At 72.8% G+C, this 170,046-nt stretch carries 157 protein-coding genes; 72 read left to right on the forward strand and 85 right to left on the reverse strand.

What is annotated here, in order from left to right; all coding sequences use genetic code 11:
• Positions 1-222 precede the first annotated feature (222 nt).
• From CRP30_RS20445 to CRP30_RS20465, 5 genes are all read left to right on the forward strand, one after another.
• The gene (locus CRP30_RS20445; protein ID WP_097185877.1) at positions 223-1,122 is read left to right on the forward strand and encodes an SMP-30/gluconolactonase/LRE family protein; all 900 of its coding nucleotides are present in this window, start codon (positions 223-225) and stop codon (positions 1,120-1,122) included.
• Between the two features lie 174 nt (positions 1,123-1,296).
• Entirely contained in the window at positions 1,297-2,586 is a 1,290-nt protein-coding gene (locus CRP30_RS20450) for an alpha/beta hydrolase family protein (RefSeq protein WP_097185878.1), read from the forward strand.
• Positions 2,586-3,974, forward strand: coding sequence for a hypothetical protein (locus tag CRP30_RS20455; RefSeq protein ID WP_097185879.1), 1,389 nt, complete (start codon positions 2,586-2,588; stop codon positions 3,972-3,974). Before CRP30_RS20450 ends, CRP30_RS20455 begins: the two co-directional genes overlap by 1 nt.
• On the forward strand, positions 3,971-5,335 hold the full coding sequence (locus tag CRP30_RS20460) for a CHAT domain-containing protein (RefSeq protein WP_097185880.1): 1,365 nt from the start codon (positions 3,971-3,973) through the stop codon (positions 5,333-5,335). Before CRP30_RS20455 ends, CRP30_RS20460 begins: the two co-directional genes overlap by 4 nt.
• Complete coding sequence (locus CRP30_RS20465; protein ID WP_097185881.1) at positions 5,332-6,762, forward strand: hypothetical protein; 1,431 nt, start codon at positions 5,332-5,334, stop codon at positions 6,760-6,762. Before CRP30_RS20460 ends, CRP30_RS20465 begins: the two co-directional genes overlap by 4 nt.
• Before the next feature lie 90 nt (positions 6,763-6,852).
• Here the strand turns inward: CRP30_RS20465 and CRP30_RS20470 are convergent, their stop codons facing one another.
• Positions 6,853-8,508 (reverse strand): NAD(P)/FAD-dependent oxidoreductase, encoded by a 1,656-nt coding sequence (locus CRP30_RS20470; RefSeq protein WP_097185882.1) that lies wholly within the window; start codon positions 8,506-8,508, stop codon positions 6,853-6,855.
• Between the two features lie 123 nt (positions 8,509-8,631).
• Here CRP30_RS20470 and CRP30_RS20475 point away from each other — a divergent pair, with 123 nt between their 5' ends.
• Together CRP30_RS20475 and CRP30_RS20480 are read left to right on the forward strand one after the other, a co-directional pair.
• A complete protein-coding gene (locus CRP30_RS20475; protein ID WP_097185883.1) occupies positions 8,632-9,156 on the forward strand; it encodes an HAD domain-containing protein in 525 nt (174 codons plus the stop codon).
• A gap of 65 nt (positions 9,157-9,221) precedes the next feature.
• Complete coding sequence (locus CRP30_RS20480) at positions 9,222-10,382, forward strand: transglycosylase domain-containing protein (protein WP_097185884.1); 1,161 nt, start codon at positions 9,222-9,224, stop codon at positions 10,380-10,382.
• A gap of 94 nt (positions 10,383-10,476) precedes the next feature.
• Here the strand turns inward: CRP30_RS20480 and CRP30_RS22595 are convergent, their stop codons facing one another.
• The 4 genes from CRP30_RS22595 to CRP30_RS20495 all read right to left on the reverse strand — a co-directional run bounded on the left by CRP30_RS22595 (position 10,477) and on the right by CRP30_RS20495 (position 12,356).
• Positions 10,477-10,647 carry a hypothetical protein gene (locus tag CRP30_RS22595; protein WP_159961824.1) on the reverse strand — a complete coding sequence of 57 codons (171 nt, stop codon included), beginning with the start codon at positions 10,645-10,647 and terminating at the stop codon, positions 10,477-10,479.
• A 119-nt stretch (positions 10,648-10,766) separates the two neighbouring features.
• Complete coding sequence (locus CRP30_RS20485) at positions 10,767-11,657, reverse strand: DUF4253 domain-containing protein (RefSeq protein WP_159961826.1); 891 nt, start codon at positions 11,655-11,657, stop codon at positions 10,767-10,769.
• 55 nt (positions 11,658-11,712) lie between these two features.
• A complete protein-coding gene (locus CRP30_RS20490; RefSeq protein WP_097185886.1) occupies positions 11,713-12,123 on the reverse strand; it encodes a type II toxin-antitoxin system VapC family toxin in 411 nt (136 codons plus the stop codon).
• The gene (locus CRP30_RS20495) at positions 12,120-12,356 is read right to left on the reverse strand and encodes a FitA-like ribbon-helix-helix domain-containing protein (protein WP_097185887.1); all 237 of its coding nucleotides are present in this window, start codon (positions 12,354-12,356) and stop codon (positions 12,120-12,122) included. Before CRP30_RS20495 ends, CRP30_RS20490 begins: the two co-directional genes overlap by 4 nt.
• A 117-nt stretch (positions 12,357-12,473) precedes the next feature.
• On the opposite strand from CRP30_RS20495, the gene CRP30_RS20500 reads away from it, so the two are divergent.
• Positions 12,474-13,583 (forward strand): hypothetical protein, encoded by a 1,110-nt coding sequence (locus CRP30_RS20500; protein WP_143278514.1) that lies wholly within the window; start codon positions 12,474-12,476, stop codon positions 13,581-13,583.
• Positions 13,584-13,643: 60 nt separating this feature from the next.
• Here CRP30_RS20500 and CRP30_RS20505 read toward each other — a convergent pair whose 3' ends face one another.
• Positions 13,644-15,335, reverse strand: coding sequence for a CocE/NonD family hydrolase (locus CRP30_RS20505; protein WP_097185889.1), 1,692 nt, complete (start codon positions 15,333-15,335; stop codon positions 13,644-13,646).
• A gap of 111 nt (positions 15,336-15,446) precedes the next feature.
• Between CRP30_RS20505 and CRP30_RS20510 the strand changes: the two genes are divergently transcribed.
• Complete coding sequence (locus tag CRP30_RS20510; RefSeq protein ID WP_097185890.1) at positions 15,447-16,091, forward strand: dihydrofolate reductase family protein; 645 nt, start codon at positions 15,447-15,449, stop codon at positions 16,089-16,091.
• A 78-nt stretch (positions 16,092-16,169) separates the two neighbouring features.
• On the forward strand, positions 16,170-17,549 hold the full coding sequence (locus CRP30_RS20515; protein WP_097185891.1) for an ADP-ribosylglycohydrolase family protein: 1,380 nt from the start codon (positions 16,170-16,172) through the stop codon (positions 17,547-17,549).
• 183 nt (positions 17,550-17,732) lie between these two features.
• On the opposite strand, the gene CRP30_RS20520 is transcribed toward CRP30_RS20515, so the two are convergent.
• The 4 genes from CRP30_RS20520 to CRP30_RS20535 all read right to left on the reverse strand — a co-directional run bounded on the left by CRP30_RS20520 (position 17,733) and on the right by CRP30_RS20535 (position 21,165).
• Entirely contained in the window at positions 17,733-18,656 is a 924-nt protein-coding gene (locus CRP30_RS20520) for an O-methyltransferase (RefSeq protein ID WP_369406770.1), read from the reverse strand.
• Entirely contained in the window at positions 18,653-19,996 is a 1,344-nt protein-coding gene (locus tag CRP30_RS20525) for an ATP-binding protein (protein WP_097185893.1), read from the reverse strand. Before CRP30_RS20525 ends, CRP30_RS20520 begins: the two co-directional genes overlap by 4 nt.
• A gap of 543 nt (positions 19,997-20,539) precedes the next feature.
• Positions 20,540-20,728 (reverse strand): type II toxin-antitoxin system Phd/YefM family antitoxin, encoded by a 189-nt coding sequence (locus CRP30_RS23385; protein WP_369406771.1) that lies wholly within the window; start codon positions 20,726-20,728, stop codon positions 20,540-20,542.
• Positions 20,728-21,165, reverse strand: a complete 438-nt coding sequence (locus tag CRP30_RS20535) for a very short patch repair endonuclease (protein WP_097185895.1) — start codon at positions 21,163-21,165, stop codon at positions 20,728-20,730. The genes CRP30_RS23385 and CRP30_RS20535 overlap by 1 nt, the downstream gene beginning before the upstream one ends.
• A gap of 51 nt (positions 21,166-21,216) precedes the next feature.
• Here CRP30_RS20535 and CRP30_RS20540 point away from each other — a divergent pair, with 51 nt between their 5' ends.
• Positions 21,217-22,731: a DNA cytosine methyltransferase gene (locus CRP30_RS20540; protein ID WP_200814886.1), complete on the forward strand. Its 1,515-nt coding sequence runs from the start codon at positions 21,217-21,219 to the stop codon at positions 22,729-22,731.
• Positions 22,732-22,867: 136 nt separating this feature from the next.
• Here CRP30_RS20540 and CRP30_RS20545 read toward each other — a convergent pair whose 3' ends face one another.
• The 6 genes from CRP30_RS20545 to CRP30_RS20570 all read right to left on the reverse strand — a co-directional run bounded on the left by CRP30_RS20545 (position 22,868) and on the right by CRP30_RS20570 (position 30,782).
• Positions 22,868-23,710 carry a hypothetical protein gene (locus tag CRP30_RS20545; protein ID WP_143278516.1) on the reverse strand — a complete coding sequence of 281 codons (843 nt, stop codon included), beginning with the start codon at positions 23,708-23,710 and terminating at the stop codon, positions 22,868-22,870.
• A gap of 157 nt (positions 23,711-23,867) precedes the next feature.
• Entirely contained in the window at positions 23,868-24,614 is a 747-nt protein-coding gene (locus CRP30_RS20550) for an enoyl-CoA hydratase/isomerase family protein (RefSeq protein ID WP_097185897.1), read from the reverse strand.
• A 95-nt stretch (positions 24,615-24,709) separates the two neighbouring features.
• Complete coding sequence (locus CRP30_RS20555; RefSeq protein ID WP_097185898.1) at positions 24,710-28,000, reverse strand: TM0106 family RecB-like putative nuclease; 3,291 nt, start codon at positions 27,998-28,000, stop codon at positions 24,710-24,712.
• Between the two features lie 168 nt (positions 28,001-28,168).
• Complete coding sequence (locus CRP30_RS22365; protein WP_143278517.1) at positions 28,169-29,635, reverse strand: hypothetical protein; 1,467 nt, start codon at positions 29,633-29,635, stop codon at positions 28,169-28,171.
• Positions 29,636-29,726: 91 nt separating this feature from the next.
• Positions 29,727-29,918 carry a hypothetical protein gene (locus CRP30_RS20565; protein WP_097185900.1) on the reverse strand — a complete coding sequence of 64 codons (192 nt, stop codon included), beginning with the start codon at positions 29,916-29,918 and terminating at the stop codon, positions 29,727-29,729.
• A 165-nt stretch (positions 29,919-30,083) separates the two neighbouring features.
• Positions 30,084-30,782 (reverse strand): excalibur calcium-binding domain-containing protein, encoded by a 699-nt coding sequence (locus CRP30_RS20570; RefSeq protein WP_235003593.1) that lies wholly within the window; start codon positions 30,780-30,782, stop codon positions 30,084-30,086.
• A gap of 236 nt (positions 30,783-31,018) precedes the next feature.
• Here CRP30_RS20570 and CRP30_RS20575 point away from each other — a divergent pair, with 236 nt between their 5' ends.
• From CRP30_RS20575 to CRP30_RS20590, 4 genes are all read left to right on the forward strand, one after another.
• Positions 31,019-32,263, forward strand: a complete 1,245-nt coding sequence (locus CRP30_RS20575) for an MFS transporter (RefSeq protein ID WP_097185901.1) — start codon at positions 31,019-31,021, stop codon at positions 32,261-32,263.
• Positions 32,264-32,371: 108 nt separating this feature from the next.
• The gene (locus CRP30_RS20580; protein ID WP_097185902.1) at positions 32,372-32,992 is read left to right on the forward strand and encodes a hypothetical protein; all 621 of its coding nucleotides are present in this window, start codon (positions 32,372-32,374) and stop codon (positions 32,990-32,992) included.
• Positions 32,993-33,106: 114 nt separating this feature from the next.
• The gene (locus CRP30_RS20585; RefSeq protein ID WP_097185903.1) at positions 33,107-37,582 is read left to right on the forward strand and encodes a cation-translocating P-type ATPase; all 4,476 of its coding nucleotides are present in this window, start codon (positions 33,107-33,109) and stop codon (positions 37,580-37,582) included.
• 79 nt (positions 37,583-37,661) lie between these two features.
• Entirely contained in the window at positions 37,662-38,282 is a 621-nt protein-coding gene (locus tag CRP30_RS20590) for a hypothetical protein (protein WP_099459169.1), read from the forward strand.
• Positions 38,283-38,376: 94 nt separating this feature from the next.
• On the opposite strand, the gene CRP30_RS20595 is transcribed toward CRP30_RS20590, so the two are convergent.
• From CRP30_RS20595 to CRP30_RS20620, 6 genes are all read right to left on the reverse strand, one after another.
• Positions 38,377-38,859: a hypothetical protein gene (locus CRP30_RS20595; protein WP_143278518.1), complete on the reverse strand. Its 483-nt coding sequence runs from the start codon at positions 38,857-38,859 to the stop codon at positions 38,377-38,379.
• A 350-nt stretch (positions 38,860-39,209) separates the two neighbouring features.
• A complete protein-coding gene (locus CRP30_RS20600) occupies positions 39,210-39,743 on the reverse strand; it encodes a DUF4916 domain-containing protein (RefSeq protein ID WP_097185905.1) in 534 nt (177 codons plus the stop codon).
• 116 nt (positions 39,744-39,859) lie between these two features.
• Entirely contained in the window at positions 39,860-40,780 is a 921-nt protein-coding gene (locus CRP30_RS20605; RefSeq protein WP_097185906.1) for a hypothetical protein, read from the reverse strand.
• Positions 40,781-40,866: 86 nt separating this feature from the next.
• Positions 40,867-41,598, reverse strand: a complete 732-nt coding sequence (locus CRP30_RS20610; protein WP_097185907.1) for a hypothetical protein — start codon at positions 41,596-41,598, stop codon at positions 40,867-40,869.
• A gap of 126 nt (positions 41,599-41,724) precedes the next feature.
• Positions 41,725-43,473: a putative bifunctional diguanylate cyclase/phosphodiesterase gene (locus tag CRP30_RS20615; RefSeq protein WP_097185908.1), complete on the reverse strand. Its 1,749-nt coding sequence runs from the start codon at positions 43,471-43,473 to the stop codon at positions 41,725-41,727.
• 68 nt (positions 43,474-43,541) lie between these two features.
• Positions 43,542-44,936 (reverse strand): DUF4407 domain-containing protein, encoded by a 1,395-nt coding sequence (locus CRP30_RS20620; RefSeq protein WP_097185909.1) that lies wholly within the window; start codon positions 44,934-44,936, stop codon positions 43,542-43,544.
• A gap of 257 nt (positions 44,937-45,193) precedes the next feature.
• On the opposite strand from CRP30_RS20620, the gene CRP30_RS20625 reads away from it, so the two are divergent.
• From CRP30_RS20625 to CRP30_RS20660, 8 genes are all read left to right on the forward strand, one after another.
• Complete coding sequence (locus CRP30_RS20625) at positions 45,194-46,027, forward strand: hypothetical protein (protein ID WP_097185910.1); 834 nt, start codon at positions 45,194-45,196, stop codon at positions 46,025-46,027.
• Positions 46,028-46,083: 56 nt separating this feature from the next.
• On the forward strand, positions 46,084-46,824 hold the full coding sequence (locus CRP30_RS20630; protein ID WP_097185911.1) for a DUF6308 family protein: 741 nt from the start codon (positions 46,084-46,086) through the stop codon (positions 46,822-46,824).
• Between the two features lie 109 nt (positions 46,825-46,933).
• The gene (locus tag CRP30_RS20635; RefSeq protein WP_097185912.1) at positions 46,934-47,320 is read left to right on the forward strand and encodes a hypothetical protein; all 387 of its coding nucleotides are present in this window, start codon (positions 46,934-46,936) and stop codon (positions 47,318-47,320) included.
• 110 nt (positions 47,321-47,430) lie between these two features.
• Positions 47,431-48,627, forward strand: a complete 1,197-nt coding sequence (locus CRP30_RS20640; protein WP_097185913.1) for an ABC transporter permease — start codon at positions 47,431-47,433, stop codon at positions 48,625-48,627.
• Positions 48,624-49,196 (forward strand): FtsX-like permease family protein, encoded by a 573-nt coding sequence (locus CRP30_RS20645; protein WP_097185914.1) that lies wholly within the window; start codon positions 48,624-48,626, stop codon positions 49,194-49,196. The genes CRP30_RS20640 and CRP30_RS20645 overlap by 4 nt, the downstream gene beginning before the upstream one ends.
• 2 nt (positions 49,197-49,198) lie before the next feature.
• Positions 49,199-49,912 carry an ABC transporter ATP-binding protein gene (locus CRP30_RS20650; protein WP_097185915.1) on the forward strand — a complete coding sequence of 238 codons (714 nt, stop codon included), beginning with the start codon at positions 49,199-49,201 and terminating at the stop codon, positions 49,910-49,912.
• Between the two features lie 72 nt (positions 49,913-49,984).
• Complete coding sequence (locus tag CRP30_RS20655) at positions 49,985-51,520, forward strand: APC family permease (RefSeq protein ID WP_200814887.1); 1,536 nt, start codon at positions 49,985-49,987, stop codon at positions 51,518-51,520.
• A gap of 35 nt (positions 51,521-51,555) precedes the next feature.
• The gene (locus tag CRP30_RS20660; RefSeq protein ID WP_097185916.1) at positions 51,556-53,613 is read left to right on the forward strand and encodes a primary-amine oxidase; all 2,058 of its coding nucleotides are present in this window, start codon (positions 51,556-51,558) and stop codon (positions 53,611-53,613) included.
• Between the two features lie 40 nt (positions 53,614-53,653).
• On the opposite strand, the gene CRP30_RS20665 is transcribed toward CRP30_RS20660, so the two are convergent.
• Complete coding sequence (locus CRP30_RS20665; protein WP_097185917.1) at positions 53,654-54,238, reverse strand: TIGR03086 family metal-binding protein; 585 nt, start codon at positions 54,236-54,238, stop codon at positions 53,654-53,656.
• A 50-nt stretch (positions 54,239-54,288) separates the two neighbouring features.
• On the opposite strand from CRP30_RS20665, the gene CRP30_RS20670 reads away from it, so the two are divergent.
• Positions 54,289-54,708, forward strand: a complete 420-nt coding sequence (locus CRP30_RS20670; protein WP_097185918.1) for a DUF1810 domain-containing protein — start codon at positions 54,289-54,291, stop codon at positions 54,706-54,708.
• Between the two features lie 16 nt (positions 54,709-54,724).
• Here the strand turns inward: CRP30_RS20670 and CRP30_RS20675 are convergent, their stop codons facing one another.
• Positions 54,725-56,545, reverse strand: coding sequence for a putative bifunctional diguanylate cyclase/phosphodiesterase (locus tag CRP30_RS20675; protein WP_097185919.1), 1,821 nt, complete (start codon positions 56,543-56,545; stop codon positions 54,725-54,727).
• Positions 56,546-56,718: 173 nt separating this feature from the next.
• On the opposite strand from CRP30_RS20675, the gene CRP30_RS20680 reads away from it, so the two are divergent.
• Together CRP30_RS20680 and CRP30_RS20685 are read left to right on the forward strand one after the other, a co-directional pair.
• On the forward strand, positions 56,719-57,441 hold the full coding sequence (locus tag CRP30_RS20680; RefSeq protein ID WP_097185920.1) for a hemerythrin domain-containing protein: 723 nt from the start codon (positions 56,719-56,721) through the stop codon (positions 57,439-57,441).
• A gap of 19 nt (positions 57,442-57,460) precedes the next feature.
• Entirely contained in the window at positions 57,461-59,746 is a 2,286-nt protein-coding gene (locus CRP30_RS20685; protein WP_159961828.1) for an ATP-binding protein, read from the forward strand.
• On the opposite strand, the gene CRP30_RS20690 is transcribed toward CRP30_RS20685, so the two are convergent.
• From CRP30_RS20690 to CRP30_RS20705, 4 genes are all read right to left on the reverse strand, one after another.
• Positions 59,721-60,398: a hemerythrin domain-containing protein gene (locus CRP30_RS20690; RefSeq protein ID WP_097185922.1), complete on the reverse strand. Its 678-nt coding sequence runs from the start codon at positions 60,396-60,398 to the stop codon at positions 59,721-59,723. The genes CRP30_RS20685 and CRP30_RS20690 overlap by 26 nt on opposite strands.
• A gap of 153 nt (positions 60,399-60,551) precedes the next feature.
• Positions 60,552-61,517, reverse strand: coding sequence for an NAD(P)-dependent alcohol dehydrogenase (locus tag CRP30_RS20695; protein WP_097185923.1), 966 nt, complete (start codon positions 61,515-61,517; stop codon positions 60,552-60,554).
• Positions 61,517-61,798: a hypothetical protein gene (locus CRP30_RS20700; protein ID WP_097185924.1), complete on the reverse strand. Its 282-nt coding sequence runs from the start codon at positions 61,796-61,798 to the stop codon at positions 61,517-61,519. Before CRP30_RS20700 ends, CRP30_RS20695 begins: the two co-directional genes overlap by 1 nt.
• A complete protein-coding gene (locus CRP30_RS20705) occupies positions 61,795-62,148 on the reverse strand; it encodes an ArsR/SmtB family transcription factor (RefSeq protein ID WP_097185925.1) in 354 nt (117 codons plus the stop codon). The genes CRP30_RS20700 and CRP30_RS20705 overlap by 4 nt, the downstream gene beginning before the upstream one ends.
• 112 nt (positions 62,149-62,260) lie before the next feature.
• Here CRP30_RS20705 and CRP30_RS20710 point away from each other — a divergent pair, with 112 nt between their 5' ends.
• The 4 genes from CRP30_RS20710 to CRP30_RS23165 all read left to right on the forward strand — a co-directional run bounded on the left by CRP30_RS20710 (position 62,261) and on the right by CRP30_RS23165 (position 65,394).
• A complete protein-coding gene (locus CRP30_RS20710) occupies positions 62,261-63,295 on the forward strand; it encodes a glutathione S-transferase family protein (RefSeq protein WP_097185926.1) in 1,035 nt (344 codons plus the stop codon).
• Positions 63,296-63,349: 54 nt separating this feature from the next.
• Positions 63,350-63,790, forward strand: coding sequence for a hypothetical protein (locus tag CRP30_RS20715; RefSeq protein WP_097185927.1), 441 nt, complete (start codon positions 63,350-63,352; stop codon positions 63,788-63,790).
• A 99-nt stretch (positions 63,791-63,889) separates the two neighbouring features.
• The gene (locus CRP30_RS20720; protein WP_143278519.1) at positions 63,890-64,471 is read left to right on the forward strand and encodes a hypothetical protein; all 582 of its coding nucleotides are present in this window, start codon (positions 63,890-63,892) and stop codon (positions 64,469-64,471) included.
• Positions 64,472-64,938: 467 nt separating this feature from the next.
• Positions 64,939-65,394 carry a hypothetical protein gene (locus CRP30_RS23165; protein WP_235003594.1) on the forward strand — a complete coding sequence of 152 codons (456 nt, stop codon included), beginning with the start codon at positions 64,939-64,941 and terminating at the stop codon, positions 65,392-65,394.
• Positions 65,395-65,539: 145 nt separating this feature from the next.
• Here CRP30_RS23165 and CRP30_RS20730 read toward each other — a convergent pair whose 3' ends face one another.
• Entirely contained in the window at positions 65,540-66,430 is an 891-nt protein-coding gene (locus CRP30_RS20730) for an SGNH/GDSL hydrolase family protein (RefSeq protein WP_097185930.1), read from the reverse strand.
• A gap of 92 nt (positions 66,431-66,522) precedes the next feature.
• Positions 66,523-67,263 (reverse strand): alanyl-tRNA editing protein, encoded by a 741-nt coding sequence (locus CRP30_RS20735; RefSeq protein ID WP_097185931.1) that lies wholly within the window; start codon positions 67,261-67,263, stop codon positions 66,523-66,525.
• Between the two features lie 164 nt (positions 67,264-67,427).
• On the opposite strand from CRP30_RS20735, the gene CRP30_RS20740 reads away from it, so the two are divergent.
• Positions 67,428-68,048, forward strand: a complete 621-nt coding sequence (locus CRP30_RS20740; protein ID WP_097185932.1) for a hypothetical protein — start codon at positions 67,428-67,430, stop codon at positions 68,046-68,048.
• A 52-nt stretch (positions 68,049-68,100) separates the two neighbouring features.
• On the opposite strand, the gene CRP30_RS22600 is transcribed toward CRP30_RS20740, so the two are convergent.
• Entirely contained in the window at positions 68,101-68,259 is a 159-nt protein-coding gene (locus CRP30_RS22600) for a hypothetical protein (protein ID WP_159961830.1), read from the reverse strand.
• Positions 68,260-68,409: 150 nt separating this feature from the next.
• Here CRP30_RS22600 and CRP30_RS20745 point away from each other — a divergent pair, with 150 nt between their 5' ends.
• The gene (locus CRP30_RS20745) at positions 68,410-69,564 is read left to right on the forward strand and encodes a hypothetical protein (RefSeq protein ID WP_097185933.1); all 1,155 of its coding nucleotides are present in this window, start codon (positions 68,410-68,412) and stop codon (positions 69,562-69,564) included.
• Here CRP30_RS20745 and CRP30_RS20750 read toward each other — a convergent pair whose 3' ends face one another.
• The 5 genes from CRP30_RS20750 to CRP30_RS20770 form a co-directional block, all read right to left on the reverse strand.
• Entirely contained in the window at positions 69,565-70,635 is a 1,071-nt protein-coding gene (locus CRP30_RS20750) for an acyl-CoA dehydrogenase family protein (RefSeq protein ID WP_097185934.1), read from the reverse strand. It abuts the gene before it with no gap.
• On the reverse strand, positions 70,632-71,795 hold the full coding sequence (locus CRP30_RS20755; RefSeq protein ID WP_097185935.1) for an acyl-CoA dehydrogenase family protein: 1,164 nt from the start codon (positions 71,793-71,795) through the stop codon (positions 70,632-70,634). The genes CRP30_RS20750 and CRP30_RS20755 overlap by 4 nt, the downstream gene beginning before the upstream one ends.
• A gap of 686 nt (positions 71,796-72,481) precedes the next feature.
• Positions 72,482-72,820 carry a hypothetical protein gene (locus CRP30_RS20760; RefSeq protein WP_097185936.1) on the reverse strand — a complete coding sequence of 113 codons (339 nt, stop codon included), beginning with the start codon at positions 72,818-72,820 and terminating at the stop codon, positions 72,482-72,484.
• Positions 72,821-72,887: 67 nt separating this feature from the next.
• Positions 72,888-75,161: a SpoIIE family protein phosphatase gene (locus tag CRP30_RS20765; RefSeq protein ID WP_235003595.1), complete on the reverse strand. Its 2,274-nt coding sequence runs from the start codon at positions 75,159-75,161 to the stop codon at positions 72,888-72,890.
• Positions 75,158-75,958: an alpha/beta fold hydrolase gene (locus tag CRP30_RS20770; protein ID WP_097185937.1), complete on the reverse strand. Its 801-nt coding sequence runs from the start codon at positions 75,956-75,958 to the stop codon at positions 75,158-75,160. The genes CRP30_RS20765 and CRP30_RS20770 overlap by 4 nt, the downstream gene beginning before the upstream one ends.
• Before the next feature lie 261 nt (positions 75,959-76,219).
• Between CRP30_RS20770 and CRP30_RS20775 the strand changes: the two genes are divergently transcribed.
• Together CRP30_RS20775 and CRP30_RS20780 are read left to right on the forward strand one after the other, a co-directional pair.
• Positions 76,220-76,972, forward strand: coding sequence for a hemerythrin domain-containing protein (locus CRP30_RS20775; RefSeq protein WP_097185938.1), 753 nt, complete (start codon positions 76,220-76,222; stop codon positions 76,970-76,972).
• Positions 76,973-77,255: 283 nt separating this feature from the next.
• Positions 77,256-77,939: an alpha/beta fold hydrolase gene (locus tag CRP30_RS20780; RefSeq protein ID WP_097185939.1), complete on the forward strand. Its 684-nt coding sequence runs from the start codon at positions 77,256-77,258 to the stop codon at positions 77,937-77,939.
• Here the strand turns inward: CRP30_RS20780 and CRP30_RS20785 are convergent.
• Positions 77,921-78,217: a DUF6191 domain-containing protein gene (locus CRP30_RS20785; RefSeq protein ID WP_097185940.1), complete on the reverse strand. Its 297-nt coding sequence runs from the start codon at positions 78,215-78,217 to the stop codon at positions 77,921-77,923. The two genes, CRP30_RS20780 and CRP30_RS20785, sit on opposite strands and share 19 nt — an antisense overlap.
• Positions 78,218-78,334: 117 nt before the next feature.
• Here CRP30_RS20785 and CRP30_RS20790 point away from each other — a divergent pair, with 117 nt between their 5' ends.
• Complete coding sequence (locus CRP30_RS20790; protein ID WP_235003596.1) at positions 78,335-80,644, forward strand: ATP-binding domain-containing protein; 2,310 nt, start codon at positions 78,335-78,337, stop codon at positions 80,642-80,644.
• Here CRP30_RS20790 and arr read toward each other — a convergent pair.
• The 3 genes from arr to CRP30_RS20805 all read right to left on the reverse strand — a co-directional run bounded on the left by arr (position 80,641) and on the right by CRP30_RS20805 (position 82,787).
• A complete protein-coding gene (arr, locus tag CRP30_RS20795; RefSeq protein ID WP_097185941.1) occupies positions 80,641-81,102 on the reverse strand; it encodes an NAD(+)--rifampin ADP-ribosyltransferase in 462 nt (153 codons plus the stop codon). The genes CRP30_RS20790 and arr overlap by 4 nt on opposite strands.
• A 77-nt stretch (positions 81,103-81,179) precedes the next feature.
• Positions 81,180-81,890: a hypothetical protein gene (locus tag CRP30_RS20800; RefSeq protein WP_097185942.1), complete on the reverse strand. Its 711-nt coding sequence runs from the start codon at positions 81,888-81,890 to the stop codon at positions 81,180-81,182.
• Positions 81,891-82,058: 168 nt separating this feature from the next.
• Complete coding sequence (locus tag CRP30_RS20805) at positions 82,059-82,787, reverse strand: hemerythrin domain-containing protein (RefSeq protein WP_097185943.1); 729 nt, start codon at positions 82,785-82,787, stop codon at positions 82,059-82,061.
• 140 nt (positions 82,788-82,927) lie between these two features.
• Here CRP30_RS20805 and CRP30_RS20810 point away from each other — a divergent pair, with 140 nt between their 5' ends.
• Together CRP30_RS20810 and CRP30_RS20815 are read left to right on the forward strand one after the other, a co-directional pair.
• Positions 82,928-84,955, forward strand: a complete 2,028-nt coding sequence (locus CRP30_RS20810; RefSeq protein ID WP_159961832.1) for a sensor histidine kinase — start codon at positions 82,928-82,930, stop codon at positions 84,953-84,955.
• On the forward strand, positions 84,952-85,608 hold the full coding sequence (locus CRP30_RS20815) for a response regulator (RefSeq protein WP_097185945.1): 657 nt from the start codon (positions 84,952-84,954) through the stop codon (positions 85,606-85,608). The genes CRP30_RS20810 and CRP30_RS20815 overlap by 4 nt, the downstream gene beginning before the upstream one ends.
• Here CRP30_RS20815 and CRP30_RS20820 read toward each other — a convergent pair.
• Positions 85,595-86,848: a cytochrome P450 gene (locus CRP30_RS20820; RefSeq protein ID WP_097186016.1), complete on the reverse strand. Its 1,254-nt coding sequence runs from the start codon at positions 86,846-86,848 to the stop codon at positions 85,595-85,597. The two genes, CRP30_RS20815 and CRP30_RS20820, sit on opposite strands and share 14 nt — an antisense overlap.
• A gap of 42 nt (positions 86,849-86,890) precedes the next feature.
• The gene (locus CRP30_RS20825; RefSeq protein ID WP_097185946.1) at positions 86,891-87,562 is read right to left on the reverse strand and encodes a hypothetical protein; all 672 of its coding nucleotides are present in this window, start codon (positions 87,560-87,562) and stop codon (positions 86,891-86,893) included.
• Positions 87,563-87,664: 102 nt separating this feature from the next.
• Here CRP30_RS20825 and CRP30_RS20830 point away from each other — a divergent pair, with 102 nt between their 5' ends.
• Together CRP30_RS20830 and CRP30_RS20835 are read left to right on the forward strand one after the other, a co-directional pair.
• Positions 87,665-88,513, forward strand: coding sequence for a DUF1206 domain-containing protein (locus tag CRP30_RS20830; RefSeq protein ID WP_097185947.1), 849 nt, complete (start codon positions 87,665-87,667; stop codon positions 88,511-88,513).
• 100 nt (positions 88,514-88,613) lie between these two features.
• Positions 88,614-89,480, forward strand: coding sequence for a DUF1206 domain-containing protein (locus tag CRP30_RS20835; protein ID WP_097185948.1), 867 nt, complete (start codon positions 88,614-88,616; stop codon positions 89,478-89,480).
• A 3-nt stretch (positions 89,481-89,483) separates the two neighbouring features.
• On the opposite strand, the gene fabG is transcribed toward CRP30_RS20835, so the two are convergent.
• The 3 genes from fabG to CRP30_RS20850 all read right to left on the reverse strand — a co-directional run bounded on the left by fabG (position 89,484) and on the right by CRP30_RS20850 (position 92,006).
• Positions 89,484-90,233: a 3-oxoacyl-ACP reductase FabG gene (gene fabG / locus CRP30_RS20840; RefSeq protein WP_097185949.1), complete on the reverse strand. Its 750-nt coding sequence runs from the start codon at positions 90,231-90,233 to the stop codon at positions 89,484-89,486.
• The gene (locus CRP30_RS20845; protein ID WP_097185950.1) at positions 90,230-91,447 is read right to left on the reverse strand and encodes an acetyl-CoA C-acetyltransferase; all 1,218 of its coding nucleotides are present in this window, start codon (positions 91,445-91,447) and stop codon (positions 90,230-90,232) included. The genes fabG and CRP30_RS20845 overlap by 4 nt, the downstream gene beginning before the upstream one ends.
• A gap of 172 nt (positions 91,448-91,619) precedes the next feature.
• Positions 91,620-92,006: an STAS domain-containing protein gene (locus CRP30_RS20850; protein ID WP_159961834.1), complete on the reverse strand. Its 387-nt coding sequence runs from the start codon at positions 92,004-92,006 to the stop codon at positions 91,620-91,622.
• 207 nt (positions 92,007-92,213) lie between these two features.
• Here CRP30_RS20850 and CRP30_RS20855 point away from each other — a divergent pair, with 207 nt between their 5' ends.
• Positions 92,214-92,516: a hypothetical protein gene (locus CRP30_RS20855; RefSeq protein WP_097185952.1), complete on the forward strand. Its 303-nt coding sequence runs from the start codon at positions 92,214-92,216 to the stop codon at positions 92,514-92,516.
• A gap of 271 nt (positions 92,517-92,787) precedes the next feature.
• Positions 92,788-93,153, forward strand: coding sequence for a hypothetical protein (locus CRP30_RS20860; protein ID WP_097185953.1), 366 nt, complete (start codon positions 92,788-92,790; stop codon positions 93,151-93,153).
• 55 nt (positions 93,154-93,208) lie between these two features.
• Here the strand turns inward: CRP30_RS20860 and CRP30_RS20865 are convergent, their stop codons facing one another.
• Positions 93,209-96,196, reverse strand: coding sequence for a sacsin N-terminal ATP-binding-like domain-containing protein (locus CRP30_RS20865; protein ID WP_097185954.1), 2,988 nt, complete (start codon positions 96,194-96,196; stop codon positions 93,209-93,211).
• A gap of 199 nt (positions 96,197-96,395) precedes the next feature.
• Here CRP30_RS20865 and CRP30_RS20870 point away from each other — a divergent pair, with 199 nt between their 5' ends.
• The 3 genes from CRP30_RS20870 (at position 96,396) to CRP30_RS20880 (ending at position 100,065) form a co-directional block, all read left to right on the forward strand.
• A complete protein-coding gene (locus CRP30_RS20870) occupies positions 96,396-96,827 on the forward strand; it encodes an ATP-binding protein (RefSeq protein WP_097185955.1) in 432 nt (143 codons plus the stop codon).
• A 68-nt stretch (positions 96,828-96,895) separates the two neighbouring features.
• The gene (locus CRP30_RS20875; protein WP_097185956.1) at positions 96,896-98,449 is read left to right on the forward strand and encodes an aldehyde dehydrogenase family protein; all 1,554 of its coding nucleotides are present in this window, start codon (positions 96,896-96,898) and stop codon (positions 98,447-98,449) included.
• Entirely contained in the window at positions 98,446-100,065 is a 1,620-nt protein-coding gene (locus CRP30_RS20880) for a GMC family oxidoreductase (RefSeq protein WP_097185957.1), read from the forward strand. The genes CRP30_RS20875 and CRP30_RS20880 overlap by 4 nt, the downstream gene beginning before the upstream one ends.
• A 43-nt stretch (positions 100,066-100,108) precedes the next feature.
• Here CRP30_RS20880 and CRP30_RS20885 read toward each other — a convergent pair whose 3' ends face one another.
• On the reverse strand, positions 100,109-101,428 hold the full coding sequence (locus CRP30_RS20885) for an MFS transporter (RefSeq protein WP_235003597.1): 1,320 nt from the start codon (positions 101,426-101,428) through the stop codon (positions 100,109-100,111).
• A 72-nt stretch (positions 101,429-101,500) separates the two neighbouring features.
• On the opposite strand from CRP30_RS20885, the gene CRP30_RS20890 reads away from it, so the two are divergent.
• Together CRP30_RS20890 and CRP30_RS20895 are read left to right on the forward strand one after the other, a co-directional pair.
• The gene (locus tag CRP30_RS20890) at positions 101,501-102,496 is read left to right on the forward strand and encodes a GlxA family transcriptional regulator (protein ID WP_097185958.1); all 996 of its coding nucleotides are present in this window, start codon (positions 101,501-101,503) and stop codon (positions 102,494-102,496) included.
• Positions 102,497-102,738: 242 nt separating this feature from the next.
• A complete protein-coding gene (locus tag CRP30_RS20895; protein ID WP_235003598.1) occupies positions 102,739-104,379 on the forward strand; it encodes a DEAD/DEAH box helicase in 1,641 nt (546 codons plus the stop codon).
• Between the two features lie 63 nt (positions 104,380-104,442).
• Here CRP30_RS20895 and CRP30_RS20900 read toward each other — a convergent pair whose 3' ends face one another.
• From CRP30_RS20900 to CRP30_RS20930, 7 genes are all read right to left on the reverse strand, one after another.
• Positions 104,443-104,865: a YybH family protein gene (locus tag CRP30_RS20900; RefSeq protein WP_159961836.1), complete on the reverse strand. Its 423-nt coding sequence runs from the start codon at positions 104,863-104,865 to the stop codon at positions 104,443-104,445.
• Between the two features lie 157 nt (positions 104,866-105,022).
• Positions 105,023-106,030 carry a sugar phosphate isomerase/epimerase family protein gene (locus tag CRP30_RS20905; RefSeq protein ID WP_097185960.1) on the reverse strand — a complete coding sequence of 336 codons (1,008 nt, stop codon included), beginning with the start codon at positions 106,028-106,030 and terminating at the stop codon, positions 105,023-105,025.
• Positions 106,030-107,307, reverse strand: coding sequence for a Gfo/Idh/MocA family protein (locus tag CRP30_RS20910; RefSeq protein WP_097185961.1), 1,278 nt, complete (start codon positions 107,305-107,307; stop codon positions 106,030-106,032). Before CRP30_RS20910 ends, CRP30_RS20905 begins: the two co-directional genes overlap by 1 nt.
• Before the next feature lie 70 nt (positions 107,308-107,377).
• Positions 107,378-108,436 carry a substrate-binding domain-containing protein gene (locus CRP30_RS20915; protein ID WP_097185962.1) on the reverse strand — a complete coding sequence of 353 codons (1,059 nt, stop codon included), beginning with the start codon at positions 108,434-108,436 and terminating at the stop codon, positions 107,378-107,380.
• A gap of 116 nt (positions 108,437-108,552) precedes the next feature.
• Positions 108,553-109,713 (reverse strand): ABC transporter permease, encoded by a 1,161-nt coding sequence (locus CRP30_RS20920; protein WP_097185963.1) that lies wholly within the window; start codon positions 109,711-109,713, stop codon positions 108,553-108,555.
• Entirely contained in the window at positions 109,710-111,308 is a 1,599-nt protein-coding gene (locus CRP30_RS20925) for a sugar ABC transporter ATP-binding protein (RefSeq protein ID WP_235003599.1), read from the reverse strand. The genes CRP30_RS20920 and CRP30_RS20925 overlap by 4 nt, the downstream gene beginning before the upstream one ends.
• A 149-nt stretch (positions 111,309-111,457) precedes the next feature.
• Positions 111,458-112,621 carry an ROK family protein gene (locus CRP30_RS20930; RefSeq protein ID WP_097185964.1) on the reverse strand — a complete coding sequence of 388 codons (1,164 nt, stop codon included), beginning with the start codon at positions 112,619-112,621 and terminating at the stop codon, positions 111,458-111,460.
• A 164-nt stretch (positions 112,622-112,785) separates the two neighbouring features.
• Between CRP30_RS20930 and CRP30_RS20935 the strand changes: the two genes are divergently transcribed.
• Positions 112,786-113,292: a hypothetical protein gene (locus CRP30_RS20935; protein ID WP_097185965.1), complete on the forward strand. Its 507-nt coding sequence runs from the start codon at positions 112,786-112,788 to the stop codon at positions 113,290-113,292.
• Positions 113,293-113,382: 90 nt separating this feature from the next.
• On the opposite strand, the gene xylA is transcribed toward CRP30_RS20935, so the two are convergent.
• Together xylA and CRP30_RS20945 are read right to left on the reverse strand one after the other, a co-directional pair.
• On the reverse strand, positions 113,383-114,543 hold the full coding sequence (gene xylA, locus CRP30_RS20940) for a xylose isomerase (RefSeq protein WP_097185966.1): 1,161 nt from the start codon (positions 114,541-114,543) through the stop codon (positions 113,383-113,385).
• Positions 114,544-114,596: 53 nt separating this feature from the next.
• Positions 114,597-115,943, reverse strand: coding sequence for an ROK family transcriptional regulator (locus tag CRP30_RS20945; protein ID WP_097185967.1), 1,347 nt, complete (start codon positions 115,941-115,943; stop codon positions 114,597-114,599).
• A gap of 161 nt (positions 115,944-116,104) precedes the next feature.
• Here CRP30_RS20945 and CRP30_RS20950 point away from each other — a divergent pair, with 161 nt between their 5' ends.
• Complete coding sequence (locus CRP30_RS20950) at positions 116,105-117,544, forward strand: xylulokinase (protein ID WP_097185968.1); 1,440 nt, start codon at positions 116,105-116,107, stop codon at positions 117,542-117,544.
• Positions 117,545-117,629: 85 nt separating this feature from the next.
• Here CRP30_RS20950 and CRP30_RS20955 read toward each other — a convergent pair whose 3' ends face one another.
• On the reverse strand, positions 117,630-118,262 hold the full coding sequence (locus CRP30_RS20955) for an alpha/beta fold hydrolase (protein WP_159961838.1): 633 nt from the start codon (positions 118,260-118,262) through the stop codon (positions 117,630-117,632).
• Positions 118,263-118,395: 133 nt separating this feature from the next.
• On the opposite strand from CRP30_RS20955, the gene CRP30_RS20960 reads away from it, so the two are divergent.
• A complete protein-coding gene (locus tag CRP30_RS20960; protein ID WP_097185969.1) occupies positions 118,396-119,820 on the forward strand; it encodes an NAD(P)/FAD-dependent oxidoreductase in 1,425 nt (474 codons plus the stop codon).
• A gap of 82 nt (positions 119,821-119,902) precedes the next feature.
• Complete coding sequence (locus CRP30_RS20965) at positions 119,903-121,228, forward strand: DUF2254 domain-containing protein (RefSeq protein ID WP_097185970.1); 1,326 nt, start codon at positions 119,903-119,905, stop codon at positions 121,226-121,228.
• 25 nt (positions 121,229-121,253) lie between these two features.
• Here CRP30_RS20965 and CRP30_RS20970 read toward each other — a convergent pair whose 3' ends face one another.
• Entirely contained in the window at positions 121,254-122,405 is a 1,152-nt protein-coding gene (locus tag CRP30_RS20970; RefSeq protein ID WP_159961840.1) for a carboxylate-amine ligase, read from the reverse strand.
• 207 nt (positions 122,406-122,612) lie between these two features.
• On the opposite strand from CRP30_RS20970, the gene CRP30_RS20975 reads away from it, so the two are divergent.
• Both CRP30_RS20975 and CRP30_RS20980 read left to right on the forward strand, forming a co-directional pair.
• On the forward strand, positions 122,613-123,566 hold the full coding sequence (locus tag CRP30_RS20975; RefSeq protein ID WP_097185972.1) for a S1C family serine protease: 954 nt from the start codon (positions 122,613-122,615) through the stop codon (positions 123,564-123,566).
• Positions 123,567-123,635: 69 nt separating this feature from the next.
• The gene (locus CRP30_RS20980) at positions 123,636-124,565 is read left to right on the forward strand and encodes a GGDEF domain-containing protein (RefSeq protein ID WP_159961842.1); all 930 of its coding nucleotides are present in this window, start codon (positions 123,636-123,638) and stop codon (positions 124,563-124,565) included.
• Positions 124,566-124,608: 43 nt separating this feature from the next.
• On the opposite strand, the gene CRP30_RS20985 is transcribed toward CRP30_RS20980, so the two are convergent.
• From CRP30_RS20985 to CRP30_RS21005, 5 genes are all read right to left on the reverse strand, one after another.
• A complete protein-coding gene (locus CRP30_RS20985; RefSeq protein WP_097185974.1) occupies positions 124,609-125,538 on the reverse strand; it encodes an ABC transporter permease in 930 nt (309 codons plus the stop codon).
• Positions 125,535-126,620: an ABC transporter permease gene (locus tag CRP30_RS20990; RefSeq protein WP_097185975.1), complete on the reverse strand. Its 1,086-nt coding sequence runs from the start codon at positions 126,618-126,620 to the stop codon at positions 125,535-125,537. The genes CRP30_RS20985 and CRP30_RS20990 overlap by 4 nt, the downstream gene beginning before the upstream one ends.
• Complete coding sequence (locus tag CRP30_RS20995; protein ID WP_097185976.1) at positions 126,617-128,248, reverse strand: ABC transporter ATP-binding protein; 1,632 nt, start codon at positions 128,246-128,248, stop codon at positions 126,617-126,619. The genes CRP30_RS20990 and CRP30_RS20995 overlap by 4 nt, the downstream gene beginning before the upstream one ends.
• On the reverse strand, positions 128,245-129,273 hold the full coding sequence (locus tag CRP30_RS21000) for a BMP family protein (protein ID WP_097185977.1): 1,029 nt from the start codon (positions 129,271-129,273) through the stop codon (positions 128,245-128,247). Before CRP30_RS21000 ends, CRP30_RS20995 begins: the two co-directional genes overlap by 4 nt.
• Positions 129,274-129,403: 130 nt before the next feature.
• Positions 129,404-130,372, reverse strand: a complete 969-nt coding sequence (locus CRP30_RS21005; RefSeq protein ID WP_097185978.1) for a helix-turn-helix transcriptional regulator — start codon at positions 130,370-130,372, stop codon at positions 129,404-129,406.
• A 94-nt stretch (positions 130,373-130,466) separates the two neighbouring features.
• Here CRP30_RS21005 and CRP30_RS21010 point away from each other — a divergent pair, with 94 nt between their 5' ends.
• A complete protein-coding gene (locus CRP30_RS21010) occupies positions 130,467-130,988 on the forward strand; it encodes a DinB family protein (protein ID WP_097185979.1) in 522 nt (173 codons plus the stop codon).
• A gap of 69 nt (positions 130,989-131,057) precedes the next feature.
• On the opposite strand, the gene CRP30_RS21015 is transcribed toward CRP30_RS21010, so the two are convergent.
• From CRP30_RS21015 to CRP30_RS21035, 4 genes are all read right to left on the reverse strand, one after another.
• Complete coding sequence (locus tag CRP30_RS21015; protein ID WP_097185980.1) at positions 131,058-131,240, reverse strand: hypothetical protein; 183 nt, start codon at positions 131,238-131,240, stop codon at positions 131,058-131,060.
• Between the two features lie 145 nt (positions 131,241-131,385).
• On the reverse strand, positions 131,386-132,324 hold the full coding sequence (locus CRP30_RS21020; RefSeq protein ID WP_097185981.1) for a hypothetical protein: 939 nt from the start codon (positions 132,322-132,324) through the stop codon (positions 131,386-131,388).
• Positions 132,325-132,396: 72 nt separating this feature from the next.
• Complete coding sequence (locus CRP30_RS21030; RefSeq protein ID WP_097185982.1) at positions 132,397-132,597, reverse strand: hypothetical protein; 201 nt, start codon at positions 132,595-132,597, stop codon at positions 132,397-132,399.
• Positions 132,598-132,608: 11 nt separating this feature from the next.
• Positions 132,609-133,091 (reverse strand): ArsI/CadI family heavy metal resistance metalloenzyme, encoded by a 483-nt coding sequence (locus tag CRP30_RS21035; RefSeq protein ID WP_097185983.1) that lies wholly within the window; start codon positions 133,089-133,091, stop codon positions 132,609-132,611.
• 132 nt (positions 133,092-133,223) lie between these two features.
• Between CRP30_RS21035 and CRP30_RS21040 the strand changes: the two genes are divergently transcribed.
• From CRP30_RS21040 to CRP30_RS21050, 3 genes are read left to right on the forward strand one after another with little or no spacing between them, the layout of a single operon-like run.
• Positions 133,224-133,583, forward strand: coding sequence for an ArsR/SmtB family transcription factor (locus CRP30_RS21040; protein ID WP_097185984.1), 360 nt, complete (start codon positions 133,224-133,226; stop codon positions 133,581-133,583).
• The gene (gene arsB / locus CRP30_RS21045; protein WP_097185985.1) at positions 133,580-134,704 is read left to right on the forward strand and encodes an ACR3 family arsenite efflux transporter; all 1,125 of its coding nucleotides are present in this window, start codon (positions 133,580-133,582) and stop codon (positions 134,702-134,704) included. The genes CRP30_RS21040 and arsB overlap by 4 nt, the downstream gene beginning before the upstream one ends.
• On the forward strand, positions 134,701-135,105 hold the full coding sequence (locus CRP30_RS21050; RefSeq protein WP_097185986.1) for an arsenate reductase ArsC: 405 nt from the start codon (positions 134,701-134,703) through the stop codon (positions 135,103-135,105). Before arsB ends, CRP30_RS21050 begins: the two co-directional genes overlap by 4 nt.
• Here the strand turns inward: CRP30_RS21050 and CRP30_RS21055 are convergent.
• The 5 genes from CRP30_RS21055 to mgrA form a co-directional block, all read right to left on the reverse strand.
• Positions 135,102-135,671 carry a DUF4334 domain-containing protein gene (locus CRP30_RS21055; RefSeq protein ID WP_097185987.1) on the reverse strand — a complete coding sequence of 190 codons (570 nt, stop codon included), beginning with the start codon at positions 135,669-135,671 and terminating at the stop codon, positions 135,102-135,104. The two genes, CRP30_RS21050 and CRP30_RS21055, sit on opposite strands and share 4 nt — an antisense overlap.
• A complete protein-coding gene (locus CRP30_RS21060) occupies positions 135,668-135,877 on the reverse strand; it encodes a DUF4177 domain-containing protein (RefSeq protein ID WP_097185988.1) in 210 nt (69 codons plus the stop codon). The genes CRP30_RS21055 and CRP30_RS21060 overlap by 4 nt, the downstream gene beginning before the upstream one ends.
• Before the next feature lie 89 nt (positions 135,878-135,966).
• The gene (locus CRP30_RS21065; protein WP_200814888.1) at positions 135,967-136,845 is read right to left on the reverse strand and encodes a lysophospholipid acyltransferase family protein; all 879 of its coding nucleotides are present in this window, start codon (positions 136,843-136,845) and stop codon (positions 135,967-135,969) included.
• A 76-nt stretch (positions 136,846-136,921) separates the two neighbouring features.
• The gene (locus tag CRP30_RS21070) at positions 136,922-138,199 is read right to left on the reverse strand and encodes a lipase family alpha/beta hydrolase (protein ID WP_097185989.1); all 1,278 of its coding nucleotides are present in this window, start codon (positions 138,197-138,199) and stop codon (positions 136,922-136,924) included.
• Positions 138,200-138,533: 334 nt separating this feature from the next.
• Positions 138,534-139,565, reverse strand: a complete 1,032-nt coding sequence (mgrA, locus tag CRP30_RS21075; RefSeq protein ID WP_097185990.1) for an L-glyceraldehyde 3-phosphate reductase — start codon at positions 139,563-139,565, stop codon at positions 138,534-138,536.
• A gap of 108 nt (positions 139,566-139,673) precedes the next feature.
• Here mgrA and CRP30_RS21080 point away from each other — a divergent pair, with 108 nt between their 5' ends.
• A complete protein-coding gene (locus CRP30_RS21080) occupies positions 139,674-141,233 on the forward strand; it encodes an alpha/beta hydrolase family protein (protein ID WP_200814889.1) in 1,560 nt (519 codons plus the stop codon).
• A 45-nt stretch (positions 141,234-141,278) separates the two neighbouring features.
• A complete protein-coding gene (locus CRP30_RS22605; protein ID WP_159961844.1) occupies positions 141,279-141,449 on the forward strand; it encodes a hypothetical protein in 171 nt (56 codons plus the stop codon).
• Between the two features lie 10 nt (positions 141,450-141,459).
• Here CRP30_RS22605 and CRP30_RS22610 read toward each other — a convergent pair whose 3' ends face one another.
• Positions 141,460-141,630 carry a hypothetical protein gene (locus CRP30_RS22610; protein WP_159961846.1) on the reverse strand — a complete coding sequence of 57 codons (171 nt, stop codon included), beginning with the start codon at positions 141,628-141,630 and terminating at the stop codon, positions 141,460-141,462.
• A gap of 71 nt (positions 141,631-141,701) precedes the next feature.
• On the opposite strand from CRP30_RS22610, the gene CRP30_RS21085 reads away from it, so the two are divergent.
• The gene (locus CRP30_RS21085; protein WP_097185991.1) at positions 141,702-143,111 is read left to right on the forward strand and encodes a serine hydrolase domain-containing protein; all 1,410 of its coding nucleotides are present in this window, start codon (positions 141,702-141,704) and stop codon (positions 143,109-143,111) included.
• A 13-nt stretch (positions 143,112-143,124) separates the two neighbouring features.
• Here CRP30_RS21085 and CRP30_RS21090 read toward each other — a convergent pair whose 3' ends face one another.
• The gene (locus CRP30_RS21090) at positions 143,125-144,039 is read right to left on the reverse strand and encodes an EamA family transporter (protein ID WP_200814890.1); all 915 of its coding nucleotides are present in this window, start codon (positions 144,037-144,039) and stop codon (positions 143,125-143,127) included.
• Positions 144,040-144,101: 62 nt separating this feature from the next.
• On the opposite strand from CRP30_RS21090, the gene CRP30_RS21095 reads away from it, so the two are divergent.
• From CRP30_RS21095 to CRP30_RS21110, 4 genes are all read left to right on the forward strand, one after another.
• Entirely contained in the window at positions 144,102-144,602 is a 501-nt protein-coding gene (locus CRP30_RS21095; RefSeq protein ID WP_097185992.1) for an Lrp/AsnC family transcriptional regulator, read from the forward strand.
• A 297-nt stretch (positions 144,603-144,899) separates the two neighbouring features.
• The gene (locus CRP30_RS21100; RefSeq protein ID WP_097185993.1) at positions 144,900-147,401 is read left to right on the forward strand and encodes a heavy metal translocating P-type ATPase; all 2,502 of its coding nucleotides are present in this window, start codon (positions 144,900-144,902) and stop codon (positions 147,399-147,401) included.
• Positions 147,402-147,478: 77 nt separating this feature from the next.
• Complete coding sequence (locus CRP30_RS21105) at positions 147,479-147,934, forward strand: hypothetical protein (RefSeq protein WP_143278521.1); 456 nt, start codon at positions 147,479-147,481, stop codon at positions 147,932-147,934.
• 94 nt (positions 147,935-148,028) lie between these two features.
• Positions 148,029-148,670: a DUF305 domain-containing protein gene (locus tag CRP30_RS21110; RefSeq protein ID WP_097185995.1), complete on the forward strand. Its 642-nt coding sequence runs from the start codon at positions 148,029-148,031 to the stop codon at positions 148,668-148,670.
• Between the two features lie 480 nt (positions 148,671-149,150).
• Here the strand turns inward: CRP30_RS21110 and CRP30_RS21115 are convergent, their stop codons facing one another.
• The 4 genes from CRP30_RS21115 to CRP30_RS21130 form a co-directional block, all read right to left on the reverse strand.
• Positions 149,151-152,030 (reverse strand): vitamin B12-dependent ribonucleotide reductase, encoded by a 2,880-nt coding sequence (locus CRP30_RS21115; protein WP_097185996.1) that lies wholly within the window; start codon positions 152,028-152,030, stop codon positions 149,151-149,153.
• 139 nt (positions 152,031-152,169) lie between these two features.
• Complete coding sequence (gene nrdR / locus CRP30_RS21120; protein WP_097185997.1) at positions 152,170-152,661, reverse strand: transcriptional regulator NrdR; 492 nt, start codon at positions 152,659-152,661, stop codon at positions 152,170-152,172.
• Between the two features lie 540 nt (positions 152,662-153,201).
• Entirely contained in the window at positions 153,202-154,152 is a 951-nt protein-coding gene (locus CRP30_RS21125) for a hypothetical protein (RefSeq protein WP_143278522.1), read from the reverse strand.
• 206 nt (positions 154,153-154,358) lie between these two features.
• Positions 154,359-154,928: a LysM peptidoglycan-binding domain-containing protein gene (locus CRP30_RS21130; protein WP_097185999.1), complete on the reverse strand. Its 570-nt coding sequence runs from the start codon at positions 154,926-154,928 to the stop codon at positions 154,359-154,361.
• Positions 154,929-155,134: 206 nt separating this feature from the next.
• Here CRP30_RS21130 and lexA point away from each other — a divergent pair, with 206 nt between their 5' ends.
• Positions 155,135-155,893, forward strand: coding sequence for a transcriptional repressor LexA (gene lexA / locus CRP30_RS21135; RefSeq protein ID WP_097186000.1), 759 nt, complete (start codon positions 155,135-155,137; stop codon positions 155,891-155,893).
• Positions 155,894-155,997: 104 nt separating this feature from the next.
• Here the strand turns inward: lexA and CRP30_RS21140 are convergent, their stop codons facing one another.
• Genes CRP30_RS21140 through hflX form a run of 3 tightly spaced genes read right to left on the reverse strand, consistent with a single transcriptional unit; the run spans position 155,998 to position 159,250 of the window.
• Positions 155,998-157,014 (reverse strand): NHL repeat-containing protein, encoded by a 1,017-nt coding sequence (locus tag CRP30_RS21140; RefSeq protein ID WP_235003600.1) that lies wholly within the window; start codon positions 157,012-157,014, stop codon positions 155,998-156,000.
• Positions 157,015-157,018: 4 nt separating this feature from the next.
• Positions 157,019-157,738, reverse strand: coding sequence for a phosphatase PAP2 family protein (locus CRP30_RS21145; RefSeq protein ID WP_235003601.1), 720 nt, complete (start codon positions 157,736-157,738; stop codon positions 157,019-157,021).
• A gap of 60 nt (positions 157,739-157,798) precedes the next feature.
• Positions 157,799-159,250, reverse strand: a complete 1,452-nt coding sequence (hflX, locus tag CRP30_RS21150; protein WP_097186002.1) for a GTPase HflX — start codon at positions 159,248-159,250, stop codon at positions 157,799-157,801.
• 152 nt (positions 159,251-159,402) lie between these two features.
• On the opposite strand from hflX, the gene CRP30_RS21155 reads away from it, so the two are divergent.
• The gene (locus CRP30_RS21155) at positions 159,403-159,612 is read left to right on the forward strand and encodes a hypothetical protein (protein ID WP_097186003.1); all 210 of its coding nucleotides are present in this window, start codon (positions 159,403-159,405) and stop codon (positions 159,610-159,612) included.
• Positions 159,613-159,622: 10 nt separating this feature from the next.
• On the opposite strand, the gene dapF is transcribed toward CRP30_RS21155, so the two are convergent.
• From dapF to CRP30_RS21170, 3 genes are read right to left on the reverse strand one after another with little or no spacing between them, the layout of a single operon-like run.
• Entirely contained in the window at positions 159,623-160,501 is an 879-nt protein-coding gene (gene dapF / locus CRP30_RS21160; protein ID WP_235003602.1) for a diaminopimelate epimerase, read from the reverse strand.
• Positions 160,498-161,418, reverse strand: a complete 921-nt coding sequence (gene miaA, locus CRP30_RS21165; RefSeq protein WP_097186025.1) for a tRNA (adenosine(37)-N6)-dimethylallyltransferase MiaA — start codon at positions 161,416-161,418, stop codon at positions 160,498-160,500. Before miaA ends, dapF begins: the two co-directional genes overlap by 4 nt.
• Positions 161,415-162,140 carry a class III extradiol ring-cleavage dioxygenase family protein gene (locus CRP30_RS21170; RefSeq protein WP_097186005.1) on the reverse strand — a complete coding sequence of 242 codons (726 nt, stop codon included), beginning with the start codon at positions 162,138-162,140 and terminating at the stop codon, positions 161,415-161,417. Before CRP30_RS21170 ends, miaA begins: the two co-directional genes overlap by 4 nt.
• A gap of 41 nt (positions 162,141-162,181) precedes the next feature.
• On the opposite strand from CRP30_RS21170, the gene CRP30_RS21175 reads away from it, so the two are divergent.
• Positions 162,182-163,849, forward strand: a complete 1,668-nt coding sequence (locus CRP30_RS21175; protein WP_097186006.1) for a DUF349 domain-containing protein — start codon at positions 162,182-162,184, stop codon at positions 163,847-163,849.
• A 34-nt stretch (positions 163,850-163,883) separates the two neighbouring features.
• Here the strand turns inward: CRP30_RS21175 and miaB are convergent, their stop codons facing one another.
• The gene (miaB, locus tag CRP30_RS21180; RefSeq protein ID WP_097186026.1) at positions 163,884-165,371 is read right to left on the reverse strand and encodes a tRNA (N6-isopentenyl adenosine(37)-C2)-methylthiotransferase MiaB; all 1,488 of its coding nucleotides are present in this window, start codon (positions 165,369-165,371) and stop codon (positions 163,884-163,886) included.
• A 133-nt stretch (positions 165,372-165,504) separates the two neighbouring features.
• Between miaB and CRP30_RS21185 the strand changes: the two genes are divergently transcribed.
• The 6 genes from CRP30_RS21185 to CRP30_RS21210 form a co-directional block, all read left to right on the forward strand.
• Positions 165,505-166,260 (forward strand): amino acid ABC transporter ATP-binding protein, encoded by a 756-nt coding sequence (locus CRP30_RS21185; RefSeq protein ID WP_439647028.1) that lies wholly within the window; start codon positions 165,505-165,507, stop codon positions 166,258-166,260.
• A 23-nt stretch (positions 166,261-166,283) separates the two neighbouring features.
• A complete protein-coding gene (locus CRP30_RS21190; RefSeq protein ID WP_097186027.1) occupies positions 166,284-167,180 on the forward strand; it encodes a glutamate ABC transporter substrate-binding protein in 897 nt (298 codons plus the stop codon).
• Positions 167,181-167,250: 70 nt separating this feature from the next.
• Positions 167,251-167,898: an amino acid ABC transporter permease gene (locus CRP30_RS21195; protein ID WP_097186008.1), complete on the forward strand. Its 648-nt coding sequence runs from the start codon at positions 167,251-167,253 to the stop codon at positions 167,896-167,898.
• Positions 167,895-168,794: an amino acid ABC transporter permease gene (locus CRP30_RS21200; RefSeq protein ID WP_097186009.1), complete on the forward strand. Its 900-nt coding sequence runs from the start codon at positions 167,895-167,897 to the stop codon at positions 168,792-168,794. Before CRP30_RS21195 ends, CRP30_RS21200 begins: the two co-directional genes overlap by 4 nt.
• A gap of 52 nt (positions 168,795-168,846) precedes the next feature.
• Positions 168,847-169,470, forward strand: a complete 624-nt coding sequence (locus CRP30_RS21205) for a hypothetical protein (protein ID WP_097186010.1) — start codon at positions 168,847-168,849, stop codon at positions 169,468-169,470.
• 243 nt (positions 169,471-169,713) lie between these two features.
• Positions 169,714-170,046 (forward strand): cbb3-type cytochrome c oxidase subunit I (locus CRP30_RS21210; RefSeq protein ID WP_200814891.1); only part of this gene is annotated, 333 nt, incomplete at its 3' end.

A 170,046-nucleotide genomic window follows, 5' to 3' on the forward strand; every position in this document is an offset into this window, starting at 1 on the left:
ATCCCGCCGAGCTGCTCCCGCGGCGAGAGACCCCGCACGTCCTCGGCGGCCAGGGCATCCAGCGCCGATTGCAACTCGCCCATGACCACCCTCCCACCTGTTCGAACGCGTGTACGAAGCTTAGCGGCTTCTGCCGACACAAACGGCGCGAATACGCAGGTCAGCGGCCTGTCCACAGATCTCCGTCTCGCCTTGACGCGAGCCGACCCGTACGGTCCCGGCATGGCAGAGCGGGAGTTCCGGACGGTGCTCGAGGGTGGCTCCTACTTCGAGGGCCCGCGATGGCACGACGGCGCGTGGTGGGTGTCGGACTTCTACCGGCACACCGTCAGCCGCGTCGCTCCGGGCGGCGGCGAGACCGTCGTGCTCGAGGTGGAGAACCAGCCATCCGGGCTGGGCTGGCTTCCGGACGGCGAACTGCTCGTCGTCTCGATGAAGGACCACCGACTGCTCCGCGTCACCGACGGCGAGGCCACCACGCACGCCGACCTGTCCGACGTCTGCACCGGACTCCTCAACGACATGGTGGTCGACAGCCAGGGCCGGGCGTTCGTCGGGGACTTCGGCTTCGACCTCATGGGCGGCGGCGCACCGCGCTCGGCCTCGGTGAAGCGGGTCGACCCCGACGGCACCGTCACCGTCGTCGCCGAGGACCTGCTGTTCCCGAACGGCTCGGTCATCACCCCGGACGGCGGCACGCTGGTCGTGGGCGAGACGTGGGGCAACCGCTTCACCGCCTTCGACATCACCCCCACCGGCGACCTGACCAACCGGCGCGCGTGGGCGGAGCTCGGCCCCGTCCCGAAGGGCGGCTCGGTCGCTGAGCTCATCGAGCAGGTCGTCGTCGCGCCCGACGGCTGCACGTTGGACGCCGAGGGTCACGTCTGGGTGGCCGACGGGCTGAACTCCCGCGTCGTCCGGGTGGCCGAGAACGGCGGCATCGTCGAGGAGATCGCCGCGCCGGACGGCATGGGCGTCTACGCCTGCGCGCTCGGTGGGGACGACGGCCGGACGCTGCTGATGTGCTGCGCGCCCGACTTCTACGAGCACACGCGGGCGCCGGTCCGCGAGGCAGTTCTCGTCAGCACGAGCGTCGCCGTCCCGCACGCCGGACTCCCCTGAGACCGCATCGGCGGCCATCACACACAGTCATCGACCACTGCCACGCGGTGGCTGACTCGTCCGTCCAGCAGCGGCCGGGATCAGGCGTGTTGACCGGTACTCGCGAGGGGCGGTACCCCAGCGTTCCCAGCAGAGGGCGCCCACTTCTCCACGCACCCGTGCGGGAGGCCCCCCATGACGACGTCGACCCTCAAGCCGTTCCGGACCGTCGGGCACGACAACCCGTTCTGGTTGCTCCAGTACGACAAGCGCGGGGCCAGCCGCTCGCCGGAGACGCTCGACGAGGCGCGCCGGGCCGTGCGGTCGGCCGACTTCACCGACGTCGTCGTCTTCTCGCACGGCTGGAACAACGACTGGGACGCGGCCACCACGCGGTACGACGAGTTCGTCGACGGCCTGGTCGGGCAGCTCCCTGACGACCCCGATCGGCGGGTGCTGCTCCTCGGCATCTTCTGGCCCAGCGCGCTCCTGGTGATGCCGGGCGAGCGGGCGCCGGTGATGGCCGCCGCGGTCGGCGACGACCCGTACACCGAGGCGCTGGACGCCGTCACCGACGAGCTGGACCCGGCCGACGCCGACCGGGTGCGCACCCTGTCCGCGAAGTCGCAGCTCGACGACGACGAGTCCACCGAGCTCGCCCAGCTGCTGGCTCCCGTCTACCGCGCGGAGGGTCCCGAGCTCGGTGACGAAGCCGAGCCGCCGGCGCCCGAGGAGCTGACGAAGGTCTGGCGGTCGGGCCCGCCACCCGGAGCGGCCCGGGCGTCGAGCAGCACCTGGGGCACCGTGGACGACCGCCGGAACGGCGTCCAGGCGGCCGGCCTCCTGCAGTACCTCGATCCGCGCAACGCCATCCGCGGCGCGTCCGTGTGGCTGATGAAGGATCGCGCGGGGCGGGTGGGCAGCGCAGCGGTCGGGCCGCTGGTGCGGGAGGCGCTCGCCGAGAGCGAGGCCCGCGTCCACCTCGTCGGCCACTCCTTCGGCGGCAAGGTGGTGCTGTCGGCCCTCTGCGCGGAACCGGTGGCCCGCCCCGTCCACTCGGTCCTGCTGCTGCAGCCGGCGGTCAACCACCTCTGCTTCGCCTCGGCGGGACCCGACGGCCCGGCGGGCGGCTACCGGACGGCGCTCGAGCGGACCGTCCGGCCGGTGTTCAGCACGTACAGCCGGCACGACGCCCCGCTGACGAAGTTCTTCCACTGGGCGCTGCGGCGCGACAGCGACCTCCGCGAGCCGATGCCGGCGGGCTGGCCGGAACCACCGAGCAGGTTCGCGGCACTCGGCGGCTTCGGACCGCACGGCGCCGACGACGACACCGCGCGGATCGAGCTCCGTTCGGTGGGCGACCCGTACGTCTTCCCGGACGGCCGCCGGCTGGTCGGCGTCGACTCCTCGGCGAGCATCCGGTCGCACGGCGGGATCAGCGTGCCGGAGACCTGGTGGGCCATGCGCGAGCTGATGAGGCCGTGATGGTCGGCCTCCTCAACCAGGCGTACCCGCTGACGACGATCGGCGTCTCCCTCCACCTGGACCCGGACGACGGCCCGTCCGCACCGCCCCGGATCGACGTGGAGGTGGACCTGCCGGAAGGGGTGACGCTGCAGCGCACGATCAGCGCTGAGGAGCTGGGCATCCCGCTGACCCTGGCCGGGATCGACGAGGCGCTCAGCAGCGGACCTCCGCTGCGGCTGCCCTCCGGCATGCACGAGCAGCTGCGTGAGGCACTCGAGCTCTCGCCGAGCGCCGAGCCGGTCTGGCTGGAGTTCCAGCGGCCCTTCGGGCACCTGCCCGCGGTGCCGTGGGAGCGCCTGCTCCAGCCGGATCTGGGCCGACCGCTCCTGAGGCTGCCGTTCTCGGCCATACCCGCGCCCCCCTCGGCGGACCCGGTGCGCATCGCGGTGTGCTCGCCGTGGCCGGGGACGGCGCCGCTGCGGGAGTTCCTGCAGGTCGTCGTCCCCCGCCTGCCAGGGGTGCAGGTGGACGTCTTCTGCCGCGACCCGTCGGCGGTCTCCTGGGCGCCGCCCGGCGCCCAGGTCACCGTCCACGAGCTGCCCGAGGAAGAGGACGTCGACCCGGAGCCGGTGGGCCTGAGCGGCCGGCCGGTCGACGAGGCGGAGCTGGAGAGCCCGTGGCTGCGCTGGATGGCCCAGACCATCGCGCCCGACAGCGTGGACGTCGTCCACCTCGTCTGCCCGGCCCGGCTGTCGCAGAACTTCGGGCTGCTCGACTTCGGCGCCTCGCCGTCCGGCGTCGACAGCCCGCGCGCCATCCGGCTGGTCAGCACCGGGCAGCTGCTCGCGGGGCTCACGCGCCTGGGCGCCTGGAGCCTCAGCCTGGCGATGGCCGACGTGCGTTCCTCCGGCCGCGGTGAGGCAGGGCTGCGCATCTTCGGCCACCGGATGACCGGCCTCCTCTCCGGCCCGGTGACGCTGCACCTGCCGAGCGCCGCCCACGCCGAGGAGCTGGTGGCGGCCTACCGCTTCCTCTACGACCCCGTTCCGGCGCCCCCGCCGATCAGCCCGCGGCTGACCATCGCCTGCCACCCCGGCCTGGTGCGCGCCCGGGCCGTCGGTGCACCAGCGGGGTCGCCGGGCCTCGCGCGTGCGATCGAGGCGACGCTCGACGACTGCACGCCGGACCCGCACCTCCTGCGGCAGGCCCGTCACGACCCGGCCGAGGCCTATGCCTGGGTCGCGTCGTCCCAGCGGCTGCTCGAACGGTGGACGTCAGGCCTCGTGGGCACCGAGACCGATCCCGACGCGTCGCGCACCGAGCGCGACGGCGTCACCAGCGCACTGCGGTTCATCAGCTCGGTGATCGAGGACGCCGTGCGCGACAACAAGGGGGCTTCGCGATGAGCCGGGTCGTGGTTCGTGTGGCCGGTGTCCCGAACGAGGACGACGCCGGCGAGCAGATCTTCCTGTCCCTGGAGGATCCGCCGTTCGACATCAAGGACTTCGAGAAGCTGCATCCGTTCGAGTGCCCGTCCGGCAGCCTGATGAAGCTGTTCTACGAGGAGCCGCCCTCCGGCGAGAACATGCGTGCCATCGGCGAGGCGCTGCTCGGCAAGCTGGGCGACCACCCCGCCGTCGCCACGGCCGTGCAGTACGCCTTCCAGCAGAACGACTGCTGCCCGCTGTACCTGCGGCTGATCGGGTCGGAGACCGCCGCCGCCTATCCCTGGGAGACGCTGTTCGACGCCGGCAACGGCTTCCTCGCCCTCGAGGACCGGTGGCCGATCGCCCGCATCGCCGCACAGATCCCGCGGGAGAAGGACGTCCGCACGTTCACGTCGCCGCTGAAGGTCATGGCGGTCATGTCGGCGATCGGGGTGCCGGCCGACGACGAGTGGACGGCGCTGCGCCAGGCCCTGGTCGGCGCGCAGCTGAAGCAGGAGCTGGAGGTCGACGTCTGGGTGGGCGAGAAGACGCTGGCCGAGCGGATCCGCAGCGATCTCGCCACCGACGGCCTGCCCGGCACCGTGAACCTGCTGACCGAGGGGCCGGAGCTGCTGCGCGACCTCCAGCGCTTCGACCCGCACCTGCTCCACCTGTTCTGCCACGGGCAGGGCGGCACCTCTCCATTGCTCAAACTGGCCACCCGGCGCGACCACTACCTCCGGGAGGGCAACAGCTCGGTGGTGCTGGAGCCACTGCAGCTGCGCAACCGCGGTCGGTCGACCTGGCTGGTGACGCTCAACTCGTGCGAGGGCGGCAGCGACTCCGACGGCGCCCGGTCGATCGCGTACCTGCTCATCGGCGCCGGCTATCCGGCCGTCATCGGCATGCGCGACCCGGTCTCCAGCGCGGACGCGGCACTGTTCACCCGCTCCTTCTACGGGTCGCTGCTCGACCACCTCGACTCCCACCTGGTGAACGGCGAAGAGGTGGAGATCGAGCTGGCCGCCTCCCTGGTCACCCCACGGCGGCAGCTGCGCGACAAGTACATCAACGCCCATCACACCCCGCGGGAGGCGGCGGCCCTGCACCGCGACTGGACGCTGCCGGTGCTCTACGTGCGCCCCGATCCGCTGCGCATCGAGCGCGTGGCCGCCGATCCGAAGCACTCCACCATCGACCGGCGGAACAGCACCGACTACCTGAACACGCTGATGAAGTACCGGCTGGAGGCGCCGCCGGACACTCCGCCCGACGCCTTGCGGAGGGTCGACGCGGAGATCCGGCGCGCACTGACCGTGCTCGAGGGAGGCGACGGATGACCGACGTCCTGGCACCCGACCTGCCGGCGACCGTCCAGGCGAACGCCTGGACCGGGGAGACGCCGGCCGCCGGCCCGCTCGGCCGGGAATCGGTGCGCTGGGCGCTGCAGCGGCACGGCGAGTCGCTGCCGCGACTGCTCGCCCCGGAGGCACCGGCCGATCCGCGCGACTGGCGTGATCCCCGGGTGGGCTGGGGGCTGGTGCTGCCCGACGACGACGCACTGGCCGACGACGTCAAGGCCCGGGGCGAGGACGCGCCCGAGCCGCTGCGTGCGCTGCTCGCCAGCCGCCCCGGATCACCCGTGCTGCGCTACCGCCCGAGCCCGAGCACCCGGTTCACGCACCTGCGGCGCTACTACGAGACGCACGGGGCCCAGGACATCGCGCTCAGCGCCTCGGCCCGCGGGATCCGGGAAGGGGCGCTCCCGCGCTACCTGCTGATCCACGGCGGGCCGGACGTGATCCCGTGGGAGTTCCAGTACCTGCTCAACCAGGCGTGCGCGGTGGGGCGGCTGACCCTCACCGGTGCCGCCCTGGAGCGGTACGTGGAGGCACTGATCGGCGGCTGGCCGAACTCGACGGCGCGGTCGACGAGCAGCGTGGTCTGGGCGGTGGACCACGGACCCGAGGACATCTCGCACCTGATGCGCGAGACGATCGCCGCGCGCATCCAGGCCGGGCTGGCGGGCGACGGCGAGATCGGCGCCCGGTACCTCGACGGCTCGGCCGGGGACGCCACGCGCATCCGCCTCTGCGAGGCACTCGCCGACGGCCACCCCGGCCTGGTGGTGACGACGAGCCACGGGAAGACCGGCCCGCTGAGCGACCCGCAGGAGATGCTGCGCGACCTCGGCCTGCCGGTGGACGGCGAGTACGGCACCGTCGACCCGGTCACCGTGCTCGACGCCTGGGAGCCGGACGGCGCGATCTGGTACGCGCACGCCTGCTGCTCGGCCGGGAGCGACGGGAGCTCGATCTTCTCCGGTCTGATGGACCCCGGCTCGCAGGTCGAGCGGCTGCTCACGGGCATCGCCGCCCTCGGCGCCCATGTCGCACCCCTGCCGGAGGCGCTGCTGGGCGCGCCGAAGCCACTGCGTGCGTTCGTCGGCCACGTCGAGCCGACGTTCGACTGGACGATCAGCCATCCCGACACTGGACAGCCGCTGACCATGAGCATCAAGGAGGCGTTCTACGACCACCTGTTCCAGCCGGAGCCGCTCGGGCTCGCCCTGCGGGAGCCCTACCGGCACGTCGGCGAGTTCTACGGCCAGCGGGACGCCGCCTACCGCGCCTTCGACAGGGGCGAGGACGTCGAGGCCGTGGCGATGGTGACCCAGCTGGCCGCGCGCGACCGGCAGAGCATGGTGATCCTGGGCGATCCGACGGTCGTGCTGCCACCGCTCCCCTCCACGGCCACCGGCGGGTGAGTCGGCGTACGTGCTGGGGCGCCGGTCGATGACGATCGAGGCCTGCTCGCGGGGACCGGCCTCGCGGAGACCGGCCCAGCGCAGCAGCGGTCAGACGGCCAGCAAGCGGTGGACGAACTGGATGGCGACCGACCCCTCGCCGACGGCGGACGCGACGCGCTTCACCGACCCGTGCCGGACGTCCCCCGCTGCGAGCACTCCCGGCACGCTGGTCTCCAGCGCCATCGGGCGCCGGCCGAGCGCATGCAGGGCGCCGTCGCCGAGGTCGGACCCGGTGACGACGAAGCCGGCGTCATCGCGCTCGACCGTCGGCGGCAGCCAGTCGGTGTGCGGCTGGGCTCCGATCATGAGGAAGAGCGCGTAGGCGTCGACCCTCTCCTCCTCACCGCTCCGCCGGTCCCGCAGGACGAGGTGGTCGAGCCGGCCGTTCCCCCCGCCGTCGACGACCTCGGTGCCCGTCCGGACCTCGATGTTCGGCGTCTCCTCCACCTGGCGGACGAGGTAGTGCGACATCCCGGCTCCGAGGGCCGCCGCGCGCACCACCAGCGTCACGCGCTCGGCGTAGCCGGCCAGGTGGATGGCGGCCTGCCCGGCGGAGTTGGCGCCGCCGACGATGAACACCTCCTCGCCGCTGACCAGCGGCGCCTCCGATGCGGCAGCGCCGTAGAAGACCCCGGCGCCGTGCAGTGCCTCGAGGGACTCGACGCCGAGCCGCCGGTAGCTGGCGCCGGTCGCCAGGACGACGGCCCGGGCCGTCACCATCCCGCCGGTGTGCAGGCGCAGGACGAGCCCCCCGTCCTCCTGGGACAGGTCCACGGCCTGCTGCATGAAGGCGAAGCGCGCACCGAAGACCCACGCCTGCTGGTACGCGCGGCGGGCCAGGTCGGCGCCGGTGACCCCGCGCGGGAAGCCGAGGTAGTTGCGGATTGAGGAGCTCGACGTCGCCTGGCCGCCAATGCTGCCCGCGTCGACGACCGCCGTCCGCAGCCCCTCGGAGGCGCCGTACACGGCAGCGGACAGCCCGGCCGGCCCGCAGCCGACGATCACCAGGTCGTAGCTCTCTCCCGAGGGCTCGATGGGCGCTCCGGAGAAGCGGGCGATGTCGGCGTCGGTGGGGTCCTCCATGACGTGTCCGGTGGGCATCACGAGGATCGGGAACCGGCGCTCGCCGACGTCGGCGAGGATCGCCTGCCCCTCCTCCGACTGCGCCAGGCAGAAGCGATGCGGCATGGCGCAGCGGCCGAGCACCTCGCGCAGTTCGTACCCCCGGCCGGACCAGGTCTCGCTGACGACGTCGATGGTGTGCGGGGCCCGGCCCCGGGTCTCGGCCCACGCGAGGAGGAACGTCGACATCGCCTGGTGGAACTGCTCGTCCGGCGGGACCGAGGGCCGCACGATGTAGTGGTCGATGCGGCCGCGGGCGATCGCCTCGAAGATCGCGTCGCCGACCGCCGGTGCGCCGAGGAGTCCCCAGCCGAGGAGCAGCGCGCGCTGGGCGTGCGGGAAGTAGCGCGCCACCTCGCCGAGGAACTCCGTCCCCGGAGCGCCCGCGAGCTCCTCGGCGGCGAGCACCAGGGCGACGTCGCCACCTGCGGCGCTCTGCTGCTGCAGCGTGGCGCGACCCTCGTCCATCGAGGGCAGGCAGCAGATTTGGTAGTCGGGCGAGTACCGGTTGCGCAGTTCCCGCTCGACGGCCGCGAGCAGGTCAGGGTCGTCGTCGACCGCGACGATCAGGGGCTGGGTCATGTCAGCTCCGGTCCGGCGGACCCCGTGCCCGGCGATCCTAGAAACGGGTGCTGCGCCGTGCCAGGGGTCCGCGCGTGACGGGTGACTCGTTGCCTGCCAGGCGCCTCGGGTAGGACGGTCGTCGTGCCTCTTCCCCCGCCGGTTCTCCTGCTCGACGTCGACGGCGTGCTGAACGCCGTCCGCCCCGACCTGCCGGAGGGCTGGCGGCGCGGGACCTTCAACGGCTACGTGCTGTCGTGGGACCCGACCGTCGTCGCCCGGCTGCGCGAGTGGCACGAGTCGGGCCGGGTGGAGCTGCAGTGGCTGACGACGTGGACGCGGCTGGCCGACCGGCTGCTCGCCGAGCCGATGGGCCTGCCCCGCGGGCTGCGGACGCACGACCGGGAGGAGGTGCTGCCGACCGGCTACGGCGAGGACCGGCGGGGGCTCTCCGGGTGGTGGAAGCTGGCCGCTGCGCGGGCGGTCGCGGAGGCCGAGCCGGACCGGCGGATCGTGTGGATCGACGACGACCTGGCCGAGCAGGCGGCGGACACGAGTGAGTGGCTGGCCGCCCACGGGCACGTGCTCGTGGTGGCGCCGGCGTTCGTGCGGGGGCTGACGCACGCCGAGCTGGACCGGGTGGAGGCCTGGCTCGACGAGACGGGCTGAGCGGGACTCACAGGAAGTCGACCTACCCTGGTCGTTCCGACCCCGACCCGAGGAGGACCAGCCGCATGCCCTCCTCCGATCCGGACTCGCAGGGCACGCGCCCGCTCCGCCGGCGGGTGGACACCCAGCCCCAGCCGGTGCAGCCGCGGGCCGACCGTCCGCGGTTCGACCGTCCGCCGCCGGCCGGCAACGACTGGTACGGCGCCCCGCCGGGGCACTCCGGCCCGCAGGGATACACGCCCCCGCAGGGGTACTCGGCGCCGCCGGGGTACGCGGCTCCGCCACCGGTGCAGCAGCCGCCGTACCAGCCGTGGGCCCCGCCGCCGCCTCCTCGGGGTCCCCATCCGCCTCCGCAGGGACCGGTTCCGTCGGGTCGCCGCGGCCGCCGTGGGCGGCGGGAGCGTCCTGGGCGGCGGCCGCGTCGTCGGCTGCTGGTCCGGGTCGCCCGTGTGGTGGCTGTGCTCGCGGTCGTCCAGGTGCTGACGGTGCTGTCGCTGCGCTGGATCGACCCGCCGACGACGGCGTTCATGGCGGCGAACCCGGGCGGCTCCATCCAGCAGTCGGTGCCGGTCGAGCACATCTCCCGCAACTTCCTGGCCGCGGTGATCGCGCACGAGGACGCCGCGCTCCCCTACCGCGAGGGCGCCTTCGAATGGGGCGAACTGTGGGTGCGGGCGCAGGCGCACCTGATGGGCGAGGAGGACCCGGCAGGGTCGACGATCCCGCAGCAGGTTGCGAAGAACATGTTCCTCAACCAGGAGCTGAGCGCCTGGCGCAAGGCGATCGAAGCGCCGCTCTCCATGGAGATGGCGGCGCTGATCGACGACCGCCGAATGCTCGAGCTGTACGTCAACTACGCGCAGTTCGGTCCGACGATCTACGGCGTCTGCGCGGCCGGCTGGTACTACTTCGACTCCCCGCCTGCGGAGCTGTCCGCTGCGCAGGCCGTGCAGTTGGTCGGGCTGCTCCCCTCCCCCGGGCACGTCCAGCGCGCGCCCGGCGGCGGCCTGGACTTCGAGGTGGACGACGGCATGGGCTGGCTGTCCCGCTCGCACGTGATCAACGCGCAGAACCGGGTGCCCGCCTGGCTCGACCGGCTCGGCTTCCAGCCGGTCGAGGACGTCGGCATCACCGGGCTCGCCTCCGAACAGCCACCCTCGGACGACGACTGCTCGAGCGCGCCCGAGGAGATCACCGAGCTGATCGAGGCCGAGGGCACCGGCTGACGCGCGGCCGAGTGGCGATAGCTCGGACGGAAGCGACGACGTCCATGGCGGGGAATTGTGCCGGTCGGCCAGGAGCTGCCATGGCCTACCGAGGTCAGCGGCTCTCGTCGTCCCGCGCAGGAACGGCCGGCGCGGCGGGCCGCGGCCGGGAGAAGCCGGCGTCGAACCGCTGGGTCACGTCCAGCTCGCCGGTGTCGGCAGCAGCGTGCCGCCCGAGGACGGGCATCTTGAATTCAGCGGTCTCGTCGTGCAGGTGCTTGGCCACGGGATCAGCGTAGGAACGGATCGGGCTCGGTGCGGACCGAGTGAGGCGTGGCGGCGCACGGGATGCGAACGGGACAGATGAGGTCGAGAAGTCGACTTCTCGACACATCACGCCGTCGCTCAGTCGAACCAGAGCGGCCAGACGTGCTCCCGAGCCACCGCCTGACCAAGCGCGCGCAGAGTCGCCTCCCGTTCCCGGTACGGCGACAGCTCCTGCGGCTGCCACAGGGAGTCGGGGCAGAGCGCGGCGATTTCGGCTGCGAGGTGGACAGCGTGGTCGTCGTCGATGGGCGGCCGGCTCACCAGCAGCGTGATCGTGGCAAACCCGAGGCCGACGAGGTACGCGCCGAAGCGGTCCTCCCAGGAGCGCAGCACCGCGGAGACGTCGGCCGGTGTGCGGACGTTGATGGCTCCCGACCAGCCGACGAGTGCGATTGCATCGGCGGGACGGCGGCAGCTCACGAGTCCGATCCGCGACGGGTCGCCGGCGGGCAGGGCGACCGCGAGCTCGTCCACCGCGGGCCCGCCCGGAGCCAGGCCGGGAAACGCCGGACCGAACGGCGCCAACGGTCCGGTCCCTGGCGCCCACGGGTTGTCGATCGGGACGACACTGCCGCGCCAGCCGTCAGCGAGGACGTCGTGCGGGTCCAGGAGGTCGACGTCGATTTCGGTCGACGGGTCGAACTCGCCGTTCCAGGGTCGACCGGACCCGTCGTAGAGCCCCTGGAGCAGGACGGGCCCCAAGCCGGTGTCCGGGAACTGCTCGACCAGCCGCCACCACACCGAGACCGGCGCGGGCACCGGCTGGTCGGTCACCCACAGCACGACCGGTGCATCGCCCCGCGGTTCCTTCGCTGCGACCGGGCGGCCCGGGCCGAGACGCACGGAGCCGAGGCGCAGCGGCCCTGGAACCGGCAGCACACCCGACCGTGGGGCACGCGGAGCTGCCGCCGGGACGACGGTCACCAGGTCGGGCGAGAGACCGCCGAGCGTGTGGGTGTGGAGATGCATGGCGCGAGCGTTGCAGGCGGACCGGTCGCCCGGAGCTGTTCTCCACAGGGCCCGGTCAGGGGCGTTCCGCGTCGGGCAGCCGGAAGGAACAGCGTGGCCCCGAGGCCGCGGCGAGGCGCCGGTCGAGGGTGACCAACGGCGCATCGAGCGCCTCGGCGAGCGCAACGTAGGCAGCGTCGTAAGCGGTGACGGTCGCGTGCAGCAGCTCCCACACCCGGTCGGCCAGCGGCTCGAACGGGAAGGTAGTCACCGACAGATCGACGAGGTCGCGGTGGGCCAGCGCGCCGGCGTTCGAGCCCAGCCGGCCGGCGAGTACGGCGCGGCGGAGCACGTTGGACACCTCGACATACAAGTGCGACGGGGCGACGAGGTCCTCGCCGCGGAGGCCGGCGCGTGCCCACACGCCGTCCAGGCCCCCATCGACCAGCGCAGCGACGACGGCAGACGCATCGACCACGACGGTCACCTGCGGTCGGCGTCGCGCATCTCGACGATCCCGTCAGCAGGCAGCCGGCTGCCGGTGGCCAGCACCCGATGCTGGACGCGATCCCACAACGCGTCCGGGCTCGGCCGCCGCGCCAGCTCCACCAGCTGTGCGCGCAGGTACTCCTGCAGGGACTGCCCGGCCCTGGCCGCACGCGCGGCCAATTCATCCCGGGTGGCATCCGGGACGTCCCGGATGGTGACCGATACCGTCATGCAAGCATATTAGCAGCATCCGCAGCACATCATCAGCAGATGGTTCGAGCCTTGCCACCTGTCCACCGGCCGCGGCAGCCGCGACGTCCCGGCAGCTGGTCGCAGTAGCGTCCGGTGATGCCGAAGAGCAGAAAGAGGCGCCCGCACCGGCGCCACCAGGGCCGCCCTCCCAGGTCGGCCGAGGACGACTTCACCGCCGCTCTCGTCTCGGCTGCCGAGAGCTCGACGCCCGGTCCACTGCTGGGCGTCGCGGCTGTGATGCTGGACGTCACGGCAGGCGCCGACGACCCGGGCGCGCACCGCCAGGAATTGGTCCTCGGAATGGCCGGGAGCGGACGGCCGGAGACCGCAGCAGCCGCCGCCGCGGTCGCCACGCTCCTCGGCGACGACGAGCTGCGCCGGCGGGTGCGCCGGGAGGTCGCCGAGAGCGGCCTGGTGCTGCCGCGCTGGCTCGCCGAGCTGCACCGCACCGAGGCCCTCGGGCGGGCGGTCGAGATCAGCACGGTGTATCGAGACGCCGACCAGCTGCTCGTCGGCGCCACGGTGCCAGGTGGGTACCCGCTCACCGCCGTCGTCCTCGTCGACAACGAGCTCGGCGCCTTCGCCGCAGACGGTTTCGTGGTCGAAGCACGTCTGGACGACGTGGCCGCGATCGCGCTCGCGGACGTCGGCGAGGATGCGTGCCTTCGCGACATCCCTCCCGCCGATGCGCGGGCCCGCATCGAAGCTGCCGTCCGGGAACTGGACCTGGGGCCGGGGACGGGAGGCTACGAGAGCTGGGCGCAGTCCCGCCCGCTGGTGACGTGGGTCGTGGGCCTGCAGCCGGCCGGTGGCTCGGCCGATGCGCTGCAGGAGCTCTCTGAGGACGAGTTGGACGACATCACCGACAGCTTCCTCGCCAGCCCGTTCGGACCGGCCTGGGCCGGGGCGGACCTCCGACCCCTCGTCGACGAGGTCGTGACGGCGGGCAGCGCCAACGGGATCGGCGATCCGCTGGTCTGGAGCCCGGACAACGTGCGCAAGCTCCTCACCCCCGAGTTCCGGATGCTGGACGACTCGACGCCGTTCCTCCATCGCGTACCGGAGCTGCTCCGCGATCTGATCCGCTACGGGCACGCCGAGCGTGGGCTACGACCCGGGCTCACGGCTGCAGCGCTCTCCGCCCTCGACGCCGCGGCTGGGTCCTTCCTCGCTGCGGTGCAGGACCTGGACGCGAACGAGAGCTGAGCACAGGCGCGGCGAGGACCGGCGCCGCCCGCTGCTATGGATGGCGGAGAACCGGATCCTTCAGCCGGCCGGCAGGGTCACCGACGACGGCGACGGCCCGCCGGAGCAGATCCGGTGCTTCACCGGTACGCCGTGGGTCGCCTCGCCGGGCGGCTCTCCCGTGCCGAGGTTCCGGGCGTAGCGAGGGTGCGCGCCGCCGGACACCTGCAGCCGAATGCGATGACCGGCCCGGAAGCGGTGCGCGGTGTCGGGCAGCGTCGCCTCGACCGTCCGCTCCCCCGTCACCGGCTCCTCACCGGGCGCGGGGTCGAGCCGGACCAGCCGGTCGGTGACGTTGATCGACTTCCCGTTCGGCTCGACGTCGCAGAGCCGCATGAAAACGTCGGAGTACGGGTTGTCCGACTCGACGGACAGCCGGACGCGCGCCCCGCCGAGCAGCTCGACCGGCTTCCGGAGCGGACCGGTGGTAAAGGTGACGACGTCGTCGCGCGCCTCGAGGTCGCGGTTGTCGCGCTGGCCCGCGCTGCCGGCGAGCACGCGGCCGCCGACCGAGGGCGTCGGGTCCATCGGGTCGTAGTGGACGGTCGTGACCCCGGGCTCGGCCGGTGCGTCGTCGTCCAGCCGTCCGTCCGGGGCCAGGTACCAGGTGCGGTCGGTGGTGCGCGGGGGCCAGTCGGGCAGGGTGCGCCAGGTGCCCGCGCCGGTGACGTGCACTCGCACGCGGCCGGGTCGCGGCGCGGCGGGCTCGGCGCCGGCCACGGGCAGGTGGACGTTCAGCCAGGCGAGGCTCTCCGGCGTCGTCACCGCCGGGTCGATGCCCAGGTGCGCCCACGGGCCGACGGTGAGGCCGACGTCGACGCCGCGGTCGCGCAGGGCGGCGTACTGGTAGAGCGTCTGCTCGAGGAACCAGTCCTGCCAGCCGCCGATGAGCAGCGTCGGGACCGTGGATGAGTGGACGGCGGGCGTGGCGCGGTAGCGGTCCCAGTAGGGGTCGGACAGGTCGGGGTGGGCCAGCCACTCGTCGAACCACGGGGCCGGGTTCCCGCCGAAGCGCTCGGCCAGCCCCTGCAGCGGGAGCTCGCCGAGGTAGGGGGCCAGCCGCCGCTCCGCCGTCGCCAGCCGGACGAGCCCGCGCAGGAAGCCGACCCGCTCCTGGTGGGCGACGAGGTCGGTCCAGATGGAGAGGTTGGTGAGCTGGAAGGCGCCGTCGATCATCCCGGCCTGGGCGAGGTCGTGCGGGCCGATGTGCAGCACCATCGCCTTCAGCTCGGGCGGCGGGTCGAGGGCCAGCGCCCACTGCGTGTAGCCGAGGTAGCTGGGCCCGAGGGTGGCGAGCCGGCCGTCGAACCACTCCTGGTCGCGGAGCCAGGCGACGGTGTCCTGCCCGTCGTGCTCCTCGTTCACGACGGGGGTGAAGTCACCGCCGGAGCCGAACGTGCCGCGAACGCTCTGCAGCACCACCGCGTAGCCGCGCTCGGCGTACGGCACCGTCATCGGGAAGGCGAACCCGGCGCCGCGGCCGTACGGGGAGCGCAGCAGCACGGTGGGGTGCGGGCCTGTGCTGGTCGGCAGGTAGACGTCGGCCCGCAGGGTGGTGCCGTCGCGCATGGGGACGTCGACGCCGCGCAGCACGCGGACCTCGTTCGTGGCCGCGGGCAGACCCCACCGCCGGGTCAGCGCGGACGCGGCGATCCGGGCGGCGCGGGACAGGGGCGCGCCCCCTGCCGGAGGACGGCGGTCGAGCAGGGGCACGGGCGCTCCTGGGCTGGTCGGGCCGGGGATCGGCCTGGACACTAGTTCGCCGATGAGTCCGCCTCCCCAAAGTGGTCGAACCCTCGTCGGCCACCGCGAGCGAGGAGCACCGTGACGCAGCTGCTGAAGGTCCAGAACCTGTTCCTGTCGAGCGACGGGTTCGGAGCCGGCGAGGGCCAGAGCCTGGAGCGGCCGTTCGGCCACGCGAACCCCGCGGAGCTGGCCTCCTGGGCCGGCGCGACGGCGAGCTGGCCCAACCGCACCGAGCCGGGCGGGAGCCGCGGCCTCGACGACTACTTCACCCGCGACTTCGCGAACAACATCGGCGCGGAGATCATGGGTCGCAACAAGTTCAGCCCGTACCGGGGGCCGCACGACCTCGAGTGGCAGGGCTGGTGGGGCGACGAGCCGCCGTTCCACACCCCGGTGTTCGTGCTGACGCACTTCGATCGCACGTCGTTCACGCTGTCGGACACGACGTTCCACTTCGTGTCCGGCGAACCGGCCGCGGTTCTCGAGCAGGCCCGGGCGGCCGCCGAGGGCAGGGACGTCCGACTCGGCGGCGGGGTCACCACCATCCGCGAGTTCCTCGAGGCTGACCTCGTCGACACAATGCACGTGGCGGTCTCGCGGGGCGTGACGCTCGGCTCGGGGGTGCGGCTCTGGGAGTCGCCCGACGAGCTGCTCGACCGCTTCCACCTCGAGGTCGTCCCCAGTCCGAGCGGCGTGGTCCACCACATCTTCTGGCGGAGGTGAGGGCACAGCTGTGAGCCCCTCTGCAGTCTGGGCGGAGCCGATTTCGGCCCACCCGGAGCACCTGGCACTGTGAGAGGCATGCACCGCTCCCACCGTGTGGCCGGCGCGCTGGTCGGCTCGGCCGTCGGCGACGCACTCGGGGCGCCGTTCGAGTTCGGCCCTGCTGGTCGGTTCACCGCCCGCTTCCCCGTGCCCGCCCGCGGCGCGAAGACGGAGATGTGCGGCGGCGGCTCGCTAGGATGGGAGCCGGGCGAGTTCACCGACGACACGCAGCTGGCGCTGATCGTGGCGTCCTCGTTGCTGGACCGGGGCGGCCTCGACGAGGCCGACCTCTTCGGCCGATTCGTGCGCTGGGCGAAGGCGGAGCCGCCGGACATCGGCAACCAGACCCGTGCGGTGCTGCGGTCGGGCCGGCCGTGGAACGTCGCCTCGGCCGAGCACTTCGCCCGGTCCGGCCACGCCGCAGGCAACGGCTCGCTGATGCGGACGACGCCGGCGGCGATTTTCTTCTCCCGCGCCGGCACCGAGACGACGACGGACGCGGCGTGCCGGATCTCGGCGCTGACGCACGGTGACCCGGCGGCCGGCGAGGGCTGCGCGATCTTCCACGAGCTGATGCGGGTGGCGCTGGACGGCGGCGACCCGCTGGCGGCGGTTCCTACGGCGCTGACTCTGGTCGCTGACGAGCACCGGGAGCGGTGGGCGACGGTGCTGGCGCCTTCGTGGACGCCGGCCGAGGCAACCGAGTCGAACGGCGCGGTCTGGCCGACGCTCGGCCAGGCGATGTGGGCGCTGCGGAACGGGCGCGACTTCGCCGAGGTGATGCGGCTGGTGATCGACCTCGGCGGGGACACCGACACGGTGGCGTGCGTCGCCGGCGGGCTGGCCGGTGCCATGTTCGGCATGGGCGGGATCCCGAGCCGGTGGGCGTCGGTGGTGCACGGCCGGGTGCCCGGTCACGGCGACAAGGTCTGGCGGGTGGCCGACCTGCAGCAGCTCGCGGCAGCGCTGGACGGCGGGGCGCAGCAGAACTACGACCCGGGCGTCATCCCGCGGATCGGCCCGAAGGAGGTGCTGCCGGGCATCTGGGCGGCCAACCTCGACGGCGCCCGGTACAGCGACACTGACTTCGCGGTGATCTCGCTGTGTCGCCTGGGCGAGCCGTTCCCGCACGAGCTGCAGCGGATGGCCTACATCGCCGACAACGAGCACAACAGCGACCTGGACGTCGTGCTGGCCGATGTCCTCGACGACATGGCGGCCCTGCGGGCGGAAGGCCACCGCTTGCTGGTGCACTGCCACGGCGGCGCTTCGCGGACCGGCCTGGTGTTCCGCGCTTGGCTCATGCGGACGGAAGGGATGTCGGCCGACGAGGCGACCGCGCACATCGCCGACCGCTGGCCGCACCTCGGCCTGTGGAATGCCAGTTTCACAGCTGCGCTCGCGCAATTGCGCTAATCGACGCTTTACCGCTGTGCGAGTCGCTCACGCGCGCGACGGACGCTGTAAGCAGTGCGTCGAGGGATTCGCTGGCCCGTATGTGCGCCCATCAGAGTCGTGCTCCCAGGACTGGCAATCCGCCACGGCGCTCGCTCGCTAGGCAGGCAGATGTGCGCCGCTACAGGAACAGGACGGTCCACGCTAGTACTCAACGAGCGCATACCGCGGATAATAGCGATAGAACCGTCGATAGGTCTCAACCTCGTCCGCAGTCAGCCCTGGTGGCCGGCTCCTCGCTGTGCCGTTTGGCAATTCAGCGTCGAGGAACGCCAACTCCCTAGCCGTAAGCACTGGCAGCTCGATACGGATGGCGTCAACAGTCGGACTGAAGCAAGAAGAAGCCTCCCATTTGCACGCATCGACAGCGTCGGCAAGATCGGAGGAGAAGAGAAGCCCGCCGACTGTGAGCATGCGCGCACCGTCACGATACTCGAAATTGAAGAGCTGACGATAGCGCAAATCATCGCCTCGCCCGGCTACAGTGGCTTTGATGCGCTCATCCACGATCCGCCGAGCAACTGCAGCATTCGACCACCCCGTTAGATCGGCTTCGCGAGTACCGATCGGCACAGCTTCGGGTCCGATCCGTTCGGCCAGGGCCTTGAGGCGACCGGTAGCGGTTGCACCAGTCTCGTCCTGCTGAGCGTTCACGGTAACAATCAGGACAGTTGGGGATGACGCCCTGAGGGCCACGTCATCGATGTCCCCAAGCATTTTTCGATCCAACTTATGGGTATAGTCCAGCCAAACGATACTGGGAATTTTCAGATCTACATCGTTCAGTCGCTCCCACGACTGCCCGCGCAACAATTCGATAGAGTTGAATGGTTTGTTGAACTCACTGCGCTTGAAGATGCTCGCGCTCGACTCGATACTCACCATCTTGTCAACGCCGAGAGCTCTGTGGATCAAAGTAAAGTCGACGAAGTGATGGGCGCCGAACCCGACGTACTGCACCTCCGAAAGGGGGTGTAGGCGATCAAACCGCCGTAACGCCTCCGTTAACATCAGACGTTCCACGTGCTTTGCAGGGCGCACTCGGTAGTCCGGAGAATCCGAGGTCATTCGACTTCGGCCTCGTAAAAGTAGTCGAACGTCGCGAGTCCCACTTGGCTGGCGCTGGTCAAGTTCAGCGCGACCTGGGCCTCGTCCATTCGTGCGCGCAGCACTCGATACTGAACACTTATCGTCTCAGCTCTAGCTCCCGCGGATCGAGCCACCGATACGTCGAACTTGTCCCTAAGTGGGATGCTAGATAGTGCCACTGATTTGGCTTCGCGGATAGCTTTATTGAGCGGGCCGGCCCCCCGAGGAAAGGCCTCGAGCTCCTTGTCCGCCTCGTCAATGAGGCTTATGACCTGCCGCATCAAAGGGATCATTCTCTGTAGCAGTGTTCGGTAGACGAGAGTGTTGGGATCAACGCTGGTTTTGGTGGTATTCCAAGGCAGCAGCCCGGGCGTGTCGGTGCTCAGAAAAGCGTAGCCTCTAAATCGACGATACTGTGGATGGTAGAGGGGAATGGTTCCGCCGGCTGCTCGGCCCCAACCTGTTAGCTCACTCTTGTCGGCATTGACGACCAGGCGGTCGTTACAGTAGACGTACCATCCTGAAGTTGACTGCTCGCCACTATCGGAAAGTCCCACGAAGATCGACGCCGAAACGGTGCCTTTCGGCAGGTCGATGGCGAATTTCTCGTGGGCAGGCGAGACGAGCGAGGAACGCAGGAGCAGTGGGCGGCGACGGGTAACGTTCTTTCCGTTTATGAGGATGGACAATCCGAGATCAAGCGACGCCTGATGCTGGTCGCCGATCATCACGGCGAGCTGGTTGTGCAGGGATCCTAGAGCGAACTGTTCCGCAACCCCGGGGTAAAGTTGCTCCACTCGAACCCGCGTGAACCTGTCCGTCTCGGGCACCTCGCGGTCCAAGTCTTCTTCATACTCGGTAAACTCGAACTGCCAGGGACTCTCTTGACTGTGCTCCCAGGCATCGACGTCCACGGTCATGGAGAAATAGGACTTGCTCGACCGCGACTCTACGGTGAATCTGCGCCCCATCTTGAAGAGGGCTCTTTTCATCCCGACCCCGAATTCGCCAACGGAGCCCTCGACGCCAGGGTGGTCTTCCTTACGCCCGAAGTTGAAGACATACTTCTGAGCGTGCTTCGCGTCGATGCCACCGCAGTTGTCATGGACCTCGAAGAAGTCCCTTGACATGCTCAGGTCGACGACCAGGTCGCCGTAGGCATCAGGCCCTTGATCGTGTCGCAACTCTCGCGCGCCATCAACGGAGTTGTCGATCAAGTCCACGATCGCATCAACCAACTGGATGTCACGAACCAGCATCGATATGAAGAAGCGCTTGGTTGGATTAGCGTCGATCTTCGGGAGCGATCGCGTAGCCACGTATGTCCCTTCCTGGATGACGCTAACTAAGCTCGCTTCCTACACTAGCCCTTCAGGGCCCGCACATGCCGCACCACACGCAGGGTGTCAAGCCTTGCCGGTCGGCAACCTAGTGCAGCAGTCGGCGCCGAGGGATTACGAGATGTGGTCAGGTCGAGCGCAGCGAAAGCGAGGGCTATGGCGCTTCAGTGATCGCGAGGGGACGGCGCAGGAGCTAAACTCCGCATGTTGTAGACGACCTCGGACCGGGACTCGGGTCTCGTGATGCGAGGTCGTCTACTTCAGGCGTACTTGTCGAAGCCCGACCTCGGCCCGGTCCTGGCCAGTTCCCCTCGCCGCCACATCCAGAGCTGGTGGCATCTTTGACACTTGAACCACTTCGCATACTCGACAATACGTTCGCCCAAGCCCACGAGAGCAAGGACTCCTTTACAGTCTGGACAGGGCTCAGGCCGCAGTTCGGCATGCGCCTCGTCTTCACGCCAGAGAAGGCCGCACTCGGGGCAATCGAACCTAACGCCCGAGCGCAAGAGGCGCTTGGCTCTAGGACCCGGGGGCGGGATGCTCATCGGCACTCTCATCCTCTTGTGCGGGCAGAGGAGCAAGCATGGCCACCGGCCTTCCGCGCTTAGTCAGGTACACAGGCACGCCCGTCGCGCAGACCCTTTGAATCAGCTCTCCAAGCCCCTGTCGCGCCTCGAAAAGTGGCACCTCGACAGGCCGGTCACGCATCACGCCGGTTTCCTCCTCGTTCGCACCAGCTGCTCAACGCGGGAGGCAGCAAGGGCTGGGGGCTCATGTTCCCAGACTCGGAGGGGAACCCACCCCGCGTCCCTCAGCAGCCGGTCAGTCTCCTCGTCACGCTCGCGGTTCCGATCGATCTTGATCGCCCACCACTGTGCTCTCGTCTTCGACGGTACGTAGTGCTGCTCACAGCCGTGCCAGAAGCAACCATCAACGAAGACAGCAACCTTCTCGGAAGGAAAGACCAGGTCAGCCGTGCGCCTCACCCTGCTCAGCGGACGCGCCGAGACCCGGTAACGAAGCCCTCTGGCATGAACGGCCCGCCTCACCGCCAGTTCGGGCTTGGTGTCGCGGCTGCGATTGCCGACCATGACCGACCGGGCTCGGGGACTCGATGCTCGCTCGGACCCTTGGCTTGTCCACATCCTTCATCGCCTCCCGCGTTGTGTCACAGCGAGCCGCTACGGTCGACACCGATGAGCATGACCGATGCACCAGCCCCGCGTCCCCTCGCCATCGATCTCTTTGCTGGAGCCGGCGGGCTCTCGCTCGGCCTCGAGCAGGCCGGTTTCGATGTTGTCACCGCCGTCGAGTACGACCCAGTTCACGCAGCAACCCATGAGTTCAACTTCCCGCAAACCAAGGTGCTGTGCGCGGACGTCTCAGCTCCTCTCACAGCCGAGCGCCTCCGCGCCGCCGTACGCGAGGGTCTCGCTCGCCATGGGCGAGACGCCTCCGACTGGAACGGGGAGCTCGATCTCTTGGCTGGCGGGCCGCCCTGCCAAGGGTTCTCCCTAATCGGTAAACGCCTCATCGACGACAAGCGAAATCAGCTCGTCTTCCACTTCTACCGCCTTGTCGTAGAGCTAAGGCCCCGATACTTCATCATGGAGAACGTTCCAGGCATGGCAAAGGGGGGGCACGCCAGCGTACTGTCCGAGCTCATTTCGGAGCTCGAGGATGCTGGCTACCACTTTTCCGATCACGCGAAGTTCCGAGTCCTGAATGCCGCCGACTTTGGGGTACCCCAGGAGCGGCATAGACTATTCCTGATCGGGACTAGGAACGATCAAACACGTACGGCGGAGCCACCCACCGCAATAGTCAAGCCCGTACCAAAGCGGGCAGGAACACCCGGACGAAAGCGCCTTGAGCTCGCGACCCCGTCGAGTGTGATGCTACCGACCGGTCCCACGGTTGGCGATGCGATACTCGACTTGCCTGATCTTGACACTTTCGATGAGCTAAAGAGCTGCGACGCGGTCACGCTCACTCCAGACGAGATCGCCGCCATGAACGGCACAGCTAGCAGCTACGCCCGCAGGCTGCGAGGCTTAGATTGGGACTTGCAAGACTTTAGCTATGCCCGAGTTTGGGACCCCACATTGCTCACGAGCTCCATGCGTACAGTTCACACGGAAAAGTCGATACTGAGGTTCCACAAGACCGACCCCGGCAACACCGAGCCGGTTAGCCGCTTCTACAAGCTCGACCCAGAGGGGCTCTGTAACACCCTTAGAGCAGGGAGCGGCAGCGAAAGGGGAGCCTTTACTTCTCCCCGGCCGCTTCATCCGCTACTTCCTCGCGTGCTGTCTAACCGCGAGGCAGCGCGACTGCACTCATTCCCCGACTGGTTCCGAGTGCATACCACGAAGTGGCATGGATTCCGGCAGATCGGGAATGCCGTAGCACCGCTCGTTGGACGGGCTGTCGGCGCCGCTGTAATGCGGGCACTTGATGTGTCCCCATACAAGCCGGAGCAGGCCTTGGAGCTTGGTGACTCAAAGCTGCTGACGATGTCGATGTCCCGAGCGACGGAACACCTGGGAGCGGATACGGCATTCATCCCCGCTAAGCGGAAGCGAGGCGCTCTGCCGGGTGAGTCGAACTTGGAAGCGCAGACCGCTGCCTCACTCGGCGTCGCGACCGATGGCGATGCAGCACCCCCGTCAGAACCGAACGCTCAGCGGAAGGTGGCCGCGCGCATATAGGTTCGCGTGTGGATTGGTCGCAATGCTGGTTTCGTGTGCAGCCGCAGGGCGTCACCTCGATCACCCATGCAAGCAAAAGTCTCGCTCGAGCCGGACGGCGGTCCTGCCGCCATCAGAGCTTTAGTGCCCTGCTCGTTTATACTCCCGGCACAGATGGCTTCAGCTCGATAATGCCTTCCGATGCCACTTCCAACTGCTCCTCTTCGGTCTCGGCGGGCTCGAATTCGACGGTCCAAATTTTGGATGTGTCGACAATTTTTACGCCGAAAGGGATCACCCTTGCTCCCATCTCGGTAGCCGCACTAGTAGCCTGGAGTGCCAGTGCGGCCCGCCGCACCTGCGCAGGCCAAAGCTGCTCGGATCGGCTCTTAACTTCGACGGAGACCAGCCATAGGGCACCGTCGAAATCAGTTAGTGAGTATGCCGCGTCAACCTCGCCGCCGCGCAGTTTGATTCCCGTTTGTAGAAAGTTGACCTCCACTACGCTTCTCGCGCTGAAGACGGCGAAGTGGGTCTCAACAACTGCCAGTCTCTGAGCCACCTGCGCCACCCAGTTCTCGTCTGAGCGCCCTAGCGCTTTCGTCGCGACTGGAATGGATAGCGACTGCACCGTAACGGCGCGCTCGAGGGCGGAGTCTGAGGGCTCCATGGCCTTTTTGAAGGCGGTGGTCTGACCAGGGGGCAGAGGCACGAACCTGAACGAGGCCTTGTTCCCAGCGCCGATTGCGTCCTCGCCCGTCCAGCCAATGGCGAGAACGAAGCTAGGCCAACTCAATTCTGGATTCTTCCTTGTGAGATCTTTCCAGAAGTTGGCGGGATTGTTCTTGCTCAGATCAGCCCCAGTCTCGTCGATAGCCACGGTGATGTCGTCGAAGAACACGACGGCTTTATCGGCATCTATTGTGCCCGTTTCCGTGTTGTACCTTTGTCGAAACAGATACTCGATCACTTGGGTTTTTTCGCTCGCCATACGCGCCACCGTCGCAAGGGTTCTCACTGTGCGTCGCGCGACGCGCCGGGGGGCTGTCCGCGCAGCAAACGACATGGCTAGCCAGCCCCAGCAGTCCCACCCGCCACCGCACGGCAGCACGCAGATCTGCAAACGAGCCACGGTAGGCCGGATGGCCGCCCGGGCTCTACGTCACCGAACGCCGCATGGACCACATCTGGGAAGGTCGCTCAAACTGCATGGCGACGTCCCAGGCCACCGCCCCGTTGACGACCTCCTTGCGAAAGTTGCCGACCGCTACCCGCGCCAGCTCCGGGTCCGCCGCCACCCGCTGAGCTAGCTCGATCGCACGGTCCTCGACTGCCACGTCGTCCACGGACTCCCAAGCCAGACCGAGCTCGACGGCCTTGTCGCCGTTGATCTCCTCGCCGAACAGGGCCATCGCGGCCGCGGCCTCGCGGCCGATCAGGCGCGACAGGATGACGAAGTGGCCGCCGCCCGGGTGCATGCCGCGCTTGAGGAAGCCGGCCAGCAGGCGGGCGTCCTTCGCGACGATCCGCAGGTCGGTCGCCAGCAGCATGTTCATGCCGGCGCCCACGGCCGACCCACGCACGGCGGCCACAGTCGGCACCTTGACCTGGCCCAGCCGGTAGAAGGAGTCGTAAATCCTGCCCATGCCCTCGTAGGCCTCGGGCGCCGCCGGATCCTTCCCTGCGGACGTCAGGGTCGCGATGTCCCCACCGGCGCAGAACGACTTCCCCTCCGCCCGCACGACCAGCGCGCCGACCTCGGGCTTGGCGTCGACCTCGTCGAACGTGGCGATCAGCTCGTCGGCCATCGCCGGCGTCAGCGCGTTGCGGCGGTCCGGGGCGTTCAGCGTCACGATCGCGACACCGCCGTCCACCTCGAGCAGCACTTCACCGGATCTGGCCACGAGGCCACCTTCCTGCCCAGGGGACCGGCCCCGACGCCGGCACCACCTTCCTGACAGGCATCAGACCACGCGACCGCACCGACCCGCGCAGGCGGTCAGCCCTGCGCGACCACCGTCGCCGACTCCACCAGCCGGCACAGCGCGTTCACCTTCCGCAGCTGGTCCGGCGTCCGCACCGGCGCGTCGAGCAGCAGTGGGCTCAGCACCACGCATGCCAGCGCCTGCGCCCGCGACACCGCAACGTTCAACCGGTTCGGGTCGTACAGGAACGACACACCCCGCGGCGCCTCGTCGGCGCTGGTGCTGGTCATCGAGTAGATGACCACCGGCGCCTCCTGGCCCTGGAACTTGTCCACCGTCCCGACCCGCGCACCGGCCGGCAGCGCCGCCTTGATCAGCGCCACCTGCGCGTTGTACGGCGCCACCACGAGCACGTCCGACGGCCCGATCCGCGCCTCCTTGCCCAGGTGGTTCCGCCAGATCGAGCCCTGCACCGACCGCCACAGCCGCGCGACGGCGTCCGCCTCCTGTTGGCTCTTGTCCGCGCACGTCATCACGTGGTCAACCGGCACCACCCGTAGCCCGCTGCCCGACAGCGGCCCCTCCCCCAGCACCGCCACCCGCTCGCGACCGTGCGCCGACTCCAGCCGGCCCTCGTAGGCCAACTCGGAGACAAACCGCCGGACGTCCGGGTGCATCCGGTACGACCGATTGAGAAACACCCCGCGCTCCGGCGGGATGGTCGCGTGTCCCTCCAGCAGGTGCTCCAGCGCCGAGGCGCCCGACTCCCCCGGGTGCACCGCCTGGCTCGGCTGGGCCAGCTGCTGCGGGTCGCCAAGCAGCACCATCGACCGCGCACCCCGTGCCACTGCGACCGCATTCGCCAGCGAGAACTGCCCCGCCTCATCGACCACCAGCACGTCGACAGCCTGCGCCACGTCCGCCCGCGTCCAGAACCACGCCGTCCCGCCGACCAGGTTCACGTCGCCGGCCAGAAGCCGGTCGGTCACGACACCGTTGTCCGACGACCAGGCCACGTCGTCCGAGCCGCAGTGCTGGCTCTCGTCGCACTTCTGCAGCGCCGGCCGCCCGACCGCCTTCAGCAAATTGCCGATGACGGCGTGCGAGGTGGCCGTGACGCCGACCTTCTTCCCGGCGTCCAGCAGCTCCCGGATCAGCGCCGCGGCCGCCGTCGTCTTGCCGCTCCCCGGCGGCCCCTGGATTGCCAGCACCTCGCCATCGAGCGCCAGCCCGAGCCGCACGATCGCCTGGGTCGTCGACTCCCCTTCGCGCAGCTGCGTTCCCGCGGGAACGCGCCGCTCGACGAGCGCCCGGCCGAGGCAGTCGCGGCCGGCCAGCACGTCCTCCCCCGTCGCCTGGATCGCCTCGCGCAGGCTCTTGGTGTTGAGCGGCCCGCCCGGCCCGAGCCCGCGCGGCAACGGCGGCTCACCAGCGGTCGTCTTGAGCACCAGCCGCCCGGCGGTGGCGTCGAACTCGAAGACCTCGCCGACCTTCTTCGCGGTGTCCACGTCCAGCGCCTCACCGGTGGAGACCTTCGTGTCCTGCACCGGGAACGAGTACTCGTACAGGTGGCTCTTCTTTTCCGGCCGCAGGTACTGGACGAAGGTCAGCCCGCCAAGCGCCGTCCCGTCGCGCTCGAGCTCCTCCGCGTCCAGGTCCTGCAGCCGGTAGACCTCCCACCACGCGGGACGGTCCTCGCGGCGGTGCCAGCCGACGAGGTCCCCGAGAAGCTCATGGCCGGCGTCGTGCAGCCGTTCGGTCAGCTCCTGCTCGACGGCCTGCACCGCGGTGACCTTCGCGTCCGGCGCCTTCAGCTCAACCGTGGGCCGGGGCAGCGAACCGTGCTGCGACTCCAGCTCGGCGCGCTGCTGCTCCAGCCAGTCGTGCAGCTCGCGGGTCGAGTCGACGTCCTCCTTGTTGTACGACTCGATCGCCGCCAGCTTCGCGGCGTCGCCGTCCTGCAGCCACTGCTCGTAGACGAGCACGCTGCCGAGCCCGCTGGCCACCTCGCCCTCGTGCGACCGGCCGTAGAACGCCTCGACCTTCTTGATCGAGTACGACTCCTTGCTGATCCGCATCGACTGCCGGACGACGGGATAGAGGTCGACGAACCGCTCCTCGCGCAGCAGCTGGTCGAGCTCCGCCTCGCGGACGCCGTAGCCGCCGGTCAGCTTTTTGAGCGCGCTCACCTCGTACGGCGCGTAGTGGTAGACGTGCATCGCCGGATCGGCCTGCGCGGCGGCCACGATCCGGTCGATCAGGTCGGCGACCATCTGCTTCTCCGCTAGGCGGTCGTGCGCCCACAGCGGCGTGAAGCCACCCGCCCGATCGCCCAGCCCGGCGAGGTACTCGATGCCCGCGCCGTCCTCGAACCAGGGGTCGCCCTCGAAGTCGAGGTACAGGTCGCCCAGCGACGGAGGCGGCAGCCGGAGCAACCCCAGGCCGGCGACCGGAGGAAGCAGCGTCCGCGACGACTCCCCCGTCCGCCGCTCCTTGAGCTGCTCGGCCGCCTGCTGCTGCAGCCGGGTGCGCGCGTCGGCACCGATGCCCGACGTCTTCAGTAGTTCCGGCGACGCCGTTGCCAGCGCCTCGAGCATTGGGATACCCGCCGCCCGCAGCAAGTCGCGGTGGTCGCCGCGCATCCCGGCGACCAGGCCGAGGTCGTCGGCCTGCCGCAGCTCGCCGTTGCACCGCTCGGCCCAGCGGCACTGCTCGCAGTAGCCGATCGACGAGGGGCCGGTGAAAGGCGGCGCCTCGACGAAGGTCTCCAGCCGGGCCCGCGCCCGCCGGGCATACGCGGCGACGTCGATCAGGCGCCACGGCCGCGACTCGCCGTCCCCGGTGACGACGTGGATGAACTCCGGCGCCACACCCTGCAGCTCCGTCAGCCGCTCGGCGTAGGTGGCCATCTGCAGCAGGGCGCCGACCTTCAGCTTCCGCGCCAGCTTGGTGTCGGCGATCTCGTACGACCACGCGCCGAACACCGGAGACGGCCGATCAACGCGGAGCAGGAAGTCGGACTGCCCGCCCCAGGCGCCATCGAAGAAGGTCCCCTGGTAGACGACGTCGAACCCGCGGCGCATCGCCTCGACGGTGTCGGCCTCCGCTCGGCGGCGGCCGTCGGCGTCGAAGACGGTCTCGATCCGTGCGATCGACTTCCCCGAAGCCGCCAGCGACGCGAGGTACCGCTCCTCGTGCGCCATCCCCCGGTCGAAGACGAACTGCAGCTCCTCCGTGGTCTCGACGTCCGGTGCCGCCCACTCCCCCGCGGCCACCCCGAGGTCGAGGCGGGACAGATGGGCGCACTCCTGGTGGGCGGTCAGGTCGGTCGGGCTCAGGACCAGCCGCCCATCGAGTCTCTGCATTGCCCCTACCTCCCGATAACCGTCGTCGCCGACTTGCCGGACGTTCCTCGGACGAGCCCGCCTCAGCGAAGGCCTACTGGAGGGGACTGACACGACGAGGGGTCGCGATGCCCTGCCGTCACCCGGCCGATTCGATCGCGAGCGACTTAGGCGCTCCCCGGACCGGCCCTAGGCCGTGTCGCTCTCCCGGCCGTTACCTTCGTCCTCTACGAGGTGCCGCAATTCCTCGACCAGGCTCGAGTCGTACACGACGTGTCCTCGATCGAAGGTCTTGAACGCCACGCCTTTGCGATCGTCGAGGCCCTCTGCATAAGCGACCTCCTGTTGGTGGCAAGCGGGGCATGGACGAAAGACGACCAGCGGCGTCATGTCCATAGGGCCATCTGGAGTTAGCAGATAGAACGTGTCTTCAGCCAGCGCCGTCGGGCTCGTGAACGTCATGACGTCAAAGTCCGGGTGATCTCCCATCCCCTTCGCTGCCCGGATTTGGAAGTCTCTTTCCCGTCGCTGCAGCTTCGAGTCATTGACCAAGATCCAAGTCACCCCGCCGAGGAAGCCAGCGTTCGATAGTGCTCGTTCGAAGAGCGGGTAGACCTCCTCGAGTCGCTGGGAAGCCTCCAGTTGGTTGCGCGGGCCCCTGCCGTGTGCCCAGCGGTTGCGCTCCTTGGCGAGATCCTGCAAGTCAGAGACCAGTGGGGTGCCGACCTTTCCCGACCGCAGCGCCTCGGCCATCCCGGGGAGTGCGTGCGGATGTCCTGCCATGGGACCCTGAACAGAGCGAGCCGCGTCCGTCCAGACGCCCCACGAGACATTGCGCTGGAAGGCTCTCTGGAGCTTGCGTAGTTCGGTTGTCGTCACGCCATACCGCCGAGCCCAGAGAGTCGCGGAGATGCCCAAGACCGTCGAGATCGCCTCCGCCGCCCGAAGAACCGCTTCGTACGTTTCCTTCATGGTTGGTGCCTGCTGCACGATGCGAGCCGCACGCGCAATCGGATAGGGCAAGTCGTGACGCGCCTGCGACAGGATTCCCGAGTTCCGGACTCTGGTGAGGTCAAGGGCGCCGATCGTCACCGGTCCGACCGCAGGGCGTCCCTCTTCGACATGAGGCGATACCCCCGGGGGTTCTGCCGATAGGGCGTTGCCCCTCTCGATCAGGTCCGCGGGGCGCGCAGAACTGGGTGGAGGGACTTGTTGTTCCTGCGGTGCCGCCGGCGCTGAGCGTCCCGGCGCGGACTGCTGAGCGGGTCCCCGACCACCGGAAACCTTCTTGGATGGCGAGTACCGGCGACTCCCGGAGACACTCCCCCCGCCGCCGTCAGGCACCTGCTGTTCCTGCGTGGTCGCTGCCGATCTACGGAAGCGCACGCGCCTGACAAGAAGGCGCAGGTAAGCGGGAAAGAATCCGAACAAGACTCCGAAGACGACGGTAGCGAGCAGCGCGTCGGCCCAGCGGGGCAGTGACGTAGTGCGCGCAGTTTCCTCTGCGGGAAAAGCGATGGAAAGCCCCGCAATGACCATCAAACCCACGGTCCACCAGACCAGCCAATCTCGCTGCGGCGGCTTATCGAACAGGCCAAGCAGTGCGTTGACCTGCTTGGGCGGCCGCCCGCGATCGGGGTCCTGCGCGAAGCTCATCTCGGCACAGTAGGACAGGGCGGGGCGTGCATCTGGTCGAATGGGCTACTCACTGCACGAGGTCCCGAGGTTGTCTGACGTCCTCCTGCGGCTACCACCGACGGTCGGCCCCCCCGCATCCGGCCCGGGCGGCGACGTAGTTCAACGCACCGGTCGCCTGGACGTCGGGTGCCGCCCTCTCCCCCGCGGCCACCCCGAGGTCGAGCCGCGTCAGGTGGGCGCACTCCTGGTGGGCGGTCAGGTCGGTCGGGCTCAGCACCAGCCGCCCGTCGAGTCGCTGCATCGCCCAGTACCTCCCAATCGCCGCCGTCCGGCTGCCCTGGACGACTGTGCCTCCCCGAAGGGATAGCGGACGCCACTGACGCGAAAAGGTGGCGCCAGGCTGATTTGGCCCGGCACCACTTGTTCGATGCCCTACTGAGCCGGCGACGGCGGCCTCACGTGTGGGCTACTCGCAGCCGACGCCGTCCCCCTCGCGGTCCAAGTGGCGGCCGTAGCCGGGATCTCCGATCCGAACCGGAGCAGCCCCTGCAGCCCGGGCGGCGTCGCAGTTTTTGAAGTGCGTGCTGGCCGGCGGGTTCGCCACCGGGGGCGCCACCACCTGGGGCGCAGGCGCGGGCGCCGGGGCCGGGGCCTTCGGCACCACGGGCGCAGGGGCCGGCGGCTTCGGCGCAACAGGCTGCGGCTTCGGCGCTTCAGGTGCGAGAGCCGCGGTCGTCGGTGCCGGCAGCGGAGTCGTCGGAACCGCCGACGTGGTTGCTGCCGGCGCTCGGACAGCAGCCTCGGACGGCTTCTCACTCGGCTCGGCGTCAGTTGCGGCCTCCGTGGCCGACGCGGCCAGCGTGGGAGTGTCGCCCCCGGCCTGGATCCCGGCGACGACACCGCCGCCGATCACGCAGAGGACCAGCACACCCGCCCCGGCCATCACGCTCAACTGCGCCTTCGGCTGCAGACGGCCGAAGGCCATTCGGGCTCGGGAAGCGAGCGTCGTCGGCTTGACGCGGCGGAAGGTCAGCTCCGTCCGCAGCAGTCCTTGGTCTCGGCTGTCGAGTTCCCAGCCGTCCGTCCTCCACTTCGCGATCGCCTTGGCCTCGCTGCCGCGAAGGGTGTGCACGGAGGTGAATTCGTACTGCACGTCGTCGACCACGGCCGGGACCGTAAGCACGGTGAACGGCGAACCGGGGATGCCGCTCGGCCGGCTCCGAACCATCTACCTCCCTCGAGACCCGGCAGGCGCACCGAGCCCCTGACGCCCCACCGGTGCCAGGGCCGCCGCGCCTCCGGCCCCGTTAGAATCGACGCCGTTCAGAACGTGTAACTACCTGCTGTCGGCCTCGCTGACGGATCAAGGCGGCACGCCCGATCCGCAGAAGCACCGAGGTCATGACGCTCCCCCGACTCACCGAGTCCCCGCTCGTCCGCTCCGCCGGGCCTGCCTACTTCCCGCTCGCGTTCGTCGCGCGGCTGCCTTTCGCGATGATGGTGGTCGGCGTGCTGACGCTCGTCGTCGCCGAGCGCGGATCGGTCACCCTGGGCGGCCTCAACTCCGCCGCCGCCGGCCTGGGCACCGCCTTCGCCGGCCCGCTCCTCGGCGCCGCCGTCGACCGGTTCGGCCAGCGGCGGGTGCTCGTCCCCGTGGGGCTGCTCAACGCCACCCTGCTGGGCGCCTTCCCGTTGGTCGTCGCGGGCACCGCTCCGGACGCTGCCGTCCTCGCGCTGTCGGTGCTGATCGGTGCCAGCGCGCCGCAGGTCGCCCCGCTGTCGCGCACCCGGCTGGTCGCCCTCATCGGGCGCACCATCGCACCCTCCCGCCGCGAGAAGGTCCTCAGCGGCACCATGGCCTACGAGTCCGCGGCCGACGAGACGGTGTTCATCGTCGGCCCGTTCCTCGTCGGGCTGCTGGCCAGCGCGATCGCCCCCTGGGTCGCCATCGCCGGCGCCTCAGCTCTGACGTTCGTGTTCGTCACGGCGTTCGCCCTGCACCCCACCGGCCGCGTCCACCTCGACCCCAAACGGGCCCCCGAGACTCCGGCGCCCGTCCGCGAGCTGGTCCGGTTCCCGCTGCTCACCGTCGTGGTGGGCACGCTCGGCGTCGGCATCTTCTTCGGCGCCACCCTCACGAGCCTCACCGGCTTCCTCGCGCAAGACGGCAGCGGCGACCGCGCCGGGCTGCTCTACGGCGTCATGGGCATCGGGTCGGCCGTCCTCGCCCTGGGCGCGGCCGCACTCCCCGCGCGGTTCCCGCTCCGGGCCCGCTGGCGGACCTTCGGCTCGGTGCTCCTCGCCGCCGCGATCGGCTACGCCTGCGCGCGGTCGGTCGGTGCCCTCGCCCTCGCCCTCGCCGTCCTCGGGCTCGGCATCGGCCCGACGCTCGTCACCCTCTACAGCCTGGCCGCGCAGCTGAGCCCGGCCGGCCGCTCGGCGACCACCATGACGATGCTCGGCTCCGCCGTCGTCGTCGGACAGGCGCTCGCCTCGGCCGCGACCGGCATCGTCGTCGACTCCCTCGGCCCCACCACCGCGCTCGCGCTGCCCGCCCTCGCCGCCGCGCTCGTCGTCGGCGCCGGCATCGCGCACCGGGCGCCGACCTCGGAACCCGTCGAGCACCCGGAGCTCGTCCCCGCCTGAGCCGAGCCGGACGCGTCGGCACCCATTGACAGCCCCCCGGCGCCGAGAAGCATGACCCTCGCGGCGACGCCGCCGGGGCGCCGCCCGCCATCCCGAGAGGAGGGCGGCATGTACGCCCGATCGAACACCGTCCACGCCGACCCGCAGCGCATCGACGACGGCATCGCCTTCGCACGCGACGAGGTCATGCCCGCGGTGCAGAGCATGCCCGGTTGTATGGGCCTGTCGATGCTCTGCGACCGCCAGTCGGGCCGCTGCATCGTCACGACCAGCTGGGACTCCGAGGAGTCGATGAGCGCCAGCAGAGAGGCGGTCCGAGCGATGCGCGCGCGGGCCGTCGAGGTCATGGGTGCCGAGTTCGAGGTTCAGGAGTGGGAGATCACCGTCCTGCACCGGGCCCACCAGGCACCCGAGGGCGCGTGCTGCCGGGTCACCTGGACCCGCGGCGACCCCGCCCGCATGGACGAGATGGTCGAGACCTTCCGCACCAGCCTGATCCCGCGGCTCGACGACATCCCGGGCTTCTGCAGCGTCAGCGAGATGGGCGACCGGCAGACCGGCATGAGCGTCCTCACCGCCACCTACGACGACCGCGCGTCCCTCGAGCGCTCGGCCGAGGCGGTACGGGGCATGCGCGAGCAGTTCACCGGGCAGATGGGCCTGGAGGTCATGGACATGGCCGAGTTCGAGCTGGCGATCCACCACCTGCGCGTCCCCGAGATGGCCTGACGGACGGCGGCCGGCGCGGGCGCCCACCGCCCGCGCCGGGCCGCGGCCACGAGAGGCTGCCGACGACCGGCCGACGACGTACCGTGGGAGTGACCGTCGTCACACGGGGGCGCCATGGCACTGCTCCGCCGGGCCACTGACGCCGCGCGTGACGTGACCCGCCTGGCCGCCGGCACCGCCGCGCTGGCCGCCGTCCCGGCAGTGGTGGGCGTCAGCCTGCTGGCGGAGTCCGCGTCGATGACGAAGCGGATCGCCCGGGCCGGGGTGACCGGCTCCCTCCACCTGGCTAAAGGCGCGGCCGTGTCCACGACGCGAGCCGTGGGCACCCTCGTCACCGGCGCCGACCCGCTGCCCGGCGGCCACCTGCACGACCTGACCGACGCCGTCAAGGGCATGGTCGAGCCGCCGAGCGCCCGCACCACGCGGCGCGTCTGGGGCGACCGCGACCGGCTGCAGATCGAGCTGGCCGCCGACGACGGGACGCCCGAGGCCAAGCACTCGCTCCGCCGGCACCTGGAGCGGCTCGAGGGCGTCGAGTGGGCCACGGTCAACGACGTCGTCGGCCGGGTGCTCGTCGCCGTCGACTCCCGCCGCGTCGGCATCGAGGACGTCGTCGGCGTGGTCACCGAGATCGAGCAGGCCCGGGGCGCCACGGGCGTCTTCCCGCACCGCCCCGACCACCCGGCCGACCTCGAGCCGCTGCTCGCCGCCGTCGCCGCCGCGGCCGTGGACACCGCCGCCGTCGGGGTGGCCTTCGCCGGCAAGGTGCTGCCGATCCCCGCGCTCACCCGGCACGCCACCCTGCTCATGGCCCTGCTCGACACGCAGCGGTGGCTCAAGCAGGCCGTCACCGAACGCATCGGCCCGGTCGGCACCGAGCTGGTGTTCGAGGGCACCAGCGCACTGCTGCACTCCCTCACCCAGAGCCCCACCGTGCCGGCGCTCAACGCCGCCGCCGCGATCCAGCGGGCCCTCGAGATCCGCGCCCGGCGCCAGGTGTGGCGCCGCCGGGAACGCGAGCTGTGCCTGCCCGAGCCGGACGACGGCGCCGAGCCGCTGTCGCCCCCCGGACCCCGGCCCACTCCGCTCCCGGCCGGTCCCGTGGAGACCTACCGCGGCCGCCTCGAGCCGACCGAGCTCGCCGCCTCCCTCGGGCTGCTCGCCCTCACCCGCCGCCCCGGCCGATCCGCGGACCTGCTCAAGGCGCTCACCCCCAAGGCCGCCGTCATGGGCCGGGAGTCGTTCGCCGCCTCGCTCGACCTCCTGCTGTCCCGCCAGGGCGTCCTGCCGTTGGAAGGCTCGGCCTACCGCCGGCTCGACCGCATCGACACCGTCGTCGTCGACGGCGCCGCGCTGTGCACCGGCCCACCGGTCGTCGTCGAGGCCACCGGCGAGGCCGACGGGTGGGACGACGCCGCGGTGTGGACGGCGGCCACCCGGCTACTGGCCGGCAGCGAGCAGCACGGCACCCGTCTCGGTCCCGTCAGGACGGCGGCCGACGCCCCCGGCGGCGAGATCCGCTCCCTGCTGCAGGGCCGGCGGCGGGTGGGCACCGTGACCGTCGCACCCGAGCTCGACCCGCACGCCGAGGCGCTGCTCGCCGCGGCACCCGACGCCGGCCTGCGGCTGGTCCTCACGCGACACGTCGGCGCCGGCGAGATCGCCGGGCTCGCGGACGACGTCGTCGACGACGCCCTCGTCGAGACCGTCCGCCGGCAGCAGGCAGACGGCCACGGCGTCCTGCTGGTGTCCGCAACCGACGGGCCGGCCCTCACCGCCGCCGACGTCGCGGTGGCGCCCGTCCTCGACGGCCGGGCTCCGGCGTGGGGCGCCGACCTGGTCACCGGACCCGGGCTCGCCCAGGCCTGCCGCATCGTCACCGCGACGGCGGACGCGAAGGCCGTCAGCCGGCGGGCGGCCGGGGCCGCGCTCACCGGCAACGTCCTCGGCGGTCTGCTCGCCGCCGTGGGCAGCGCCCGCTACGGCCAGGCCAAGGCCACCACGCCGGGCAAGTGGGCGACCGTCACGACCATGACCACCGGCACCTGGGCCGCCACGAAGGCCGCCCGCCGTCCGGTGCCGACCCCCACCGTGCACACCCCGTGGCACGCGCTGGAACCCGACGACGTCCTGCGCCGGCTGGCCGACCTCCCCGGCGACGACGAGCACCCGCCCACCCGCATCGCCGCCGCGGCGCAACGAGCCACGCAGCATCCCGTCGTCCACGGGCCCGTACGGTTCGCCCGCACGGTCGGGGCCGAGCTCGCCGACCCGCTCACCCCGGTCCTCGCGACCGGTGCCGCCGCGACCGCCGTCCTCGGCGACGCCACCGACGCGATCCTGGTCGGCAGCGTCACGGTCATCAACGCGCTGGTCAGCGGTCTGCAGCGGCTGCGCGCCGAGACGGTGCTCGAGCAGCTGCTGCTGGAGCAGGACAGCTGCGTCCGCCGCGAGACCGACGGCGGGTCCGAGGAGGTACCCGCGACCGCGATCCGGCTCGGCGACGTCGTCCTCGTCGAGGCCGGGGACGTCGTGGCCGCCGACGCCCGCCTGCTCGACGCCGAGGACCTGGAGGTCGACGAGTCCGGCCTCACCGGGGAGTCGCTCTCGGTGGCGAAGTCGCTGCCCGCGACGCCGGGAGCCGAGGTCGGCGACCGCACCTGCATGCTCTTCGACGGCACCACCGTCGTCGCCGGTCGCGGCCGGGCCGTCGTGGTCGCGGTCGGGCAGGCGACGCAGGCCGGGCGCGCCGCGCGGGCCGCCGGGGGCGCTGCTCCGCCGGCCGGCGTGCAGGCCCGGCTGGGCGAGCTCACCCGGTCGGTCCTCCCGATCACCCTCGCCGGCGGGGCGGCCGTCACCGCGCTGAGCGTGCTGTGGCGCCGCCCGCTGCGCGAGTCGGTGGCCGCCGGGGTGGCGATCGCGGTCGCCGCCGTCCCCGAGGGACTGCCGCTGGTCGCGACCGTCGCCCAGCAGGCCGCCGCCCGCCGGCTCTCCCGCCGGGGCGCGGTGGTGCGCAGCGCCCGGGTGCTCGAGGCGCTCGGCCGGGTCGACACCGTCTGCTTCGACAAGACCGGCACGCTCACCGAGAACCGGCTGCGGGTCGCCCGGCTCCTCCCCGACGGCGACACCGGGCACGACGAGCTGCTGAAGCTCGCCGCCGCAGGGATGGGCAACGGCGACGACCGTGCGCACGAGACCGACCGCGCCGTCCTCGACGCGGCCGGCGACGCCTGGGACGGCCCACCCGACGCGAGCCTGGCCTTCGCCGCCGGCCGCGGGTTCTCCGTCGCCGTCCGCGCCGGCCGCCTGGTGGTCAAGGGTGCCCCCGAGGTCGTCCTCCGCCGCTGCGCCGGCGCCCCGGACGTGCGCGACCGCGTGAAGGAGCTGGCCGGCACCGGGCTGCGGGTGCTCGCCGTCGCCGACCGCGGGGTCGACAGCGTGCCCGACGACCTCGACGAGGCCGCCGCCGACCTCACCTTCCGCGGCCTCGTCGGGCTGGCCGACACCCTGCGCGAGTCGTCAGTGCGCGCCGTCGAGCAGCTCCGGGCCGCCGGCGTCCGGGTCGTCGTCGCCACCGGCGACCACCCCGAGACGGCGAGCGCGATCGCCGCCGAGGCCGGCATCCCGGACGCCGACCGGGTGGTCACCGGCGCGAAACTGGCCAAGGCGTCTGACGCCGAGCGGGCCCGGATGGTCGCCGACACCGCCGTCTTCGCCCGGCTGTCGCCCGAGCAGAAGGTGCTGCTGGTCTCCGCCTTGCGCAAGGCCGGCGCGACGCTCGCCATGACCGGCGACGGGGTCAACGACGCCGCGGCGATCCGGCTGGCCGACGTCGGCGTCGGCGTGGAGGGGGCCGAGTCACCGGCCGCCCGCACCGCGGCCGATCTCGTGCTCACCGACCTCGACCTCACCCGCCTGGTCGACGCGATCGCCGAGGGCCGGGCCATGTGGTCGCGCGTCCGCGACGCGGTGTCCATCCTCGTCGGCGGCAACGCCGGCGAGGTGGCCTTCACCGTGCTCGGAACCGCTATCGGCGGCCGGGCACCACTGGGCACCCGGCAGCTGCTGCTGGTCAACCTGCTCACCGACATGTTCCCGGCGCTGGCCGTCGCGGTGGCCGCACCCCGGCGCGCCGCGGACACCGACGACGACGGTCCGCTGGCCGGGCACCCGCTCGCGGCGGTGCTGCGCGCCGGCCCGCACCGCGGGTTCACCGACGCGGTCCGGCGCAGGGTGGTGATCCGGGGCGCGGCGACGACGGCCGGCGCGACGGGTGCCTGGGCGGTCGGCAAGGTCACCCCGGTCTTCCCCGGCCGGGCGAGCACGATGGGGCTGGCCGCGCTGATCGCCACCCAGCTGGCGCAGACCGCGTGGATGGGCCGGCGCAGCCCGCTCGTGCTGGTCACGGTGGCCGGCTCGCTCGCCGTCCTCGTCGCGATCGTGCAGACCCCCGGCCTGAGCCGCTTCTTCGGCTGCACGCCGCTGGACCCGCTGTCGTGGTCGGTGGTGCTGGGCTCGGCCGGCGTCTCCGCCGCCGGTGCAGAGCTCGTGCCAGGCGTCGTCACCCGGTGGCGCGAGCGCACCCATTGACAGCCCCCCGGCGCCGAGAAGCATGACCCTCGCGACGACGCCGCCGGGGCGCCGCCCGCCATCCCGAGGGGGAGGCGGTATGTACGCCCGATCCACCACCGTCCACGCCGACCCGCATCGCATCGACGACGGCGTCGCCCACGTCCGCGACGAGGTCATGCCCGCGGTGCAGCGCATCCCCGGTTGCATGGGCCTCTCGATGCTCTGCGACCGCGAGTCCGGCCGCTGCATCGTCACGACCAGCTGGGACTCCGCGGGATCGATGAGCGTCAGCAGGGACGCCGTCCTCCCGATGCGCGAGCGGGCCACCGACGTGATGGGCGGCTCGTCCGACGTCCAGGAGTGGGAGATCACCGTCCTGCACCGGGCCCACCAGGCACCGGAGGGCGCCTGGTGCCGGGTCACCTGGGCCCGCGGCTACCCCGCCCGCATGGACGACATGACCGAGACCCTCCGCACGACCGTCCTGCCGCGCCTCGACGAGATCCCGGGCTTCTGCAGCATCAGCGTGATGGTCGACCGGCGGACCGGCCGGAGCATCCTCACGGCCACCTACGACGACCGCGCCTCCCTCGAGGCGGCCGCCGGAGCCGTGCGCAGCATGGGCCAGGACTTCGCGCAGCAGATCGTCCTGGCGGTCACGGACATGGCCCAGTTCGAGCTGGCGATCCACCACCTGCGCGTCCCCGAGCTGGTCTGACGGGACGGCGATCAGCGCGTACCCCTGGGGCGTCGTGCGTTCTACCCCCCGTCGGCGTGCCCCGGCCACGAGCCATGCGCCGTACCGCCCGCCCTCAGGGCGTGACGGCACCGGAGTAGGTGCCACCGGCGCCGGCCCTCGCCTCGACCCTCAGCAGCCCGTGAGAGTCGCCGTGCAGGGCGATCAGGCCGCGCACCTGCCCACCGGGCCGGGTGACGCCGCTGTAGACCAGCGTCGCGCTGGTCCGCTGCCCGGCCACGGTGCCGGTGAACGTGCCCGTGACGACGAAGACGTCGGCGAACGTGCCGGGCGGGGACGCGAAGGCCTGGTCGCACGGCGCATCGAACACGATCCGGATGGTGCCGGGGGCCGCACCGGAGAGCGTGCCCTCGAAGGTGAGGAGGACCGGGGCGGTCGCCAGGCACCGGCTCCCCGGCAGCGGCTGGGTGGCCGGAGCCCCGGTGACGACCACCGTGAACGCGCCGTCGGCGGACACCCGGGTGGCAGCCGACGCCGGGGCGACCCCGACTCCGACCAGCGCGGCACATCCGACCAGGGCGAGCAGCAACCTGCGCATGGCCCGGACGGTAGGACCGGCTCCAGGTCCGTCGAAGGGCCGTTGGGCCCTCCGTTGGGCGGTCCGCCGCGTGTTCCCGCCGCCACGCCGCAACATTCCGGCGCCGTCAGACTCCGAGCTGCGCCGGAGAGAGTTCGGCCACGAGCTCGTCCACGGGGCGAGGCCGGCCGTAGAGGAAGCCCTGCGCCAGCGGCGCAGCCCAGCTCCTGCAGCGCCCGCGCCTGCTCCGGCGTCTCCACGCCCTCCGGCCACCTCGGCGGCCATCCGGCAGCCCGATATTCGGGTGCCGTCACCGGAACTGAAGCGGCCGCTTCGCGACTCTCCGCCGATCACCCCCAAGAGGGGCGCCGTCACACGCCGAGGTGCGCCAGTGCCTGCAACAGCAACGTCGACTGCCCGTTCATCAGCTCGGCCAGCACCGCGGGATCGCGTGCCTCGAGCGGTGAGAACCAGGTCAGCTCCAGGGCGTCCTGCTGCGGCGCGCAGTCGCCCTCGACCGGCACGACGTAGGCCAGCGACACCGCGTGCTGCCGCGGGTCGTGGAACGGCGTCACCCCCGGCGTCGGGAAGTACTCGGCGATCGTGAACGGCTGCGGCGCCGGCGGAACCCGCGGCAGCGCCAGCGGACCGAGGTCCTTCTCCATGTGCCGGAGCAGCGCCGCCCGGATCCGCTCGTGGTACAGCACGCGACCGGACACGAGGGCCCGCTTGATCTGCCCGTCCTCGCCGGCCCGCAGCAGCAGCCCGACCGCGATCACGGTGCCCTGGTCGTCCACCCGCACCGGCACCACGTCGACGTACACGATGGGCAGCCGTTCGCGCGCCGAGTCCATCTCCTCACGGGAGAGAAGGCCGCCACCGGTCGCCGTCGTCACGTCGGTCATGACACCTGTCTAACCGATGCCGCCGCTCCCCCGCGCGCCCGGCCGCCGTGCGACACGTCTCAGTCGCAGCGCGACGGGCCCGGCCCTCCCAGGGACCGGACCCGTCGCCCAGCGGATCAGCCGCGCCGGACCACTCCGGACCGGGCGGTCCGACGGCGGCCGAACGCGATCGTCCCGAGCCCGAAGGCCAGCGCCAGCAGACCCGCCAGAGCCGGCGCCAGGGTTGCACCGGTGTAGGCCAGCTCCGCACCGCCGGCGCTCCCCCGGTCGGCCGCGACCACCGGCACGATGCCGAGGGCAGCACCGGACGCCGGGACAACCGGACCCACCGGAGCCACCGGGGTCGCGGCGACACCACAGGTCGTGTCGGCACCGCCCAGCACACCGACGCCGACACCGCACACGCCGACCGCCGCGTCCACGTCGACCGCGCCCCCGTCGACCGCGCCCCCGTCGGGGGAGGCACCGGCCGGCGGAGCGCACGTGGCACCGGCATCACCGAGGACGCCGACGGCCACGCCGCAGACCGTCACCGGCGCATCGGCGTCGACCACCGCTGCCTCCGATCCGCCGGCAGCCTCCGCCGGGGCGGTGCAGGTCGCGTCGGCGTCCCCGAGGACGCCGATCCCCGTGCCGCACACCAGGACCGGCACGTCGGCGTCGACCAGGCTCGCGCCGTCGTCGTCCACCGAGGCGGGAGGGGTGCCCTCGGCGTTGGCGTCGCCGAGCAGCCCGACGGCGTTGCCGGTCACGGTCACCGGCACGTCGGCGTCCACCACCGAGCCCGTCGAGCCGGCGTCGGCCGAGGAACTGCCACCGATGGTGATCGGCACGGTGACCGAGAGGCCGCCGATGTCGGCACCCGCGAGGGCGTCGAGGTCCGGCAGGTCGATGCCCGCCACGGCGTTGTCGGTGACGGTGACCGGGACGGTCACGTCGACGGTGTCGTCGTCTGCGGCCGCGATGCCCGTGCCGGCGGCCAGCAGACCGCCGGTCAGCAGGGCCGTGCGCAGCCCGCGCTTCATCCACACGTTCATGAGGGGTGTCCTTGTCTCTGACTGAGGGACCGGTCCGGTCGGACCGGCGAGGGGCCGTGGTCAGCGCGGGGCTGACCGTGGCCTGCTCAGTCGGGAGCGAAGGAGGGGTCGAACGCGCGGTCGGCCGCGGCGTCCTGAGCGCCGTCGGGCGCCGCGATCGAGGCGGCGGATCCGACGGAGAGCACGGCAGCCGGCACGACGGCCGACGGCTGATCGGGGGACGACGGTCCGCCGGACGTCGCCGGAGCCGGCGCGGCCGGAACCGCGGGCAGGGGCGACGGCAGGGGCGACGGCAGGCGCTCGCCGCCGGGCACCGGAGCCGGCGCCTCGATGACGACGTCCAACCGCTCGACCGGAGCCCGAGCCGGGACAGCGGCAGGAACAGCGGGGGCAGCGGGCGCGACATCCGCCGTCTCGAGGACGGGAAGCACGACGGCCTCGGCCGACGGCACGGAAACGACGGTCACCGACTCGACCGGCTGCACCGCAGGCACCACGGGGACGACGACCGTCTCGACCACCGGCGCGACCGCCGCCTCGACGACTGCCTCGACGACGGGATCGACCACCGGCCGGACGACGTCGACGACCGGGGACAGCACCTGCTCGGCGACCCCCTGCACCGGGGCGACGAGGGCGGTCACGGACAGCGGCGAGCTCTCCACGGCGGCGGCCACGGGCAACGGCGAGCTCTCCGCCGCCGCGGCCGACGAGCCGGCCGTCGCGGCCAGCCAGAACCCGGCGCCGAGCCCGGCGAGCAGCAGCGCGCGCTTCGACAGGCGGGACAGGCGGGAGGCAGCGAGGGCGTGGGAATCCATCTCGCCTCCTCACCATCGGTCACTGGTCGCGTGCAGTCAGTGAACCCAGGTGCCCAGGCGGTCGCCAGTCGAAAGCCGTCGCCCGATGGGGTGGAGCGGGGCGAATCCGGTGACGGTGCGTGAACGTCAGTCGGCGACGGCGGCGTGTGCGCGGCCCCACGGTGCGGCCAGCTCGCGGGCCGGAGCGGGCCTCCCGTACAGGTAGCCCTGCGCGTACGTGCAGCCGACGCGCTTGAGCACCTCGTCCTGCGCCGACGTCTCCACGCCCTCCGCCACGACCGACAGGCCGAGCGCCCGGGCCATGCCCACGATGCTCTCCAGCATCTGCGCCCGCCGCGGCGACTCGGCGACCGTCGCGATGAACGAGCTGTCGAACTTGAGGATGTCGACCGGCAGCGTGTCCAGCCGGCTCAGCGACGAGTAGCCGGTGCCGAAGTCGTCGATCGCGACCCGCAGGCCGGCGGCGCGCAGCACCTGCAGCGCGGCCACGGCCGCCGACGACTGCGCCTCCAGCAGGCTCTCGGTCACCTCCAGGACGACGTCGCTCGCCGGCCATCCGCTCTCCGCGAGCACCGCCGTCACCCGCTGCGGGTAGGCGGGGTCGCAGAGCTCGCGGCCGGAGACGTTGATGCCCAGCCCGAGCGATCCCCCCACGGCGAGGCGCAGCGGGGTCAGTTGGGTGACGGCGGTGCGCAGCACGTGCTCGCCCAGTGCGGCGATGAGGCCGTTCTGCTCGGCAAGGGCGACGAAGCGCTCCGGCGACACCGGCCCGAGCACGGGGTGCGTCCAGCGGGCCAGCGCCTCGACCCCGATCATCCGGCCCGACGCCACGTCGACGACGGGCTGGACGTGGACGAACACCTCGCCGGCGGCCAGCGCCGCGGCCAGGTCGCGGACCAGTTCCGACGACTCCCCGGCGTCGAGCTCGGCGCGCCCCCGGCCGGCGGCCTTCGCCGTGTAGAGCGCGGAGTCGGCCCGGCGCATGAGCTGCGCCGCCGAGTCACCGATCTGGTGCTCGGCCACGCCGCAGGACATGCCGATGTCGGCGTGCTCCGCGGTCACCCGGCGCACCATGTCGAGCGCCTGGTCCCCCGTCGTCCCGGGCAGCAGCAGGGCGAACTCGTCGCCGCCGTGCCGCGCGAACACCGCGTCCGCCGGGAGCGCCTGCCGCCAGACATCGGCGACCCGGCGCAGCACCCGGTCGCCGGCCTGGTGGCCGTCGGTGTCGTTGATCTGCTTGAAGTGGTCGAGGTCCAGCAGCACCGCGGTCAGCGGCAGGCCCGTCCGGGTCGCCGCCGCCATCAGCTCCTCGAGCGCGCTGTCGAAGCCGCGCCGGTTGGTCAGCCCGGTGAGCGGGTCACGGGTGGCCCGCGACGCCAGGAGCACGAGGCCCCGGGTCGCGACACCGAGCGCCACGATGACGGCGTCGACGGCCAATGCGGTGAACACGGGGACGTCGCCGCGGATCTGCAGCGCGGCCGAGATCGCCGAGACCGCACCCGCCATGTGCAGGAAGGCCGCCGTGGTCCGGAAGAAGAAGAACGCGTCGACGGCGATGAACGACATCATCGCCCCGTACACCATGGCGGTCGCGGTGTCGGGACTGAGCACCGCCGCCGAGGCGATGAGCGTGGTCCCCGCCGCGACCACCACGTGGAAGGCGGGCCGGGGCCAGCGCGCCCCCCATCGGCTCATCACGGCCGCGGCGACGAACGCGGCCAGCACCAGGCCGGCCAGCGCCTCGCGGCCGCGGCCGGCCGACGAGGCACCGATGATCGCGAGGATGCCGGTGAGCCCGCCGAAGGCGTAGAAGACCGTGAGGGTGGCCGCCATCGTGCGCGGCGTCGCCACCTCCGACGACTGGGACCGGCTCACCTGAACCGCATCGACCCGGAATGCCCCTCGCTTGAGGGATCCGGCCCGCGCTCACCCGCCGTGGTGAGTCAGACCGACGTCGGAACCCGGTCCTCCGGACGACGGAGCACCGAACGCACCGTCCGCGTCGCCGCGTTGCGGGCCAGTTCGCGGATCGGGCCGGTGTCCCACATCGCCCGCGACGGCTCGACGGGCTCCGCTGCCGGCACCGCCGGCTGCTCCCGCCGGGCGGCGACCTCCGCCAGCGCTGCCCGCCGGCGCGTCAGGATCGCCTCCTTCTGCCGGTCGACCCGCTCCTTCTCGGCCATCACCAGCAGCTCTTCCTTCGCCTGGGCCACCGTCCTGCGCGACTCCTGCGCCATCTCCTCGATGTCGACGTCACCGCTGTCGCGGAGCATCGCGAGCTTGTCGTAGGCCGTGGGCGGGCTGAAGTTCAGCAGCAGCTTCATGAGCACCGGCAGGATCTCCACGCTCATGAACAGCAGCGAGAGCATGAACTGCGCGGCGGCGAGGGTCCCGTTCCGGTCGCCCAGCCGGTCCAGCGCCTCGAGCCGCATCAGCAGCCCGCCGGCGTTCTCGTTCGTGGCGTCGAAGTTGGCCTGCAGCCGGTCCTGCTCGGCGGTCAGCCGGGTCAGCTCGGCGCGGTCGGTCTCCAGGGACGAGGCGGCCAGCGACGCACTCCGCGACTCGGCGGACGACGCGGCGTCCACGGCGTCGTCGAGGTCGGACCGGGCGGCGAGCACCACGGCCTGCTGGGCGTCGGCGGCGGCCCGGGCCTCGATGTAGGCCTGGCCGGTGCCGGCGTCGCCGGTGCCGCACGAGCCGTCCAGCTCGCACTGCGCCTTGGCCTCCAGCTCGCGGGACACCGCGATCGCCGCGTCCAGTGCGGCCTGGCTGGCCGTCACCTCGGCGCGCACGACGGCGAGCCCGGTGTCGGCCACTCCCCCACTGGCGACGACGGCCTCCGACGTCGCGATCCGCTCCTCGAGCTCGGGCAGGTGCGCGAAGCGGGCGTCGTCGGTGAGCGAGGCCCGGTAGGCGTCCGCGTCCTCGGCCTGCATCGTGACGATCTCGGTGTCGATCTCCTTGGCGAAGATCTGCAGCGTCAGGGGCGTCGCGATGACGACGCCGAGCACCAGGGCCAGCCCGACCCGCGGGACGGCGAGCACCATGTTCCGCTTCACCGACGAGTCGTGGCTCATCCCGACCATCAGCATCCGGTCGAGGTTGACGACGACGAGGCCCCAGCCGAGACCAGCGAGCAGGGCGAACGGCCACCAGACGCCGAGGGCCATGTGCACCGCGAAGGCCATCGACACCAGCGCCAGCCCACCGGTGCTGAGCAGCACGCCACCCAGCGCCACGAACTTCGAGCGGGCGCCGGGCGCCGCCGCCAGCACGTCCGGCCGGGCACCGGCCAGCACGGCCAGTCCGTTGCCGATGCGCCCTCGTCGGAACCTCACTATCAGTGCACCCCCGAGGCGGCGGGGTAGCGGGAACCGTCGCCTCACGTGCACTCATCGGCAGTCGGAGGGCCCGGGACGACCGTGACCGATCTCGCGTGACCGACTACGGGCTGCGGCATGGGAGGCTGGTGACAGCTGACCGACGGCGACGCCCCCCTCCGAGGGCTCGCCGGCCATCCCGGTGTCCTCGACGAGCGAGGCACGGCTGGGCAGGCCGGTGCACGTGCACGGACCCACCGAACGAACGGGAACCCATGGCTCTGATCGCTTGTCCGAAGTGCAACAGCGAGGACATCAACGGCACGCCGCAGGCCGACAGCCGGCTGCTCATCCACTGCGAGGACTGCGGCCACGAGTGGCTGCGCGGCGAGGCCCGCCGCGACCCGGGCCGGCCGGCCGTCCGCACCATCGACTCCCTGCACGCCGCGTTCCCGACCCCGCTCGACGTCCGCCTCGACGTCCGGGAGCGGGTGGCCGCCCTGGCGCAGGACTTCCAGCTCGACCACCGGGAGCCCGACACCACGGCCGCCGAGTTCCGGGCGAAGTACCAGGCGCTGTTCACCCGGGACGGTCTGCGCGACGCGAGCCCCGACGACCTGCTCCAGTTCGCGCTCACCGACACCGTGGCCAGTGCCGGCAACATGTCCGGCCTCAACCGGGCCTGGAAGACGCAGGGGCCGGAGCGGGCCGCCGAGAAGGTCCGCGAGTCGATCGAGTACCTGCTGCACGGTCCCGAGAGCCTGCGTCTGGAGGACCGGCTCACGCACCTCGTCGACGGCAAGAAGGTCGGCTTCCCCTCGTTCAACAAGGAGCCGCTGCTCACCAAGGTGCTCTGCGTCGTCGAGCCCGAGCGGTTCCTGCCGATCCTGAAGTACTCCGCCCCGACCGACGGCAAGAAGGAGATCGTCAAGCTCGTCTTCGAGCTCGACCTCCCGGCCGCGGAGAAGGTGGCCTGGACGATCGGCCGCCTGGCGGTGTGGAGCAACGACCTGCTCCGCTCGCTCGTCGGCAACGACATCCCCGACCTGCAGCAGGCCGCGAAGTTCCTCGCCTGGGCGAAGACCCGGCCGGCCCTGTCCCGCAGCTAGCCCGCCGCCGCCTCCCGGGCCTGGGACGATGGCCGCAGGACCGGGAGGAGGCGACCGTGGACGACGACGTGCTGGTCCTGCCGAGCGCCGGTCCGGATCCGCTCCCGCTCGACACCGCGTTGGCCGCCGTCCTCGGCTACGCCCGGGGGCGGCGGCCGCTGCACTACCGCGCTCCCAACGCGCGCACCGGGCGGTGGGTGGAGATCCCGGCCTTCGCCTACGAGCGGTTCGACCGCCGGCCCGGCGCCGTCGACCCGCTGGGCGAGCACGACATCCTCACCGCCGAGGGCCTGCACGGGCGCCTCGACCCGGTGTCCTGGTCGGCGATGAAGGCGGTCCTGCCCTCGATCGACCCGCTCGCCGGCGCCGTCACCGACCGGGCCGGCGGCCGCACCTTCGGCGAGCTCCCGGACGACGAGTTCTCGGTGCTCGCCGAGCCGGGCACCGTCGGCGCCGGGCTGCGCCGGATCCGCGAGCGCTGCGAGGGCGCGGCCGGCGTGTCAGCGGAGCACGTGGTCGCGGCACTGCACCACCGGCGCCCGTCGCTGTTCCCGCTGCTGCACCGCGCGACCCGGTGGCAGCTGCTCCCCCACGTCCGGGAGGGCGACAGCGGCGTCGAGGCGGTGATCCACCGGGAGCTGCGCACGAACCGGGCCGCGTTCGACGTCCTCCACGAGCGCGCGGCGAAACTCCTGGAGAGCCCGCTGACCGTCCTCCGCCTGCACGACATCCTGCTGTGGCTCAGCGGCACCCTGCGGCTCACCCACGCGGTCGCGCTGGGACGCGTCCACGCGTAGCGCAGGAGTCGCCGGATCGACCCGCCCCCGAGACGCCGTCGAAACCCTCGGCGGCCAGGGTCCTGCACGGACGGCGCCGACCGGGCGCCCTGCTGCACCGGGAGAACCCATGACCACGGTCTCGTCGCGATCCGACGGGTTGATCGCGCCGCACGCCGCGGTCCTCGGCCGGGCCGCCGCCGTCCTCGCCGTCGGATCGGCCCTCGTCCACCTGCTCCTGGTCGACCTCACCGCGCTCGGCTCGCTGGCCATGGTCGGCATGGCCCTCGTCTGCCTCCCCTGCGCGTGGCACCTCTGGCGGCATCCGACCGGCAGCGTGTGGGCGCTCACCGCCGCCGCCGACGCGGCGATGCTCGTGCTGCACGCCCAGATGCTGAGCGCGCCGGCGGAGCACGTGCACCCCGGCGCTGCCGGACCCGGGACGCTGATGTGGTCCGGACTGGCGCTGGTCGCCGCGCAACTCCTCCTCGCCGCACTGGCGGCCGTGCGCCGCTGAGCACGCGGTGCGCTTCCGGTCATGGGCCGTTCACCTGACACGCCGTTCGTTCACCAGCACGGAAAATGGCGGCCTGAACAGGGGAAACACAGCGGCCGCACAGTTCCCCCATGGCAGCCACCACCCTCGAGGAGACCAGCAGCGGCACCCTCGAGCGCCCGGCGCAGATCGAGGCGGCCGCCGCGACCCTGCGCAACAGCACGATCGTCCGGCTCCTCCGCTTCGCCCTCGCGAACGTGCGCCGCCGCCCGGAGCGCTTCGCCCTCGCGGTGTTCGGGATCGCCCTGGCCATCCTCTCGGTGACCGTCGTCCGCACGATCTCCTCGAGCTTCGCCATCACCGGCAGCGACTCGGTGACCCGCGTCCTGGACGGCGCCTCGCTGTGGGCGGTGCCCGCCGCGGGCGTCCACTACGACAGCGAGGTCGGGGCCATCGTCGCCGACGGACCGGCTCCCGGGCTCGCCGTCCCGGACGGCTGGACCGCCACCCGCACCATCGCCGGCGTGTGGAGCTCCGGCGCCGGCGACCTCGCGCTCTACGGCAGCGACGCGATCGACGACGGCACCGCCGTCGTCGGCTCGCAGGCCGCCGAGACGCTCGGCGTGCGTTCGGGCGACACCCTCGCCGTCGGCAGCGCCGACCTGGCGGTCACCGTGGGCGACGGCGACGCCGTGGTGGCCGTGCCGGAGGACGTCGCGGGCGACGTGGTCGGCGGCAACGGCTGGTGGACGCTCACCGAGCCGGCCGACCTGGCAGGCCGCAACGACCTCGGCTCGATGATGTCGGCCGAGACCGGGCTGCCCTCCACCACCGACCCCGCGGTACAGCCCGAGGCCGACGGCGAGGGGCTGATCTACGACGCGGTCGGTGGCAGCGGCGCGACGACGTTCGAGCAGAAGTTCTCCGCGCTCTTCTCCGGCCAGGTGACGAGCTCGGCGTTCGGCCTCATCTCGGTGATCGGCCTGGTCCTCGGCTTCGTCATCGCCATCTCCTCCTTCCTCGCCGCGGTGCAGGAGCGGCGCCGGGAGTTCGGGATCATGGCCAGCATCGGCCTGGCCGACGAGGTCCTCTACTTCTTCCTCGTCGAGTCCGCGCTCGTCTTCCTCTCCGCGTACCTGCTCGGCATCACCTTCGCCGGCGTCGCCGTCTGGCTCGTGGTGCCGCAGATAGCCACGCCGGTGGCCTGGCTCGCCGCCGCCGGCACCGTGGCCGCCTACCTCCCTGCGATGGCGATCGTCGGCGCCCTCGTGCCCGTCCACCGGCTGCTCCAGCAGCGGCCGGTCCAGCTCCTCGGGGACTCCGCATGACCCAGCTCAAGCTCGGCCTCGCCTACGGGCTGCTCTCCACCCGCCGCCGCGCCGGCGCGCTGGTGCTGCCGATCGTGACCACGGCGACCGGCGCGTTCCTCCTCGTCCTCGTGCTCGGCATGGCCTCGGGGATCAGCGCCCAGGCCGCAGCGCTCGGGCACGCCGACGAGATCCAGCGGGCCGTCGTCCTCATCGCGGTCACGGTGCTGCTGGTCGGTGTGGTGGAGGTGGCCGTGTCGACCACCCGGACCGTCGTCCACCGCACGCGGGAGCTCGGCGTGCTGAGCGCGACCGGCGTGCCCCGCCCGCCCGTCGTCGCGGCGCTGCTCGTCGAGCCGGTCATCGCCTCGGTCGCCGGCGCCGTCGTCGGCTCGGTCGCCGCCGTCGGCACCGCCGCGGTGCTCGGGGCCACCGGCGCCGCCGCCTCCGGCGTGTCCCCCACCGGCATCGCCGTCGGTGTCCTGGTGGCCGTCGTCGTCAGCGCCGTCGCGGCCCTGGCCGCCAGCATCCTGCCGACCTGGCGAGCCGCCTCCCGCCCGCCCGTCCGATCCCTCTCGTCTGGAGCCTGACCATGACCCTCGCCGCGGAGAGCCCCACCGGAACAAACGTCACCGACGCACCCGTCGTCCAGGTGAGCGGCGCGTGGAAGCTGCACAAGCTGGGCGACGAGGTCGTCAAGGCGCTGGTCGAGGCCGACCTGACCGTGCTGCCCGGGGAGTTCGTCTGCCTGATGGGTCCCAGCGGCAGCGGGAAGTCGACGCTGCTGAACATCATCGGCGGGCTGGACCGGCCCACCAAGGGCACCGTCGTCATCAACGGCACCGACACCGCGACGCTGACCGAGAGTCAGTTCGCCGCGCTCCGGCACGACACGGTCGGGTTCATCTTCCAGAGCTACAACCTGATCCCGTTCCTGTCGGCCGTGGAGAACGTCGAGCTCCCGCTCATGTTCGAGCCCTACGACCGCCAGGCACTGCGGCGTCGTGCGCTGAAGCTGCTGGAGCTGGTCGGGCTCGGCCACCGGGTCGACCACTCGCCCACGAAGATGTCCGGCGGCGAGCAGCAGCGCACGGCCATCGCCCGCTCGCTGATCAGCAACCCGAAGCTGATCCTCGCCGACGAGCCGACGGCCAACCTCGACCACCGCACCGGCGCGACCGTCGTCCGCCTGCTGCGCGACCTGTGCTCGAACCTCGGCGTCACCGTCGTCGCGAGCACGCACGACCCGACGGTCGCCGAGGAGGCCAGCCGCGTCGTCCGCATGAAGGACGGCGCCATCGAGTAGCTGGAGCCCGCGCTCTTCCCGCTCCGCCCCCGCCACCCGCCGAGTTCCGCCATGCCCTTCTCCAGGAGTGACATGTCCACCGAAGCTGAAGCACCGACGACCACGACCACCCCACCGCGCGACAAGCTGATGACCACGGAGCTGGTCCCCGAGCAGGTCCTGCCCAAGGTCATGAGCACGTTCGGGCTGACCGCCACCTACGTGTTCATCATCTGCTGGATCACCGGCTCCTCGGTGATGGCCACCGGCGGGTGGAACGCCATCCCCATGTGGGTGCTCGGGATCGTGGTCTTCCTGGTCCCGGCGGGCCTCGCCGTCGCCGAGCTGGGCAACCTCTGGCCCGGCCAGGGCGGCGTCTACATCTGGGCCTACCGGACGCTCAACGAGCCGCTGGCCTTCCTCGGCGGCTACCTGTCCTGGATGCCGGTCATCCTCAACGGCGCGGCCTCCCCCGCCATCGTCGTCCAGCTGCTGCTGCTCGCGTTCCACGCCGAGATCGGGCTGACCCTCAGCATCATCCTGCAGTTGCTGATCCTCTGGATCGTGATCGGTCTCGCGCTGGCGAAGCTGGCCGCGAACCAGCGGATCATGAACGCGTCGTTCATCGCCTACGGCGTGCTGACGGCGGTCATCTTCGTCGCCGGCGCCCTGTATGCCGTCAACAACGGTGGGCCGGCCACCGAGTTCGTGGCCCGCGACGCGCTGATCCCGAACTTCGCCGTGGGCGGCTTCCTCTTCGGCACCGTGCTGCTCTACCTGGTCGGCGTCGAGACGCCGTTCAACATGGGCGCGGAGTTCCTCTCGGTGAAGCGCAGCGCGACCCGCATGATCGGCTGGGGCTCGCTGGCCCTCATCGCCATCTACCTGCTGACCACCCTCGGCACGATGATGGCGCTGCCCTCGGCGCAGATCGACCCTGTCACCGGCGTGATCGGGATGCTCGACGTCGCGGGCTTCCCCGGCCTGATGGAGGTCGCCGCCGTCGTCCTCGCGCTCATCGTGTTCGTGGCACTGGTGACCTACCAGATCGCCTACTCCCGGCTGATCTTCGTGTCCGGGCTGGAGCGCCACCTGCCGCGCATCTTCACCCACCTGAACCCGCGCACCCGCAATCCGGTGACGGCGCTCCTGGTCCAGGGCGCCCTGTCGTCGACGATCATGGTGGCGCTGTTCTCCCAGTCCAGCCTGGCCAACGTGACCGTCTACCTGACCGGTGCGCTGAGCGTCGTGTGGCTGGTGTCCGGCTTCTTCTTCTTCGTGCCCCTGGTGCGGGCCCGCCAGAAGTACGCCGACCGCTACGCCACCGAGGACTTCTGGCGCATCCCCGGTGGCATGCCGGCCGTCTGGGCGGTCGCGATCATCGGCTCCCTCAGCACCCTCGGCGGCATCTACTACTCCTTCGCCACGCCCTGGATCGACGTCCCCGCCTCCACCTGGATGACCTGGCTGGGCTCGATCACCGCCGTCACGCTGCTGGCCGGCCTGCTGATCTACGTCTTCGGACGGCGCTCGGCCGGGAAGCTCAGCGAGCCCGACGCCCTCGCCCACCTCGCCGTCCTCGAGCTGCCCGCGCAGCGCGACAAGGCCACCACCGGCGACCCCGCCTGACCGGCATCCCTCCACACCCCAGGAGCACCCATCCCATGGCAGTCGACACCGCGATCACCGAGCTCTTCGACGCAGCACCCGCCGGTCCCGCCCACCCGCTCGACCCGCTGAGTGGCGCGGAGATCGAGCGCGCCGGCTCGATCGTGCTGGCCAGCGAGTACAGCACCAGCACGCTGCGATTCGTGATGATCTCCCTCGCCGAGCCGGCCAAGCCGGCGAGCCTGACCTTCGACCCTGCTGACGCACCACCCCGGCAGGCCTTCGTCGTCGCCTACGACGGCGCCGAGAAGATGATCTACGAGGGCGTCGTCGACCTCGGCGTCGGCGAGATCGTCGGCTGGACGCCGGTGCCCGGCCGCTTCCCCTCCTACCTCGCCGAGCACATGGAGGGCGTGGAGAAGGTGGTGGTGGAGGACCCGCGCTGGCAGGAGGCGATGCGCCGGCGAGGCATCACCGACTTCGACCTGGCGATGGTCGACCCGTGGCCCACCGGCTACTACGGAGCGCAGGACCACTACGACAACGCCCCGCTGCTCTGCCGCCCGCTCACCTTCATGCGGTCGGCCCCGGGCGAGCACGGGTACGCGCGCCCGGTCGAAGGCGTCATCGTCACCTTCGACCTCGACGCCATGCAGGTCGTCGACGTCGAGGACCACGGCGTCGTCCCGCTGCCCCGCTACGCCGGGAACTACGAGGAACGGTTCATGTTCGCCGAGGGCAACCGGCCGGCGTTCACCCAGTTCCGCGACGACCTCAAGCCGATCGAGATCACCCAGCCCGAGGGGGCCAGCTTCACCGTCGACGGCCACGGAGTGAGCTGGCAGAAGTGGTCGCTGCGGGTGGGCTTCAACCCGCGCGAGGGCCTCGTGCTGCACCAGCTCAGCTACACCGACCGCGGCGTCGAGCGGCCGATCATGTACCGGGCGGCCCTGTCGGAGATGGTCGTCCCCTACGGCGACACCGCTCCCACCCACTGGAACAAGAACGTGTTCGACATGGGCGAGGTCGGGATGGGGCTGATGGCCAACCCGCTCACCCTCGGCTGCGACTGCCTCGGCGAGATCTTCTACTTCGACGGCGTCGTGAACGACTCGATGGGCAACGCCGTCACCATCCCCAACGCGGTCTGCATGCACGAGGAGGACTACGGCATCGCCTGGAAGCACACCGACTTCCGGACCGGCGTCGTCGAGGTCCGCCGCTCGCGCCGGCTGGTCATCTCCTTCATCGCCACCGTCGGCAACTACGAGTACGGCTTCTTCTGGTACCTCTACACCGACGGCAACATCGAGTACGAGGTGAAGCTGACCGGTGTCCTCACCACCGGCGCCATCGCCGAGGGCGAGAAGCCCCGGTACGGCAACCTCGTCGCGCCCGGGCTCTACGGGCCGCACCACCAGCACCACTTCAACGTGCGCATGGACATGTGCATCGACGGTCCGGACAACAGCGTCTACGAGATCGACTCCGTCCCGGAGCCCGACCCCGCCCTCAACCCCCACTCGAACGCGTGGATCACCCGCGAGACGCTGGTCGAGTCCGAGGCCTCGGGGGGTCGCGACTGGGAGTTCTCGACGGCGCGGTACTGGAAGGTCGTCAACCCGTCGAAGCTCAACGAGCTGGGCAGCCCGGTCGGCTACAAGCTCATGCCGCGCGACGTGGTCCCCTCGATGCTGCAGGAGGGTTCGGCCATCTTCGACCGGGCCCGGTTCGTGCAGCACAACCTGTGGGTGACGAGGTACGACCCGGCAGAGCTCTACGCCGCCGGCAACTACCCGTACCAGAGCCCGGACGCGCAGGGGCTGCCGGAGTACGTCGCGGACGACGCTCCGCTGGAGGACACCGACGTCGTCCTCTGGTACACCGTCGGCGCGCACCACGTCGTCCGGCCCGAGGACTGGCCGGTCATGCCGTGCGCCTACATCGGCTTCATGCTCAAGCCCGTCGGCTTCTTCGACGGCAACCCGGCGCTCGACCTGCCGCCGAGCGCCGCCGCGTGCCACTGCGCGCCCGGTAGCTGCTCCTGCGCGGGTCACGGGCACGGTGGGCACGGGATGCCGGCGGTGGAGCACGCCGACGCCGAGCTGAACTGAACGACCGTCCGGCGCCGCTCGCGGGGCGGCGCCGGACGGGTCAGCCGGTGGCCCAGTCCGGGTCGCGGCCGGTCTGACCGAGCACCCGGTCGAACGCCGGGGCGTCGTCGGGCACCGGCACGACCGGCCCGTAGATCTGGTCGCGCATCTCCGGTGCGCCGGCCGCGAACCCCAGGTTGTAGGCCAGGCACGCCTGCGCGGTCGCCGGGTCGGCGCGGTACTCCTTCCCGGTCGCGACGGCGAGGTCCCACCCGTGCACCAGCACCTCGTTGATGCCGACCAGACCGACGTCGGCGGCCGGCATCTCCATCCCGGCGATGGTCGTCATCCCGTCCCACGCGTCCGCGTCCCGCCAGGCGGTGGCGAGGGCCTCGAGCTGGGCCGGCAACCGGGTGCGCCAGTCCGGGACGAGGTTCGCGGCGTCCGGCTCCTGCCCGCCGGTCCCCTCGGCCTTCTCCGCTGCCCGGCGGAACGCGACCGTGAGGCCGACCAGGTGGTCGAGCAGGGCGGCCACGTTCATGCCGGTGCACGGCGTCGGGTGGCACAACTGGTCCTCGCGGACACCCGCCACGATGCGGGTGACCTCGGCGGTCTGCGGGCCGAGGTCGAGGGTCGTCGTCTGCATGCCTGCTACGACCGGGTGGCGCTCGCGAACTCATCGGGCAAGCTGCCGGGGTGAGCGATGCCTTCGACCTCCAGCGGTTCCTCGACGCGCAGGCCCAGACCTACGACCAGGCGCTCGCCGAGCTGCGCGCTGGCCAGAAGCGCACGCACTGGATGTGGTTCGTCTTCCCCCAGGTCGCCGGACTCGCCCGCAGCGGGATGGCCCAGCGGTTCGCGATCTCGGGCCTGGCGGAGGCCCGCGCCTACCTGGCCCACCCGACGCTGGGGCGGCGGCTGGTCGAGTGCGCCCGTGCCCTCACCGCCCTGGACACCACCGACGCCGACAGGGTCTTCGGGCCGGTCGACGCCCAGAAGCTCCGCTCGTCGATGACGCTCTTCGCCCATGCCGGACCGGACGTGCCGGTGTTCCGCGAGGTCCTCGACCACTGGTTCGGCGGCGCCGAGGACGACGCCACGACCAGCCGCCTCTGATCGAAGGCGCCGCTGATCAGACGGGAAGGAGAGCCGAGGGAGCCCGCGCCTCGGACAGCGGTGCGGCCCGCGAGAACAACCAGCCCTGGGCGTACTGGCACCCCATGGCCAGCAGCGCGTCCCGCTGCTCCAGGGTCTCCACGCCCTCGGCGGTGACGGCGATGCCGGTGCTGGCCGCGAAGTCGACGAGCATCTGCACCAGGGCCCGGTCGCGGTCGTCGGTGAGGATCCGCTGCACGTAGGAGCGGTCGATCTTGAGCCCGTCGGCGTGCACCTCGCGCAGGTGCCGGAGCGACGTGCCGCCCGCGCCGACGTCGTCCAGGGTGACCTTGAAGCCGGCCTCGCTGAGCCGGTCGAGGGCCTCGGTGGCCGCACCCAGCTGGTCCACCAGGAGCTGCTCGGGCACCTCGACGCGGACCAGGCCGGGCTCGAGGTTCGCCGCGGCCGCGGCGGCCCGCAGGACGTCGTCCAGCCCGGCCGAGAGCAGCCGGTCGGTGCTCACGTTGACGTTCAGCGCCACCGGCCGGTCGCGGCCGGCCGCCGCCTCGGCATGCATCCAGGCGGCGAAGTCGGAGGTCGCCGTGCGCAGGACCCAGTCGTCGAGGGCGACCAGCTGGCCGGCCCGCTGCGCGGCGGGGAGGAAGGCGTCGGGGGTGAGCAGCCCGAGCCGCGGGTGCTGCCACCGGACGAGCGCTTCGAGGCTGGCCAGCCGGCCGTCCCGCAGCGCCACGATCGGCTGGTAGAGGAGCCGGAACTCGCCCCGGGCGATGGCGGCCTCGATGGAGGTGTCCAGCAGCGGGTCGGCGTGGGCGGAGGTGGCGACGACGACCGGTCCGACCACGACGTCGCCACCGTCCCGCTTGCCCCGGTACATCGCGAGGTCGGCGGCACGGACGAGCGCCCGCGCGTCGATGGGGCCGCCGGCCGTGACGGCCACGCCCACGCTGACCCGCACCCGCTGCTGCACCGCGTCGTCGCGCCGGAGACCGGCGACGGCCTCGTGCATCCGGGTCGCGACCCGCTCGGCGAGGGTGGTGTCGACCTCCGCGCCCGGACCGGTCTCCACGTCCAGGCAGACGGCGAACTCGTCGCCGCCGAGGCGGGCGACCAGGTCGACCGGCCGGGCGGCGTCGATGAGCGCCGCGGCCACCTCGTTCAGGAGAGCGTCACCGCGGTCGTGTCCCAGGGTGTCGTTGACGCTCTTGAAGCCGTCGACGTCCAGGTAGAGGACGGCGGTCTGGTGGCCGGGCTGCGTGGCGCTGCGGCGGCAGGACTCCTCGACCCGGCCGAAGAACGCCTCACGGTTGGCCAGCCCGGTCAGCGGGTCGCGCAGGGCCTGGTTGGCGAGGTCGCGCGCGACCGCCGACAGGAGCACCGGCATCGGGACGGCGCGCACGCTGCCCGCCGCTTGCACGAGCACGTGGTCCTGGACGTGCTCGGGCGATCGGGTGATGGCCCGGCTCGACGCCTCGACGACCGTCGTCTCCGGCGTCAGCGTCAGCGCGTCCCACTGGGCCACGTCGGCCAGCAGCCGGCGACCGTAGAGCGAGCGGCCGTAGCCGTAGGGGCCGCTCATCAGCGCCTCGAACCGGCCGCGCTCGACGAGCCCGACGACGCCGTCCAGATGCGGGTGCCGGACAACGGCGCAGGAGCCCCCGGCGGTCCGGCCGAACAGCCGGTCGAGGTCCTCGCACGTGCTCGTGCCCGGCAGGATCGGCACCTCGACGGCGAGGTCGCCCACCGTCAGCTGCGCCTCGTTCGCGTCCCGGAGCGAGCGCAGCCCGCCGTCCAGCATCGCCATGACCATGATCGTGTCGTCGTCGTCCGTGGCGGACATCCGTAGCTCTGACCTGGACGTTCACCCCGAGGAGGGGGCTCGGCCGTGGCCCACGCCACACCCCGACGTTCCGGCCGGGTCCCCCGAGTTCCGGGACAGCTGTACCTGTCGGCCGGGACGCGCCTCTCCCTAGCGTCGAACGCGTCCGCACACACCGAAGCCAGAGGTGCCCGATGACCGCCGCCACCCTCACCCGCCCCCGCCCGTCGACGGAGGAGGCGCCGCGCCACTCCCCCGCCGTCGCCTACCAGCGGGTGCTGCACCAGGCGGTGCGTCGGGAGTTCCGGCTGCTGGCCGAGCTGGCGAGCTGGGCGCCGGCCGACGACGCGTGCCGCACCGCCGACCTCACCGGGCACGCGGACCTCCTGGCCCGGATCCTCCTGCAGCACCACGCGACCGAGCGGGAGCTCCTCTGGCCGGCCCTGTTCCGCGGCCTGCCGGCACGGGAGCAGGACGGCGCCCGGGACACCCTCGCCTACTGGACCAGCCGGGCGGCGCTGCTGGACCACATGCTGCGCGACCTCTCCACCACCGCCCGGCAGTGGGCGGTCGCCGAGACCATCGGCGCGCGCAACGCCTTCGCCCGTGCCTGCACCCGGCTCGCGTCGACGATCGACGCCCACCTCGCCGAGGAGGAGCGGGAGCTGCACCCGCTGCTGGCGCGCTACCTCACCGACACCGAGTGGACGGCGGTCAGCCGGGCGGCGACGACGGATCTCACCGGGCGCGAGCAGCTGCTCCTCGTCGGCCTGGCGCTCGAGGACGCCTGCGCCATCGACCGGGCCCGCCTCATGGCCGGCCTCGCCCCGGCCACCCGGACCGCCTGGCGCATCGTCGGCCGGCGCAACTACCGCGCGTTCGTCGTGCGCCTGCGGGGAGCCCCGCCGGCGGCCTGAGCCCGCTACGTTGCTGCCGGTGAGCGAGGGTCCCGGCGAGTTCGCGGAGCTGCTGCGGCGCGTCCGCGAGCGCGCGGCGCTCACCCAGGAGGAGCTCGCCGCCCGCGCCGGCCTCACCGGCAAGGCGGTCGGAGCGCTGGAGCGGGGCGAGCGCCGACGCCCCTATCCGCACACCCTGCGCGCCCTGGCCGACGCCCTCGGGCTGGACGACGACGAGCGGGCGGCGTTGTCGGCCGCCGCCCGTCCTGCTCCCGGGCCCGCCGTCGCGCCACCGCGGCTGCCCGCGCCGGCCACCCCGCTCATCGGCCGCGACGCCGAGCGCGCGGAGATCGTGGGGCTGCTCCGGTCGGGCGCCGGCCGGCTGGTCACCCTCACCGGACCCGGCGGGGTCGGCAAGACCAGCCTCGCCATGGACGTCGCGCGCAGCCTCGCCGCCGACTTCCCCGACGGCGTCGCGGTCGTCGAGCTGGCCCCGGTGCGGGAGGCCCGCCTGGCGCTGCCCGCCGTCGCCCGCGCGCTCGGGGCACCGGCGCTCGCCGCTCCCCTGCTCGACGCACTGACGATGTTCGTCGGCACCCGCCGGCAGCTCGTCGTCCTCGACAACGTGGAGCACGTGCTCGACGCCGCCCCCGACGTGGCGGAACTGCTGGCCCGCTGCCCCGGGCTCGTCGTACTGGCCACCAGCCGGGCGGCGCTGCGGGTGCGCGCCGAGCTGGAGCGGCCGCTCGACCCGCTCCCACTGCCCCGCAGCAGTGCCGCCGCGGCCGTCTCGGCCTCGCCCGCTGTCCAGGTCTTCCTCGACCGGGCACGCGCGGCGGGCCGGCCGATCGCCGTCACCGACGCCACCGCGGCCGACGTCGCGGCCATCTGCCGCCGGCTCGACGGGTTGCCGCTCGCGCTGGAGCTCGCCGCCGCGCACGCCCGCTTCCTCACCCCCGCCGCGCTGCTCGGCCGGCTGGACTCCGCCGTCAGCTCACCGCTCAGCCGCGACCTCCCGCCGCGCCAGCGCACGATGCGGTCGACCCTCGACTGGAGCCACGACCTGCTGACCGCCGACGAGCAACGCCTGCTGCGGCGGTTGTCCGTGTTCGCCGGCAGCTTCTCGCTGGACGCCGCCCAGCACGTGGCCGGGGCCGATGACGTCGTCCCCGTGCTGGTCGGCCTGGCCGAGCAGTCGCTGGTCCTGCCGCAGGACGACCCGGAGCCCCGCTTCCGGATGCTGGAGCCGATCCGCCAGTACGCCGCCGGCCGGCTCGCGGAGTCGGGCGAGGCCGATGCCGTGGCCGATGCGGCGGCCGCGTTCTTCGCCGGCCTGGCCGCGGACGCCCGGAGCCCGTTGCGCACCGCCGACCAGGCCGAGTGGCTGGACCGGCTCGACCGCGACCACGACAACCTCACCGCCACCATGCGCCGGCTCGCCGGGCACGACCCCGCAGCGGCGGCCCGGATCGGCGCCGACACCTGGTTGTACTGGGCGCTGCGCGGCCACGCGGTGGAGGCCATCGGCTCGGTGGCGGGCATCGCCGCCGAACCGTCGGACGACGGCACGCGCGCCGCGCTCCACCTGACGCTGGCCGGTCTCCGGTTCGCCTCGGGCGACGTCCCCGGGACGGCGTCCGCGGCGCGGGCCGCCGCCGACGCAGCGCGCCGGGTGGCTGCCGCTGACCACCTCGCCGAGGCCCTGGTCCTCGCCGCCTCGGCGTCGGCGTTCCTGGGCGAGCTGGCCCGGGCGGAGCGTGACCTCGCCGAGGTCCGCGAGCTCGCCGGGACCGAGTCGTGGGCCGGCGCGCACACGGCGCTGGCCGAGAGCCAGCTGCGGTTCCAGGCCGGCGACGGCGAGGGCGCGGTCGCCGCGCTCGGCGAGGCGGAGCGGCTCGCCCGCGAGCTGGGCAACCCGTTCAGCCTCGCCACCGTGCTCAACGTGCGGGCGAGCTTCGCCCTGGCGGCCGACGACGACCGGACGGCGCTGGACACGTGGACGGAGTCCGCGGTGCTCGCGGCCGAGGTACGGACCACGTGGACCCTCGTCTACACGGTGCCGGGGCTCGCCGTCGTCGCTGCCCGCCGGGGCCTTCCCGAGCTCGCCGCGGAGCTGTTCGCGGCCGGGTCGGCCACCGCGGAGGCGGGGTCGGTGGCGGTCACCTTCCCGCCCGACCTGGCGGTGGCCGCGCACTGGCTGGCGGTGGTGCGCGAGGAGCTGGGCGAGGACGCCTTCCGGCGAGCCTGGGAACGCGGGCGCGGGGTGCGCCCGGAGGACGTCCCCGGGCTCGCCGCGCGGATCAGCGACCGTTCCGGACCCGGCTGATGTAGCGCTCGTACCGGCGGGCCAGGACGGTCCGCAGCAGGAACCGCACCGGGGGCGGGACGACGGACAGCATGTGCGCCCTCTCCTCCGGGGTCGCCTCCTCGGTGACGGCACCGAAGAGGATCGGCATCTCGCTCAGCCGCGTCTCCTTCATGCCGTGCTCGCCGAGCTGGTTCCACTCGTCCTGGGTGACGTGCCGGGCGGCCAGCGGGAGGATCTCGCGCTCCTCGTCGGCCAGGTGCTCGAGCAGTGCCTCGCGCAACTCGTCGAACGCCGTCGCCACCTCCTCGGTGACCGCCGGACGCGCCTCTGCCTCCCACCGCTGCAGGGCCGGGCCGATGCGCTCGATGGCGTCGTGCACCCGCTCGTGCTGGGCCTCCATGCGGTGGACCAGCTCGGCGTCGGGGGCGCACCGGTCGAGCAGCTTGGGCCAGAGGAGCAGGTCCTCGCTGGTGTGGTGGCCGTGCAGGCCCCGGAGGAGGAGCCGGCCGTGCCCGGCGAGGACGGCGGCCCGGGCGGTGTCGCCGGCGGGGACAGCGCGCACGAGCTCGGGCAGCATCCGGAACTCGCGGCGGAAGACGCGGTGGACGACGACCATGTCGTGGACGTCGGTGAGGGTGGCGGTGGGGGTCGTGCTCGGGGTCTCGGTCATGGCATCGAGCCTGGTGGGGGCGGCCGAGGCAGCACACCCACACGGCACCCACACCGCCCCCACGGTTGCTCCCGGTGCTGGCGCGCGAGTGTGCGGCTGCCGGGCGCTCGAGACGGCTGAGGCCTCGGTTTCCGCACACTCGCGCGTGGAGCCTCAGACGGTGAGCACGACCTTGCCCGCGGCCCGGCCGTCGCGCAGGTACCGGATCGCCGCGCCGGCATCGGCCAGCGGGAAGGTCCGGTCGAGCGGCGCCTGCAGGGTGCCGGCGGCGAGCTGGTCGGCCAGGCTCTGCAGGTCGGCCTCGTTCGGCATGGAGACGTAGCTGCGCAGCTTCTGCCGGATGAACGGGGACAGCAGCATCCCGAGCAGCTGCCGCTCGATGCCCTGCCGCCAGTCGCCGACCTCGGCCCCGACGATGACGAGGGTGCCCGTGGGCGTCAGCGCCCGACGCAGCTCGCGCAGCTTCCGGTTGCCGCCGGTGTCGAGGATGAGGTCGTAGCGGCGTCCGCCGTCGGTGATGCCCTCGCGGGTGTAGTCGAGGACGTCGTCGGCACCGAGGGACCGGACGAAGTCGATCTTCCCGGGGCTGCAGATGCCGGTGACGTCGGCGCCGGCCGCGACCGCGAGCTGCACCGCGTACGAGCCCACTCCCCCGCCGGCGCCGATGACCAGCACCCGCTGCCCGGGCTGGACCTCGCCCTTCCGCAATCCCTGCAGCGCGGCGAGCGCCGAGATCGGGACGGCGGCCGCCTCCTCGAACGACACGGTCGCCGGCTTGGGCACCAGGTTCTTCGCCGGCGCCGTCGCGTACTCGGCGTACGTGCTCGTGCCGCTGCCGAACACCTCGTCGCCCGGCCGGAAGCGGGTCACGTTCGCGCCGACCGCCGTCACCACCCCGGCGACGTCCATGCCGGGCACGGGGTTCTTCGGCTTCCGGAGCCCGAAGCCGGCGAGCCGGATCGCCCTCGGCAGGCCGGTGATCAGGTGCCACTGCCCCTGGTCGACACCGGCGGCGACCACGCGCACCAGCACGTCGTCGTCCCCGACGACCGGCTCGTCGACGGTGTCGAAGCGCAGGTCCTCCGGCGGTCCGTACGTCTCCCGCACGATCGCCTTCATCAGTCGACCGTGCGCAGGATCTGCTCGATGGACGCCGTCCGCGAGCGCAGCTCGGAGACGTCGGCGGCGGTGCGCTGCTGGGCGTCGAGGGTCTTCTCGGCGAGCTGCTCGTAGCGGCCGATCAGCTGGCGCAGGTCCGCGTCCTGCTGAGCGGCGACCTTCATCTTGCGGGACTCCAGGACGGTGGCTGCCGCGCCGCCGATCAGGAGCAGGACCGCGAGGACGATGCCGAGGATCAGGATCGCCTCCGGCCACGTGGTGCCGGTGTCGACGGTGTTCAACGGGGCTTCTCCTTGTCTGCGGGACCCGGGGCGGGGTCCGGTCGGGTGAGCGTCGCGGCGGCCTGCGCGACGGACTCTGCGGTGAGGTGCAGGTCGAAGTCGGCGACCTCGAAGTACTTCATGGCCTTGCCGTCGTCGGACAGCTCGAGGGTGCCGACGACGAGGCCCGCGGCCTCGAGCCGTTGCAGGTGCATGTGCAGCAGCGGCCGGCTGATGCCGATCTCGCGGGCCAGGTGGCTGACGTAGTCGCGGCCGTGGGCGAGCGTGGCGAGGATGCGCAGCCGGATGGGGTTGGCCAGGGCAGCCAGCACCTCGACCAGATGGTCGCCGCTCGGCCGGTCCGGCGTCATGCCGCTCCTTCACGTGTAAGAACTTTCTGACATGTGAAACGTAGAGGTGTTCCGTGCGTTCGCGCAAGGGGGTGCGCGGTTGAGCCACCCCGGCATCGGGAAGGCTGGAACGGTGAGTGACGACAACAGCGGGTCCGGGTACGTCGAGTCCGAGTACACGCGCGACTCCAAGTACCTCTCCGACCGGATCACCGCGGACGGGTCCAGCGGGTGGCAGGTCGAGCCGGGTCGCTACCGGTTGGTCGTGGCGCGGGCCTGCCCGTGGGCGAACCGGTCGGTCATCGTCCGCCGCCTGCTCGGGCTGGAGCCGGTCATCTCGATGGGCATGTGCGGGCCCACGCACGACGAGCGCAGCTGGACCTTCGACCTCGACCCCGACGGCCGGGACCCGGTGCTCGGGTACGAGCGCCTGCAGGAGGCCTTCCTCGCCCGCGACCCGCAGTACTCACGGGGCATCACGGTGCCGGCGATGGTCGACGTCCCCTCCGGCGCCGTCGTCACCAACGACTTCCCGCAGATGACGCTCGACTTCTCCACGCAGTGGACGGCGTACCACCGCGACGGCGCCCCGGATCTCTACCCGGAGCACCTGCGCGACGAGATGGACGACGTCATGCAGCGCGTCTACAACGAGGTCAACAACGGCGTCTACCGGTGCGGCTTCTCCGGGTCGCAGCGCGCGTACGACAAGGCCTACCAGCGGCTGTTCGACGCGCTCGACTGGCTCAGCGAGCGGCTGGAGAGCCAGCGGTTCCTGATGGGCGGGCAGATCACCGAGGCCGACGTGCGGCTGTTCACCACCCTGGCCCGGTTCGACACCGTCTACCACGGCCACTTCAAGTGCAACCGGCAGAAGCTCACCGAGATGCCGGTGCTGTGGGCCTACGCGCGCGACCTGTTCCAGACGCCCGGGTTCGGCGACACGACCGACTTCCCGCAGATCAAGGAGCACTACTACGTCGTCCACGCCGACATCAATCCGACGCAGATCATCCCGTCGGGGCCGGACACGTCGAACTGGCTGATCCCGCACGACCGGGAGCAGCTCGGCGACGCGCCCTTCGGCGACGGCACCCCTCCCGGCCCGGTGTTCGAGGGCGAAGAGGTGCCGGCCGACCACGGTCCCGGAGGCATCCCGCACCGCTGACCGCGCCTGTGGACAACGCCTGACCGGGCCGCCACCGGCTGCCACGGTGGCGGCATGACGACGACACCACCGCTGGCCGACGTGCCGATCCGCTCCGCCGACGAACTGACCCGTCGCTGGACGATGCTGCTGCACCCGCCGGTGTTCGGCGCCCGCAGTCTCTGGCTGTCCTGGTTCGGCACCGACGGCCGCATGCTGCCGGTCGTCGTGCCGGTCGACGACATCCCGCTCGTCCCCGAGCCGGCGATGCTCATGAATCTGCGCCAGGTGCACGACTCGATCGCCGAGGAGCACCTGGACGGCGAGGGGCACCTCGCGATGGCGCTCTGCCGGCCCGGTGACCCCCGCATCACCGAGGACGACGACGAGTGGGCGGAGGCACTGCGGTCGACTCTGGACGACGGCCGGATCGACGGCTCGTGGAGCCTGCACCTGGCTGCGGGCGGGAGCGTGGTGCCGCTCGTGCCGGCGCCGCGTCGGGTGTGGTCGCGGTGAGTCCTGACTGACGGGGTCGTTCACCCGATCGCGCGGAGACGGCCCGCTCTGTCCACAGCGAGCGGGAGAACCGCGTCTCCGAGTGATTACTCTCCGGCTGTGCGTGATCTTCGGGGACTGAATCGCGTGGTCATCAGCGTCCTGGTCGGGACGGCGGTGCTCACCGGTTGCTCGGAGAAGCAGCCGGCGAACGACACGCTGCCTTCGTCGAGCGCCGCGGAGACGAGCGAGTCCCTGCCGGAGATCGGTCCTGCCGACTTCCCGGTGCCCGACGAAGCCCGCACCAAGGACGCCGCGGGCGCCGAGGCCTTCATGCGCTACTACATAGACCTACTCGGGCGGCAGCAGTCTGTGCCGTCGGGTGAGCCCCTCCGTGACTTGGCGCCCGACTGTCAGGAGTGTCTTCGGATTGCTCAGGACATGGACGAGGCTGCCGCAGCCCAACGGCGCTTTGAGGGCGGCAAGCTCACCCTTGCCGGCGAGTTCGGAACAGCTCTCGCCGATGACAGCGCCAACCTCTCATTCCTCACGCGCATCGAGGCCGGGGCGCTCGTCGAGCCGTCGGGCGAGCCCGTTCCCGGGACGGAATCCCCCGCCGTGGAGCAACTCCCCTCGGCTGCGTCCTTGGTCTGGTTGCCGGAGGCTCGGTGCTGGCAGCTCGAGGCGCTGAACTTCGGATGAGCTGGTCTCGGTTGCGGGTCGGCCTTCTCGCTGTTCTCACTGCGGCGATGGTGCTCATTCCGGTCGGATCTGCGTCGGCCGAATGCCCCCTCTACCTGCGCCCGTGTCCTCAATCCGGGCTCGAGTCGGGGGCGGCGACCGTTTCTCTGACGACCGACATGGCCGGCAAGATCCTCACGGGCCGCCCGGAGAACATCCCGGAACATGAGTGGCGATTCAGGCACCTATGTGTCATCCGCGACGAGGCCATCGGCGCTTGCGCCGCATCCGACTTCCGTCAGTGCGACCAGGTGCCCGGCCGTGTAATCCAGTACCTCGTCCTGGAGCGACGACCGCTCGTAAGGACTGACGGCACCGCCGCCGACGATGCGCAGGGCAGGCCGACCGTGGTGGCCCCCGGCCTCCTGCCCGGCCAGCCGGCGGCTCCATGGGGCAGGGCGGATCAAGGTTGTTTCGACATCACGCCGTTGAACCCTCCGCCGTCGCCCGCTGAGGTGTTCAGCTACTTCGAGCGGCTACCACTCCCCCAGCTGACGACCCAGCACCAGCCGCCCGGAAACGGACTGACCGGGCTGCCGGTCATCTTCTACACCGACTCCCCCACGACGCAGACCTTCACCGTCGACATCCGAGGCTTCAGCGTCGTCATCGAAGCGACCGCCGAGCAGTTCACCTGGCACACCGGCGACGCCACCGGCCAGATCGTCACCACCGACCCCGGCCGGCCCTACCCCGACCAGACCATCGAGCACGCCTACCGGTCGGGCACCTACACCGCCTACCTCACCGTCACCTGGGGCGCGACCTTCTCCGTCGACGGCAGCGCCGAAGCCGACGTCCCCGGCACGACCACCACTGACGGCCCACCGGTGACCTTCGACGTCCTGCAGGCCCGGCCCGTCCTCACCAACCCCTACGACTGAGCGGCGACGCCAAGCTCTGAGCTCGATCGGTGCGTCGATCCCGACCGCTGGTCAGCGAGTGCGCCGTCCTCACCTCCGGGTCGCCGACCTCGTGCCCCGACGCGAGGACGGCGACCCGAAGGTGAGGCCGGCGGGAGGGACGCGGTCAGTCCTCGACGACCGCCAGAACCGCCTCGGCCAGCAGCTGCTGGCCCTCCTCGGTCGGGTGCACGTCGTTCGGCAGCACCAGGCCGGCCGCGACGGAGTCGCCCCCGGCCTCGGCGGCGGGCGCCCGGAAGGCCTCGTAGCCATCGGCGACGTCGGCACCGTTGGCCTCCGCCACCTGCGCGATGCCACCGCCGAGAGCACCGGTCGCCACCCCGAACTCGTCGGAGTAGTTCAGCGCGTAGTAGGTGACCACGACGATCTGGCCGTCGTACCCGCCCTCACCACGCAGCGTCGACAGGATCGTGCCGAGATTGGTCTGCACGTTCTGCGCGAGCGCGCGCAGGTCGGCGGGGTCCGAGCATCTGGTGGCGGTGGTCTGCTGGCAGATGAAGGCGTCGTTGGCGCCGATCTGCACCGTGACCAGTTCGATGCCGTCGTCCTCCTGCAGCGCGCTCACCGCGAACGCCAGCTGCGACTGGTCGAACGAGTCGTACTGCACGTGCACGGGGAAGGCCTTGCGGTACCCGAAGTCCGACTGCAGCGTGTTCTGGCACCCGTTGCTCTGCGCCGTCGCGTCGAGGAAGCTCGCCGTCGTCTCGCCGGGGCACGACGCGTTGACCACCTCGAGGCCGAGCTCCTCGCCGACCAGCTCCGGGTAGCCGACGAAGTTGTCCTCGTCGGAGAACTCGGCCGTGGCGCCGCCGCGGTAGCCGAAGGGAACGGAGTCGCCGAGGGCCAGGTAGCCGGCCGGTTCCGACTCGGCGCTCGCCTCCGCCGACGAGGTCGCGGCGGACGAGGACCCCGCCGAGCCGTCGTCGGACGAGCACGCGGTCGTAAGAACGGCGCAGGCGCCGACAGCCACCGCGATCCGACCCAGCCGGCTTCTCATCTGCGCGCCTCCCGTCGCCACCGACCGGTGCGGTCGGGCGGCGCGCGTCACAGTAGGTGCACGCCCCGACAGCACCCGCAGCGACCCCGTGCTCAGACGATCCGGATCCGGAGCCGCCGGAACCCGCGGCCCTTGTTCTCCATCTTCACGACCTCCACGCGGCCCACCATCGCCGTCGACGCGACATGGGTGCCCCCGTCGGCCTGGGTGTCCAACCCGACGATGTCGACGATCCGCACCTCCTCGATGTCCGGCGGGAGCAGGTTGGTCGCCGTCCGGATGATGTCGGGGATCGCGAACGCCTCGTCGCGCGGCAGCGTCTTCACCTCGATCGGCCGGTCGGCGGCGATCTCGGCGTTCACCGACTCGGCGATGCGGTCCTTGAAGTCCGCCGGCACCTCGGCGAGGTCGAAGTCCATCCGCGCGGTCAGCGGCTCCATGTTCCCGCCCGTGACCAGCGCTCCGAAGTCCCGGAAGACGACCCCGGTCAGTACGTGCAGCCCGGAGTGGGTGCGCATCAGGGACGTCCGCCGCTCGTCGTCGAGTGCACCCCGGACCGCCGTCCCCACCGGCGGCACCGGGTCCCCCTCGGCGGGGATCAGGTAGAGCTCGTCGCCCTTGCGGGTGCCGGCGATCCGGGTGCGGACGCCTCCCCAGAGCAGCACGCCCTCGTCCGGCGGCTGGCCACCGCCGCCCGGGTAGAACGCCGACCGGTCGAGCACGATGCCCTGCTCCGGATCGACGGCGAGGACGGTCGCGTCCCACTCCCGGACGGTGGAGTCGGCGAGGTCGAGACGGTGGGTGTGCCCGTGGTGGTGGGTCGCGCTGGTCACGCCCGCATGCTGCCGTGCCGGAGGCCGTGGGCGACAGGGCCTCTGCCCCCGAGTGGACCGAAGCGACCCGCCGCTGAGCGTTGACCCCGCGGACCCGCGGCGAGGACAGTCGGGGGTGCGGCGGTGCCGTAGGGGCGCCGCCCCCTCCGGAGAGGAGGAGTGGCATGAACGCGCGCTCCACCACCATTCGCGGGAACCCCGAGGCCATCGACGCCGGGATCTCCTACATCCGCGACAGGGTCATGCCGGCCGTCCAGGGGATGGACGGCTTCGTCGGCCTGTCGATGCTGGTAGACCGCGAGAGCGGCCGGTCCATCGTCACCACCGCCTGGTCCGAGGCCGATGCCATGAGCCGGAGCGCCGCCGGGGTGAAGGCCATGCGCCGGCGCGCCGCCGAGATCATGACCGGCGAGATCGAGGTCATGGAGTGGGACATCGCCGTCCTGCACCGCAAGCACGCGACCCACAACGGCGCCTGCGCCCGGGTCATCTGGACCCAGGGCGACCCCACCGAGATGGACCGGCTGGTCGACACCTTCCGGATGGCGTTGCTGCCGCGGATCGAGGAGCTGCCGGGCTTCGTCAGCGTCAGCCTCATGGTCGACCGGGCGGCCGGCCGGACGGCGACGTCGGTCAGCTACGACAGCCGGCAGTCGATGGCCGAGGCGGAACAGCCCGGCATGGCGCTGCGGCAGGAGTTCGCGCGGGACATGGGCCTGGACGTCACCGACGTCGCGGCGTTCGACGTGGCCCTCGCCCACCTGCGGGTGCCCGAGACGGTCTGAGCGCGTCGGGCCCGGTGCAGGGCCGGCGCCCCCGAGGTGCCGGCCCGCCCCGTCAGGCCGCCCGCGCCGAAGGCTTCCGGGACGTCTGGTGCTGCGCCGCAGCGGCGGCCAGGACGTCCCGGTCCAGCCACTCGAGCAGGAACTTCGAGCCGTACACCTCGACGACGCTGACCTCGTCGGGGACGTGCCGAGTTGCGGGTGTCGCGGTCATGCGCCCATCTGAGCACCGCCCCGTGACGGGTTCGTGGACTGCAGGAGTCGGCCATGTGTCCGTTGTCGAGGTGTCCGTTATCGAGCGGCACAGCCAGACCGGGAGCATCCTCGTCCTGCGAGATCCTCCGATCACGACAGGACGGGCACCGTGACGACGTCTGACCCGAACGCGACGACCGGGGAGCGCGGCCGCCACGTCCGCTCTGCCACCTCCCCGGAGCGGGAGCCGCACGAGAACAAGGCTCCCGACGACGCCGCCCCCGAGCCGGCGCAGGACGACCGAGCGGCAGAGGCCACCGCGGCGCCGGGTGACGCTCCGCAGGACCCGCAACAGCAGCCGACGGTCCCGGGCCCGGGCGACGGCGACCAGCCGCAGAAAGCGGACAAGCGCGCCTGGTTCCGGCCGGGCGCCGCGACGCACCCGCTCGGCCACCACCCGGCCGGCAACTCCCTGCTCATGAGCTCCGGCCTGCTCACCGGCCTCGCGCTGGCCCCCATGGTGTTCGACCAGCTCGACTTCGACATCGCCACCCGTGCCGCCCGCACCGCGCGCAGCGCGGCGGCGTCGTGGCCCGGCGGCGGCGAGCCGTGGTTCTGGCCGGCGTGGGTGGCGCTGCTGGCCGGGGCGGTGGCGCTGCTGCTGCTCGCGGTGGCCCTCGCCGGCGTCCGGCTGCCCGACCTCGTCGTCCTCGTGCTGGGCGCCGTCCTCGCCGTGACGACGGCGCGGGCGGCCTGGGCGACGCTCGCCGTCGTCAACGCCCGGCTGTGGGACCTGATCCCGGTCGCGCTGATCTGCCTGCTCGCCTTCGGGCTCGCGGTGTCCGGAGCGGCGCACTGGCGCTCGCCGGACGGCGACAGCCCGGGGAGCGGAGCCGGCGGAGCAGCGGGCGTGGCGATCGCCGGGGTGGCCCTCGCACTGCTGCTGCTCGCCGGCGGGGCCACCGTCGCCAGCGTGCAGGCGAAGGGCCTCGGGCCCGGCGGACCTCCGCAGGCCCTCGCCGGACTGCTGAGCACCCGGGCCGCCGACGCCGCCGCGGTCGACGACCTCGCCGGCCCGTGGGTCCCTCAGGTCGCGGCCGCGCAGGTGGCCGACGACCCGGCCGCCACCGCCTACTCGACGGTCCACCGCGACTGGACGGCGCGGACCCCGGCACTCCTGGTGCGCGGCGACGACGTCACCGGTCTCGACGACAGCTGGTGGCTCACCGTGGCCGCCCAGGGGTTCGCGTCCGAGGCCGAGGTGCAGGCGTGGTGCACCGCCAACGCCCTCCCCGGGTGCACGCCGGTGCAGGTCAGCGGCTGATCAGACCACCCGGGTCAGCGCCGGCCACAGGGCGTCGGGTCCGCCGGCGAGCACGCCCGCACCGAGCACCCGCGACCAGGCGAGGTCGCTGCCGGCCTCGTCCCGCCACGACCAGAGCCGCCGCGTCAGGTGGTGCAGCTTGTGCTCCTGGGTGAACCCGATCGCACCGTGCACCTGGTGCGCCAGCCGGGCGACGACCTCGACGGCGGCACCCGCCCGCACCTTGGCCGCAGCGGCGGCCAGGACGACGTTCTCACCCCGGTCCAGCGCCTGCACCGCGGCATCGGTCAGCGCCGTCACCGCGGTCACCTCGCCAGCCATCTCGGCGAGCTCCATCTGGATGGCCTGGAACTTGCCCAGCGGGCGGCCGAACTGGTGCCGCTCCCCGGCGTACTGGACGGTCCAGGCCAGCACCTGCTCCAGCGCGGCCGCCAACTGCACCGACCTCGCCAGCGCGTAGCGCGCCCGCAGCTCCGACGCCTGGGCCGCGGTGAGCAGCGCCCCCGACGTACCGACCCGGTCGAGCACCAGGGTGCCGCGCGGCTCGCCGGCCAGGTTGGAGGCATCGGTCGCCGGCAGCGACGACGCGTCGACCAGCGCGAGGACCGCACCCTCGATGCCCGCCGGCGCGGGCGCGAGGACGACGACGTGCTGCGCCACCCCCGCCCAGGCGACATCGGGCACCGTCCCGGTGAGCGTGAACCGCCCCGGGCCGTCCCCGTTGTCGACCGGGTGCACGGTCACGGCGTCACCGAGAGCGAAGGTGGTCGGGTGCTCCGGCGACGGCAGATCGAGGTCGGCGGTCAGCAGCGCCGGCCCGGCGACGAGCAGCTGCTCGGCCACCGGCACCGCCCCGGCACCGGCGGCCAGGGTGCGGACGATCGCCACCGCGTCGGCCAGCTCACCGCCCGAGCCGCCGGCCTCCTCGGGCAGCCCGACACCGGTCAGCCCCGCCTCGGCGAGGGCGCCCCACAGCCCGGCGTCCCAGCGCCGCTCCGCCGTCAGCGCGAACGGCTCGAAGCCGCCGAGGATGTCCCGGACGGTCTCGACCACGAGGTCCTGATCACTCACCGGAGGCCCAATCCACGCGCCACGATCCCTCGCAGGATCTCGTTGGTCCCGCCCCTGAGCGTGTACCCCGGCGCGTGCAGCTGCGCCTCGGCCAGTGCCCGGCCCAGCGGATCGGGCGAGTCCAGCGACGGCGTCACGTCGACCACCCGGCGGACCTCCTCGATCACGTCGGCCTCGAACGTCGTCCCCACGTCCTTGACCAGCGCCGCCGGGATGTTCGGCAGCTCGCCACGATCCAGAGCAGCGGCGATCCGCAGCGACATCTGCCGGAGCGCCAGGATGCGCGCGGACAACCGGCCCAGCGTCGCCAGCGCTGCCGGGTCGCCGGTCTCCGCCACCCGCCGGCCGAACTCGGCGACGAGTGGATACGTCGACAGGAACCGCTCCGGGCCCGACCGCTCGAAGGCCAGCTCGGCGGTCACCTGGTGCCAGCCGTTGCCCTCCTCGCCGAGCAGCATGTCGCCCGGGACGACGACGTCCTCGAACACGACCTCGTTGAAGTGGTGCCCGCCGTCGAGGATGCGGATCGGGTTGATCGTGATGCCCGGCAGCGACAGGTCGATGAGCAGCTGCGACATGCCGGCGTGCCGGTTCGCGGAGTCCGACGGCGAGGTGCGCACCAGCACGATCCCGTAGTGGGAGTGGTGTGCGTTCGACGTCCACACCTTGGCGCCGTTGACCACCCAGTCGCCGTCGCCGTTGCGGGTGGCCTTGGTGCGGATCGAGGCGAGGTCGGAGCCGGAGTCGGGCTCGCTCATGCCGATGACGAAGAAGCACTCACCCGCCGCGATGCGCGGCAGGATCTCCTGGCGCTGCTTCTCGGTGCCGTAGGTGAGCAGGTTCGGCCCCGACTGGCGGTCGGCGATCCAGTGCGCCGCGACCGGGGCGCCGGCGGCGAGCAGTTCCTCGGTGACGGCGTAGCGCTCCATCGCCGACCGCTCGTGCCCGCCGTACTGCTTCGGCCAGGTCATCCCGAGCCAGCCGCGCTCGCCCAGCTTCTTGGAGAAGGCCGGGTCGACGCCGGACAGCCAGGTGTCCACATGGGTGGTGAAGCTGCCGGCGGCCAGCTCGGCGGCGAGGAACTCGCGGACCTCCGCCCGCAGCTGCTCGGCCGCCTCCGACCGCGGCGCGGGCGCCAGTGTCAACGAGTTGCTGCTCATGCGACTCCCCACGTCGGTGTGGCCGTGCTCAAGGTCGGTTGTACAGGGCGACGCGAGCCGGTTGCCCACCGCCCGTCGAACGCGACATCGCCGAGGGCGATTCGATGGTCAGGGCTGCGTCATGAGTGCGACGAGGAATCCCCGCGCCGAGGGCGTGCCACTCGGCACGCCGCTAGGGCGACGGAGGAAGCCACCGCTCCAGCGCCCCGATGACCGCGTGCTTGCCCGAACTGAGTAGCGGTAGGAGCGGTGTTCCCCGTAGCACTTCGTGCCGACGCCCGGACGGCGCGCCGCACGGGGCGAACGAGCCGCTTGTTTCCGGATCGATTCAGCGGCGGGACGAGGCGGTCACCAGGCGTTTCGGAGACTTGACCCTCCGATCCGACACGCTGGAGTCCGGTTCCTCGTCCGGCCGGCCCCGCGTGTGCCGCCAACCTTCTCGCGACCTGTCCGGACAGTGACCGGCACCAGTGCGAGGAGCACCCAGGAAGGCGGGGGCGCCGGTGTCCGAGACATTGCTGACCGTGTTCGGCGTCGGCGCCGCCCTCGGGAGCTACGTCGGCTACCACGTCGGCGTATGGCGTGCCGCTTCGCGCGCAGCCCGGGCCACCTACCGCACTCAACGCGGCCTGCGCTGAGACCCTTCCGCCCGGGCCCGGTCGCTCCCGGGACGCCGGGGCGGACCGTCAGTCGTGCTCGTCGTGCTCGTCGTGCTCGTCGTGCTCGGCCGGGCCGCGGGTCAGCTGGCGGAGCTCGCTCACCACGTCGGTCGCCACCGCACCCAGGGAGTTCAGCGCGTCCGACACGAGCCGCCGCACGCCCGTGACGTCCACGCCGAGGCCTGAGGCGAGACCGGAGCCGAGACCGGCACCCAGGCCGGTCACCACGTCCCTCCCGCGGAGCTCGCCCGTCGCGCCCTGCTGCTCGGCGAGGTCGGGGCACCAGCGCATCGCGTCACCCGACATCGACCAGTCACCGGTCGCTCCGTCGATCGCGGTCGCCACCGGGTTCGGGCGAGAGTCCATGGCCGCCTCCAGCGCAGGGTCCCCCGCCATGGTCACCCCAACTGCAGCATCGCGGAAGAGGTGCGGCTCAGCCGACCCGGGTCAGTGCGAGGAGGGCGATGTCGTCGGCCCGGTGGGTGCCGGTGAGGTCGGCCAGCACGCGGTCGCACAGCTCGTCGGGGTCCGACGTCCTCGCGTCGACAGCGGCCGCGAGCAGATGCGCGAGCCCCTCGTCGATGTCGGCCGCCCGGCTCTCGACCAGCCCGTCGGTGAACAGCAGCAACGTCGCGCCGACCGGCAGCACGCCCGCCCACTCCAGCGCCGGCGCGGGTGCGGGCGGCGCCCCCAGCATGCGGCTCGGGGTCACCGGCAGGAACTCGGCGTGCCCGGCCGTGATGAGCAACGGAGGGGGGTGACCGGCCGAGGCGATGCGCAACTGCCCGGTGCCCGCGTCGAGCGACGCGAACAGCGCCGTCGCCATCCGCTGCATCCCGAGCAGCGACCAGCTGGCCTGCAGCCGGTCGATCACCGCGCTCGGCGTCGGCCGGTCCGCCAGCAGGGCGCGGTAGACCGAGTTCAGCTGGCCCATGGTCGCCGCGGCCGTGATGTCGTGCCCGACCACGTCGCCGACCGCGAGGGCGACCTGACCGTCGGGGAGCTGGACGACGTCGTAGAAGTCGCCGCCCACCTCTGCTCCGTAGGTCGCGGGGAGGTAGCGCACCGCCGTCGACAGCCCCGGGAGCGGCGGCGGGTCCGGTGGCAGCAGGTTGGCCTGGAGCGTGTGGGAGGTCCGGACGTCGAGCTCGTAGCGCTGGGCCTTGGCGACGACGAGCGCCACCTGCAGGGCGAGCTGCTCGGCGACCTCCACGTCGGCCTCGGTGAACGAGCCGCGCTGCCGGTCGGCGCAGATGGTCACCACGCCGAGGCGCCGTCCCTCGGCCATCAGCGGCACGGCGACGATGCTGGTCAGGTCGAGGCTCTGGGCGACCTCGGCGTGCCGCTCGTCGGAGGAGATCGAGCTCAGGAACTCGGGCCGCACCATGCGGACCCACTGCGTCTGCCCCTCGCGGAGCGCCCGGATGCTCGGGTGGGACTCCCGGCGGGCGGTCAGGTGCCGTTCGCGCACCTCGTCGGCCAGGTGCTGCAGCTGAGGGTCGCGGTGCCGCGCCGCAGGGCGGGTCAGGCCCTGCTCGGTGACCAGGTCGATGACGCACAGATCGGCCAGTGTCCCGACGGCCAGCTGGGCCAGCCGCTCGACTGTCTCGCTGACGTCCGCGGCACCGGCCAGCAGGCGGGCCGCCTCCAGCAGGAACGCGGCGCGCTCCGCCTGCCGGGCGGTCTCCTCGTGCAGCAGCGCGCGCTCCAGCGCCTGGCCCGCCTGCCGGCCCAGCGTCGACAGCAGCTCGATGTCGGCCGCCCCGACGGGCTCGACGACCCCGGGCTCGTCGAGGCTGATGAGGTCGCCGTTCGGGGCGTCGCCCAACCCCAGGATGAGCACGCCGAGTCGCCGGCTGTCCGCCGCGACGGGCACTGTCACCAGCTCGGAGAGTCCCGCGCCCGCCATCGCCGCCGCCACCGTCGGCTGCACCGACCGCATCCGCCGATCCAGCTCCACGATTCGGACGCCTTGGGCGAGTTCCAGCGCCAGCTGCCCGTTGGCGGCGTCCCGGAGCGCCGCGAGCAGCTCCGGCGGCAGGCCCTCGGTGTGCACGGCGCGCAGCGCCGGAACCGAGTCGGGGTCGCCGGCGACCCCCTCGTCGACGAGCACGAGCGTCGCCCCGCTCGCCCCCAGCGCGGCCCGACTGCGCTCGACGATGACCGTCGCGACGTCATGCACGGTAGTGGCTGCGGCGAGGTCGGACACGACCATCTGGACGACGCGCGACCGGGCCTCCGACTCCTCCGCCGCGCGCTGGGCGGCCAGCAGCTCCCGCTCGTAGCGCCGCCGCGCGGTCGCCTCGAACAGCGTCGCGCGGACCAGGAGCGGCGCACCCGACTCGTCCCGCAGCTCGACGGCGTTGAGCAGGCACGGCAGCAGCGACCCGTCGACGCGCACGACGTCCAGCGCGATCTCGCGCACCGCGCCCTGCATGCGCAGCAACGGCGCGAGGTGCGTCTCGTGGAACACGCGGCCGCCGACGCTCAGGAGGTCCTGGAACCGCGTGCCGATGAGGTCGTCGGCACGCCGTCCGGTCCACGCGCAGAACGTGCGGTTCACCTTGACGATGCGCCCGTCCGGCAGCGTCGAGAGGTAGCCCATGGGCGCGCTCTCGTAGAGGTCGGCCGGATCCTCCTCGAGCAGCCGGCCCAGCTGCGCCCGAGGGTCCTGACCGGGGTTGCCGACAGGGTCCGTGGCGCTCACCCCGTCAGGAACCGCCGGATCGCGGCAGTCGTCTCCTCGGGCGCGCTCAGGTGCGGGACGTGCCCCGTCGCCTCGAGCTGCGTGAAGGTGCTGCCCGGGATGCGCTCGTGCACGTACCGCCCCACCACCTCGGGTGCGATGACGTCCTCGCTGCACTGCAGGACCAGCACCGGAATCGTGATGCCCGGCAGGTCGGCCCGGTTGTCGGACAGGAACGTGACCCGCGCGAACTGCCGCGCGATGTCGGGGTCGGTGCGGCAGAAGCTGTTGGTCAGCTCCTCCGCGAGCTCCGGGGAGTCGGGGTTGCCCATGATCACCGGCGCCATCTGCGTGGACCAGCCGAGGTGGTTGGCGTCGAGCGAGTCCAGCAGGCCGGCGATGTCGGTCCGGCTGAATCCCCCGACGTAGTCGCCGTCGTCGACGTACCGCGGGTTCGGGCCGACCATGACCAGGGCCCCGAACACCTCGGGGGCCTGCTGCCAGGCGAGGACGCCGATCATCGCGCTCACCGAGTGCCCGACGAGGACGACGTCGGTCAGGCCGAGCTCGCGGCAGACCTCGACGACGTCGGCCGCGTAGCCCTGCAGGGACGAGTACTTCTCCTCGTCGTAGGCGCTGAGGTCGGAGCTGCCCGAGCCGACGAGGTCGAGCAGGACGACGCGGTGGTCGACCTCGAAGTCCGGCGTCACGAACCGCCACATCGCCTGGTCGCAGCCGAAGCCGTGGACGAAGACGACCGGCCGCCCGTCGGGCACCCCGCTCACGCGCACGCAGTTGCGCTGAAGGACGTTCGTCACCCATCGACCCTATTCGACCGTCGCCTGCCGGAGCAGCGCATTCGCCATCTGCTCATCGTCGTCGACCCGCGCGGCCCGGTCCACTCCCGTTCCGGCTCACCCTCGGTCATGAGGAGCGCACGCACGGGGAGACACGACCCGGCCGCGTCGGACAGAGCCGGCAAACGCCTGTCGGACCCCTCCCTGTTGCCCCTAGCGTGCCCCGCATCGCACCGGTAGGACCACCGGTGTCCCCGGCACGACTGCCGAACGAGGTGCCCCATGACCGCGACCGCGGTTCGGACGACCGGTCTCATCCCCAGCCCCCGCGCCGCCGCCGACGACGCGGCGCCGACGGACGCCGGCGCGGGGACCGCCGCCGGCCGGGCGGCGGCCTACCAGCGCGTGCTGCACCAACTGGTCCGCCGGGAGCTGCGGCTGCTCGCCGACCTCGCCGCCTGGGCGCCCGACGACGAGGACGAGCGGACCACGGCGCTCACCCGGCACGCGCACCTGATCAGCCGAATCCTGCTGCACCACCACACCGTCGAGCGCGAGTCGGTGTGGCCGGTGCTCCTGCGTACCGCGGGCGGCGCGGCCCAGGACGCGGTCCGGGACTGGACGGCCGCCTGTGCGCGCCTCGACCACATGCTCCGCGACCTCGACACGGCCGCCCGGCAGTGGCAGGTGGCCGGCACGGCCCCCGCCCGCAACGCGTTCGCGGCGGCCTGCCGGGCGCTCGCCGATGCGGTGCGGGCCCAGACCGCCGAGGAGGAGCGCACCCTGCTCCCCCTGCTCGCCGAGCACCTGGCCGACGAGGACTGGGCCGCGATCGCCGCGTCGTCGCACTGCCGGCTGTCCGGACCGGAGCAGCTGTTCGTGCTCGGCCTGGCGCTCGAGGACTCCTGCGCCGGTGACCGCGCACGCCTCATCGACGGGCTCCCGCGGTCGGTGCGCGCCGCATGGCGGGTGTACGGCGCCCGCCGGTACCGGTCGGCGGTCGTGCGCCTGCGCGGCGCCCCGCCCGCGGCTTAGGCGGGGGCGTCAGGGCGGGTCAGTAGCGGGACGTCCCGCAGTCGCGGCAGCGCTTGCGCATCGTCGCCGTCACGCCGTGGCAGTTGTCGCAGACCCAGGTGGCCTGCTCGACGGGTCGCTCCGTGGTGGTCGTGCTCATGGCTGATCCCCCTCCTCGAGTGCTGGCAGGAACGCTAGGCAGCGAACGTGTCAGGAAGGTGACGCCTGGGTTGCGCTTGCCTCCCAACTAATTCCACGCCCCAGCGCAGCGATGAGTTCCGGCGCCGCCCCGGGTCGTCCCGGTATGACGACGACCTTCGTACTGGTGCCCGGCGCAGGTGGGGACACCCTGTTCTGGTACCGCCTCGTGGCCGAGCTGGATGACCGCGGGCACGCTGCACTCCCGGTCGAGCTGCCGGTCCGCGACGACTCGGCCGGCCTGGACGCCTACGCGGACGCGGTCGTGGCGGCGATCGGGAACCGCTCCCCCGTCGTGCTGGTCGCCCAGTCGATGGGCGGCCTCACCGCTCCCCTGGTGGCCGAACGGGTGCCCGCGCAGCTGCTGGTGCTGCTCAACGCGATGATCCCGCGACCCGGTGAGACCGGCGGCGAGTGGTGGACGGCCACCGGGCAGGGCGAGGCGGCCGCCGCCTACCGGCGAACCCTCGGCCTGCCCGCGGAGCTCGACGACGACGCCACCTACTTCCACGACGTCCCGGCCGACGTGGCCGCGGTCTACATGGACCAGGAGTTCGCCCAGTCCGGCCGGCCGTTCGAGGACCCCTGGCCGCTGGACCGCTGGCCCGACGTCGCCACGCGGGTGGTCGCCGGCCGCGAGGACCGGCTGTTCCCCCTGGAGTTCCAGCGGAAGCTCGCCGCCGAGCGGCTGGGTCTGGACGTCGACGAGGTGCCCGGCGGCCACTGCGCGGCGCTGAGCCACCCGGTCGAGCTCGCCGACCGGCTGGAGAGCTACCTCGGGTCGAGGTAGGCGACGCCGCTGTCGAGGTCGATCCGGGCCCAGGGCGGGGCGCCGTCCTCGACGTCGTCCCGGCGCATCTCCCGCACGCGCTGCTCCTCGAGGTCGACGGCCTTGCCGGGGAGGAGCGCGGCAGAGAAGACGTCCATCCCACCCGCGCTGAGGGCGTGCCGCTCGGCGGAGTGCAGCCGGCTGCGGCGGCCCAGCCGCGACCAGGCATGCTCGAACGCGGCCAGGACGACCAGGAGGATCACCAGGCCCGGCAGCGTCAGCGCGAACAGCGCACCCATGCGAGGACCCTAGCGCGGGAAGCGTGACAGCACGGTGGCTGCGCGTGCACAATGAGGAATTGCCGCGAATTGCGGCGAGCAAATGAATTACGACCATTCTAGCGGGAGACGAAAAGCTTGTCGACGGTTCGGCCCGAGGTCGCGCACGCGGCCGACCTGGCGGGAGAGCAGCAGTACGTGGGCGGTCTGTACACGCGCCTGGACGAGCTCCGGGCCCGCACGGTGCGGCGGCTCGAGGAGCAGCTGGCCCTGGTCCCGCACAACCCGCAGGCCATCGGGGAGCGCGAGGCGCAGGTGGAACTGCACACCCAGCGGATCGTCGCGCTCGACGCCGCGGAGAGCGGGCTCTGCTTCGGCCGCCTGGACCGCCACGACGCCGACGTCCCCCGCTACATCGGCCGCATCGGCCTCTCGGCCGAGGACGGCGCGGAGGAGCCGCTGCTCGTCGACTGGCGCGCCCCCGCCGCCCAGCCGTTCTACACCGCCACTCCCCTGCACGACCTGGGCGTCCGACGGCGCCGGCACATCCGCACTCGTGGCCGCACGGTCGAGTCCATCGCCGACGAGACGCTGGACCTCACCGCCCCCGACGTCGCCGAGCGCGCCGGCCCGGCCAGCGAGTCGGTGCTCCTCGCCGCGCTGAACGCCACCCGGACGGGGCGGATGACCGACATCGTCCGCACCATCCAGGCCGAGCAGGACCGGATCATCCGCGCCGATGCCCGCGGCGTCGTCGTCGTCCAGGGCGGCCCGGGCACCGGCAAGACCGCCGTCGCGCTGCACCGCGCCGCGTTCCTGCTCTACACCCACCGCGAGCGCCTGGCCCGGAGCGGTCTGCTCGTCGTCGGACCCACGCCGACGTTCCTGCGCTACATCGCCGACGTCCTCCCCTCCCTCGGCGAGACCGGCGTGGTGCTCACCGACCTGGGCGGACTGCGGCCCGGGCTGCACGCGCAGGCACCCGAGCGGCCGGAGGTCGCCGAGGTCAAGGGCCGGCTGGCCATGGCCGACGTGGTCGCCGCCGCCGTGCGCGGCCGGCAGGCAGTCCTCGACCGGCCGGTGGAGCTGGACATCGACGGGACGCTGCTGCGGTTCGCCAAGGCAGACGCCGCCCGGATCCGCTCCCGCGCCCGGAGCGCGTCCCGGATGCACAACGAGGCCCGGCCGGCCGCCGCCCGGGCGGTCATCGAGCTGGTCGCGCGCAAGTACGCCGACAAGCTCGGGGAGAACGTCCTCGGCGGCGCCAACCTGCTGGGCGAGGGCGACGTCGCGGCGCTGCGCCGGGAGGTCGCCGCCGAACCCGCCGTCCACTCCCTGATCGACCGGCTGTGGCCCCGGCTGACCGCCGAGAGCCTGGTCGCGGACCTGCTCGCCGACCCTGCGCGGCTGGCCGCCGCCACCCCGGGCTGGAGCGACGCCGACCGGGCTCTGCTGCACCGGCCTGCGTCGTCCCCGTGGACCCCGGCGGACGTCCCGCTGCTCGAGGAGGCCGACGAGCTCCTCGGCGTCGACGACTCCGCGCAGCGCGCGGCGGCCCGCCGGGAGGAGCAGCGCAGGCTGCGGCACGCGCAGGAGACCCTCGACCTGCTGCACGGCTCCCGCTCGCAGGACAGCGAGACCGAGGACGAGTCGGAGGAGCTGTCGGCCGGCGACCTGCTCGACGCGCAGAGCCTGGCCGAGCGCCAGGAGGAGGTCGACACCCGGTCCACCGCCGAGCGCGCCGCCGCCGACCGCAGCTGGACCTACGGGCACGTCATCGTCGACGAGGCGCAGGAGCTGTCGGCGATGGCGTGGCGGCTCCTGCTGCGCCGCTGCCCCACCCGCTCCATGACCGTGGTCGGTGACGTCGCGCAGACCGGTTCGGCGGCCGGGGCCTCGAGCTGGGCGGAGGTGCTCACCCCGCACCTCGGCTCGTCGTGGCGGCTGGAGGAGCTCACCGTCAACTACCGGACGCCGGCCGAGATCATGGCCGTGGCCGACGACGTCCTCGCCGCGGGCGGCTCGGGAGGGACGACCGCGCAGGCGGTGCGGTCCACCGGCATGCGGCCGTGGTCCCGGCGCGTCGACGAGGCCGCGCTGGCCGACGCGGTCGCCGAGGCCGCCGCGCAGTTCGACAAGGAGGACGGCACCCTCGCCGTCGTCGTCCCCCGCCACCGGCTGGACGCCGTCGCCGCGGCCGTCCGGACCCGGCTGCCCGAGGCGACCACCGACGGGGACCTCACGGCCGGCGCCGTCGTCCTGGCCCCCGAGAGCGCGAAGGGCCTGGAGTTCGACTCGGTGCTCGTCGTCGACCCGGTCGGGATCGTCGGCGAGGGGATCCGCGGGCACAACGACCTGTACGTGGCGCTCACCCGGGCGACCCAGCGGCTGGGCGTCGTCCACACCGGCGAGCTGCCGGCGATGCTGGCGGGGCTCGACGCCCGTTAGTCCTCGATGACGTCCAGGCCCTGCTCCCGCATCCGGGACAGGTTGTCCAGCATCCCCTGCAGGACCTCCGGATCGTGGCCCACCCAGTCGTCCACCTCGCCGACGACACGCAGCGGATGGCGGCTGCGGTAGGACTCCGTGACGTTGCCGGGGAACCGCTTGTCGGTGACGTTCGGGTCGTCCTCGAACGGGCCCAGGGGCTCGACGACGTAGATGCGTCCCCGCTCCCCGGTCCCGGCCATCGCGGTCGCCAGCTCCGCTCCCCAGACGGCCGTCTCCAGGACCGCGGTGAAGTAGACGTGGTTCATCACCCGGCCTTCGTGGAAGTTGGAGCCGCGGCCGGGAACGAGCTCGTCGCCGACCGCGAGCGCGGACCTCGTCCCGTGGAAGAAGGGTCCGGTGATGTGCTCGCAGTGCGCGTAGGTGACGGGGACGCGGGTGCTGGTCTCGTCCGGCATCCCGTCACCGTACGAGCGGCACGACGAAGGGCCCGGCAGCATCCGCTGCCGGGCCCCAGATGACGCGCCGGAGTCCGCTACAGGCGGGCCCACACGTCGTCACGCATCCTCAGGACGACCACGCCCGCCCAGCCGAGGCCGATCGCGACCAGGCCGGTGCCGATCGAGGGCAGCCACGGGTCGCCGGAGAAGAGCGTGAAGACGACCCAGCCGACGACGTTGAGCACCAGCGGGTAGACCGGGATGGCGCGGGCCCGCCAGGCGGCGTAGACGGCCAGGTTGATGCCGAGAGCGATGCCGAACACGCTGGTCGCCGCGATGATCGCGCCCTGTCCGTAGCTCCCGGCCAGGTTCCAGATCTCGAGCGCCTGGTCCGCGGGCAGGGAGTTGGCCAGCGCCACATCGTAGAAGTCGACGACGATGATGCCGGACAGGCCGGAGCCCAGGCCGGCGAGCAGCAGAGCCGCCAGCGACGTCCTCGGCGCTCCCCGGCGGGCCAGCCGGACGAGCGTGAACGCCGCCGGGACCAGCAGCAGGTAGCCGAAGTGCAGGACGACGGCGGCCCACAGGATGTTCGACTTGTGGTCGACCCCGGTCTGCAGGTACTCGGCGTGCGTCTCGTTCTGGTACGGGATCATCAGCAGACTGACGCACGTCAGCGTGCCCGCGCCCAGCAGCGAGAGCGCCCCGCCGATGCGGCGGAACCGGGTCTGCGGCTTCAGGTCGGTGGCCGCGCTGGTGGCCGGCTCGGTGGTCTGCTCGTTGGTCTGCTCGTTGGTGGCTGTCATCGGGATCGGGGTCCTTCCGGGGGTCGAGGTGTTCCGGGGAGAACCCTCGTGCGCCCGGCGTCCCCGGTCCCAGGGACGGCCGTCCCGAACTCCCGGGCGGCGCGAGATCGGCGATCTCGCCCCCTTGCGGACCCTGATGGGGACGAGATCGCCGATCTCGCCCCCAGGTCAGTCGGGCGTCGCGTAGCGGAACGCCGCCCGCTCGCCGCGCTCGAACGGCCGCCGGAAGGCCAGCCACCACAGCGTGGACGCCGGTCGTCCGAGGAACGTCGAAGCCGCGGCGCGCCCGTCGGGCGGGAGCTCGTGCATGACCCAGGCCAGCGTGAACGGGATCAGCTTGGCCGGGTAGCCGGAGCCGACCTGCTCGTCCAGGCGCGCCCAGTCCTCGGGGGTGAGGAAGCGCTGCACCAGGGCGAGCGCGTCCCGCTCCTCGTGACCGAGGTGGGCGCCGAGCCGCTCGGTGGTCCGCGTCAGGTCCGCGACCAGCGCCGCGTGGGCCGTCTCGTCGGACCGCCCCGCGAGCGTCGCGAAGCCGCGGTGGCACGCCGCCAGCATCGGGTCGATCTCGGCGTGCTCGGCCTCCATCGCCTCGAGGGTCGCCCGGTCCGCGGGAGACCCCCCGGCCTCGACCGCCGCGACCAGCACCGGCCAGATGTAGGCGTCCTCGCCGCTGTGGTGGTGGTGCAGGATCGCCGAGAAGCGCTGCCACCGCTGGTCCAGCGCCTGCCAGGTCCGGCGGTCGGCCACCGGGGTCCCCCGGACCGCCCGGGAGAAGTTCGCGAGGTCGCGCCGGAAGGCGTGGTGCATCAGGAACATCGGCGTGAGGTCGACCGGGCCGTCCGGCGCCGCGGCCTGCCCGGGCAAGGTCAGCTGACCGTGGGTCGACGTGCTGCTCATGCGGGGACACCTCCTGCTGGGCGGCCGCCTGCCGGCCGGCACGCCGTCACTGTCGTGGTCGGCACTTGGAGGCCACTGAAAGCGCACTGGGGTACGACGGGACCTGTTCCGGCGGGACCGCCCGGGGCAGGATGTCGCCCGTGCCGGGCGCCGCCGACCGCTCCCCCGTGCCCGGCGTGCGCCGCTGGCTACCGGGGCTCCTCGCCACGCTCGGGGTCGGCTGCACCCTCGCCGCACTGGCCGTCGGCGCGCTGGTCGAGGGCGCCCGGCCGGTCGACGCCGGCGACGCCACCCTCGGCATCCTATACCCGCTGGTCGCCGCGCTGGTCCTCGGCCGGCAGCCCGGCACCCTGGTCGGGCGCCTGCTCATGGTCAGCGCCGTCACCGGCCCCTATCTGCTGGCCGCCGAGTACGTGCTGCTCACCGGCACCACCGACGGTGTGCTGCCGTCCGCCGCCGCCTGGCTGGCCGCGTGGGGCTTCGTCCCCTACTACGTGATCGTCGCGCTGGTCCCGCTGTACTTCCCCGACGGGACGCTGCCCTCGCCGCGCTGGCGGCCGATCGCCCGGGTGCTGGCCACGGTGGTCATCGCCGGCACGGTCGCGGCGATGTTCCGCGACGGCCCGCTCGACTACGCCCCGGATTTCGGCAACCCGCTGGCCGTCGAGGGCGCCTGGGTGAACGCCGTCCTGCTGGTGTGCTCGTTCACCGCCTTCCTGGTCGGTGGTGGGGTCGGTGTCGCGGCCCAGCTCGTCCGCATGCGCCGGGCCTCGGGCGTCGAGCGGACTCGCCTGCAGTGGCTGCTGCTCGGGGAGTCGGTGCTGTTCGTCTGCGTCATCGCCTCCCTGGTACTCGACCTCCCGGTGGTGTCCAGCGCGCTGTTCGCCGTCGGGTTCGCCGCGCTGCCGGTCGCGGTCGCCGTCGCCGTGCTGCGGCACGGGCTCTTCGACGTCGGCCTGGTGGTCAGCCGCGCGGTGGTGTTCAGCGTCCTGTCCGGCCTGCTGCTCATCGCCTACGCGGTGCTGGTGGCGGTCGTCGGTGAGCTGAGCGCCGGCGAGCGGCGGTTCGCCGTGGCGGCAGCGGCCCTTGCGTCCCTCGCCGCCGCGGCCGGCTGGGAGCGGGCGCAGCGGGCGGTCGACCGGCTGCTCTACGGCGAGCGCCGCGATCCGCTTGCCGTCGCGACCCGGCTCGGTTCCCGGCTGGACTCCGCGGCCGCCCCCGCCGAGGCGCTCCAGGCGCTCGTCGACGAGACCGCCCGGGCGCTCCGGTTGCCCCGGGTGGAGATCACCCCGGCCGACCCCCGGCTCCCCGCCGCGACGTCGGCCGACGAGCGCCGGCTGGAGGGGACGCCCGATGTCCTGCCGCTGGTCACGCTGGGCCGCGAGGTGGGCCGGATGGCGGTCACCCACCGGCACCCGGGCGAGCGGTGGCGCCGGTCGGAGAAGGACGCCCTGAACGACGCCGCCCGGCGTGCCGCCGCCCTGGTCTGGGCGGCCGGGCTGGTCGCCGACCTGCAGGCCGGTCGCGAGCGGATCGTCGCCGGACGCGAGGAGGAGCGCCGCCGGCTCCGGCACGACCTGCACGACGGCGTCGGCCCCGAGCTCGCGAGCATGGCGCTGCAGCTCGAGCGGCTGGCCGGGAAGCTGTCCGGCGACCCGGCCCTGGCCGACCTCGCCGGCCGGCTGCGCGACCAGATGCGCCGCACCGTGGCGGCGGTCCGGCGCGCGGTCGACGACCTGCGACCGCCCGCCCTCGACGAGCTCGGCCTGGTGGAGGCGCTCCGCGAGCAGGTGGCCGCCTACCGGCTGCCGGTGCCGGCCGGCGGCGGCGGGGAGGCCGACGCCCGCGTCACCGTGACCGCCGAGCCCCTGCCGTCCCTGCGGGCGGCGGTCGAGGTGGCCGCCTACCGGATCGCCACGGAGGCGGTCGCCAACGCGGTCCGCCACGCCGGGGCGTCGACGTGCACGGTGTCGCTGGCACTGGTCGCCGAGGACCTGCTGGTGGAGGTGAGCGACGACGGCCGCGGCGTCCCGGCGGATGCGGCCCCGGGGGTCGGCTCGACGAGCATGCGCGAACGGGCGGCGGAACTCGGCGGCAGCCTCGACGTGACGTCCACGCCCGGCGCCGGCACCACCGTCCGCGCCCGGCTGCCGCTGGCCGCCCGATGAGCGCGCCGATCCGCGTGGTGGTCGTCGACGACCACCCGCTCTACCGCGAGGGTGTGGCCGACGCGCTCGGCGACGCCGACGACATCGATGTCGTGGGCACAGCGGCCGACGGCCAGACAGGGGTCGCCGTGGTGACCGACCTGCGGCCCGACGTCGTCCTCATGGACCTGCGCATGCCGGGCGGAGGCGGCGTCCCGGCGACGGCGGCCATCACCGCCCGCCTCCCGGGCACCTCGGTCGTCGTCCTCACCATGAGCGACGACGACTCGGTGTTCGCCGCCCTGCGCGCCGGTGCCCGCGGCTACCTCCTCAAGGAGAGCGAGGGCGCGGACATCGCCCGGGCCGTCCGGGCGGCGGCCCGCTCGGAAGCGGTGTTCGGGCCGCGGATCGCCGATCGCGTGCTGGCCTTCTTCGCGTCGTCCCGCGCCCGTGCCGCGGCGGTCCCCTTCCCCGACCTGACGGACCGCGAGCGCGAGGTGCTGGACCTGGTGGCGCACGGCCTGCCGAACGCCGCCATCGCCGCCCGGCTGTTCCTGAGCGAGAAGACGGTCCGCAACCGGGTGTCCGACGTGCTCACCAAGCTGCACGCCGCCAGCCGTGCGGAGGCGGTGGCACTGGCCCGCGACGCAGGACTGGGCCCTACCCCTGCCTGACGCTGCTCCGCACCTGCAGGACCACGCCGCTGGCCGGTCGGGCGGGGATGCGGTGCAGCGCGATGGTGAGGTCCTGCTCGGGCATGGCGACGTCGAGCTGGGCCAGCCTCGTGGCGAGGGCCGCCAGCAGCGCGACGGTGAGCTGCTCGCCGGGGCAGCGGTGGTTGGTGCGCGGGTCGCCGGCACCCTGCGGCACCAGCTCGAACTCACCGATGTCCCGGCCGAGGAAGCGCTCGGGCCGGAACGCGTACGGGTCGCCCCAGATCTCGGCGTCGTGGTTCTGCCCGTACAGGTCCAGCAGCACCATCGAGTTCCTGGGGATGCGTGCGCCGTCCCACTCCACCTCCCGCGGTGCCCGGCCGCCGATGAACGGCGCGAACGGGTAGAAGCGTCGCACCTCGTGCGCCCATGCCTCGGCGAACGCGTCGTCTCCGCTCGCCAGCCGCTTCCGGTTCTCCGGCCACCGGGCGAGCGCGTGCCCGGAGAACGCCAGGAACCAGGCGACGGCGGTCGTCGGCCGGATGATGTTCAGCAGCTCCACGGCGGCGATCCGCGGGTCCAGCTGCTCGCCGGCCGCATCCCGGTGCTGCGCGACCACCTCGACCGCGCTGCCGGCCGGCACCGTCGTGCGGCCGGTCCGGACGTCGTCGACCAGCTGCCCGAGCCAGGCCTCCCGGCGGCCGCGGGCGCGACGTGCCCGCCAGTGCCGGGGACCGCCGGTCGCGAAGCCGTCGACCATGGCCGTCAGGTCGCGGGCCACGCCCGGCACCTCGTCGTCGGTCACCGGCACCCCGGCCCATCGGCACACCGCCCCCGCGATCACCGTGGCCGCCTCGTCCATCAGCACGATCTGCGGACGGCCGGCCCAGCCGTCGACGGCCTCGTCCCAGGCATCGGTCGCCTGCCGAACCAGCGAGGCGATGCCGTCCTCACGCATGAGCAGCGCGATGAACATCGACTTCCGGACCCGGTGCTCGTCACCGTCGAGGGTGTGCACCGCTCCCTTGCCGAACAGCGTCCCCTGCACCGGCTCCGGGATGGCGTGCGCCCGCCGGACGTGGTCCTCGTCGTACAGGAACCGCGCGGCGGCGGGACCCTCGATCGCCGTGACCGGCAGGCCGCCGAGCCGTGCGCCGACGGTCCGGCCGACGGCGGCCCGCCGGCGGTCGGGTAGCCAGCCATAGCCCTTGGTCAGCAGCTGCAGCGCGTTCTCGGGGCGGGGGGTTCTCCGTCCGGGCATGGGGTGGGGGTTGCCCACGCGGACCACCGGACAACCCCGGGGTCAGGCCCCGCAGCCGCCGGCGCCGCACGCGCAGCCGGCGCACGCGGACGAGAGGGTGCGGGCCGGCGCGGGTGCCGGGCGGGCCGCGACCACGCGGAGGCTAGAGGCGCCCACCAGCACCGGCACGGCGAGGACGGCGACGGCCAGAGCGGCGATCACGGTGGCCACGTCGGCGGCCCGCTCCCAGTCCCGGCCGATGCCGGTCGCGACCAGCAGGCCGGTCACCAGCACCGCCCAGACCAGCAGCGCCTGGCCGCCCCGACGGGCCGCTCCGCCTCGGCCGAGCAGCGCGAGGCCCGTGCCGAGCAGCAGGAGGGGGACGGCGACGAGCAGAGCGGTGGCCGCGGCGGCCTCGGAGACCAGTGCGACGACGAGCGCCCCGGCGCCCAGCACCGCGGCCGTGGTGCCCAGCACCCGTGCCCGGCCGGCCAGCTCGGCGGGCGCCTCGGCCGTCCGCGCACCGCGCAGCAGCACCGCCCCGCGCCCGACGAGGAAGGCGCCGATCGCGCCGAGCAGCAGACGGGCACCGGCCTCGTCCCAGAGGACGGCGGTGACCGCGACGGCGAGCATCACGATCCCGAGCACGACCCAGCGGGGCCAGGTGCGCCGCGCGACCTCCGGCGCCACCTCGTCGGTGCTGCTGGTCAGGATGCCGGTTCCGCCGTTCGCCACGGCCCCAGTGTCCCTCACACGGACCGGTGCTTCCGCAGGCACCGCGACGGTGCCGTGTGCCACGCTGAACCGTTGTCGTTCCGCTGCCGAAGGAGCCCGGGGATGAGCGCACGGGGAACGGCCCGCTCGGCCATGGGTGCCGCCGATCGAGCCGGTGAGAACGACGGGCTGGAACACCTCGCGCGGGTCGGGCTGATCGCCTACGGCGTCGTGCACGTGCTGGTGGCCTGGCTGGCGCTGCAGCTGGCGTGGGGAGGGGCGGGCGAGTCCGCCGACCAGTCCGGCGCGATGCAGACCCTCGCCGAGTCGCCGCTGGGCACACCGCTGCTGTGGGTCGTCGCGGTCGGGCTGATCGCGCTCGCCGCCTGGCAGGCCGCGGAGATCCTCCGCTGGCGGCACGGCTGGTCGGCGTCGGGGAAGACGCGCACGCGAGCGCTCAAGAAGTCGGGGAAGGCCGTCGTCAAGGCGGCCATCTACGCCGCGCTGGCCGTGCTGGCGATCCGCTTCGCGTCGGGAAGCGGGCAGTCGAGCTCGCAGGAACAGCAGCAGACCACGGCCGGCGTGTTCGGCTGGCCGGCCGGACGGTGGCTGGTGGCGGCTGCCGGGCTCGTCCTGGTCGGCGTCGGCGTCTACCACGTCTACAAGGGTGTGACGAAGCGCTTCCTCAAGGAGATCGACACAACCGACTGCTCGAGGAGCGCTCTCCGGCTGGTGACGCGGCTGGGGCAGGTCGGCTTCCCGGGCAAGGGCATCGCCCTGGCGGTGGTCGGCGGGCTGCTCGTGTACGCCGCGATCACCTTCGATCCGGCCAAGGCGCAAGGTCTCGACGGAGCGATGCGGACGATCCTCGACCTGCCGGCGGGCCAGATCCTGCTGACCCTGGTCGCCCTCGGCATCGCGGCGTTCGGCGCGTTCTGCCTCGTGCGGGCCCGCTACCCCGAGCGCACCTGATCCCGCGGACGCTCGTGCTCTGAGTCTCCGGGGACTCAGAGCACGAGCGTCCGCACCCCCTCCGGTCGCCGCCCGCGGGCACGTCCCGGACGATCAGCGCGTGCCTTCCCCCCGCTCGCTGCTCGACCGGGTGCACGGCGTCGTCGAGCGGGCCAGGACGGTCACCGATCACCCGGTCCTCACCCACGTCGCCCGGGTCGGGCTCATCGCCTACGGAGCGATGCACCTGCTGATCGGCTACCTCGCCGTCCGGCTGGCCTTCCGGCTGCGGGGGGCGGACGCCGACCAGACCGGTGCGCTCCAGACGGTCGCCGACGGGCCCGGCGGCCGGGTGCTGCTGTGGGCGATCGGGCTCGGGATGCTGGCGCTGGCGCTGTGGCAGGGCGGCGAGGTGCTGCTCTGGTGGCGTGGACTGCTCGACCGCGCCCGCCGCCTGCGCACCGCGATCGTCTGCGTCAAGTGCCTGGCGAAGGCGGCCGTCTACGCCCTCCTCGGGATCACCGCCCTGCTGTTCGGCGTCGGCCTGGAGTACGAGGCGGACGAACGGCTGGCCGACCTCACCGACGAGGCCCTGGAGATCCCGGGCGGCGCGGCGCTGGTGTTCGTCGTCGCAGCGGGCGTGGTCGCCGTCGGTCTGTACACGCTGGTCCGCGGGTTCACCGGCGGCTTCATGCGGGACATCGACCTGCCGGCCGCCCCCGACCGCTGGGAACCGCTGATCGAGGGCCTCGGCCGGATCGGCTACGTCGCCAAGGGCATCGCCTTCGGCCTGGTGGGCGTCCTGCTGTGGCGGGCGGCGGCGTCGGCGGACGTCTCGACCGCGACCGGCCTGGACGGCGCCATGACCGCGATCGCCGGGGTGGCGGCCGGGCCCTGGCTGCTCACGGCGATCGCCGTCGGGTTCGCCGCGTTCGGGGTCTACGCCCTCGCGCGGGCGCGCTACCCCGACCGCGACCCCTCGAGCTGACGGCTACGTGCGCGGGCCACCGGCGACGTAGATGACCTGGCCGGACACGAAGCCGGCGCCCTCGCTGACCAGGAACGAGACGGTGTGCGCGATGTCCTCGGGCTGGCCGGCACGGGCGACCGGGATCGCCGCGGCGCGCTTCTGGACGTAGGGCTCCCACGCCTCCCCGATGCGCTCGGCGGTCGCCTTCGTCATGTCGGTGACGATGAAGCCGGGGGCGATCGCGTTGGCGGTGACGCCGAACTTGCCCAGCTCGATGGCGAGGGTCTTCGTGAAGCCCTGCAGCCCGGCCTTCGCGGTGGCGTAGTTGGCCTGCCCCCTGTTGCCCAGCGCGGAGGTGCTGGACAGGTTGACGATCCGGCCCCACCCCGCGTCGATCATGTGCTTCTGGGCCGCCCGGGTCATGAGGAACGAGCCGCGCAGGTGCACGTGCATGACCAGGTCCCAGTCGGCGTCGCTCATCTTGAACAGCATGTTGTCGCGGGTCACCCCGGCGTTGTTGACCAGCACGACCGGCGGGCCGAGCTCCGCGGCGATGCGGTCGACGGCGGCCTGCACCTGCTCGGCGTCGCCCACGTCGGCCCCCACGGCCAGCGCCCGGCCTCCCGCCGCCTCGATCGCCGCCACGGTGTCGCGGGCGTCATCCTCCTTCAGGTCGAGCACCGCCACGGCGAACCCGTCCTCGGCGAGCCGCCGTGCCGTGGCGGCACCGATGCCGCGAGCCGCACCGGTGACGATCGCGACCCGGCTCACGAGCCGACCCGCTCGAAGACGGCGGCCAGGCCCTGCCCGCCGCCGATGCACATCGTCTCCAGGCCGTAGCGGGCCTCGCGGCGGTCCATCTCGCGCAGCAGCGTGGCCAGGATCCGTCCCCCGGTCGCGCCGACCGGGTGACCCAGGGAGATGCCCGAGCCGTTGACGTTGGTCCGCTCCCAGTCGGTGTCGGTGAAGCCCCACTCGCGGGCGACGGCGAGCACCTGGGAGGCGAAGGCCTCGTTGAGCTCGATCAGGTCGATGTCCGACAGCTTCAGCTCGGCCTGGGCCAGCGCCTTCGCCGTCGCCGGGACCGGGCCGATGCCCATGGTCCCCGGCGGCACCCCTGCCACTCCCCAGGACACCAGCCGCGCGAGCGGACGCAGGCCAAGCTCGGCGGCCTTCTCCGGAGTGGTGACGACGGCGATCGCGGCGCCGTCGTTCTGGCCGCTGGCGTTGCCGGCGGTGACGGTGGCGTCCGGGTCGTCCTTGCCCATGATCGGGCGGAGCTTCGCCAGCGTCTCGACGTTCGAGTCGGGACGGATGTGCTCGTCGCGGTCGACGACGGTGTCGCTCTTCCGGCCCTTGACGGTCACCGGCACGATCTCGTCGGCGAACCGGCCCGCCTCGGCAGCGGCGGCCGCGCGCTGGTGGCTCCGGACGGAGTACTCGTCCTGCTCCTCGCGGCCGATCCGGTACTCGCGGCGCAGGTTCTCGGCGGTCTCGAGCATGCCGCCGGGCACCGGGTGGTTCCGGCCGCCGGCCGTGACCCGGCCGCGGGCCAGACCGTCCTGCAGCAGCACACCGGGGCCGGCCTTCACGCCCCAGCGCATGGCGGTGGAGTAGAACGGCGCGTTGCTCATCGACTCCGCACCACCGGCGAGGACCAGGTCGGACGCGCCGGACTGCACCTGCATCGCGGCGTACAGGACCGCCTGCAGGCCGGACCCGCACCGCCGGTCGATCTGGATGCCGGACGCGGTGACGGGGAGGCCGGCGTCGAGGGCTGCCACCCGGCCGATCGCCGGGGCGTCCATCGTCGGGTAGCAGTGGCCGAGGAGGACGTCCTCCACCGACTCCGGCGGCAGACCGGTGCGCTCCATGAGCGCACGGATCACCGTCGCCGCCAGCTCCTGCGCGGGCACGTCGCGCAGCGAGCCGCCGAAACCCCCCACCGGGGTACGCAACGGCTCGCAGATGACCGCATCTCGCACGGTGGTCCTCCCTGTTCTCCACGACCCTGTTCTCCATCACGGAGCCCGCCCCGTGGGCTGGGAGGGCGGGACCGAGTGTGCCCCCGCCCGGAACCGGGCGCGCGAGGGGCCCGCTCCCGGGTGGTCAGGGAACGGGCCGGGTGCTGCGGTTCAGCGGTTCAGGCCGTGCTCGTCAGGCCACGCCCTGCTGGGCGGGGAGCGCCGGGGTGCCGTCCACCTGCTCAGCCTGGAGCAGATCCCACAGGCCGGTGATCTGCAGGGGGCGGATCACGGCGCGGGAGGAGGCCTGTACCCGCAGGGTCACGCCCTGACGGACCGCACGACGGTGCGCGGCGGCCAGCACGCAGAGGCCCGCGGAGTCGAGGAAGGTCACCCGGCCGAGATCGACGGTGACATCGCGGACGTCGCCGTCGAGCAGCGAGTCGAGGTGCTGGCGGAGGACCGGGGCGGAGGTCGAGTCGATCTCACCGGCCGCGGTGACGCGGACGGCGGGGCCGGAACCGGAGACCTCGACGGAGACGAGGTCGGTGATCGGGGGGTCGAGCGAGGATGCGGTCACGGGCGTGCCTCTCGGACGGTAAGACCGAACCAGTGCCTGGTCTCGGGGGCGACGACGCAACTGGAGAGACGGCTGACTGTTGAACCGCTGCCCCTGACCGTAGGGAAATCAGCCCACGACTGCAAGGTCCATGGCGCCCAACCTTTCCCGTCCGTCACACGGGGAGGCGACGTGGGTCACCCGCACGGACGGCGGATACTGGCACGCGTGAACGCTCGGTGGTTGCTGGGCGGCGCGCTCGCCGTCGTGGGGTCGGTCGCGGCCTTCCTCCTCCTCGACCCGGTCGTCGCCGCGTTCGTGGCGATCGTGCTGGCAACGGTCGCGGTGCTCGCGGTGGTCGCCGGCGACTGGGACCGGCACTCCACCTACGAGGAGCGGGAGCTCGAGCGCGCGCGCCGCCGCAAGGAGAAGTGGGAGCGCGGCGCGGCCGCCCGCGAGCGGGACCGGGTCAAGTGGGAGGCGCACCGGGCACGCCAGGAGGCGCGGAAGGCGTCTCACCCCGACCGGTAATCCGCTCGACGCATCCGACGCCCCTCCCCTACCGTCCTCGGCATGCGGTACTCCGTGCGCCTGCGCACCCCCTGAGCTGACCTCCCGCGGAGCGGCCTCGCCGCCCGCCGTCCGCGCCCGTGTCGTACCCGGGCGTATGGCCCCCTGCAGGGTCCCGCCGCGAGCTTGCGAGCGGTGGGGAGCAGGGGGTCCCGTTCTCGCCCGGTTCCGGTCGCCGCACCTCGTGGTGCCGCCTGCCCGGGTTCCGCTCCCACCCGCCCGGAGGTTCTCCTTGTCACGCCCCACGCCCGTCAGCGACGGCCCAGCGGCCGACGCCCGCGCCTCGCTCCCCGAGCCCGCGACCGCGGCCTTCGACCGCCTCGCCGGCGCGGTCCTCTCGTCCCGGTCGGCACCGCTGGGTGCCCTTCTCCGGGCACAGCTGCCCGGCACGGCCGGGGTCCGGTGGCTGCGCCAGGAGGGCCTGCCGCCGACCACCCGGCCCACGGCGCTGACCGCCGCCCAGTGGCTCTCGCTGTTCGACTGCTGGACCTCCGCGCACCGGGCGCCCGGACCGCAGGCGCCGGGTGCGCAGCGCGGCGGGCGGCCGTCGACCCACGGCCACGCCCGCGGAACCGCCATCCCCCGCTGGGGCCAGTAAGGCCCCCTCCGGAGGCTCGCCGCGAGCCTGCGAGTGGTGAGAGGGAGGGGGTCCTTCACCAGTCCCCGACCGCGTCCTCGGCAGCCAGTTCGAGGGCGCGGTCGGGATGGCCGAACGCCTCGGCGAGGGCTTGTCGTCGCGTCCACGCTCCGGCCCGCCAGGCCAGGGCGCGGCCGAGGGCCTCCGGCGTGCCGTCGACGTGGTCGACGTCCACAGCCGGCCACCAGCTCACCCGCCGCCCGTCCACGACCAGCTCGTCGTGGACGGCGACCGAGCCGGTGAGGACCTCGACGCCCAGGCGGGCCGCGGCCAGGCCGGCGCCCGGGACGTCGGTCCACGACCGGCGCTCCCCGGCGGCCTCGGGTCCGGTCGGGGGCACCAGTTCCGTCGCCAGCGGCAGGTCCAGCAGGTCCGCGACCGCTCCGGGTGCCCCGCCGGCCGGCACCACGGGCAGTTCGACCAGTGGCTGTAACCAGGGCGCGTCGAGCACCACGGCGTCCGCCGCCACGGCGTCCGGGCCGATCCGCACCCGCTCCGGCGGATCGGCGTCCACCCCGTCCAGCGCCTCGGCCAGCCGCGCGTACACCGTCCGGAGCACCTCCGGGCGCACCGTCCGCCGCGGATCGCCCAGCCGGTCGAGCAGGTCGAGCGACGCATCGACGTCGGCGAGCACGTCCGCGACCGTCACCGCCGGGCGCAGCAGCGCCAGGACCTCCGGCGGGGCCGTCGCCGGTTCGTACAGTCCCTGTAACTCCGTGCTGGCGGGGTCCCGCAGCCGGTCGGGCCGCCGGCCCGCCAGCACCGGGTGGGTCGACAGCCACCAGCGCAGGTACCCGGGCACCGGAACACCCCCGAGGACGACGTCGGCCCGCGCCTCGGCCGGGAGCGCCACGAGGAGCGGCAGCGCGGCCGACCAGTCGTCGACCAGTTCGAGGTCGCGGACGGCCGTCACCGTCGGCCAGTCCGGTGGCGGCGCGTCGGGCGGCAGACGGTCCAGGACGGCGTCGACCCAGCGGTCGGCTCCGTCGACGTCGAGGTCGTCCGGATCGTCGGCGCGCACCAGCGCGAAGGTGTCGAGCACGCCGACCGCCCGCAGCGCGTCGGCGTCGACCGTCGCCGCGGTGCCGGCGTCCAGCACGCCCAGCGAACCCTCGGCGAGCAGGCCCGCGAACGGCGAGCCCGGGAGCACCAGCTCACCGGCCGGCGCCCACCCGCCGTCGGCGTCCGGCAGCGCGAGCCCGGCCAGCCACGGCAGCTCCCCCACCTCCGGCCGTGCGGCCCCCACGAGGGCGAGCACGGCCGCGGCCAGATCCTCCGGATCGGGTCCGCCGTCCAGCGGGTCCTCGACCGCGTCCATCGAGCCCTCGACCGCAGCCCGGACCGCCGGGTCGGCCAGCACGGCGGGCGCCGTCGCCGGTCGGGCGCCCAGCCGTTCGAGCAGCCGCCGCGCCGCCGGGTGCGTGACGGCGTCGGGCTCGGCCAGCCGCAGGCCGAGCGCGCCGAGCCGGTGGACCGGCAGCCCCTCCGCGGGGAGCAGCACTCCAGCGGGGCCGTGCGCGGTGCGGCCGTCGGCCAGCGGCACCGGGAGGGCGGCGAGCTCCGCGCGGTCCACGCCGTCGAGCGCGGCGTACAGCCCCGCCCACCAGGGCGCCGGCCGCGCCACTCCCCCCACGGCCTCGACCACCTCGGCGATCCCGATCCGCCGGACCCCGAGTGCGGCGAGGGCGGGACCGTCGGAGCGGCGGGACCAGGCGGCCGGCAGCAGGCCGGGGACGACGTCACCGAGGGCGGCCACCCGCTCGTCGGTCGGGTCGTGCAGCACCGCCGCGCGGCCGGGTGTCTGCCGCTGGTCGGGATCGGCCGCCACGGGGAGCCAGGCGGTGGCCCGCAGCCGGTCCAGCACGGCACCGCACAGGGCGGCGTCCAGCTCCGCACCGGCGAGCCCGGCCCGCGGCACCACTCCGAGCAGCGCCGGATCGGCGGGGAGACCCGACACCAGCTCCGCGCACGTCGCCGCGGCGGCGGCGACGAGGCAGTCCGTGACCGGACCGGGTGCGACGTGCCGCCGATCGGGACCGAGCGGGAACGGGGCGATCAGCCGCAGCGGCAGGGACAGCGGTTCGTCGCTCGGGGTCGGCGCGTGCACCACCTGCCCGCCGGCGAGGGGGCGCGGGCGGCAGTCGTCGTCCAGGGGGACGGCCGCGGTGACCGTCCACGCCCGGCGGGTCCGCTCCTCGACCGGCCGGGCGGCCAGCAGCTCGGCCGGCAGTTCGCCGGAGAGCTCCGCGACCGCCCAGGTCGTTGCCCGGCCGCCGTCGGTGATCCGCGCCGAACCGGCGGACCGGTCGATCCGGATGCGGCGCTCGCGGCCGTCGACCACGACGTCGACACCGGCCAGGCCCGGCAGGGCGAGCAGCAGCTCGGCCGGGAGGTCTGCCAGTGCCGCAGCGACCAGCGGACGGGCGCCGTCCCGCAGCGGCAGCACGACCTCCGTGGCGAACCCCGCAGGAGGCGTGGAGTCGGCGGGCCACGGCAACCGGAGCACGGGCACCGCACCCCGCCGGCGCCCGAGTTCGTGAGCCAGGGCGGGCAGGGCTCCGACCTCGGCACGCGTGGCGGCCGCGCTGAACCGCACCCCACCCGTGGTGGAGACCACTGCCGGTTCGTCGCTGACCGCCAGCACGGCGGCGAAGCCGACGCCGAAGCGCCCGACGCTCCCCGCGTCGTCCCGCTTGGCCGAGGCGCGCAGCGTCGCCAGGCCCTGGACGCCCGCCGCATCCAGCGGGGCTCCGGTGTTGGCCGCGCGCAGCGTCGTCCCCGTCAGCTCGAGCCGCAGCAGGCCCGGCGCGCCGGTCCGAGCGGCGGCGTCGGCGGCGTTCTGCGCCAGTTCCACCAGGAGCCGGTCGCGGTAGCCACCGCGGACGAGGTCCTCCTCGGCATTCGCGTCCTCGCGGAACCGCGCCGGGTCCGCGGCCCACGAGGACAGCACCCGCAGCCGGATGCCGGCGGTGCCGAAGCGGTCGCCGGTGCTGGCGTCCTGCATGCCCCGCCCCTCCCCGTACCGGACCGGGCGGCCCCCGGGGACCCCGACCCTAGTTCGGCGGCGGAACCGGCGATCTCCAACTTGCGGGTGACACAGGGGTTCGTGGTCGCCGTGACCGGGCACCGGGTGCGTCGACGACCACGGCCGGGCGCCGGCGTGGCAATCGGCCCGGACGAGGCCCGGCAACGAGGCGGTGACAGTGGCGCTCTGGCAACCTGCGCCGTCGCCGAGCGGGTTCCGCGAGCTGTGGTGCCAGGAACTGCACTCGCTGGCCGAGCTGGCCAAGCTGCGGGCACGCCTGCGCGCCAGCCTCACCGGCAGCGCCACGGTCATCCATCCCGAACGCGAGCACTGGTCCGAACGGGTGGTCCTCATCGCGGACGAGCTGGCCTCCAACGCGCTGCGGCACGGCGGCGCCCCCGTCGCCGCGGCCCTCGGCCACGCGGGCTCCCAGCGGCTGCTGGCCGTCAGCGACTCCTCCATGGAGGTCCCGCCGATGCCCGCCCAGGGCCGCGACCCGGGACTCGGCGGCTTCGGGCTGTACCTGGTCGCGGACCTCTCCTCCAGTCACGGCTGGTACCGCGAGCGCGGCACCAAGACCGTCTGGGCGGTCATCGACGCCGACGACTGAGGTGCCAGGTCCGCGCTGGTCGGCCTCTCCTCCAGCCGACCAAGTGACCCGCGGGTAACCTGCGCCACATGTCGCTCGCCGAGCAGTTGGACACGGTCACCGCCGCCTCCGCCGGAACCGTCGACCGCCACGCCACCACCCAGACCTTCGAGTCCACGAACCCCGCCACGGGCGCGGTCGTCGGCGTCTTCCCGGTGCACGACACCGACGCCGTCACCGAGACCGTGGAGCGGGCCCGCGCGGCGGCGACGCAGTGGGCCGAGCTCGGCTTCGACGGGCGCAAGGAGCGCCTGGCGGCCTACCGCGGCTACCTCGCCCGGCGGATGAACGAGCTGTCGGAGCTCGTCCACCGGGAGAACGGCAAGCCGCACGGCGACGCCATCCTCGAGATCACCCTGGCCATCGACCACCTCGCCTGGGCGGCCGGCCATGCCGGCAGGACCCTGGGCCGGCGCCGGGTCAGGGCCGGGATGCTGGCGGCCAACCACGCCGCCTACCTGGAGTACCAGCCGCTCGGCGTCGTCGGCGTGATCGGCCCGTGGAACTACCCGGTGTTCACGCCCATGGGCTCGATCGCCTACGCGCTCGCCGCGGGCAACGCCGTCGTGTTCAAGCCGTCCGAGCACACCCCCGCCATCGGCGCCTGGCTGGCCGCCGCCTGGCGGGCCGCCGTCCCCGACGCCGCCGACGCGTTCCAGGTCGTCACCGGCTTCGGTGAGACCGGTGCCGCCCTGTGCCGCGCCGGCGTGGGCAAGCTCGCCTTCACCGGCTCCGCCCCCACCGGCCGCAAGGTCATGGCCACCTGCGCCGAGACGCTCACGCCCGTGCTCATGGAGCTCGGCGGCAAGGACGCGATGATCGTCGACGACGACGCCGACGTGGTCGCCGCGGCCGACGCCGCCGTGTGGGGCGCGATGAGCAACGCCGGGCAGACCTGCATCGGCATCGAGCGGGTCTACGCCACCAGCAAGGTCTACGACCGGTTCGTCGCCGAGGTCACCGAGCAGGTGCGGAAGCTCCGCCCGGGTTCGGACGACGAGGCCACCTACGGCCCCATGACGATGGCGTCCCAGGGCGGTGTCGTGCGCGGCCACATCGAGGGCGCCGCGACCGCGGGGGGCCGCGTCGTGCGCGGGGACGCCGACCCGAGCCTCTTCCCCAACGAGAACTACCTCGCCCCGACGGTGCTGCTCGACGTCCCCGAGGACAACGTGGCCATCCGCGAGGAGACGTTCGGGCCCACGCTGTCGATCACGAAGGTGCGCGACGCCGAGGAGGCCCTGGAGCTGACGAACACGTCGGCCCACGGGCTCGGCGGATCGGTGTTCACGAAGTCCAAGGCGCGCGGGCTGGACCTCGCCCGGCGGATGCGCAGCGGGATGACGTCGGTGAACTCGGTGCTGACGTTCGCCTCGGTGCCGGCGCTGCCGTTCGGCGGGGTGGGCGACAGCGGCTTCGGGCGCATCCACGGGGAGGACGGGCTCAAGGAGTTCACCCGCGCCAAGGCCATCACCCGCCAGCGCTACGCGCTGCCGGTGAACCTGATGAGCTTCGGCCGGCCGGCGTCGGCGACCGACGCGGTGGCCCGCGTCATGGGCATGCTGCACGGACGGCACCGGTGAGCGCCGAGCCGGACACCGAGTTCGACGTCGTCGTCGTCGGAGCGGGCTCGGCCGGCTGCGCGCTGGCCGGCCGGCTGTCGGAGGACCCGACGCTGCGGGTGCTGCTCCTGGAGGCCGGCGGCTCGGACAAGGTCCTCGAGGTGCAGATCCCGGCCGGGCTCTACAAGACCTGGCGCACCCGCCTGGACTGGAACTACACGACCGAGGAGCAGCCCGGCCTCGACGGCCGCAAGCTGTTCTGGCCGCGCGGGAAGCTCCTGGGCGGGTCGTCGTCGATCAACGCGATGATCTACATGCGTGGCGCGGCGGCCGACTACGACGAGTGGGCCGACCTGACCGGTGACAAGGCCTGGTCCTACGACCACGTGCTGCCGCTGTTCCGCCGGATGGAGGACAACGCCCGGGGTGCCGACCGGTTCCACGGCGTCGGCGGTCCGCTGCGGGTGGAGGACCTCCGCTCGCCGCATCCGTGGACGCGGGCCGTCGTCGAGTCCGCCGTGGCCGCCGGCTACCCCCGCAACGACGACTTCAACGGTGCCGGCCTCGAGGGCGTCGGGCAGTACCAGGTGACCCAGAAGCGGGGCCGTCGCTGGTCGTCGGCCGACGCCTACCTGCACCCCGCGGAGCGCCGTCCGAACCTGACCGTGCGGACGGGCGCCCTCACCACCCGCGTGCTCGTCGAGAACGGCCGGGCGACCGGCGTCGAGTACCGCGCCGGCGGCAGGGTGCACACCGCCCGCGCCACCCGCGAGGTCGTGCTGTCGGGCGGGGCGGTCAACTCCCCGCAGCTGCTCATGCTGTCGGGCATCGGTCCGGCCGACCACCTGCGCGAGGTCGGCGTGGACGTCGTCCACGACCTGCCCGGCGTCGGCGGCGGCCTGCAGGACCACCCGCTGGTGCCGGTCGTGTGGCACGTGCGGTCGGGGAAGTCGCTGTCCCAGGCGGAGACGCCGACGGGGTACGCGCAGTGGTTCGGCGCCCGGCGCGGGCCGCTGACGTCGAACCTGGCCGAGGCGGGTCTGTTCACCCGGTCCGCTGCCGAACTGTCCGAGGTCGACCTGCAGATGCACTTCCTCCCGGTGAAGTTCTGGAAGCAGGCCGAGATCGACCCCGACGTCGACGCCTTCACGGCCGCGGTCGTGCTGGTGCACGTGCACTCGCGCGGTTCGGTGCGGCTGCGGTCGGCCGACCCGTCGTGGTCACCGGCGATCGACGCCGGGTACCTCACCGACGAGCGCGACCTCGACGCCCTGGTCTCCGGCGTCGAGAAGGCCCGGGAGATCGCGTCGGCGGGTCCGCTCGCCGCGGTGCTGGCCGGCGAGTGGTCGCCGGGCGGCACGGTGCACGGCCGGGAGGCGCTGCGGTCGTCGGTGCGGAACACCCTGGAGTCGCTGTACCACCCGGTGTCCTCCTGCCGGATGGGCACCGACGAGGAGGCCGTCGTCGACGCCGAGCTGCTGGTGCGCGGCATCGAGGGTCTCCGGGTGGTCGACGCCTCGGTGATGCCGACGCTGGTGCGCGGCAACACCAACGCCCCGACGATGATGATCGCCGAGCGGGCCTCGGACCTGATCCTGGGCCGCAGCGTCGACCCGGTCCTCGCCGCCGCCGGATAGCTCACCGGTAGGGCCGAAGTGGCCACTTCGGCCCTACCGTGGTTCAGCCGTGGGCCTGGGCGGCCGCGGCCTCCTCGGGGTCGGCGGGGAGCGCGGTCGCGGCGGGCGGCGGCAGGTTGCGGCGGATCGAGATCGAGGCGACCGCGGCCACCATGCAGAGCCCGCCGGCCAGGAACCAGGCGAGGTCGTAGGAGCCGGTGACGTCGCGGATCACGCCGCCCCCGAACGCGGCCACCGCGGAGCCCAGCTGGTGGGAGGCGAACACCCAGCCGAAGATGACGGGCGCGCGGGCCCCGAAGTGCTCGCGGCAGAGCGCCAGCGTCGGCGGCACGGTGGCCACCCAGTCCAGGCCGTAGAAGACGATGAACGCGATCATGCTGACGTGCAGGTCGGGCCCGAACAGGGTGGGCAGCGCGAACAGCGAGAGGCCGCGCAGCCCGTAGTAGGCAAGCAGCAGCACCCGCGGGTCGATCCGGTCGGTGAGCCAGCCCGAGAAGATCGTGCCGGCGATGTCGAACAGCCCGACCACGGCGAGCAGCCCGGCGGCCGTCGTGACCGGCATCCCGTGGTCGTGGGCGGCCGGGATGAAGTGCGGCTGCACCAGGCCGTTGGTCGACATCCCGCAGATGAAGAAGCCGCCCGCAAGCAGCCAGAAGGGCCGTGACCGCGCGGCGAGGACGAGTCCCTGCACCGCGGCCCGTGCGGCCCCGGTGCGCACCGGGTCGACGTCGTCGGCAGCCGTTCCGCCGTAGGGGACGACGCCGAGGTCGCGCGGCCGGTCGCGGAGCAGCCAGGCCACCAGCGGGAGGACCGCGAGCGCGGCGGCGGTGGTGCCGAGGGACGCCGCCCGCCAGCCCCATTCCGAGTCGATCCATGCCACCAGCGGCAGGAACACCAGCTGCCCCGCTGCACCGCCGGCGGTGAGGATGCCCGACACCAGCCCGCGCCGGGCGACGAACCAGCGGCCGGTCACCGTGGCCACCAGGGAGAGCGCCATGGCGCCGGCGCCCAGGCCGACGAGGACGCCCCACAGCAGGACCAGCTGCCAGCTCGCGGTCATGAAGACCGTCAGCCCGCTGCCGAGCGCCACGACGAGGAGCGCGGCCATCACCACCCGGCGGATCCCGAAGCGCTCCATGAGCGCGGCGGCGAACGGTGCGGTCAGCCCGTAGAGCGCCATGTTGATGGCGACCGCGGCCGAGATCGTGGACACCGACCAGCCGAACTCCGCCCGCAGCGGGTCGATCAGCACGCCCGGCACCGCACGGAAGGCGGCGGCACCCACGAGGGCCAGGAAGGTCACGGCGGCCACCCACCAGGCGGGGTGGACCCGGTAGGTGCGCTGCGGGGCGGAGACGGTCACGGCGGAGAGCATGACCGACGGATCCACGCGCGAGCGAGTGGCCGGGCAGCCAACATGTGCAAGGATCCGGCCATGTCGCCGACAGCCCGACCGCGCCGCCACGAGGTCGCCGTCCTGGCCCTGCCCGAGACCATGGCCTACGAGGTGGGCCTCCCCCACCAGTTCCTGGGCAGCGCGGCCGACGCCGACGGCAACCGGCTCTACCGCGTGCGCGTGGCCAGTCTCGACGGCGGCCCGGTGCGGACATCGGCCGGCTACTCGCTGCTCCCCGAGCACGACGCCTCGATCCTCGCGGCGGCGGACACCGTCGTCGTCCCGGGCATCTACGGCACGTCGGCGATGACCGACGGCACGGTGCCCGACGAACTGGCCGACCTCCTGCGCGCGACGGCGGAGCGGTCGCGGCTGGTCTCCATCTGCACCGGCGCGTTCGTCCTGGCGGCCGCCGGACTGCTCGACGGCCGCCCGGCCACCACCCACTGGGTGCATGCGGCCGCCTTCGCGCGGCTCTACCCGGACGTCTCCCTCGACCCCGACGTGCTCTTCGTGGACGACGGCGACATCCTCACCTCGGCCGGCAACGCCGCGGGCATCGACGTCCTGCTGCACGTCATCCGCCGCGACCACGGCACCGAGGTGGCCAGCCGGGTGGCCCGGCGCAGCGTCGTCGCCCCGTGGCGCGACGGCGGGCAGTCGCAGTTCATCGAGCGGCCGGTTCCCGAGCCGGGCGATTCCGGGACGGCGGCCACCCGCGCCTGGGCGCTGCAGCACCTGGACGCACCGCTCACGCTGGGCGACCTCGCCCACCACGCGCGGATGAGCGTGCGAACCTTCACCCGGCGCTTCCGAGACGAGACGGGGCTGTCGGCCAGCCGATGGCTCGTGCAGCAGCGCGTCGCCCTCGCCCGCCGGCTGCTGGAGTCGACCGACGTCCCGGTGGAGCGGGTCGCCGAGCAGGCGGGGTTCGGCACCACGGCGTCCCTGCGCCAGCACCTGCACGCCGCGATCGGCGTCGCGCCGCTCGCCTACCGCCGCACCTACCGGGGACCGGTTCCTCACCCGATGTGACCGGCGACTCCCCCCGGGTGGGACCACGCGGGGGTGATCTCTGGTTGAGTACTACGTACCGGCGCCGCCCTCGCTCACCCTGAGCGGCAGGAATCGACGTCGGGCTGAGGCTGCGCCACCTTGGTGCGCCCGGCTGACCGACGTCTCGCCGACGATGCGAGCCCGCCCTGCCCCTGTGCAGACGTGCCGGCGCTCGCGCTCGCCGAGGTGCCGTGCGGCCACTCGAGCGTCGAAGGACTCCATTGACCTCCATCAGCAACTCCCCTGCCTCCTCCGAGAGCGGCACCCGCCGCCGTCGGGGTGGACGCGGCCGCGGCTCCCGCCCGGCCGGCGACCAGCAGGGCCAGAACCAGCAGGGCCAGGACCAGCGGGGCCGGAGCCAGAACCGCCCCGCGCCGGCCGCCGTCCCGGCGCCGGTCGTGGTCCCCGTCGGCGCGGACGCCACCGTCCTGCCCACCGACACCACCTTCGAGGCCCTCGGCGTCCCCGCGCCCCTGGTCGAGGTCCTCACCACCAGCGGCATCACCGCGCCGTTCCCGATCCAGGTCGCGACGCTGCCCGACAGCCTCGCCGGCCGGGACGTGCTCGGCCGCGGCCGCACCGGCTCGGGCAAGACCCTGGCCTTCAGCATCCCGTTGGTGGCCCGGCTGGCCGCCTCGGACAGCAAGCGGCAGGCCAAGCGGCCTCGTTCGCTGATCCTGGTGCCGACCCGCGAGCTGGCCAACCAGGTCGCCGCCGTCGTCGACCCCATGGCGCGAGCCCTCGGGATGAAGACCACGACGATCTTCGGCGGCGTCGGCCAGAACCCGCAGGTGCAGGCGCTCGCCGGTGGCATCGACGTGCTCATCGCGTGCCCGGGCCGGCTCGAGGACCTCATCGGCCAGGGTCACTGCGACCTCGGCGCCGTCGAGATCACCATCCTCGACGAGGCCGACCACATGGCCGACCTGGGCTTCCTGCCCGGCGTCAAGCGCCTCATGGACCGCACCCCGAAGGTCGGCCAGCGGCTGCTCTTCTCGGCCACGCTGGACAACGGCGTCGACGTGCTGGTCAAGCGCTACCTGAGCAACCCCATCACGCACTCGGTCGACCCGGCCGTCGCCCCGGTCAGCACCATGACCCACCACGTGCTGCAGGTGCAGAACGCCGACAAGGCCGAGGTCGTGCGCCAGCTCGCCTCCGGCGAGGGCCGCAGCGTGCTGTTCACCCGCACCAAGCACCAGGCGAAGAAGCTGGCCAAGCAGCTCACCGCCCAGGGCATCCCGGCGGTGGACCTGCACGGCAACCTCAGCCAGAACGCCCGCGAGCGCAACCTCGAGGCGTTCAGCAACGGCGAGACCCGGGTGCTCTGCGCGACCGACATCGCCGCCCGTGGCATCCACGTCGACGACGTCGCCCTGGTCGTGCACGTGGACCCGCCGGCCGAGCACAAGGCGTACCTGCACCGCTCGGGCCGTACCGCCCGCGCCGGTGCCGAGGGCGCCGTCGTCACCGTCTCCACCCCCGACCAGGCCGGCGAGGTGCGCACCCTGGCCCGCCAGGCCGGCATCACGCCCAAGGTCAGCGTCATCCGGCCCGGGGCTCCGGAGATCGAGGCACTGACCGGTCCGGCGGCTCCCTACGTCGAGCCGGCACCCGTCGTCGAGCAGCCGCAGGGCAACGGCGGCGGCCGCCGTCGCAGCGGCGGTGGCGGCTCCGGTCGCGCGTCGTCGGGTGGCGGCTCCCCCAAGGCCGGGGCGCCCAAGGCAGCGTCCTCGGCTGGCTCGCGCAGCGGATCGGCCCGCGCGTCGGGTCCGGCGCGCACCCGCGCCGAGCTGGCCGCGCGCGCCGGCTCGTCGTCGGCCGCCTCGTTCAGCGCCCGCTCCCGCCGCGGCGGTCGCTGACATCAGCGCCGACCGTCGGCCTGTCGTCGTCCCAGCCGGATCGGGGCGACGACGGGCCGACGGTCACCCGTCCGACGGCAGGGCGTTCGACTCGCCGTAGCCGTCGCCGTGCCGGTGGACGACCTTCCACTCACCGCCCTCGCGCCGGAAGAGGGTGGTCACGCGCAACGCGTACTTCCGCGCCGGGGCCCCGCGCCGCGACGCGACCGAGTGCTCGATGGCGACGACGTACCCGAGATCCCCGCTCGATCCGGCGGACAGGACCTCGTACTCGCAGGAGCCGCTGCCGGTGAAGGTGCCCGCCAGCCAGCGGAAGGCCGGCTCCAACTGGCCCCATCCGCGCCGGGTCATCTCGGCGCCGAAGAGGGTCACCGGCTCGACGTGCGACCACAGCGCCATCCGCGCCGTGGGGTCCCCGTCGTGGACGCCCACGACCTCGTCGACCATCAGGTGCAGGACCTCTGCCAGGAACTCGTCGGCATCCACGGCGTCCCCCATCGGTGCGGGTGGGGGGCAGTGTTCCGCAGATGCCTCGTCGAGTGTCGACTCGTCGTCATGTCAGCCGGTTGACCTGACGACGAGTCGACACCCATGACGCACCGGGAGCGGGTGCGCGACGGAAGCCCGCCCGCCCCGGTGCAGCTCAGTTGCCGCTGGAGAAGGCGGCGTCGAACGCGGCGGCCGGCGGGTCGAACGCCAGCCGGCGCACGAACTCCAGCGCCTCGGGCGCACCGACGAGCCGGTCCATGCCGGCGTCCTCCCACTCCACCGAGATCGGCCCGTCGTAGCCGATGGTGTTGAGCATCCGGAAGCACGCCTCCCACGGGACGTCGCCGTGGCCCGTGGACACGAAGTCCCAGCCGCGCCGCGGGTCGGCCCAGGGCAGGTGCGAGCCCATCCGGCCGTTGCGGCCGTTGCCCACCTGCTTCTTCGCGTCCTTGCAGTCGACGTGGTAGATCCGGTCCTTGAAGTCCCAGATGAACGAGACCGGGTCGAGGTCCTGCCACACGAAGTGGCTGGGGTCCCAGTTCAGCCCGAACGCCTCGCGGTGCCCGATCGCCTCCATCGTGCGGACCGTCGTCCAGTAGTCGTACGCGATCTCCGACGGGTGCACCTCGTGGGCGAACCGGACGCCGACCTCGTCGAAGACGTCGAGGATCGGGTTCCAGCGGTCGGCGAAGTCGCGGTAGCCGTCCTCGATCATCGACTCGGGCACCGGCGGGAACATCGCCACGGTCTTCCAGATCTTCGACCCGGTGAACCCGACGACCGTCTTCACGCCCAGCTTCGCCGCCGCCCGCGCGGTCAGCTTCATCTCCTCGGCCGCGCGCCGGCGCACGCCCTCGGGGTCGCCGTCGCCCCACACGCGCGGGTGCACCATGCCGCGGTGCCGCTCGTCGATCGGGTCGTCGCAGACGGCCTGACCGTTGAGGTGGTTGGAGATCGCGAAGACCTGCAGGTCGTGCCGCTTCAGGATCTCGAGGCGCTCCTGCACGTAGGAGTCGTCGTTCGCGGCGCGCTCGACGTCGAGGTGGTCGCCCCAGCAGGCGATCTCCAGACCGTCGTAGCCCCACCCGGAGGCCAGCCGGCACATCTCCTCGAACGGCAGGTCGGCCCACTGACCGGTGAACAGGGTGACGGGACGGGGCATCAGGAGACGTCCTTTCGTTCGGTTGTTCCTGCGGCCTCGTCCAGGGCACCGTCGCGAGCGTGCGAGTGGCGGGGAGGACGAGGTCCTTCATCTCGCGGCGCAGGGATCTCGGTCCAGGTGGAGCGGTCGGCGGCGCTCCGTTCGACGGCGTCGAGCACGCGCTGCACCTGCAGACCGTCGGCGAACGACGGCGCCGGGTCGGTGTTCTCGGCGATCGCGGTGACCAGGTCGACGACCTGGTGGGTGAACCCGTGCTCGTACCCCAGCCCGTGACCGGCCGGCCACCAGGCGGCGACGTAGGGGTGCTCGGGCTCGGTGACGACGATCCGGCGGAAACCCGCGGTCCCGGCCGGCTCGCTGCCGTCGAAGAAGTGCAGGACGTTCATGTCCTCGAAGTCGAAGGCCAGGCTGCCCGCGGACCCGTTGATCTCGATCCGGATGGCGTTCTTGCGACCCAGCGCGAACCGGGTCGCCTCGAAGACGCCGATCGCCCCGCCGGCGAACCGGCCGAGGAAGACGGCGGCGTCGTCGACGGTCACGGTGCCGGTCTCCGCGCCGCCCACCCCGCCGAGCTTGCCCGTCTCGGTGGGCAGCGGCCGCTCCTTCACGAACGTCTCGAGCATCGCGCTGACGCCGGCCAGCGCCTGGCCGGTGATGTACTGCGTCAGGTCGACGATGTGTGCGCCGATGTCGCCGAGCGCACCCGAGCCGGCCTTGTCCTTCTCCAGCCGCCAGGACATCGGTGCGGCGGGGTCGGCGATCCAGTCCTGGAGGTACTGCGCCCGCACGTGCCGGATCTCCCCCAGCCGACCGTCGGCGACGAGCTGACGGGCCAGGCCGATGGCGGGCACCCGGCGGTAGGTGAAGCCCACCATCGAGCGGACCCCGCGGGTCGCGGCCTTCGCGGCGGCGTCGGCCATCGCCTCGGCCTCGGCGACGGAGTTGGCCAGCGGCTTCTCGCAGAGCACGTGCTTGCCGGCCTCGAGGGCGGCGATGGCGATCTCGGCGTGGGTGTCGCCGGGCGTGCAGACGTCGACGAGGTCGACGTCGTCGCGCTCGAGCACCCGGCGCCAGTCGGTCTCCGTGCTCTGCCAGCCCAGCCGGGCGGCGGCGTCGGTGACGGCGGCCTGGTTGCGGCCGGCGAGGACGGTCAGCTCCGGGCGCAACGGGAGGTCGAAGAAGTGGGGGGCGGTGCGCCAGGCCTGCGAGTGGGCGGCGCCCATGAAGGCGTAGCCGATCAGGCCGACACCGAGGGTCTTGCCGGGCGTGCGGGTCATGGTGGCTCCCGGGTGGAGCGGAGCCGCCAGGCGGGTGGGTCCACCCACCCGGCGGCTCCGGATCAGTCGGTCAGGACTCGAACGCGGCGTCGATGAAGTCGTCGACGTTCTCCGAGGTGACCACCGGGGCGTTGAGCACGATCGTGCGCGGCACGCCCTGCGAGTTCAGGTCGGAGAAGCTCTTGTCCTGCGCCACCAGACGGGCCAGCCGGACACCGTCGGCCGCCTGGGTGTGCGGGTAGATGACGGTCGCCTGGAGGACCGAGTCGCCCTCCTGGATCGCCCGCATCGCGTTCGCCGAGCCGGCGCCGCCGACCATGAAGAACTCGTCGCGGCCGGCGTTCTCGATGGCGGCCAGGACACCCACGCCCTGGTCGTCGTCGTGGTTCCAGATGGCGTCGATCTGCGGAGCGGCCTGGAGCAGGTTGGCCGCCGCCTCCTCGCCACCCTCGACCGTGAAGTCCGCGGCGACCCGGTTGCTGACCTCGAGGCCGCAGTCGGCCAGCGCGTCGGCGAAGCCCTGGCTGCGGTCCTGGGTCAGCGGCAGGGAGTCGATGCCGGCGATCTCGGCGACGACCGCGCCGGTCTGGCCATCCAGCTGCTCGCAGACGTAGGTGCCGGCCGAGACGCCCATCCCGTAGTTGTCGCCCAGGACGGTGGCGCGGGCGGCGAACGGGCTGTCGAACTCGCGGTCGACGTTGATGACCGGGATGCCGGCCTCCATCGCCTGCAGCGCCACCGGGGTCATCGCGGCGCCGTCGAACGGCAGCAGGACGATCGCGTCCACGCCGTCGTTGATGAACGTCTCCACCTGGCTGATCTGGGTGCTGACGTCGTTGGTGCCCTCGGCGACGACGAGCTCGACGTCGCCGTACTCCTCGGCGGCCGCCCGCGCGGCCTCGGTGATGCCGGCCATCCAGCCGTGGTCGGCCGCCGGTGCGGAGAAGCCGATGCGGACGGTCTCGCCCTCTTCGTCGTTGTCGCTGGCGGCGTTGTTGCCGCCGCCGCCGCCACCCGACTCGGACTCCGGCGTGTTCCCCGTGCAGCCGGCGAGAAGGACGCCGGCGCCGATGAACGCGACCGCGGTGGACGTGACGCGGCGGTACCCGCGCTGCCTCGTTGCAGACAATGTTCTCTCCTCGCTCTCGCCACGCTGGCGCCGTCGCCAGGTGGTCGTACTGCTTGTCGGTGGTGCGACCGGGAGGCCGGGCGGCCCCGCCGGGTGGTGCTGACCCGGGGTACGGGTCAGGTCGTGGGCTCGCCGGCGCCGCCCTGGCGGGCGCCGGCGGGAGATCCGGGCATGCTGCCCGCGCCGCTGGTCACGCCACCCGGACCGCCGCCCGACCCGGCGGCCGGCGACGACGTGACCCTGCGGCCGCGCCCCCCGCCGCTGGCCAGCCGCATCTGCAGCAGGACGGCGAGCACGATGATCAGACCCTGGGCGACGGCCTGGGCCGAGCTCGTCAGGTTGTTCAGCGTGAACACGTTGCCGAGCGTGGTGAGCAGCAGCACGCCGAGCACCGTGCCGACGATGGTGCCGCGGCCACCGATCAGCAGGGTGCCGCCGATGACCACCGCGGCGATCGCGAGGAGCTCGTAGAGCGTCCCGTGCGTCGAGCTGCCGGTCGTCGTCCGCGCCATCATCATCACCCCGGCGATGCCGCAGCAGACGCCGGAGAGCACGTAGAGCAGCACGGTGTGCCGCTGCACGCGGATGCCGGCCAGCCGGGCGGCCTCGGCGTTGCCGCCGACGGCGAAGGTGCGCCGGCCGAACGTCGTCCGGTTGAGCAGGACCCAGCCGGCCAGGGACACCAGGCCCCACATGATGACCAGGGTCGGGACGCCCAGGACGTCGCCGGAGAAGAAGTCGAGGAAGTCCCGGTCCTGCACGATCTGGGTGCGCCGGTTGGCGATGATCTCGGCCAGGCCGCGGGCGGAGACGAGCATGGCCAGGGTGGCGATGAAGGCGACGAGCTTGCCGTAGGCGATGACGACGCCGTTGACGAGCCCGGCTCCTGCGCCGACCAGGATCGCGGTGATCACCATGATGATCCAGTGGGTGTCCTCGGCCAGCGCCTGCGTGGCCAGCGTGGTCGCCCAGATCGAGGAGAGCGCGACGAGCGCGCCGACGGACAGGTCGATGCCGCCGCCGATGATCACGAACGTCATCCCGACGCTCACCACGCCGATGACCGAGGCGAGCCGCAGGATGGTCAGCACGTTGTTGATGTCGGCGAAGCGGTCGCCCGCGGTGACGACGCCGACCAGGCAGAGGAGCCCCAGGGCGATGACCAGGCCGAGGTTGCGGCCGACCGGGCCGGACATGAAGCTGCCCGTCCCGCTGCCCGCTCGATCCGGGCCGGCCACGGTGGTGGCGCCCTCCGTCGCGGTCGCGTTCGTGCTCATGCCACGTCCCCTTCGTGCTGCCTGGTCATCGATTCGGAGGCACTCGGTGCACCCGCGTGGGGGGTGCCCTGCATGATCAGGTCGAGCACCCGGTGCTCGTCGAGGTCGTCGGCCGGGGCCTCGGCGACGACGCGCCCGTCGGCGATCACCAGGACACGGTCGGCCAGCCCGAGCACCTCCGGGATCTCGCTGGAGACCATGACGACGGCCACCCCGCGGTCGGCCAGCGTGCGGACCAGCGCGTAGATCTCCGAGCGGGCTCCGACGTCGACGCCGCGCGTGGGCTCGTCCAGCAGCAGGACCCGGCAGTCGCGGAGCAGCCAGCGGGCCAGCACGACCTTCTGCTGGTTGCCGCCCGACAGCGTCCGCACGATGCGGGTGACGTCGGCGGGGCGGACGTCCAGCGACTCGGTCTGGGCGCGGGCGGCCGCCCTCTCGGCGCCCCCGGACAGGAAGCCGGCGCGGGCGAAACGGCTCAGGCTCGAGACGGTGATGTTGCGGTAGACCGAGTCGTCGAGCAGCAGCGCCTGGCTCTTGCGCTCCTCGGGCGCGAGGCCGATGCCGGCGGCCACCGCGGACCCGACGTCCCCGGCCCGCAGCCGCTTGCCGCCGAGGCGGACCGTGCCTGCGGTCGGACGGCGGGCGCCGTAGATGCTCTCGAGGATCTCCGAGCGGCCGGAGCCGACGAGGCCGGCCAGGCCGACGATCTCGCCGGCACGGACCGAGAGGTCCACGCCGTCGAAGTGCCCGGCCAGGCCCAGACCCTCGACCTCCAGCAGCGGGGCCTCGGTGGTCGACGGCGCGGCTACCCGGCGCTCCGGGAAGACGTACTCGATGGTCCGGCCGGTCATCAGCGTGATGACCTCGCGGGTGGGGGTGTCCCGGGCCGGGAGCCCGGTCGCGACGGTGCGCCCGTCCTTGAGGACGGTGATCCGGTCACCGACCTGACGGATCTCCTCGAGCCGGTGGGAGATGTAGACGACGGCGACGTCGTTGGCGCTGAGGTCGCGGATGACGCCGAAGAGTCGCTCGACCTCCTCGTTGTCCAGCACGGCCGACGGCTCGTCCATGATGATCAGCTGCGCGTCCTGCGACAGCGCCCGCGCCATGCTGACCATCTGCTGCTGGGCTGCCGAGAGCGCGCTGACCTCGACGGTCGGCCGGATCTCGGGGTGCCCGAGCCGGGTGAGCAGCTGCGCGGCGGTCCTGTTCGCCGCGGCCGGCCGGGTGATGCCGAACCGCGCGGTCTCGCGGCCGAGGAAGATGTTGTCGGCGACGGTCAGGCCGGGCACGAGGTCCAGCTCCTGGTAGATCGTCGCGATGCCCAGGCTCATGGCGGCCTGCGGGTCGGACAGCGACACCTGCTCGCCGCGCCACGTGATCGTGCCCTCGTCGGGCTGGTGGGCCCCGGCCAGCACCTTGATCAGGGTCGACTTGCCTGCTCCGTTCTGGCCGAGCAGGCAGTGCACCTCGCCGGCGCGGACGTCGAGGTCCACGCCACCGAGCGCCCGCACGCCCGGGAACGTCTTGACGATCCCGTGCATCTCCAGCAGCGGCGTCCCCGCCGCGCTACGGCCTGTCGGCTCGTCGTTCACGTCACCACCCGGACTTTTGCTCACCATTGATCATTAGTCGGTTGAGGCGAGAACATATGTCCGGCGTCACACCGGGGTCAAGACAGCCGGGCAGGGTTACCGAAACGCAACCGAACGGGGGAAGCGCAAGCGCCGACGGCTTCGCACCCTCAGCGGGCGAGCTCCTCCACGGAGTCCTCGTCGAGGAACTCGTCGATCGCCATGAGGGCCGCACCGATCCGACCGGACAGGTCGGGCGCGTCGCTCACCGTGATCTCCAGGGCCCGCGCGGCCAGTGGCATCGACCGCCGGTAGACCGCCTCCCGGATGCCGGCGAGGAGCGGAGCGCCGGCCTGGGCCACGCCACCGGTCATGACGATCCGGTGCGGGTTGAAGAAGTTGACCAGTGCGGCGAGCACCGTGCCGATCGTCCGGCCGGCGTTGCGGACCAGTTCGAGCGCCACTCCGTCACCGCGGGCGGCCAGCTCGACGACGTCCCGCGTGCTGGCGACCGGCAGCCCCGCTGCCCTCGCGTCGCGCAGCAGCGCGCTCCCCCCGGCGATCGCCTCGAGGCAGTTCTCGTTGCCGCACCGGCACAGCACCGTGCCCCCGTCGGCCGGCTGCACGTAGATGTGGCCGATGTCCCCGGCGCTCCCCTGCGCCCCCCGGTACACGCGACCGTCGACGATGACGCCGCAGCCGATACCGGTGCCCACCTTGACCACGAGCAGGTCCTGCACCGAGCCCTGCACACCGATCTCGCCCAGCGCCATCACGTTCACGTCGTTGTCGACGTAGACCGGGCACCCGTACCGGCCGAACGCGCTCGGGATCGGGTGGTCGTGCCAGCCGGGCATGATCGGCGGGTTCGAGGGACGGCCGGTCGAGAACTCCACCGGACCGGGCACGCCCACGCCCACGGCGCACACGTCGTCGGGCGTGAGCCCCGCCTCGGCCAGCACCTTCTGCGCCAGCCGGTCGACCTCGCCGAGGACCACGGCCGGACCGTCGGCGATGTCGATCGGGTGACCCACCGTGGCGAGGATCCGGGCGGCCAGGTCGGTGACCGCGACGTTGACGCTGGTGGCACCCAGGTCGACGGCGAGCACGCACCCGGCGCGGCTGTTGAAGCGCAGGATCGTGGGGGGCCGCCCACCGGTGCTCCACCCGCGCCCGCCCTCCTCCAGGAGGTTGGCCGCGATCAGCTGGTCGACCCGCGCGCTGACCGTGTTGCGCGAGGCGCCGGTGAGCGCGACCAGCTCGGCGCGACTGCGCGCACGACCGGTGCGCACGTGCCGCAGCAGTGCGCCGGCCGAGGCAGAGGTGTGCGCCACGGCGCCATAGTGGCACGCGGGGCGGCCCCCTCCGGACGATCCTGAGCACTACTCACCTGTGCGGGGTCGCCGGACCGGTGACGGTTGGCCGGCAGGTCGATGGGCAACCCCCGGAGCGACCGACCAGCCGGTCCCCCATCCCCGATGACGAACGAGGTACCGCCATGGGCCTGCCCATCACCCTGTCCGAGATCGCTCCGCGGATTTCCGCCGGCGCCTTCATCCTCAACAGCGGCCTCGGCAAGCGGGGAGCCGACGCCGAGGCGGCGGCCGGTCTGCACGGCTTCGCGGCCGGCACCTACCCCTTCCTCAAGTCGGTCCCGCCGGAGCAGTTCGCCAAGGGCCTGGCGACGTCGGAGATCGCCCTGGGCGCCCTCCTGCTCACCCCGTTCGTCCCGACGTTCGTCGCCGGTGCCGCCCTGACCGGCTTCTCGGGCGGGCTCCTCGGGCTCTACCTGAAGACGCCGGGCATGCGGAAGCCGGGCAGCCTGGCCCCCACCGAGCAGGGCCTGTCCATCGCCAAGGACAGCTGGCTGCTCGGCATCGGCATCGGCCTGATGACGCGCGGCCTCATCGAGCGCAAGCCCCGGGTCACCGTGAAGAAGGCCAACAAGCTGGCGAAGAAGCAGGCCAAGCAGGCCGCCCGGGAGGTCCGCCGCTCGATGCGGTGAGCGCCGTCGTCCCACCCCGCGCTCCGGACGAGCGGGAACGGCGCCGGCCGGGGTGGGACGGCGACCCGCCGTCCCACCCCGGCCGCGAACTCAGCGGACGCCGAGCAGGTGCTCCATCGCGAGCTGGTCGAGCCGCTCGAACTGCAGCCCGCGCTCCCCCAGCGCCTCCGGGTCGAACTTCTCCGCGCGCAGGTCCTCCAGCGACTCGCCCTCGCCCAGCGTGGGGGTGGCGAGCTCGCCGACGCGTGCGGCCTCGAGCGCCTCGGCCACCTCCGGGTCGGCCCGGAAGGCCTGCACCTTGTCCCGCAGGATCAGGTAGTTGCGCATGCAGCCACGCGCGGTCTCCCAGACGCCCTCGATGTCCTCGGTGCGCGGGGGCTTGTAGTCGAAGTGCACGTAGCCGTCGTAGGCCTTGCCGCTGCCGGCGCCCAGCATGGCGTCGACGGTCCAGAAGGCGCCGCGCAGGTTGCCCGCGCCGAAGCGGAGGTCCTGGTCGAAGCGCGGCCCGTGCTGGCCGTTGAGGTCGATGTGGAACAGCTTGTCGTGCCACAGCGCCTGCGAGATGCCCTGGGCGAAGTTCAGCCCCGCCATCTCCTCGTGGCCGATCTCCGGGTTGAGGCCGACGCGGTCGGGCTCCTCGAGCTCGTTGATGAAGGCGAGGGCGTGGCCGATCGTCGGCAGCAGGATGTCGCCGCGCGGCTCGTTCGGCTTGGGCTCCAGCGCGAACCGGATGTCGTAGCCCTTGTCGCGCACGTAGCCGCAGAGGACGTCCAGGCCCTCCTTGTAGCGGGCGAGGGCAGCCTGGACGTCCTTGGTGCCGCCGGACTCCGAGCCCTCGCGCCCGCCCCAGAGCACGTAGGTCTTGGCGCCCAGCTCGGCGGCCAGGTCGATGTTCCGCAGCACCTTGGCGATCGCGTAGCGGCGCACGGTGCGGTCGTTGGCGGTGAGGCCGCCGTCCTTGAACACGGGGGCGCTGAACAGGTTCGTCGTCGCCATCTCGACGGCCATGCCGGTCTCGGCCAGCGCCTTCGTGAACCGCTCGAGGGTGGCCTCGCGGGTGGCGTCGTCGGGCACCAGGTCGTCGTCGTGGAAGGTGACGGCGGCGGCGCCCAGCTCGGCGAGCCGGTGCACGGACTCGACCGGGTCCAGCGGCGGGCGGATCGCGCCACCGAAGACGTCGACGCCCTGCCAGCCCACGGTCCAGAGTCCGAAGCTGAACTTGTCGTCCTTGGTGGGGGTGTAGTCGGTCATGGGGAGTTCTCCGTCCGGGTCGATCGATGGTCGGTGCGGGAAGACGGGGTGGTTCAGGAGCGGGCGGCCGGGGCCGGGCTCAGCTCCTCGGCGCCGCTGACGGGCACGAGGGTGGGGTCGTCGAAGACGGCTTCCAGGGCGACGTGCGCGCCGCCACGGACGGCCGCGGTGAAGCCGAGCGTGGACAGGACGATGCGTGCCCCGGCGAGGTCGGGTCCGAACACGCGTTCGCGGAGCTCGGCGGCCATGGGCTCGGTGAAGAACCGTCCGAGGACGGCGAAGTAGCCGCCCAGGAGCACGACCTGCGGGTTGAAGACGTTGATGAGCACCGCCGCCCCGTTGCCCAGCGCGGTGCCCACCTGGTCGAGCGCGTCGAGGGTGCGGCGGTCGCCGGCGTCGGCCCGGGCGGCCAGCTCGGCCAGGCGGGTCTCCAGGTCACGGCCGTGGTCGTGCACCGGGTCGTCGGGGTCGGCGGCAGCGGTGAGCAGCGCGGTCAGTCCGACGACGGTCTCCCAGCAGCCGCGACGGCCGCATCCGCAGGTGCGCTCGGGGTCGCCGAGCGACGTGTGCCCGACCTCCCCGGAGAGCCCGCCGGCCCCGCGCAGCAGCCGGCCCTCCACGATCAGTCCGCCACCGACACCGACCTCACCGGTCAGGTAGACGAGGTCCGGCGTGCGGGCCTCGGGCCCCATGGCCCACTCGGCGATCGCCGACAGGTTCGCGTCGTTCTCCACCCGGATCGGACAGTCGAGGTCGACCCGCGCGCGAAGCCCGTCGAGGACCGGCACGTCGTGCCAGCCGATGTTGGGCGCGTAGGTGGCCACGCCGTCGCCGCTGCGCACGAGACCCGGGATCGCGACGGTGAGGCCGACCGGGGTGGCGCCGCGCCGGCTCGCCGCGTCGAGCCCCTGGGACACCAGCCGGGCCACCTCGTCGAGGGTGCGCTCCGGCCCCAGCTCGTCGACGTCGAGCGCCACGCGGTCCTCGAGGATCACCTCGCCGCGCAGGTCGATGACGAGGATCGCCAGGTAGTCGACGTTCAGCTCCACGCCGATGCCGCAGACGGTCCGGCCGTCGAGGTGGACGATCAGGCCCGGCCGGCCGACCGAGCCGGCGCGGTCGACGTCCCCTGCGGTGACCAGCCGACGGTCGGCCAGCTCGGCCACCAGGCTCGACACCGTCGCCTTGTTCAGGCCGGTGTCCTGTGCGATCCGTGCGCGGGACCGGGGGCCGGCGTCGCGCAGATGCCGGAGGACGAGTCCGAGGTTGCTGCGCCGGACGGTCGCCTGGTCGGCGGGCGCCTGCCGGCGGACGGTGGCCCCGTCGTACAGACGGCGTTCCTCGAACACAGCCGTGCCCACCCCCTCGATCGCCTCGTCGCGATCATTTGTCGGTTGCATCAACAAATTAGTGACGTCGGCACGGTGTGGTCAAGGTCGCACGCCCCTGTCATCCAACCGGGACCTCTGCGGGAAGGCCATCACCGGGTCGCGTCCCTCCGCCGACATCACCCACCCGTGGTTACAGTCCCGCTCGTGACGTCTCTCCCGGCGACCCTCCGATGACCCCGCGCCTCGTCGCCGGGGTCGACACCTCGACGCAGGCCTGCAAGATCGTGATCCGGGACGCCGACACCGGCGAGCTGGTGCGGTCCGGCCGCGCTCGGCACCCGCCGGGCACCGAGGTGGCACCGAGCGCGTGGGAGGCCGCCTTCACCGCCGCCGCCGAGGAGGCCGGTGGGCTGGCCGACGTGGCGGCGCTGTCCGTCGGCGGCCAGCAGCACGGCATGGTGTGCCTCGACGAGGACGGCGAAGTCGTCCGGGACGCGCTGCTCTGGAACGACGTGCGCTCCGCCGGAGCCGCCGCGGACCTGATCACCGAACTCGGGAACGGCGACGAGGTGGCCGGCCGCCAGGCGTGGGCGGACGCCGTCGGGCTGGTCCCGGTGGCCTCCTTCACCGGCACCAAGCTCCGCTGGCTGGCCGATGCCGAGCCGGGCAACGCCGACCGCACCGCCGCCGTCTGCCTCCCCCACGACTGGCTCACCTGGCGGCTGGCCGCCGACCGGCAACTGAGCACGCTGGCCACCGACCGCGGCGACGCCAGCGGCACGGCCTACTGGTCGGCCCGCACCGGTGAGTACCGCTTCGACCTGCTGGAGCTGGCGATGCGTGGCCGCCGGCCGGCCGTGCCGCGGGTCGCCGGACCGGCCGAGCAGGTCGGCATGCTCGCCGGCACCGGGCGGCTCGGCGACGGGGCACTGCTCGGACCCGGCACCGGCGACAACGCCGCCGCCGCACTGGGGCTGGCGGCCCGCCCGGGCGACGTGATCGTCTCGATCGGCACGTCCGGGGTGGTCTCCGCCGTCACCACCACCGCCGTCGCCGACGTCACCGGCACGGTCGCCGGGTTCGCCGACGCCACGGGCAACCACCTGCCCCTGGTCGCGACGCTCAATGCGGCACGCGTCCTGGACGCGGCCGCATCGATGCTCGGGGTCGACCACGCCACCCTGTCCGACCTCGCGCTCTCCGCGCCCTCGGGTGCGGACGGCCTGGTGCTGGTGCCCTACCTCGAGGGCGAGCGGACGCCGAACCTCCCGCTCGCGACCGGCGCGGTCCACGGCCTGACGCTGCGCACGGCGACGCCGGCCCACCTGGCACGGGCAGCGGTCGAAGGCCTGCTGTGCGGTCTCGCCGACGGGATCGAGGCCGTCGTCGCGCAGGGTGTCGCGGTCGACCGCGTGCTGTTGATCGGTGGCGCCGCCCGCTCCCCCGCCGTCCAGCAGCTGGCACCAGGCATCCTCGGCCGCCCCGTGCTCGTCCCGCCGCCGGGTGAGTACGTCGCCGACGGCGCCGCGCGGCAGGCCGCCTGGACTCTCTCCGGTGCAGGCTCGCCGCCCGACTGGGCGCAGCCGGGGCTGCAGGCGTTCGAGACGCCGCCCACCCCGGCCGTGCGGGAGCGCTACGCGGAGGTGCGCGGCCGCACCGACGGTCAGTAAGAGGACCCCCTTGCCCCCCACCGCTCGCACGCTCGCGGCGGGCCCCTGCAAGGGGGCCGTTCCAGCACGTTGCCGGGCCGTTCCCTCAGCTCAGCAGGCCGGCCACCTGGCCGGGGTGCGTCTGGGGGGTCATGTGCGCCGCCCCGGGGAGCTCGACCAGGCGGCCTCTCGGCGCCGAGGCGGCGAGGTGCGCGGCCCAGTCGCGGCGGCAGAGGCGGTCCCGGGTGCCGCGGACGACGGTGACGGGCACGTCGACGTCGCGCAGCCGCCGGTCGATGTCGTCGGCGGCCGCCACCCGCCAGAGCGCCACCATCGCCCGCGGCCCGGTGCTCCACCACTGGGCGAGGACCAGCGGCACCTGCCACCACGGCTCGCGCACCGCCGTCCGCAGCCAGGAGGCGACCAGCCCGCGCAGTGACCTCAGCCGTGGATCCGTCGTCGGTCCCAGCAGCACGAGCCCGACCACCCGGGCGTCCCGGGCCGCGGCGACCGCCACCACCTGGCAGCTCTGCGAGTGACCGACCAGCACGACCGGCCCCTCCCCCAGCGCCGCGAGCAAGCGGTCGGCGAGCTCCTCCAGGGGTGGCACGGCCTGCGGCAGGCCCATGCCCGGGAGCAGGACGACGTCGGCGGCGAGCAGCCGGCGGAGCCGCCGGGAGGAGCGCGCATCGAGGCCCAGACCGGGCACGAGGACGGCGCGAGCGGAACAGGGGGTCACCCGCGGTGGTTCTACCTGTCGGCAGCACCGCGCGCGAACCGGCGGCCGGGACGAGAGAGTGTGTCCTGGATCGCCCTGAGATGTGCGCGGCCCGTGCGAGCCGTCGGGGACCGTAGTGGAAGGATGAATCATCATGACGACATCACCTGTGCGCGACCCAGCCGCTCCTTCGCACGGCGGCCGCCCACGCGTCGTCATCATCGGCTCCGGCTTCGGCGGCCTGTTCGCCGCGCAGCGCCTGCGCAAGGCCGACGTCGACATCACGCTGATCGGCAAGACCAGCCACCACCTCTTCCAGCCGCTGCTGTACCAGGTGGCCACCGGGATCCTCTCCGAGGGCGAGATCGCCCCGGCCACCCGTGAGGTGCTGCGCCGCCAGGAGAACGCCCGCGTCGTGCTCGGCGAGGTCATCGACATCGACCTGGCCGCCCGCACGGTCACCTCCACCGTGCTCGGCCGCACCACGGTCCACCCCTACGACGAGCTGATCGTGGCGGCCGGCGCCGGGCAGTCCTACTTCGGCAACGACCGGTTCGCCGAGTTCGCCCCCGGCATGAAGAGCATCGACGACGCGCTCGAGCTGCGCGGCCGCATCTTCGGCGCGTTCGAGCTGGCCGAGCTCGCCGAGACGCAGGAGGAGGTCGACCGGCTGCTGACCTTCGTCATCGTCGGCGCCGGCCCCACCGGCGTGGAGATGGCCGGCCAGATCGCCGAGCTCGCCCACCGCACCCTGCGGCGGGACTTCCGCAACATCGACCCCACCACCGCCCGGGTCGTCCTGCTCGACGCGGCACCGGCCGTGCTCCCCTCCTTCGGCGAGAAGCTCGGCGGCCGCGCCCGCCGTCAGCTCGGCCAGACCGGCGTCGAGGTCCAGCTCGGCGCGATGGTCACCGACGTGGACGCCAACGGCATCGAGATCAAGGACGGCGACGGCCAGGTCCGCCGCATCAACGCGGCCACCAAGATCTGGGCGGCCGGGGTGCAGGCCAGTGGCCTCGGCCGGCTCCTCGGCGAGCAGTCCGGCGCCGAGGTCGACCGCGCCGGGCGCGTCGCCGTGCAGCCCGACCTGACCCTCCCCGGTCACCCCGAGGTGCACGTCGTCGGCGACATGATGGCGCTGGACAAGCTGCCGGGCGTCGCGCAGGTCGCCATCCAGGGTGGGCGCTACGCCGCCGACCAGATCATGCGCCGGATGGCCGGCAAGACGCCCAAGCCGGCGTTCGAGTACCACGACAAGGGCTCGATGGCGACGATCTCCCGCTTCCACGCGGTGGTCGACCTCGGCACGCTGAAGTTCGAGGGCTTCATCGCCTGGCTGATGTGGCTCGCCCTGCACCTCTTCTACATCGTCGGCTTCAAGAGCCGGGTGACGACGGTGCTGCACTGGCTGGTCAGCTTCCTGGGCCGCGGCCGGTCGCAGCGGGTGGCCACCCAGCAGCAGGTCTACGGCCGGCTCGCACTCGAGCACCTCGGCCCGGGCTGGGAGGCCAGCAAGACGGGTGGCCCGAAGACCGCCCCGCCGGCCGACGAGGACATGACGGGCCGCCAGTCCGCCTGAGCCGGATGCGGCGCCGTCCTCCGCGGGGGTGATCCTCGCGGCGGACGTGCGTCGGGGTGGAAACCCTGGGTAGGCGGTCGCCGTGTCGACGTCCCGGGGTCAACGAAGCGCCGCCCGCTCGCAGGGCCCGTTGTGGCGGTGGCCGGCGATCAGCGGCGTGGCCGCCGGCGCGCTGGCCTGGTTGCTCGGCCTCGTGGAGCCGCGCGGCGGCGTCCTGGCGCAGCTGTGGCCCAGCGACACCTCCGCCGCCGGCACGCTGCTCCAGCTGGTCGCCACCGGCGCCGTCACCATCAGCACCCTGACGTTCAGCATCACGATCGTGGCCCTGCAGCTGGCTTCCCAGCAGTTCTCCCCCCGGCTGCTCCGTGACTTCGTGCGGGACCCGGTCACCAAGCGGGTGCTGTCGATCCTCGCCGCAACGTTCGTCTTCGCCGTCACCGGTCTCCGCGGCATCGATTCCGCGGAACCGGTACCGACGCTCGTGTGCCTCGTCGCCGCCCTGCTCGGTCTCGCGTCCTTCGGCGCGCTCCTGGCGTTCATCAGTCACATGGTCCGCATGCTGCGGATCGACACGATGATGACGCGTGTCCACACCGACACCCGACGGGCGATCGAGGAGTTCTACGCGCCCTACGGCGACACGCGGCAGCGGTCACCCGACGAGCTGCACCTCGACGCGTCTGCCGGCGCTCTGGTGACCGCGCTCGACAGCGGCTTCGTCGAGGTGGTCGACGTCGATGCGCTGACCGGCAGCGCCCGCCGGCACGACGCCGTCGTCCGCATCGAGGTGCGCCCCGGCGATCAGGTCACCCACGGCACCCCGATCGCCACGGTCTGGGGACCGGACGACGAAGAGCTCCACGGGGCCGTCCGCGCGGCGGTGGTGCTCAACAACGAGCGCACCATCGACCAGGACGCCGCCTTCGGCTTCCGGCAGCTGGAGGACATCGCCGTGAAGGCGATGTCGCCTGCCATCAACGATCCGACGACCGCCGCGGCAGCCGTCGGGCACATGGGCGACCTGCTGGTCCGGCTGGCCGGTCGGCGACTCGGCGCCACCTTGCACGAGGACGAGGACGGGGTGGGGCGGGCCGTCGTGCCCGACCGCGACCTGCGGTACTACCTCGACCTGTCGTGCGGGCAGCTGGCCCGGTTCGGGAGCCCGGAGCCCACGGTCCTCATGGCGCTCCTCCGGATGCTGCGGGACGTGGCCGTCGCCTGCCGCGACGACGGGCAGCGGGCGGAGGTGGCGCGTGCGGCAGACCTGGTCGCCGGTGAGCTCTCCCCCGACCGGAACACCGTGGACACGGAGGCCGTGCGCGACCACCGTGCTCGGGTCACCGCGGCCCTGGAGGGGCGCATCGTGGAGGCATTCGCCGATCGGGCCGGTGAGACCCGGTCGATGTGAGCGACCAAGGGCGGCGACGGCCGGCTCAGCGGTTCTCCAGCGCCGTGCCCTCCCGGACGATGCGGGCGGCGACCTCGCGCCAGTCGCCGGTGCGCAGCCAGGTCCGCAGCTGCCGCGAGGACGACGTGCCGCGTTCGAAGAGGCTCTCGACCATGTCGACGACGAGGTCCCACTCGTCGTGCTCGGTCAGGTCGTCGCGCAGTTCGGCGAGCAACCGGCGCACCGCCACCCGCGCCGGCACCAGGTTCCGCCGCACCGGGTCGAACAGGCCGCCGTCGAGCCCGTGCCGGGCGGCCCGCCACCGGGCCGCGCGCAGCAGTTCCGGCCGCGGTCGCGGGCACTCCTCGTCCCGTGCGGCACGGGCGGCCAGCACGCGCACCAGCGACCGGGCCAGCGCCGCGTGCAGCACCACGTCGTCGACCTCGGTGCACACGTCGGCCAGCCGGAACTCCAGCGTCGGCAGGTGGCTGGACGGGCGCAGGTCCCAGTAGAGGTGCGACGAGTCGGCGATGACGCCGGACGTGACCAGGCCGGCGACCACCTCGCGGAACCGCTCGGCGCTCCCGAGGTACTCCGGCGGACCGGTGTTCGGCCACCGCGACCACCACACCGTCCGGTAGCTGTGGTGCCCGGTGTCGAAGCCGTCGTGGAACGGCGAGCTGCCCGTCATCGCGAGCAGCACGGACAGGTACGGCCGGGCCCGGTCCATCACCGCGACGGCGGTCTCCAGGTCGGGCACCCCCACGTGCACGTGGCAGCCCACGATGTCCTGCTGCTCGGCCAGGCCCGCCCAGCGGTCGACCATCGCCTGGTAGCGCGGCGCCGGCGTGATGTCCTGCTGCTGCCAGCTGTCGAAGGGGTGCGTGGAGGCGGCGAGGATGCGCACGCCGGCACGCGCCGCGGCCCCGGCCGCCTCGGCCCGGGTGGTCACCAGCTCGGCGCGCAACTGGGACAGGCTGGTGCAGATGCCGGTCGCCGACTCCAGTTGCGTCGTGGTGATCTCCGCGTGCAGGTGCGGGCCGGACTCCCCCTGGAGCACGGCCAGGGCCAGCGCAGGGCTCCGCGTCAGGCGGTAGGTGTCCGGGTCGACGAGGTGGAACTCCTCCTCCACCCCGAACGTGGCGCCGGCCGGCGGCAGCGGCACAGCGTTCGTCCCGCCGGTCTGGTCGACCTCCACGCACGCTCCTGTGCAGCGAGGCGACGCCGTGGTCGCCGGTGCATCCCCGGACGCGGGGCGACTGACGCCCAGCCGTGCCATGACGGTAGAGCTTGCGCCCTTGCCGCGCACACCCCTCCCCCGCCCTGTTCGCCCACGGCATGACCGCTACCGCGGCGGCGACCGGCGGCGTTCACTGGGTGTAAGCCGGTAATCAGGAGGGGTTCGATGGACGCAGCAGCCGGGTCGGAGAGCGAGGGCGCCCTGGACGCCTACTCCCGCATCGTGACCGCGGTGGCCGGCGACCTGACCCCGCACGTCGCCGCGCTGCAGGTCACGGGTCCGGACGGGCGGTCCGGTGCGGGTTCGGCGGTGGTGGTCGACGGCGAGGGGCTGCTGCTGACCAACGCGCACGTCGTCGGGCGGGCGGCGCGGGGAGTGGCGGTGTTCAGCGACGGAAGCGAGAGCGACGTCGACGTCGTCGGGGCCGATCCGCTGTCCGACCTGGCGGTGGTCCGTGCCCGCGGGGACACGCCACCTCCGGCGGCGCTCGGGGATGCCGCCGGCCTGCGGGTGGGCCAGCTCGTGGTGGCCGTCGGCAACCCGCTCGGGTTGAGCGGATCGGTGACGGCGGGGGTGGTGAGCGGACTCGGCCGCTCGCTGCCGACGCGCGACGGCCGGACCGCGCGCGTGGTCGAGGACGTGATCCAGACCGACGCCGCGCTCAACCCCGGCAACAGCGGCGGCGCACTGGCCGATTCGTCCTCCCGCGTGGTCGGCATCAACACCGCCGTCGCCGGGTGGGGGCTCGGACTCGCCGTGCCGATCAACGACACGAGCCGGCGCATCGTCCGTGCGCTGGTCGCCGACGGCCGCGTCCGTCGCGCCTACCTCGGTCTGGTCAGCACCCCCGCACCCCTACCGGCCCCGCTCGCGGAGCGCACCGGACGGCGACGGGGGCTGCGGATCGTCGACGTCGTCCCGGGAGCTCCGGCCGACCGGGCGGGGCTCAAGCCGGGCGACCTCGTGCTGGAGGCCGCACGGCGGCCCGTCGCCGACGCGCAGAGCCTCCAGCGCCTGCTGTTCGCCGAGGCGATCGGCCATCCGCTGCCCATGACGGTGCACCGCCGCGGCGCCATGGTGGACGTGGTCACCCTCCCCGCGGAGCTCACCGGCAGCTGATCGAGGCGCGCCACCCGATGGAGGGCAACCAGTCACGGCACCGGTCGTCGGCCAGGCAGGATGACGACCATGCTGACCGACCGGAGGACGCCGGCGCTCCTCCTGGCGCTCCTGTACGCCGTCAGCGGAGGCCTGTGCCTGCACTCGGCACTGTGGCCCATGCACCCCGAAAGCCCCGTCGGGCTGCTGCGCGCGGTCGCGGCGCTGGGCCTCGTCGGTGGAGCGGCGGTGTGGCTGCTCCGGGATCGGCTCCGCGGCTGGGTCGTGCACGCGGCGGTGGCACTGGCCAGCGTGCTCATCGCCGTGCTCGCCTGGCAGTCGGAGACGGCGGTGGGCGTCGTGGCGCTGGGACCGGCGCTGATCGCCGTGGGCCTCTACGCGGCACACTTCTTCGACCTCACCACGGCACGGGCGCACGCCGCCTTCCTGGTGGTCTCCGCCACGGCCGGGGCCGTCGCCGCACCGCCCGCGCACTTCGCCGTGGCCTGGGTCGTGGTCGTCGTCGCGGTGATCGCGTTCACCGAGGTCCAGGGCCGCCTGGCCCGCTCCCTGCGCACGGCCGCGACGACCGACCCGCTGACCGGTGTGGCCAACCGCCGTGCGTGGGAGGAGGAGGCGGCCCGGCACCTGGCACGGGCGGTCCGGACCGGCGAGCCGCTCACCATCGCGATCATCGACCTCGACGACTTCAAGGAGGTCAACGACCGGCACGGGCACGGAGCCGGTGACGCCCTCCTCCGGGACCTCGCCTCCGGCTGGGCGCGCCGCCTCCGCCAGGCCGATCTGCTGGGGCGCTACGGCGGCGACGAGTTCGTCCTCTGCCTGCCCGCGACCGATGGCGACGGCGCGCAGGAGATCCTGCAGCAGCTGGACGCGACGCACGAGTTCGCCTGGTCGGTCGGGGTGGCGACCATCCAGCGGGGCGACGACCTGGCTGCGGTCCTCGCCCGCGCCGACGCCGCCCTCTACCAGCAGAAGCGCAGCGGCCGGACCGCCTGACCGGAACCGTCCCCCGGGGGCGGCGGCACCCCGGGGGACGAGCTCATCCGGTGCGGCTCTCCCGGTCGTAGTTCTTGCCTAGGAACTCCGGCACCCGCGCCCAGCGGAACGCGAACACCATCACCACCAGCGTCGCGACGTACGGGATGACGAGCAGCACCTGGCTGGGGATGTCGATACCGGACACCTCGGCGCGCAGGGCGACGACGTCCATCGTGGCGAAGAACAGCGCCCCGGCCGCGATGTACTGCGGCCGCCACCCCCCGAAGAAGGTCAGCGCGATCGCCAGCCAGCCGCGGCCACCGACGATGCCCTCGGTGAACGTGCCGGTGTACACCAGCGGCAGGAACGCGCCGGCCACGCCCATGAGGGCGCCGCCGACCGCCGTCGTCCAGAGCCGCGTGCGGACCACCGGGATGCCGAGGCTGTCGGCGGCCTTGGGGTTCTCCCCGACCGACCGCAGGTTGAGACCCGCCCGCGTCCGGTAGAGGAAGAACCACAGCCCGACGGTCACCAGCGCGGCGAAGTACACCAGCACGTTGTGCGAGAACAGTGCCGTCCCGAGCAGCGGGATGTCCTTCAGCAGCGGGATCTCCACCCGGGGCAGCGTGTCCACCAGCGGCGTCGTCGCGGTCTGCCCGATGACGATCCGGTAGAGCAGACCGGCCAGCCCGGTCGCCGCGAAGAACAGCGCGAGCCCGACGACGAACTGGTCGAGGCGCAGCGCCGTCGTCGCCCAGCCCAGCGCGAAGCCGAACAGGGCACCCACCGCCGCCGCCACCAGGATGCCGACCGTGCTGCTGCCCGTCCCGTAGCTGACCAGGAAGCCGACCGAGGCGCCGAGCAGCATGACGCCTTCCTGCGAGACGCTGAAGACGCCGGCCAGCCCCCCGAGCATGGTGCCCAGCGAGGCCAGCAGGTACGGCACCATCGCGACGACGGTGAGCTGGGCGAGGACTGCGAACTCGTTCATGCCACTCTCCTGGCCAGGCGCCCGGCGATCACGTCGGAGAGCAGCAGGAAGATCAGGATCAGCGCCTCGATGATGAGGACCATCTCCGCCGGGACCCCGACGGTGCGCTGCATGGAACTGGCGCCGACCTCGAGGATCGCGATCCCGAAGGCCACCACCGGCACCCAGACGGCGCTGCCCCGGGCGATCAGCCCGATGATGATGCCGAGCAGCAGGAAGTTGGTCTGCATGCCCTCGATGGCCCGGCCGTGCACACCGCTGACCTCGAGCGCGCCGGCCAGGCCACCGAGGGCACCGCCGACGATCAGCGCGATGACCGCGACCCGCTCCACGCGGATGCCGTTGATCGCGGCCGCCCGCGGGTTGGTGCCCGCGGCGCGCAGCTCGAAGCCCGCCGACGTCCGCCGCGTCACCAGGATCGTCGCCAGCGCGACCGCCCCCGCGAGCAGGAGGCCCGCGTGCACGCCCGGCGGACCACCGATCGTCGGCAGCTCCGCCCCCTCGCCGACCCCCTGGGTGGCGGCGACGCCGGCCGCGGGGTCGCTCCACACCTCGGTGGCGGCGTAGTCGAGCACCTGGAAGGAGACGAAGTTCAGCAGCACCGTGCTGAGGATCTCGTTCACGTGGAAGCGCCCCATGAGCAGCGCTGCGATCCCGGCCCACACCACCCCGGCCAGCACGCCGGCGACGATCACCATGGGCAGGAGCACGGCCGACGGCAGGTCGGCGTAGACGATCCCCACGCCGGCCGCCGCCGTCGCACCGACGAGGAGCTGGCCCTCGCCACCGATGTTGAACCGGCCCACGGCCAGCGGGATGGTGAAGCCGAGCGCCAGGAGCGTCAGCGGCACCCACTTGGTGAGCGTCTCGGTGAAGCCGAAACCCGTCTTGAACGACGTGGTGAGGATCGTCCGGAACGCCTCGATCGGGTCGTACCCGAGGGCGGCGATGACGATCCCGGCGACGACGAAGGCCAGCACCAGGGCCAGCACGTAGGGCAGGACGCCGCGGATCACCCGGGCGGCCATGCTCGGCCGGGCCGGCGCCAGGGCGTCCGGCTCGGTCAGGACCGGCGCGCTCATGCGTCCTCCCGGACGCCGGCCATCAGCCGGCCCAGTTCGTAGGCGTCGTAGTCGCCGCGGGCCCGTTCCCCGACGACCTCGCCGGAGTAGAGGACCACCATGCGGTCGGCGAGCAGGCTCAGTTCGTCGAGGTCCTCGGAGATGAGGACGACGGCGCACCCGCGGTCGCGGGCCTCGTGCACCCGGTCGTAGACGAACTGCGCCGACCGCAGGTCCAGGCCCCGGGTGGGGTTCTGCAGGACGAGCACCGTCGGTTCGCGGTCGAACGCGCGGGCCAGCACGAGCCGCTGGATGTTCCCGCCGGAGAGGTTGCCGGCCGGCGCATCGGGGCCCGGTGTCTTGATCGAGTAGGTCTCGATCGTCGTCCGGGCGTGCTCGCGCACCCGCCGCCAGTCGATGAGCCCGCCCCGCCGGTACGCGCTGCTGCGCTGGGCGCCGAGCAGCAGGTTGTCGGTGACCGAGGCGGCTCCGAGGATGCCGTCCCGGTGCCGGTCCTCGGGCACGTACGCGACGCCCGCGGTGAGCCAGTGACGGGTCTGCCGGCCGACCAGGTCGGTGCCGTCGACCCGCACGCTGCCGCTCTGGGCCGGCCGCACGCCCGCGAGCGCCTCGGCCAGCTCGACCTGGCCGTTGCCGGCCACGCCCGCCACGCCGAGCACCTCCCCCGCGCGGACGGCGAGGTCGACCCCGCGGACCGCGGCGACGCCCTGGTCGCTGGGCACCACCAGGTCCGAGACGGTCAGCCGCGCCGGTCCTCCCGCCCGCGCCGGGACGGGTGCGGCCGGCTCCTCCGGGACGACCTCCCCGACCGCCGCCAGCCCGAGCGCGGCGGCCACGTCGGAGGACTGCTCGGCGGCGAGCTCGCCCACCATCAACGAGGCGAGACCCGTGGCGTCGGTCTCCGAGCGGTGCACGGTCGTCAGCCGGCGGCCGTCGCGCATGACCGAGATCCGACCGCAGATGGCCATCACCTCGCGGACCTTGTGCGAGATGAAGACGACGCTGGTGCCTTCCGCCACGATGCCGCGCAGCGAGGCGAAGAGGTCGTCCACCTCCTGCGGCGTGAGGCTGGACGTCGGCTCGTCGAGGATGAGGATCCGCGCGCCCCGGTAGAGGACCTTGAGGATCTCGACCCGCTGGCGGGCACCGACCGACAGCCGGTCGGTGCGGGCACGCGGGTCGACGGCGAGCCCGAACTGGTCGGACAGCTCGGTGATCCGCCGGGCGGCGTCACGCAGCCCGCCCGCGTCCTTCCCCGTCCCGAGCACGACGTTCTCGACCACCGAGTACGTCGACACCTGGAGCAGGTGCTGGTGGACCATGCCGATGCCGTGCTCGATCGCGTCCCGCGGGGAGCGGATGTGCGCCTCGCGCCCGTCCACCCGGATCTCCCCCGAGTCGGGCCGGTAGAGCCCGTAGAGGACGTTCATGAGCGTGGTCTTGCCGGCGCCGTTGCCCCCGACCAGGCCGTGGACCTCCCCGGCGGCGAGTTCGAAGTCGGCCTCCACCAGTGCGTGCACGCTGCCGAAGGACTTGCTGACGCCGGCCATCGTGAGCGGCCGGGCCGGCCCGGGCACGGGGCCCGGGACCGACTCGGAGGAGTGCCCCGTGGTGTGCCCAGCGGTCATTCGACCGGGGTCACGTCGCGCTCGACCTCGATCTCGCCCGAGGCGAGCTGCTCGACGATGCCGTTCACCTCGTCGATGACCGCCTGGTCCACGTTCTGGGGCGTCTGCAGCGAGATGCCCTGCTCGTAGGACATGCCCAGGTAGCCGCCGGTCTCGCCGTCCTCGATCGACGTCAGGATCTCGTCGAGCATCACCGAGAAGTCGTAGAGCACCGAGGTCAGGTAGTGGTCGGCGGACAGGTTCGACTTGTCGGTGTACTTCGCCGTCATGAGCACGCCCGGGGCGGCGTCGCCGACCGCCTCGAAGGCACCCACCGCGCCGAGGTTCAGCGAGGTCAGGACGACGTCGTTGCCGTCGGCCAGCAGCTGGCTGGCGAACTGCTGGGCCTTGGTGGGGTCGTTGAAGTCACCGGTCCAGACCGGGGTGAACGTGGCGTCCGAGCCGCTGTCCTCGAGCGCCTGCTCGACGGCGTGCACCTCGGAGTAGGAGAAGGGAAGGGTCACCCCGCCCAGGTAGGCGATGTTGCCGCTCTCCGACGCCGCCGCAGCGAGCACGCCCAGCGGGTAGAAGGCCAGGTGGAAGTTGCGGTCGAGCACCCAGACGTTCTCGGGGACGTCCGCCGGCTCGGTGTCCTGCTCGGCGATGAACACCACGTCCGGCGCCTCCTCGGCGACCGCCACCGTGGCGTCGTAGAACTGGCTCCCGTGGGTCCAGACGACGTTGTAGCCGTCGGCCACGTACTCGCGCAGCACCCGCTCGGCGTCGGGCACCTGCACGCTCTCGGAGTAGGTGACCTCGGCGCCGTGGTCCTCCTCGGCCGCCTGGAGGGCCTCGAGGCCGAGGAAGGTGTAGTCGGCGTCGGTGGTGGTGCCGGAGAAGACGGCCGCGATGCGGGGCGCATCGCCGCTCCCGGACCCACCACCGCCCCCGCTGTCGCCGCTGTCGCCACCGTCGCTCCCGCAGGCGGTGGCGGTGAGCATGAGCGCGGCCCCGAGGGCGCACGCGGAGATTCGGGGGGATCGCATGAACGGCTCCTCAGGGTCGGCCGGTAGACCCGTGAAGATTTACCTCAGCGCTAAGGTGTGTCCGAAGCATCACGGTCGCACCGCAACGCAATCGAGATGCGGTACCGCCCCGTCCGCAACCTCGGCCGCCTCAGTGGGCAGGGGCTGCGGCGGCGGCGCGCGTGAAGCGCCTGCCCCAGTCGGCCATGAGCTCGCCCAGCTCCGGCGGGGAGACGACCGTGAACTCCGCGCCGACCATCCCCAGGGCGTGCGCCGGCCAGGCGAGGTCCTCGGGCTGCATCCGCACCCGGCACCGGTCCTCCGCCAGGTCCTCCACCGTCGACCACTGCCCGATTCGCCGCCGCACCTCCTCGGCCGGCGCCTCGACCAGCACCTCCACGTCGAAGGTCCGGAACCGCGCGCCGATGCCGCCGCGGACGAACTCGACGGCGTCGTCCCCCGGGAGCGAGCGGGGGGCGAACCGGGCGCCGGTGCTGCGCGGCCCGGTGAGCCGGTCGAGGCGGAAGCTGCGCCAGTCTCCCCGGACGAGGTCGTAGGCGACGAGGTACCAGCGGCGCCCGAGCGCCACCAGGCGGAAGGGCTCCACGAGCCGCTCGCTGCCCTCCCCCGACGCGGCGGTGTACCCGAACTCCAGCCGCTCGGCGTCCCGGCAGGCCTGCGCGACCGTGGTGAGCGCGTGCGGATCGACGCCGGCATCGATCCGCCAGGCACCGGACACCGTGACGGCGCGCAGCGCATCCGCCCTCCGCCGGAGCCGCACGGGCAGCACCTGGACCACCTTGGTCAGCGCGCGGACCGACGCCTCCCCCATCCCGGCGACGGCGGTCTGCGCCGCGGCCTGCAGGCCGACGACCAGCGCGACGGCCTCGTCGTCGTCCAGGACCAGCGGCGGCAGTGACGCTCCGGGAGCCAGCCGGTAGCCGCCGTCGATCCCCGGCTGCGCCTCCACCGGGTACCCGAGTTCGCGCAGGCGCTCGACGTCGCGCCGCAGGGTGCGGACGGAGACGCCGAGCCGGCGCGCGAGCTCGGCCCCCGCCCAGTTCCGGCGGCTCTGCATCAGGGACAGCAGACGCAGCGTGCGGTTCCCGGTGTCGGCCATGGCCGCAGGTTATGTCGCACCGGTGACAGGAAGTGTCACCAATTGCTCCTAGCGTCGAACCCGACCGATCGAGGACGACGAAGGGGCCGGACCGATGACCACCGCCACTACCCTCACCGCCGAGCGCGCCGACCTGCTGGAGACGCTGGCCGCCCATCGGCACTTCCTGCGCCACACGGTCCAGAGGCTCACCGACGAGCAGGCCCGGCAGCGGACGACCGCGAGCGAGCTGACCCTCGGCGGGCTGGTCAAGCACGTGGCCGCTCAGGAGGCGGGCTGGGTCCGCTTCGTCGTCGAGGGACCGGAGGCGATGGCCACCCCCACCGACGAGGCCGGCTTCCAGGCATGGGCCGAGGAGTTCGTCCTGCGGCCCGGGGAGACGCTGGAGGGGGTGCTCACCGAGTACGCGCAGGTCGCGGAGCGCACCGACGAGCTGGTGCGGACGATCCCCGACCTCGACGCCGCCCACCCGCTGCCCAAGGCACCGTGGTTCGAGGCCGGCGCCGTCCGCTCGGCCCGCCGGGTCTTCCTGCACATCGTCGCCGAGACCGCCCAGCACGCCGGACACGCCGACATCCTGCGCGAGTCCCTCGACGGCCAGAAGACGATGGCGTGAGAACCCCGTCCCCCTCACCCCTCGCCCGCTCGGGGCGAGCCTCTGGACGGGGCCGTCAGCCCGGCGTGCTCAGGGTCGAGCAGCGAGGCGGGCGTCGAGCAGTCGGTCGACGGCGGTCTGCGCCGCGTCGACGGCGTGCTCGTTCTCGCCGGACGGACAGCTCCGGAACGCCGTCCGGGCGGCTCCCAGCGCGATGAAGGCGATCGAGATTTCGAGGTCGATCTGGTCGACGCTCGTGACGGTCGGGCTCATGGCGACCTCCTGACGGTCGGAGTTCCTACGGGCGTCACGCTAGACACCAGGTATGACGATTCGGGCACGCCGAAATGACCGGTGAGCGTCGGTCCCGTCCCACCCGTAGCGGAGATCGCGTCCCGTTCCTCGGGACGGCGGACTGTCAGCCCTCGCCGAGGGCGTCGACGTGCGCCACGGCACGGTCGCGCGCCTCGGCTGCCTCAGCGGCCTCCCGCTCGGCGGCGGTGAGCCGGCGCTGGGCGCGCTTGAGCGTCACACCGGCGTCTGCGGCGGCCCGCTCGGCGTCGGCGAGCTGCTCGGCGAGCTCGTCGACGCGCTCCTGCAGCTCGGTGTGCCGGGTCTCCAGCGAGACGACCTCCTGCCGCTGCTCCTCGGCCGCGCCCGCCGCCTCCTCGGCGGTGGCGACGGCGGCCTCGGCTGTCTCCCGGGCGCGGGTCAGCTCGCGCTGCCGCTTCTCCTCCGCGGCCCGGCGGCGCTCCTCCTGCTCGCGCGCCCGGCGGTCGGCGGCCGACTCGCCCGTCTGCTTCCTCGGCGCGGCTGCCTTCGCCGGTTTCTCGGTGCGCTCCGGACGGGGCGGGTGGACCAGCCGGAGATCGGGCTTCGCGACCGTCGTCCCCATGCCGCTGTAGGTCATGGGCGAGGTGAGCCGGCCGGTCAGCAGCGCCCGGCCCGCGTCCGGGTCGCTCATGCCGGCGCGGAGCGTCTCCTCGATCTGGGTGGCGACGGTGGTGCTGACCGGATGGCCGGCGCCGTTCGCGAGCGCCCGTGCCTGGCGGGTGAGCGCGGTCAGGAGCTGGCGGCGCTGGATGTCGAGGGCCTTCAGCTGATCGCCGGCCAGGTTCTCCTGGGCCTCGCGGAGCAGGTCACCCAGCTCGACCAGGCTCTCGATCTCCTCGCGCTGTTCGCGCACCAGCAGGTTGCAGGCCCAGGCGGCCGCCGAGGGCTTCGGCAGGGCGCCGATCTCCTTGGCCAGCCCCTTGAGGCCGTCGGCCTTCGCCTCGTCCTGGCGGGCCTTCCGGAGATCGATGAACTCGTCCGGCGGCACCGCGTAGAGCTCGTCGGCCACCTCGTCCAGGTCCACCGGCGCCTCCTCGACTGCGACGAACTCGTGGTGATCAGCTCGGCGATCACCACGAGTTCGTAGCACTCGCGGTCACGCAGGGCAGCAGACCGCCCCGGCGCGCGGCTGCGCCGCACCGGCGGAGAGGTGCTGGACCAGCGCTCCCCACCGCTCCGCGACGCGGGGGGTGCGGACGTAGGGGCCGCGCCGGGAGGTCTCCCTCCAGAGCGCTCCCTCCGCCAGGAGTTCCGTTCGATGGGCGGCGGACACGACGTCGCTCAGGTAGGCGTGCATTCCCGACTCCTTCAGCAGCAGGACGCGGCGAGACGAGCGTCGGTGTTCGACCCCTCCGGCCGGCAGCAGCTGGCGTCACCGGCGACGGCGGAGAGCTCGGCCGCCGTCTTGCCCTCCAGCTCGGGACGCGCGTCGCCGGTCACCGTGTAGACCTCCCACGGCTCCCCGCCGGGACCGGTCACCCAGACCTTGTCCTGGACGGCGTAGCAACAGGTGGTGTTGTCCTCGATCCGGGTGGCGAGGCCCGCCTCGGCCAGCCGGTTGGTCGATGCCGTGACCTCGTCGGTGGACGGGACCTCGACCCCGAGGTGGTCCATGCGGGTGGCCTCCCCCGGCTCCCCCTCGAGCAGCACGAGCTTGAGCGGCGGTTCGGCGATCGCGAAGTTGGCGTAGCCGGGACGGCGCTTGGCGGGCACCGCGTCGAAGAGGCGCGAGTAGAAGTCGACGGCGGCGTCGAGGTCGGCGACGCGGAGGGCGAGCTGGACGCGGGACATGGGAGCGCCTTTCGGTCAGGACATCGACGGACGTCGATGTCTGAACGCCGAATGAACACCAGACATCGATGCTTGTCAATACGATGTCTGTCGTTATGATGGGCGCCGATGTCCGACGCGAGGAGAACCCCGATGAGCGAGCCCGGCCTGGCCTGCTGCACCCCCCTGACCGGCACGCCGATGTCCGCCGAGCAGGCCGAGCAGGTCGCCCCGCTGCTCAAGGCGCTGGCCGACCCCGTACGCCTGCGGCTGGTCAGCCTCATCGCCGCAAGTGCCGGCGGCGAGGCCTGCGTGTGCGACCTCAACGACGCGTTCGACCTCACCCAGGCCACCATCAGCCACCACCTGAAGGTGCTGCACTCCGCCGGCTTGCTGGACCGGGACAAGCGCGGCGTGTGGGTCTTCTACGCGGTGCGGCCCGAGGCGATGACCGCCGTCGCGACCCTGTTCGACACCACCGGCCGCACCACGCTCGCCCTCACCCCGGCATGAGCGACGCCGTCCGCGAGACCGCCCGCACCGACGTCCCGGCGGACGCCCCGGTCCTGCAGAAGCTGTCGACCCTCGACCGATTCCTGCCCGTCTGGATCGTCGCCGCCATGGCGCTGGGTCTGGCGCTGGGCCGCTGGGTGCCCGGCCTGGACGACGCCCTGGGCGCCGTGGAGGTGGGCAACGTCAGCCTGCCGATCGCGATCGGCCTGCTGCTCATGATGTACCCGGTGCTGGCCAAGGTCCGGTACTCCGAGCTCGACCGGGTCACCGGCGACCGGAAGCTCCTCGGCGCCAGCCTGGTGCTCAACTGGGTGCTCGGCCCCGCGCTGATGTTTGCCCTCGCCTGGCTGCTGCTGCCCGATCTCCCCGAGTACCGGACCGGCCTGATCATCGTCGGCCTGGCCCGGTGCATCGCGATGGTGCTGATCTGGAACGACCTGTCGTGCGGTGACCGCGAGGCCGCCGCGGTGCTGGTCGCGATCAACTCGGTCTTCCAGATCCTGGCCTTCGCCGCGCTGGGCTGGTTCTACCTGCAGGTGCTGCCCGGCTGGCTCGGCCTGTCCACGACGTCGGCGGAGTTCAGCGTCTGGGCCATCGTCGTGAGCGTCCTGGTCTTCCTCGGCATCCCGCTGGTGGCCGGCTTCCTGACCCGCACGCTGGGCGAGCGCCGCAAGGGTCGCGTTTGGTACGAGGAGCGCTTCCTGCCGCGCATCGGCCCGGTGGCGCTCTACGGCCTGCTGTTCACGATCGTCATGCTCTTCGCGCTGCAGGGTGACGCGATCACCTCGCAGCCCTGGGACGTCGCCCGCATCGCGCTGCCCCTGCTGGCCTACTTCGCGCTGATGTTCGGTGGCTCGTTCCTGCTCGGCATGCGGCTGCGGCTGGGCTACGCGAAGACCGCCACCCTGGCGTTCACCGCGGCGGGCAACAACTTCGAGCTGGCCATCGCCGTCGCCATCGGCACCTTCGGTGTCACCAGCGGACAGGCCCTGGCCGGCGTCGTCGGGCCGCTCATCGAGGTGCCCGTGCTGGTCGGCCTCGTCTACGTCTCGCTCTGGGCAGCCCGCCGCTGGTTCCCCGGAGACCCCACCGTCCCCGATGCGACCCGGAGTGCCCGATGATCCCGTCCGTCCTGTTCGTCTGCGTCCACAACGCCGGCCGTTCCCAGATGGCGGCCGGCTGGTTGCGTCACCTGAGCGCGGACGCCGTCGAGGTCCGGTCGGCCGGGTCGATCCCCGGTGACCAGGTCAACCCCGCGGCTGTCGAGGCCATGGCGGAGGTCGGCATCGACATCTCCGACCAGCGACCGAAGGTGCTCACGACCGAGGCCGTCGAGGCCTCCGACGTCGTCATCACCATGGGCTGCGGCGACGCCTGCCCGATCTTCCCCGGCAAGCGCTACCTCGACTGGGAGCTCGAGGACCCGGCCGGCAAGGGCGTCGAGTCGGTCCGGCCCATCCGCGACGAGATTGAACAGCGGATCCGCGGGCTGCTGGCCGAGCTCGAGGTACCGGTCCGCTAGTCGGTCTCGCGCTCCAGCAGGAAGAAGAACGGCGCGGGGAGCCCGCGCATGTCCATCGCGCCGAGGACGACGTCCGGGCCGATCCGGCGGAAGACGTCGATGATCGGCAGCGCGTCGTAGACCATCGCTGCGGTGCTCACCCCGCGGTGGTCGATGGTGCGCAGCCGCGCCTTCGGCTCGTTCGTGTAGAGCAGCGGACGCAGCCGGCCGAACGCCGTCCGGACCGGCCACAGGCGGGCCAGACCGGCGTGGTCGCGCAGCAGGGGCAGCGGGATCCACGCCGGGTCGACCGGCCGTGGCCGGCCCCGCCGGTCGGCGAAGAGCAGCGGGTGCACCGACTCGGCGCCGGTGAACTCCTTGCCGTACCAGCCGTAGGCCTCCAGCAGCCCGTCCAGCCGGGAGCCGGTCGGCAGGCCGCTCCCCCGCCAGCGACCGAGCATGTCCGCCGCCGGCACCGTCGGGAGGCCGTCGAAGAAGGCGAGCGCGTCCTCCGGGGCGACGCCCGACCGGTGCTCGGCCAGCCACCGGGCAGCCGCCTCGTCGCTGAGCTGCGGGATGGTGGTCACGCGACCGGCCGCTCGAAGGTGACGAGCACGCCCTCGACCCCGCCCGGCCCGACCCGGCCCTTCACCTCGACGGCGGTGATGGCCTTGAGCTGCCAGCCGTCCCGAGCCTGATCGTTGAGGACCTTCTCGAGCTTGTCGCCGGACATCTTCCCGCCGAGCATGCCCTCCCGGATCTCCTCGACCTTGTACTCGTACCGCGCTGCCATCGCGTGCTCCGTCCGTCGCCGTCGTCGGTCCTCGCAGGTCCTCGCAGCTCAGACTGCCAATCCCGCGCGGTCCCGTCGAGCCGACCGGCTCAGCCGAGGATCGGCAGCGTGCGCTTCGCCGCCAGCCGGTCCATCCCCGCCTGGATCTCGGCCTCGACCTGGTCGTAGATCTTCTGCACGTAGGCCTCGTCGTCCACGCGTTCGGGATCGTGGTCGACCTCGATGGGGTCGAGCAGCTCCGTGCGGATCTTGGCCGGCAGCGGCACGTGGGCCGGCAGGATCTCGACCGCGATCGGGAACGGGAACCCCGCGATGATGGGCAGGTTCGCTCCGCGGAGGGTGGACTTCAGCCCGGTGACCTTGTCGATCGCGTTGGCCAGCCACTTGCCCTCGGAGACGACGAAGACCGTGTCGTGACCGCCGACGGTGGCCACCGGCAGGATCGGCACGCCGGACCGGATCGCCTGCTTCACGAAGCCGGTGCGCCCGCCGAGGGTGGCGACGTCGCGCTTGCGCCAGCTGCGCATCGCGTCCACCTCGCCCCCCGGCCAGACGACGACGTCCTCGCCCTGGTCCAGCGCCGCCGAGACGCTCTTCCGGTTCGCGGCGATGACGCCCACCGCGCGGAAGTAGTCGCCCAGGCCGGGGGTGGCCATGAGGACGTCGTGGGCGGTGCCGTGCAGCGGACGCTTCCCCTCGAAGTGCACGTGCCAGGCGTTGACCAGCGTCCAGGCATCCATGGTCAGCGCGCCGCCGGAGTGCACCCCGATGACCAGGCAGGTCTCGTCCGGGACGCGCTCCCACCCGTCGACCTCGAGCCGGAAGTAGTACTTGTTGAGCAGGTCGTAGAACGGCTGCTGCAGCTTGAGCAGCGTCTCGTTGAGCGGCTGCGGCTCCATGGCCGCTCCCACCCGCCAGCTGATCAGCCGCTGGATCAGGTTCTGCTCGTTCTGGGCGTCTTCGGCCATGGATCACTCCCTCGTCTCTGAAGGACAACGGCCCGAAGCGCATGAGGTCACGGGGCGTGCGCGACAGGATGCCTGCTCAGCGGCCCGTCGGCACGTCGGGGGCATCCGGGTGCGGACCCTCGGGGCGCTGCTCGAGCCACGTCCGGATCTGTGCGTAGACGCGCGGGTGGTTGAGCAGGTCGAAGTGGTTCAGGCCGCCCAGCCGGAGCACGTGGTCGGCCGGGAACGCCAGGCGGTCGTCGTCCCCGGTGTCGCCGCTGGCGCTGCGCGGCGACACGAGCAGGTCGCCGAGGAGGTCGGCCAGCCGGCCGGCGGGATCCCGGCTCAGCGTGGCCAGGACGACGAAGTGCCGGGCACCGTCGTGCAGCGGCACGCGGGTGTGCGTCGCCGGACCGATGGCGTCGAGGTCCCGATCGGTCCAGTCCGCCTCGACCAGGGTGCCGTGCCGCAGGTCCTTGATGCCCACGCTCCGCAGCGACAGCAGCCGGGCCAGGGGCCGGGTCTCGGGCACCCGCGCGAGCCCTGCTGCGAGCCGGTGGACGCCGCGCTCCAGCGGCGCACCCAGGTGGGGCGAGCCGAGCGTGAGCGTGTCACGGACGAGGTGGGTCCACCCGCGCGCCTCCGGCGTCCCGCCGTGGGCCTGGTGCAGCGCGCTGCGGGCCACCAGTCCGCCCATCGAGTGCCCGACGAGGACGACGTCCTGCACGTCCACCGGCCAGGCGTCGACGAGGTCGGTGAGCAGCGTGTCGAGCGCGCGGCCGTTGTCGGAGATGTGCAGGCCGGTGTTGTAGCGGACGAAGACCGGGGTGAACCCCAGGTCGTCGTGCAGCCGGGTGCCGTAGGTGACGCCGGGCTCCCCGCGGCGCTCGGCCCGGTAGGCCCAGGACGCCTCGCTCTCGGTCAGGCCGTGGAGGAACACGGCGAGCCTGCCGGTGGCGTCCGGGAAGGCGGCCCGCAGCTCCTCCGGCTCCGCCGGCACCGGCCGGCCGGCCACGCGGACGGTGGTGCCGAGGGCCAGCCCCGGCGCCTCCTGCCGGAGGAGGTCCCCGTGCGCGCCGTTGAGGACGGCCAGCGTGCGCCGCCCCGCCGCTCCGTCGTCCACGGCCGTGCCGCTGGCGCGGAGCGCCGCGAGGGCTCCGACCGCGCGGGCGCCACCGCCCAGGGCCAGGCCCACGAGGCCGTAGGTCAGGCCGGACACCGCGTCGTGCACGACCTGCACCGGGCGTCCGGCCGGACCGACGGCCCGGAACGTGCGGTCGGCGATCCCCTGGTGCACCTCGTGGATCCGGGTGGTCCCGCCGCGCAGCGTCAGCCGGGCCAGCTGGGAGAAGCCGGTCACCTCGTCCGCGCGCATCGGTTCCTCCAGGGTTGCGGTCGCGGAGCCCCATCCTTCCCGCGTGGGCGGCGGACCCCCCGGCGGCCGACGGGCCGTCGGCGCCGCCGGGCCCGTGTGGTCCAGAGGGCGGCCAGGCCGAGGGCGAGGCCCGGGCCGACGGCTCCGGCGACGGGCAGCGCAGCAGCGGCAGGCCGGCCGGGGACGTCCCACGACGTCGTCGTCCCGTCGGCCCCGATCCGCCGGATCACGCCCCGATCGACCGTCAGCCGCGCCGGAGAGCGTCCGGCGACGTCTTCGTGCATGTCGCCCGCCAGGAGGACGAGCCGCGGTGCGGGCCCGTCCAGCGCCCTCCTCACGCGGTGCGGGGGGCCGCCCACAGGTCGATCCCGGTGTCGACGGCGTGCTCGTCGATGGCCCAGAGCTCGTCGTCGTCGAAGCTCAGGTTGTCCAACGCGGCGACGTTCTGCTCCAGCTGACCGACGCTGCTTGCACCGATCAGGACCGTCGTCATGCGCGGGTCACGCAGCGCCCAGGCCAGCGCCATCTGCGCCAGGCTCTGGCCCCGGTTCTTCGCGATCTCGTTCAGCGTCCGGATGTGGCCGAGCGCCTCGTCGGTGAGCAGCTCGGTCGACAGCGACTTGCCCTGGCTGGCCCGCGAGCCCTCCGGGACGCCGTCCAGGTACTTGGTCGTGAGCATGCCCTGGGCGAGCGGGGAGAACGCGATGCAGCCGGCGCCCACCTGCTCGAGGGTGTCCAGGAGGTTCTCGTTCTCGACCCAGCGGTTGAGCATCGAGTAGGACGGCTGGTGGATGAGCAGCGGGGTGCCGAGGTCGGCCAGGATCGCCGCAGCCTTCGCGGTGTCCTGCGGCGAGTAGGAGGAGATGCCGGCGTAGAGGGCCTTGCCCGAGCGGACGGCGGTGTCGAGCGCGCCCATCGTCTCCTCGAGCGGCGTGGTCGGGTCGGGCCGGTGGCTGTAGAAGATGTCGACGTAGTCCAGGCCCATGCGGCGCAGCGACTGGTCGAGGCTGGCGAGCACGTACTTGCGTCCGCCGCCGCCCTGGCCGTAGGGGCCGGGCCACATGTCGTAGCCGGCCTTGGTGGAGATGACCAGCTCGTCGCGGTAGGGGCGGAAGTCGTCGGCGAGGTGGCGGCCGAAGTTGGTCTCCGCCGAGCCGTAGGGAGGTCCGTAGTTGTTGGCCAGGTCGAAGTGGCTGACGCCCAGGTCGAAGGCGCGGCGCAGGATCGCCCGCTGCCGGTCGAAGGGCATGTCGTCGCCGAAGTTGTGCCAGAGGCCGAGGCTGATCGCCGGCAGGTCCAGACCGCTCCTGCCGGTGCGGCGGTAGGTCATCGAGTCGTAGCGGTCGTCGGCTGCGCGGTAGGCCATGACCCCATCGTCCCTGGTCGCGCGCCCGAGGCGATATCTGTACCTAGGGGTAACCCCATCCAGGGACGCTCGTTGGAACAGCGCACACGCCGACCCAGGAGTTCTGCGATGCGCCGTCCCTTCGCCCGTGCCGTGCTGAGCCCCACCCTCGCCCTGGCTCTGGCTCTGGCCCTGGCCCTCGCCCTCGCCGTCGTCGTCGCCGGGAGCACCGGCGCCGTCGCCGCTCCGGATGACCCGACCCCGGGCTCGCCGGAGTACGTCGCCCGCGACGTGCAGAACATCGCCGAGGCCTACGGCCGGCAGACGGCGCCCGACGGTCAGCTGTCCCCCGCCTACGGGGTGGCGGCGCTGGCACACATGAACCCGCTGTTCGCCGCCGACCTCCTGGCCCAGGCGGCCCGCCCCAACCGCCCGGCGCTGACGCCGGGCCAGGCGGTGCCGGGCTGGAACAGCGGCAACCCCTACCGCGCCGGCTGGGACGGCACGCGCGGCGTGATCACGCCCGTCTCCTTCACGAACCGGTACGGCGCGCTGCTGCAGGGCGACGTCTTCTCCCCGCTGCCGGGCGCGACCGACCCCTACACCGGCGGGGTGCTGGAGGGCCCGTTCCCCGGCGTCGTCCTCACGACCGGCTCGGTGCAGGGCAGCGAGCGGATGTACTGGTGGCTCGCGCAGGACCTCGCCGAGCGCGGCTACGTCGTCCTGACCTACGACGTCCAGGGTCAGGGGCGCAGCGAGACGTTCCCGCACCAGGCGCCGGTGGAGGACCTGCCCTACTGCTCGTTCGGTGCGGCGCCGGCCGCCGGCGAGCAGACCGGCTGCCCCGGCGTGCCGTTCCAGCAGACGTCGAACTTCGTCTACGGCACGCAGGACGCCATCGACTTCTTCCTCTCCACCCCGGAGCAGCCGTACGCCAACCCGGCCGCCGGCGGTGCGCAGGTCGACGCCTTCAACCCCCTGTGGGAGAGCTTCGACCGCTCCCCCGACCCGGACACGGTCACCCCGGGCCGCACGACCCGGCTGGCCGTCGTCGGGCACTCGCTCGGCGCCATCGCCGTCTCCTACCTCCAGGGCGTCGACGACCGGATCCAGGCGGTGGTCGCGCTCGACAAGCTCTCCACGACGGCCGCGATCCGGGACGGCGAGGAGTTCGACGCCCTCGGCGACTCGCAGCCCGTCGTCCCGGCGCTCGGGCTGCAGTCGGAGTACGGCTTCACCGTGGCGCCGTACTTCGCGAACTCCGGGCTGTTCGACGCCTCCGCCGCCGGATCGCCCACGGAGGCCCCCGATCCGCGCCGCGAGCTGACGACCGGCTTCGACGGGTGGACGGCGGCCGGCGTCGACTCGATGGTGATCGTGCCGCGCGCATCGACGCACCTGGAGTACACCGACATCCCCTACGTGCTGCCGGCCTCCCGGTGGGGGCAGGCGCTGTCGAGCGTCTACACGCAGGCGTGGCTGGCGAAGTACCTGCAGCACGACCCGGCGGCCGACGAGGTGCTGCTGGCCGAGTCGTTCCGCTACCTCGAGCCCGACGCGACGGGCACCTGGCGGCCGGTGACCCTGGACCGGGCCGAGCGACTGTCCTTCTACTTCTGCTCCGGCTACGACATCGCGACGGCGTCCGGCCGGGCACAGGACGACGACATCGCCGACGTCGGCTGCTGACGGCTCTACGCTGGGGGTTGTCGCCTATACCCCAGGGAGAGCCTGATGCTCCGTCTGCTCGGACTGCTGCTCGTGATCTGGCTGGTGATCACCGTCGTCGGCGCCGTGGTCAAGGGACTGTTCTGGCTCGCCGTCGTCGGAGCGCTGTTCTTCGTGGCGACGGCGGCGATCGGCTGGACCAAGCGCGACGACAAGGCCCTGCCGCGCGGGCGGTGACGACGGGCGGTCAGTCGCCGTCGGCGTCGCCGGACATGCCGTCGCCGTACGGCACGACCCCGCCGGACCAGTCGCTGCCCGGCTGAGGTGGTTCGGACTGCTCCTCGACCTGCGCCTCCACCGGCACGCGCGCGCTCGACTCGAGCTCGTCGACCGGGATGGAGTACCGCTGTTCCGCCATGGCCGCAGCGTCGCCCAGCGAGGAGCGGTTGTCCAGACCCGGCGTCCGACGGGTCCCTAGGCTGTCCGGCCGTGACGACCACCGGGACGATCCGATCCGCGACCGGCTACCTGCGGTCCTGGGTGGAGGCCCAGGCGGCGCACCGCCGGGTCCCCGGCGTGCAGGTGGCCATCCGCTCGGGCGACGAGCTGGTGCTGTCGGCTGCCGTGGGCGTGGCCGACGCGACCACCGGCGCGCCGCTGAGCACCGGGCACCTGTTCCGGATCGCCTCCCACTCGAAGACCTTCACGGCGACGGCGGTGCTGCGGCTCGTCGAGGCGGGCCACATGCGGCTGGACGATCCCATCGGGCAGTTCGTGCCGGAACTCGAGGACGGCGGTTCGCCGATCGCCCGGGTGACGGTCCGGGAGCTGCTGGGCCACCAGTCCGGCGTCATCCGGGACGGGCAGGACGGCGACTTCTGGCAGCTCGGCCGGCCGTTCCCCGACCGGTCCGGCGTCGTCGCGGAGGTGCTGCGGGCCGGGGCGGTGCACCGGCGCAACGAGCACTTCAAGTACTCCAACGTCGGCTATGCACTCCTCGGCCTGGCGATCGAGTCGGTCACCGGCTCCACGTACGCCGAGCACCTGCAGGCGTCGGTGCTGGAACCCCTCGGACTGACCCGCACCGGCGCGGAGTACGACCCCGCACGCGCGGAGGAGTACGCCGCCGGGCACACCGGCCTGCTGCTGGGCGAGGACACCCGGCAGACGATCGAGCACGTGGACACCCGGGCGATGGCCGCGGCCACGGGGTTCTGGTCCACGGCGGAGGACCTCACCGCCTACGGCGCCGCGCACTACCTCGGGGACGAGCGACTGCTCAGCGACGACTCGAAGCGGATCATGCAGCGGCTCGAGTCGATCGTGACCGCCTACGGCACCGAGGTGGGCCGTTACGGCGTGGGCATGGCGTTGCAGACCGTGGGCGAGAGGCAGCTGGTCGGGCACAGCGGCGGCTACCCGGGGCACATCACGCTGACGCTGATCGACCCGGTGGACCGGCTGGTCGTGAGCGTGCTGACGAACGCGATGGACGGGCCGGCGGAGGACCTCGCCGTCGGGCTGGTCAAGGTGATCGACGTGGCCCTGACGCCGCGGACGGAGGTGCCCCCACCGCCTGCGGGCGCTCCTCCCCTGGCCTCCTTCACCGGCCGGTTCGCGTCGCTCTGGGGCGTGCTGGACGTCGCCGAGCTCGGTGGGCGGCTCGTCCTGATCCGCCCGACGCTCACGGACCCCCTGCCCGGTGTCGAGGAGCTGGAGGTGGTGGACGCCTCGACGCTGCGAGTCGCGGCCCAGCCGAGCTTCGGCCCAGCCGGTGAACTGGTCCCGGTGCAGCGGGATGCCGACGGACGCGTGGTGTCCCTGCGCTTCGGCGGCGTGACCAGCCGGCCGGTCGACGAGTTCCGCCGTCTGCGCTCCGGCATGACGCACCTCGCCTGACCGGGTGGGAGCGTCACCGGGTCTGTCCCTCGCGTTCCCGGTGCACCGCGACCCCGGCGATCACCAGGAGCACCCCGGCGACCTCGACGGGCAGCGGGACCTGTGTCAGGACGACGATGCCGATCACCGTCGCGGTCGCCGGGAGGAGCGCCACCATGAGCGCATAGGTCGGGCGTGCCAGCCGCGCCATCGCGAGCTGGTCGCAGACGTAGGGGACGACCGAGGACGTGAGGCCGATCCCGAATCCGGCCATCAGGACCAGCGGGTCGGTGAAGGCCACGGCGGCGTCCGGCACACCGATGGGCAGGGCGACGGCGCAGGCGATCAGCATGGCCAGGGCGAGGCCGTCGATCCCACGCAGCGCGTCGCTCTGCGCCACGCGGTGCGCCAGGACGACGTAGAGGGCGAAGAGCAGGGCATTCGCGGCGGCGAAGGCGAGCCCCAGCAGCTCGGCGACGAGGCGGACGTCGGTGAGCAGGTACACCCCGGTGACGGCGAGGCCGAGGGCCGCGATGTTGCGCGGCGTGCGGGCAGCGAAGGCGGCCAGGGCGACGACGGGCAGGAACTCGATCGCTGCGACGGTACTCAGCGGCAGTCGATCGATCGCGAGGTAGAAGCAGGCGTTCATGGCCGCGAGAACGGCGCCCCACCCCACGAGGAGGGCGCGCGTGGACCTGTCCACCTGCCGCCACGCACGCCAGGGACGCAGCCACAGCGCGAAGACCAGCGCAGCCGAGCCGATGCGCAGCCAGGCGACCCCCACTGCGTCGACGCGGGCGAACAGCAGGACCGCGAGAGCCGGCCCCAGGTAGTGGAAGACCGCGCTGACCACGAAGTACAGGTGCGGCGGAACGCGGTCCGCTCGGCCGGACCGGCTGAGGGGGCCAGTTCCTGCCCCCTGCACCGGTCGCGCGTGGTCCTTCTCCATCGCACCATGGTCGAAGGACCGGACGCCCGGAACCATGGCGATGTGAAGGCGAGGCGAAGGTCATGGCTGCCTCCAGGTCACCCCGCCCTCCCGCTGGCCTGCCGGATGGAAAGTCGCTGCTGGACGACGTCAACCGCCGCCTGCTCGCGGTCCTCTCCGAGGAACCGCGGATGTCCACTGCGGAGCTCGCTCGACGGCTGGGCATGTCCGGTCCGGCGGTGCGCGAGCGCCTCACCCGGCTGGAAGAGGCCGGCGTGATCCGGGGCTACCGTCTCGACGTCGATCCGGCCGCGCTCGGGCTACCCGTCACGGCCTGGGTGCGGATCCGCCCCGGACCGGGGCAGCTCACCAAGATCGCCGAGCTGGCCACGGGGCTCCCGGAGGTCAGCGAGTGCCATCGCATCTCCGGCGAGGACTGCTTCCTGCTCAAGGTGCACGTGTCGACCATCGCGGCCCTAGAAGAGGTGCTGGACCGCTTCCTCCTGCACGGGCAGACCACCAGCTCGTTCGTCGTCTCGACCCCGGTCCCCGCTCGGCCGCCGGGTCTGCCCTTCTCGACCTGACCCCGTGGCGGAACTCCTCCGCCGGCGCACCGAGGTCCCCCGGGCCTCACGCCGCGACCCGCCGGGACCGCGATCTCCAGGCCTGCTCCTGCGGGGAACCCCGGGGCACTGAGCGGCGGCCACACACGTGATCGGCCCCGAGACCGGCGACACCTGTTCGGTCGAGACCCATGACGAAGCCGCGGATGCCAGTGGCGCTCCGGCAAACGGCCGCATCCTTCCGACCCCTTCCGGCATACCCCGGAGGGGTATAGCGTTCGAAGCGGTAGGACAGCCGGACCGAACGAAGGAGTGGTCATGCCAACTCAGCAGCGGACGGCGGTGCTGGAGGTCTCCGGAGTGCGCTGGGCCTCGGAGAAAGTCACCGTGGAACGGTTGCTCGGCCGCCGGCCGGGCGTGCTCGCCGTCGACGCCAACACGGTCGGACAGACGGCCACCGTCACCTACGACCCCGCGCAGACCTCGGTCACCGAGTTGGCCGGTTGGGTGCGCGACTGCGGCTATCACTGCGCCGGACAGTCGGTTCCCCAGCACATGTGCGACCCCGCAGCCGAGCCAGGCGCCGCGCACGACAGCCAACACGCCCATGTCGTCGCACCGGAGGCGACCGCGCCGACAGCCACCGCGGCCGACGCCGACGACGCGCACAGCGGGCACGGCGACAACGGCACGGGAGGGCACAGCGCGGCCGGGCACGGCGCTACGCCGCAGGGCATGAGCCCGCACGATGCGATGGGGCATGGCGGGCACCACGGGTCCATGTCGATGGCCGACATGGCACGCGACATGCGCAACCGGTTCCTCGTCGCAGCGGTGCTGTCGGTGCCCATCCTGTTGTGGTCGCCGATCGGGCGGGAGGTGCTCGGCTTCGACACCGCCGCCCCGTTCGGGCTGCGTGACGACGTCTTCTCGCTGCTGCTGAGCCTGCCGGTCATCTTCTGGTCGGCGTGGATCTTCTTCGACGGCGCCTGGCGGGCTCTGCGGGCCCGCACGCTCGACATGATGGTGCTGGTCGCCGTGGCCATCGCGGCCGGCTGGGGCTACAGCGTGGTCATCACCCTCACCGGTGGCGGCGAGGTGTTCTACGAGGCCGCAACCGTGCTGACCGCGTTCGTGCTGCTCGGTCACTGGTTCGAGATGCGGGCCCGCGGCGGGGCGAACGACGCCATCCGCACCCTTCTCGAACTGGCGCCGCCGCGCGCGGTGGTGCTCCGCGACGGACAGCCGGTGGAGATCCCCACGGCGGAGGTCGTCGTCGGCGATCTGCTGCTGGTCCGGCCCGGCGCGAAGGTCCCGGTGGACGGCGTCGTGGAGGACGGCGAGTCCGAGGTCGACGAGTCGATGGTGACCGGCGAGAGCCTGCCGGTGCCCAAGGCATCGGGCGAGGAGGTCATCGGCGCGTCGGTCAACACGACCGGCACGCTGCGGGTGCGGGCGACGAAGGTCGGCTCGGACACCGCGCTGGCGCAGATCGTCAGCCTCGTCCAGCAGGCCCAGGCGTCCAAGGCGCCGGGGCAGCGGCTGGCCGACCGGGCCGCGTTCTGGCTGGTGCTGGTCGCGCTCATCGGCGGCGCCCTGACCCTCGCGGTCTGGCTGGCCGTCGGGGCGTCGTTGGCCACCGCGATGCTGTTCGCGGTGACGGTCGTGGTCATCACCTGCCCCGACGCTCTCGGCCTGGCCACCCCGACGGCCATCATGGTCGGCACCGGCCTGGGCGCCCAGCGTGGTGTGCTGTTCAAGAGCGCGACCGCGCTGGAGACCGCCGCGCACATCACCGCCGTGGCCTTCGACAAGACCGGCACGCTGACCAGGGGCGAGCCCGAGGTCACCGACGTCGTCGTGGACGGCAGCGCGGTGGGCCTGGACGAGGACACCGTGCTGGCGCTGGCCGCCGCGGTGGAGCGGGAGTCCGAGCACCCGCTGGCTGCGGCTGTGGCCGCTTACGCCGAGGACCGCGGGTTGCCGGCGCTGCCCACCACCGGGTTCCGCAACGTGCCCGGGCACGGCGCCATCGCCCAGGTCGACGGCCGGACCGTCGCCGTGGGCAACGCCAAGCTGCTGGCCAAGGAGGGCGCCGACCTCGGGCAGCTGGGTGCCCGCCGGGAGGAGCTGGCCGCCGGTGGGCGCACCGCGGTGCTGGTCGCCGTCGACAGCCACGCCGTCGCCGTCATCGCGCTGGCCGACGCGGTGCGCCCCACGTCGGCCCCGGCCGTCGCAGCTCTGCACGAGGCGGGCGTGCGGGTGGTGATGATCACCGGGGACAACGCGGCCACCGGCCGGCGCGTCGCCGACAGCCTCGGCATCGACGAGGTCATCGCCGAGGTGCTGCCGGCGGACAAGGCGGCGAAGATCGCCGAGCTGCAGGCCGGCGGCGCGCGAGTGGCGTTCGTCGGCGACGGCGTGAACGACGCTCCCGCGCTGGCGACCGCCGATGTCGGCATCGCGATCGGCGCCGGCACCGACGTGGCCATCGAGAGCGCCGACGTGGTCCTGATGACGTCGGATCCCCTCGGTGTGCCGACCGCGCTGACCATCGGCCGCGCGACAGTGCGCAAGGAGAAGCAGAACCTCACCTGGGCGGTGGCCTACAACGGGCTGGCGCTGCCGATCGCCGCCGGGGTGTTCGCCTCCTGGGGTCTGGTGCTGCGCCCGGAGATCGCCGCGCTGACGATGTCGGGGTCGTCGTTCCTGGTGGCGGTGAACGCGCTGCTGCTCAAGCGGCTGCGGCTGCCGGGGACTCCGGCCGCACCGGCGGCGCGGCCGGCCGCGGCTCCCAAACCGGAGTCGGTGTCCCGCTGACGACTGCGCAGGGCGTGGGCGGCCCTCCCGGCGAGTGACCGGGCGGGCCGCCTACGGTGGAGCCGTAGGGGGTGAGCATGGGCGCACGGTTGTGGACAGCACTGCTGCTGCTCGGTGCGGTCGTGTTCATGCACGGGCTGCAGTGCGCCTCGGCCGACCACCCCGGCGGCACACCGCTGCTGTCCCCCGCTGCGGTCGCCCACGACGTCGACGCGCCCATGGCAGCTGTCTCCGCCGCCATGAGCGACGCCGGGCACACGACGGCCGGCTCCCCGGCCGTGGGCGGCGTCGACGCCGCGGGCGTCGTGCTGCACGGTCAGACCGACACCTCCGGGCACGGCGGCGCCGGCCATCTGTGGTCGGTGTGCCTGGCGGTGCTGGCGGCCGGCCTCGCGCTGCTGCTGGGCCTCGCCGTCCGCCGGCTGCTGCGGCTCGGCCGCGCCGCTGCCCTTCCTGCGTTCACCCGCGCCGCCAGGTCACTGACCGCGTTCCACCCACCGGAGCTCTCTGCCCTCTGCGTCCTGCGGATCTAGGCCGAACCGCCCTGCCGCCCGCCCTGCCACCCCTGGTGGCCCGGCGGCGGTTCCGGCACGCCTACATCCCCCTCGAGCAGAGAGAAGCATCGACATGACCCGCACCACCGCACGTCTGCCCCACCTCGCCGGCACCCTCCTCGCCGGCGTCCTCGTCCTCGCCGGATGTGGCGAGGACGGCTCCGACGCCGCGGCATCTGGTCCCACCAGCAGCGGCGCGGCGTCGGCCAGCGCCAGCGACAGCGCCGACACCGAGCACAACGACGCCGACATCGCCTTCGCGAGCGGCATGGTGCCGCACCACGAAGGCGCGATCGAGATGGCCCAACTGGCTCCCAGCCGGGCAGCCGACCCCCGCGTGCTGGAGCTGGCCTCCCGCATCGAGGCCGCGCAGGGGCCGGAGATCGACACGCTCAACGGCTGGCTGGCCGAGTGGGGCGAAGCCGACACGGGCGGTATGGACCACGGCGGCATGGACTCCGGCGGCATGGACCACGGCGGCATGGACTCCAGCGGCATGGACATGGCCGCGCTGACGAACGCCACCGGCGCCGAGTTCGATCGGCTGTTCCTGCAGCAGATGATCGCCCACCACCGCGGTGCCGTGGAGATGGCCGAGAGCGAGCTCGCCGAGGGCCGCGACAGCGACGCCCTGGCGTCGGCCGAGACCATCCGCGACACCCAGGTCGGCGAGATCGCCGAGATGGAGCAACTGCTCACCGAGCTCGGCGGCTGACAGGATCCGCGGTGGGGCGAGCGCGTCGGCGCTCACCCCACCGCGGAACCGCCCGCTCCCGTCCCGCACCCGGAGCACTCGTGCGCTCGTCGCGCTCCGTGCGCAGCGTCCGCGCCGCCGTCGCCACCCCGGCGGCAGGGTTCTCCGCTGTCGGACACGGCCCCGGCGCCCGCCGACGCCGCACCGGCCGACGGCACCGACGTCCTGCCGTCAGGACACGTGCACCGCCTGGCCCAGGACCCCGGTGACGGCGCACTGCTGGTGCCACGCACCAGACCCTCGTCGAAGTCGGCGAGGACGGCACCGCGAAAGCAGAGCCGCCCCGACCTCCGAAGAGGGCCGGGGCGGCTGGAACTGTGTGCCGAGTTCGCAATCGCTGCCAACGTGGCAAGAAGCGTCAGTGGCAGTCCCGCTGACATGTCGGCGAGCCTGCCGGGACATCAGGCGGGAATTCCGCTGACATCCCGGCAAGCCTCGACATCAGCTGCAACCGCTGGTGGAGCCGCAGCCCTCGCAGACGTAGCAGCTACCGGCCGGCCGCATCTTCGTGCCGCAGGTCATGCACAGCGGCGCGTCGGTGGCGGTCCCGGTGACCAGCTCGAGGAGCTCGGCCGAGGAGTGCGCCTCCTTGACCGACTTCGGGCCCTCCGGGGTGACCTTCTCCTCGACCTTGGCGGTCTCGATCGGAGCCGAGTTGCGCAGCTGCTCCAGGTCGACCTCTTCCTCCTCGGTGACCGCGGGGGTCGAGGCGGAGCTGCCGTAGCCGGAGACCTGCGCGGCCCGCTCCTCGGCGGTGAAGATGCCGAGACCGGCCCGCTTGTCGACGGGCAGGTGATCCAGCGCCAGGCGACGGAAGATGTAGTCCATCACCGACTGGGCGATCCGGATGTCCGGGTCGTCGGTCATGCCGGCGGGCTCGAAGCGCATGTTGGTGAACTTCTGGATGTAGGTCTCCAGCGGCACACCGTGCTGCAGCGCGATGGACAGCGAGATGGAGAAGGCATCCATGACGCCGGCCAGCGTCGAGCCCTGCTTGCCGAGCTTGAGGAAGACCTCGCCGAGGCTGCCGTCCTCGTACATGCCGGCGGTCATGTAGCCCTCGGCGCCCGCGACGCTGAAGGACGTGGTGACGCTGGTCCGCTTCTTGGGCAGACGCTTGCGCACCGGGTGCGAGAGGGCCGCAGGCGCGGCGACCTCGACCTTGGCCTCCGTCTTCGAGCCGTCCTTCTTGTTCATCGCGTCGGACAGCGGCTGGCCGACCTTGCAGTTGTCGCGGTAGATGGCCAGCGCCTTGAGGCCCATCTTCCAGCCCTGGAAGTAGATGTTCTCGACCTCTTCGACGGTCGCCGTCTCCGGCATGTTGACCGTCTTGCTGATCGCGCCGGAGATGAACGGCTGCACCGCGGCCATCATGCGGACGTGGCCCATCGGGGAGATGGCCCGCTCGCCCATGGCGCAGTCGAACACCTCGTAGTGCTCCGGACGCAGGGTCGGGGCGTTCACGACGTGGCCGTGCTCGGCGATGAACTCGACGATGGCCTCGATCTGCTCGTCCTGGTAGCCCAGGCTCTTGAGCGCCCGCGGCACCGTCTGGTTGACGATCTGCATCGAGCCGCCGCCGACCAGCTTTTTGAACTTGACCAGCGAGAAGTCCGGCTCGATGCCGGTCGTGTCGCAGTCCATCATGAAGCCGATGGTGCCGGTGGGGGCGAGCACCGACGCCTGTGCGTTGCGCCAGCCGTTGTCGGCGCCGATCTCCAGGCACTCCTGCCACTGCGCCGTCGCGGCCTTGAGCACGTCGGCGTCGTCGGCGCCCACGGGGCGGATGGCGTCGTTGGCCGCGGCGTGCTTGCGCATGACCCGGGCGTGGGCGTCGGCGTTGCGGGCGAAGCCGTCGTAGGCGCCGACGATGCCGGCCAGCTCGGCCGACCGACGGTAGGCGGTGCCGGTCATCAGCGAGGTGATGGCCGCGGCGAGGGTCTGGCCGCCCCGGGAGTCGTAGGCGTGGCCGGTCGCCATGAGCAGCGCGCCCAGGTTGGCGTAGCCGATGCCCAGCTGGCGGTAGGCCCGGGTGGTCTCACCGATCGGCGCGGTCGGGAAGTCCGCGAAGCAGATCGAGATGTCCATGGCCGTGATGACCAGCTCGACGGACTTCACGAAGGTCTTGGAGTCGAACGTGCCGTCGCTCTTCAGGAACTTCATGAGGTTCAGCGACGCCAGGTTGCACGAGCTGTTGTCCAGGCTCATGTACTCCGAGCACGGGTTGGACGCATTGATCCGGCCGGTCTCGGGGTTGGTGTGCCAGTCGTTGATCGTGTCGTCGTACTGGATGCCCGGGTCGGCGCACTCCCACGCGGCCGTGGTGACCTTGCGGAACAGGTCCTTGGCCTCGACGGTCTCGATCACCGAGCCGTCGATGCGGGCACGCAGACCGAACTCGGTGCCCTCCTCGACCGCGCGCATGAACTCGTCGGAGACGCGTACCGAGTTGTTGGCGTTCTGGTACTGGACGCTGGTGATGTCCTTGCCACCGAGGTCCATGTCGTACCCGGCGTCGCGCAGCGCGCGGATCTTGTTCTCCTCGCGCGCCTTGGTCTCGATGAACTCCTCGATGTCCGGGTGGTCGATGTCGAGGACGACCATCTTCGCGGCGCGACGGGTGGCGCCACCGGACTTGATGGTGCCGGCAGAGGCGTCGGCGCCGCGCATGAAGCTCACCGGACCGGAGGCGGTGCCACCGGAGGACAGGAGCTCCTTGGAGGAGCGGATGCGGGAGAGGTTCAGGCCGGCCCCGGAGCCGCCCTTGAAGATCAGGCCCTCCTCGCGGTACCAGTTCAGGATCGAGTCCATCTCGTCGTCGACCGCGAGGATGAAGCAGGCGCTGACCTGCTGCGGCGCGCTCGTGCCGACGTTGAACCAGACCGGGGAGTTGAAGCTGAACACCTGGTGCAGCAGCATCCAGGTGAGCTCGTGCTCGAAGATCTCGGCGTCGCCCTCGGTGGCGAAGTACCCGTGCTCGCGACCCGCGGCGCCGTAGGTGAGGACGACCCGGTCGATCAGCTGACGGAGGCTCGTCTCGCGCTGCGGGGTGCCCACCGCGCCGCGGAAGTACTTCGTGGTGACGATGTTGGTGGCGTTGATGCTCCACTCGGCGGGGAACTCGACGCCGCGCTGCTCGAAGTTGATCGACCCGTCGCGCCAGTTGGTCATGACGACGTCGCGGCGCTCCCAGGTCACCTCGTCGTAGGGGTGCACACCGGCGGTGGTGAAGACGCGCTTGATCTTGAGGCCCTTACGGCTCGGCGCCTTCGGGGTGCGCCGTGCGCGGGTGCCGGCCAAGCGGTCGTCGGTCTCGGTCATGGTGTGGAGCTCTCCCTGGGTGTGGCGTGCTTCGTGTGGCTGTCAAGGGCGGATCGGAGGGCTGGGGAAGAGCCGCGATCGATGTGCTCGTAGTCGTGTCTAGCGGGCGGTACTGACAGTTCTGCGGTGTCCGGAGCCCTCAGCCAGCGGGCGTTCCGGCCGGCTCTGCGACGTCGGCGGCACCGGGCTGCCGCGCCTTGAGTTCGGCGATCTCCTTCTCGAAGTCCGCCACCGAGGTGAAGGAGCGGTAGACGCTGGCGAATCGCAGGTAGGCGACCTCGTCCAACTCGCGGAGGGGCCGCAGGATGGCCAGCCCCACCTCGTTGCTGGGCACCTCCGCCGCGCCGGTGGCACGGATGGCGTCCTCGACCTGCTGGGCCAGCTTCTGGAGCTGGTCCTCGTCGACCGGCCGGCCCTGGCAGGCCCGGCGGACACCGGCGACGACCTTCGACCGGTTGAACGGCTCGCTGACACCGCTGCGTTTGACGACGGCCAGTACGGCCTCCTCGACCGTCGTGAACCGTCGCCCGCACTTGGGACAGGAGCGACGACGACGGGTCGTCGCCCCCTCGTCGGCCTCCCGCGAGTCGATGACCCGGCTGTCGGCGTTGTGGCAGAACGGGCAGCGCATCGCGGTTCGCCTCCTCCCGAGTCCCGGCCTGTCCGGAGCCGTCCTGTGGACCCTCCTGGGGACATCCGGTGGATGCCCCGGGGAGAACCTGAGGATCGGCCTGTGGACAGGCTTACAACTCTGTAACTACTAGATGTAGGGGAACCCTAGGCCGGTCCACACAAGATGTGCAAGCGAAAGTCTCCTCGGCGTGTTCCGCCCAGACACTGCCGTGAACAGGGAGGACATCCCTCCCCACGAGTCACACGACACGCCGCACCGGCACGCCGGCGGGCGCCGCGGACGGACGCGCGGCGCTCAGGAAAGTGGCGCACGGGCCATGCCGCCGACCCGGTGGGCCCAGCCGGGTCGGGCGAGAGACCGCCCCGACCCAGCGGCGGGTATCGGTCGGCCGTCGGCCGTTCGGACACCGCGCCGTTCTGCTCGTGGACCCATCCGGATGGATGCCCGACACCCGGACGTGGTGCCGTCCGGGTCCTGCGCGGGAGCCGGGCAGGCGTCGACCGCGCCGGCGCTCGTCGGGGCGCCGGCAGCGGTGGATCAGAGCCCGCGGAGGGAACCGTCGACGCGGGGGCGCCGCCCGTGCGGCACGTGGTCGGTCAGCCGCATCGGACGGGTCAGCAGTTCGGACTCGAGTCCGCGCGGAGCCGCCCCGCCTGCGGCAGACGCCGGCCCTGACTCGGCGCGTCCGGACTCGGCGCGCACGGCCTGGGTCCGGTCGACGTGGGCGCGGGCAGCCTGGGCCCGCGCAGCCGGGACTCGCGGGCGCGACACGGGGCCCGAGGCCCGGGGGGCCTCGTCCTCGGGGCGTTCCGCCGGGGTCCGAGGCGCCTCGGTCACGGGCGGGAGGAGGCCGGTGTCGGCGGTGCGGTGCCGGCCGGGGTCGGCGGGGGCACGGTGACGGCCCGGCGGGACGGGGGGCCGACCGGTGGTGAGCGTGACCTCGGGTGCGCGACGGCGGCCCACGGCCGGGGCCTCAGCCGCCTCGGGGGCACGGCGGCGTCCGCCGGTGGATGGCTCGGCCTGCTCCTCGGGGGCGCGGCGGCGACCGACCGAGGCGAACTGTGCCGTCTCGTCGGCGGTGCGTCGTCCCCCCGCGACCTGCGGGTCAGGGACGACGGACAGGTCGCGGACCATGGGTAGGCCCGACGTGGCGGCGTCGTCGTCCGCCGGGCGCACGCGCCGGCCGGACGGGTGCCGGGCCACCGACATCTCCTGGGTGCCAGGGGCGTAGCTCCGGCGCACCGGAGCCGCCGGGGACTCGCCGGCCACGGCCAGATGGCGCTCCGGGAGGCGCAACGACGCGAGGTCGGTCCACGCCGTCTCCTCGACGCCCCCGAGCACGACCCGCACCCACACCTGGCACGAACCGTTGGCGTCGTGCCGCCAGCCCAGGAGCTCGCCGGCCCACCAGGTTCCTGCCTGATAGACCTCCACCGACTGGGGTTGACTGGTGAACACAGCTGCTCGGTTCTCCATGGCGCCTGACACGCGACGACCGTAAGCGCTGAGGTGACCACTCACCGTGAAGGCGCCCGCACTGAGGGTTGACGAAGTCGGGCGGCGACGTTGTGGATCTATTGCCGTGGCGCGCCCGGCTCCGCCCCTGACCGGTGCCCGACCCGCGCTGCCCACCCGTCCGTCCTGGTCAGGGCCACGACACGCGGAGAGGTGCCCGCGGACGACGGGCCGCACGCTCACGGCAGCCGGAGGGTCTGACCGGGCACGAGGTCGGTGCTCGCGAGGTCGTTCAGGTGCTGGATCTCGTCGACGAGGACCCGCACGTCGCCCTCTCCGGCCAAAGAGGAGGCGATCGACCACAGCGTGTCGCCCGGCTGCACGACGACGGTGCTGACACCGGCCAGGCGCAGGTCGCCACCGTCTCCCCCGAGCATCGGCCCCAGCCAGGAGCCCACACCGACCGCGACGGCGAGTGCCAGCACCACGCCGAGTCGACGTGCCCGTCGGGTGAGCCGCAGGCGGGCCGCCCGCACGGCACCGGTCGGCGCCGGACGGCGCGCGGCCGCCCGGGGTGACGTGGGGCCGGTCAGCCCCGTGCCGGGGCGGGTCGCCGGGCGCCGCGCGGGCACCGTCGGACCGACCGGCGGGCGGCAGACACCGACCCGGGACGGACTGCGACGGGAGGGGTGGGCCGCCGGTGCGCGGAACGTCGGCTGCGACTGCTCGGCGACCACCACCAGACGCGGCCGCCAGGGCGCCTGGACCTCCTCGTCGAACTCGAGCACGGCCTGCTGCACGCTCCCCATGACCCCTCCGCCTCCGATCGCGAACCGTCTCCGTCGTCGAACGCCTGTTCGATTCGAACGACTGCTCGATGTCTACCGGACGGGTCCGACGAAAGCCACCGGACACGGCCCCACACTTCGAACATGTGTTTGATCGCAGCTCCCGAACGCGCTACCGTCCGTCCGACGGACACACGCGCTGCGGGAGCAGCGGACGAGGAGGCGACGTGGCGGAGAAGAGCGGGAGCTCAGGCGGCCGCAAGGCGTCCGGGAACTCCCCTGCGACCACGGGGACGGCCACCGTGCGGTCGTTCCCCGACCGTGCGGCGGACGGAGACGGACTGACCCAGCGCCAGCGCCGGGTCCTCGAGGTCATCCGCGACTCGATCGAGCGGCGCGGCTATCCGCCCTCGGTCCGCGAGATCGGCGAGGCGGTCGGCCTGTCGTCGGCCTCCTCCGTCGCCCACCAGCTCTCCGTGCTGCAGAAGAAGGGCTGGCTGCGGCGGGACCCCAACCGGCCGCGCGCGCTCGACGTGCGCCTGCCCGGCGACTCCCCGCACTCCGTCCCGGCGCCCGCTGCGGTCGGTCTCGGCGAGGACACCCAGGTCTCCGCGCCCACCTACGTCCCGCTCGTCGGCCGCATCGCCGCCGGTGGGCCGGTCCTGGCGGAGCAGGCCGTCGAGGACGTCTTCCCGCTGCCTCGGGAGCTGGTCGGCGAGGGCACGCTGTTCATGCTCAAGGTGGTCGGTGACTCGATGGTCGAGGCTGCCATCTGCGACGGGGACTGGGTCGTCGTACGCCAGCAGCCGACCGCGGAGAACGGCGAGATCGTCGCGGCCATGATCGACGGCGAGGCCACCGTCAAGACCTACAAGCGGCGCGACGGGCACATCTGGCTGCTCCCCCACAACCCCGCCTACGAGCCCATCCCCGGCGACGACGCCACGGTTCTCGGCCGGGTGGTCAGCGTCCTGCGACGCGTCTGAGAACGATCACGTCCCTCACGGCACTCGAGCCGGGGACGGCACCACACCGGCGGTCCCGCAGCAGCGGGGCCGCCGGTGGTCGTCAGGGGCAGGGCCGGCGGTCGTCAGGGACGGCGGCGGAGCCGGCCGGAGATCCAGACGACGACGGTCGCGACCGCAGCGGCGATGAGCCCGGACGTGATCGGCGACATCCCCGAACTCGTCAGGTCGGTGAAGCTCGGCACCGGCCCGGCGGGCGGCGCCTGCGCGGCTGCCGCGAGCTCGGGGGTCAGCGACACCCTGGTCAGGTCGCTCGGCAGCATCTCGCTTGCCACCAGCAACCCGAGACCGTCGGCCGTGAAGCTGATCGCCTCACCCTGGGGTGAGTCCGGCAGTGGGATCCGGACCGGCTGCCCGGCCAGGGCGCCGACGACGTCGTTACCGGCGAGCGTCCAGACATAGGCGTCGGTGTACGTGCGCAACGCCAGGTGCTTGCCGTCGGTGGCGACCGCTCCGCCGGTGACCAGCAGCTGGCCGGCCTGACCCACCGGTCCGCCGGCCGTGCCCGTGAGGGTCAGGTTGACCGAGGCCACCTTGGCGAGGGCCACGGTCCCGCCGTCGGCGAGAGCCGCCGCCGGGCTGTAGACGCCACTGGCGCCCAGCAGCTCCTTGGTCACCACGTACGGCGTGCCGTCCGGCGCGAGGAGCAGCGCCTCCGCGTCGTGCGGCCCGTCCGGATAGGTGAGCCGGTACACGCCCGTCGTCCCGTCCGGCCGCAGCGCCAGGAGCGCCACGGTGCCGCGGACGCCGTTGTTGTCACCGGTGTCGGCGAACCACACGGTGCCGTCCGCAGCGACGGCCATGTCCTCGGGGTCGTACGGATCGATCGCCGCGGTGTGCACCTCGATCACCTGGCACGCCGCATCGAGCAGGTGGACTGCCAGCTGTTCCCCGCCGTCGTTCATCGCGAGGAGGCGGTCCCCGACCGCGACGAGCCCGGACAGTTCGGCCAGCCGCGGGTCGGTGATCTGGCACTGCACGGCCGGTGCGGCGGCCGCGTCCTCCGCGGCGGCGGGCACGACAGAGCCGAGGACGAGGCCGGCGCCGAGGACTCCCCCGGTCGCCAGTAGTCGTCCCCGCACGCCGCTACGCGGTCTGCCGGCCTCGGGCACGTACCCAGCGTGACAGAACGACTGCATCCAGTCCGTGAACCACGCCCAACAGCAGGATGCCCACGGCGCCGCCCACCACCGCGTCGGTGAGCCAGTGGAAGTCGAGGGACACCATCGCAAGCCCGGTGATGACCGGCCCGAGCACGGCGAGCACCCAGAACGCCTGCTGCACCTGCGCCGGCAAGCCGTACTCCACGGCCTGCCAGCGGGCGACGCCCCACATCAGGACGGCATTGGCGACGTGCCCGGAGGGGAACGAGGCGCCGTCGTCGTGGAAGAGGAAGGACCCGGGGAAGCCGGGGGCCGTGCGACCGATCCCGAACTTCAGCGCGTAGACGCCTGCCGTGAGCACTGCGAGGGCGGCGATCACCCGGAGCAGCGGCAGCCAGGTCCGCCGGCGCCAGGCGAGGTAGCCCACCAGGGCCGCGAGCACCACGAGGATGGTGACCCGCCCGCCGACCTGGGTGATCACCCAGACGACCGGATAGGCGGCGGAATCCCGCAGGCCCCAGTCGCTGACGATCTCCGAGACCCGCAGGTCCATCCGCTCGAGCGGCCCACGGGCCAGCAGGTCGGCCGTGATCAGGCCGCCGGCGAGGAGCGCGGCGACCAGGAGCCACCACGGCGGTCGGCCCACGGAGATCTCCCGCGACGGGCCGGGCAGGCCGACGTCGCGCACCGTGCCGCTGGTCACCGGCTCACCGTACCGGCCCGTGACCTGACCGTGATCCGGCGAGCCGGATCACGGTCAGGTTCAGACGGCCGGATCGGCGAACGGCTCCAGCGTCGCCGCGAGGCCGCCGTCCACCCGGGCGCTCAACCGGGTGCCGCCGTCCTCGTGCCGCTCCTTGAGGACTTCGCCGTCCCGGTGGACCCGGGCGACGAGGTCGCCGCGGTCGTAGGGGACCAGGACGTCGACGTCCACGTCGGGGTGCGGCAGCCGGGCTGCGATCAGCTCGCGCAGGGCGTCCATCCCGGCGCCGGTCCGCGCGGACACCCAGACCGCGCCGGGCAGCGCCCGGCGGAGGGTGAGGATGGCCTCCTCGTCCATGGCGTCGACCTTGTTGACGACGATCACCTCGGGGACCGAGGAGGCGTCGATGTCCTGGAGGACGACGTGGACCGCGTTGATCTGGCCCAGCGGGTCGGGGTCGGAGCCGTCGACCACGTGCAGCAGCAGGTCCGCGGCCGCGACCTCCTCCAGCGTCGACCGGAACGCGTCGACCAGCTGGTGAGGCAGGTGCCGGACGAAGCCCACGGTGTCGGTGAGCGTGTACTCCCGCCCGTCGGGCCCCTCGGCCCGGCGCACGGTCGGGTCCAGGGTGGCGAACAGGGCGTTCTCCACCAGGACTCCGGCGCCCGTCAGGGCGTTGAGCAGGCTGGACTTGCCGGCGTTGGTGTACCCGGCGATCGCCACGCTCGGAGTGGCGTTGCGGTCGCGGCTCGACCGCTGCGTCGCCCGGGCCGTGGCCATGCCGGCGATCTCGCGGCGCAGCTTGCTCACCCGTGCCCGGATGCGCCGTCGATCGGTCTCGATCTTGGTCTCACCGGGGCCACGGGTACCGATACCCCCACCGCCGGCGACCCGTCCACCCGCCTGCCGGGACAGCGACTCACCCCAGCCGCGCAGTCGGGGCAGCATGTACTGCATCTGGGCGAGCTCGACCTGGGCCTTGCCCTCCCGGCTGCTCGCGTGCTGGGCGAAGATGTCCAGGATCAGCGCGGTCCGGTCGACGACCTTGACCTTGAGGATCTTCTCCAGCTGGTTGAGCTGCCCGGGCGTCAGCTCGCCGTCGCAGATGACGGTGTCAGCGCCGCTGGCAGCGACGATGTCGCGGATCTCGTTCGCCTTGCCGGAACCCACGTACGTCGCCGCGTCGGGCTTGTCCCGGCGCTGGCTGACCGCCTCCAGCACCTCGGAGCCGGCGGTCTCGGCCAGTGCGGCCAGCTCGGCGAGCGACCGGTCGGCGTCGACCTGCGTCCCCTCCGTCCAGACACCGACGAGCACCACGCGCTCGAGGCGCAGCTGCCGGTACTCGACCTCGGTGACGTCGGCGAGCTCGGTGGAGAGACCGGCGACGCGACGCAGCGCACCGCGCGCCTCCAGCGCGTAGGAGCCGGCCGTGTCGTCGGGCTCGTCGCGCCGCCCGGCCGGGGCGGGGCGCGACTGGTCGTCGTCCAGGGGGACGTCGGGAGCGGTTGTCATCGTCTCCAGCGTTGCATGCCCCGCGAGCTGGGGCACCTGAGTTGTGTGCGTCTTCGTTGGCATCGCTCGGTACAACGCACGAGGGGGCCGAGTACATCCCACCTGTGACCGGGTAGGGCAGATCGACGCATCCACTCTCCGAGGAGGTCCTCATGAGCGAGACCGGATCCAGCAGCCTGGGCTCCGACAGCGAGATCGAAGACCCGGGCCGGGAGCCGCGCGGCCTGGGCGGCCCACCCCGGAACCCGCTCGGCGGTGGTCCCGACCAGGACAGCGGCCGCGGGGACCCGACGGGCAGCCCGGGCACCGAAGGTCAGTCGATGATGCCGGAGTCGCCGACCGAGGATGACGACCGCGTCTGACCGCCCGTGATCAGCCGGCGAGCCACTCCGGACACAGCTCACCGGCCGACACGAGCACCGCAGGGCCGGTGAGCACGGTCGTCGTCGGGGTCACCTGCACCGACAGCCGGCCGCCGGGGACGTCGACGACGACGGTGCCCTCGGCGCGGCCCTCGGCGACGAGGGCCGCGTAACCGGCGGCGCATGCACCTGTGCCGCAGGACCGCGTCTCCCCCACCCCGCGTTCCACGACTCTCAGCCGCACGTGCGCCCCGGGCTCCAGCACGTTGACGAGCTCCACGTTCACGCCGTCCGGGAAGAGACCGCTGTCGAAGCGGGGGGTCCCGGTCAGGTCCAGCCCGTCGACGTCGACGTCGGTCAGGCAGGCCAGGTGCGGGTTCCCCATCGAGACGGCGCGACCGGCGAAGGTCCGGCCGGCGACCTCCGCCTCGCCGGCGCCGAACTCCCGGGCGGGTCCCATGTCCACCCAGTAGTCGCCGTCGGCTGTGGCGCCCACCCGACGGGGTCCGCCGCGGGTCCCGACGAGGACGCCGGCCTCGCAGGTGGCGCGGTCGAGCAGCCCCTCGCTCACCAGGACGTGCAGGAACAGCCGGATCCCGTTGCCGCACATCTCGGCGGTCGACCCGTCGGCGTTGCGGTGGTCCATGAACCACTCGCAGGCGGAGAGCTCGTCGCCCAGGACCCCGGCGGCGTCCGGCACGTGCGCACTTCCCACGACGCGCAGCACACCGTCGCCACCCATACCGGCGCGCCGATCGCAGAGCCGCCGGACAAGTGCTGCGTCGAGCCGGTCCTCGGGCCACACCCTGCCATCGGGGTCGGGAAGGACGACGAAGTCGTTCTCCGTGCCGTGCCCGACGAGCACCCGGGGAGCGGTCTGGGAAGTCACCGCCCGATCGTACGGGCGGTGATCACGGCACCGACGGCGTCGACCAGGTCGGACCGCCCGGCCCCGAACCACTCGATCGTTGCGTCACGACGGAACCAGGAGCGCTGCCGTCGGACGAACCGGCGCGTCGTCGTCACCGTGCGTTCCCGCGCCTCCTCGGGGGTCAGCTCACCGGCGAACTGGGCCAGCACCTGGGCGTAGCCCAGGGCCCGGGACGCGGTCGGGCCCTCGCGCAGGCCGTCGTCGGCCAGGGCGGCCACCTCGTCGACGAAGCCGGCGGCCCACATGCGCTCCACCCGGGCGGCCACCCGTCCGTCGAGCTCGGCCGGCTCACGGTCGAGACCGATCACGACGGCCGGGTAGTGCGGCGCAGGGTCGGGCAGTTGCGCGCGGAACGGTCCCCCGGTGAGCTCGATGACCTCCAGCGCCCGGACGATCCGCCGTCCGTTGCCGGGCAGGACCGCGGCCGCCGCCACCGGGTCGAGCGCGGCCAGCCGGGCGTGCAGCTCGGCGGACCCGACGGCTGCCAGCTCCGCCTCCAGCCGTGCCCGCAGCACCGGGTCGGTCCCAGGGAACTCCAGCTCGTCGAGGACCGCGCGGACGTAGAGCCCGGAGCCGCCCACCAGCAGCGGAACGGTCCCGTCGGCGCGCAGCCGGTCGATCTCGGCACGCGCGCGCTGCCGGTACTCGACCACGGACGCTGCCTCCCGGACGTGCCACAGGTCCAGCAGGTGGTGCCGGACGCCGTCGCGCTCGGCGAGGTCGGGCTTGGCGGTGCCGATGTCCATGCCCCGGTACAGCTGCATCGAGTCGGCGTTGACGACCTCGCCGCCGAGCCGGTGGGCCAGCGCGACCGCCAGCGCGGTCTTCCCCGTCGCCGTCGGGCCGACCACCGCGACCACCGGGGGGAGGCTCACGCGGCCACCCACGAGGCGGCCAGGTAGCCGACGCCGAACGGCGCCGCGTCGTGGTGCAACCGTGCGGTGATCCGTCCGCCGGACAGCGCCGCGCCGACCGCGCGCCACACCGGGACCCCGTCGGCCAGCAACCGCTCGCCCTCGTCGACGTCCAGCCCGGCGAGGGCGTTCGCGTCCCCGGAGCTCAGCGCGTCCGCCACGGCGGCGTCGAAGGGGGCCGCGGCCTCGTCCAGGTACCCCGGGGCCTTCATGGTGCGACGCGCGGATCCGTCGCCCATCGCCAGGACCCCCACCGGCGCGGGCAGGTCGCGCACGAGTTGCGCGAGGTCGTCCGGCCCGACCCCGACCCGGACGCCGGCGAACCCCGCCTGGTCCAGCAGCGAGGCGCCGAGCGCGTGCGGCACCGGGACGTGCTTCCCGCCGGGCCGCACCCGGCCGTCGAACGGGAGCTCCACGGCGATGCCGAACCCGTGCAGGCAGCCGACGTCCCCGGTCCCGAAGCGCTCACCGGGAGCCGCTCCGGTCCCCACGACCACGACGACCTCCGGCCGCACCGCCAGTAGATCGGTCACGGCGGCGGCGCAGGCCGCGCGCAGCGCCCTCGTGTCGGCTGCGGCCCGCACCTCGACCGCCGGGAGCAGGAGCGGCGGCGCGGGGCAGAACGCCACGGCCACCGCGGCACGCGCGCCGGGCGGGGGTGGACCTTCGTGGACGGGACTCACGCGGGTCAGTCTCCCGGATGCGACGTGGGACACTGCCCGACGTGTCGAGCACGGACAACCCCGGCAGCGGGGCGCAGCAGGACTCTTCGCCGATTGCGGAGAACCCGGAGACGATCGGCGCCGAGGCGGTGAGCGAGCAGCCGGCCCCCACAACCGCTCCCGCCGAGACGGCCACCGACGCGGCCGCCACCTCGGAGGCGGTGACGCCGGCGGCCGGTACGCCCGCGGCTCCGGCCCCCGGTGACGCCGCCGTGGCGGACCCGACCAGCGACGTCCCGACCACCGTCCCGGACGCCGAGGGCCAGAACACGGCCGAGGGCCAGAGCCCGGCCGAGGGCCAGGCCCCGCCCGAGACACCCACCCCCGCCCCGGAGGCGCAGCAGGCGCGGACGCCCGCGCCACCCAGGCCCCGGCCCATGGCTCCCCGCCCGGTGCCGCGGCCCGCGCAGGCCGCCCCCGCGGCCGAGGCCGCCGCCGTCGAGCCGCCCGTCGTTCCGGCCAGCGACCCCACGCAGTGGGGCCGGGTGGACGAGGACGGCACCGTCTACGTGCGCACGGCCGAGGGTGAGCGGGCCGTCGGGTCCTGGCAGGCCGGCGAGCCCGCCGCGGGGCTGGCGCACTACGGACGGCGGTACGACGACCTGGCCACCGAGGTGGCCCTGCTCGAGGCCCGGCTGAAGGCGCACACCGGCAACCCGGCCGAGATCCGCGGCAAGGCCCAGGGGCTGGCCGAGACGATCCCCTCCGCCACCGCGGTCGGTGACCTGGACGGCCTCGCCGCGCGCGCCCGCGCCATGGTGGAGACGGCCGACGCGGCTGCCGCGGAGTACCGCGCCGAGAAGGCCGCCGCCCGCGCCGGCCAGGTCGCCCGCAAGGAGGCGCTGGCCGCCGAGGCCGAGCAGATCGCGGCCGAGTCGACGTCGTGGAAGGCGGCCGGTGACCGGCTCAAGGCCATCGTCGAGGAGTGGAAGACGATCCGCGGCATCGACCGCAAGACCGACGAGGCCCTGTGGACCCGGTTCGCCGCGGCCCGGGACGCGTTCGGCCGGCGCCGGGGGGCGCACTTTGCCTCACTCGACGCGCAGCGCGGCGAGGCCCGGGCGGCCAAGCAGGAGCTGATCAAGGAGGCGCAGAAGCTGGCGACCTCCACCGAGTGGGGTCCGACGAGCGCCGCGATGCGGACGCTCATGGACCGCTGGAAGGCGGTGCCCCGCACGGGCCGCGAGGGCGACGACGACCTCTGGAAGGAGTTCCGCGCCGCACAGGACGTCTTCTTCGCCGCTCGCACCGAGTCGGACAAGAAGCGGACCGGCGAGGAGACGGCCAACCAGCAGCTGAAGGAGGAGCTCCTCGCGCAGGCGGAGAAGCTCGATCCCTCGACCGACCTCAAGGGTGCGCAGAACGCGCTCCGCAAGATCCAGGAGCGCTACGACGCGATCGGGCACGTCCCCCGCGGGGTGATGCGCCAGCTCGAGGACCGCATGCAGGCCGTCGAGCAGAAGGTGCGCGGCGCCGCGGACTCGACCCGGGTCCGAACAGCCCCGGAGAACCCGATGGTCACGTCCATGCGGGCCGCCGTCACCAAGGCCGAGGAGCAGCTGGCCAAGGCCGAGGCGGCCGGCGACCAGCGTCGGATCACCGAGGCGCAGGCCAACCTGGCGACCCGCCGCGAGTGGCTGGCCGAGGCCGAGAAGTCCGCTCGCCGTTAGCCCGACGGGCTGGCTGCTGACCCCGGCGTGGGGGTCAGCAGCCGCCGGTGAGCGCCGGTAGCGGGTCGGGGACGCCGATCCGGGGCATCCCGAGCGAGACACCGGGAGTCGTCGGCCGGGTGCCCGCCGCGCTCGCGTCACCGGCGCGGGTCCGGCGGTGGGACAGCAGCGCGCCGTCGGCGACCAGGAAGTGCGGCTTGGCATCGGTCACGACCGTCTCGACGACGTCGCCGGGACGGATCCCCTCGGCGGCCTCGGCGCGGAAGTGCACGAGCCGGCCGTCACGGGCCCGCCCGGAGAGCCGACCGGTGGCGGCGTCCTTGCTCCCCTCCCCGGCGGCGACGAGGAGCTCCACTCGGCGGCCGATCTGCGCCCGGTTCTCCGACCAGCTGATCTCGTCCTGCAGCGCGGTGAGCCGCAGGTACCGCTCCTGGACGACGTCCTTCGGCAGCTGGTCCGCCATCTCCGCGGCGGGCGTCCCCGGGCGCTTGGAGTACTGGAAGGTGAAGGCGCTGGCGAAGCGGGCCTGGCGGACGACGTCCAGGGTCTGCTGGAAGTCGGCCTCGGTCTCGCCGGGGAAGCCGACGATGATGTCGGTGGTGATCGCCGCGTCGGGCATCGCGGCCCGCACCCGGTCGATGATGCCGAGGTAGCGCTCCTGCCGGTAGCCGCGGCGCATGCGGCGCAGGACGTCGTCGGACCCGGACTGCAGCGGCATGTGCAGCTGGTGGCAGACCACGGGCGTCTCCGCCATCGCGGCGATGACGTCGTCGGTGAACTCGCGGGGATGCGGGCTGGTGAAGCGGACGCGCTCGAGCCCCTCGATGCGCCCGGTGGCGCGGAGCAGGTCGGCGAACGCGCCGCGGTCCCGGAACTCGACGCCGTAGGCGTTGACGTTCTGCCCCAGCAGCGTCACCTCGAGCACGCCCTGGTCCACCAGCGCCTGGACCTCGGCGAGGATCTCGCCCGGACGGCGGTCCTTCTCCGACCCGCGCAGCGACGGGACGATGCAGAACGTGCAGGTGTTGTTGCAGCCGACGCTGATGGAGACCCACCCGGAGTAGGCGGAGTCCCGCTTCGCCGGGAGCGTCGACGGGAAGACCTCGAGGGACTCCACGATCTCCACCTGCGCCTCGGCGTTGTGCCGGGCCCGCTCCAGCAGCGCCGGCAGCGAGCCCACGTTGTGCGTCCCGAAGACGACGTCGACCCATGGCGCCCGGCGGACGATCTCGCCGCGGTCCTTCTGCGCCAGGCAGCCACCGACGGCGATCTGCATGCCCGGGCGGGCGTCCTTCACGGGCCGCAGGTGGCCGAGGTTGCCGTAGAGGCGGTTGTCGGCGTTCTCGCGCACGGCGCAGGTGTTGAGGACGACGACGTCGGCGTCGCCCCCGTCCGCCGCGGCGGTGTAGCCGGCGTCCTCGAGGAGGCCGGACAGCCGCTCGGAGTCGTGCACGTTCATCTGGCACCCGTAGGTCCGCACCCGGTAGGTACGCGGAACGGGGCTCTCGGTTGCGCTGCTCATGACACGACCGAGGGTACGGCGCCCGGGGTCGGCGGCCGGCACTCCGTCGATCCGGACGACACCGGCCGCTTTGTTACCCCTTCGTGATCGCGGTGGTCACTCGCCGTGTCCGATGGCCTTTAGGGTCCCTCAGGTGACCAGCCGTCCGAACGGAGAGCCTCTCGTCCGCCTGTCCGGCGTCAACAAGTGGTTCGGCGAACTGCACGTGCTGCAGGACATCGACCTGGAGATCGCCCGCGGCGAGGTCGTCGTCGTCATCGGGCCCTCGGGCTCCGGCAAGTCGACGCTGTGCCGCACCATCAACCGGCTCGAGTCGATCGAGCAGGGCGAGATCACCATCGACGGCGAGCGGCTGCCCGAGGAGGGCAAGCAGCTCGCCCGCCTGCGCAGCGACGTCGGCATGGTGTTCCAGAGCTTCAACCTCTTCGCGCACAAGACGATCCTGCAGAACGTCACGCTGGGCCCCATCAAGGTGCGCGGGAAGTCGAAGGCCGAGGCCGAGCAGCGGGCTCGCGAGCTGCTCGAGCGCGTCGGTGTCAGCGCGCAGGCGGACAAGTACCCGGCCCAGCTCTCCGGTGGTCAGCAGCAGCGCGTCGCCATCGCCCGGGCGCTGGCCATGGACCCCAAGGTGATGCTGTTCGACGAGCCGACGTCGGCCCTGGACCCGGAGATGATCAGCGAGGTCCTCGACGTCATGGTCGGGCTCGCCCGGGACGGCATGACGATGATCGTCGTCACCCACGAGATGGGCTTCGCGCGCCGCGCGGCCAACCGGGTCGTCTTCATGGACGGCGGCCGCGTCGTCGAGACGGCCGACCCCGAGACCTTCTTCACTGCTCCTCGCTCCGACCGGGCGAAGGACTTCCTGTCCAAGATCCTCAACCACTGACCATTCCGATGGAGGGACCGCTCATGCGCATCACCCGTTACGCCGCGTCACTCGCGGCCGCCGGCCTTCTGCTGACCGCCTGTGGCGGCAGCGACGCCGGCAACCAGGCCGAGGAGTCCGCCGACAACACGGCCGAGGTCGCCGAGGAGGTCGACTTCCCGGCCGGCTCCACCATGGCCGAGCTGAACGAGGCCGGCACCATCACCATCGGCACGAAGTTCGACCAGCCCGGCTTCGGCCTGCTCAACCCCAACACCGAGACCCCCGAGGGCTTCGACGTCGAGATCGCGAAGCTGGTCGCCGCCGAGCTCGGCATCGCCGCCGACGACATCGAGTGGGTCGAGACCGTCTCGGCCAACCGCGAGCCGTTCCTGCAGAACGGCCAGGTCGACATGGTGGTCGCGACCTACACGATCAACGACGCCCGCAAGCAGCTGATCGACTTCGCCGGCCCGTACTACGAGGCCGGGCAGGACATCATGGTGGCCGAGGGCAACCCCGAGGGCATCGAGGGTCCGGAGGACCTGGCCGGCAAGAACGTCTGCTCGGTCGAGGGCTCGACGCCGGCGCAGAACATCCGGGACAACTACCCCGAGGCCACGCTGACGCTGTTCGACGTCTACTCCAAGTGCGCGGACGCGCTGTCCGCCGGACAGGTCGACGCCGTCACCACCGACAACGTCATCCTCACCGGCCTGGTCGCCGGCAGCGACGGCGGCTTCGAGCTCGTCGGCAACCCGTTCACGACCGAGCCATACGGCATCGGCGTGGAACTGGGCGACACGGACTTCCGCAACTTCATCAACGACGTCCTCGAGGAGGCGTTCGAGAACGGCGACTGGGCGGCCGCGTGGGACCGCACCGCCGGTGACATCAGCGGCACGGAGGCCCCCGAGCCGCCGACCGTCGACCGCTACTGATCCCCATGGCACCGCGGGGCGGGTCCGCCCGCCCCGCGGTGCCCTCTGACGAGCCTCGAGAGGAGGCGACGTGCAGTTCCTCGCGGACAACTTCGGCCTCCTGTGGGACGCCTTCCTCACCACGCTGAGCCTCAGCCTGCTGGCCGGCCTGCTCGCCCTCGTGCTGGGCACCCTCCTGGCGGCGGCGCGGGTCAGCCCGATCCCTCCGCTGCGCGGTCTGGCGACGTTCTACGTCGAGACGTTCCGCAACACCCCGCTGACCGTCGTCTTCTTCTTCATGATCTTCGGCCTGCCGCAGATCGACTTCATCCTCGGCTTCTTCACCGGCGCGGTGCTGTCCCTGGGTCTCTACACCGCTGCCTTCGTGTGCGAGGCGGTGCGCTCCGGCATCAATGCCGTGTCCGCCGGGCAGGCCGAGGCCTCCCGCGCGATCGGCCTCACCTTCGGGCAGTCGCTGCGCGAGGTGGTGCTCCCCCAGGCCTTCCGCACCGTCGTCCCGCCCCTGGGCAACGTCTTCATCGCCATGGTGAAGAACAGCTCGATCGCGGCCGGCTTCGCGACCAGCGAGCTGAGCTCGCTGCTCCCCCGCCTGGTCAACGCCGACGCGGGCCAGCTCACCGCCGTGCTCCTCGGCGTGGTCATCGCCTACATGCTCATCACGCTGCCCCTGGCCTTCGGCGTCCACCGCCTCGAGCGCCGGGTGGCGATCCTCCGATGACGACCCCTGTGCTCTTCGACGTCCCCGGCCCCAAGGCCAAGGCCCGCATCCGGATCGGGACCGTGATCGGCGCGCTGCTGATCCTCGGGCTCATCGCGCTGGTGCTCACCCGGCTGGCCGGCAACGGGCAGCTGGACGGCCAGCGCTGGGCGGTGCTCTTCGACGCCCGCACCGGTGTTCCGCAGACGCTCGGCCGCACCCTGGTCAACACCCTCGAGGTGGCCGCCGTCGGCATGGTGGTGGCCACGCTCCTCGGCCTGCTGCTGGCCGTCGGACGGCTCTCCGAGCACGCCGCGGTCCGCTGGCTGGCGGGCCTCTACATCGAGTTCTTCCGGGCGATCCCCCTGCTGGTCGTGATCTTCGCGCTGTACTTCGTGCTGCCGAAGTACGGCATCCGGCCGTCGGCCTTCCAGGCGCTCGCCGGTGGCCTGATCCTCTACAACTCCGCCGTGCTGGCCGAGATCTTCCGCGCCGGCATCCTGTCCATCGACAAGGGGCAGCGGGAGGCCGCTCTCGGCCTCGGCATGCGCAAGTCGCAGGTGATGACGCTCGTCCTGCTTCCGCAGGCCACCCGCCGGATGCTGCCGGTGCTCATCGCCCAGCTCGTCGTCCTGCTCAAGGACAGCTCGCTCGGCTTCATCATCGGGTACTTCGAGCTGCTGCGCGGCGCCCGCAGCCTGGTCGAGTTCTTCACGCCGCGCTTCGGCAGCGAGTACACCTTCCAGCTGTACGTCGCGGCGGGCCTGATCTACATCGTCATCAACGTGCTGCTGTCCCAGGTGGCCAAGTACATCGAGGAGCGCACCCGCCGGAGCGCCAAGGCCGCTGCGGTCAAGGACGTCGCGCTGCCCGCGGACGCGCCGATGGGCGACAGCTCGACAGCTTCCACCACCTGACCCATCGGCCCCACGCACGGCGCGCCGCATACGACACGCCGCCCGAGCGCCGGTGAGACTGGTCCTCACCATGGAGACGATGCACGCCGCCGGACGGCGCACCCTTCCGCCCGTACCCCGGCCCAGCGCTGACAGCGTCGCGGCGGCGGAGGACCCGGGTCAGCCCGACAACCCCACGGAACGATTCGTCGTCGACCTGGTCGACGGCGAGTCGCCTGCCACCACGGCCTCGACCGCTGAGGCCTCGACCGCTGAGGACGACGTCCCGGACGGGGCCGTCGACGGCGGCACCCCCGAGCTGTCGTCGGCATCCTCTCCGGTCAGCCTCGGGGGGGACCCCGCGCAGGAGTTCGTGACCCGGCTCCGCACGGCGGCGGCCGACTTCGCGGCGGCAGCGGGCGCGGAGTCGGGCGTGGTCCGCGAGGCCGTGCCACCGGCTCGTCATCGTCGGGCCCGGTGCCGGGTGGTCCTTCGCTACGCCGACGAGTCCGAGGTCGACCTCACCTTCCTGGGCCCGGCCGGCCGGCCGGGGACGCCGTCACGTCACGGCTTCGACCGCCAGATCCGTCGCTGGCTCCAGGCCGGCCAGCACCGCGAGGAGGCGTGGCTGGTGACCGATCCGGACGCTCCGGACGGCCTCGCCGTCGACCTCAGCGCCTGGATTGCCGCCGCCTGACCCCGCGCCCCCCTGCTCGGGGCGGCGCTCCGGGCCGGCCGGTCGCAGACCGGTCACCCTCGGGTTTCCCTCCGCCCCGAGATGCGCCACCATGACGATGCGTGCGGTTCGGCGGACAGCGCCCGAGGGCCCGCGCGGCATGCGTCAGCGCAGAGGATCCGGGGAGTCGCTCATGTCCCGCACCGTGATGGATCTCGGACGGGAATCCGCCGAGCGCGGTACGACCCGGCAGCGAGGCGCGGCATGACCGCCATCGCGCCGCAGCCGATCGTCAGCCGGCCGAGCCCGGCGCACGTGGCGGCCAAGGGTTCGCGGTTGTCGAACATCCTGCGGACGACCGACCACAAGACCATCGGCCTGATGTACATGGTCGCGTCGTTCGCGTTCTTCATCGCGGGCGGGTTGATGGCCCTGCTGATGCGCGGCGAGCTGGCGCGGCCGGAGCTGCAGTTCCTCTCGCCGGAGCAGTACAACCAGCTGGTGACCATGCACGGCACGGTCATGCTGCTGATGTTCGCGACGCCGCTGTTCTTCGCCTTCGGCAACCTGATCATGCCGCTGCAGATCGGCGCGCCC

The sequence above is a fragment of the Blastococcus haudaquaticus genome (assembly GCF_900230285.1).
Classification (GTDB): Bacteria; Actinomycetota; Actinomycetes; order Mycobacteriales; family Geodermatophilaceae; genus Blastococcus_B; species Blastococcus_B haudaquaticus.

What these genes read in the sequence shown, in the direction of transcription:
- CRP30_RS20445 (WP_097185877.1), top strand. Translation starts at nt 223, where the DNA reads ATGGCAGAGCGGGAGTTCCGGACGGTGCTCGAGGGTGGCTCCTACTTC.
- CRP30_RS20450 (WP_097185878.1), top strand. Translation starts at nt 1,297, where the DNA reads ATGACGACGTCGACCCTCAAGCCGTTCCGGACCGTCGGGCACGACAAC.
- CRP30_RS20455 (WP_097185879.1), top strand. Translation starts at nt 2,586, where the DNA reads ATGGTCGGCCTCCTCAACCAGGCGTACCCGCTGACGACGATCGGCGTC.
- CRP30_RS20460 (WP_097185880.1), top strand. Translation starts at nt 3,971, where the DNA reads ATGAGCCGGGTCGTGGTTCGTGTGGCCGGTGTCCCGAACGAGGACGAC.
- CRP30_RS20465 (WP_097185881.1), top strand. Translation starts at nt 5,332, where the DNA reads ATGACCGACGTCCTGGCACCCGACCTGCCGGCGACCGTCCAGGCGAAC.
- CRP30_RS20470 (WP_097185882.1), bottom strand. Translation starts at nt 8,508, where the DNA reads ATGACCCAGCCCCTGATCGTCGCGGTCGACGACGACCCTGACCTGCTC.
- CRP30_RS20480 (WP_097185884.1), top strand. Translation starts at nt 9,222, where the DNA reads ATGCCCTCCTCCGATCCGGACTCGCAGGGCACGCGCCCGCTCCGCCGG.
- CRP30_RS20485 (WP_159961826.1), bottom strand. Translation starts at nt 11,657, where the DNA reads ATGCATCTCCACACCCACACGCTCGGCGGTCTCTCGCCCGACCTGGTG.
- CRP30_RS20495 (WP_097185887.1), bottom strand. Translation starts at nt 12,356, where the DNA reads ATGACGGTATCGGTCACCATCCGGGACGTCCCGGATGCCACCCGGGAT.
- CRP30_RS20500 (WP_143278514.1), top strand. Translation starts at nt 12,474, where the DNA reads ATGCCGAAGAGCAGAAAGAGGCGCCCGCACCGGCGCCACCAGGGCCGC.
- CRP30_RS20515 (WP_097185891.1), top strand. Translation starts at nt 16,170, where the DNA reads ATGCACCGCTCCCACCGTGTGGCCGGCGCGCTGGTCGGCTCGGCCGTC.
- CRP30_RS20520 (WP_369406770.1), bottom strand. Translation starts at nt 18,656, where the DNA reads ATGACCTCGGATTCTCCGGACTACCGAGTGCGCCCTGCAAAGCACGTG.
- CRP30_RS23385 (WP_369406771.1), bottom strand. Translation starts at nt 20,728, where the DNA reads ATGCGTGACCGGCCTGTCGAGGTGCCACTTTTCGAGGCGCGACAGGGG.
- CRP30_RS20535 (WP_097185895.1), bottom strand. Translation starts at nt 21,165, where the DNA reads ATGTGGACAAGCCAAGGGTCCGAGCGAGCATCGAGTCCCCGAGCCCGG.
- CRP30_RS20540 (WP_200814886.1), top strand. Translation starts at nt 21,217, where the DNA reads ATGAGCATGACCGATGCACCAGCCCCGCGTCCCCTCGCCATCGATCTC.
- CRP30_RS20555 (WP_097185898.1), bottom strand. Translation starts at nt 28,000, where the DNA reads ATGCAGAGACTCGATGGGCGGCTGGTCCTGAGCCCGACCGACCTGACC.
- CRP30_RS22365 (WP_143278517.1), bottom strand. Translation starts at nt 29,635, where the DNA reads ATGAGCTTCGCGCAGGACCCCGATCGCGGGCGGCCGCCCAAGCAGGTC.
- CRP30_RS20565 (WP_097185900.1), bottom strand. Translation starts at nt 29,918, where the DNA reads ATGCAGCGACTCGACGGGCGGCTGGTGCTGAGCCCGACCGACCTGACC.
- CRP30_RS20575 (WP_097185901.1), top strand. Translation starts at nt 31,019, where the DNA reads ATGACGCTCCCCCGACTCACCGAGTCCCCGCTCGTCCGCTCCGCCGGG.
- CRP30_RS20580 (WP_097185902.1), top strand. Translation starts at nt 32,372, where the DNA reads ATGTACGCCCGATCGAACACCGTCCACGCCGACCCGCAGCGCATCGAC.
- CRP30_RS20585 (WP_097185903.1), top strand. Translation starts at nt 33,107, where the DNA reads ATGGCACTGCTCCGCCGGGCCACTGACGCCGCGCGTGACGTGACCCGC.
- CRP30_RS20590 (WP_099459169.1), top strand. Translation starts at nt 37,662, where the DNA reads ATGTACGCCCGATCCACCACCGTCCACGCCGACCCGCATCGCATCGAC.
- CRP30_RS20595 (WP_143278518.1), bottom strand. Translation starts at nt 38,859, where the DNA reads ATGCGCAGGTTGCTGCTCGCCCTGGTCGGATGTGCCGCGCTGGTCGGA.
- CRP30_RS20600 (WP_097185905.1), bottom strand. Translation starts at nt 39,743, where the DNA reads ATGACCGACGTGACGACGGCGACCGGTGGCGGCCTTCTCTCCCGTGAG.
- CRP30_RS20605 (WP_097185906.1), bottom strand. Translation starts at nt 40,780, where the DNA reads ATGAACGTGTGGATGAAGCGCGGGCTGCGCACGGCCCTGCTGACCGGC.
- CRP30_RS20610 (WP_097185907.1), bottom strand. Translation starts at nt 41,598, where the DNA reads ATGGATTCCCACGCCCTCGCTGCCTCCCGCCTGTCCCGCCTGTCGAAG.
- CRP30_RS20625 (WP_097185910.1), top strand. Translation starts at nt 45,194, where the DNA reads ATGGCTCTGATCGCTTGTCCGAAGTGCAACAGCGAGGACATCAACGGC.
- CRP30_RS20635 (WP_097185912.1), top strand. Translation starts at nt 46,934, where the DNA reads ATGACCACGGTCTCGTCGCGATCCGACGGGTTGATCGCGCCGCACGCC.
- CRP30_RS20640 (WP_097185913.1), top strand. Translation starts at nt 47,431, where the DNA reads ATGGCAGCCACCACCCTCGAGGAGACCAGCAGCGGCACCCTCGAGCGC.
- CRP30_RS20645 (WP_097185914.1), top strand. Translation starts at nt 48,624, where the DNA reads ATGACCCAGCTCAAGCTCGGCCTCGCCTACGGGCTGCTCTCCACCCGC.
- CRP30_RS20650 (WP_097185915.1), top strand. Translation starts at nt 49,199, where the DNA reads ATGACCCTCGCCGCGGAGAGCCCCACCGGAACAAACGTCACCGACGCA.
- CRP30_RS20655 (WP_200814887.1), top strand. Translation starts at nt 49,985, where the DNA reads ATGTCCACCGAAGCTGAAGCACCGACGACCACGACCACCCCACCGCGC.
- CRP30_RS20660 (WP_097185916.1), top strand. Translation starts at nt 51,556, where the DNA reads ATGGCAGTCGACACCGCGATCACCGAGCTCTTCGACGCAGCACCCGCC.
- CRP30_RS20665 (WP_097185917.1), bottom strand. Translation starts at nt 54,238, where the DNA reads ATGCAGACGACGACCCTCGACCTCGGCCCGCAGACCGCCGAGGTCACC.
- CRP30_RS20675 (WP_097185919.1), bottom strand. Translation starts at nt 56,545, where the DNA reads ATGTCCGCCACGGACGACGACGACACGATCATGGTCATGGCGATGCTG.
- CRP30_RS20680 (WP_097185920.1), top strand. Translation starts at nt 56,719, where the DNA reads ATGACCGCCGCCACCCTCACCCGCCCCCGCCCGTCGACGGAGGAGGCG.
- CRP30_RS20690 (WP_097185922.1), bottom strand. Translation starts at nt 60,398, where the DNA reads ATGACCGAGACCCCGAGCACGACCCCCACCGCCACCCTCACCGACGTC.
- CRP30_RS20695 (WP_097185923.1), bottom strand. Translation starts at nt 61,517, where the DNA reads ATGAAGGCGATCGTGCGGGAGACGTACGGACCGCCGGAGGACCTGCGC.
- CRP30_RS20705 (WP_097185925.1), bottom strand. Translation starts at nt 62,148, where the DNA reads ATGACGCCGGACCGGCCGAGCGGCGACCATCTGGTCGAGGTGCTGGCT.
- CRP30_RS20715 (WP_097185927.1), top strand. Translation starts at nt 63,350, where the DNA reads ATGACGACGACACCACCGCTGGCCGACGTGCCGATCCGCTCCGCCGAC.
- CRP30_RS20730 (WP_097185930.1), bottom strand. Translation starts at nt 66,430, where the DNA reads ATGAGAAGCCGGCTGGGTCGGATCGCGGTGGCTGTCGGCGCCTGCGCC.
- CRP30_RS20740 (WP_097185932.1), top strand. Translation starts at nt 67,428, where the DNA reads ATGAACGCGCGCTCCACCACCATTCGCGGGAACCCCGAGGCCATCGAC.
- CRP30_RS22600 (WP_159961830.1), bottom strand. Translation starts at nt 68,259, where the DNA reads ATGACCGCGACACCCGCAACTCGGCACGTCCCCGACGAGGTCAGCGTC.
- CRP30_RS20755 (WP_097185935.1), bottom strand. Translation starts at nt 71,795, where the DNA reads ATGAGCAGCAACTCGTTGACACTGGCGCCCGCGCCGCGGTCGGAGGCG.
- CRP30_RS20760 (WP_097185936.1), bottom strand. Translation starts at nt 72,820, where the DNA reads ATGGACTCTCGCCCGAACCCGGTGGCGACCGCGATCGACGGAGCGACC.
- CRP30_RS20775 (WP_097185938.1), top strand. Translation starts at nt 76,220, where the DNA reads ATGACCGCGACCGCGGTTCGGACGACCGGTCTCATCCCCAGCCCCCGC.
- CRP30_RS20780 (WP_097185939.1), top strand. Translation starts at nt 77,256, where the DNA reads ATGACGACGACCTTCGTACTGGTGCCCGGCGCAGGTGGGGACACCCTG.
- CRP30_RS20785 (WP_097185940.1), bottom strand. Translation starts at nt 78,217, where the DNA reads ATGGGTGCGCTGTTCGCGCTGACGCTGCCGGGCCTGGTGATCCTCCTG.
- arr (WP_097185941.1), bottom strand. Translation starts at nt 81,102, where the DNA reads ATGCCGGACGAGACCAGCACCCGCGTCCCCGTCACCTACGCGCACTGC.
- CRP30_RS20800 (WP_097185942.1), bottom strand. Translation starts at nt 81,890, where the DNA reads ATGACAGCCACCAACGAGCAGACCAACGAGCAGACCACCGAGCCGGCC.
- CRP30_RS20805 (WP_097185943.1), bottom strand. Translation starts at nt 82,787, where the DNA reads ATGAGCAGCACGTCGACCCACGGTCAGCTGACCTTGCCCGGGCAGGCC.
- CRP30_RS20815 (WP_097185945.1), top strand. Translation starts at nt 84,952, where the DNA reads ATGAGCGCGCCGATCCGCGTGGTGGTCGTCGACGACCACCCGCTCTAC.
- CRP30_RS20820 (WP_097186016.1), bottom strand. Translation starts at nt 86,848, where the DNA reads ATGCCCGGACGGAGAACCCCCCGCCCCGAGAACGCGCTGCAGCTGCTG.
- CRP30_RS20830 (WP_097185947.1), top strand. Translation starts at nt 87,665, where the DNA reads ATGAGCGCACGGGGAACGGCCCGCTCGGCCATGGGTGCCGCCGATCGA.
- CRP30_RS20865 (WP_097185954.1), bottom strand. Translation starts at nt 96,196, where the DNA reads ATGCAGGACGCCAGCACCGGCGACCGCTTCGGCACCGCCGGCATCCGG.
- CRP30_RS20875 (WP_097185956.1), top strand. Translation starts at nt 96,896, where the DNA reads ATGTCGCTCGCCGAGCAGTTGGACACGGTCACCGCCGCCTCCGCCGGA.
- CRP30_RS20890 (WP_097185958.1), top strand. Translation starts at nt 101,501, where the DNA reads ATGTCGCCGACAGCCCGACCGCGCCGCCACGAGGTCGCCGTCCTGGCC.
- CRP30_RS20905 (WP_097185960.1), bottom strand. Translation starts at nt 106,030, where the DNA reads ATGCCCCGTCCCGTCACCCTGTTCACCGGTCAGTGGGCCGACCTGCCG.
- CRP30_RS20910 (WP_097185961.1), bottom strand. Translation starts at nt 107,307, where the DNA reads ATGACCCGCACGCCCGGCAAGACCCTCGGTGTCGGCCTGATCGGCTAC.
- CRP30_RS20920 (WP_097185963.1), bottom strand. Translation starts at nt 109,713, where the DNA reads ATGAGCACGAACGCGACCGCGACGGAGGGCGCCACCACCGTGGCCGGC.
- CRP30_RS20935 (WP_097185965.1), top strand. Translation starts at nt 112,786, where the DNA reads ATGGGCCTGCCCATCACCCTGTCCGAGATCGCTCCGCGGATTTCCGCC.
- xylA (WP_097185966.1), bottom strand. Translation starts at nt 114,543, where the DNA reads ATGACCGACTACACCCCCACCAAGGACGACAAGTTCAGCTTCGGACTC.
- CRP30_RS20945 (WP_097185967.1), bottom strand. Translation starts at nt 115,943, where the DNA reads ATGCAACCGACAAATGATCGCGACGAGGCGATCGAGGGGGTGGGCACG.
- CRP30_RS20950 (WP_097185968.1), top strand. Translation starts at nt 116,105, where the DNA reads ATGACCCCGCGCCTCGTCGCCGGGGTCGACACCTCGACGCAGGCCTGC.
- CRP30_RS20960 (WP_097185969.1), top strand. Translation starts at nt 118,396, where the DNA reads ATGACGACATCACCTGTGCGCGACCCAGCCGCTCCTTCGCACGGCGGC.
- CRP30_RS20975 (WP_097185972.1), top strand. Translation starts at nt 122,613, where the DNA reads ATGGACGCAGCAGCCGGGTCGGAGAGCGAGGGCGCCCTGGACGCCTAC.
- CRP30_RS20980 (WP_159961842.1), top strand. Translation starts at nt 123,636, where the DNA reads ATGCTGACCGACCGGAGGACGCCGGCGCTCCTCCTGGCGCTCCTGTAC.
- CRP30_RS20985 (WP_097185974.1), bottom strand. Translation starts at nt 125,538, where the DNA reads ATGAACGAGTTCGCAGTCCTCGCCCAGCTCACCGTCGTCGCGATGGTG.
- CRP30_RS20990 (WP_097185975.1), bottom strand. Translation starts at nt 126,620, where the DNA reads ATGAGCGCGCCGGTCCTGACCGAGCCGGACGCCCTGGCGCCGGCCCGG.
- CRP30_RS20995 (WP_097185976.1), bottom strand. Translation starts at nt 128,248, where the DNA reads ATGACCGCTGGGCACACCACGGGGCACTCCTCCGAGTCGGTCCCGGGC.
- CRP30_RS21000 (WP_097185977.1), bottom strand. Translation starts at nt 129,273, where the DNA reads ATGCGATCCCCCCGAATCTCCGCGTGCGCCCTCGGGGCCGCGCTCATG.
- CRP30_RS21005 (WP_097185978.1), bottom strand. Translation starts at nt 130,372, where the DNA reads ATGGCCGACACCGGGAACCGCACGCTGCGTCTGCTGTCCCTGATGCAG.
- CRP30_RS21010 (WP_097185979.1), top strand. Translation starts at nt 130,467, where the DNA reads ATGACCACCGCCACTACCCTCACCGCCGAGCGCGCCGACCTGCTGGAG.
- CRP30_RS21015 (WP_097185980.1), bottom strand. Translation starts at nt 131,240, where the DNA reads ATGAGCCCGACCGTCACGAGCGTCGACCAGATCGACCTCGAAATCTCG.
- CRP30_RS21030 (WP_097185982.1), bottom strand. Translation starts at nt 132,597, where the DNA reads ATGCACGCCTACCTGAGCGACGTCGTGTCCGCCGCCCATCGAACGGAA.
- CRP30_RS21035 (WP_097185983.1), bottom strand. Translation starts at nt 133,091, where the DNA reads ATGTCCCGCGTCCAGCTCGCCCTCCGCGTCGCCGACCTCGACGCCGCC.
- CRP30_RS21040 (WP_097185984.1), top strand. Translation starts at nt 133,224, where the DNA reads ATGAGCGAGCCCGGCCTGGCCTGCTGCACCCCCCTGACCGGCACGCCG.
- arsB (WP_097185985.1), top strand. Translation starts at nt 133,580, where the DNA reads ATGAGCGACGCCGTCCGCGAGACCGCCCGCACCGACGTCCCGGCGGAC.
- CRP30_RS21050 (WP_097185986.1), top strand. Translation starts at nt 134,701, where the DNA reads ATGATCCCGTCCGTCCTGTTCGTCTGCGTCCACAACGCCGGCCGTTCC.
- CRP30_RS21060 (WP_097185988.1), bottom strand. Translation starts at nt 135,877, where the DNA reads ATGGCAGCGCGGTACGAGTACAAGGTCGAGGAGATCCGGGAGGGCATG.
- CRP30_RS21065 (WP_200814888.1), bottom strand. Translation starts at nt 136,845, where the DNA reads ATGGCCGAAGACGCCCAGAACGAGCAGAACCTGATCCAGCGGCTGATC.
- CRP30_RS21070 (WP_097185989.1), bottom strand. Translation starts at nt 138,199, where the DNA reads ATGCGCGCGGACGAGGTGACCGGCTTCTCCCAGCTGGCCCGGCTGACG.
- mgrA (WP_097185990.1), bottom strand. Translation starts at nt 139,565, where the DNA reads ATGGCCTACCGCGCAGCCGACGACCGCTACGACTCGATGACCTACCGC.
- CRP30_RS21080 (WP_200814889.1), top strand. Translation starts at nt 139,674, where the DNA reads ATGCGCCGTCCCTTCGCCCGTGCCGTGCTGAGCCCCACCCTCGCCCTG.
- CRP30_RS22605 (WP_159961844.1), top strand. Translation starts at nt 141,279, where the DNA reads ATGCTCCGTCTGCTCGGACTGCTGCTCGTGATCTGGCTGGTGATCACC.
- CRP30_RS22610 (WP_159961846.1), bottom strand. Translation starts at nt 141,630, where the DNA reads ATGGCGGAACAGCGGTACTCCATCCCGGTCGACGAGCTCGAGTCGAGC.
- CRP30_RS21090 (WP_200814890.1), bottom strand. Translation starts at nt 144,039, where the DNA reads ATGGAGAAGGACCACGCGCGACCGGTGCAGGGGGCAGGAACTGGCCCC.
- CRP30_RS21095 (WP_097185992.1), top strand. Translation starts at nt 144,102, where the DNA reads ATGGCTGCCTCCAGGTCACCCCGCCCTCCCGCTGGCCTGCCGGATGGA.
- CRP30_RS21100 (WP_097185993.1), top strand. Translation starts at nt 144,900, where the DNA reads ATGCCAACTCAGCAGCGGACGGCGGTGCTGGAGGTCTCCGGAGTGCGC.
- CRP30_RS21105 (WP_143278521.1), top strand. Translation starts at nt 147,479, where the DNA reads ATGGGCGCACGGTTGTGGACAGCACTGCTGCTGCTCGGTGCGGTCGTG.
- CRP30_RS21110 (WP_097185995.1), top strand. Translation starts at nt 148,029, where the DNA reads ATGACCCGCACCACCGCACGTCTGCCCCACCTCGCCGGCACCCTCCTC.
- CRP30_RS21115 (WP_097185996.1), bottom strand. Translation starts at nt 152,030, where the DNA reads ATGACCGAGACCGACGACCGCTTGGCCGGCACCCGCGCACGGCGCACC.
- nrdR (WP_097185997.1), bottom strand. Translation starts at nt 152,661, where the DNA reads ATGCGCTGCCCGTTCTGCCACAACGCCGACAGCCGGGTCATCGACTCG.
- CRP30_RS21130 (WP_097185999.1), bottom strand. Translation starts at nt 154,928, where the DNA reads ATGGGGAGCGTGCAGCAGGCCGTGCTCGAGTTCGACGAGGAGGTCCAG.
- hflX (WP_097186002.1), bottom strand. Translation starts at nt 159,250, where the DNA reads ATGACAACCGCTCCCGACGTCCCCCTGGACGACGACCAGTCGCGCCCC.
- CRP30_RS21155 (WP_097186003.1), top strand. Translation starts at nt 159,403, where the DNA reads ATGAGCGAGACCGGATCCAGCAGCCTGGGCTCCGACAGCGAGATCGAA.
- miaB (WP_097186026.1), bottom strand. Translation starts at nt 165,371, where the DNA reads ATGAGCAGCGCAACCGAGAGCCCCGTTCCGCGTACCTACCGGGTGCGG.
- CRP30_RS21190 (WP_097186027.1), top strand. Translation starts at nt 166,284, where the DNA reads ATGCGCATCACCCGTTACGCCGCGTCACTCGCGGCCGCCGGCCTTCTG.
- CRP30_RS21200 (WP_097186009.1), top strand. Translation starts at nt 167,895, where the DNA reads ATGACGACCCCTGTGCTCTTCGACGTCCCCGGCCCCAAGGCCAAGGCC.